This window comes from Roseateles sp. 22389 (assembly GCF_052044995.1).
In the GTDB taxonomy this organism is placed as follows: domain Bacteria; phylum Pseudomonadota; class Gammaproteobacteria; order Burkholderiales; family Burkholderiaceae_C; genus Roseateles.
In genome coordinates this window covers 168666-393629 of record NZ_JBQEOF010000003.1, presented here as the reverse complement: position 1 = coordinate 393629, position 224964 = coordinate 168666, and the positions used below count along the sequence as shown (strand labels likewise).

Below are 224964 nucleotides of genomic sequence, written 5' to 3'. Positions count from 1 at the left end.
GACTGGATCAGCATCAGGCTGAACAGCGTCGGGACGTCGAAACGCATACGCGCGGCACCCGCCGGCGAGGCGGGCGTGAGCTGGTCATGACCGGCGATTGTGGCCCCGATGCGGCCGCGCACGTAAAGTCGCGGCCCCATGAGCCTGACGACCACCCTCCCGTCCGCCCCGGCTCGCCTGCCGGGCGTGCCGTTCGCCTATGCCGGCGGGTATGGACCGCACTGCGGCGGCGTTCACGCGCTGGTGGGGGAGAGCGGTGGCCGCGTGCGGGCGCGGCTTGCGGCGCCGCTCGAAGGCAGCCCGACCTGGCTCAATCTGGCCGAGGACGGACGGCGGCTGCATGCGCTGCTCGAGGACAGTCACGAGCTCGCGAGCTTCGCGGTCGATCCCGACGACGGGGCGCTCACGCTGATGTCGCGTGTCGAGACGGGCGGCACGCTGCCGGTGCATCTCGCCTTGGACGACAACACCGGCCGCGCGCGCGAGGCATGGATCGCGCATTACGGCGATGGCAGCGTGCGGCGCGCCGTGGTGGAGAGCGACGGCGCGCTGCGTGCGCCCGATCGGTCGATCGCTCCCAGGCCCGGCGCCGAGCCGCATGCGCACATGGTGCGCCGGCATCCGCGCTGGCCGCTGATGCTGGCCACCGACCTGGGCTAGGACCTGCTGCGCGTGTGGCGCCTCGATGAAGGCGGGGAGATGCCGATCGAGCTGGAGGGCCTGTCGCTGCCGCCGGGCAGCGGCCCGCGCCACGTCGTCTTCCACCCGAGGGATGCGGGGCAGCTCTACCTGCTCAACGAGGCCGCGAATGCGCTCGACTGGGTGGGCCTGGACGCTGCGGGGCGTTTGACCCATCGGCTGCGCATCAGCAGCCTGCCGGCTGGTTTCGAAGGGCTGAGCTACGCGTCGGACCTCCTCGTCACACCCGACGGGCGCCGGCTCTTCGCGCTGAACCGGCTGCATGACGCCATCGCCGTCTTCGACCTGGATGCGGACGGCCGCCCGTCCTGGCGCGGCGAAGTCTGGGCCCAGGGCAGCTACCCGCGCAGTGCGACGCTGAGCCCGGACGGCCGCGAGCTCTGGGTCAGCCTGCAGCGCAGTCATCAGCTCTGCGTGTTCCGGCTCGACGGCGAGGCGCTGCCGCGCTTCGACGGCCACTTCATCGCCATGCCGGGCGCGGCCTGCGTGGTGTTCCGCTGAGGCTCGACCTGATCAGCCGAACTGCCGCCGGTAGCGCGAAGGCGCGGGCAGTCCCAGCAGGCGGAAGTGCCGCCGCATCGACTCCGGCGAGCCCAGCCCCGAGAGATCGGCCACCGCCTCCACGTCCAGCGACTCACGGGTCTCGAGCAGCTCCTTGGCGATGGCGACGCGCTCGCGCGTCAGCCATTCGAGCGGCGCAAGGCCCGTGGCCGCCTTGAATCGGCGCTGCAGGGTGCGCGCGCTCATCGCGGCGTGATGGGCCATCGACGCGACCGTGTGGACCTCGCGCGGATGCGCGCGCAACCAGTCCTGCAGCACGGCGATGGGGCTGGAATCGTCGCTGGGCATCGGCCTGGGCACGAACTGCGCCTGGCCGCCCTCGCGATGCGGCGACATCACCAGCCGCTGTGCTACCGCGTTGGCGATGCGCGCGCCGTGGTCGCGCCGCACCAGGTGCATCAGCATGTCCAGCCCGGCGGCCGAGCCGGCCGAGGTGATCACCTGGCCCTCGTCGACGTAGAGCGCGCCGGGATCGACCTCGATGCGGGGGAACTCGCGGGCGAGGCGCTCGGCATAACGCCAGTGGGTGGTCGCGCGCCGGCCATCGAGCAGCCCCGCGTGCGCGAGCACGAAGACGCCGGAGCAGATCGTGCACAGCCGCGCGCCGCGCGCATGGGCGGCGCGCACCGCCTTCAGCAGCGGCTCGGGCGGCCGCTCGGCGGCATCGCGCCAGCCGGGGATGACGACGATGTCGGCGCGCCGCAGCATCGCCAGCGTGTGGGGCGCCTCGACGCGCACGCCGCCGGTGCCGCGCAGCGGGCCGGGCTCGGCCGCGCAGATCGCGTGGCGGTACCAGGCGACGCCGAGCTCGGGCCGGTCCAGCGCGAACAGCTCCACGGCGCAGCCGAACTCGAACATGCAGAGCCGGTCGTAGGCGAGGATCGCGACCAGCGGCGCCTCGGTAGAGGCGGCCGCCTGGGCCGATCGGCTCGACCTGGCGGCGTTGGCGCGGGCGGCGACGGGCCTCGCGCCGGCGGTGCTGCCCTTGCGGGGAGGGAGGCTCGATTCATGACGGGCGCGTGGCATGGCGCGATGTTACCGATACGCGGCATTCCGGCCACTCGTGCATGACACCGCGCTTGGCGACACTGGCTGCCATCGATCCCCACCACCCAGCAAGGAACCCCCGATGAGTTCGCATGTCTCCGCCATTCCCGCCGCGCCCAGCGCCCAGGCGCTCGCCCACTTCGAGCAGGCCTTCGCCTTCGAGACCGACTGCTGGGACGTCCACGACGCGTTCTCCCGCGGCGTCCAGGACTTCGTGCTGCTCGACGTGCGCAGCCACGAGCTCTACCAGCGCGGCCACCTGCCCGGCGCGCTGAGCCTGCCGCACGGCAAGATCACCGAAGGCAAGATGGCGGCGTATCCGAAGGACACGCTGTTCGTCGTCTACTGCGCCGGCCCGCATTGCAACGGCGCGCATCGCGGCGCAGTGCGGCTGGCCCGGCTCGGCCGTCCGGTGAAGCTGATGATCGGCGGCCTGACCGGCTGGATCGACGAGGACTTCGAGGTCGAACGCGAGTTGTCGCCCGTCGTCGCGTCCTGACGCGATCCGCGGCGGGCGTCAGAGCCGGTTCAGCACCGGCGCCCAGTGCGCGCTGAGCTTGCGGTAGCCGGCGCTCGTCGGATGGATCTCGTTGAGCCAGTCGGCGGTCGCGCCGGTGTCGGTCACGCGTGCCGGCGTCAAGGTGCCCTGCGTGTCGACGATGTGCACCGACCCATCGGGCACGGCCGACGCGATCTGGAACAGCAAGGCCTTCAGCCGACGCAGCATCAACGCGCTCACGGCGGCCCATGCGTCCTGCGGGACGCCGTACTTCACGAGCGAGGGCTGCAGCCAGGGTCCGCGGCCGAAACCCGCGCCGCTCGGACGCGGCACGGCCAGGTCGTAGGTGTGCAGCACCACCGGGATGCCGCGGTTGAGACCGCGGTCGCGCTCCCGCAGCAGTTGCCGCATGACCGCATCCAGGTGAACGCTGAAGGTCTGCCAGCCCGCGGCGGAGAGATAGCGGTCTTCCGCGACGCCGGCGTCCCACTCCGCCTGCGTGGCCAGCAGGCGCAGCGCCGCCGGCTGCGCGGGGTCGACCGCGGCTGCCTCGATCAGGTCGTTGCCGCCGCCGGACAGCAGCAGCGCGCTCCAACGGCGGGACAGCGGGCCATTGAGGTGGCGCAGGAAGCGGCGCTCCCGGACCGTATCCGTCATGCGCCTCAGCACGGCGCCGGGCGAGGCGAAATTGACCGCGCAGGCGGCGGTCCGTGTCGACATGCCGTCGAACAGGTTGGAGGACTGCAGCGGCAGCCCGCCCAACGAGAACCAGGAGTCGCCCTGGGCGATGAACTGCCGGTTGAAGTCGGACAGCGGGGCCGGTCTGTCCGGGTGCTCGACCTCGTCGGGCGTGAAGACGGTGATCACGGGCATGGAGGACCGCCGCGCCTTACTTCACCGGGATGACGGTGCCGCGGTCCACCGGCACGGCGGTCACGCTGTTCTGCGGCGAGCCCTCGATGACGCGGTCCGAGTAGGTCAGGTAGACCAGCGTGTTGCGCTTGGCGTCGACCATGCGGACGACGCGCAGCCGCTTGAACACCAGCGAGGCGCGCTCGGAGAACACCTCCTCCTGCCGCGGCAGCGGCTTGGGGATGCTGATCGGACCGACCGCGCGGCAGGCGATGGAGGCCTCGGACTTGTCCTCGGCCAGCCCCAGGCCGCCCTTGATGCCGCCGGTCTTCGCGCGCGAGACGTAGCAGGTCACGCCGTTCACCGCCGGGTCGTCGTAGGCGTCGACGACGATCTTGTGGTTCGGGCCGATGAACTTGAACACCGTGCTCACGTCGCCGATCTCCTCGGCGTTCGCGCCCATGCAGGCGGTGGCGAGCAGGCTCAGCGCCAGGGCGCCGAGGGACAGGACCGCCGGACGGCGAGGGCGGGAGGAACGGGGGCTAGGCATGCTGGGGACTCCTTTGGCCCGCGGTTGTAGCACGCGTCGCGTCAACGAACTGCGATGGGATCCAGCGGTCGCGCCAGTTCAGGAAGGGCCGCTCGACCCCCCGGTAGAGCAGCCATCCGCCCAGCAGGCAGACCGCCGCGATCACCGGCACCGCCGCGCCCGAGGTGCGCGTCAGCCCGAACGCCGCCAACGGCTGGATCAGCGCGTAGGCGATCGGCTTGTGGGTGAGGTACAGCGCGTAGGACCAGCGCGCCAGCGCATTCGCGCCCGGGACCTCGACGCGCGACAGCGCGCCACGCGGTGCGAGCGCCGCCAGGGTCATCAGGCCGAAGCTCCAGGCGAGTGCGCTGTAGCCCCAGCTGCTCATCGCGTGGCCATAGCCGTAGCCGTCGATGTAATAGAAGTGCAGCATCAGCGTGAGCATGCCGATGCTGGCCGTGACGCCGGCGACCAGCAGCATCCGCGCGCGACGCATGAGCGCGGCCCACAGGTCCGCATGGCCATGCTTCAGCAGGGCGATGGCGACGCCGGGCAGGAATTCGTCCAGGCGCGCGAGGCTGCCGTAATAGAGCTGCGGGTAGTAGCCGAGCGACGGATCCTGCGTGCCGTAGCGCCGCCACAGGTGATCGCGCCACGCGATCGCGGCCAGCGTCAGCCCGGCGATCAGCGACCAGGCCAGCACGCGCCGGCCCGACTTCAGGGCCGCGCCCAGCATCAGAGCGGCCGGGAGCATCAGGTAGAACTGCTCCTCGATGCACAGCGACCAGGCGTGCGAGAACGCCGTGCCGGGCGCCAGGCCGATGTTCTGGGTGAAGGTCAGGAAGCGCCACAGCGGGGGTGGCTCACGGCCGCCCATCAGCTGGGGCAGCAACAGGTAGAGCGCCAGCACGACGTAGAAGTTGGGCAGCGTGCGCAGCAGGCGCCGGCCATAGAAGCGCGGCAGCGACAGCCGCTCGCCGCGCGCGATCCCGCCCATCAGCTGGTTGGCGATCAGGTAGCCGCTGAGCACGAAGAACAGGTCGACGCCGGCCCAGCCGATGCGGCTCAGCCAGCCGAAGGTCGACTCGCCGCTGACGAAGACCTGGTAGTGGTAGGCGAAGACCAGCAGGATGGCCGCGGCACGCAGCGTGTCCAGGCCATGCAGGCGCGGGGTGCCCGAGCCGGGCAGGGAAGGGGAGGACATGGGAAGCAAGGAGCCGGCTTCGAGGCGGCGTCGTTGGAATGGCGGCGATTCTCGGCACGCCGCGCGGCGCCGGCGCCATCCTGCGACGAAATCGCCCGCGCGATGGACGAGTCGGCAGCGCGAGAACCGTTACGCGCGTTACGCGGCTCTCGAGCGTCGCGCGACCGATGCGCCTATCCCGACACGACCGATGCCACCGACACCACCGGCGCCATGGGCACTTCAGGCGCGATGGCGCTCTCGACTGTCCGTGGGCGCCTCGTCGCGTGCCTGCATGCCGTAATCGCGGAGCACCGCGGCGACGCGCAACCGGTAGTCGGCGAACACGCCCGCGCGGCCCTCCGATTGCGCTTGGCGATGCGCCTCCGGACGCCGCCAGGCCTGCACCGCCGCCTCGTCGCGCCAGAAGGACAGCGAGAGCAGCTTGCCCGGGTCGGTCAGGCTCTGGAAGCGCTCGATGCTGAGGAAACCATCGATCTCCTGCAGCAGGGGCTTGAGCTCGGCGGCGAGCTCGAGGTAGCGGTCGCGACCGTCGGCGCTGGGCGTGACTTCGAAGATGACGGCGATCATGGGAAAAGCTCCTCCTCCTTGAATTGCGGAATGTCCATGTTGGGCAACGCCAGCGGCGCGACGGCGGTCGGCGGACGCAGCCCCGATTGCTCGGCGAGCCACTGCAGCGCCGCCAACGAGATGCCCAGCGCCAGGCCTTGTCCCGGGCAGCGGTGGGCGCCGTCGCCGAAGGGGTGGTCGGTGCCGGCCAGCGGCACGGTGACCGGTGCGGAGGGCTGCTGCCGGGCGTCGAAACGCCGGGTCACGCGCACGGCGCCGCCCTCGCGTGCCAGGCGCAGCAGGGCTTCGCGCGTCGGTGCGCCGCCCACCCACGAATCACCGAGCAGCGCATGGCCCAGCAGCGCGGCGCCCGCTTCATGGCTCTGCCAGATCAGCGCGAGCCGGTTCGCGGTGAACGCGGCGCGGTCGGTCCAGCGCGAGGGCGCGGCGTACCGGAGCAAGGTCCATTGCAGCGGCGCATCGGGCGCGCGGTGCTCGGCGTCGTCGAGCGCGCTCAGCAGCGTCGCCACCGCTTCGCCGCCCGCGCGGACCGCCTCACCCGTCGCCTGGGCGCCCAGGCCGGCCGCCATCGCGCGCAGTTGCCCATGTAGTCGGCGCTGGGCCGCGAGCTCCTCCATGGGCAGGCCCAGCAGGCTCGCCACCGTCGATGCAGGGACCGCCCAATGCCAGTGGGACCAGCCGCCCAGCGCGGCGATGACTGCCTGGCGACGGGCATGGGCGCGGACGTCGTCATCGGACAGCGCCAGCAGCGCGCGCGCGAGCGCCGCCTTCTCCGGCGCGTGGTCCGCGTCGTCGCGCTGCCGCAGCCAGCGCGAGAAGACCTCGGCCAGCGGCCCACCTTGGACGCGCAGCGGCGGTGGCAGCGGCTCGTCCGGCGGCCGCATTCGCAATGCAGGGTCGAGCAGGGGCGCGAGCGGCGCATCGATGCTCAGCGCGTCGGCGATCGGGGCATCGGTGTCAACGGCATCAGCGGCGCCAACGACCTGGGCATTGGCATCGTGCCGCGCATGGAAGGGACAAGCGGTCATCGCGTGGGCGCCCGGGTGGGCGAGGGGATGGGAGATGGGGGAATCTTCGCGATGGATCGCCGGGAACGCTTCGCTTAGCATCGAAACATGATTGACGCCCCCACCGCCGACGAGGCGCTGGCGCACATCGCCGCCAGCATGGCCGAGCCGGTCCGCGCGCGCATGCTCTGCTGCCTGATGGACGGCCACGCGCGCACCGCCACCGAGCTGGCCGCCGTCGGCGAGGTCGCGGCCTCGACCGCCAGCGCCCACCTGGCCAAGCTGCTCGCGCAAGGGCTGGTCGGCTGCATGGCCCAGGGCAAGCACCGCTACTACCGGCTCGCGGGCGCCGAGGTGGGCCAGGCCCTGGAGGCGATGCTGGTGCTGGCCGGCCTGCCGCGCCCGCGCTTCGAGCCCAGCACCCCGCCCGCGCTGCGCCAGGCGCGGCGCTGCTACGACCACCTCGCCGGCCACTGGGGTGTGCGGCTGCACGACCATGCGCTGCGCCAGCGCTGGATGACGCCCGATCCCGACGAGGCCCGCGGCTACCGCTGCACCGACGAAGGCCTGGACGCGCTGCGCGCGCTGGGCGTCGATGTCGCCGCGGCCACCGGCGCGCGTCGACGGCGCCTGGCCTGCGCCTGCATGGACTGGAGCGAACGCCGGCCGCACCTGGGCGGCGCGCTGGGCGCGGCCTGGCTGCAGGCGATGCTGGCGCAGGACTGGCTCGACCCCGATCCCGACAGCCGCGCGCTGCGCGTCACGCGGCGCGGGCAGGCCCGACTCGAACGACTGCTGGAGGACACGACGACATGAGCACCTCGATCCATGTGGGCATCGGCGGATGGAACTTCGAACCCTGGCGCGAGACCTTCTATCCGAAGGATCTGCCGGCGTCGCGCGAGCTGGAATACGCCAGCCGCAAGCTGAGCGCCATCGAGGTCAACGGCACCTACTACTCGACCTTCAAGCCGGCCACCTTCGCGAAGTGGCGCGACACGGCGCCCGAGGGCTTCGTGTTCTCGCTCAAGGCCAACCGCTTCGCCACCAACCGGCGGGTGCTGGCCGAGGCCGGCGAATCGGTCATGCGCTTCATCGACAGCGGCGTCGCGGAACTCGGGCCCAAGCTCGGGCCCATCGTCTGGCAGTTCGCGCCGAGCAAGCGATTCGATCCCGTCGACTTCGGCGCCTTCCTGAAGCTGCTGCCGGCGCAGTCCGGTGGCGTGGCGCTGCGCCACGCGCTCGACGTGCGTCATGAGAGCTTCCGCCGCGCCGAGTTCCTGGCGATGGCGCGCGACCACGGCGCCGCCGTCGTGTTCACCGAGTCGGACGACTACCCGCCCATCCCGGACCTGACCACCGACTTCGTCTACACCCGCGTGATGCGCACCCGGTCCGAGCTGGAGACCGGCGTCACCGAGGAGGAGCTCGACGGCATCGCCGCCAGCGCCTCGCGCTGGGCCTCGGGCGGCCAGCCGGACCGCCTGCCGCTGGTCGAGGCCGACCGCACGCCGCCGCGGCGGCCGCGCGACGTGTTCGTGTTCTTCATCAGCGGCGCCAAGGAACGCGCGCCCGCCGCCGCGATGGCGCTGATCGACCGCCTGACCTGAGCATCCCTTCCCGAGCTTCGTCCGGGTGCCACGGCTTGACGTCAACTTGACGCCTCGGGCCCGCGATGTAGGGGGACGGGCGCCGGTCCGGGATCACTACACTCGCTCGTCATGGCGTCCATCCACATCCCCACGCTGATGTTGGCGCTGCTGAGCGGCTTCGCGATGCTCGGCGTGCAGCTGTGGGCGGCGCAGCGCAGCCGGCTGCGCTACCTGGATCTGGCGGTGTGGACCTGGGGCTCGTGGACGCTGCTGGCCGGCTTCGCGATGTTGACGGCCCGGCTGGTGGTGCCGGTGTGGGTGTCGGCGCTGCTGGGCAACGGCCTGATCGCGCTGGGCATCGTGTTCTACAACGAGGCCATCCATCGCCACGTGCTGGGTCGCTCGTTGCCGCGCTGGATGTGGTGGAGCGCCCCGTTGGTGGCGTGGACGCTCACGGCCTGGATGCTGACCTGGCCGCTGGCGCTGCGCACCAGCGCGATCTCGCTGGTCTTCGCGCTGCTGCTGTGCCCGGCCATCCTCGTGCTGCTGGGGCCGGGCTGGCGCGGCGAGTCGTCGCTGCGCGCCGTCGGCCTGACGCTGGTCGCCGCGGCGACCAGCCTGCTGCTGCGCAGCGTGCATGCGCTGACGAATCCGGAGGAGTACCGCGACCTGATGCAGAGCAGCCTGGGCCAGGGCCTGACCTTCCTGTTCAGCTTCATCTGCCTGATCGGCGCGGGCTTCGGTTTCGTGCTCGCCAATTTCGAGCGCATCGCGCGTCGCATGGAGGAGATGGCCTCCACCGACGGCCTCACCGGCTGCCTGAACCGGATGACGGCGGATGCGCTGCTGCGGCATGAGCTGGAGCGCGGTCGACGCGAAGGCACGCCGCTGGCTTTCGTGCTGCTGGACCTGGACCACTTCAAGGACGTCAACGACTGCCACGGCCACCATGCGGGCGACGATGCGCTGCGCGCCTTCGCGGCGGAGGTGCGCGCCCGGCTGCGCGCGTCGGACGTGGTGGGGCGCTGGGGCGGGGAGGAGTTCGGGCTGATCCTGCCGGCCACCGACGGACCGGGCGCGGCGCGCCTGGTGGAACAGATCCGCGAGGCGGTGGCGACGCTGCGGCTGTGCGACGGCGAGGGCCACGACTTCGCCTTGACCGTCTCCGCCGGCATCGCGGTGGCGGCGCCGGGCGGACAGCTGACCGCCGACCAGCTGTTCATGCGCGCCGACCGCGCGCTCTATCGCGCCAAGGACGGTGGCCGCAACAACGTGCAGCTGCACGACAGCGGCTGGGAGCTCGGCATGGAGAGCCCGGCGGCCTGAGGTTCAGCGGCGCTCGTATTTCCAGTTGCGGCGCTTGCCTTCCGCCATCCACGCGATGGCTTGCGCCAGGCGCTTCTCGCGGGTGCCGGCCTGCTTTGCCTCGACGATCCACTCGATGTATTCGCGCTGCTGGCCGGGCGGGAAGGCCTCGAAGGTCGCTCGCGCCGCCGCGTTGGCCTGGAGCGCCGCGCCCAGGTCGTCCGGCGTCGCCAGCGGTGGCCGGGGCGCGGCCGCCTTGGCGGGCCGGGCCTTCACGCCGTCCTCGATGAGGCGCATCGCGCGCTGCAGGATGGCCTGCTGCTCCGCCGGGGCCGGCAGGTCCTGGAGCGAGGCGACGCGGCCGAGATCGCCCATGGCGCCGTCCTTCGCATGCGCCGCGCCGACGGCCGCCGCCCCGTGCCAGAAGCCGATCGAGCAGTGCGCCTTGAAGGCGGCCATGCCGGTCAGGATCCGGTCGCGGTAGGTGAAGTTGGGGAAGCCCCACTTGATCGTCTCGACGACCTCGGGGCAGTGGGCATGCACGGTCGCGCGCCAGTACCGCAGGATCTCCTGCGCGAAGGGAGCGGCGCGCTCGATGTAGGCATCGACGCGGGGATCGAGGGTGGGCATGGCGTCGCAGCCTAACGCGTCCACGGGCGGGCGACCATCGTGGTCTATGCTCGGTCCCCATGCGCGCCAAGCCCTCGAACTCCCTTCTCGCCCGCCTGCCGGCGGCCCTGCCGATCTGGACGCTGCTCGCGCCGCTGGCGGCGATCCTCGCGCTGCTGGGGCTGACGGCCGGCGGCAACTCGACGCTGGTGCTGGCGGTGGTCAGCGTCCTGCTGATCGGCGCGGTGCTCGCGGCGGTGCATCACGCGGAGGTGGTCGCGCACCGGGTGGGCGAGCCCTATGGCTCGCTGGTGCTGGCGGTCGCGGTGACCATCATCGAGGTGGCGCTGATCGTGTCGTTGATGCTCGCGGGGGGCGAGCCCACCAACACGCTGGCGCGGGACACGGTGTTCTCCGCGATCATGATCGTCTGCAACGGCGTGCTGGGCCTGTGCATCCTGGTCGGCGGCTGGAAACACCAGGAGCTGGCTTTCCGCGTCGAGGGCACGAGCCCGACGCTGGCGGTCCTGGCGGCGCTGTCGGTGCTGACGCTGGTGCTGCCGGCCTTCACGACGAGTTCAGCGGGGCCGACCTTCACCACCGCGCAGCTGCTCTTCGCGGGCGGCGTGTCGCTGGTGCTGTACGGCGCCTTCGTGTTCGTGCAGGCGGTGCGGCACCGCGACTACTTCCTGCCGGTGGCCGGCGTCGACGACCAGGACACGCATGCCGAGCCGCCGAGCTGGCGCGTGGCCGGGCTGAGCCTGGCGCTGCTGCTGGTGTGCCTGGTGGGCGTGGTCGGTCTGGCCAAGCTGCTGGCGCCGACGATCGAGCGCGGCGTGCATGCGATCGGCGCGCCGCCGTCGCTGGTGGGCGTGATCGTGGCGATGCTGGTGCTGCTGCCGGAGACGGTCGCGGCGGTGCGCGCGGCGCTGCACAACCGACTTCAGACCAGCCTGAACCTCGCGCTGGGATCGGGCTTGGCGAGCATCGGGCTGACGATCCCGACGGTGGCGGTGCTGTCGCCGCTGTTCCCGCATTCCCTGGTGCTGGGGCTCACGCCGCTGAGCATGGTGCTGCTGTTCCTGACCTTCATCGTCGGCGGCCTCACGCTGGGCGGCGGACGCGCCACGGTGCTGCAAGGCGCCGTGCACATGGTGGTGTTCGTCGTGTTCCTGTTCCTGGCGGTCGTGCCCTGAGGCTTCAGGGTCGATGACCCGGGCCGCCCGAGCGCGGTCCATGGCCCACCGGACGGGTCGATGCTTCGCCATTGCGCCAGCCCGGCCCCTGCCTCCTACGCCGCCAGCCTGAACGCGCTCACCAGCGCGTTCAGCTGCTCCGCCTGCGAGCGCAGGCTGCCCGCCGCGGCGGCGGATTCCTCGACCAGCGCGGCGTTCTGCTGCGTCATCTCGTCCAGCCGCTGCACGGCGACGTTGACCTGGCCGATGCCATCCTTCTGCTCGGCGGCCGCCGTGGCGATCTCGCCGACGATATCTGCCACGCGGCGCACGCCTTGCACGATCTCGCCCATCGTCGTGCCGGCGTCCTGTACCAGCCGCGTGCCGGCGTCCACGCGCGAGACGCTCTCGCCGATCAGCGCTTTGATCTCCTTGGCCGCGCCGGCCGAGCGCTGCGCCAGCGCGCGCACCTCGCCGGCAACCACCGCGAAGCCGCGTCCCTGCTCGCCGGCCCGCGCCGCCTCCACCGCCGCGTTCAGGGCCAGGATGTTGGTCTGGAAGGCGATGCCGTCGATGACGCCGATGATGTCGTTGATGCGCCGCGAACTCGACTCGATCTGCTGCATCACCTCGACCACCTCGCTCACCACGTCGCCGCCCTTGGAGGCCGACTCGCGCGTCGCGCTCACCAGCGCGTTGGCCTGCTGGGCCGAGCTCGCCGTGTGCGCCACCGTGCCGGTCAGCTCCTCCATCGACGAGGCCGTCTGCTGCAGGTTGGAGGCCGTCGCCTCGGTGCGCGCCGACAGGTCCTGGTTGCCGGTCGCGATCTCCTGCGTCGCGACGTTGATGGTCTCGGTGCCGTCGCGGACCTGCCGCACCATACGCCGCAGCGCGTCCTGCATCGCGCTCAGCTCGCGCAGCAGCACGCCGATCTCGTCGCTGCGATCGACGACGATGTCCTGGCTCAGGTCGCCGCTGGCGATGGTCTGCGCCACCGCGCCGGCGCGCACCATCGGCGCTCGCACCGACTGCGTGATCCGCCACGCGATGAAGATGCCCAGCACCACCGCCAGGCCGGTCAGCGCCAGCATCAGCGTCGCCGCCTGTGAGGCCTGCTCGCGCTGGCGCGCGGCGTAGGCGTCGGTGTCCTCGGAGATCAGCGCCACGAGCTTCTCGACCGACGCGAGGTAACTGGTCGCCGCCGGGATCAGGGTCTGGTCGACCTGCCGGCCGCCCGCCGCCGGGTCGGCCTTGATCGCGGCCATCACGCCCTTGCGGATGTCGACGTAGCGCTGGCGCTCGGCGGCGATGACCGGCAGCTGCGCCTTCTGCTCCGGGTCGTCGATGGCCTTCTCCAGGTCAGCCTGGAGCTGGTTGATGCGCTCGGTGGTGCGCGTCATTTCGCCGGAGAGGAATGCGGTCAGCCCGTCGTGCCCGCCGGACTTGGCGATCGCCATCACGCGATTGAGGTTGAGCTCGGTCGCGGCGCGCCAGTTCGTGGCCATCAGCCGGCGCTGCTCGAGCACATGCAGGCCGTCGCTCAGGCGCACCATCTCGCGCAGCTTCATCACCCCCACGCCGGTCATCAGGGCCGCCATCGCGAGCACCGCCGCGAAGCCGACCTGGAGCAGGGTGGTGATCTTCATCCGGTTCAGCGTCTGCAGCATGGCGGACTCCCGTCGACGTGGGTGCGATCGATTATGGGAGTGCCCCCTGGACACGGCAAGGCAGGGAAGGCCCGGGCCCCTCGGGTCGGGGGCTGTGCGGAAGGGGCCGGGTCATGCGCCCGGCCGGGCTCACATGCTGCGCCGGTACTGCCCGCCGACCTCGAACAGCGCCGCCGTGATCTGCCCCAGCGAGCAGACCCGCACCGCGTCCATCAGCACCTCGAAGACGTTGCCGTTGTCGATCACCGCCTGCTGCAGCCGCTTGAGCATCGCCGGCGACTCGGCCGCGTGGCGCGCATGGAACTCGCCCAGGCGCGTCAGCTGGCTCTGCTTCTCGTCCTCGGTCGAGCGCGCCAGCTCGATGTGCTCCGGCACCGGGTCGCCATGCGGGTTGCGGAAGGTGTTGACGCCGATGATCGGGTACTCGCCGGTGTGCTTGAGCATCTCGTAGTGCAGCGATTCCTCCTGGATCTTGCTGCGCTGGTAACCCGTCTCCATCGCGCCCAGCACGCCGCCGCGCTCGGCAATGCGCTCGAACTCGGTCAGCACCGCCTCCTCGACCAGCTCGGTCAGCTCGTCGATGATGAAGGCGCCCTGGCTCGGGTTCTCGTTCTTGGCCAGGCCCCATTCGCGGTTGATGATCAGCTGGATCGCCATCGCGCGGCGCACCGATTCCTCGGTCGGCGTGGTGATCGCCTCGTCGTAGGCGTTGGTGTGCAGCGAGTTGCAGTTGTCGTAGATCGCGATCAGCGCCTGCAGCGTGGTGCGGATGTCGTTGAACGCGATCTCCTGCGCATGCAGCGAGCGGCCCGAGGTCTGGATGTGGTACTTCAGCTTCTGGCTGCGCTCGTTGGCGCCGTACTTGTCGCGCATCGCCACCGCCCAGATGCGGCGCGCGACGCGGCCCAGCACGGTGTACTCCGGGTCCATGCCGTTGCTGAAGAAGAAGCTCAGGTTGGGCGAGAAATCGTCGATGTGCATGCCGCGCGCCAGATAGGCCTCCACGAAGGTGAAGCCGTTGGACAGCGTGAACGCGAGCTGCGAGATCGGGTTCGCGCCCGCCTCGGCGATGTGGTACCCGCTGATCGACACCGAATAGAAGTTGCGCACGTCATGGTTGACGAAGTACTGCGCGATGTCGCCCATCACCTTGAGCGAGAACTCGGTCGAGAAGATGCAGGTGTTCTGGCCCTGGTCCTCCTTGAGGATGTCGGCCTGCACCGTGCCGCGGACGTTGGCCAGCACCCAGGCGCGGATCTTGGCGGCCTCGTCGGCGGTGGGCTCGCGGCCGTTGTCGGCCTTGAACTTGGCCAGCTGCTGGTCGATGGCGGTGTTCATGAACATCGCCAGGATCGACGGCGCCGGGCCGTTGATCGTCATCGACACCGAGGTCGTCGGGTTGCACAGGTCGAAGCCGTCGTACAGGACCTTCATGTCGTCCAGCGTCGCGATGCTGACGCCGGAGTTGCCGACCTTGCCGTAGATGTCCGGCCGCGGCGCGGGATCGGCGCCGTAGAGCGTGACCGAGTCGAAGGCCGTCGACAGCCGCTTGGCCGGCATCCCTTCGGACACCAGCTTGAAGCGGCGGTTGGTGCGGAAGGCGTCGCCCTCGCCGGCGAACATGCGGGTCGGGTCCTCGCCCTCGCGCTTGAACGCGAACACGCCGGCCGTGTAGGGGAAGCTGCCCGGCACGTTCTCCAGCATCAGCCACTTGAGCAGCTCGCCCTGGTCCTCGTACGGCGGCAGCACGACCTTGCGGATCTTGGTGCCCGACAGCGAGCTCGACACCAGCGCGGTGCGGATCTCCTTGTCGCGGATCTTCACGACGTACTCGTCGCCGGCGTAGGCCTTCTGCATGTCGGGCCACTGCGCGAGCAACTGGCGCGCGTCGGCGTCGAGCTTCGCCTGGCGCGATGCGGCGAGCGCCTCGAGCGCCGCCACGTTCGCTTGCCCATCGGACTGCCCCAGCATCGCGGCGCTGGCGCTGAGTTGCTGGATCTCGCGCGCGAGCCGCGCCTGCGCGCGGGCGCGTTTCTTGTAGGCGCGGACGGTGTCGCCGATCTCGGCCAGGTAGCGCGCGCGCGCCGGCGGCACGATCGGCGTCTGGTGCGTGCTGAAGCGCGTCGCGGCGATCGGCAGGCGGCCGTCGCGCAGGCTCAGGCCGAGTTCCGCCAGACGCGGCTTGAGCGCCTGGTACAGCGCGGTGACGCCGTCGTCGTTGAAGCGGCTGGCCATGGTGCCGAAGACGGGCATCTCCTCGGCCTTCTTGCCCCAGGCTTCCTTGTTGCGCTGCACCTGCTTGGCGACGTCGCGCCAGGCGTCGGCCGCGCCCTTGCGGTCGAACTTGTTGATCGCCACGAACTCGGCGAAGTCCAGCATGTCGATCTTCTCGAGCTGGCTGGCGGCGCCGAACTCCGGCGTCATCACGTACATCGGCACGTCCACGTGCGGCACGATGGCCGCGTCGCCCTGGCCGATGCCGGAAGTCTCGACGATGACGAGGTCGAAGCCGGCGACCTTCGCCGCGGCGATCACGTCGGGCAGCGCCTGCGAGATCTCCGAGCCGAAGTCACGCGTGGCCAGCGAACGCATGTACACACGCGGGCCGGCCGCCCAGGGCGCGATGGCGTTCATGCGGATGCGGTCGCCGAGCAGCGCGCCGCCGCTCTTGCGGCGCGACGGGTCGATCGAGATCACCGCGATGCGCAACGCGTCGTCCTGGTCCAGGCGCAGGCGGCGGATCAGTTCGTCGGTCAGCGAGGACTTGCCGGCGCCGCCGGTGCCGGTGATGCCGAGCACCGGGATGCGCAGGTCGCGGGCCGCCTCCCGCAGTGACTGGGTGAAACCGGCCGGCGCGCGGCCGTTCTCCAGCGCGGTGACCGCCTGCGCGAGCGCGCGCCACGCGGCTTCCGAATGGCCCTGCAGCGCGGCGATCTCGCCGGGCGCGGCGGCGCTCAGGTCCTGGTCGCAGCGCATGACCATCTCGCCGATCATGCCCTGCAGGCCCATGCGCTGGCCGTCCTCGGGGCTGAAGATGCGCACGCCCTGGTCGGCCAGGTCGCGGATCTCGGCCGGCACGATCACGCCGCCGCCGCCGCCGAACACCTGGATCTTGTCGCCGCCGCGCTGGCGCAGCAGCTCGACCATGTACTTGAAGTATTCGACGTGGCCGCCCTGGTAGGAGCTGACCGCGATGCCCTGCGCATCTTCCTGCAGCGCGGCGGTCACGACCTCGTCCACCGAGCGGTTGTGGCCCAGGTGGATGACCTCCGCGCCCATGCTCTGCAGGATGCGCCGCATGATGTTGATCGCCGCGTCATGGCCGTCGAAGAGGCTCGCGGCGGTCACGAAACGGACCTTCTGGGTGGGGCGGTACTCGGCCAGGGCCTTGTACTCGGCGGACATCTCGGTCATGCGTGTGTCTCCGGCTGGGGGGCGCGGTCGCCTGCGGACGGCGAGGGTGGTCCCGCCGCGGCGCCTGTCGTGGGTCGATCCCTTCTGGGGACCGACCATGGGCGCCGATTCTAGGTGCCGGTTGACGTTTACGTAAACGTGAGTAGCCCGGAGTTGCCGACCCGCGAAGTGCGGGTAATCCCTTGGATGCGCCTACGCGCGGCGTCGGCGGGCGAGCGCCAGCCAGGCCAGTCCGACGGCCATCAGCGCCCAGGTGCCGGGCTCCGGGACGGCGGTCGCGCTGGCGAACGAGCGCACGTAGTCCAGCCCGCGCTGGTTGAGCGCGGTGTAGCCGGTGACGGCGTTGCCTTGCGCGTCCAGCACGCTGCTGATGCCGGCCCAGTACATGCTGCGCGTCGCATCGGTCTCCATCGAGGCCTGGCCGACGAACGAGTTCGTGTTCCTTCCCGAGTAGAGGTTGCCGGACAGCGACGCCTCCAGGCTCATGTCGAGGTGGATGGGCTGGCCGAACACGAAATCGATGGACAGGGTCTGCATGCCGGCCGAGCTGCCCGGACTCTGTTCGGTCTCGCGCACACCGTTGAGCAGGCGGTCGTAGCGGTAGTGGTGCAGGTCCACCTGCCCATCGGCAGGGCTGGACAGGCCCTCGGCGCGGACCGCGAGGTCGGACGTCCAGAGGTTGCTGGCGATGTAGAAGGCCTCCGCATTGGGCGGCGACTGCGTCATGCTGCCTTGCCCTGTGGGAACGGCGTCGAAGAAGACGCGGAAGTTCATCCGACCGGTCGTGCCGGCCGCGCAAGTGCCGCATTGGATGATGAAGCTGTCGGTCAGCGAGCTCTTGACGTCCCCGAACAGCCAGGTCTCGTGGTTGGGCCCCGGCGCGACCAGCGAGGTCGTGCCCTTGATGTAGGCCTGCAGATGCCCGTCGGAGGCGGCGCCCCAGCCGTCCATGCTCGACGCGGCCTTCTCCAGTGGCGCGTCGTAGCGGACCGCGTCGCTGAACTGGCGCTTCTCGCCGGGCAGCGTCACGCCACCGTCCGCGCCATGGCGGGCGCCGACGCCGAAGGCGCTGATGGCGTAGTTGTAGTCCACCGAGAAGGTCTGGGCCTGCGCCGGGCCCGCCAGGCCGAGCAGACCCGCGGCGCCCACTGCGCACATGGCGCTCGTCAGGCGCCGGATCGCGACGCGTCGGCGCCGCGCACCGAGGCCCAGCAGCCCCAGCCCCGACAGCAGCAGCGCCCAGGTGCCGGGCTCCGGCACCGGCGCCGCGTTGGCGAAGGACCGCGCGTAGTCGACGCCGGCCGCGTTCAGCGCGGTGAAGGCGGTGACCCGGTTGCCTTGCCCGTCGAACACGGTGCCGATGCCATCCCAGTACATGCTGCGCGTCGCGTCGGTTTCCATCGCGCTGTGGCCGCTGAAGGACGCGCTGTTCGCGCCGGACGAGACGACGCCCAGCACGGAGGCGCTCAGACTCATGTCGAGCCGGATCGGCTCGCCGAAGACGAACTCGATGGACAGTTCCCCGGAGGAGGACGACCCGCGGGTCATTTCCTCGACCGAGTGCTCGCCGTTGTGCAGCTTGTCCAGCCGATAGGTGGTCTGCCAGAGCTGCCCGGGATTGGGGCCGCCCCAGCCGTCGGGCGGCATCGGCGGCGGGTCGGGCACCCCCGCGGCGCTGAGGTTCAGCGAGGTCGTCCAGTGCGTGTCGGCCATCAGAAGCGGGGTGCCGTCGCCCGGCTGGCCCAGCGCGCTGTCCCGGGTGGTCGCGGCATCGAATCGGACGTTGAAGGTCATCCAGCCGGTGGTGCCGGCGGCGCAGGTGCCGCACTGGATGACAAAGCTGTCGGTCAGCGAGGTCGTGATGCCTCCGGACACGTACACGCCGTGTTCCCCTCGGGTGGAAAGCGTCGTCGATCCCTTCGCGAAGGCCTGCAGGTGGCCGTAGCGGGCGGCGCCCCAGCCCTCGATCCGCGCGTCGAAGTTCAGGCTGGCGTCGCGGGCCCCGACCGCGTCGGTGAAGCCGCGCACTTCGCCGAGCGCGCTCTCGCCGCCGCCCTGGGCGCTGCGTCCGCTGGTGCCGGGCGCCCCCATTTCATAGAGGTAGCCGACGCTGAAGGCCGGCGTGGTCGGCTGCTGGGCCAGGGCCGCGTCGCCCAGCATCAGCACGCCACCGAGGACCGCGACCGCCGGCGCGATCGTCGTGCGGGAGCGAGGCGACCGCGGCCGACGCCGGGCCAGCATCCCCAGCAGGCCCACCCCGGCCGCCATCAGCGCCCAGGTGCCGGGTTCCGGCACGACCGCGGCGTCGGCCATGGACCGCGCGTAGTCGACGCCGACGCTGTTCAGCGCGGTGAAGCCGCTGACCAGGTTCCCGCCGGCATCGGTGACGGTGGAGATCCCGTCCCAGTAGAAACTGTTGGAGAAGGCCGCATACCCCATCGCGCTGAGGGCGCCGATGGCGTTGCCGTCGCCGGCACGCAGGTCGGCCGACGACGAGGCGCTCGCCAGCCAGTTCATGTGGATGGGGCTGCCGAACTCGAACTCGAGCTGGTAGTCGTAGATGCCCATGCCCTCGCGCGAACCGCCGGCCACGATGTCGTCGTTGACCATGGCCCGGAAGTCGTAGGCATACAGCGACAGCGTGCCCGGGCCCGGGAACTCCATGGCGACGCCTTCGGCCCGCATCGACAGGTTGCTGCTCCACGAGTACTGCGTGGTCCGCGCGGCCCCGGGAATCGGCTGCCCCGCCATGTTCGTGGACGAGTTGTTCAGCCCGACGTCACCGGCCAGCACGACCCGGAAATTCATCGTGCCGCGGGTGCCGGCCACGCAGCCGGGGCAGGCGATGGTGAAGCTGTCGACGGCCGACGCGCTGGCATAGGACTCCGCATGCACGCCCGGCTGGTCGCCGGAGACGGAGGTCTGGGTCGTCGCTGCGCGGGACACGAAGACGAGGTGGCCGTAGCTCGCGCTCGCGTAGCCGTTGCTGCCGGCGTACTGCAGCACGCCCGGGGCGCCGTCGTAGAGATTGACGTCCGCGCCGGCCCAGACGGGCGCGTCGCCGGTCTTCGGGTCCGGACCGCCCTGCTGCTGTTGCTTCGTGGCGCCCTGCGCGGAAGCGCCGGCCGTGGCGGTGAACTCGGCCGCCGTGGCGGCGCCGGACCCCAGCGCCAGCAGCGCGGCCAGCAGGGTCGCTGGTGTTCTCGCACGGGAGCTCCGGGGCGCCGCGCCTCGCGCGCGCCGGGCCAGGCTGCCCAGCAGCGTCAGCCCGCCCACCATCAGCGCCCAGGTGCCGGGCTCGGGCACGACCGCGAGGGCGCGCGCGTAGTCGACGCCCTCGCCATTGAGCGCGGTGAACGCGGACACGCGATTGCCCGCGGCGTCGAAGACCTCGGAGATGCCGCCCCAGGAGAAGCTGTGCGAGAAGTCGGCGAAGCTGGTCGTCCGCAAGCTGCCGGCGAAGTCCGGCTCGCCCGGATTCAGCCAGGCCGAGGTCTGGAGAACGACGTTCCAGCTCATGCTGATGGGACGGCCGAACTCGAACTCGAGGAAATAGTCGTACTCGCCCAGGCCCTCGCGGCCGTTGCCCTGCACGACGGTGTCGTTGAGCATGGTCCGCGATTCGTAGGCGTTGAGGGCCAGCGTGCCGGGGCCGGGGAATTCGCCCGCGACGCCCTCGGCGTGCATCGACAGGTTGGTGGACCAGTAGTCCTCCATCCAGCGCCCGGGAGCCTCGGCGGCCGGCTGGCCGGCGGCATCGGTGGCGGCGTGGGTGAGGTCGATGTCTCCCGCGAGCACGACCTTGAAGTGCATCGCGCCGCGCGTGCCCTCGGCGCAGCTTGCGCAAGTGATGACGAAGGCGTCGCCGAGGCTGGCTTCGGCGCGCGCCTGCGCGGTGGCGCCGGGCTGCAGGCTCGCGGACTGCTGCAGCACCTCGCTGAACGCGGACAGGGCCAGGTGCCCGTAGGTGGCGCTGGCCCAGGCCGCGCCGGACACCGTCTGGCGGGTGCCGGCCACGGTGTCGGTCAGGACGGACCGCGCGCCCGTCGTGGCCTGCCGGAGATGGATGACGGGGTCGAGGCTGCCGGCTTGCTCCTGGCGCAAGGCGGTGTCGGTGATCACGCGCGCGGTGGCGGTGAACTCGGCCGCGGACGCGCCGCCGCCCAGCGACAGCAGCGCGACCAGCAGGCCGGCGAAATGGACCGGGCGCGGAACGAGGCGCATGGCGATCTCCCTGGCGGCGTGGGCGCCGCTCGCCGCGACGGTACGGCGAAGCGCCGCGTCGCGCCGCCCCCTCTTGGCAGGACCCCGGGCACAGCGCTTGCGCCGCGGCGGGAGCGTCGATTGCCAACGTGGCTCGGCACGGAACTTGCGCGGCCAGGGGCGTGAAGCCGCCGCCCGCCCCCGATGCCAGCCCGCCGCCGCCCGCGCCCGTCGCGGGCCTGCGCGTGCTGCTGATCGACGATGGCGCGCACCGCGTGGACCTGCTGCGCGATGAACTGGCCCGCCAGGGCCACGAGGTCGTCGGCGTCATCGAGCAGGCGACGCTGATCCACGACTGCGTGCTGCGGCTGCAGCCGGATGTCGTCATCGTGGACGCGGAGTCGCCCACCCGCGACACGCTCGAGAACCTGGCGACGCTGTCGGTGAAGATGCCGCGGCCGGTCGTCGTCTTCGCCGAAGACGAGGACCGCGCGCCGATGCGTCGCGCCCTGCAGGCCGGCGTCAGCGCCTACGTCGTGGCCGGCCTGCAGACGCAGCGGCTGGCGCCGGTGCTGCATGTGGCGATCGCCCGCTTCGAGCAGGACCTGGCCCTGCGCGAGGAGCTCAGCAAGGCGCAGGCGCAGCTGGCGTCGCGCAAGCTGGTGGACAAGGCCAAGGGCATCCTGATGCGCGAGCAGGGCCTGGATGAGGACCAGGCCTACCAGCGGCTGCGCAAGCTCGCGATGGACCGTGGCGAGGCGCTGGCGCAGGTCGCGCAGCGCGTCATCGACGCGCACGATCTGCTGCGCGGCTGATCGCCGCGGCGCCGCCCGGCGCATCCGCGATGCCTGCGAGGCGCCCCGGCCCCGCGATGCCCCGAAGCGCGCCGCCACGGCCCGCGACGCACCGCAACAGCGCATCGATGCCGCCAGACAGTGCATGCCGCCGCGCGGCGGGCGGCGCTGCCCTGCAGGCCTGCGCTGGCACGCTTCCTGCGATGCCTAGTCCGGGCCCCTGCAACGGCGTGGGGGCCTCCGAATAGGTTGGGACAAAGGCGTCCGATCGGTTTCGCGCTTGCGCGGAACGGTCGCGACGCCTTTTTGTTTTTCCGCAGAGGTTTTCCGCTGGAGGTCTTGAATGCAACACGGTTCCAAGGAGGGTCTGATGAGCGCTGAGCGTCGCAAGCTGCTCGCCGCCGGAGCGGCGCTGGGCGGGTTGTCCGCGCTGCCGGGCGGTGGCGCCTATGCCGCGGGCTCGGACAAGCCGGAGAAGGAGGAGGTCCGCATCGGCTTCATCCCGCTGACCGACTGCGCGTCGGTGGTGATGGCCGCCGCGCTGGGCTTCGACAAGAAGTACGGCATCAAGATCGTGCCGACCAAGGAGGCCTCCTGGGCCGGCGTGCGCGACAAGCTCGTCAACGGCGAGCTCGACATGGCGCATGTCCTCTACGGCCTGATCTACGGCGTGCACCTGGGCGTGGCGGGTCCGAAGAAGGACATGGCCGTGCTGATGACGCTCAACAACAACGGGCAGGCGATCACGCTGTCGAAGAAGCTCGCCGAGGCGGGCGCGGTCGACGCCGCGTCGCTGACCCGCGCGATGAAGAAGGAGCAGCGCGACTACACCTTCGCGCAGACCTTCCCGACCGGCACGCATGCGATGTGGCTCTACTACTGGCTGGCCGCCGCGGGCGTGAATCCGATGAAGGACGCCAAGGTGATCACCGTGCCGCCGCCGCAGATGGTGGCCAACATGCGCGTGGGCAACATGGACGGCTTCTGCGTCGGCGAGCCCTGGAACCATCGCGCCATCATCGATGGCATCGGCATCACCGCGGCCACGACGCAGGACATCTGGAAGGACCATCCGGAGAAGGTGCTGGGCACCACCGGCGACTTCGTGAAGAAGTACCCGAACACCGCGCGCGCCGTGATCATGGCCGTGCTCGAGGCGGGCCGCTGGATCGACGCCAGCCTGTCCAACAAGCAGAAGATGGCCGAGACCATTGCCGACAAGGCCTACGTCAACACCAGCGTCGACGCGATCAACCAGCGCATCCTGGGCCGGTACCAGAACGGCCTGGGAAGGACCTGGGACGACCCCAACTACATGAAGTTCTTCAACGACGGCCAGGTCAACTTCCCCTGGCTGTCCGACGGCATGTGGTTCCTCACGCAGCACAAGCGCTGGGGCCTGATCAAGGAGCATCCGGACTACCTGGGCGTGGCCCGCCAGGTCAACCAGGTCGAGCTCTACCGGCAGGCCGCGACCGCGCTGGGCGTGTCGGTGCCCAAGGAGACGATGCGGTCGGCGAAGTTCTTCGACGGCGTCGTCTGGGACGGCAAGGATCCGGCGAAGTACGCCGATGCCTTCAAGGTCCGCGCCTGAGCGGCGCTTCATCCGATCCCCGCAGGAGGCCGCCATGGTCAGTGCCGTGTTCCATTCCCCCACCGACGCCGCCGAGCCGATGAGCGCCCCGGTGGCCCCGCCCAAGCCGCTGGCCCGCGACGCGGCCAACGAACCGGTCGCGCCTTCCACGCCGGCCGCGCCGGCCGCGCCGTCCGCGCGCCCGCCGCGCGCCGGCATCGACTGGCGCAGCCTGTGGATGCGCGTGCTGCCGCCGGTGCTCGGGCTCGGCCTGCTGTGGCTCGTCTGGACCGTCGCCACGCTCAAGGGCGGCGCCTTCCCGACGCCCGGCGCCACCTGGGACGCCGCGGTCCAGCTGTTCGCCGATCCGTTCTATCGCAACGGCCCCAACGACCAGGGCATCGGCTGGAACATCCTGAACTCGCTGGAGCGCGTCGGGCTGGGCTTCGGCCTGGCGGCGGCGGTGGGCATCCCGCTGGGTTTCATCATCGGCCGCTTCGAATTCGCGAGCCGCATGCTGTCGCCGCTGATCAGCCTGCTCAAGCCGGTGTCGCCGCTGGCCTGGCTGCCGATCGGGCTGCTGGTGTTCAAGAGCGCCAACCCGGCGGCGATCTGGACCATCTTCATCTGCTCGATCTGGCCGATGGTGGTCAACACCGCGGTGGGCGTGCAACGCGTGCCGCAGGACTACCTGAACGTCGCGCGCGTGCTGCGGCTGTCGGAGTGGAAGCTGGTGACGCGCATCCTGTTCCCGGCGGTGCTGCCCTACATGCTGACCGGCGTGCGGCTGTCGGTGGGCACGGCCTGGCTGGTGATCGTCGCGGCGGAGATGCTGACCGGCGGCGTGGGCATCGGCTTCTGGGTCTGGGACGAGTGGAACAACCTCAACGTGCGGCACATCCTGATCGCGATCTTCGTGATCGGCATCGTGGGCCTGCTGCTGGAATGGGCGCTGATGGCGCTGGCCAGGCGTTTCTCTTTCGACGATTGAGCGCATCAAGCGCGACCAGGAGATCCTGATGAGCACTCCCTTCATCCGCGTGCAGCGGGCCGACATGGTGTTCTCGACCCGCCAGGGACGCTTCCACGCGCTGCGCGACATTGACCTGGACATTGCCCAGGGCGAGTTCGTGACGCTGATCGGCCATTCGGGCTGCGGCAAGTCGACGCTGCTGAACCTGATCGCCGGCCTGCTGCGGCCCACCGGCGGCGGCCTGCTCTGCGACGGCCGCGAGATCGCCGGTCCGGGGCCGGAGCGGGCGGTCGTGTTCCAGAACCATTCGCTGCTGCCGTGGTTGACCTGCTTCGACAACGTGCTGCTGGCGGTCGAGTCCGTCTTCGGCGGCCGGGAACCGCGGCCGCGACTGATGGCGCGGACGGAGGAGGCGCTGAACCTGGTCGGCATGGGGCATGCGATGTTCAAGCGGCCGCATGAGATCTCGGGCGGGATGAAGCAGCGGGTGGGCATCGCGCGGGCGCTGGCGATGGAGCCCAAGGTGCTGCTGATGGACGAGCCCTTCGGCGCACTGGATGCGCTGACGCGGGCGCATCTGCAGGATGAGCTGCTGAAGATCGTCGCCGCGACGCGGAGCACCGTGGTGATGGTCACGCACGATGTCGACGAGGCGGTGCTGCTGTCGGATCGCATCGTGATGATGACCAACGGGCCCGCGGCGACGATCGGCGAGGTGCTGCCGGTGCGCTTGGCGCGGCCGCGGGACCGCGTCGCGCTGGCGGAGGATCCGGTCTACGTGCATGCGCGCAAGGCGGTGATCGACTTCCTCTACACACGGCATCGCCATACGGAGGCCCGGGCGGCTTGAAGACCCTCACCCCAGCCCTCTCCCGCAAGCGGGAGAGGGAGTAATACCGGCCGCGCTCGCTCTTCTTGCCCCCTCCGCTTGCGGGCGAGGGAGTCCCGGCAGTGCTCGCTCTTCTTGCTCCCTCTCCCGCTTGCGGGAGAGGGCAGGGGTGAGGGGCATTCAGCCGAGGATGATCTGCAAGCTCTGCTGGTAATGCGCCGTGAGCAGATCCAGCCGGTCGAGCAGGATCTCGCTGCTGCGGGCCAGTCCCGCTGCCGCTTCGCGGCCATGGGCGTCACGCAGGCTGCGCATCAGCCGCAGCCACTCGGCGCCGACCTCCGCCAGCAGCGCCCGGATCGCGTCGCTCGACAGCGGCGAGCTCTCCAGCTCCGCCAGCCCGGCGGCAAAACGATCCAGGCTGTCGAGCAGCACCGCCGGATTCCGGCTGGGCAGCAGGTCCGCCAGCAGCGCTTCCTTCGCCAGCTGCTGGCTGAGCATCCGCTGGCGACCGCACAAATTGACGACATGCAGCGGCTTGCCGCCGCCGCAGGCCGCGATGGCCGAGGCGAGCGCATCGGAGTGCGCGCGAAGGTCCTCGGCGGCCGCGTCGGCGGCGAGCAGGGCCTCGGCCGTCGGCTTGCCGGCGAGCAGCGGCTCCAGGCGCCGCCAGGCGTCGATGACCGGATCGACCTGCAGCGCGGCCCGCGATGAGACCGACTCCGGCGCGGCGGAGGACGAAGGCCCCGGCGCGGACGACGTCGACGGCGACATCGCGGCGGTCGGCGCGGGCGACATCGGCGGCAACAACGCAGGCAACAGCGCCGGCAACCGCGACAGGTTGCTCGCCACGCGCGCGCAGGACTCGTCCTGCAGCGTCTTCGCCCGCTTGGCCTCGATGCCGGCCGCCCGCTGCGCCATCAGCTTGACCAGCCGCTGGCTGAGCATGCGCTGCTGTCCGGCGAGGTTGACCGCTTCGGCCAGCTGCGCCGACTGCACCACCGAGCGCGCCACCTCGCCCAGTCGCAGGTGCGCATGCATGGCGGTTTCGCGCAGCAGGCGGAAGGCGCTGTCCTCGTCCAGGTCGCGCGCCGACATCAGCAGGCCCTTGGCGCGCTCGGTCCACTTGCGGTCGTCGAGCTGCGCCCGCACCGCCGCGAAGCGGCCGGCCTGCCAGACGGCCCAGCGCAGCTGGCGGCGCAGCGCCTCGGCGGGAAGCATCGCCTCCAGGATGAGCTGCACGCCCAGCGCCAGCGCGCGCTGCTGGACGGGCGGCGGCAGCGCCGGCGCGTCAGGCACGACGGCCAGGCCGGGCAGCGCGCCCGGCGCATCGACCGCGGGCGACCTCCGGAAGGCCTCGCCAGCGGCCTCGATCGCATTGAGCCAGCCGTCGACCTGGTCGGCTTCGGCCAGCAGCACGAAGGCCTCGACGGCCTGTTCTTGTGCGGCACGCACCAAGCTGTCGCGTCCGGGCTGGTGCACGGACGCCACGATCCAGTGCGGCGGCGGGTCCAGCAGGTCGGACGGAACGCGTTCGCCGCCCAGCAGCAGCACGCGGCGGGGCAGGGCATCGCCGTGGGCGGCGGCGTCATCGAGGGGGCGTGAGGCGGGCGCGGGCAGGGACGCGGACATGGGCGGCAGGCGGGGCGCGACAGAGGAGAAAGGCGGCGTCGGCCGCCTCGTCGGGGCGCCGGGAACCGGGGTGGTCCTCGGCGCGTCGCAGCATAAGCCCTTCGCGCCGGCGGCGGGCGGCCTGGGTGCGGTGCAGCAAACTGGCACGCGACTTGCGAAGGGGAGGTCGTGGCGCAATGACGCGCCGCACCCGCGCGGGGTTCCGGCCCCGCGGTCTTCGCAGCGGGCCGCCGAGCGACCCGATGCCCCATCCGTCAGAAGGCCACGCCGAGCCCGGTGCTCGACGCGGCCTTTTTTCGTTCCAGCCACCCAGAGCCTTCCCGCCATGGCAGCGTTCCGCACCTTCCTGCGCTCCGGTCACGCCCCGACCCTCGGTGCGGCGTTCCTGTACTTCGCGTTCTCGTGCTGCATCTGGGTGCTGAACGGCGCGCTCGCGCCCTTCATCAGCGAGGCCTACCAGCTGACCGCCGCGCAGAAGGGCCTGATGCTGTCGATCCCCATCATGGCCGGCGCGCTGATGCGCTTCCCGCTGGGCGTGCTGTCGCAATACATCGGCCGCAAGAACGCGACGCTGGTCGAGATGGCGCTGATCGCCGTCGCCATGGGCTACGGCTTCTTCATGGTCAAGGGCTACGACGACCTGCTCGCCATGGGCGTGCTGCTGGGCATCGCCGGCGCGAGCTTCGGCGTCGCGCTGTCGCTGGGCTCGGGCTGGTACCCGCCCAAGTACAAGGGCCTGGCGATGGGCCTGGTGGGCGCGGGCAACGTCGGCACCGCGGTGTCGGTGCTGGTCGCGCCGCCGCTGGCGCAGTGGCTGGGCTGGCAGACGGTCTACGCGGTCGCCGGGGCCGCGATCCTGGTGCCGATGATCGTGATGATCGTCTTCGCCAAGGAGCCGCCCGACGTCGACAGCCACGCCGGCCTGCGCAGCCACATGGCCTGCCTGTTCGAGAAGGACGGCTGGGCCTTCAGCCTGATCTATGCGGTCACCTTCGGCGGCTTCATCGGGCTCATCACCTTCCTGCCAACCTACTACTACGACCAGTTCGGTGTCTCCAAGGTGCAGGCCGGCCAGCTGACGATGCTGGCGGCGTTCATGGGCGCCGCGGTGCGCGTGATGGGCGGCTGGATCTCCGACCGCTGGGGCGGCGTCAACACGCTGACCGTGGTGCTGGTCGCGGTGACGGTCACGCTGCTGCTGGTGGGCCTGGCCGGCGGATCGCTGGTGGCCACGACGCTGCTGCTGATCGCGTGCTTCGCCGCGCTGGGCGCCGGCAACGGCGCGCTGTTCCAGCTGGTGCCGCTGCGCTGGCCCGCGGCCACGGCGGTGGCGGGCTCGATGATCGGCGAGGTCGGCGCGCTGGGCGGCGGTCTGGTGCCCAACCTGATGGGCCTGTCCAAGCAATACGCCGGCACCTACTTCTGGGGCTTCGCGATCTTCGCGGTGCTGTCGCTGCTGATGCTGGGCGTGATGCGCGTGATGCAGATCCGCTGGACCCGCACCTGGGCCGAGCGCGGCGGCCGCGCCCGCATGCCCGCCGCGGGCACGGCGAGCAGCGCCGCCTCGGCGCCGTCCCACGGGAGGGCCTATGAAGCGCGTTGACGCGGCCCGGCCGCGTTCAGCGCGGCAGGAACAGCAGCCAGACCAGCAGCAGCAGGTTGAGCAGCGCCGACAGGCCGAAGGCGAGCTGCCAGGCCGCGAGCGGATTGCGACGCGCGAGCGCGCTGCCGCCGGCGGCGGGCAGCGGGCGCGAGGCGCCGCGCTCCAGCGCCAGCAGCAACTCGTCGGCGGTCTCGAAGCGGGCCGCGGCCTCGCGATGCACGGCCTTCAGCAGCAGGCGGTCGAGCCAGATCGGCACATCGGGCCGCAGCCGCGAGGGTGGACGCGGGTCATGCCGGTAGCGGCCGCGCTGGTAGGGCTCGATCTCGCCGTAGGGCAGCCGGCCGGTGAGCCACTGGTACAGCGTGACGCCCAGCGCGAAGAGATCGCTGCCGGCGTCCGCGGGCGCCGGCGGATCGTCCCATTGCTCGGGATTGATGTAGCTGGGCGTGCCGGCATGCAGGTCGCGCAGCGCCTCGGGTTCGTGGCCGGAGAGCGCCACGCCCAGGTCCAGCACGCGCCAGCGGCCGTCGTCGCCCAGGTGCAGGTTGCCGGGCTTGATGTCGCGATGCACGATGCCGGCGCGATGCAGCCGGCCCAGCGCGGCGGCGATCTCGCCGGCCGCGGCGAGGAAGTCGGCCAGCGCCGGTCGGCCCTCGGCCATCAGGTCTTCGAGCGTGCGGCCGTCATGCCAGTCGGCGAGCAGGTACAGCGCGCTGGCATCCGGCGTCTCGTGGCCGCGCACCAATCCGGGGTGGTCGCCGACGCGGCGCGTCACCCAGCCCTCGTGCGCGAGCATGGCGCGCTCCTGTGGGTCGTCGCCGCGGGCCTCGGCGAGCGTCTTCAAGGCGAGCGGGCGCAGGTCGCCAAGGTCCTCGTCGCGGCGGGCGCGGAAGAGCCGGTGCACGCCGTTGTCGGCCACCAGCGCGGTGATGCGCAGGCCGTCGAGCAGATCACCCGCCTTCAAGCGCGGCGGGACGGGCAGGCGCTGCGCGCCGCGCAGCAGGTCGTCGTAATCGGCGGTGCCCGGCGCGCGCACCAGCACCAGCAGCGCGGTGGCGTTGTCGCGTCCGCCCGCCTCGAGCGCGGCGCGGACCAGCGCCTCGGCCGCGGCCTGGGCGTCCTCGCCCATCGCCAGTTCGGCGAGCTGGCTCGCGCGCAGCGGGCCGTGCACGCCGTCGCTGGTGAGCAGCAGCCGGTCGCCGGCGCGCAGGTCGCCTTGCGCGTAGTCGACGCGCACCGTGTCATCGAGGCCGATCGCGCGCGTCAGCCGGGCGAAGTCGCTCTGGTCGATGGCGTGGTCCTGCGTCAGCTGCGTGGCCTGGCCCTCGCGGATCAGCCAGACGCGGCTGTCGCCGACATGGGCCACCGTGTAGCCGCCGCCCTGCAGCACGACGGCGCTGAGCGTCGTCAGCGCCGAGCGCTCGCCGCGCCGGTTGTGATGGGCCAGCCAGCCGTTCTGCGCGGCGATCAGCCGGTCCAGCGCGACGGTGGTGTCCCAGTGGCGCGGCGTGGCGTGGTAGTCGCGCACCAGCGCGCCGACGGTGGTCTGCGCCGCCATGCGGCCACCGCCCTCGCCAGGTTGGCCGGGCTGTCCGGAGACGCCGTCGGCCAGCGCCGCGATCCAGCCCTTGGTGGCCTCGCGCGCGTCCTGTGGCCGCTGCACGGCGGCGAAGTCCTCGTTGCGTTCCCGCGGGCCGCGGTCGCTGGCCAGGCCGATGGCGATGTCAAAACTCATGGTGGCGGCGATTCTGCCGTCATCGCCCGAATCCGTTTGGAGTGTGCCGCATGAAAAAGATGAAGCTGGTGATGGTGGGCAACGGCATGGCGGGCGTGCGCACGCTTGAGGAACTGCTCAAGATCTCGCCCGACCTGTACGACATCACCGTGTTCGGCGCCGAGTCGCATCCGAACTACAACCGCATCCTGCTCAGCCCGGTGCTCGCCGGCGAGCAGACGCTGGACGAGATCATCCTGAACCCGCTCTCCTGGTACGAGGAGAACGGCATCACGCTGCACCTGGGCAAGACGGTCACGCAGATCGATCGCATCACGCGCAAGGTGATCGCGGCCGACGGCACCGAGGCCGACTACGACCGGCTGCTGATCGCCACCGGCTCCAACCCCTTCATCCTGCCGGTGCCCGGCAAGGACCTGGACGGCGTGATCGGCTACCGCGACATCACCGACACCAACACGATGATCGAGGCGGCGACCCGGTACCAGCACGCCGTCGTCATCGGCGGCGGCCTGCTGGGCCTGGAAGCGGCCAACGGCCTGATGCTGCGCGGCATGCAGGTCACCGTCGTGCACATCGGCGACTGGCTGATGGAGCGCCAGCTCGACGACCAGGCCGGCGACCTGCTGCGCAAGTCGCTGCAGGAGCGCGGTCTGCGCTTCCGCATGGGCGCGCAGACCGAGGCGCTGATCGGCGAGGAGGACGGCCGCCTGGATGGGGAGGCCCCGGCTCGCCGCCGGGTCCGGGCCGTCCGCTTCAAGGATGGCGAGGAGATCCCCGCCGACCTCGTCGTGATGGCCGCTGGCATCCGCCCCAACACCGCGCTGGCCGAAAGCGCCGGCCTGCACTGCCATCGCGGCATCGTCGTCACCGACACGCTGCAGACGGTGACCGATCCCCGCATCTACGCCGTCGGCGAGTGCGCCGCGCACCGCGGCATCGCCTACGGCCTGGTGGCGCCGCTGTTCGAGCAGGGCAAGGTCTGCGCGAACCACCTGGCGCAGTTCGGCATCGGCCGCTACCTGGGCAGCCAGACCAGCACCAAGCTGAAGGTGACCGGCATCGACCTGTTCTCGGCCGGCGACTTCATGGGCGGCGAGGGCACCGAGGAGATCGTGATGAGCGATCCCTTCGCCGGCGTCTACAAGAAGCTCGTGATCAAGAACGACCAGCTGGTCGGCGCCTGCCTGTATGGCGACACCGTCGATGGCAGCTGGTACTTCAAGCTGCTGCGCGAGGGCCGCAAGATCGGCGACATCCGGGACAAGCTGATGTTCGGCGAGAGCAACATCGGCGACGTCGGCCACCAGGGCCACAACAAGGCCGCCGCGATGGCCGACAGCGACGAGGTCTGCGGCTGCAACGGCGTGACCAAGGGCGCCGTGTGCAAGGCGATCAAGGAGAAGGGCCTGTTCACGCTGGAGGAGGTGCGTAAGCACACCAAGGCCAGCGCGAGCTGCGGCTCCTGCACCGGGCTGGTCGAGCAGCTGCTGATGTTCACCGCGGGCGGCGACTACTCGGCCACGCCGAAGAAGAAGGCCGTGTGCGGATGCACCGAGCTGAGCCACCAGGAGGTGCGCGACGCCATCTTCAAGGAGCACCTGGTCAAGCTGGACGAGGTCTACGACCGCCTGAACTGGAAGACGCCCAACGGCTGCTCGACCTGCCGTCCGGCGCTGAACTATTACCTGATCTCGTCCTGGCCCAAGGAGGCCGTGGACGATCCGCAATCGCGCTTCATCAACGAGCGCAGCCACGCCAACATCCAGAAGGACGGCACCTACTCGGTGATCCCGCGCATGTGGGGCGGGGAGACAAGCGCCGACGAGCTGCGCCGCATCGCCGACGCCGTCGACAAATACAAGATCCCCACCGTCAAGGTGACCGGCGGCCAGCGCATCGACCTGCTGGGCGTGCGCAAGGAGGATCTGGTCGACGTCTGGAAGGACATCGGCATGCCGAGCGGTCACGCCTACGCCAAGGCGCTGCGCACGGTGAAGACCTGCGTCGGCTCCGAGTGGTGCCGCATGGGCACGCAGGACAGCACGCAGATGGGCAAGGACCTGGAGCGCGCGATGTGGCGCATGTACGCGCCGCACAAGGTCAAGTTCGCCGTCAGCGGCTGCCCGCGCAACTGCGCCGAGGCCGGCATCAAGGACGTCGGCATCATCGGCGTGGACTCCGGCTGGGAGATGTACGTCGCCGGCAACGGCGGCATCAAGACCGAGGTCGCGCACTTCCTGGTCAAGCTCAAGACCGCCGAGGAGGTGATGGAGTACACCGGCGCCTTCATGCAGCTCTACCGCAAGGAGGGCTGGTACCTCGAGCGCACCGTGCACTACGTCAGCCGCGTCGGCCTGGACCATGTGAAGCAGCGCATCCTCGAGGACCACGAGGGCCGCAAGGCGCTGTGGGCCGAGCTGCAGTACGCGCTCGATGGCGAGCCCGATCCGTGGTTCGAGTTCGCCAAGGCCCAGGTCGACGTGCGCCAGTTCGAGCCGGTGGCCAGCGTCGCCGTCCCGGCCGGCGCGGCGTCCGCCGGGTCCGCCGGTGCCGGCGCCAAACCCGTTCCCGCCGCGCCGCTGCGCGGCCCCTTCTGATCAAGAGGCCCCGCCATGACCGACTGGATCTCCGTGTGCGCCGTCACCGACATTCCCGTGCTGGGCTCGCGCCGCGTCGCCCGCGCCAAGGGCCCGCAGGTGGCGCTGTTCCGCACCGCCGACGACCGCATCCACGCGCTGCTCGATCGCTGCCCCCACAAGGCCGGGCCGCTGAGCCAGGGCATCGTCTTCGGCAACGCCGTCGCCTGCCCGCTGCACAACTGGACCATCGCGCTGGAGAACGGCTGCGCGCGCGAGCCGGATGAAGGTCGCACGCCGGTGTTCCAGGTCAAGGTCGAGGACGGCGTCGTGCTGCTGGACCGGCAGGAACTGGACACGGTGGGCATCGACCTGCCGCCGGTCATGGCCGGTCCCTGCACCCGCGTGGCCTGCTGAACGGCACCGGCCGATGAACGCCCGGGTGCCCCAGGATCGCGAGCCCGCCGCGTCCACGGACGCGCCGGCCGAGGGCGTGCGCAGCACGCGCTCAACCTGCCCGTACTGCGGGGTCGGCTGCGGCGTGCTGATCGACACGGCGGGCGAGGGCGATGCCACGCGCGTCGTCGGCGTGCGCGGTGATCCCGACCACCCGGCCAACTTCGGCCGGCTGTGCACCAAGGGCTCGACGCTGCACCTGACCGCGACGCCGCTGGTGCGCCAGCAGCAGCGCCTGCTGCAGCCGGCCTGGCGGCCCACGCGCGACGATGCGCTCGAACCGCAGGACTGGGACACGACCACGCGCCGCATCGCCGAGCAGCTGCTGGCGATCCGCGCCGAGCATGGGCCGGATGCGATCGGCTTCTACATCTCGGGCCAGCTGCTGACCGAGGACTACCACGCGTTCAACAAGCTGGCGCGCGGCCTGGTCGGCACCAACAACATCGACAGCAACTCGCGGCTGTGCATGAGCTCGGCGGTGGTCGGCTACAAGCAGTCGCTGGGCGCCGACGCGCCGCCCACCTGCTACGAGGACCTGGAACGGGCCGACTGCCTGTTCATCGCCGGCTCCAACACCGCATGGGCGCATCCCATCCTGTTCCGCCGCATCGAGGCCGCCCGCGCGGCGCGGCCGCAGATGAAGATCATCGTGGTGGACCCGCGCCGCACCGAGACGGCCGAGTTCGCCGATCTGCACCTCGCGATCAAGCCGGGCAGCGACATCGCGCTGTTCCACGGCATGCTGCACGCGGCGATCTGGGAGGGCTGGATCGACGCGGACTTCATCGAGCGGCACACCGCCGGCTTCGCGGAACTGAAGGCGCTGGTGCGCACGATGACGCCGAGCGAATCGGCGCGGCTCACCGGCCTCAAGGAAGCGCAGATCCTGCAGGCGGCGCAGTGGTTCGCGCAGTCGCCGTCGACGCTGTCGCTGTACTGCATGGGCCTGAACCAGAGCAGCAGTGGCGCGGCGAAGAACACGGCGCTGATCAACCTGCACCTCGCGACGGGCCAGGTCGGTCGCGCCGGGGCGGGGCCGTTCTCGCTCACCGGCCAGCCCAACGCGATGGGCGGGCGCGAGAGCGGCGGCATGGCGACGCTGCTGCCCGGTCACCGCGATCCAGGCAACGCCGCGCATCGCGATGAAGTGGCTGCGCTGTGGGGCGTCGACGCGATGCCCGACCAGCCGGGCAAGACGGCGGTGGAACTGTTCCAGGCTGCTGCCCGCGGCGAGGTCAAGGCGCTGTGGATCGCGTGCACGAATCCAGCGCAGTCCATGCCCGACCAGGCGCTGGTGCGCGCGGCGCTCGAGCGCTGCGAGCTGGTCATCCTGCAGGAGGCGTTTTCCGGCACGGCGACGGCGGCCTTCGCCGACGTGGTGCTGCCAGCCGCCACCTGGGCGGAGAAGGACGGCACCGTCACCAACAGCGAGCGGCGCATCAGCCGCGTGCGCGCCGCGCTGTCGCCCGCCGGCGAATCGCGCGCCGACTGGCGCATCGTGCGCGACGTCGCGCGGCGCATGGAGACGGTCCTGCGTCCAGGGCGGCCCAGTCTCTTCGACTGGGAGACGCCGGAGCAGCCGTGGATCGAGCATCGTGAAGCCACGCGCGGACGCGACCTGGACATCGGCGGGCTGAGCTACGCGATGCTGGAAGAAGCGCCGCGCCAATGGCCATGGCCGGCCGGCGCCGAGGCCCCGCAGGCCCGGCTCTACGAGGATCGCCGCTTCGCGCATGCCGACGGCCGGGCGCGTTTCATCGCGAAGCCCTTCAAGCCGACGGCCGAGATGCAGGATCCGAAATTCCCGCTGGCGCTGAGCACCGGGCGGCTGCGCGACCAGTGGCACGGCATGAGCCGCAGCGGCACGGTCGCGCGGCTCTTCGCCGGCGAGCCGGCGCCTGCGCTGTCGATGCATCCGCAGGACATCGCGCGCCGCGGGTTGACGGCGGGCGCGCTGGTGCGCGTGCAGTCGCGCCGCGGACCGCTGATCGTGCCGCTGCGCGCGGACGAGGGCGTCGGCCCGCAGCAGGCCTGGTTGCCGATGCACTGGGGCAGCGAGTTCCTCGGCGGGCGCGGCCAGCTGGGCATCAATGCGCTGACGCAATCGGCGTTCTGTCCGGATGCGCGGCAGCCCGAGCTGAAGTTCGCGGCCGTCTCGGTGGAGGCGGTGGCGCTGCCCTGGCGCGTGTTCGGCGCGGCCTGGGTGAAGCCGGGCCAGGCCGCCGCGCTGCGCAGCCAGCTGCGGGTGCTGATGGACCAGGCCGAGTACGCCTGCTGCCTGCCCGGACCTGCGCAGGACGGGCTGGAGGGCTGGAGCCTGGAGCTGGCCTTTGCCGAGCCGCCACCCGCGCCGGTGGTGCAGGCCTTGTCGACGGTGCTGCAGCTCAACGGCGTCGGCGTGCTGCGGTATGCCGACGGACGGCGCGGCCGCAGCCGCTCCTTGCGGCTGGATGGCGATGGCGCCGAAGCGCGCCTGCAGGCGCTGTTGCGCGTCGGCGAAGGCAGTGAGGGAGCATGGCTCGACGCGCTTTGGAGCGAGCGCGTGCCGGTCGCGCCCTTCGGCCGCCGCCTGCTCGCGCCGGATGCGGACGGGCCCGCCGTGCCGGTCAGTCCGCAGGTCTGCAATTGCTTCAATGTCCGCGAGGACGCGATCACCGCCTGCCTGCAGCGGCTGCCCGACGACGCGCCGCAGGCGCGCCTGGCGGCGCTGCAAGGCGCATTGCGCTGCGGCACGCAGTGCGGCTCCTGCCTGCCGGCGCTGCGCCGCATGGTGCAGACCGTCGTGCCAGGGTCTCCGGTTTCGAATGCAGTGAAGGAAGCGACATGACCTCCCTCGATGCCAGCTCAAACGCCAGCTCATCCGCTACTTCGTCCGCCAGCAAGTCCGCCGGCGCGCCGAGCGTGTCCCTCGTCGGCGCGGGACCGGGCGATCCGGAGCTGCTCACCGTCAAGGCGATGAAGCGGCTTCAGCAGGCCGAGGTGGTGCTGACCGACGACCTGGTCGACGCGCGCGTGCTCGCCTGCCTGCCACCGACGGCGCGGGTGCTGCGCGTGGGCAAGCGCGGCGGCTGCGTGTCGACGGAGCAGCGCTTCATCCATGAACTGATGATCCGCGAGGCCCGGGCGGGCGCGCGTGTCGTGCGCCTGAAGGGCGGCGATCCGTTCGTGTTCGGTCGTGGCGGCGAGGAGGTCGATGCGCTGCGCGACGCCGGCATCGAGGTCGAGGTGATCAACGGCCTGTCGGCCGGGCTGGCGGCGCCGGCGTCGGTGGGCGTGCCGGTCACGGACCGCCGCTGCACGCCGGGCGTGGCCTTCGTGACCGGGCACAACGGCGAGCACGGCATCGCGCCCGATTGGGCGGCGCTGGCGAAGAGCCGGCTGACGCTGGTGGTCTACATGGGCCTGGCGCGCGCGGCGGCGATCGCTCAGGCCTTGCAGGACGGCGGCCTGTCGCCGGGCACGCCGGCCGTGATCGTCAGCGCGGCGCACACCCCGCGGCAGCGCGAGTGCTTCACGACGCTGGCGGAGCTGCCGGCCGCGATCGAGCGCGAGGGCTTGCCCAGTCCGGCGCTGCTCGTGATCGGCGAGGTGGTCGCCTTGTCGCCGCGATGGCGCGAGGATGCCGGATTGACGGGCACCGGTGCGTGCTGCGACGCCGATGCCGGCCGTGTCGGCGAGACGCTGGCGACGTTCCGCGCGGCCTGAGCGAGGGGCAGAGGAGCGCGGCCGCGACGCCGTTGCGCGTCAGGCCGGGTTGCGCCGCTCCAGCGCGCGCAGGCGTCCCATGATCCCCATGCCGACGGTGAGCACCGCCGCGGTCAGCCAGAGCGAGGCGAGGTAGCTGCCGCTGGCCTGCGCCATCGCGCCGGCGAGCGCGGGCGCCGTGACCTGCGCGACGCCATAGCTGAGCGTGAGGCGCGCCATCGCCTTGCCCGGATTGCCGGGCGACCGCCGGCCGACGAGCGCGAGCGTGAGGCTGACCAGGCCGATGAAGGTCGCGCCGTAGAGCAGGGCGCCGATCAGCGCGGCGGCGAGGCTGCCGGAGAGCGCGGGCAGCACGACGGAGACGATCTGCAGCGCGAAGGCGGCGAGCAGCGCGTTGAGGTCGCCGAGGCGGCGCGCGACGCGGTCCCACAGGAACACGGCCGGCGTGGCCGCCAGGCCCACCAGCAGCCAGGCCCAGGGGCCCTGGCCGTGCAGCAGCGGTTGGCGCTCGACGATCGCGACGGTGAAGGTGGCGCTGATGACGAAGCCCCAACCGGCGCAGAAGTAGCCGGCGATCATCCAGCGCATCCATCGTGGATCGGGGGCGGCGGCGGTGCTCGTCGCGGCGACGGGTGGCGGCACGGGCGGGCGCCACCACGCCGTCAGCGCGAGCAGCGGCAGGCCGACGACGACGAAGCCCCACCAGTGGCCGGCCCAGTCGAGCGCGAGGCGGTCCATCGCCATCGCGCCGAGGGCGGAGACGACGATGCCCAGGCCGAGTCCGAGGAAGTGGACGCCGAGTTCCGGTCGCTTGCCGGCGCGCATCAGGAAGCCGAGCACGAGGCCGGAGCCGAGCAGCATGCCGGCGGCGCCGCTGAGCCCGCCGAGGTAGCGCGACAGCGCCCACAGCGGCAGGCTGGGCGCGAGCGGCATCAGCGCGGTGGCGAGCAGGCCCAGCACCATGCCCCAGAGGTAGAGCCGCGAGCGCCAGCGCGGGTCGTCGATCAGCGCGGCGATCACCGCGCCGCTCATGTAGCCGGCGTAGTTGACGGCCGCGAGCGTGCCGCCCATCGCGTCGCTCAGGTCGGCCTGCTGCTGCATCAGCGGCAGCAGCGGCGTGTAGGCGAAGCGCGCCAGGCCGATGCTCAGGATCAGGCCGGCGATGCCGCCGGCGGAGACCTGCCAGGGGCGAAGGGCCGGGGTGTCGCGCATGGCGTGATCAGACGGCCAGCGCGTCGATGTCCTCTACCAGCTGGTCGCCGTGCGTCTGCAGGATGACCTCGATGTCATATTGCGCCTGCAGGTTGAGCCAGAACCGGGGGTCGACGCCAAAGGCCAGGCCCAATCGAACAGCGGTGTCGGCGGAGATCGATCGCACCCCGGCGCAGATCTCGTCGATGCGTCGCTGCTGCACGCCAATGGCCTTGGCGACGCGATACCGGGTCAGTCCGAGCGGCTCGATGAACTCCGACAGGAGGATGCTGCCCGGATGCACCGGATCAAGGCGGCGCCCGGTCGCGATGTCCGTGAAATCGACCTGGTTCAGCCTGCTGCGTGGAATGCTCATGAGTTCGTCCCGTTCTTCGTGGCGGCCGGTCAGTGATAGTCCGCGATCTCGACGTCCAGCGCCGACCCGTCCTGCCAACGGAAGCAGATGCGCCACTGGCGGTTCACACGCAAGCTCCATTGCCCCTTGCGGTCGCCTTTCAGCAACTCGAGTCGGTTGCCGGGCGGGAAGCGCAAGGTGTCGACGGACAGGGCGGCGTCGATGGCCCGCATCTTCTGACGGCATGCCTGCTGGAGCCCGCGTTCCATGCCCTTGATCTCCCGACCATCGAAGATCGCTGCCGTGCGCTTGTCCGCGAAGCTCTTGATCATTAGTATCGAGTGGCGATACTAGTCTCGTCAAGGATGCCGATGCGTTCGCTGGCGACGCTGGAGCGGCGTCGCGCGAGGTTTCATCGGCGGTCCGACGGGACACGGCCAGCCTCGGAGTGAAGAGGCAGTCAGCCTACGTTCATGACCGCTGGCGTTCTTCGAACCGCGACGGAAAACGGCCTCGATCACCAAGGCCGTTGAGCTGGATCAGAACGTCTCCCAGTCGTCGCCGGGCGCGGACGTGGCGCTGGGGCCGGGAGCCGCTGGCGGCGCCTGCTTGGGCGTGGACGGCGTCGCGGGGGCGGGCCTTGCCTTGGCGACCGAGGCGGCAGGCGCCTTGGGCGGCGAGGGGCGCGTGGCCGCAGGCTTGGCTGCAACCGGCCGCGTGGTCGTCGGCTTCGCCATCGAGGCGGCGACTGCCGGCTTCGGCGTCGGCGGCGATGTCCGCGTCGGAGCCGGTGGCGGCGTCACGCCCACCGTGTCGACCGACTCCGGCTTGGGGTCGCTGACCTTGAAGTGCCCGACCAGCGCCGTGAGCTTGCGCGCCTGGTCGCTGAGCGACTCGGCTGCGGCGGCGGACTCCTCGACCAGGGCGGCGTTCTGCTGCGTCATCTGGTCCAGCTGCGCCACCGAGCCGTTGACATTGCCGATGCCCTGGCTCTGCTCGACGGTGCTCGCGCTGATCTCGCCGATGATGTCCGACACCCGCTGCACGCTGGCGACGATCTCCGTCATCGTGGCACCGGCATCGCGCACCAGCTGCGAGCCGGCCTCGACCTTGGCCACGCTGTCGCCGATCAGCGCCTTGATCTCGCGCGCCGCGCCCGCGCTGCGCTGCGCCAGCGCCCGGACCTCCGACGCCACCACCGCGAAACCCTTGCCGTGCTCGCCGGCGCGCGCCGCTTCCACCGCGGCGTTCAGCGCCAGGATGTTGGTCTGGAAGGCGATGCCGTCGATGGTGCCGATGATGTCGTTGATCTTCTTGGCCGAGGCATCGATCTGCGCCATCGTGCCCACCACCTCGCCGACCACCGTGCCGCCGCGCTCGGCCACCTCGGCCGCACTGCCGGCCAGCTGGTTGGCTGTGCGCGCGCTGTCGGCGCTCTGCTGCACCGTGCCGGTCAGCTGCGCCAGCGAGGACGCCGCATGCTGCAGGTTGGAGGCCGTCTGCTCGGTGCGGTGGCTCAGGTCCTGGTTGCCGCTGGCGATCTCCTGGCTCGCCGTCTGCATGCCGTCGGCGCTGGCCCGCACCTCGCGGATCACCTTGCGCAGCGAGCTCTTCATCGCCGCCAGCGCGCGCTGCACGTCGCCGATCTCGTCCTGGCTGTAGTCGCGGTCGACATGGAACAGGTCGCCCTCGCCGATGCGTTCGGCCTCGGCCATCAGCGACTTCAGCGGCGCCGAGATCGTGCGCACGAAGTAGGCGGTGGCCAGGGCCAGTAGGCCCACGATCAGCGTCATCAACGCCGCCACGCCCCACACGGTGCGCATGCGCTCGGCCCCCGCGGCCTCTCGCAGCGCCGCCGAGCGCTGCTGCTGCAGCGTGACGAAGTCCTGCTGCGCGACCAGGTACTGCTCGATGGCGGGCACGACCTTCTGCTGCAGCGCCTGGTGCGCGCCGTTCACATCGCCGCCGGCCTTGAGCTTGTTCGCCTCGTTGCGGGTGGCGATGTAGGCCTGACGCCGTTCGGCGATCCGCGCCATCGCGGCTTTGTCGTCGTCGCCCTCGGCCAGGGCCTCGAGCTGCTTCTGGATGCCATTGATCGTCTCGGTGGTCTTGGCGATGTCGCCCTTCATCGCATCGGCGACCGCGTTGTCGTTGGCCGCCAGCCCGGCCTGCACGCGGCTCGCGTTGGCCTCGGTGAGGCCGCGCCAGCGCAGCGCCAGCTCGAAGCGTTGCTGCTGTTTCTCCTGGGTCGCCTGCGCGACCTCGAGCAGGCTGCGGGTGCGCGAGGCAGCCCCCAGCGACATCGCCACCGTCATGACGGACATGACGGCAACGGGGATCCAGAGTCGCGTGGCGATCGAGAACTTCATCGGTCTGGCGCCTTGTGTTGGGTCGGGGGCCGCCCCGGGATGGTGCAGTCGACCTGCATCCCATCCTAAATCGGCCGAAGGGGGCACCGGCTTGAGGACAAACACTGCTAACCTGCCGCCCTGATCCGCGCCGGCCGCCCGATCCCGCAGAACTTCACAGAAGGTCCCGCCACGCCCATGAGCTTCCTGGCCATCGACATCGGCAACACCCGCCTCAAGTGGGCGCTCTACGCGAGCCCCCAGCCGGGCAGCCCGATGCTGGCGCACGGTGCGCAGTTCCTGGAGAACATCGAGAAGCTGGCCGAGCACGACTGGGCCCGGCTGCCGGCGACGCCGGGCAGCATGCTCGGCAGCAATGTGGCCGGCGACGCGCTGCGGCACCGCGTCGAGGAGCAGATGGAGCTGTGGGACATCGAACCGCGCTGGGTGGCGTCGTCGGCGCAGGCGGGCGGCGTGATCAACGGCTACGAGCACCCGGGGCGCCTGGGCGCGGACCGGTTCGTCGCGCTGATCGGCGCGCGGCATCACGTGCTGGCGCGCATGCGCGGGCAGACGCCGCGACCGGCGCTGGTGGTGATGGTGGGCACCGCGGTGACCGTGGATGCGCTCGACGCCGACGGTCGATTCCTGGGCGGGCTGATCCTGCCCGGGCACGGGATCATGCTGCGCTCGCTGGAAGGTGGCACCGCCGGCCTGCGCGTGCCGACCGGCGAGGTGCGCGAGTTCCCCACCAACACCTCGGATGCGCTCACCAGCGGCGGCAACTACGCGATCACCGGCGCCATCGAGCGCATGCACCGCCACATCGTCAAGCGCTGCGGGCAGGAGCCGGTCACCTTGATGACCGGTGGCGCGGGCTGGAAGGTCTCGCCGGCGCTGGACATCCCGCACGAGTTGATCGACTCGCTGATCTTCGACGGGCTGCTGGCGCTGCAGGCCCATCGCCTGGCGCTGTAGGCGGCACGGTCCGGCGTCGGGGCGCGTCGACCGCGCCCGGCGCGCTCACACGTCGACCTTGAACCCGAGATCGATCTCCGAGCCCGGCTGGCCGCCGCGCAGGCCCCAGTTCTCGCGCTCCACCTCGTTGAGGATGATCTTGACGTGGTCGGCGGGGACGTCGAGCGCGCCGAGGCGGTCGACGATCGCGCGATAGAGGCGGCGCTTGGCCTCGATCGTGCGGCCGGAGAAAGCCGTCACCGTCACCAGCGTGTAGCACTCGGGCCGCGAGAGCCGCGGCGGATGGATGAAGCGATGCGGCTCGTAGGCGATCAGGCGCACGCAGCGGTCTTCCGCCGGGATCTTGAAACCCTCGACCAGCGCGGCCTGCACCGCTTCGATCAACTGGGTTTCCTGCTCGGGGGAACAGGCACGGCGGATTTCGATGAGGGTGCTCGGCATGGACGCTGCGATGAGGGCGACGGGAACGCGAGCTTATCGCGCGACGACCTGCCGGCTCTGGAAGTCGACGGGCACGGAGCTGTGCTGGTGGACGACGCGCCATCGATCTTGCTCGCGTCGCATCAGCACGGTGAGCCGGTTCTCGATCGCGCGCAGCGCCTCGCCGCCGGCATCGAGCGCCGTGAACGCCAGCGTCGCCACGCCACCGGCGACCTGGGTGTCGCACCAGGTCGTCACCTCCGTCGCGGTGACCCGCACGCGCACGTCGCGGATGCCGTCGAACCAGGCGGCGATCATGCCGCCCCAGTCCTCGCGGCCGGCGTAGTGCCAGCGGTCCCAGCTGTCGAAGACCTGGACGTCCTGCGCATAGAGGTCCAGGAAGCGCGCCAGGTCACGCTCGAGGACGGCGGCCGCGTAGTCGCCCAGGAAGGCATGGATCGGGTCATCGGTCATGGTGTGTCTCCTTGAAGCGGGATGGCTCCGTGGAGACGACGATCCAGGGCGGCGGATTTCGACGGGCGCGGCGGGGGGCCAGCGCGAGCAAGGCATGCACGCCGTTGTAGAGCAAGACGAGGATCGCCGTCAGCCAGAAGGTGCCGAACACGATCGACATGGCCAGGATCCCCAGGCCGAGGTCGTCCTCGCAATGACCGCTGGCGTCGCAGGGCGAAGGGACGAATTGCTCGACCAGCGCGCCCGCGGCGACGAGCCAAACGATCAGGCCGATGCCCGTGGAGACGGCCACGCGTCGCAGCGCTCGCCGGGCGCCGATCACCGGGCGCCCTGCTGATGCAGGCGCCAGTCGCGCTGCCATCGCGCGACGTTGTAGAGCAGCACGCCGACGGAACTCACCCAGAACATGCCCAGCCACAAGCCGACCACCTTGAGGGTGAAGATCATGTCGCCGTCGCAGCGGCCGCTGACGTCGCAGGGGGAGGGGACGTAAAGGTCGATGAGCAGGGCCGTCGAGACGTTCCAGACCAGTAGACCCAGGAGGACGGAAATGAGCAGGCGATTCATGGTGGACGGGTTCCTTTTCTGGTGGAAAGCGGCCAGTCTCGCCATCGGCGCGGTGCTCAGGATGAGCCCGCTGTGAGCGCTCGGTGAGCTTGCCGTGCGGTGCACGGCAGCGGTCCGGTCTCGCAGGGGGCCGTCAGCCCGCCCAGCTTTCCCGCAGCACGTCTCGGAACAACTCGGACAGCAGCGGCTCGACTTCCGGCCGATCCTTGGCGGGCAGTTCCAGACCCTCTATGCGGTCGAGCTCCCGCTCGATGAAGCGCTGGATCGGGACGACCTGGCCTGAGAGCCCGAGCTCCCCGGTGTTGCGCTTCAGTTCGAGCAGGTCGTCGATGGCTTCGGGCAGCCCCGGTTCTTCCCGGATGGTGTCGAGCAGGCGGTGGAACTCGATGGGCGCTGGACGCTGATGGCGTTCCAGCCATCGGACCGCCAACAACGGACGCAGCACGTAGAAATACTTCTTCAACGGGACCTGCTCGGCCTGCAGATAACCGCGGAAGTTGGTCTTCGCCATGCTGCGGTAGTGATGGATGCCGCGCACGATCGAGTACACGACCGGCAGCAATTCCAGCGCCCGCGCGTGGAAGCGGCCGCGGCTTTCGTAGACGATCGGCGACTGGATCCATTCGACGAAGCCCGGGTTGGAGCCGCGGAACAGCCGCAGCGCCTTGCGCAGGTCCCAGCCGTTGATGTCCATCTCGTCGACGATCGGGTACTCGATGACGTCGCGCTGTTCCTCGAGGCCGATGGACAGGTACCAGTCCATGCGGTTGACGTAGATGAAGCGGGCGTCGAAGTCGCTGTCGGGCGAAGCGAAACCCCAGGCGCGGCTGCCGGACTCGACGGCCAGCAGCACGCGCACTTCGTGCTCGGTTTCGGCGCGGCGCAGCCGCGACTGGATCTCGGCGCGCGCGGGGGCGGGGATGACGGAGAGGTCGGTCGTGGGAGCGCTCATGGGCGCATTCTGACCCCGCCGCGCGCCGTCTTTACAGGATGAACCGGCTCAGGTCCTCGTTCTGCGCCAGCGCGCCGAGCTTCTCGTCGACCTGCGCGCCGGCGATCGTGACGGTCTGGCCGGCGTGCTTGTGCGCGTCGAAGCTGATGTCGTCCAGCAGTCGCTCCAGCACCGTCGCCAGGCGTCGCGCGCCGATGTTCTCGGTGCGCTCGTTGACCTCGAACGCGATCTGCGCCAGCCGGCGGATGCCGTCCGCGCTCAGCTCCAGCGTCAGCCCTTCCGTCGCCAGCAGCGCCTGGTATTGCTTGACCAGGCTCGCATGCGTGCTCGACAGGATGGCCTCGAAGTCCTCCACCGACAGCGACTTCAACTCCACCCGGATCGGAAAGCGGCCCTGCAACTCGGGAATCAGGTCGCTGGGCTTGCTCAGGTGGAAGGCGCCCGAGGCGATGAACAGGATGTGGTCGGTCTTCACCATCCCGTACTTGGTGTTGACCGTCGTGCCCTCCACCAGCGGCAGCAGGTCGCGCTGCACGCCCTGGCGCGACACGTCGGCGCCGCCGCTGTGCTCGGCGCGCGTCGCCACCTTGTCGATCTCGTCGATGAAGACGATGCCGTTGTCCTGCGCATGCGCCAGCGCCGCGGTCTTGATCTCGTCCTCGTTGACCAGCTTGGCGGCTTCTTCCTCGACCAGCAGCTTCATCGCCTCGGCGATCTTCAACTTGCGCGCCTTGCGGCGCTCCTGGCCCATCTGCGAGAACAGCCCCTTGAGCTGCTCCGCCATCTCTTCCATGCCCTGCGGGCCGACGATCTCCATCGACGGCCGCGCCTCGGCCAGCTCGATCTCGATCTCCTTGTCGTCCATCGAGCCCTCGCGCAGCCGCTTGCGCATCACCTGCCGGGCGGTGTTGTCGCCGCCGGCGCTGTCCGCCGCCGGCGCGAAGCCGGTCGACGAGCGCGGCGGCGGCACCAGCGCGTCGAGGATGCGCTCCTCGGCCGCATCCTCGGCCCGCGCGCGCTGGAAGCGCATCTGGCGCTCGCGCTCCTGCTTGACGGCGATGTCGACCAGGTCGCGCACGATGCTGTCCACGTCCTTGCCGACGTAGCCGACCTCGGTGAACTTGGTCGCCTCGACCTTGATGAAGGGCGCGTCGGCCAGCTTGGCCAGACGGCGCGCGATCTCGGTCTTGCCCACGCCGGTGGGGCCGATCATGAGGATGTTCTTCGGCGTGATCTCGCCACGCAGCTTCTCGTCGACCTGCTGGCGCCGCCAGCGGTTGCGCAACGCGATCGCGACGGCGCGCTTGGCATCGGCCTGGCCGACGATGTGCCGGTCGAGTTCGGAGACGATCTCCTGCGGGGTCATGCTGCTGCTCATTCGTGTGCTCCGGCGCCGGCTCAGTCCAGCGTCTCGATCGTGTGGTTGCCGTTGGTGTAGATGCAGATCTCGCCGGCGATCACCAGCGACTGCTTGACGATGTCCACCGCGCTCAGCTCGCTGTGGTTGAGCAGCGCCTTCGCCGCCGCCTGCGCATAGGCCCCGCCGCTCCCGATGGCGACGATGCCCTGCTCGGGCTCCAGCACGTCGCCGTTGCCGGTGATGATCAGCGACGCCGTGCGGTCGGCCACCGCCAGCATCGCCTCCAGGCGGCGCAGCACGCGGTCGGTGCGCCAGTCGCGGGTCAGGTCCACCGCCGCGCGCACCAGATGGCCCTGGTGCTTCTCGAGCTTGGCCTCGAAGCGCTCGAACAGCGTGAACGCGTCCGCAGTCGCGCCAGCGAAGCCCGCCAGCACCTGGTTCTTGTAGAGCTTGCGCACCTTGCGCGCCGTCGACTTCACGACGATCGAGCCCAGCGTCACCTGGCCGTCGCCGCCGATCGCGACCTGGTTGCCGCGCCGCACGCTGACGATGGTGGTGCCGTGGTACGGCGCAAGCGGGGAGGAGGAATCTTGGGACATGGTGGAGCGGACGTGCGGGGACGCCTTGAACGTCATGAAGGCCTCACGTGGGTTCCCGCGCGGGAATCACAAGGTGAGGAAAAGGGAGCGGCCCCGCCTGTGCGAATGCCGGTTGACGAGGCCGATGATCGGACATCCGGATGAAGAACGGGGCCAGAGGCCCCGTGGTCGCGAAGGTCGAAGCCGGCGCGCGGCGGTCGTCAGACGTGCCGCACCTTGACCCGGGCGTGCTCGTTGATGCCCATGGCGCCGAAGAACAGCGCCACCAGCCGGTGCGCGTCGCTGAACTGCACCGCGCGGTTCTCGCTGCGCCGCGCCAGCACCCAGTTCAGCAGGTCGCCGGCGGCCATGAAGTCCAGGCGGATCAGCTTCGGGCAGGCGATCGTCACCAGCGACGCGGCGCCGAGCTGCTCGGTCATCAGCGCCAGCGTCTCGCTGATGTCGCCGCTCAACTGGCCGGAGAGCTCCATCAGCGCCGCGGTGTTGACCGCGTCGGTCATCGTCGACTCGAGGAAGGCGATGCCGGTGTCCGGCGCCGCCGGCTGGATCGAGGAGGGCGAGCTCGTCGACAGCGCATTGCCGCTGATGCGGACATGGCACAGCGCCTTTTCCCAACTGGGCGGCGACACCTCGTAGGTGACGCAGTAGTCGATCGCGACTTCGTCGAACTGGTCCGGGCGGTTGGCCAGGCGCAGCGCTTCCAGGCGCAGCATCCACAGGATGGGATCCGCGTCCCGGCTGCCGACCGGCGCCTGCTCCCGCAGCACGTTGAAGAAGTGGTCGCCCGACAGCCAGCGCAGATCCAGCGCCTGCTGCGCCCAGGCGCGGAACAGGTCGCGCAGCTTGGCGCAGGCCTCGATGTCGATCTGGCGCAGCGGCGCCCAGTCGATCACCCAAGGCATCGGCAGGTTCTCGCAGCGGGTGCGCATCTGCGTCACCGCCTCGGTGTCCAGGTATTCCGGCGCCGTCCAGGAGACGCTGCTCGCGCGGCCGCGCGGGGCGCGCTCCTGCTGCACCGCCTCGGCCACCAGCTTGGGCAGCGAGAACCATTGCGGCGAGGACAGCCCGAACTGCTGCGCGTAGTCGTTGGCCAGCTGCTCGAACTTGCCCTGCTGGCCGGTCGCCCGGTACAGGTCGAACAGCACCAGCCAGGTCTCGGCGTGTTCGTGGCGCGCGCCACCCGCACGGGTGAGGTCGATCAGGCTGCGCTCGCAGTGCTCGTAGTCGGCATTGGCGAAGGCGATCACCGCCTCGTCCAGCTCGGCGTCGTGGACGACTTCGCTGACCTCGACCTGCGGATCCGCGACGCGGAAGCTCAGCGTCGGGATCTCCTTCTTCAGCTCGGGGATCGGCGCGGGCGCGGCGGCCGACTGCGGGGCCATGCCGCCGCCCATCGAGGCCGCGGCCGGCGCCGGCGACAGGTCCAGGCGCTCGATGTCAGCCGGCGAGGCGTGATCGGACACCCGCGCGCCAATCTGGTCCGCCGGCTGCGTCGCGGCGAAATTGACCGGTTTGGTGCTGGTCTCGAAGAAGCCGGGCGAGTGCTGGCCCTGCACCTGCGTGGGGACGAAACCTTCGCCCACCATCTGCTGCTCGATCTGGTCGATCTTGGCCTTGACGCTGGCTTCATCGCGGCGCGCGCCCTGGATCTCGCTGATGCGGCCCAGTTCGTCGATGCCGGAGGTCGCGTGGCCGCCAAGCGCGGCCAGCTGTTCAGGCGTCAGGCCCTCGCGGCGGATCTTGCGCAGCATGTCGAGCTCGCGCTTGCGCACGAAATCGTTGCGTCGCTTGCGCTCCACCATCGCCCGCAGCTCCGCCTTGGCGGCATCGGCCTCGGGATCGTCCTGGCGGGAGTTGATCTCCGCCCAGTCGGTCGTCGGATTGGCGACGAAGCGCGCCACCTTGCGGAAGAAGCTCTCGCCTTCTTTGGTGCCGTCTTTGGGGTCGGTCATGCTCTGGCGGACCTTGCTCTGCGCGCTGTCCGGCTCAATCGCCGAACATCTTCTGCTTCAACTCGCGGCGCTGCTGCGCTTCCAGCGACAGCGTGGCGGTCGGGCGGGCGATCAGGCGACCCAGGCCGATCGGCTCGCCGGTCTCGTCGCAGTAGCCGTACTCGCCGCTTTCCAAGCGCTGCAGCGATTGCATGATCTTCTTCAGCAGCTTGCGCTCGCGGTCGCGGGTGCGCAGTTCCAGCGCGTGCTCTTCCTCGATCGTGGCGCGGTCGGCTGGGTCGGGGACGATGGAGGTGTCCTCGCGCAGGTGCTCGGTCGTCTCGCCGGCGTTGGACAGGATGTCTTCCTTCAGCTGCGTCAGCTTGGCGCGGAAGAAGTCGACTTGCTTGTCGTTCATGTACTCGCTGTCCGGCATCGCCAGCACTTCGGCGTCGGTCAGTTCGGCACCGGCCTTGGATTTCCAGGCAGACGAGAGTTTGGGATCGGTCTTCACGGCAGGGCGGCTGTTCTGGTTCGTTGATGTCGGGGTCGAAGGCCGGACAGGGCTGTCCAGCAGAGAGACCGTGCTGTCGGGCGCGTCCGCGTCGGCGGGTTTGCCTGCCGCCGGAGCCTTGGCCACCTTGGCGGCGGCCTTGGGCGCGGCGGTCTTGGAGGCCGGTGTCTTGCTCACGTTCACTCTCCTAGCGGCTCTTTATACCTGCTCGACATGAGAAGCCGGGGCTTCCCGCGCTGGCGCAGGGGCCTGGTTCGGGCGCGGCGGATTGTAGCCACCTCCGCCGCCGCGCCGCCGATGGGTCTGAACCATCGGTCAGTGTGGCACTAAGCCAGGCAGCCTTCCAGCCCCTGCATCAGGATGTCCTTCGGCAGGTCGATGCCGATGAACACCATCTTGCTGACCTTCTTTTCCTCGGGCATCCACTTCGGGCCGAGGTCGGACCCCATCAGCTGGTGCACGCCCTGGAAGATCACCTTCTTGTCGGTGCCCTTCATGTTCAGCACGCCCTTGTAGCGCAGCATCTTCGGGCCGTACACCTGCACGATCGCGCCCAGGAAGTCCTCCAGCTTGGCCGGGTTGAACGGGCGCTCCGAGCGGAAGACGAAGGACTTCACGTCGTCGTCATGGTGGTGATGGTGCGGATGGTCGCAGTGCTCGCCGTGCTCGTGGTCGTGATGATCGTGGGCATGGTCGTGGCCATGGTCATGACCGTGCTCGTGCGCATGGTCGTGCTCGTCGGCGGCCAGGAAGTCGGGATCGATCTCCAGCTTGGCGTTCAGGTTGAAGCCGCGCAGGTCGAAGACGTCCTTGATCGGCACCTCGCCGAAGTGCACCTTGGACTGCGGCGCGCGCGGGTTCATGTGCTTGAGGCGGTGCGACAGCGCGTCCACCGCGGCGGCGTCGACCAGGTCGGTCTTGCTCAGGAAGATCTGGTCGGCGAAACCGACCTGGCGGCGCGCTTCCTGGCGGGTGTCGAGCTGGTCGTTCGCATGCTTGGCGTCGACCAGCGTCAGGATCGAGTCGAGCAGGAAGGTCTCCGCGATCTCGTCGTCCATGAAGAAGGTCTGCGCGACCGGGCCGGGGTCGGCCAGGCCGGTGGTCTCGATGACCACGCGCTCGAAGTCCAGCTCGCCCTTGCGGCGCTTGGCGGCCAGGTCGGCCAGCGTGGTGCGCAGGTCTTCGCGGATGGTGCAGCAGACGCAGCCGTTGCTGAGCTGGATGATCTGCTCCTGCGTCTCGCTGACGAGGATGTCGTTGTCGATGTTCTCCTCGCCGAACTCGTTCTCGATGACGGCGATCTTCTGGCCGTGCGCCTCGGTCAGCACGCGCTTGAGCAGCGTCGTCTTGCCCGAGCCGAGGAAGCCCGTGAGGATGGTGGCGGGGATCAGTCCCGGCGCGGGACTCGTGGCTGGATTCGCGGCGGCGGTGTCAGGAACGGACGACATGGTGAACGACCAATCTATGGAGAAGCTTGGGCCCGGCAACTGGGGGCGGATGACTGTGTTTCAAGCGAATGTCAATGTCAATCGGTTATTCTGGCGCCTCCTCAACGACGGCACACACGACAGTGTCTGATCCCCTGCCTAGTCGGCCCGCCAAGCATGGCGGGCGTGGCAACGACCAACGCGGTCTCATCGATCGCGTGCTCGAATTCCTGCACCCCGGCCCGGACTCGACCAGCGAGCTGATCGAGAACTTCGCCGAAGCGGAGGAGCGCGATCTGATCGCGCCCGAATCGCGCCAGATGCTCGAGGGCGTCCTGCGGATGGCCGAACTCAGCGCCGGTGACGTCATGGTCGCCGCGCCGCGGATGGACCTGCTGGACATCCAGTCGCCGCCCGACGAACTGCTGGCCGCCGTCATCGATACCGGTCACTCGCGTTTCCCGGTCTACGACGGCCAGCGCGACAACATCATCGGCATCCTGCTGGCCAAGGACCTGCTCAAGCTCCAGCGCGCTCCGGAACTGAATCTGCGCGCGCTGCTGCGCCCGGCAGTTTTCGTGCCCGAGAGCAAGGGCCTCAATGAGCTGCTGCGCGATTTCCGTTCCAACCGGAATCACCTGGCCATCGTGATCGACGAATTCGGCAACACCGCCGGCCTGATCACGATCGAGGACGTGCTCGAGGAGATCGTCGGCGAGATCGAGGACGAATTCGACGTCGGCGACGGCGATGCCGGCATCTACACGCTGGCCGACGGCAGCTACCGCGTCGCGGGCGACGCCGAGATCGACGCGGTCAACACCGCCTTCGGGCTGTCGCTGTCCGACGCCGACTTCGACACCATCGGCGGCCTGGTGGCGCATGAGCATGGCCGCGTGCCGCGCCGTGGCGAGACCGTCGAGGTCGCCGGCCTGCGCTTCTCGGTGATGATCAACCGCGGCGGCGCGGTGCGCTGGTTCAAGGTGACCCGCGCGCCGGCGCCCGAGGCCGACGACCACAGCGGCTGATGCGCCGCGGCTCCTTGTCGGACCGGATCGACGGCGGGGCCCGCCAGGGCCGGTGGTCCTGGTCGCTTCATCCGGCGCTCGCGCTCGTCGCCGGGGCGCTGCACACCGCCTCGTTCTCGCCCAGTCCCGCTTGGTGGCTGCAGCCGCTGGCACTGGCCTGGCTGGTCGCCGCCTGCGATGGCGTGCGGCCGCGCCGCGCCGCGCTGGCCGGCGCGCTGTTCGGCATCGGCTGGCTGGCCTCGGGGCTGTGGTGGCTCTACATCAGCATGCACGACTTCGGGCACCTGCCCGCGGCCGTGTCGGCGCTGGCGGTGCTGGCGCTGGCGCTGTTCCTCTCGCTCTACTACGCCGCCGGCATGGGCTTGGCGGCCCGCTGGTCCGCAGGCGCGGCGCCGATGCGGCGGGTGCTCGCCTTCGCCGCCCTGTGGCTGGGCGCGGAACTCGCCCGCGCGAGCTGGTTCACCGGCTTCCCGTGGATCGCCAGCGGTTACGCGCATGCGCAGGGGCCCCTGGCCGCGCTCGCGCCCTATGTCGGCGTCTACGGCATCACCGCGGTGGCGGCCCTGCTGGCGGCGGCGCTGGCGCTGCGCCACTGGGCGCTGCTGGGCGCGCTGGTCGTCGCCATCGGCCTGGCGCAACTCCTTCCGCGGGAGTTCACCCACCCGACCGGCACGCTGGCCGTGTCGCTGGTGCAGCCCAACATCCCGCAGGACCAGAAGTTCGACCGCGATCGCTTCGATCAGAACCTCGACCAGCTGACCGCGCTGATCGAGTCGGCCCGCGGGCAGGTCGTCATCACGCCGGAATCGGTGCTGCCGGTGCCGCTGGCCTTCCTCGACGAGGCGCATGTGGAGCGCCTGCGCCGCGACGCCCGGCAGCGGCCGCTGCTGCTGGGCACCTTCCTGGGCAACACGACCGATGGTTTCGTGAACTCGCTGGCCGGCATCGGCTTCGCGGGCGAGTACGACTACGGCAAGCGCCACCTGCTGCCCTTCGGCGAGTTCATCCCGCCCGGCTTCCACTGGTTCGTCAGGGCGATGAACATCCCGATGGACGACCAGGCCAGCGGCACGCACCAGCGCGCGCTGGCCTTCGCCGGCCAGCGCCTGCGGCCGCTGATCTGCTACGAGGACCTGTTCGGCGAGGACGTCGTCGCCAGCGCGCTGGACCGCGGCGACGCGGCCGCCACGGTCTTCGTCAACGTGAGCAACCTGGCCTGGTTCGGGCCGCGCATGGTGCAGGACCAGCACCTGCAGTTCTCGCAGATGCGGGCGCTGGAATTCCAGCGGCCGATCGTGCGGGCGACCAACACCGGCGCGACCGCGCAGGTCGACCACCGCGGGCAGGTGCTGGCCCGGCTCCCGGCGGAGCAGGCGGGCGTGCTCGAGGTCACCGTGGAGGGCCGCAGCGGCGTCACGCCCTATGCGCGCTGGCTGTCGGCGGCGGGTCTGTGGCCGCTGTGGGCGCTGGCCGTGCTGGGACTGCTGCCGGTGCTGGTGCCGGCCTGGCGGCGCCGCCGCGACGGCGCGGGACGCGTCGCCTGACCGGGGCCCGCCGTCCCTGGGCGGCACGCCGGTGCCTCCCCCGGGCCGCACATAGAATCGGGCGTTTTGCTCCACCGCCGGCCCGACGGCCCGACGCCCCATGCTGACTTTCCAGCAACTGATCCTCCGCCTGCAGGAATACTGGTCCAAGCAGGGTTGCGCCCTGCTGCAGCCCTATGACATGGAGGTCGGCGCCGGCACCAGCCACACCGCGACCTTCCTGCGCGCGCTGGGTCCCGAGCCCTGGAAGGCCGCCTACGTGCAGCCCAGCCGTCGCCCCAAGGACGGCCGCTACGGCGAGAACCCGAACCGGCTGCAGCACTATTACCAGTTCCAGGTCGTGCTCAAGCCGGCGCCGGCCAACATCCTGGAGCTCTACCTGGGCTCGCTCGAGGCCCTGGGCTTCGACCTGAAGAAGAACGACGTCCGCTTCGTCGAGGACGACTGGGAGAACCCCACGCTCGGCTGCTGGGGCCTGGGCTGGGAGGTCTGGCTCAACGGCATGGAGGTGACCCAGTTCACCTACTTCCAGCAGGTCGGCGGCATCGACTGCAAACCCATCACCGGCGAGATCACCTACGGGCTCGAGCGCCTGGCGATGTACCTCCAGGGCAAGGAATCGGTCTACGACCTCGTCTATACCGACGGCCTGACCTACGGCGATGTGTTCCACCAGAACGAGGTCGAGCAGTCGACCTACAACTTCGAGCACAGCGACGTCGACTTCCTGCTGCAGGCCTTCGGCGCCTACGAGCGCAAGTCCAAGGACCTCATGGACACGCGGCTGGCGCTGCCGGCCTACGAGCAGCTGCTCAAGGCGGCCCACACCTTCAACCTGCTGGATGCCCGCGGCGCCATCAGCGTGACCGAGCGCGCCGCCTACATCGGCCGCATCCGCAACCTGGCGCGCGCCGTGGCGCAGAGCTACGTCGACAGCCGCGCGCGACTGGGCTTCCCGATGGCCCCGAAGGCCTGGGCCGACGAGGTCGTCGCGCAGATCGAGAAGAAGAGCGCCGAGGCCGCCGCGAAGTCCGGGAAGGCCGCGGAGCAGTCGGACAAGAAGACCGCCGCCTGACGACGAGGAACACCGCCCCATGACCACGAAGAATCTGCTCGTCGAACTGTTTGTCGAGGAACTGCCGCCCAAGGCGCTGAGGAAGCTGGGCGAGGCGTTCTCGGCGGTGCTGGCCGATGCGCTCAAGGCGCAGGGCCTGGCGCCGGCCGATGCGGCCGTGACTGCCTACGCCACGCCGCGCCGCCTGGCGGTGCACCTGGCCGGCGTCGCCGCCAAGGCCGCCGACCGCGCCGTCCAGCAGAAGCTGATGCCGGTGGCGGTGGCCCTGGACGCCGCGGGCAACGCCACGCCGGCGCTGCTCAAGAAGCTGGCGTCGGTGGGCGCCGACGCCACCGTCGTGCCCAGCCTCAAGCGCGCCCCCGACGGCAAGGCCGAGGCGCTGTTCCTGGACACCGTCGTCGCCGGCGTCACGCTGAAGGACGGCCTGCAGAAGGCGCTGGACGAGGCGCTCGCCAAGCTGCCCATTCCCAAGGTCATGACCTACCAGCTGGCCGACGGCTGGAGCGACGTCAAGTTCGTGCGCCCGGCCCACGGCCTGGTGGCGCTGCATGGCGAGGACCTGGTCGCGATCGGCGCGCTGGGCCTCACCGCCGGCCGGACGACGCGCGGTCATCGCTTCGAGTCCAAGGCCGGGACGATCACGATCCAGAGCGCCGACAGCTATGAGCGCCAGCTCCGCGAAGAGGGCGCGGTGATCGCGTCCTTCGACCAGCGTCGCGACGAGATCGTGCGCCAGCTGCAGGCGCAGGCCGCGCCGCTGGGCCTGACGCCGATCGATGCGCCCGAGCTGCTGGACGAGGTGACCGCGCTGGTGGAGCTGCCCAACGTGCTGTCCTGCCAGTTCGAGCCCGAGTTCCTGGCCGTGCCGCAGGAGTGCCTGATCCTGACGATGAAGGCCAACCAGAAGTACTTCCCGCTGCTGGACGCGCAGGGCAAGCTGACCCACCGCTTCCTGGTGGTCAGCAACATCCATCCGGACGATGCGTCCAAGGTCATCGAGGGCAACGAGCGCGTCGTGCGCCCGCGCCTGGCCGATGCGAAGTTCTTCTTCGACCAGGACCGCAAGAAGACGCTGGCCTCGCGCGTCGAGGGCCTGGGCAAGGTGGTCTATCACGGCAAGCTCGGCAGCCAGGGCGAACGCACCGAGCGCGTGCGCGCGATCGCGCATGCGATCGTCAACCAGCTGCGCATGGCCCAGCACCCGTACACGGTCGAGGCCAAGGACGAGTTCGACGTGCTCGACAGCAAGGCCCAGGAGGCCGCGCTGCTGGCCAAGGCCGACCTGCTGACCGACATGGTGGGCGAGTTCCCCGAGCTGCAGGGCATCATGGGCGGCTACTACGCGCGCCATGAAGGTCTGCGCGACGGCGTGGCCAAGGCCATCGAGGACCACTACAAGCCGCGCTTCGCCGGCGATGCGCTGCCGCGCAACCACACCGGCACCGTCGTCGCGCTGGCGGACAAGCTGGAGACGCTGATCGGCCTGTTCGGCATCGGCCAGCTGCCCACCGGCGACAAGGACCCGTTCGCGCTGCGCCGCCATGCGCTCGGCGTCATCCGCATCCTGGTCGAGAACCACATGCACCTGTCGCTGCCGGAGCTGATCCAGGGCGCGCTGCCCGCGTTCGGCGAGCTGATCCAGGATCCGACCGAGCCGCTGCTGGGCTTCTTCGCCGACCGCCTGGCGGTCAGCCTGCGCGATCAGGGCTACAGCGCCCAGGAGGTCGACGCGGTGCTGGCGCTGAGCCCGGCCCGCCTGGGCGACGTGCCCAAGCGCCTGGGCGCCGTGCGCGCCTTCGCCGCGCTGCCCGAATCGGCCTCCCTGGCCGCGGCCAACAAGCGGGTCGGCAACATCCTCAAGAAGATCGAGGGCGAGCTGCCGACCGAGGTCCAGCCCGCGCTGCTGACCGAGGCGGCCGAGCGGGCCCTGGCCGACGCGCTCGCCGGCGTGAAGCCGCAGGCCGACGCGCTGTTCGAGCAGCACGACTACGCCGGCTCGCTCAAGGCGCTGGCCGCGCTGAAGGCGCCGGTCGACGCCTTCTTCGACGACGTGATGGTGAACGCCGAGGACCCCGCGCTGCGCGCCAATCGCCAGGCGCTGCTCAAGCAGCTGCACGACGCGATGAACCGCGTCGCGGACCTGTCACGCCTGGCGGCCTGACGCAGAACGGAGCCTTCGATGCCCAACCGGTCCGACCATCCGCATGGCATGAAGCTGGTGATCCTGGGCCGCGACGGCACGATCAACCGCTACCGCGACGACCATGTGAAGTCGCCCGAGGAACTCGAGCCGCTGCCTGGCGCGCTCGAGGCCGTCGCGCGGCTGAACCACGCCGGCTGGCACACCGTCATGGCCACCAACCAGCCGGGCATCGGCCGCGGGCTGCTGGACATGGCCTCGCTCAACGCGGTGCACCTGCGGCTGAACCAGCTGCTGGCGGAGAAGGGCGGCCGGCTGGACGCCGCGTTCTTCTGCCCGCATGCGCCGGAAGAGAACTGCAACTGCCGCAAGCCGCTGCCGGGGCTGGTCGAACAGATCGGCGAGCGCTTCGGCGTGGACCTGCAGCAGGTCCACATGGTCGGCGCCAGCGTGCGCGACCTGCAGACCGCGCACAACGCCGGCTGCGTGCCGCACCTGGTGCGCGGCGACCGTCTGGCCGGCGTCGACGAGGCGCAGCTGCAGGGCCAGATCGCCCTGGTGCCCGGCTCGCGCGTGCACCAGGACCTGGCCGCCTTCGCCGAGGCCCTGATCCATGAGGAACGCCGCGCGCGCGCCGAGTCGCGCGGCGAATCCGCTGAACCCGATACCGCTCCTGGAGACCTGGGCTGATGCTCATCGCGCTGCGTTCGATCCTCTTCGTCCTCTACCTGATCGTCACCGTCGTGCCCTGGGGCACCGCGGTCGTGGTCTGCTCGCTGTTCCTCAACAGCACGCGGCTGTACTGGATGTGCGCCAACTGGCTGCGCGTGGCGATCTGGGGCGCCCGCTTGATCTGCGGCGTGCGCTGGCGCGTGCGCGGCATGGAGCACCTGCCCACGGACAAGGCCCAGTCGGTGATCCTGCTGTCCAAGCACCAGTCGACCTGGGAGACCTTCGCCTACCCGATGCTGATGCCACGGCCGCTGGCCTACGTGTTCAAGCGGGAACTGATCTACATCCCGTTCTTCGGCTGGTCCATGGCGCGGCTGGACATGATCCACATCGACCGCAGCAAGCGCAGCGAGGCCTGGAACAAGGTGGCCGCGCAGGGCCGGCGCATCGCCGGGCTGGGCAACTGGATCATCATGTTCCCGGAAGGCACGCGGGTGGCGCGCGGCAAGGTCGGCGAGTACAAGACCGGCGGCACGCGACTGGCCGTCGAGACCGGCGTGCCGGTGGTGCCGATCGCGATGAACTCGGCGAGCTGCTGGCCGCGCAAGAGCTTCCTGCTGCGCCCTGGCGTGGTCGACATCTCGATCGGCCCGATGATCCCCAGCACCGGCCGCACGCCGGCCGACCTGATGAAGGAGGTGCAGGGCTGGATCGAGACCGAGATGCGGGTGCTGGACCCGGCCGCCTATCCCGCCGACGGCGCCGCCGCGGTGACCGGCGTGCCGCCCGCGCCGCCGGCCCCGCCGTCCACGTCGGCCGCCGCCTGATTACACTCGCAGCCCATGCTGCCTTCCAAGCTGCGGGGATTGGGCGCGCTGCTGAACTTCACGCAGCTGTCGCTGTTCGACACCGAGCCCCCGCCCGCGCCTCCGCCGCCCGCACCGGATCCCGTCGCCCCGACGCCGCGCTTGCGCGGTGAGGCCGGCGCGTCGCTGCGTCAGGTCTTGCTGCAGGGGCAGGCGATCCCCTACGAACTCAAGCGCGCGCGCCGCCGCAGCATCGGCTTCACGGTGAGCGAGGATGGCCTGCGGGTGTCCGCGCCGAAGTGGGTGCCGCTGGGCGACATCGACAACGCGCTGCAGCAGAAGGGCGACTGGATCCTGCGCAAGCTGGTCGAGCAACGCGAGCGCGCCAAGCGGACGCAGGCGGCCCGTGTCCACTGGGGCGACGGCTGCAGCCTGCCCTACCTGGGCGAGCCGCTGATCGTCGTGCTCGATCCGTCGATGACCGGCACGCGGCTCGACGAGGGCCAGGCCGACCCCCAGCCGACGCTGGCGACGGTGCCGCGCCGCATGCTCTACCTCGGCCTGCCGCAGACCGCGGCGCCGGAGCAGATCCGCGACGCGGTGCAGGCCTGGCTGCAGCGCCAGGCGCGGCAGCTGTTCGAGTCCCGCTGCAGACACTTCGCCGGGCCGCTGGGCGTCACGATGACCGGGCTGCGGCTGTCCTCCGCGCAGACGCGCTGGGGCAGCGCCAGCGCCGACGGCATGATCCGGCTCAACTGGCGGCTGATCCACTTCTCGCCCGCGCTGATCGACTACGTCGTCGCGCATGAACTGGCCCATCTCAAGGAGATGAACCACAGCCCCCGGTTCTGGGCGGTGGTGCGGTCGGTGTTCCCGGAATACGAACTCGCGCGCGATCGCCTCAAGCAGGCGGTGCTGCCGCTGATGGACGAGGCCTGATGCCAGACCGGGAATCCGTCAATCGTTCCGCTTGATAGCGGTAAACGTTCGCATTTCCCCCTTTGGGGGGGCTTGTAGCTGATTTGGGTGGGGCTGCACACTGGATACCGCTGTCATCACTCGCATCTGAGTCAGAACCTCCTCCCGCGTTCCGCTCCCGGCGGCGCTTTGGTCCCCCAGCCTTCCCGGCTGCGTCTGGTCGACCCGCGCTCAGAGCCGACAAGCTGATGCATAACAAGGCGCAGCGCCGCCGTCCCGTGATCGGGGCGGCGGCGACTGTCTTTCCGGGCCTCGTTTTTCTTCAGGCCGAGAAGCGATGGATGCCATCCGCATCCAGCGTCCGCCGCAGCAACCCGCCCAGCCACAGCCGATGCAGGTGAGCCACCGCCTCGCCCATGGCGAAGGTCGTCTGGTGCAGGTCCAACGGCCGGCGGAACATCATCGGCAGCAGCTCGGCCGCGTGGCAGGGCTTGGCGGTGCAGGCCTCCAGCACTTCGGCCAGCCGCTCCTGGTGGTGCTGCTGCAACTGGTCGATGCGCGCGTGCAATCCCCGGAAGGGCTTGCCGTGCGCGGGCAGCACCAGGGTGTCGGCCGGCAGCGTGCTCAGCCGCGCGATCGAATCGAGGTAGAGCTGCAGCGGATCCGCCTCCGGTTCCACGTCCACGACCGAGACGTTGGTGGAGATCCTCGGCAGCACCATGTCGCCCGAGATCATCACGCCCAGCGTCTCGCTGAACAGACTGATGTGCTCCGGCGCGTGGCCATGGCCGACAAGGCAGCGCCAGTCGTGATCGCCGATGCGCACGCTCATGCCGTCCATCAGCCGGCGGAAGGCGGGCGGGATCGACGGGACCATGCTCGGGTAATAGCTCGCGCGGCCGCGGATCTTGTCCAGCGCCGCCGGATCGGTCAGGCCGTGGCTGCCGAAGAAGGCCGCCGCCGCCTCGCCGCCCATGCCCACCGTTGACGAGGACGCCACCCGCGCCAGCTGATAGTCCGTCGCGCTGATCCACAGCCGGCACTGCCAGCGCTCGGTCAGCCAGTGGGCCAGGCCCATGTGGTCCGGGTGGAAGTGGGTGACGATCACGCGCAGCACCGGCAGGCCGTCGAGCCGCCCGGCGAAGACCCGTTCCCAGTTCGCCTTCGTCGCATCGCTGTGGATGCCGCAGTCGACGATGGTCCAGCCCTCGCGCCCGTCCTGGACGTCCCGCAGCAACCACAGGTTGATGTGGTCCAGCGCGAAGGGCAGGCCCATGCGCACCCACCGGAGGCCGGGCAGCAGGTCGAGCGCCTCGCCCGGACCGGGGAGGGTGTCGCCCAAGGGGTAGGTGAGTTCCGATTCGCGGGGATTGGCCATGGCTTTAGACTTACGTTTACGTCAACGTCATTAGCCAGTGTAGCCATGAGCCCCTCACCCCGCCCGACCCCGGCCGATGACCTGCCCGAGGACGCGCTGCCCGAAGCCGGCGACGACGCGGGACCGCTGTTCACCATCACCGAGCTGGCGGCCGAGTTCGACATCACCCCGCGCGCGATCCGCTTCTACGAGGACATGGGCCTGCTGACGCCCGCCCGCGCCGGGCGCAATCGCGTGTACACGCAGCGCGACCGCACGCGGCTGAAGCTGACCCTGCGCGGCAAGCGGCTGGGGCTGTCGCTGCAGGAGATCAAGCAGCTGGTGGACATGTACGACAACCAGTCGGACACCGTGCCGCAGCTGCGCGCCTTCCTCGGCGTGCTGGACCAGCACCGCAAGCAGCTGCAGCAGCAACTCAGCGACATCGAGGTCACCCTCGCCGAGATCGCCCAGCACGAGGAGCGCTGCCACGCGCTGCTCGCCGAGGCCGGCCAGCCGGTCGGCAACTGAGCCGCCACCCGCTGACCGCGGCGCGCGGACGAAACCCGGCCCTGCGCGTCGCGCCGTCCCACACGGGGCGCCCTACACTCCGCCGCCATGAACGGCCTGCATCTCACCGCCGACCTGTCCGGCTGCGCGCGCGCGGCGCTGCTGACGGACGCACCCGGCCTGGCCCGCCAGGCCCGCGAGGCGGTGGCGTCGGCTGGGCTGACCGTGGTGGGCGAACACTGGCATCGCTTCCCGGCTGCGGCCGACGGCTCGCCGGGCGGCATCACCGGCATGCTGCTGCTGGCCGAGTCGCATGTGGCGCTGCACAGCTGGCCCGAACTGGCCGCGGTGACGCTGGATGTCTACGTCTGCAACTACGGCGGTGACAACTCGGCCAAGGCGCGCGCGCTGATGGCGGCGCTGGTGGCGCTGTTCGAGCCGGCCGAGGCCGACCTGCAGTCGCTCGAACGGGGGCGTCCGGCCCCCCGGACCGAGCGATGACGCGACCGTGGCGTTTTCCCCGCTCGCCCCGGCGGGGGATCGGCGGGGACCGCCGGCTTCACTAGACTCTCGCCCGGGCCAGGACGGCCTGGGAGAAGAGGGATTGATCGAGAACAAGATCGAGCTGGAGCTGTTGCCCAAGGCACCTCCAGCCGCACCGCCGGCGCCGATGCCGCCGGCGCCGCGCGCGCCGGTCCTCAAGCCGGCGGTCGCCGCGCCGTCGGAGCAGGCCGGGCCGATGGCCACCGGCCTGCTCGCGAAGCTGCATGAGCAGCGACTGGAGTTCACCGGCACCGGCAGCGAGTACTTCCGCATCTGGGTCGTCAACGCCCTGCTGACGCTGGCGACGCTGGGCGTCTACTCCGCCTGGGCCAAGCGCCGCAAGGCGAGCTGGTTCGCGCGGCACACGCTGCTGGCCGGCGACGGCTTCGATTTCCACGGCGATCCGCGCCGCATCCTGATCGGCCGCGTGCTGGCGCTGGCGCTGCTGGTCTGCTACGGCCATGCGTTCGAGTGGTCCAAGGGCGCCGGCTTCGCGATGCTGGCGGTGCTCTACGCGTTTGGCCCGATGCTGTTCGCGGGCGCCCAGCGCTTCAAGCTCGGCAACACCAGCTGGCGCGGCGTGCGCTTCGGCTTCCAGGCCAGCGCCGCCACCGTCTACGCCTCCTGCCTGCCGCTGCTCGTGGCGTGGACCGTCGTGTCCGTCGGCGCCGGCATGGGGCTGGGGCCGATCGTCATCGGCATCGCCGGCTTGGCGGTGGGGCTGCTCTTTCCGCTGGCGCACGGCTGGCTCAAGCGCTTCCAGCACCGCCATGCCCGCTATGGCGCGCTCGAGTTCGACTTCGAGCTCCCGGTGCGCAAGTTCTACGGCCTGTACCTGACGCTGGTCGGCGTCGGCCTGCTGGGCGGTTTCGTCGCCGGCGTGATCGCCGCGGTGGCGATCGGCGCGCTGAAAGCCGTCTTCGGTGCGCAGGCGTCGCTGGTGGCGATGTTCGCGCCGCTGGCCACGATGGGCGTGCTGTGGGTGATCGGCTGGCCGATCTACATCGCGCGGCTTCAGAAGCTGATCTGGGACAACACCCGCCTGGCCGGCGGCATCGAGTTCGCCTACCAGCTGCCCGCCTTCTCCCTCTTCAAGACGGTGATGGGCCACGGCCTGCTCACGGTGCTGACGCTGGGCCTGTACTGGCCCTTCCTCGCGGTGCGCATCGCCAAGCTGCGCATCGAGGGCATGACCGTGCTGTCCGACGAGCCGCTGGACGCCTTGGTCGTGCGCGCCGCCAGACGGCGCGGTCCCGGCGCGGTCGGGGACGGCGTGGCCGATGCCTTCGGCCTGGACATCGGCTGGTGAGCGGGGAGACATCGCCATGAGATCGCAGAGCTACACCGCCACCGCCCGGTGGTTCGACGGCGTCGAGAACCGCCCGCAGGAAGTGCGCGTGCGCCTGAGCCGCCACCACCTCGAGTTCATGCCCTGGCCGCCACGTCCGCAGGCCTCGTCCTCGATGCCGCCGTCGGAGGCCGAGCTGGCCGCGTCGCGCCCGTCGCTGCCGGGGCTGCGTCGCTACACCCGCAAGGGCCTGTCGGTCGGCGAATGGTGGCGCGGCAGCCCGACGCCGGTCGGCCTGCCCGACGGCGGCACGCTCTGGATCCCCGCGGACAACGCGATGGGACGCGCCCTGGGCGGCCAGTCGCTGACGACGCAGCTGATCTCGAGCTGGGCGATGTCCCTGTGCTGCCTGATCGCGCTGGTCGCGCTGGTCGCCTGGTTCGACCGCCAGGGCGCGGGCCTGCTGGCGCGCGCCGCGCTGCCGCTGGTGCCCAAGCAGCTCGACATCGCCGTCGGCGACAAGGTCGAGCAGGAGGTGACGGCGCGCTGGCTCAAGCCGTCGACGGTCGCACCGGCGCGCCAGGCGGCGCTGCGCCAGCGCTTCGAGGAGATCGCCGGACGGGCCTTCCCGGGCCAGACCTTCAAGCTGCGTTTCGCGCGCTTGCGCGACAGCGGCGGCTTCAATGCCTTCGCGCTGCCCAACGGCACGCTGTTCCTGCTCGACGGGATGACGCAGGACCTGAGCGACGACGAAGTGATGGCCGTGCTCGGTCATGAGGCCGGGCATGTGAAGCATCGCCATGCGATGCGCCACCTGGTGCAGGGCGTCGGCCTGGTGGCCGTGGCCGGCGTGGTGATGGGCGAGTTCTCCACCGTCGCGGCCAGCTCGATGGCCTCGGTGCAGACGCTGCGCTACGGGCGCAACGCGGAGCGCGAAGCCGATGCCGAGGCGCAGCGCCTGATCCTGCGCGAGCACCTGCCCAACGAGACGCTGGTCGGCGTGTGGCTCAAGCTGCGCGACGCGATGCGGCGCGAGGGCCACACGAGCGAGGGCGTCGAGTGGCTGTCGTCACACCCGCCGATCAGCGAGCGGCTGGAGAGCGCCCGTCGCGCCGCGCAGAACGCCGACCCGGTGCGCTGACCGGGAGCCGGCGGCCGGGACGACCGATCCCGGCCGCCGTCAACTCACTTCGCGCTGCCGCCGCTGGCGGCCTCCTGCTGGCCCTTGGCGACGGCGGTCGCGGCGGCCGGCGCCACCGGCTTGAACTGGCCCATCACGTCGCGCTTGCCGCGCTCGAGGTAGGGCACCGGCTGGTCCATCCAGGCGGGCCGCGGACTGCCCAGCAGGTAATGGTCGAAGAACTCGGCCATGTGCACGGTGAAGTGCTTCATGTTGTCGCGGTCGCGCAGGCCGTGTTTCTCGCCGTTGTAGTTGAACCAGTAGGCCTCCTTGCCCAGGCGGCGCAGCGCGGTGAAGAACTCGATGCCCTGGTACCAGGGCACCGCGTCGTCCTCGTCGTTGTGGATGGTCAGGTAGGGCGTGGTGACCTTGTCGACCCGGAAGATCGGCGAGTTCTCCAGGTACAGGTCGGGCCGCTCCCACGGCGTGGCGCCGATGCGGCTCTGGCCGTGCTCGTACTGGAAGGCGCGGCTGATGCCCGCGCCCCAGCGGATGCCGCCGTAGCCGCTGATCATGTTGGCCATCGAGGCGCCGGCCTCCGCCGCGCGGAACTCGTGGGCGCGGGTGATCAGGTAGTTGATCTGGTAGGCGCCCCAGCTGTGGCCCTGGATGCCCACCCGCTTCGGATCGACATAGCCCTTGGCGATCTGCTGGCGGACCGCCGGCAGCACCGTGTTCATCGCGCTGCGGCCCGGGTGGCCGGTGGTGTAGACGATGTCCGGGCGCAGCACCAGGTAGCCGTTGGAGACGTAGCGCGTGACGTTGATGTTCTGGCCCGGCGCCGGCGGCACGTAGCGATGGCGGTTGTCGCTCATCTTCTCGTAGATGTAGACCATCATCGGGTACTGCCGCTTCGGGTCGAAGTCGGCCGGCTTGGCCAGCAGCGCGCGCAGCTTCCGGCCGTCGGCCGCGGTGTACTCGATCAGCTCCTGCGTGCCCCAGGCATACCGCGCCTGCTGCGGATTGGCCTCGCTGACGCGCTGCGGCCGCTCGAAGCTCAGCGTCGAGGTCCACAGATCGGGGAACTCGGTGAAGGTCTGCTGCGTGAAGACGAGGCGGTCTGCGTCCTTGGCCTTGATCAGGCCGCCGATCATCTTGTCGTCCTGCAGCAGCGTGGTCGGGACGCCGCCGCCGGCATCGACGCGGAAGTAGCCGCTGGCGCGCGTCAGGTCCTGCGTGCCGGCCAGCATCAGCGCATCGGCGGGCAGGGCGCGCTGGTCGGCGTCCTCGGGGTCCAGCGGCACCACGCGCAGCTGGATCTGCCGCTTGCGGCCCCAGCCCTGCGTCAGGTTGCGCGACAGGCCGGTCGCCGGCTGCACGGCCCAGATGTCGAACTTGTCGTAGAGCACGACGCTGTCGTCCCCGGCGGTCCAGCCCGCGCTGCCGTAGGCGGTCGGCAGGTCGGGCACGTCGCGCTCGTCGTTGTCGAAGCGGGCCTTGATCCTCCCGGTCAGGTCGATCGCCTGCGCGGTGTCGGTGCGCCAGGCCATCCAGCGCGCGGCCGCCGCGTCGAAGCCCAGCACGTAGCGGCCGGTCGGGGACAGCGTCGGCGCATGGCGCAGCTTGCGCGCGAGCGGCGTGGCCGCGCCGGTGTCCAGGTCGACCGCGTAGGCGTCCATGTACACGCCTTCCCAGGACATCAGCGGGCGATACGGCAGCTCGCTCAGGCCCAGCGCCACGCGGGCGTTCTCGTTGACCTGGATCGTCGGCAGGTCCACGGTGCCGAGCTGCACGAAGCGCGCGGCGTCCACGTCCTGGCCGAGGTGCACGACGGCGCGGTAGCTGCGCGTGCGTTCGCGCTCCGCCTTCGCTTTCTGCGCCGACTGCAGTTCCGGATCCTTCCAGTGCCAGAGGTCGACCTTCATCGGCTCGGGCGCGTCCTTGGGCTCGGGCGCGGGCAGCTCGGCGGTGCCGAGGAACAGCCGCAGCCCGTCCTTGCTGAAGGCCAGCGGCGCGTGCTCGCTCGGTGTCCAGCCGGTGGGCATGCCGGCGGTCGCGGCGCTGACCAGCACCGTGGCGCGGTCCTGGCCGGCCTGCCACAGGAAGAGCTTGAACGGCGTCGGATCGGGCTTGTCAGCCTTCCCGTCCTTCGCGCTGTCCTTGGCGCCGTCCTTCCGGTCTTCGGCTTCCCGGGCCTTCTCGGTGGCGCGGGTTTCGGCCACGTGGTCGCGGTTGCTGACGAAGGCCAGGCGGCCGCCGGCCTCGTCGAAGCGCAGCTGCTTGTAGCTGCCCGCGCCGGACATCACCGCGCGTGCCCGTGTCGGCGCGCTCGGGTCGATCAGGTAGACGCCTTCGCGGGCGCTGTCGTCGGCTGCGGGTTTCGCCGCGGTGACCGGCGAGGCGGGAGGCGCGGCGCCGAGCGCGTCCGAAGCCGGCGGCGCGGCGGGCGCCGGCGGATTCGCCGAAGCCGGGACGGACGGCTCCGCCGGCCGGGTCTCCGGCGCGGCGGCCGGCGTCGTCTTCGCCGCGCCGGGGGCACCAGCGGGGGCTTTCGCCTCCTTCACCGAGACCACGTAGGCGAGCAGGGTGCCGCCGTTGTTCCAGGCGAAATCGGCGGCGTCCTTGAAGGTGTTGCGCTGGCCGGTCTGGGCGTCGATCAGCAGCAGATCATTGCCGGGCAGCTTCTTCGCGGATGGCGCGCCGCCTTCGGCCGGCGCTTCCTGGTCGAGGGTGGCGCCCGCCCTCGCGCGGCTCGTGCCGGCGTCGAGCGCCGCGTCGACCAGGACCTCGCCCGCCGTTCCTGCCTCGCTGTCGGCCCTGGCGGCCGGCGCCTTGGGATCCTTCGCACCGTCCTTCTTCGCGGGTGCTTCCAGCAGCATCGCCAGATGCACGCCGCCGTCCTTGCCCCAGCCGAAGCGCTTCACGCGCTCGACCGTCTCGACCTTGCCGGTCGCCAGGTCCATCCAGGCCGCGCCGGGCTTGGGCGCGTCGTCGCCCTTCTTCTTGTCCTTCTTGGCCTTGTCGATCTCCGCGCGCGTCGGCTGCACGGCGAAGGCGACGAAGCGGCCGTCGGCGCTGAACTGCGGCGCGGTGCCACGTGGCGTGCGGTACTCGCGGCCATCGGCGAAGCGGCGCACGACCAGCTCGCCATCGGCCTCCTGCGCCACCAGCGCGTAGGCGATCCACTGCCCATCGCGGCTCAGCTGCGTGTGCTGGATGCTGCGCCAGGTGGCGTAGACGTCGTGCGTGATCGGCGCCAAGGCCGAGCTGGGTTGAACAGCGCTTGCGGCCGCGGCGGCGACCGGCGTGGTCGCCTGCGGCGGCGTGGCCGCGTTCAGCGGGACGAAGGGCAGCAGCGCCAGCGAGAGCGCGACCAGCGAAGGCGGAAGAAGCCGGGTGGGCATGGTCGAGGACGAGGACATGGGGTCGAGAGGGCAAATGGGGCGGAAGGGGCGAGGGGCGGCATCCGCGTAAGCGCGGCGCGGACGCTCGATCAGGCGGCGGCGATCAAGGTCTTCACGAGCCAGGCCTGCAGGGCCTGGATCTCATCCATGCTGACCTCGTGCGCCATCGGGAACTCGTGCCAATCGACCGCATGGCCGAGGCGGCGCAGCTCGGCCAGCGAGGCCTGCGCCCGCGCCGGCAGCACCACGCCGTCGCCGGTGCCGTGGGCCAGGAAAATCGGCGTGGCCGCGTTGGCGGGACTGCGCTGCGCCTCGGTCGTGTCCAGCAGCGGCAGGTAGCCCGACAGGCCGACCAGGCCGGCCAGCCGCCGGGGGTAGCGCAGGCCCGTCATCAGCGTCATCGCGCAGCCCTGCGAGAAGCCCATCAGCACCACCCGATCCGGCGGGATGCCGAACTCGCGCTCCTCGCGGGCGATCAGCTCCTCGATCAACGCCTGCGACGCGCGCAGGCCGTCGGCATCCTCGCGCTGGCTGAGGTCGCCATGGCGGATGTCGTACCAGGCGCGCATGCGCATGCCGCCGTTGATCGTCACCGGGATCTCCGGCGCGCTCGGCAGCACGACCCGCAAGCCGCCATGCGCCAGCACCGGCGACAGATCCAGCGCCTGGACGACGGGCACGAAGTCCTTGCCATTCGCGCCCAGCCCGTGCAACACCAGCAGGCTGAAACGGGGCGCCTCGCGCGTCTGCAATTCAAGGGTTTCGAGCGTCATGGGCGGGAATGCTAGTCCGCGATGCCGCGCTGGCACTGGGTGGAAACGCCCTGTCGCGCGACATCCGCTCCGCATCGCGCCCACCTGCATCCGGTCGCACGCGGGTCGCGGCAGCGCAGGCGGCTGCGTAGCCTGCATTCCATCGCATCCCTCGATGCGCGACTTTCAGGAAAAGGAGCCCCCCATGTCCGACAGCGAAGAACTCAACCGCCTGGCCGATCTCCACCAGCGCGGCGTGCTCAGCGACGAGGAGTTCGCCAGGGCCAAGGATCGGGTGCTGAATGCCGGCACCCGCCCGTCCGCATCGACCACCTACGCCTACGCGGCGCCGCAGGGCGGCGCGCCGGCCGTCAACGCGATCAATGCCTTCCGGCGCAGCCGCGACGACCGCTGGATCGGCGGCGTGTGCGGCGGCCTCGCCCGGCTCAGCGGCCTGGCCGCATGGTTCTGGCGCATCGTCTTCGTCGCGCTGACGATGTGTGCCGGCGGCGGGATGCTGCTGTATTTCCTGCTGTGGATCTTCGTGCCGATCGAGGACTGAAGTTTCGGCCGCTCAGCGGCGGCCCTTGAGCAGATACGCGGAGGCGAGCCAGCGGCGCTCGACCTCCGCGTCTGCCATCCGGGCCTCCAGATGTCGCCAGGGGCAGTCCAGCCCATCCATGCGCAGGATCGAATGCATCGCCGCGCCGAGCACGAAGCAGTTGCTCATCGGCATCCACGGCGGCGCCCAGGCCAGCCCGGCCGCGACAATGCGTGCGCCCGGCTTCAGCACGGCGAGTGCGCGGTCGACGGCCTCGATGCTCTGCAGCACGTCGTGCGTGAAGAAGAACAAGGCCGCGTCGGCGCGGCGAGCGCCAAGCGCGGACGCATACGGTGCCTCCTCGGCCGTGGTCGGGAGGTAGTCGACCGGGGTTTCGAGGTGATCGGTGAGCGCGCGCTGGCGGGCCTGCCGCATCATCGTCTCGCAGGGTTCGACGGCGACGATCTGCCCCGTCGGTCCGACCGCCTCGCTGAGCCCGGGCAGGCTCAGGCCCGTGCCGGCGCCGATGTCGAGCACCGTCTGCCCCGGCGCCAGGGCCAGCGCCGCGATCGCCTCGCGCCGCAGCGGGGCCACCGGCATCAGCTCGTAGTCGTAGATCGGCGCGCGGCGCGCGTACAGCGCGTTCAGGGCCTGCAGCGCCGGCCGGGTGTCGGGCGTGTTCATGAGCTCCCTTTTTTTCGCGGGCCAGCTTCGCGTGGCGCCTCGCGCGGTGTCAAGCAAGAAAAACGGTGCGTCACGGAACCGTCATCCGCTGCCGAAAGAATCGCGGCCCATGTGCGTCGAACTCACCACAGGTACGCGGCTTGCCCGGCGTGCCGCCCGCGTCCTCCCGGCCCTCCTTTCGGCCTTCCTTTCGGCCCTTGGCGCGACCCTGCTCACCATCGGCACCATGCTGACGGTGCGAGCGGAACCCGCTGCCCGGGACACCCCCGCGCCGGTCGCTGCGACGGCCGAGGCGGCCGACCTCAAGTTCTCCCAGTTCTTCAAGACGCCGATCGGCCCCGCGGGCCTGGAACTGTCGGACGTGCTGCGCGCCGCCGACGGCCGTCCGGTGCGCCTGGTCGGCTACATGGTCGCGCAGGAACAGGCCCGGCCGGGCCGCTTCTGGCTGACGCCGCGGCCGGTGCGCATGAGCGAGCACGCCGACGGCGAAGCCGACGACCTGCCCGCCGCGACGGTGACCGTGCTGCTTGATCCGTCGCAGCAGGATCGCCTTGTCGCCCACCGTGACGGGCTGGTGTCGCTGACCGGCACGCTGTCGGTGGGTCGCGTCGAGGACGAGACCGGCCGCGTGTCCTGGATCCGCCTGCGCCTGCCGCCCGGAGCACTGGAGGCCGAGGCCGCCACGGCCGCGCGGCCCGACGGCGCCGGCCATCGCCACTGAGCGCGCCCGCGCACGCCCGGCGTCCCCGCAGCCCCTCCGCACTTCTACCGATTTCTTCGATTCCTTCGATTCGAGCCCCGACGATGAAACACCTGCCTTCCCTGCTCGCCGGCGCCTGCGCGCTGCTGGCGCTGAGCGGCGCCCACGCGGCTCCCACCGTGACGCGCCTCACGCCGCCCAGCGAGTTGTTCTCCAGCGGCCGTCCCGAGCCGGTCATCGCGCGTTTCCTGCCTGGCCAGCGTTTCGACCTGCAGGCCACGATCAAGCCCGATGCGGGGCAGCGCATCACCGCCGCGCGTTTCCTGATCGACGGCAAGTCGGTCGACGCGACCGTCGCGCTGCGCGACTGCGCGGCCGGCTGCGTCAAGGGCGTGGCGGCGGAAACCGCGATCGCGACGGTGCGCGCGGTCAGCCTGCAGAAGGCCGGCCGCCACACCTTCAGCGTCGAGGCGACCCAGGCCGACGGACAGACGGTCAGCGCCACCGGCAACCTCGACGTGGTGCCCTTCACCACGGCCATGGGGCCCAAGGTCAAGAACCTCATCATCCTGGTGGGAGACGGCATGGGCGCGGCGCAGCGCACGGCCGCGCGCATCGTCAAGGGCGGCTACGCCCAGGGCAAGGTGATCCAGCCGCTGGCGATGGACACCTTCCCGGCGACCGGGATGGTCAAGACGGCCTCGCTGAACTCGGTGGTGACCGACTCGGCGCCCGGCATGACGGCCTACGTCTCCGGCAACAAGAACAACAACAATGAAGAGGGCGTGTTCCCGGACGACACGGTCGATGCCTTCGACAACCCGCGCATCGAATACCTGTCCGAATACCTGCACCGCACGCAGGGCAAGGCGCTGGGCGTCGTCACCACCGCCGACGTCTTCGACGCGACGCCCGCCGGCAACGCGGTGCACACCAGCAATCGCGGCGCGGGCACCGGCATCGTCGACCAGTTTTTCGACGACCGCGCGCGCACCGGCCTGACGGTGCTGCTGGGTGGCGGTCGCAAGTGGTTCCTGCCCGCCGGCACGGCCGGCTCCGAGCGCGCCGAGGCGAGCGACTACGCTTTCTCCGCGCGCGACCCGCACACCGCCGAGATCGTGAAGCGCTGGGGCGCGGCGCCGGGCGCGAAGGACAAGGGCCGCGACCTGACCCGGGAGTTCCAGGACGCGGGCTACCGCTATGCGCCGACCCGGACGGCGCTGGACGCCGCTGTCGCCGGCGCGGGTGCCGACAAGCTGCTGGGCCTGTTCGCTTTCTCCAACATGAATGTGGCGCTGGACAAGATCGATGGCCGCCGTGGTGCGAAGAAGGGCCTGGCCGGCGGCAGCGTCGTGGACGACTACGGCTTCCCCGACCAGCCGATGCTGGACGAGATGGCCCAGGCCGCGCTCGCGACGCTGCGCAAGCAGCCCCAGGGCTTCGTGCTGATGATCGAGGGCGCTTCGATCGACAAGCAGGCGCACAACATGGACAGCGAGCGCTGGATGCTCGACACCATCGAGTTCGACCGTGCGGTGCAGGTGGCGCAGGACTTCGCGCGGGAGCAGGGTGACACGCTGGTGATCGTCACCGCCGACCACGAGTGCTCGGGCGCGGCGCTGATCGGGGGCTCGATGCTGGCCGACCAGGCGCTGCTGGACGCGGCGACGAAGAAGGGCGCGGCCAACCTGCGCGACAAGGTGGTCGGCGTCTACGAGAAGGCGGGCTTCCCGCGTTATCGCATCGCCGCCGACGGCTATCCGGAAGCGACCGACATCGACTACCGCCTGCTGGTGGGTTATGGCGCGAACGCGGACCGCTACGAGGACTGGCGCACCAACCAGACGCCGCTGCGCGATGCGCAGCAGCCGCTGGCCAAGTCGGAGCCGCTGAAGTGGTACCCGGCCAATGCGGCCGAGCGCGACGACGCGCAGGGCGAATTCCTGGTCACCGGCCAGGTGCCCGGCGAGCAGGCGGTGCACACGGCGACGGACATCCCGCTGTCGGCCTTCGGCCCCGGCGCGCTGGCCTTCACCGGCGTCATCGACAACACCGATGTGTTCTTCAAGCTGGCGCAGGCGGCGGTCAAGGGCACGACGGCGCCCGCCGACGCCTCGGGCGCGAAGCGGCCGGCGAAGTCGCCGCGACGGTGAGCGCCGCGACGGCGCGGTAGCGACTGCGGGCGACCCGTCGACACGGCGACCGGCAACCGGCGATCCTCGGCTGGCGGCTGAGGCGGCTGGCGGCCGGCGGCCGGCGACGCTAAGCCAATATCGCCGACAGCCGCGCGACGGCCTCCTCGATCACCTCCGGCGGTGCGCGCTCGATGCGGCGGGCCTGTCGCGCTTCGAGGTCCATCATCCGGATCTTGTTGATCAGCACCGCGCCCTGGGTCTTGCAGCCCGTGCCCGTCAGCATCACCGCGAAGCCGGCATGGCGGGCGAAGTCGCCACCCTGCGTGATGGGCGCCACCAGCACGTCGCCGAGCCGATTGAACGCTTGCGGCGTCAGCACCAGCGCCGGGCGCGCCCCCCGCTGCTCGCGGCCGAGCGTGGGATCGAAGGGCACGGCGACGATGTCGCCGCGGTCGAAAGCCTTCCTCACCACGCCTCACCTCCCTCGGGCTTGAGCCCGTCCCAGGCGTCCATGTCGGCCGGGGGGGGCGCCGACAGGTCGCAGGCGGCGATCATCTCGTCGAGCGTGTATTTGCGCCTGGGCGTCAGGACGAGCCGGCGGTCCGCCGTCGTCTCCAGCGTCAACGCGTGGCCGGCGGCCAGACCCAGGTCCCGCAGCACGGGCGGCGGGAGAATCAACGCGGTACTGTTCCCCATTTTCTTCAACACCACTTCCATGACCGTTCCTTCCCGCGGCAGACAGGTCCGCATTCTAGGCAGGCTGACGGTCTCAAGTAAAACAAAGTTGTACGTTCGTTGCCTGATCGGAAAGGCCGCCGGAAGCGGTCGACCGACGGACCTTGCGGCGGCATGCATCGAACGAGCAACCATCGTCCACGAGTCGGCGTCGATCGGAAATCGCCAAGAAGGGCGCCGCCCATCGGGGGAATCGGCGGGCCGTTTGGGGGGCGATGGTGGGGGTTGAAAGCCAGGCGTCAGGCTCGGACCGAGGGCTCGGCCCGATCCCCCTGGGGGACCATCGCCTCCGCTGCCCGCACCAGGCACATCGCCGACGCGCCGGCGGCAAGGCCGGCGCGCCACTGCCGGTCCTCCAGGACGCCGCCGATGCCGACCACCGGCACGCCAGCCATCCGCGACCACCAGCGCAGTTGCGCCAGCCCCTGCGGGAGCCAGGGCATGTCCTTGGTCGTCGTCGGCCAGAGCGGACCGCAGGCGATGTAGTCGGGCGCGAGGCCGCGGGCCCGGCACAACTCCCACAGGCTGTGGCTCGACAGGCCCAGCCGGACGCCATGCCGCGCGCGGCGCTGCCACAACGCCTCGCGGTCCTCGCCGCTCAGGCCAGCCCAGTCTTCCTGGCCCAGATGCAGCGCCCGCGCGCCCTCGTCGAGGGCGAGCCGCCAGTGGTCATTGATCCACAGCGAGCTGGAACGGCCGGCCATGTCGCGCACCGCATCGCGGATCGCCGTGCGGAGTCGGTCGTCGTCGACGCCAGTCCCCCGCTTGATGCGCAGCTGCACATGCTCGAAGCGACCGCTGAGCGCCATCGCGGCGACACGCTCCGGGCGGTCGGTGATCGCGTAGAGGCCGCCGGCGAAGGTCGGCGACCGGCGCGAGGCCGGCCACAGGACTTCGCGCCAGCGCGTCAGCGTCGCCCGGTCGGGCGCGATGTCGTCGCCGAAGCCCATCACCGGCATCGCGCGCGGGTCGTCGACGAAGCGGCGGTCCGGTCGCAGCGGTCCGGGGCCCGCGCCGGCCGCATGGCCGTCGCGCAGCGCCGACCAGGTCAGCATCTTCGCGAGGATCACCGCGTCCGGCACCGCGAATCCGCGCGCCAGCGCCGCCGCAGCCGCGGTCGCGAAGGTGCAGCCGCTGCCGTGGTGATGCGCCGACGCGCCATCGCGGCCGGACAGCCGGGGCAGCGCGATCCAGCCCGTCGCCAGCGGGCTGTCGAGCCAGTCCAGCGACAGGCCGTCGGCCAGTGCCGCGTCGTCGCCGCCGGTGACCACCACGGCCTGCGCGCCCAGGCCGCGCAGCATCGCGGCGAGTTCCGGCACCGGCAGTTGCCCGTGCGGGACGCCCAGCAGCCGTTCCGCCTCGCGCCGGTTCGGCGTCAGCAGGGCCGCGGCCGGTACGAGCTGATGGCGATAGGCGCCCAGCAGCGTGTCGTCGCAGAACGCGGCGCCACCGGCGCTCGCGCCCAGCACCGGATCGACCACCAGCAGGGCATCGCCACGCTGCGCGAGCAATGCATCGACGGTGGCCGCGCTCGCCAGCAGTCCGGTCTTTACGACGCGCGGTGACAGGTCCTGGCGCAATGCGCTCAACTGCGCGCGCACCTGGTTCACCGGCAAGGGGAATACCGCGTTCACGCCCTGCGAGTGCTGCGCCGTGACCGCTGCCACCACCGGACACAGATGCACGCCCATCGCCGCGGCGGCGCGCGTGTCGGCGCTCAGGCCCGCGCCGCCGCCGCTGTCGGTGCCGGCGACGCTCCAGATCACGGGCGGCTCGGGATCGTCGGTCCAGGGCCGCAGCGCCGCGAGATCCGGATCGACCGCCTCCGCCCACGGCGAAGGCAGGCTCGGATGCGGCACCAGCGGCGAAGGCAGCGCGCTGCCTGACGGCGATGCCCGGCGGTTCTCGCGTTCGCTCATGCGTCCCCCAGCAGGAAGGCGTGGCCGCTGACCGGCGTGCTCGCGACGGCGAACGACTGCGTCGCCATCAGGCCGGCGCGCCAGGCTCGCCGTCCCGCGCCCACCGCGTCGCGGAACGCGCCCGCCATCGCGACGGGGTCGCCGGCCTGAGCCACCGCGCTGTTCAGCAGCACCGCGTCGAAGCCCAGTTCCATTGCCCGCGCCGCCTGTGACGGCGCGCCCAGTCCGGCGTCGATGACCAGCACCGTGTCGGGCAGGCGCTCGCGCAGCGTGCACAGGCCATGCAGGTTCAGCAGGCCCTGGCCGGAGCCGATCGGTGCGCCCCAGGGCATCAGCAGCGGGCAGCCGGCGTCGAGCAGCCGGCGGCCCAGGATCAGGTCCTCGGTGCAGTAGGGGAAGACGATGAAGCCCTCGCGCGTCAGCTCGGTCGCGGCGGCGACGAGCTCGAAGGGATCGGGCTGCAGCGTGTGCTCGTCGCCGATCACCTCCAGCTTGATCCACGCGGTGCCGTAGAGCTCGCGCGCCATGTGGGCGAGCTGCACCGCCTCGCGCGCGCTGCGGCAGCCCGCCGTGTTGGGCAGCAGCCGCGCGCCCTGTTCGCGCCCGGCGGCCAGCGCCTGCGCGAGCGCGCCGTTGTCGCCCGCCTGCAGCGTGCGCTTCAGGCCGACCGTCAGCACCTGCGACGAGGACGCGCGGATCGCCTCGCACAGCACCGCCGGGCTCGGATAGCCGGCCGTGCCCAGGAAGAAGCGGCTGCCGAGCGCGACACCGTCGATCAGCAGCGGATCGGGTCCGTTCGTCATGTTCGTCATCTCAGCCTCCGACGATCGGTTGGAAGAACAGCACGACGTCGCCGTCGCTGAGGGCCGTCGCCGGACGCGCGTCGCGCGGCACGAAGCGGCCATTGAGCGCCGTCGCGACGGCGGCCGGCTCACGCCGTTCCTGTTCCAGCAGTTGCGCGAGCGTCGCGCCGGCAGGCAGCGCCACGGCGCGGTCGTCGAGCCGCACGGTGATCGAGGGCAGGGCGGTCATGGGGCAGTCTCCAGGGATTCGATGACTGGGGCGCGCTCGCCGATGAGCACGCCCAGCTCGGCCAGGCCGGCCTCGCCGAGCAGCCGCTCGACCAGCGCGGGCGCCAGCAGCCAGCCGTGGCGGTACAGGCCGTTGAGCCGCAGCAGGCCGGGCTCGTGATGGGTGAAGGGCAGGTTATCGGGGAGGGCCGGGCGCAGATGGCGATCCAGCCGCACGATGCGCGCCTCGGACAGCGCCGGCAGCACGCTCTGCGCCGCGGCCATCAGTTCGACAGCGGAGCGCAGCGACATGGGGCTGCGGTCCTCGCTCTCGATCTCGCTGGCGCCGACGACGACTTCCTCGCCGGAGCGGGGGACCAGATAGACGCGATGGCGCGCATGCAGCAGCCGCGCGGGATGCCTCAGCCCATGGCCCGGCAGCGACAGCGTGACGATCTCGCCCCGCACGCCGCGCAGCGGCAAGGGTGGCCGCGCGCCCAGACCGCGCGCATCGATCGCCCAATCGCCGCGCCAATGCCCGCCATCGGCGCAATGGAACTCGCCCGGCAGCACCTGGTCGACGGGCCGCCCCCAGTGCCAACGCACATCGGCCGCGCCTGCCTGCAGCGCGGTCATCGCCGCGAGCGGCGAGATCAGGCCTTCGCGCGGCAGCAGCCAGCCGCGCAGGCCTGGCGCGAGCATCGGCTCCCGGGCGCGCAGCGCCTGGGCGTCGAGGGGCTCCGCGCCCGGCATGCGCATCAGCGCGCGCTGCGCGGCGCCCAGATCCGCGCGATGCGCCAGCAACAGGCTGCCGTTGGCCTGCAGCGGCACGGGCAGCGGCAGCGCCGCCACGATGCCGGGCCACAGCGCCAGCGAACGCCATCCCAGCGCGGCGATCGCGGCGCCGCCCTGCTCCTGCTCGGCGAGCGGGCTCAGCATGCCGGCCGCGCTGAACGCGGCGGCCCCCTGCGCGTCGAAGGCGTGCGCCGGACCGGGCGACGCGTCGAAGACCTCGACGCGATGCCCGGCGCGCGCGAGCGCCCACGCGAGCAGCCGCCCGGCGAGCCCCGCCCCGGCGATGGCGATCGCGGCCATCGCGCTCAGTCCTGGCGGATCGGGATGTAGAGCTCGGCGCCGCCGGCGCGGAACTCCGCGCTCTTCTCGCGCATGCCGTCCTCCAGCTGCGCGCTGTACTCGCGCACGTCCTGCGTGATCTTCATCGAGCAGAACTTGGGCCCGCACATCGAGCAGAAGTGCGCCACCTTCGCGCTGTCCTTGGGCAGGGTCTCGTCATGGAACTCGCGCGCCGTCTCCGGATCCAGGCCCAGGTTGAACTGGTCCTCCCAGCGGAACTCGAAGCGCGCCTTGGACAGCGCGTCGTCGCGCGCGCGCGCCGCCGGATGGCCCTTGGCGATGTCGGCCGCGTGCGCCGCGATCTTGTAAGCCATCAGGCCTTGCTTGACGTCGTCGCGGTCGGGCAGGCCCAGGTGCTCCTTGGGCGTCACGTAGCACAGCATCGCGCAGCCGAACCAGCCGATCATCGCGGCGCCGATGCCGCTGGTGATGTGGTCGTAGCCGGGCGCGATGTCCGTCGTCAGCGGGCCCAGCGTGTAGAAGGGCGCTTCGTCGCAGTGCTTGAGCTGCTCGGTCATGTTGGCCTGGATCATGTGCATCGGCACATGGCCCGGGCCTTCGATCATGGTCTGCACGTCGTGCTTCCACGCGATCTTGGTCAGCTCGCCCAGCGTGCGCAGCTCGGCGAATTGGGCCTCGTCATTGGCGTCGGCCAGCGAGCCCGGCCGCAGCCCGTCGCCCAGCGAGAAGCTGACGTCGTAGGCCTTCATGATGTCGCAGATCTCCTCGAAGTGCGTGTAGAGGAAGTTATCGCGGTGATGCGCGATGCACCATTTCGCCAGGATCGAGCCGCCGCGCGACACGATGCCGGTGCGGCGCTTGACCGTCATCGGCACGAAGGGCAGCCGCACGCCGGCGTGGATGGTGAAGTAGTCGACGCCCTGCTCGGCCTGCTCGACGAGCGTGTCGCGGAAGAGCTCCCAGGTCAGGTCCTCGGCCACGCCGCCGACCTTCTCCAGCGCCTGGTAGATCGGCACGGTGCCGATGGGCACGGGGCTGTTGCGCAGGATCCAGTCGCGCGTGGTGTGGATGTTGCGGCCGGTGGAGAGGTCCATCACCGTGTCCGCGCCCCAGCGCGTGGCCCACACGAGCTTCTCGACTTCCTCCTCGATGCCCGAGCTCACCGCCGAGTTGCCGATGTTGGCGTTGACCTTGACCAGGAAGTTGCGGCCGATGGCCATCGGCTCGAGTTCCGGATGGTTGATGTTGGCCGGGATGATGGCGCGGCCGCGCGCGACCTCGTCGCGGACGAACTCGGGCGTGATGATCCCGGGGATCCGCGCGCCCAGGCCCTGGCCGGCCAGGCGCTGCTCGCGCTCGCTGTCGGCGAGGTACTCGTGCATCCAGGCGCGGCGGCCGTTCTCGCGAATCGCGACGTACTCCATCTCGGCGGTGACGATGCCGCGGCGCGCGTAGTGCATCTGCGTCACGTTGGCGCCGGACTTCGCGCGCCGCGGCGTGCGGTTCAGCGCCGCGCTCTGCGCGCGCAGCGCCTGCTGCTGCGCGGCCTCGCGCAGGCCGTCGTCGAAGAGCTGGATCGGGCGGCCGGTGTAGGCCTCGGTGTCGCCGCGCGATTCGACCCAGGCGGCGCGCGTGGCGGGCAGGCCGCGGCGCACGTCGGTGGTGACGGCGGGATCGGTGTACGGACCCGAGGTGTCGTAGACGGCGATGCGCTCGCCGTTGGTCAGCGCGATCTCGCGCAGCGGCACGCGCAGCTGCGGATGCAGCACGCCGGCCTCATGCGTCTTGGTCGACGCCGGCAGCGGCGCGCGGCTGGCGGCGAGGCGGTCATGGAACTCCGCGGCGGCATCGGGGCTTGCGGCGGTCGGGGGCAGGTCGTGCGTCAGGTCCAGCATCAGGGTCTCCGGTTGGGCGCCGGAGGCTGGACTGAAGGGAACGCGGGCGTGAGGAACTGGGCCCTTCTCGTGGCACGGCGCACGGGCGGCGCGCGAGGAATGCGCGGGGATCGCCGAGGTGCGCCTGGAAGGGCGGGCTCTTCTTACGCCGGTACGAACCGGATCAAGTTCAGCGGGTCCACAGCTTCATCGCCATGTCTCAGCCCGTGCCGCGCCGCGCTGTCGCGCGGATCGGCCCAGGGCACCCCGGAGCAGGCGCGCAGTATAGGCCGGTCGGTGCGCGGGCCCACGAGATCGTGACTTCCTCGACGCCATCGGCCCTGCGGCCCGCTGTTACATCCTGATTCCGGGCAAACCCCGAGGTCTCGTCACGGTGGTGACTTCTTACACTGCGGCGCTCATGCCGGGGCGCGAGAACCAAGACCAAGAGCCGTAGACAAGACCGGCGTTGTCTCCAAAAGAGAGCAACCAGCGCAATCGAGAGGGTGGAGTGATGAGCAGCCGTAGTCTCCTGAACGTCCGGCGTCACGGTCTGGCGCTGTGCCAGGTCTTGAGCTTGTCCCTGGTCGCGATGGCCGCGCAGGCGCAGACGGCGACGTCCGCCGCGCCCGCCGATCCCAAGGCCCCGATGAGCGATGTCGACCGCGCCAAGCGCGATGCCGACAAGGTTTTCCAGTGGATCAAGTTCCACGCCGAGAAGGGCGAGAAGAAGACCCCCGAACGACACGAGGCCAAGGCCGACGCGGCCAAGCCCGTTGCCCGTGCGGTGGCCACGGCCGCGCCGGCGCCGGCGCCCGCGGCGCGCCGCCAGGACCTCGATCCCGCGGCCGAACGCGCGCTCGTCACGCGCAACGCCGCGCAGGAGGCGCCCGCGATCGCCGCGGCCAGCGCCTCGCCTGCGCCTCTCACGCAGACGGCAGCCCAGACAGTCGCGCCGCCCTCGACCGCGCCGCAACCGCTGTCGGAGGCGCCCGCGCCGCAGGTCGTGTCGATGGCCGCGCCGTCCATGGCCGCACCGGCCGGCCGTGCGCCCGAGCCGGAACCACCCGAGGCCGACGAGCCGGTGCCGCTCAAGCTCGTCCGCAAGGTCGATCCCGAGTACCCCCGCGCCCTGCTGGCCCAGCAGCGCCAGGGATCGGTGCTGGTGCAATTCACCGTCCGGCCGGACGGCTCGGTCGATGCGGCGCAGGCGATGCGTTCGCCCGATCGCAAGCTGAGCGCCGCCGCGATCAACGCGGTCAAGCAATGGCGCTTCGAGCCGATCCCGACACCGCGCCAGGTCAGCGTGGAGATCGGCTTCCAGGTCGATTGACGCGAGGCGCCGCCGCGACGGCGACGCTCAGAGCCCGTACATCGCCGCCTGGTCGAAGGGCGCGAGCTCCGCGGCCATCGCGTCGAGGAACAGCCGCGTGCGCAGCGGCATCAGCCGTCGCTGCGGGAACACCGCCCAGCAGGTCGACGGCTCCGCGCACCAGTGCGGCAGCACGCGCGTCAGCTCGCCGCGGTCGACGAAGCCCTGCGCGTACTGGTTGCCGACCCAGGTGATGCCGAGACCCGCGCGCGCCATGTGCAGCAGCATGTCCGGCGCGTTGACCAGCGTGCGGCTGTCCGGCACGCCGACCCACTCCGTCCGCTGGTCGGCCTTGCCGTCGACGATCCCGGACAGTCGCCACGGCAGCGGCTCGCCGGCGCGGCCCAGGATCATCAGGCCATGCATGCTGAGCAGGCCCTCGGGCAGCTGGGGCTCGCCATGGCGCTGCAGGTAGGCCGGCGACGCGTACAGCCCGCTGCTGAAGATCGCCAGCCGACGCGCCGCCAACTGGCTGTCCGGTGGCAGCTGGCCCATGCGCACCGCGATGTCGAAGCCTTCCGCGATCAGGTCCACGCGCCGGGGCGACAGGTCCAGCTCCAGTTGCACCTCCGGGTAGTCGCCGACGAAGCGGCTCAGCATCGGCGTCAGCATCTGGTGCGCGAAGTCCGCCGGCATCGACACCCGCAGCCGACCGGTGGGGCGCTGCTGCCGATGCAGCGCGAGCGCCAGCGCGCCGTCCACCTCGCCCGCCAGCGTCCGCGCATGCTCGAGCACGCCCTGCCCGAACTCGGTCAGCGTCAGCCGCCGGGTGCTGCGCTGGAGCAGCTTCTCGCCCAGCCGCTCTTCCAGCGCCGCGATCCGCCGCGACACCGTCGACTTGGGCAACTGCAGCCGCTCGGCCGCGCGGCTGAAGCTGCCGCTCTCCATCACGCGGGCGAAGACGAGGAGGTCGTCGGCATCAAGGCTCATGGGGGCATCCGTCGAAGAGGGGGACAGAGGAGGGAACGAGGGAAGAGCAGAGGGGAGGGAGAGGGAGAGGGAGAGGGAGAGGGAGAGGGAGAGGTGGATTGTTCGTCCAATGGAACAATCTTATCCAGTACGGCGTCTTCTGGTGCCGGAGGGGGATCAATACAGTTCATTCCATCCCATCACACCCCCGGCTGATTCAGCCGAAACGCCCGGAGAAACGCACCATGAACATCCTCCAGATCAATTCCAGCGCCCGCCGTCTGCATGAAGGCCAGGGTTCGGTCTCCACCCTGCTGGCCAATGAAGTGGTCCAGCAACTGGTCGAGCGCAACCCCGGTGCGAAGACGGTGGTGCATGACCTGGCGGTGCGTCCGCTGCCGCCGATGGACGAGGCCACGCTGGGCGCGCTGTTCACCCCGGCCGACGCCCGCAGCCAGGCGCAGGCCGACCGCGTGGCGTTCAACGACCAGCTGATCGCCGAACTGCAGGCCGCCGACGTGATCGTGCTGACCGCGCCGATGATCAACTTCGGCGTGTCCTCGCAGCTGAAGAACTGGATCGACGCCGTGGCCCGCGCCGGCGTGACCTTCAGCTACGGCGCCAACGGCCCGGTCGGCCTGGTCACCGGCAAGAAGGTCATCGTCGTCAGCTCGCGCGGCGGCGTGCACCGCGGCCAGCCGACCGACAACATCGTTCCCTACCTGCAGGTGACGCTGGGCTTCCTGGGCATGACCGATGTGAAGTTCGTGCTGGCCGAGGGCCTGAACATGGGCGAGGAAGCCGCGGCCAAGGGCCTGGCGGTCGCCCGTGAGGAAATCGCCGCGCTCTTCGGCGAAGCCCAGCCGGCCTGAGCTCGACCGCTTTCGACCGATTTCGACCGTTGCCCACCCGATGCGGGTGGGCCCCTCCGGGGGAAGGGCCTCTCCCCCTCGTTCGACAATCTCCCCTTCTGGAAAGGATCCACCATGACCGCCGCCACCCCTGCCACCCCTCTTCGGACGCCCCGCCAGGTCGAGCGCCTGGTGCAGGGCAGGGCCACCCGCGACGGCGCGGGCGTCAAGCTGACGCGCGTGCTGACGCAGGACCTGCAGCGGCGCCTGGATCCCTTCCTGATGCTCGACGCCTTCGGCACCGACGATGCCGACGACTACATCGCCGGCTTCCCCGACCATCCGCACCGCGGTTTCGAGACCGTGACCTACATGCTGGAAGGCCGGATGCGCCATCGCGACTCGGCCGGCCATGAAGGCCTGCTGGGCCCGGGCGGCGTGCAGTGGATGACCGCCGGCCGCGGCGTGATCCATTCGGAGCTGCCCGAGCAGCAGGAAGGCCGCATGGAAGGCTTCCAGCTGTGGCTGAACCTGCCCGGCCGCGACAAGATGCGCGACCCCTGGTACCGCGACATCACCAGCGCCGAGATCCCCGAGCTGGCGCTGCCGGGCGCGACGGTGCGCGTCATCGCGGGCGAGAGCCAGGGCGTGGCGGGCGCGGTGCAGCGCGACGCGACGCAGCCGACCTACCTCGACATCCGCCTCGAGCCCGGCGCGAGTTTCGAGCAGGCGCTGCCCGAGTCGCACAACGCCTTCGTGTACGTGTACCGCGGAGCGCTGCGCTTCGACACTGGTTGCCTGGTGCCGAGCGGCCGGATGGCGATCCTGGCCAACACGGCCGGCTCGGACGGCGTGCGGCTCACCGCGTCGGAGGAAGGCGCGCGCGTCATCCTCGTGGCCGGCCAGCCGCTGGGCGAGCCGATCGCGCAGTACGGCCCGTTCGTGATGAACACCGAAGGCGAACTGCTCCAGGCCGTGCGCGACTTCCAGGCCGGCAAGTTCGCCTGAGCCCCGGTCTGACCTGACGCGCCGCCGGCGACCCTTCCGGGTCGCGGGCGGCGCGTGACCGCTGGCGGCAGCCGTCGGCCCGACAGGCCGACCGCGGGCGGGGACCCGCGCCCCGCCCATGACGCCTCAGCGCGGCGTCTTGAGCGGCGGCACAACGGGCGCCAGCAGCCGCGGCCCGTCGAAGCCCTGCACCGCGCCGAAGCGGCCGCCGTCCTCGCGGCTGTTCCATTCCTCGGCATAGGCCTGCATTTCCTCGCGGTTGCGGCCGACGAAGTTCCAGAACAGCAGCACCGGCTCGCCGAACGGCGGGCCGCCCAGCAGCAGCGCGCGGCTCTTGCCGCCGCCCGACAGCAGCTTCAGCGATTGCGCGCCCGGCGCCAGGTACAGCAGCTCGCCGGGCTTGCTGGCGCCGGCGGACTCGCCGTCCAGCGTGACCGAGAGCTCGCCCTCCAGCACCATCAGCCCGTACTCGTGGTCCGGATGCAGCGGCAGCGTCGCTTCGGCGGCGCGCGTCGCGCTCAGGTCCATGCCCAGCAGCGGCGTGTGGCTGGGCACCGGCGAGCGCTGACCGCCGAACTCGCCCACCAGCAGCATGGTGTCGAAGCCGCCGGTCGCGAACGACGGCAGTTCCGGGAAGTGCTGGAAGGCCGGCTCGCGATGGCGCACCGCGTCGGGCAGCGCGATCCACAGCTGCGCCAGCTGGAGGCGGTCCGACTGCGATTCCTCGGTGTGGCTGATGCCCCGGCCGGCGGTCATGAGGTTCACCTGGCCGGGCCGCAGCATCTGCTCGGAGCCCAGGCTGTCGCGATGCAGCACCTCGCCCTCGATCATCCAGCTGAAGGTCTGCAGCCCGGTGTGCGGATGCGGGCCGACGCGCATCGCCGTCTCCGGGGTGAGGTCGGCCGGGCCGGCGTGGTCCAGGAAGCACCAGGCGCCGATCATGCGGCGCCTGGCGGTGGGGATCGCGCGGCGGATGCTCAGGCCGCCGACATCGCCCAGGTGCGCGCCGATGCGCTCCCAGCGGGCGGGGACGGGGTCGGCATGCGGGCCGATGGCCGGGTCGAGGGGGACGCTCATGGGAGGGCTCCTTGTGAGAGGTCGTCGAGGATGGGGCAGTCGGGGCGGTCGTCGCCGTGGCAGCAGCGGGCCAGCTCGGCCAGCGCGCGCCGCATGGCCTGCATCTCCGCCAGCCGGCGGTCCAGGTCGGCGATGTGGGCCTCGGCGATGCGCTTGACCTGGCCGCTGGCGCGGCGGCGGTTCTGCCAGAGCTTGAGCAACTCGGCGATCTCCGCCATCGAGAAGCCCAGGTCGCGCGCGCGGCGGATGAAGCGCAGCGTGTGCACCTCCTTCTCGCCGTAGAGGCGGTAGCCCGAGCCGGTGCGCGCCACCGGCGGCAGCAGGCCGAGCGACTCGTAATGGCGCAGCATCTTCGGCGAGACACCGGAGCGCTCGGCCGCCTGGCCGATCGTCAGCGGCGCGGCGTCGTTGGCGGGCACGCCGTTGCCGGCGTCGGCCGCCTCGTCGCGGCGGTGCCTGGCGCCGGCGGCGCGGGTCCTCATCGGGGCGGCAGCGGTCATCGGGCGGATCCCTTCCAGCGCTTGAGCAGCAGCGCGTTACCAAGCACGGAGACGCTGGACAGCGCCATCGCCGCGCCGGCGATCACCGGGCTCAGCAGTCCCAGCGCCGCCAGCGGCACGCCCAGCAGGTTGTAGATGAAGGCCCAGAACAGGTTCTGGCGGATCTTCGCGACCGTCGCGCGCGACAGCGCGATCGCATCGGCGACCAGTCGTGGGTCGCCCCGCATCAGCGTGATGCCGGCGGCTTCCATCGCCACGTCGGTGCCGCCGCCCATCGCCAGGCCGACATCCGCGGCGGCCAGCGCCGGCGCGTCGTTGATGCCGTCGCCGACCATGGCCACGCGCGCGCCGCCGTCCCGCAGCTCGGCGACGATGCGCGCCTTGTCCTCCGGCAGCAGCTCGGCGCGGACCTCGTCCAGGCCCAGTGCGTCGGCCGCGGCCTTTGCCGCCGCGGCGTTGTCGCCGCTGAGCATCAGCGTGCGCAGGCCCAGCGCCTTCAGCTCGGCGATCGCCGCGGCCGAGGTCGGCTTGGCGCGGTCGCCGAAGGCCAGCATCGCCAGCAGCACCGGCGCGCCCTCGGGCTCGACCGCCGCCAGCCACGACAGGGTGTGGCCGCGCGCCATCTCGGCGTCCGCCTGCGCGGCCAGCGGCGACAGGTCGACGCCCAGCGCCGCCATCCAGCGCCCGCTGCCCAGCTTCAGCGCGCGGTCCTGGACGCGGCCCNGCGTCCCGCGACCGCACGGACGGCGGTGGCCGGCAGCGGCGCCAGCGCGCGCCCGGACGCGGCGTCGCGCACCGCGCGCGCCAGCGGATGCTCGCTGCCTTGCTGCAGCGCCGCGGCCAGCGCCAGCGCTTCGGCCTCGTCGTGGCCCGGCGCCGCGACGAAGGCGGTCAGCCGCGGCTTGCCCTCGGTCAGCGTGCCGGTCTTGTCGAACACGACCAGATCGACACGCCGCGCCTGCTCCAGCGCCTCGGCATCCTTGATCAGCAGGCCGCGTCGCGCCGCGACGCCGGTGCCGACCATGATCGCGGCGGGCGTCGCCAGTCCGAGCGCGCAGGGGCAGGCGATCACCAGCACCGCGACCGCATGGATCAGCGCGCGCTCCCAGTCGCCGCTCGTCAGGCCCCAGCCCACCAGCGTGATGGCGGCGATGACGAGCACCGCCGGCACGAACACCGCGCTCACCTGGTCCACCAGGCGCTGGATCGGCGCCTTGTGCGCCTGCGCCGACTCGACCAGCCGCACGATGCGCGACAGCGTGGACTCGGCCCCCAGCGCGGTGACCTCGACCAGCAACAGGCCTTCGCCATTGACCGCGCCGCCGACGACGCGGTCGCCCTCGGCCTTCTCGACCGGCAGGCTCTCCCCGCTGATCAGCGATTCATCGACGTGGCCCGCGCCTTCGCGGATGCGGCCGTCGGCGGGAATGCGCTCGCCGGGGCGCACGACCATCAGGTCCCCCAGCCGGAGCTGCGCCAGCGGCACGTCGATCTCCAGCGGCGCATCGGCCGGGCCGCGGCGCACGCGGGCGTGCTCGGGGCGCAGCTGCTTCAGCGCGGCGATGGCGCTCAGCGTCTGGCGCTTGGCGCGTCCCTCCAGCCACTTGCCCAGCAGCACCAGCGTGATCACCGCGGCCGCCGATTCGAAGTACAGCGCGCCGCTCGCCGGTCCTTGCCGGAGCAGCTCGTAGACGCTCAGCCCGTAGGCGGCGCTGGTGCCGAGCGCGACCAGCAGGTCCATGTTGCCGCTGCGGTCCTTCAGCGCGGCCCAACCGGCGCGGTAGAAGCGCGCGCCCAGCCAGAACTGCACCGGCGTGGCCAGCACCAGCTGCCATCCGCCGGACAGCATCAGGTGCCCGCCCCAGAGCATCGCGACCATCGGCGCGATCAGTGGCAGCGTCAGCAGCGCCGCGGTCAGCACCGGCCAGCCGGTGGCCGACCAGGGCGGCGGCGCGGGGGCCGCGTCGTCCTCGACGGCAAGCTGGCGGGCCTCGTAGCCGGCCTTGCCGATGGCCGCGACCAGCGCGGCCGCGTCCACGCCGGGCAGCAGGCGCACGGTGGCGGTCTCCAGCGCGAGGTTCACCTGGGCGTCCTCGACGCCGGGCACCTTGCGCAGCGCGCGCTCGACGCGGTTGACGCAGCTCGCGCAGGTCATGCCGGCGACGGCGAGCTGGAGCTCGCCGGCCGGCGCGGTGGGGGTGGGGGCGGTGTTCATGGCGGCAGTCTCAAGCTTGCCATGATGGGAAGGTCAAGGCCATGCCCCGGATGGGAGAAGCGTCATGCGGCGCTCGCCTTGACCCTGCCACGATGGCAAGGTTTAACCTTCGGACCGTTCCTTCCGTTCCTCCCGTTCCTTGTTTCCCAGGAGTTCCCCATGCATGAATTCAAGCTGCCCGACATGAGCTGCGGCCACTGCCTCGCCGCCGTGACCGAGGCCGTCAAGGAGGCCGACGCCAGGGCCGAGGTCGATGTCGACCTGCCGCAGAAGACGGTGCGGGTGGAAAGCGGCCTGAGCCGCGAGCAACTGGCCGGCGTGCTCAGCGAGGCCGGCTACCCGCCGGCCTCCTGAGTCCGCCGCGGGCGCTCAGGCCCGCTTCAGCGCCTCGCCGTCGAATGGCAGCTGGCGCAGCCGCTTGCCGGTGGCCGCGAAGATCGCGTTGGCCACCGCCGGCGCGATCGGCGGCGTGCCCGGCTCGCCGATGCCGCCCGGCGCCTCGCTGCTCTGCACGATGTGCACGTCCACCTTGGGCATCTCGTTCAGGCGCAGCACCGGGTAGTCGTGGAAGTTGCTCTGCTCGACCTTCCCGTCCTTGAAGGTGATGCGGCCATACAGCGCCGCGGACAGGCCGTAGACCACGGCGCCCTCGATCTGGCGGGCGATGGTCTGCGGATTGACGGTCTGGCCGCAGTCCACCGCCGCGGTCACGCGATGCACCTTGATCGCACCGTCCTTGCCGACGGACACCTCGGCCACCTCCGCCACCCAGGTGCCGAAGCTTTCGGCCACCGCGATGCCGCGGTGCCGGCCCTTGGGCAATGGGCGGCTCCAGCCGGCCTTCTCCGCCGCGAGCAGCAGCACGCCGCGCGCGCGGGGATGCTTCTCCAGCAGCGCCAGGCGGTACTTCAGCGGATCGGCCTTGGCCGCGTGCGCGAGTTCATCGATGAAGCTCTCGATGAAGAACGCGTTCTGCGAATGCCCCACCGAGCGCCAGAACCACACCTGCGGGCCCGGCTCGGCGCGGCCATAGGCGACGCGCTGATGCGGGATCTCGTAGGGATGGTCCGCCAGGCCCTCGACGGCCATCGCGTCGACGCCGTTGTCGGGGATCTTCATGAAGCCGGAGGCGGCCATGATGGAGGGACTCGCGACCTCGGCCCGCAGCATCAGCGGCTGGCCCTTGTCGTCGAGTCCGGCCTCGAAGCGCACGCGCGAAGTCGGGCGGTAGTAGCCCGCGGCCATGTCGTCCTCGCGGGTGTAGACCAGCTTCACCGGGCTGCCGCTGAGCTTGGACAGCAGCGTGGCGTCGATGGTGAAGTCCGGCGCGAAGCGGCGTCCGAAGCCGCCACCCAGCAGCAGCGTGTTGACCTTGACCTTGGCCGGCGTGACCTGCGCGACCTGCGACAGGATGCCCTGCGCCGGTCCCTGGCTCTGCGTGCCGGCCCAGATCGTGACCTCGTCGCCGCGCACCCAGGCCAGGCAGTTCAGCGGTTCCATGCAGGCGTGCGCGAGGTAGGGCACGTCGTACTGCGCGGTCAGGCTGCGCGCCGAATTGGCGCTGCCATCCTTGACGTTGCCGGTCTCGCGCGCGATCGCGCTGGGGTTCTGCAGGGCTTCGTCCAGCGTCGCCGAGACCTTGTCGGTGGACAGGTCCGCGTGCGCGCCCAGATCCCACTCGATGCCGAGCGCGTCGCGCCCCTGCTTCGCGGCCCAGTAGCCATCCGCCAGTACCGCCACGCCGGACGGGATCGCGATGACCTTGCGCACGCCCTTGATCGCCTTGGCCTTGCCCTCGTCGAAGGCCTTGGGCTTGGCGCCGGTGATCGGCGCGCGCGCCATCACCGCGACCAGCATGCCTTCGACGTGCGCGTCGATGCCGAACTTGGCGGTGCCGTTGATCTTGGCCGCGCTGTCCAGGCGGCGCGTGGGCTTGCCCATGATGCGGAAGTCCTTGCGGTCCTTCAGCACCGGCTTCTCGGGCACGGCCTGTTTCGCGGCGGCCTCGACCAGCGAGCCGTAGCTGAGCTGGCGGCCGTTCGGGCCGATGACCTGGCCGCGCTCGGTGCGCAGCGACGCGGCATCCACGCCCCACTGCTGCGCCGCGGCGGCGACCAGCATCTGGCGCGCTGCCGCGCCGGCCTGGCGCACCGGCGTCCAGTGGGCGCGCACCGTCGTGCTGCCGCCGGTGGCCTGCATGCCGAACATCGGGTTGTTGTAGGCGGCGCTGGCCGGCGCCTGCTCGACCGAGACCAGCGCCCAGTCGGCGTCCAGTTCCTCGGCCACCATCATCGGGATGGCGGTCAGCACGCCCTGGCCCATCTCGGCCGAGCCGCAGACCACGGTGACCTTGCCGTCCGGCGTGATGCGCAGCCAGGCGTTGGGCGCGAAGGTGTTGCTGGCGGGCGCCGAGGCGGCCTGCGCCAGCGCGGCGCGCGTCGTCGCCAGCGGCAGCGCGAAGGACAGGGTCAGCGCCGCGCCGGTCTTGAGCAGCCCGCGGCGGCTCGGGGATTCCACGGTGATGCCCATGATCAGCCTCCCTTCGCCAGCGTGGCCGAGGCGTCGTGGATCGCCGCCCGGATCTGGTTGTAGGTGCCGCAGCGACAGACATTGCCGCTCATCGCGCCATCGATGTCCGCGTCGGTGGGCTTCTTCTTGCCGGCCAGCAGCGCGCAGGCGCTCATGATCTGGCCGCTCTGGCAATAGCCGCACTGCGGCACGTCGATCTTGAGCCAGGCCTTCTGCACCGCCCGGCCGGTGGGCGTGGCGGCCACGCCCTCGATCGTCGTGATCTTCTTGCCGGCCGCGGCCTCCAGCGGCGTCTGGCAGGCGCGCACCGGCTGGCCGTCCAGGTGGACGGTGCAGGCGCCGCACAGCGCCATGCCGCAACCGAACTTGGTGCCGGTCAGCTGCAGGTCCTCGCGCAGCGCCCACAGCAGCGGCATCTGCGGATCGGCATCGAGCGTCACCGCCTTGCCGTTCACGGTCATCGAAATGGACATGGGGGTTCCTCCTGGGGACGCCTGGGGCGGATCCACCGCGCCCGGTCCTTCCCGAAGGGGCCGGGTCTTGCGGCGGGGGTGCGCAAGGGTAGCGCTTTCGCCTCGAAGCCGTGCGGGGACAGGTCTTGATGCCGCCTTCGAGGGTCAACCCGGCAGGGTTCACCCGCACGAGAGGGCGATGGGCGCACCCGAATGGTGCCGCTCAAAGGCGGGAGGGTTTTCCCGTGCTTTGGGTGAGGTAACGGACCGTCCCCCATCCAAGTCAGCCCACTTTTGTAGCACTCGCGCGAGAAGCGCCCGGTTTTGCGAATAACGGACGGCGCGGCGTGAAGGTTTGTTGCTGATTTGCAATGGATGACGAGGGACAGGGGGGAGGCCCCTCCCCAGAATCCGCCCCCTCGCGCCCATCGGGTGATCCCCCGGGCGCGATCCGGTCCTGCTCGCGGGCACCGGTCTCCTCGGCCGATGCGACCCATCCGGCCTTTCATCAATTCGCAAGTGGAAGTATGAGAAAGAACAACCAGCTCTCCCTGTCCCTGAGCGCCGCCGCGGCGCTGCTGTGCTGCGCCCAGATCGCGCAAGCCCAGGCACAGGACACGACCCAGCTCCAGCGCGTCGAGGTGACCGGCTCCAACATCAAGCGCCTGGCGTCCGAAACCGCCTCGCCGGTGCAGGTCTACAACCGCGAGGAGATCCGTCGCACCGGCGCCAACACCGTGCGCCAGGTGCTGGACACGCTGACCTCGACCTCGAGCACCGAGATCCGCGACGACGGCAACACCTCCAGCTTCGCCTCCGGCGCCTCGGGCGTGTCGATGCGCGGCCTGGGCAAGGGCGCCACGCTGGTGCTGCTGAACGGCCGCCGCGTCGCCAACTTCGGCCTGGCCGACGGCGCCAAGGACACCTTCGTCAACGTCGACTCGATCCCGGCCGATGCCGTCGAGCGCGTGGAAGTGCTGAAGGACGGCGCTTCCGCCATCTACGGCTCGGACGCGATGGCCGGCGTGATCAACATCATCACGCGCCGCAGCTACAACGGCGTCGGCGCGTCCGCCAGCTACACCTTCAACGAGAACCCCAGCCTGGGCGCGCAGCGCCAGGCCAGCATCGTGGCCGGCTTCGGCGACCTCGAGAAGGACCGCTTCAACGTCTTCGCCAACATCGAGGCCTATCGCCGCGAGGGCTACACCGTGGCCGACGTCAAGGACGACTACCCCGCGTGGCACAAGTCCTTCTACCTGGCGTCCTTCGGCGACCCCAGCCTGAACTCCTACCCCGGCAACCTGCGCGTGGGCACCAACCGCGTGCCGGTGGCGGGCTGCACGACGCTGAATTCGGCCGGCCAGTGCGTGACCGACATCAACGGCCTGAATGCGGTCTCCGACCCGGCCAGGCGCGTGAACCTGTTCAGCGCCGCCCGCGCGAAGGTCACCGAGGACATCCAGGCCTTCGCCGAGCTGAGCTACTCCAAGACGACCACCGAGTACCTGACGGTGCCGATGGCCATCGGCGCCGGCGCCACCTCGCGCTGGTACGACGGCTACAACAAGGTGGCCCAGTCGGTGCCGCACCCGGTGCTGTCGGCCACCAACCCGGCCAACCCGACCGGCCAGCCGCGTGGCATCGACTACCGGTTCATGGATGACCCCAGCCTGTTCAACTACGACGGCACCGGCAAGCAGTACCGCGTGCTGACCGGTCTGCAAGGCACCTTCCGCGACATGGACTGGGAAGTCTCGGTCGGCCGCAACGCCGCCGAGGCGGAGAAGCTGGCCCGCTGGGGCTCGCGCGACCTGTTCGCGGCCGTCGAATCCGGCGAGTACAAGATCGGCGGCGGCAACAGCCGCGAGCTGCTCGAGCGCCTGTTCCCGGTCAACGGCTCCAAGGGCAAGAACCACCAGACCTGGGTGGATGCCAAGCTGAGCGGCGAGCTGATGCAGCTGCCGGGCGGTCCGCTGGCCTTCGCGCTGGGCGCTGAACACCGCCAGGAAGGCGTGTCGATCAAGTCGACCGACAACGTCCTGAAGGCGCAGATCGTGGGCCGCGGCTCGGTGCTGATCGACGGCGAGCGCAACCTCGACGCCGCCTTCCTGGAGCTGAACGCCCCGGTGTGGAAGGGCCTGGAGCTCAATGGCGCGCTGCGCTTCGACAAGGCCAGCGGCTTCGACGGCCGCGTGTCGCCGAAGCTGGGCGTGCGCTACGAGGTGTCGCCGCAGCTGCTGCTGCGCGGCACGGTGGCTGGCGGCTTCCGCGCGCCCAACATCCCCGAGACGCTGGGCCAGGTCGGCGTGACCGGCTTCTTCAACAACACGGTGGACCCGGCGCGCTGCGCGACCGCCACGGCCGTCAGCGACATCCTCAAGAAGGGCACGGCGGCCGACCAGGCCGACGCCGCGCTGGCCCTGGCCAGCGGCTGCCGCGCCTCGGTGCCGGCGATGATCTCGGCCAATCCCAACCTGAAGCCGGAAACGTCGAAGAGCATCACCCTGGGCTTCGTGTTCGAGCCGACCCGCAATGCGTCGATCGCCGTCGACTACTTCAAGATCGAGCGCAAGAACGAGATCAACTCGCGTGATCCGGACTACGTGCTGGAGCGCGAAGGCAAGCCCGGCTACGAGACCATGATCAGCCGCGCCACGCTGACCGCGCAGGAGCAGGCCTGGGTGGACCGCGCCAACCAGCTGTCGGGCGGTTCGCTGGCCTGGCAGGCCGGCCAGATCACCTCGCTGCTGCTGCAGTACGAGAACTTCGGCAAGACCGAGACCTCGGGCGTGGACATCGACGTCAAGGGCCGCGTGGCGGCGGGTTCGTTCGGCACGCTGAACCTGGGCGTGGCGGCGACCTACGCGCTGACCTACAAGGCGTGGGACATCGACGCGAACAAGTGGCGTCCCAACCAGGTCGGCATGTATGAGAACCCGCGCCTGAAGGCGGTGTTCTCGGCCTACTGGAACAAGGGCGACTGGACCACCGGACTGCGCTTCAACTACACGTCCCGCACCGCGCTGAACCGCGACGAGACCGACCTGGCCAGCTGGGGCGAGTCCGCGTGCCAGGCCCGCCTGAAGCCGGGCGCGCTGCCCTGCTACATCGACGAGGACCTGCGCACCGACTTCAGCCTGGGCTACACCGGCATCAAGAGCCTGCGCCTGTCGCTGAACATCAACAACCTGATGGGCGACGAGCGTCCGGTGAACCTGCGCGATGGCTACCGCGTCCGTCCGCGGAGCTACAAGATCGGCGCGTCCTACGACTTCTGATCAGAGCGCCCCGCGCGTTCTGGAAGGCCGCCGCCCGCGGCCTTCCACCCCTCGCGAAGCCCGGCTTGTCCGGGCTTTTTTTCGTCCTTCGCGGGAGCGGCTCCATGACCTTTGGCATGGGTGATCCACATGGCTTCTGGCATTGGGACTGCCTCGTCATGGTTATTCACCCCACATATCCGTAGTAGTCCCGCCTCTATTTAAGGGGGTTTCTGAGGATAGGGTTCCCCCGCGCTTGACGCGTTCATCACGGGTTTCTTCTTATAGGTCTGTCGCATCTTTGCTGCGTGCTGTAGCAAATGTTTTTGTTGGTGAACCACACGTTTGCGTCACTGAAAAAATCGCGTTGCGCACCGCACCGGAGTTATCGATTCCGTGGCGCGCTGCGACGTCGGGAAGCAGCGCCATCACCGGGTGCGACCCCTTTTCAAAAGAGGACCGTAATGTCTCGTCAACTGACCCACAGGGCGCTGGCACTGACCAGCATCGCGATTGCCAGCACGCTGGCCTGCGGCGTGGCCGTCGCGCAAGAGTCCAAGCAACTGGAGCGCGTCGAAGTCACCGGCTCCAACATCAAGCGCATCGACGCCGAAACGGTGTCGCCGGTGCAGATCATTTCGCGGGACCAGATCGAGCGGACCGGCCAGCCGACCGTGGCGGACGTGCTGCGCAACCTGCCGTCCAACACCGGCAGCCTGGGCGAAAGCTTCAGCAACAGCTTCGCCCCGGGCGCAGCTGGCTTCTCGCTGCGCGGTCTCGGCCAGAAGACGACGCTGGTGCTGCTGAACGGCCGCCGCGTCGCCGGCTATGGCTTCGCACAGAACCTGCAGGACACCTTCGTCGACCTGAACTCGATCCCCTCCGCGGCGGTCCAGCGCATCGACATCCTGAAGGACGGTGCCTCGGCCATCTACGGCTCCGACGCGATCGCCGGCGTGGTCAACATCATCCTGCGCAAGGACTACCAGGGCTTCGACATCTCGGCCTCCGGTGGCTTCTTCGAAGGCAAGAACGACTATCGCGTGACCGCCGCCGGCGGATTTGGCGACCTGGGAAGCGATGGCTACAACATCTTTGCCACGCTCGACTACTACAAGCGCGACCTGCTGCTGCAGAAGGACGTGGAGTTCACCGAGTCGCGCGACTTCCGCAAGTACGCCGGCGGCCGCAACTACCAGTCCCTGACTGGTGGCGGCACCTGGCGCGAAGTGGCGGCCAACGGCACGCTGACCAACAACTACCGCGCCATCAGCGACTGCAAGGGAACGGTCATCAACGGCCAGCAAGCCCTGGCGGCCGGCCTGATCAACCCGAACACCGCGGCCAACATCGCGATGACCGCGGCGTCCAACACGTACTGCATGCGTGACTTCAAGGACGAGTTCACCGCGCTGCCCGGCACCGAGCGCATCGGCCTGCTGACCCGCGGCACGAAGGTCTTCTCGCCCAATGCCACCGGCTACTTCGAACTGGGGCTGAGCCGTTCGGACACCACGCAGACCTTCCAGTCCGCGTCGTTCGTCAGCACCGGCCTGACCACGGTCGCCGGCCAGCTGCAGCCGTTCAGCTACACCGCCAATTTCGCCCCCGGCGTGGCGGGCAACCCCTTCTCCAATCGCGCCCGCTATGTCGGCGTGCTCAATGACATGGGCACCCGCGACAACGAGATCCGCTCGGACTCGCTGCGCGCGGTGGCTGGCGTCAGCTACACCATCGGCAGCTGGGATTTCGACAGTGCGGTCGGCTACTCCAGCACCGACACCACCTCGAAGAACCTGAACCGCCTGACCCTGGCCGGAACCTCCGCCGCCTTCGGCATTCCGACCAGCGCGCAGCCGCCGGTGCCGCTGTCCAGCGCATCGAGCTACAACCTCGACAAGTGGACGACCAACAGCCAGGCGGTCCGTGACAGCATGCGCGGCAACTTCGACCGCAAGTCCAAGTCGGAGATGACCTTCGTCGACACGAAGGCCAACACCACGGTCGGTCAGATGGCCGGTGGCGACATCGGCTTGGCGATCGGCGCCGAGTTCCGTGAAGAGAAGCTGAAGGACACGCCCGCGGAGATCGCCGCCAGCGGCGGCATCATCGGCCAGGGCATCACCGCCACCAACGGTCGTCGCGACAACATCTCGCTGTTCTCCGAGATCTCGATGCCCTTCACCAAGAAGCTGGAGGTGCAGGCCGCGATCCGCTACGACAAGTACAGCGACTACGGCACGTCGACCACGCCCAAGCTGGGCGCGAAGTTCCAGGCCCTGGACAGCCTGCTGTTCCGCGCCAACTGGGGCAAGGGCTTCCGTGCGCCGACGTTGCCGGAGATCTCGCCGTCGGCTGCCTCGTTCTTCCAGTCCGTGATCGACCCGCAGGACGGCGTGACCCGCCAGATCTCCGGCGTGTTCGCGGGCAACCCCAATCTGAAGGCGGAGAAGTCCACGAGCACGACCATCGGTTTCGTGTTCGAGCCGACCAAGAACTTCAACTTCGGCGTGGATTTCTACAAGATCAACTGGCGCAACGTGGTGGCATCGCGGAACTTCCAGGACATCCTGGATGAGTCCTGCCCGAACGGCGGCACCGGCGCGGATCCGACGCAGCCGAACTGCCCGTCGACGCCCACGATCATTCGCGACGGCAATCCGCAGACCAACCAGATCATCACGATCCTGTCGAACTACGAGAACCTGTCTTCGCGCAAGACCAGTGGCGTGGACATCGACGGCACGCTGCGCGTTCCGACCAGCCTGGGCAAGTTCACGTTCCGCGGCAACCTGATCTACGTCAGCTCCTTCAAGGAAGACGGCGTGCAGGTGGTGGGCACGAACGGCGGTGCGAACACGATCCCGCGCATCCGCGCCGGTTTCTCGACCGACTTCGACTACGGCCCCTGGTCGGTCACCGCCGGCCTGAACTACACGCACCATGTGCGTCAGGAACTGCTGGCCGCGAGCTACTTCACGCCGCAGGATCCGCGCTTCCAGACCGGTGTGTTCCCGACCCGTGTCCGCTCGAACACCACGATGGACCTGTTCGGCCGCTACGCCATCACGAAGCAGCTGACGGCCAGCGTGTCGGTCCTGAACGTGTTCAACCGCATGCCTCCGCATGACCCGGGCTTCAGCAGCACCTCGCTGTACGACTTCAGCCTGTACGACACCCGTGGCCGCCAGTTCCGCGCCACGCTGAGCTACTCGCTGTGATCTGAGCGTTTCGCAGGGACGCCGGCGGCCTCGCCCGCCGGCCCCTGGCCTCCAACCACAAGGGCCTTCGGGCCCCTTCTATTTTGGTGATCGCGCTCGACGTCGCTCAGCGTCGGCGGCACGCCGCCGGCAACGGTCTTGTGAGAGCTCTCAGGAGGTCGGCTGCGGCAGATGCGGCCAATTGCGTCGTGCATGAACGACGTCCACGACCTGCACGGCGTCCGGCGTGATGCGATAAGGCACGACATAGTTCGCGGTCACCACGATCTCGCGCAGGCCCTCGACCCGCGCCGAGGCGCGGTACAGGTTGGGGAAATCCGTCACGAGCTTGAGACGCTTGCAGATCTCGCCGAACAGCTCCTTGGCCGCGTCGAGGTTGTGCTCGCCAATGTGCTCCAGGATCACGCGCATGCTCTCCACGGCCTGGATGCGCCAATCAAGCTGCCTTGCTGACATGGCGCACCTCCAACTCGGAAAGGAACTGCGAAGTCGCCGCCACCAGTTCCGCATGAGAGATCGGGGGGCGAGGGTCCTCGAGGGAGCGGCGAATGCGCTCCCGGTACCACTCGTCCCACGCCTCCTGATCGAACTGGTCCTCATCGAGGTCGGGGCGGGGCCCACCTGGCGAGGTCGGTGGGCGCTGGGCGGGCGCAGGATGAGCGGCGGCAAGCGCATCTGCGGCGAGGCGGGGCTGGTCATTCACGATGTTTCACTCCAGGAATCGACTCGAAAGTCGGAGCAGCCATCGTGGCCGAATCGAGTTGCTCGCGCCATGACTCGAACTGCTGCGCGTCTGACCCTCTCGAGTCTTGCGCTGGGTCGCTGACTGGCCGTCAAGCCTCAGCCCTCGCCCTCGTCCCCCGCCTCGGCGAGCGCCTGCGCCACGCGCGCCTTCATGCGCCGCAGCGCCTTGAGCTCCTGGTCCGGCGCCTGCAGCGCCGGCCACAGCAGCGAGACCAGGTCGCGCGCCGCGGCGTCCACCTGGATCTGCCGGCCCGCGATGATCACCTCCCACAGCATGTGCTCCATCGGCCCGAAGACCAGCGAGCGCAGCAGCCGCAGCGGAATGTCCTGCCGCACCTCGCCCTGCGCCTGGCCGCGCGCCAGCAGGTCCATCAGCGGCGCCGTGTAGCGACGCTGCAGGTCCACGAAGGCCGCGCCGAAGTCCTGGCCTTCGCCGCGCGTCACCGGCGCCTCGCGCTTGCGGCCTTCCGACAGCACCAGTTCGCACAGCCCCGTGCCCTGGATCAGGAACAACCGCAGGTGCGTGTGCACGACGAATTCCAGCTGGTCCCGGATCGGCCGGCCTCGCGGCAGCCCCGACTCGATCGCGTCGATGATCTCGTCGTACCAGTCGCCGATCACCCGCATGCACAGCTCGCGCTTGCCGCGGAAGTAGGTGAAGACCGTCGCCTCGGAGATCCCCAGCCGCTGCGCGATCTCCGTCGTCGTCGCGCGCTCGTAGCCGCGTTCGGCGAACACCACCCGGCTCTCGCGCAGGATGTCCCGCACCCGTTGCTCGGCCTTGGCGCCCACCGGCGAGCGGCGCCGGGCCGGCAGCGCGGCGGCCGACGCCGGCATGGCGCCGGCATCGGGGCGGAGGGGGGCGGAGGCGCTCATGAGGGGCGGATTCTCCCGATTTATTGAGTTCGGCTCAAGTGGGCGGTTTCCGCAGCCGGACATCTGGCGGCGCCTTGAGTTTCTCGCGTATGCTTCGCGCCTTGCGCCGGCCCGGCGATCCCGGGTGGCGGCGCCCCACCAGCGCTCGCTCCACAGAATTGAGCGCGGCTCATATGAGCGTTTCAGCGGCCATGCCGGCCGTTGAGCGCAGATGCCCGGAGACCCCTCACCATGCCCCAGCTGTCCACCAAGCTCAACGCCCGCTCGGCCGACTTCAAGGCCAACGCGGACGCGATGCGCGGTTTGATCGACGACCTCAACGCCCGCCTGGCCCGCATCGCCGAAGGCGGGGGCGAGGCCGCGCGGGCCAAGCACGTCGGGCGCGGCAAGCTGCTGCCGCGCGACCGCGTCGAGATGCTGCTGGATCCGGGCACGCCCTTCCTGGAATTGGCCCCGCTCGCGGGCCTGGACATGTATGACAACGCCGCGCCGGGCGGCGGCGTGATCGCGGGCATCGGCCGCGTCTCGGGCGTCGAGTGCGTGATCGTCTGCAACGACGCCACCGTCAAGGGCGGCACCTACTACCCGATCACCGTCAAGAAGCACCTGCGCGCGCAGGAGATCGCGGACCAGAACCGCCTCCCGTGCATCTACCTGGTCGACAGCGGCGGCGCCAACCTGCCCAACCAGGACGAGGTCTTCCCGGACCGCGACCACTTCGGCCGCATCTTCTTCAACCAGGCCAACCTCTCGGCCAAGGGCATCCCGCAGATCGCCGTGGTGATGGGCTCCTGCACCGCCGGCGGCGCCTACGTGCCGGCGATGAGCGACGAGACCGTCATCGTCAGGAACCAGGGCACGATCTTCCTGGGCGGCCCGCCGCTGGTGAAGGCAGCCACCGGCGAGGTGGTCAGCGCCGAGGACCTGGGCGGCGGCGATGTCCACACGCGCCTGTCCGGCGTGGCCGATCACCTGGCCGAGAACGACACCCACGCGCTGGCGATCGCGCGCCAGTCGGTGGCCCGCCTCAACTGGCGCAAGCGGGGCGAGCTGCTGACCCAGCCGCCCAAGCCGCCCGCCTACGACCCGGCCGAACTGCACGGCGTGATCCCGACCGACACCCGCAAGCCCTTCGACGTGCGCGAGGTCATCGCCCGCATCGTCGATGGCAGCGAGTTCGACGAATTCAAGGCCCGCTACGGCAACACGCTGGTCTGCGGCTTCGCCTACATCGAGGGCATGCCCGTGGGCATCGTGGCCAACAACGGCATCCTTTTCGCCGAGAGCGCCAACAAGGGCGCCCACTTCATCGAGCTGTGCTGCCAGCGCAAGATCCCGCTGGTGTTCCTGCAGAACATCACCGGCTTCATGGTCGGCCGCAAGTACGAGAACGAGGGCATCGCCCGCGCCGGCGCCAAGATGGTGACGGCCGTGGCCTGCGCGCAGGTGCCCAAGTTCACCGTGATCATCGGCGGCAGCTTCGGCGCCGGGAACTACGGCATGTGCGGCCGCGCCTATTCGCCGCGCTTCCTCTGGATGTGGCCCAACGCCCGCATTTCGGTGATGGGCGGCGAGCAGGCCGCGTCGGTGCTGGCCACCGTCAAGCGCGACGGCATCGAGGCCAAGGGCGGCCAGTGGTCCGCCGACGAGGAAGAGGCGTTCAAGGCGCCGATCCGCCAGCAGTACGAGGACCAGGGTCATCCGTACTACGCCAGCGCCCGCCTGTGGGACGACGGCGTGATCGATCCGGCCGACACCCGCCGCGTGCTGGCGCTGGGCCTGTCCGCCGCGCTGAACGCCGAGATCCCCGAGACGAAGTTCGGCGTGTTCCGGATGTAAGGTCCGGCCTCCGACCGCTGCCCACGCTCCGACGATGACCGCCATCACCCTGCGACCGCTTGCCGCCACCGATTCGATCGAGGCGCTGACCGCGCTGCTGCACGCCTCCTATGCGTCGCTGGCGGCGCAGGGCTGGAACTTCACGGCGGTGAACCAGAGCGTGCAGACCACCCGCGAGCGGGTCGAGGCCGGCCAGGCCTTCGTGGCGCTGAGCGCTTCGGGCGAGCTCGTGGGCACGGTGACCATCGCGCCGCCGAAGCGGCCCGATGGGCGCTACCTCGGCGACCCGGTGCCGGACTGCTACACGCAGCCCGACACGGCGATCCTGGCGCAGCTGGCGGTGCATCCGGCGTGCCGCGGCCAGGGCGTGGCCGAGCGGTTGATGGACATCGCCGAGGACTGGGCGCACGCGCAGGGCTATGCGCACGTCGCGCTCGATACGGCCGTGCCCGCCGAAGCCCTGCGCCGCCGCTACGAGCGCCGCGGCTACGCGCGGATCGGCGACGTGCAGTGGGCTGGCAAGACCTACCGCAGCGTGCTGATGCGCAAGGCGCTCGGCCCCACGGCGTCGACGGAGGCCCACCCATGAGCGTCAAGCACCGCACGATCATTGATGGCGCCGGCACCGGCACGGGATGGGGCACGTCGCGTTTCGCCGTGCTGGGCTTGGCGGCCTTGCTCGGAGGCGGACTCGTTCTCGGCGTGCCGTCCGCCGCGCGCGCGCAGGACGCGACCACCGGCGACCTGCCGCCCGCGGCCTCCGCGACCGGCTCGCCGCCCCGACTGGCCAACGACATCCGCGAAGCGGTGATCCGCGTGCCGGTCTCGGTCGAGAACCACCAGGGCCGCCGCATCGACGCCGAGCTGATCGTGACGACCTTCCGCCCGGCCGGTCCCGGGCCGTTCCCGCTGGCGGTGCTGAATCATGGCCGGCCGGTCTCCGAGCAGGACCGGGCGGCGATGAAGCGCCAGCGCCTGGAAGGCGCCGCGCGCTTCTTCGTGCGCAAGGGATTCGCCGTGGCCGTGCCCACGCGCATCGGCTACGGCGAGCTGGCGGGCGCCGGCGATCCCGAATCCAGCGTCCGCTGCGACGCGCCGCGCTATGAGGCCGCCGCCGCCGCCGCGGCTGCGCAGGTGGCCGCGGTGGTGCGCCACATGCAATCGGCCGCCGACATCGACGCCAGCCGCGTCGTGCTGGCCGGCCAATCGCTGGGCGGCTTCGCCACGATGGCCGCGACCGGCGAACGGCTGCCCGGTGTCGTCGCGGCGATCGACTTCGCCGGAGGTCATGGCGGCAACCCCGACACCCACACCGGCGAGCCCTGCCGGCCCGACGAGCTTGCCCGCCGCTTCGCCGACTTCGGCCGGCGCGCCGCGCAAGGCGGCCACCCGGTGCCGACGCTGTGGGTCTTCACCGAGAACGACCGCTTCATCGCACCCCGCTACCAGGAGCGCTGGTCCGCGGCCTACCGCGACGCCGGTGGGCTGGCGCAGACGCGGCTCATGCCCGCCTTCGGCGAGGACGGTCACCAGCTCTTCGCCAAGGGCAACGACGTCTGGCAACCGGTCGTCGACGAATTCCTCAAGCCGCTCGGCTTCCCCATCCCTGGCGCGCTGCGGGTGGCCGGCGTCGGCAGCGGCGCGGTGGAGGACACGGCCGCGTTGCCGGCCGACGGCCGCATCGTCAACGGTTATCGCAAGTTCCTGGCGGCCAGGGAGCCGCGCGCCTTCGCCACCAACGGCAGCCACTGGGGCCTGGCCGTCGGCGACGACGCCGCATCGCGCGCGCTCGCGCTGTGCGACCAGTTCACCGATGGCGAGGAGCGCTGCCGCCTCTACGCCATCAACCGGACCATCGTCTGGAGCGCCCCGTGAGCCCCGGCCCGTGCGCCACCGACATCGCCATCGTCCCTCCGCATCGATCATCGCCATGACCTCGACCGACCCGAACCCGACCACGCTGCGCGTCGAGCGCTCCGGCCCGCAAGGCGCCGTCGCGCGCGTCACGCTGAACCGACCGGATGTGCGCAACGCCTTCAACGACACCGTCATCGGCGAGCTGACCGCGGTGTTCGAGGCCCTGGGCGCCGATCCGTCGCTGCGCGCGATCGTGCTGGCCGCCGAGGGCAAGGCCTTCTGCGCCGGCGCCGATCTGAACTGGATGAAGGCGATGGCCAGCTACAGCTGGGACGAGAACCACGCCGACGCCGGCCGCCTCGCCCACATGCTGTGGACGCTCTACCGCTGCCCGGTGCCGGTCATTGCGCGCGTGCAGGGCGATGTCTACGCCGGCGGCGTCGGGCTGGTGTCGGTCTGCGACATCGTCGTCGCGTCCGAAGCTGCCGGTTTCTGCCTGTCCGAAGCCAAGCTCGGCCTGCTGCCCGCCACCATCGGTCCCTACGTGGTGCGCGCGCTGGGCGAGCAGGCCTCGCGTCGCTACTTCGTCACCGCCGAGCGCTTCTCCGCCGCCGAGGCCCATCGCCTGGGCCTGGTGCATGAACTGGCCGCCGACGCCGAGGCGCTCGATGCGAAGGTCGACGCGCTGGTCGCGTCGCTGCTGGCCAACGGCCCGGCCGCGGTGCGCGCCTGCAAGCGCCTGGTGCAGGACGTGGCCCACGCGCCCATCACCGAGACGCTGCGCGACGACACCGCGCGCCGCATCGCCGACATCCGCGCCAGCGCCGAAGGGCGCGAGGGCGTGCAGAGTTTCCTGTCCAAGGGCAAGCCGTCATGGCTGGCCTGACGGACGCGTCGCGATCGCCCCGCTCGAGCGCCGCGCCGCTGTTTCCCGAGAGCTGAGTTCCGAATGTCTGAAGCAGTACGACAAGACTGGCAGCGCCGCAGCCTCGCGGCGGTCTGGCACCCGTGCACGCAGATGGCGCGCGCGCAGGACGTGCCGCCGCTGCCGATCGCCCGCGGCGAGGGCCCCTGGTTGATCGACCACGAGGGCCGCCGCTATTTCGACGCCAACAGCTCGTGGTGGGTCAACCTGTTCGGCCACGCCGACCGGGCCCTCAACGACGCGATCAAGCAGCAGCTCGATACGCTGCCGCACGTGATGCTGGCCGGCTGCACGCACGAGCCGGCCGTGCGCCTGGCCGAGCGCCTGTCCGCGCGCACCGGCGGCGCGCTGGGCCATCTGTTCTTCGGCAGCGATGGCGCCTCGGCGGTCGAGATCGCGCTCAAGCAGAGCTTCCACAGCTGGCGCAACCGCGGCCGCGCGGACAAGCGTGAGTTCGTCTGCCTGCGCAACGGTTATCACGGCGAGACCATCGGCGCGCTCGCGGTCACCGACGTCGCGATCTTCCGCGATGCCTACGACCCGCTGCTGATGCGCAGCCACATCGTGGCCTCGCCCGACCAGCGCCTGGGCAACGAGGCGCAGGCGCTCGATGAGATGCGCGCGCTGCTCGCCGAGCGGCATGAGCACATCGCCGCCGTCATCGTCGAGCCGCTGGTGCAGGGCGCGGCCGGCATGTCGATGTATGGGCCCAGCTACCTGAAGGCGCTGCGCGCGCTGTGCACCGAGTTCGAGGTGCACCTGATCGCCGACGAGATCGCGGTCGGCTGCGGCCGCACCGGCACCTTCTTCGCCTGGGAGCAGACGGCACCGGCCACGAAGGCCGACTGGCCCGACTTCCTGCTGCTGTCCAAGGGCATCACCGGCGGCACGATGGCGCTGTCGCTGGTGCTGACGACCGACGAGGTCTACCAGGCCTTCTGGTCCCAGGACGTGACGCGCGGCTTCCTGCACTCGCACAGCTACACCGGCAATCCGCTGGCTTGCGCCGCGGCCAACGCGGTGCTGGACCGCTTCGACGCGGGCCAGCTCGAGCGCAACCAGCAGCAGGCCGCGTGGCTGGCCGAGGCCTTCGCGCCGTTGGCGGCCGATCCGCGCATCACGCACCTGCGTCAGCGCGGGATGATCCTGGCCTTCGACATCAATCCGGCGACGACCGTGCCCGTCGAGCGCTTCGCCGAGAAGTTCCACCTCGCCGCGCGCCGGCACGAGCTGCTGATCCGTCCGATCGGCCAGACCGTGTACCTGATGCCGCCTTACCTGATCGACGAGCCCGCCGCGAAGTTCCTCGCGGCGGCCGTGGCCGCAACGCTGGAGGAGGTGGTCCATGCTGCTTGATCACCTGCAAGCCAAGCTGGACGCGATCCGCGCCCAGGACCTGACGCGCTTCACCCGCATCGCCGAGACCGGCACCGCGCCGCATCAGACGGTGCGCGGCGCCGACGGCGTCGCGCGCGAGCTGACGATGTTCTGCAGCAACGACTACCTGGGCCTGGCCGCGCATCCGGCGGTGACCGAGGCGCTGGCGGAGGGCGCGCAGGTGTATGGCGGCGGCTCCGGCGCGTCGCCGCTGGTCAGCGGGCATTCGCGGGCGCACCACGAGGTCGAGGCGCTGCTGGGCCGCTGGTTCGAGCCGCACATCCCCGAGGCCAAGGCGATCGGCTTCTGCACCGGCTACATGGCCAACCTCGCGGTCGTGACCGCACTGGGCGATGCCGACGCGGAGATCTTCAGCGAGGCGCTGAACCATGCCTCGCTGATCGATGGCACGCGGCTGGCCAAGGCCAGGGTGTCGCGCTACGCGCATTGCGATGTCGAGGACCTGCGCGCGCAGCTCGGCGCGAGCAGCGCGCGCATCAAGCTGATCGTCACCGATGCGGTCTTCAGCATGGACGGCGACATCGCGCCGCTGCCCGCGCTGCTGCAGGCCGCCGAGGACTTCGACGCCTGGCTGATCGTCGACGACGCCCATGGGCTGGGCGTGCTCGGCGAGACCGGTGTTGGCACGCTGGAACACTTCCGGCTGCGCAGCGAGCGGCTGATCCTGGTGGGCACGCTGGGCAAGGCGGCGGGGCTGGCGGGCGCCTTCGTCGTCGCGCATCGGACGGTCACCGACTACCTGCTGCAGGCGGCTCGCAACTACATCTTCTCGACCGCCTCGCCGCCGGCGGTGGAGCACGCGCTGCTCACCAGCCTCGACCTGATCCGCGGCGAGGTCGGTGCGCAGCGCCGCGCCGCGCTGCGCGCCCTGCAGGCCCGGTTGCGCGCCGGCATCGGCGCGCTGCTCGAGCGCCATCCGACGCTCACCTGGACGCTGGCCGACTCGCAGACGCCGATCCAGCCGCTGATCGTCGGCGGCAATGCCGAGGTGATGGCGCTGGCCGCCGCGCTGGAGCGCGAGGGCCTGCGCGTGCCGGGCATCCGGCCGCCGACCGTGCCCAAGGGCGAGGCGCGGCTGCGCATCACGCTGTGCGCGACCCACAGCGAGGCCGACGTCGACCGGCTGCTCGCCGCACTGGAGGCCTGCGCATGACCCCGTTTACGAATGCCCTGGCACCGAACCCGGCCACGACGCCGCATCCGCTGCATGGCTTCTTCATCACCGGCACCGACACCGAGATCGGCAAGACCTGCATCACCGCCGGCCTGACGCGCGCCTTCGACGACCTGGGCCGCTACGTCACGCCGATCAAGTCGCTGGCGGCCGGCCAGACGCAGGACGCCGGCGACGCCTGGGTCAACGAGGACGTCGCCTTGCTGCACGCCGCGCAGCGCCAGGGCATGACGATGGACGAGGTCGGCCCGCTGCAGTTCCGCGAGCCTTGCGCGCCGCACATCGCCGCGCGGCTCGAGGGCCGCGCGATCGACCGCCTGGCGCTGCTGACGGCGATCCGGCGCTCGGCGGCCAAGGGCGACTTCGCGTTGATCGAAGGCGTCGGCGGTTTCCGCGTGCCGCTCACCGGCGACTGGGATACGGCCGACCTGGCCGTCGACCTGGCGATGCCGGTGGTGCTGGTCGTCGGCCTGCGGCTGGGCTGCATCAACCATGCGCTGCTGACAGCCGAAGCCATCCTCGCGCGCGGGCTGCGCCTGGCCGGCTGGGTCGCCAACACCGCCGACCCCCACCAGGCTCATGTGGCGGACAATCTGGCCGCCTTGCGCGCCGGCCTCGACCAGGCCCTGGGCGCGCCGTGCTGGGGCCATGTGCCCCGCCTTCCCGATCCCTCTCCCGCGGCCGTGGCCGCGCACCTGCAGCAAGCGCTGCTGCTGAACGCCTTGAAAGCATGACGATGAAGCAGACCGTCAACCAGATCCAGACGCTGACCCCGACCACCGACGAACTGCGTCGCAACGCCAAGCCCTGGACCGTCAACGAGATCGCCGCGCTGTTCGAGCTGCCGTTCAACGACCTGCTGTTCCGCGCGCAGCAGGTCCACCGCGAGCACTTCGACCCGAACGCGGTGCAGCTGTCCACGCTGCTGTCGATCAAGACCGGCGGCTGCGAGGAGGACTGCAAGTACTGCCCGCAATCCGCGCACTTCGACACCGGCCTGAAGGCCGAGAAGCTGATCCCGCTCGAGGAAGTGATGGAAGCCGCCCGCGCCGCCAAGGCCAATGGCGCGACCCGCTTCTGCATGGGCGCGGCCTGGCGCTCGCCCAAGGAGCGCCACCTGGAGGCGATTGGCGAGATGATCACCGAGGTCAAGGCGCTGGGCCTGGAGACCTGCCTGACCGCCGGCATGCTGGGCGACGGCCAGGCCGAGCAGCTGCGCGAGGCGGGCCTGGACTACTACAACCACAACCTGGACACCTCGCCAGAGTTCTACGGCCAGATCATCACGACGCGCACCTACCAGGACCGTCTGGACACGCTGGAGCGCGTGCGCGGCGTGGGCCTGAAGGTGTGCTCGGGCGGCATCGTCGGCATGGGCGAGACCCGCCGCCAGCGCGCCGGCCTGATCGCGCAGCTGGCCAACCTGGATCCGTATCCGGAGTCGGTGCCCATCAACAACCTGGTGCAGGTCGAGGGCACGCCGCTGGCGGGCACCGCCGCGCTGGATCCGTTCGAGTTCATCCGCACGATCGCGGTGGCCCGCATCACGATGCCGCGCGCGATGGTGCGGCTGTCCGCCGGCCGCGAGGAGATGCCAGAGACCATGCAGTCGCTGTGCTTCCTGGCCGGCGCGAACAGCATGTTCTACGGCGACAAGCTGCTGACGACGAGCAATCCGCAAGCCGAGAAGGACCGCCAGTTGATCGCGCGCCTGGGCATGCACTGCGCGACCGAGGCCGGGCTGAGCGCCGATGCCGGCGGTGATCGCGCCGGCTGCGCGCCTGCGGGCGAGGGCGCCGCAGCGTCCTGCGGCCATCGTCACTGATCGCGCCCTTGCGCGGCTTTGCGCGCCATTCGAGCGCACCCGGCGCCCGCGGTCACAAGCCGCGGCGCGCCGAGGACCTGACAGCATGAGGAGACACCCGTGTTCAAGAAGATCCTGATCGCCAACCGCGGTGAAATCGCCTGCCGCGTGGCCGCCACCGCCCGGCGCCTGGGCGTCAAGACGGTCGCCGTCTATTCCGATGCCGACGCGAATGCGCGCCACGTCCGCGCCTGCGACGAGGCCGTTCGCATCGGCGGCCCCGCGCCGCGCGACAGCTACCTGCAGTGGCAGCGCATCCTGGATGCCGCGAAGGCCACTGGCGCGCAGGCCGTCCATCCGGGCTACGGCTTCCTCAGCGAGAACGAGGAGTTCGCGCAGGCTTGCGCGGACGCGGGTCTCGTGTTCATCGGCCCGCCGCCGTCGGCGATCCAGGCGATGGGGCTGAAGGCGGAATCCAAGCGCCTGATGGAGCAGGCCGGCGTGCCGCTGGTGCCGGGCTATCACGGCGCCGATCAGGATCCCGCGCTGCTGCGCCGCGAGGCCCGGCGCATCGGCTATCCGGTGCTGATCAAGGCGAGCGCGGGCGGTGGCGGCAAGGGCATGCGGGCGGTGCATGCGGACGAGGACTTCGAGGCCGCGCTCGCGTCCTGCAAGCGCGAGGCGATCAACAGCTTCGGCGACGACGCGGTGCTGATCGAGCGTTACGTCCAGCGGCCGCGTCACATCGAGATCCAGGTCTTCGGCGACAGCCACGGCGAGTGCGTCTACCTGTTCGAGCGCGACTGCTCGGTGCAGCGCCGCCATCAGAAGGTGCTGGAGGAGGCGCCCGCGCCCGGCATGACGGCCGAACGCCGCGCCGAGATGGGCGCCGCCGCGGTCGCGGCCGCGAAGGCGGTCGGGTATCAGGGCGCGGGCACGGTCGAGTTCATCGCCGAGCAGGACGGCCGGTTCTACTTCATGGAGATGAACACCCGGCTGCAGGTCGAGCATCCGGTGACGGAGGCCATCACCGGGCAGGACCTGGTGGAGTGGCAGCTGCGCGTCGCGGCCGGCGAGCCGCTGCCGCTCAAGCAGCACGAACTGCGCATGCACGGCCACGCGATCGAGGCCCGCATCTGCGCCGAGAACCCCGAAGGCGGTTTCCTGCCGGCGACCGGCACGCTGTCGGTGGCGCGCTGGCCGGCGCATGAGGCCTTCCGCCGCGCGGCGGTGCGCATCGATTCGGGCGTGGGGGAGGGCGACGCGATCAGTCCGTTCTACGACTCGATGATCGCCAAGCTGATCGTCTGGGGCGAGACGCGCGAGCAGGCGCTGGCGCTGCTGGACGCGTCGCTGCGGGACACGCACATCGTGGGCCTGCACACCAACGTCGCCTTCCTGCGCCGCTGCGCGGCGACGGCGTCCTTCGCGCATGCCGACCTGGACACCGCGCTGATCGAGCGCGAGAAGGACGCGCTGTTCGGCCAGCCCGGTCTGCCGCTGGCCGAGGCCGCCGCCGCGGTCGTCGCGCACACGCTGGCCGAGGAGTCGGCCACCGAGTCCGCCGACCCCTGGAGCCGCCGCGATGGCTGGCGCCTGTTCGGCGCGGCGCAGCGGCGCTTCGAGCTCGACGTCGACGGCGTGCATCACCAGGTGCTGCTGTCGCGGCACCATCACGGCGGGCTGTCGTTGATGCTGCCGGGCGGCGCGGCCGGGGAGGCGATCGCGCTGGCGGTGCGCTCGGCCTCGCCGGAGCGGCATGAGCTGCATCTGAATGAGCGGCGCGTCGCGGTGTCGACCTACAAGGTCGGCGAGCAGGTGGCGGTGTTCGGCGCGCACGGCTCGGCGCTGGTGACCGAGGTCGACGTCATCGCCCATGCGGGCGAGGGGGGATCGGAAGGCGGCCGGCTGACCGCGCCGATGCCCGGCAAACTGGTCGCCTTCCTGGCACAGGCAGGGGACACGGTCGCCAAGGGTCAGCCGCTGGCGGTGATGGAGGCGATGAAGATGGAACACACGATCACCGCGCCGCGCGACGGCGTCGTGGCCGAGTTGCTGTTCGCGGTCGGAGACCAAGTCGGCGATGGCGCTGAACTGCTGCGGCTGCAGGCAGCCTGAAGACCTCGCACGCGATACGTCAGAAGCCCAAGGATCACGCCATGACCACATTGCCCGCACGAGTCACCCTGGTCGACGTCGGCCCGCGCGACGGCCTGCAGAACGAGAAGGACACCGTCGCCACCGCCGACAAGGCCCGGCTGGTGTCGCTGCTGCAGGACGCGGGCCTGAAGGAGATCGAGGTCACCAGCTTCGTCTCGCCGAAGTGGGTGCCGCAGATGGCCGACAACACCGCCGTGATGGCCGCCATCGAGCGCCGCCCCGGCGTGCGCCACAGCGTGCTGGTCCCCAACATGAAGGGCCTGGAGGGCGCGCTGCCGACCCGGCCCGATGAGATCGTGGTCTTCGCCGCCGCGTCCGAGGCCTTCTCGCAGAAGAACATCAACTGCTCGATCGCCGAGAGCATCGAGCGCTTCGCCCCGGTCGTGGCCGCGGCCCACGAGGCCGGCATCAAGGTGCGTGGCGCGCTGTCCTGCGCGGTCGGCTGCCCCTACCAGGGCGAGGTCTCGGCCGACGAGGTCGAGCGCGTCGTGAAGCTGATGAAGGACATCGGCGTCGACCACCTCGGCGTCGCCGACACGATCGGCGTGGGCACGCCGCGCAAGGTGCAGGCGGCGATGGCGCGGGCGCTGAAGCATTACCCGCTGGTCGAGGTCAGCGGGCATTTCCACGACACCTACGGCCAGGCGTTGACCAACATCTATGCCTGCCTGGAGCTCGGCATCCACACCTTCGACGCCAGCGTGGCCGGCCTGGGCGGCTGCCCGTATGCGAAGGGCGCGACCGGCAACGTCGCGACCGAGGACGTGGTGTTCCTGCTGAACGGCCTGGGCATCGAGACCGGCATCGACCTGGACAAGCTGGTCGATGCGGGCGCCTTCATCTCCGGCGTGCTGGGTCGCCCGCCGGTGTCGCGCGTGGGCAAGGCGGTGCTGGCCAAGCGCAAGGGCTGACGGCCGCGGCTCTGGCGCTCAACCGCGCACGCGCTCCACGAACCACCACAGGTGGCCGTCGAGGTCGAGCACGCCGTAGTTCTTGTCGGCCCAGTACTCGGGCCCGTAGTCCTCGACCTTGGGCTCGTGGACGATGGTGGCGCCCGCGCGGCGGGCGCGCTCGCAGTGCGCCTGCGCATCGTCGACGTAGAGCATCAGGCTCTGCGTGTTGGCGCCGCCGACGCCCTTCGGGCTGCGCAGCGGGATGCCGAAGCGCTGCGAGCGCTGCCCTTCGCCGCCCTCGGCGACCATGATCAGCGCCTCGCCGAAGGTCAGCTGGCTGTGGACGACCGAGCCGTCGTCGCCGTCGATGCGCAGCTGCAGCTCGAAGCCGAAGGCCTCGCACAGCCAGGGGATGGCCTTGGCGGCGCTCTCGTAGAACACGGCGCTGGACAGACGCGGCCAACCGGCGGGCGTGGGCTTCATGGCGACTCCCGGATCGAGGAAACATCCAGCATAGGCGTCGCCTCCCGGCGTCCGCAAGCCTGAACGGCGACATCCCTCCCCGGGCGGTGTCGAACCACCCGTGCGGTGGACCAACCCACCCGGCTTTCCACCTCCTGAAGGCAGCCGGATGGATGTCTCCCTGCGACCGATCGAAGGTCCCTGGACCGAGGGTTATGTGCTGGACCGGACGCTGCTCGCCAGCGCCTACCTCGGCGAGGACCCGGCCGGGCGGCCGCGCATCACGACCACCCGCACCGAGGTCGGCGAGGCGCTGTTCCAGCTCAAGCACCGCGGCGACCTTTCGAAGGCCGAGCCGCTCGCCCGCGCGCTGCGCCTCCGCGTGCTGCCGCGCCTCGGGCCGATCGGCTTCATCGTGCCGATGCCGCCGTCGCGCGCCCGGCCCTGGCAGCCCGTGGCCCTGGTGGCGCGCGCGCTGGGGCAGCAACTGCGCGTGCCGGTGTTCGAGCGCCTGCTGCTCAAGGCCCCGCAGGCCAGCGCGGCGCGCGCTTGCGCCACCCGCGAAGAGACGCTGGGGTGGCTCGTCGCCACCTTCTCGCTGCACGACGAGATCCGCAACCCGGGACGATGGAACGCGCTGCTCATCGATGACCACATCGACACCGGCGTCACCCTCGAGGCGGCCAGCCGCGTCCTGCGCCAGTACCCGAAGGTCGCGCAGCTGTATGTCGCCGTGCTGACCTCCTAGCGGGCGGCCCGCTCGGCCGGGCCGCTCAACCGGCGGCGAGGGTCTGGCCGACGCTGTCGCGGAACTTCGCCGCGCGCTCGGCGTCCGCATGCGCCTCGATGCGCTCGCAGCAGTGGTGGACCCAATCCTGGAAGCGGCTCTCGGTGTCGACCTGGCGGACCAGGTCGCGGAGCTCGCCCTCGCGGCCCGCCAGCATCCGCGTGACCAGGTCCAGCGCGAAGAACTTGGTGGCGACCAGGCGCTTGGCCCGCGCCTGCGCCTCGCGCGCCAGGGCGGCCGCTTCGGCGACCTCGTCGGCGTCCACGGCCTGGATCGCGGACGTCGTCGATGTCGAGGCCGATGCCGACGCCGGTGTCGGTGTCGGTGTCGGTGCCGCAGTGGCCCCCGCAGGCTTGAGGGCCCGCGGCAGCTCCACCAGGCCCTGGTCGACCAGCCGCGACAGGCCGTCGTCGCCCAGGCCCAGCCCGCGGGCCAGGCGCTGCAGCTCCTGCGCGTCGCGCTTGCCGTCGACGGTGATCAGCAGCGCTCGCAACGCGGGCGGCAACTGGCGCTGGCCCGGCGCCAGCATCTGGCGCGCCAGCTCGGTCTTGCGGGGAGGAGTAACAGAAGTTTGCATGGCGGGCCGGATGTTGCGAAGGCCGCATGCAGGCTTGATGACAGTCCGGCGTAGGCCTCCCCAGCTTGTGGATTGCCGCACGCGCCGCCGCTGCCTACGATCCGGCTTTCCGGGCGCCGTCCCGGACGGGGAGGGACTTCACATGGACAAGCTGGTCATCGTTCATCGCGGCGCGCTGCGCGCCAAGTACGGCGCCACCGCGCTGGCGAAGGTCGACGCGGCGCTGAAGGCGCTGGCCGCCGCGGACAAGCGGCGCGGCGTCGACACGCTAGTGGTGGCGGTCGACCTCGCCTCGGCGATGAAGCCCTATGGCGCCGCGCCGGTGCCGGCCCGGCCCGACGCCAAGGCGCTGAAGACGGCCGTCGACGCGCTGGTCCGCGCCCGCCAGCCCCACTACCTGATGCTGCTGGGCGGCCCCGACCTGCTGCCGATGGTGCCGCTGAAGAATCCGGCCCACGGCGGCGAGCTGGGCGACGAGGACCGCATCGTCCCCAGCGACCTGCCTTACGCCTGCGAGGCCGCCTACTCGACCGACCCGAACCGGTTCCTCGGGCCGACGCGGGTCGTCGGGCGGCTGCCCGACCTCCCCGGCGCGACGCGGCCCGACCTGCTGCTGCAGCTGATCCGCGCGGCGTCCCGCCACAAGGGCCTGCCGCGCGCGTCCTTCGTGGACAGCTTCGCGCTGTCGGCCGAGGTCTGGCAGGGCTCGACGCGGCTCAGCCTGACCAACACCTTCGGCCACGCGGACGGGCTGCGCCTGTCGCCACCGGACGGACCGAAGTGGAACAAGGCCGATCTGGCGCCGCGCATGCACTTCATCAACTGCCACGGCGCCGCGGACATGCCGGAGTACTACGGCCAGCGGGGCGAGGAGTTCCCGGTCTCGATGCGCTCGGCGCTGCTGCGCGACCGGGTCACGGCGGGGACCGTCGTCGCCGCGGAATGCTGCTATGGCGCGCAGCTCTTCGACCCGGCGCTGGCCGACGGCGACTGGCCCATGGCCCTGCGCTACCTGACCGACGGCGCCTGCGCCTTCCTCGGCAGCACCACCATCGCCTACGGACCGAGCGACGGGAACGGCTCCGCCGACCTGCTGTGCCAGTACTTCCTGCAACGCGTGCTGGCCGGGGCCTCGCTGGGCCGGGCGCTGCTGGAGGCGCGCCAGAAATTCGCCGGCGAGCGCACCCACCTCGATCCGATGGACCTCAAGACGCTGGGGCAGTTCTACCTGCTGGGCGACCCGTCGCTGCAGCCGGTGGCCGGCGTGTCGCATGCGCTGGCCCGCACCAAGGCCTTCCGCAAGGCCTTCGCCGCCGTCGAGGACCGCGGCGTGCGCGGCCTGCGCCGCGAGCGCCTGGAGCGCGAGGGGCGCAACCTGGCGCGTTCGCTGCCGCGCCTGCTGCCCACCGAGGCGGCGCCGGCCCCGGCCGTGCTCGAGGCGGTGCGCCCCATGCTCAAGGAATCCGGCCTGGACGCCGAGCACTGCGCGCGGGTCAGCTACCGGATCTCCGGCGCCCCCGGCCATCGGGCGATCCATGTCTACAAGGGCTGGGTCGAACGCCGCCTGCTGGCGCTGATCGCGACCGAGCAGGACGGGCGGCTGCTCCACGTGAGGCGCATGCATGCCCGCTGATCGCGACGCCACCGCGGACGGCACCGCCGACTGCCTGCGCGGACGCCTGTGCCGCGAGCGCCTGGACCTCGGCAGCAAGAGCGAGCGCCTGGCGGTGCTGCTGGTCGTCGACGACGGCGACCGGGTCGTGCTGCGCCGCGCTGGCGCCAATCCCTTCCGCGATCCGGAACTGGAAGCGCTGGAGGGCCAGGTCTTGATCGTCGAAGGGGAACGGCGCAGCAGCTATTTCCTGGTGCGCCGCTATACCGTTTGCGGCGACGATCCCCCTTCCTCGGGATGAGCGAACGGCTGGGGCCGCCGAATGGGTGCCCAGGCCGGGAGCGAAATCTGCCGGAGACCCACCGAGCCTCGCGCATCGTCAAAACCGTGTGCCGCGGTCGGACACCCGTCAGGGCGACTTGCCGGAGGTTGCTCGGCAGACGTACAACCGGACTTCGTTCCGCGCCGATGCGCGTCCCGATCCTCACAACCCGACCAAAAGGAGCCCGCTCATGGCCAAGACCTCTCCCTCCGACCGCCTGCTGTCCGACCTGCACCAGGTGGTGACCGACGCCGAGTCGCTGCTGCGGGCCACCGCCGACCAGACCAGCGCCGGCGCGTCCGAGCTGCGCGCGCGCGTGCAGTCGACGCTGGATCGCGCCAAGTCCAGCCTGGGCGAGTTCCAGTCCGCCGCGGTCGAGCGCGCCAAGGCCGCCAGCAAGGCGACCGACGACTACGTGCACGACAACCCCTGGCAGTCGATCGGCGTGGCCGCCGGCGTGGGCCTGCTGCTGGGCCTGCTGATCAGCCGCCGTTGATCGGCGACGCCGTGGCGCCGGACGCCGCGGCACAGGGGGCGACGCAAGGCGCCCCCGCCACCGGCTGGGCCGCCGCTGCCGTCGCTGCTGCCGGCGCGGGGGCCAGTTCCCAGGACTTGGGCGCGGCCAGCCAGCGATCGAGTTCCTCGGCCGGCATCGGCTTGGCGAACAGCCAGCCCTGGCCTTCGTGACAGCCCAGCGCCAGCAGGTGCTGGCGCTGTTCCTCGGTCTCGATGCCCTCGGCGACGACCCGCATGCCGAGGCTGCAGCCCAGGTTCACCACCATCTGCGCGATGGTCGCGCCGGCCGCCGAGCTCTGCGCCTCGCGCACGAAGGCGCGGTCGATCTTCAGCCGCTCGACGTCCAGCCGCCGCAGCTGGCTCAGCGACGAGAAGCCGGTGCCGAAGTCGTCGATCGCGACCGACGCGCCGGTGCCGCGGATCTCCGCCAGCACGCGCAGCACGGCCGAGACCTCCTCCATCGCCATCGATTCGGTGATCTCCAGCTCGAGCGCCGCGCCGGGCACGTCGGCATCGGCCAGCGCGCGCCGGACGGTGTCGATGAAAGCGGGATGGCGGAACTGCGCCAGCGAAATGTTCACCGCGATGCGGAAGTCGGCGTAGCCGGCGTCGCGCAGCTGGCGCACCTGGCGGCAGGCGGCGCGGAGCACGAATTCGCCGATCGGGACGATCAGGCCGGACTGCTCCGCCAGCGGGATGAACTGGTCGGGCGGGACGAATTTGCCGTCGGCGGTGCGCCAGCGCAGCAGCGCCTCCGCGCCGATGACGCGCAGCGAGGCCAGCTCCACCTGCGGCTGGTACACGACGAACAGCCGGCGCTCCTCGAAGCTGGCGCGCAGGCCCTTGAGCAGCTTGAAGCGCTCGCGGGCGTCGATGCCCATCTCCGGCGAAAAGTATTGCGATGCGCCGCGGTTGCCCGCCTTGGCGCGCTTGAGCGCGATCTGCGCGTCCAGCAGCAGTTCCGAGCCCAGCGTCCGGGACTGGGCCAGCCGCACCAGCCCGGTGGTGGCGGACAGCTGCAGGCGCTCGCCCGCGACGGTGAAGGGGTCGTCGAAGACGCCGCCGATGCGGTGGCCGTTGACCATGTCGTCGGGCCCGAGCAGCCCGAAGGCGTTCGACGAGATCCGCGCCATCGCGGTGTTGAAGCCCAGCCGCTGCGCCAGCCGCTGGGAGACCGCCTGCAGCACCTGGTCGCCGAAGCGGTGGCCGAAGGCGTCGTTGACGTCGGCGAAGTCGTCCAGGTCGATCAGCGCGAGCGTGATGCCTTCGGGCGACTTGAGGTTGTGCTCGAGCAGCTCGATGAAGCGGGTGCGGTTGGGCAGCTGCAGCAGCGGGTCGTTGTAGGCCTGGTCGGTCAGCTGCGTGTACAGCATGACGTTCTCGAAGCCGACGGCGATGTTGGAGCAGAACGCGCGCAGCAACTGGCGGTCGAGCTCGTCGAGCTCGCGCTGCACCTCGACCAGCGCCGCCATGGCGCGGCCGCTGGGCAGGCCGAAGAACAGCACGGTGCAGCCGTCCTCGTGCAGGTTGTGGCCGACGGCCAGACAGCGCGCGAGCAGGTCGCGCACCTTGCCCGCCGGCACCGCGTGCAGCGGGCGGTTGATCAGCGAGCTGTACTGGCCGGCGGCCGCGATGACGCGGGCATCGCCGCTGGCGTCGTTGTGCGCCTGCACGCAGACCAGCCCTTCCGGCAGCGTGCCCAGCAGCGCGCACAGCTGCGTCACCACGCCCTCGGCGAAGCGGTGCAGCCCGTGCTGGCGGCCGAGCTCGGTGCTGGCCTCGACGATCATCTCCAGCCCCTGCCGGTTGGCTTCCAACGCGCGGATCTGGCGGTAGGAGCGGATCGCCGCCGTCAGCACGGTGTACAGCCGCGTACGGGTCAGCTCCGACTTGGTCTTGTAGTCGTTGATGTCGTAGGCCTGGACCGTCTCGATCTCCGGCGCGTAGCCGGGCTGGCCGGTGCGCAGCACGATGCGCACGGCGCGCAGGCGCAGTTCCTCGCGGATGTGGCGCACCAGCTGCAGGCCGGCGTCGTCGGACTCCATCACGACGTCCAGCAGGACGACGGCGATGTCGGGCTCCTGGCGCAACAGCGCGCGCGCCTCGGCCGCGGACTTCGCATGCAGGAAGGCCAGCGGCTGGCCCTCGACCTGCAGGCCCTGCATGGCCAGCTCGGTGGCCTTGTGGACGTCGGTGTCGTCGTCGACGATCAGCACCCGCCAGGGCTTGCGTGGCGGGAGGTCGTCGAGGACGGCGTGCTCGTGGTCGTCCAGGAACTGCAGCAGGTCGTCGTCCTCGACGACGTCGGAGTGCGTGTGCTGGCGATCAGGCATTGAATCAACCTTGAAAGGCCGGCCGCGCGGGGTCCGCGCAACCAAGCGTTACCGCACTGTAGCCCAAGGCCTGGAGCCGGTATGGACAAAGAACGCCCTCGTTTCCCCCGATTCAGTGATAGCTTCCGCACACCGGAGGGGCCGGAGACAGAGGAGAGACGTTCGATGGAATCACGCGATCCGGGGCTGACGGAGCGGCTGCGGCGGATGGCCGAGCGGGCGCTTGAACTGGCCCGCGTACGGCTGGAGCTGCTGGGCGTCGAGCTGCAGGCGGAGCTGCTGCGCCTGTTCGGCGCCTTGACCGCGCTGCTGCTGGCGCTGCTGCTGGGCGTGGCCGCGCTGCTGATGCTGGTCTTCGCCGCGCTGCTGTGGGTGCCCGATGCCTGGCGCGCGCCGCTGGGCGCCGGCCTGGGCGCGGCCTTCATGCTGGGGGCGGTGGGCAGCTGGTATTGGGCGAAGCGCCAGTTGGCGGCGGGGCGGCCGTTCGCGGCCAGCGTGGCGGAGCTGGCGCGCGATCAGCGCGCGCTCGAGCCCGAGACGGAGCCGGGGGCGCGGCCATGATGTGGGGCGATGCGCGCCAGCGGCTGAAGCTGCGGCAGCTCGAGCTGCAACTGCGCAGCGCGGAGCTGCGCCTGGGCCTGCTGCACGAGGCGCGGGNGCGCCCGATGCAATGGGCCGAACGCGGCCATGCGCTCTATCGCCTGGCGGGCAGCCTGCCGCGCCTGTGGCGCACGGTGGCGGCGCTGGCCGCGGCGGGTGGCCTGGCGGGACTGACGCGCGCCTTCCGCCGGCGCGATCCCGATGCGGCGGACAGCCGGCCGGGCCGCATCGCGCGGCTGTGGGCGTGGCTGAGCCTGGGATGGAAGGTGTGGCAGTGGGTGAAGCCCGCGCCGGCGACCGAGGCCGCCGGCAACGCGACACCGGGCGCCCGCCCGACGTCCCCCTCGACGCCCGCTCGCTGAAGCCGCGTCAGCGCGGACCGCGCTTCGCGCCCGGCTTGCCCGCCGGCTTGGCGAAGGGCTTGCCGGCCGGGCGAGCGTCGGCGGCGGCCGGACGCTGCGGCGCGCGGGCCGCGCCGGTCTCGCGCGGCGGCAGGCCGGTGTGCTGCGTGAGCAGCTGGCCGGCGCGCGGCTTGTTCGGCGCGACCTTCTGCCCCGCGTTCGTCGAGTTCTTCCGGCGCGCCGACTCGTAGCCGCCGTCCATGCCCGTGGGCTGGAAGGTCGGGATCAGGTGATGCTTGCCGTTGCCGATCAGGTCGGCGCGGCCCATGTCCTTGAGCGCCTCGCGCAGCAGCGGCCAGTTGCTCGGGTCGTGGTAGCGCAGGAAGGCCTTGTGCAGGCGACGCCGGCGCTCGCCCTTGACGATGTCGACCGGTTCGCTGTCGCGCGTCACCTTCTTCAGCGGGTTCTTGCCCGAGTGGTACATCGCCGTGGCCGTGGCCATCGGGCTCGGGTAGAAGGTCTGCACCTGGTCGGCGCGGAAGCCGTTGCGCTTGAGCCAGAGCGCCAGGTTCATCATGTCCTCGTCGGCCGTGCCCGGATGCGCCGCGATGAAGTAGGGGATCAGGAACTGCTTCTTGCCGGCGGCGGCGCTGGCCTGCTCGAACAGCTGCTTGAAGCGGTCGTAGGTGCCGATGCCCGGCTTCATCATCTTGGACAGCGGGCCGCCCTCGGTGTGCTCGGGCGCGATCTTCAGGTAGCCGCCGACATGGTGCGTCACCAGCTCCTGGATGTACTCGGGCGATTCGATCGCCAGGTCATAGCGCAGGCCGGAGCCGATCAGGATCTTCTTCACCCCGCGCAGCGCCCGCGCGCGGCGGTACAGCTTGATCAGCGGGCCGTGGTCGGTGTGCAGGTTGGGACAGATGCCCGGATAGACGCAGCTGGGCTTGCGGCAGGCGGCCTCGATCTCGGGGCTCTTGCAGCCGATGTGCCACATGTTGGCCGTCGGGCCGCCCAGGTCCGAGATGATCCCGGTGAAGCCCTTGACCTTGTCGCGGATGTCCTCGATCTCGCGAATGATCGAGTCCTCGCTGCGGCTCTGGATCACGCGGCCCTCGTGCTCGGTGATCGAGCAGAAGGTGCAGCCGCCGAAGCAGCCGCGCATGATGTTCACGCTGAAGCGGATCATTTCCCACGCCGGGATCTTGGTGCCGTGGTCGTGGCTGCCGTTCTCGTCGGCATAGACCGGATGCGGGCTGCGCGCGTAGGGCAGGTCGAAGACGTGGTCCATCTCGACCGTCGTCAGCGGGATCGGCGGCGGGTTCAGCCAGACGTCGCGGTCGACGCCGCCCGACGAATGCCGCTGCACCAGCGCGCGGGCGTTGCCCGGGTTGGTCTCCAGGTGCAGCACGCGGTTGGCGTGGGCGTAGAGGACCGGATCGCTCTTGACCTGCTCGTAGGCGGGCAGGCGGATCACGGTGCGGTCGCGCGGCGTCACGAGCGCTCGGCCGTCGCTGCCGTTCTTCGCCAGCGTCTGGCGGACGATCTTGATCGGCTTGATCTCCGGCATGCCGGCCGACGCCGGAGCTGCCGCACCCGCGGAGGCGCCATCCGCGCCCGCGGCCTGCGCCTGCTGCTTGGAGCAATCGGTGCCCTGGTCGGCGGCCGCTTCCTCGGTCGTCATGTAGGGGCTGAGCAGCGCATCGATCTTGCCGGGCGCGTCGACCTCGGTGGAGTCGATCTCGAACCAGCCGTCCAGCGACGCGTCGTCGGGCTTGCGCATGAAGGCGGTGCCGCGCACGTCGGTGATCGATTCGATGGGCTTCTTCTGCGCCAGGCGGTGGGCGATTTCGATGATCGCGCGCTCGGCATTGCCGTAAACGAGCAGATCGGCCTTCGAATCCACCAGGATCGAGCGCCGGACCTTGTCCTGCCAGTAGTCGTAATGCGCGATGCGCCGCAGTGAGGCCTCGATGCCGCCGATGATCACGGGGACGTCCTTGAACGCCTCCTTGCAGCGCTGCGTGTAGACCAGCGTCGCGCGGTCCGGCCGCTTGCCCGCGGCGCCGCCCGGCGTGTAGGCGTCGTCCGAGCGGATCTTCCGGTCGGCCGTGTAGTGGTTGATCATCGAATCCATGTTGCCGGCCGCCACGCCGAAGAACAGGTTGGGCTTGCCCAGGGCCCGGAACGGATCCGCCGAGTTCCAATCCGGCTGCGCGATGATCCCCACCCGGAATCCCTGCGCCTCCAGCGTGCGCCCGATCACCGCCATGCCGAAGCTGGGGTGGTCCACGTAGGCGTCGCCGCTGACGATGATGATGTCGCAGCTGTCCCAGCCCAGTTGCGTCATCTCCTCGCGCGACATCGGCAGGAAGGGTGCGGGGCCGAAGCGCTTGGCCCAGAACGGGCGGTACGCGGTCAGCGCCTTCTGGCCGGTCTTCTTCAGATCGGACAGCGGACGGGTGGGAGGCGGGGCGATGGACACGGCGGCGGCTCGGGCGTGGGCAACCGGCTATTGTCGCCGGACCCTGGGGTTTCCCTGAGGGGACCCTGCACAAATGCAGGGCTTTCCACCGGATTAACGGTTAATCGCGACGATGGACGGCCGTGTCCGCCGACCTTCAGTGGTCGTCGCCGTCGTCGCCGCGGTCGTCTTCCGCCCGATTGGCCGAGCACACCGGCTGGCGCCCCAGCGCGCCGCGCTCGGCGGCGGTCAGCGGGGCGAAGCGGTTCGGCACCGCCACCGTCAACGAGGAGAGGTAATGCTCCAGCCGCGCCTGCCCGACCTCGATCAGGTCGAAGGCCTCCGGATCCAGCATCCAGTGGTGCAGCAGCCCGCCCACCAGCGCCATCAGGCCGATCGCCGCCTGCTGCGAGTCCACCTCCGCCGGCAACTGGCCCAGCGCCTTGGCGCGCTCGAAGGCCTCGCGGTTGTGGCCGGTCCATTCGCGGTGCGCGGCGACCTTGCGCTCGCGCACCGTGGCCATTTCGCCGACGAACTCGACCCGCGTGTTGGCGATCTCGAAGGCCCGGCGTGTGCGAGCGTTGAACGCAGCGCAGTGCATGACGTTCATCAGGCGCAGTCGCAAGTCGTCCAATGGCCGGTCCGGACCGGGCGAGACCGAGGCTTCGAAGTCCTCCTCCAGCGGCATGGTGGCGCGTTCCATCATGGCATTGAAGAGCTGGACCTTGTCCTCGAAGTGCCAGTAGACGGCGCCACGCGTCACGCCGGCGGCCTGCGCGATGTCCTGCAGCGAGGTGCGCGAGACGCCGCGTTCATGGAACAGCTGCTCCGCGGCGTCCAGCAGGCGGGCGCGGGTTTCCTGGGCTTCTTGTTTGGTTCGGCGGGCCATGGGGCGTGATTGTAGAAGCACGTTCCAGAAACATACATGCATGAATGTATGTATATACTGCGCGACTTTGGGTCGAACCGTGATGGCGCCAGGCGTCGTGGCGGGGAGGGCCCGGGCTTGCCGGAAGCGGCCGCCGATCTCCCGCCTGGCGACGTCGCGCCGGGCCGCTCATCCGAAGAACTGATCTGTACTGCGAGAGGAATCCCATCGTGATGTCTACCCCTCTGACAAAAGCAACGCCGGGGTCGGAGCGCCCGAGCCTGAAGGCCGGCGCGCGCATGCTCTACTTGCTGCCGCTGGTGATCTCGATCGCGGCGGTGCTGACCGCCTGCGGCAAGGACGAGGCGGCGGCCGGCAAGGGCGGTCCGGGCGGCGGTGGGATGCCGCCGGCCAATGTCGGCGTGGTCACGGTGGGCCAGCAGGCGGTCGCGCTGCAGACCGAGCTGCCTGGCCGGGTCGAGGCGCTGCGCACCGCGCAGGTCCGGGCGCGCGTCAACGGCGTGGTGCTCAAGCGGCTCTTCACCGAAGGCTCGGAGGTCAAGGCCGGCCAGGCGCTGTTCCTGATCGACCCGGCGCCCTACCAGGCGCAGTTCGACAGCGCCAATGCCAACCTGGCCAAGGCGCAGGCCAACGAGGCACAGGCCGCCGCGCAGGCCGCGCGCAACAAGCCGCTGGCCGACGCGAAGGCGATCAGCCAGCAGGAATACATCACCTCGGTGGCGACCGCCAAGGCCGCCGCCGCCGACGTGGCCGCGGCCAAGGCGGCCGTCGTGCAGGCCAAGCTGAGCCTGGATTACGCCCACGTCTACGCGCCGATCTCGGGCCGCATCGGCCGCGCGCTGGTGACCGAGGGCGCGCTGGTCGGTGCGTCCGACGCGACGCAGCTCGCGCTGATCCAGCAGGTCAGCAGCGTCTACGTCAACTTCACGCAGTCGGCCAACGAGGTGCAGGCCATGCGCCGCGCGCTGGCCGCGGGCCAGCTGCGCAGCGCGGGCGCGAATGCGGCGCAGGTCGAGGTCGTCGGCGACGACGGCACCGTCTACCCGCGTACCGGCAAGCTGCTGTTCACCGACCTGAGCGTCGATCCGACCTCCGGCCAGGTGACGCTGCGCGCCGAGGTGCCCAACCCCGACGGCCTGCTGCTGCCCGGCCAGTACGTGCGGGTGCGCGTCGCGCAGGCGGAACTGCCCTCGGCGGTGCTGCTGCCGCAGCAGGCGGTGACGCGCGGCTCCACCGGCGACACGGTGCTGGTGGTCGGCCCCGACAACAAGCCCGCGCCGCGCAAGGTCAAGATCGGCAACGCGATCGGCAACCAGTGGGTGGTGCTGGACGGCCTCAAGCCCGGGGAGAAGGTCATCGCCGACGGCTTCCAGAAGATGTTCGTGCCGGGGGCGCCGGTGAATCCGGTGCCGTTCAACCCGGCCAGCGCGGCGTCCGGAGCGGCCTCCGGCGCGGCGCCCGCCGCCTCCGGCGCGGCGAGCCGCTGAGCGCCTGACGCTCAGGAAGGATTCAAGACATGGCACGTTTCTTCATTGATCGCCCCATCTTCGCGTGGGTGATCGCCCTGTTCATCCTGGTCTTCGGCGGGGTGGCGATCACCCAGCTGCCGGTGGCGCAGTACCCGACCGTGGCACCGCCCTCGCTGGTGATCTCGGTGGCCTACCCCGGCGCGTCGGCCAAGACGCTGGACGAGGCGGTGGTCTCCGTCATCGAGCAGGAGCTCAACGGCGCGCCCGGCCTGGCCTACATGGAATCGATCAGCCAGGCCAACGGCACCGGCTCGATCACGGTGACCTTCGAATCGGGCACCAACATCGACCTGGCGCAGGTCGAGATCCAGAACCGCCTCTCGCGCGCCACGCCGCGCCTGCCGGCGGCGGTCACCCAGCAGGGCGTGCGCGTGGACAAGTCGCGCTCCAACTTCCTGCTGTTCGTGACCATGGCGTCCCAGGACGGCTCGATGGACCCGATCGCGCTGGGCGACTACGCCGCCCGCAACATCGTCCCCGAGATCCAGCGCATCCCCGGCGTCGGCCAGGCGCAGCTGTTCGGCTCCGAGCGCGCGATGCGCATCTGGCTGGACCCCGCCAAGATGCAGTCCTACAACCTCAGCCCGGCCGAGGTCAGCGCCGCCGTCTCCGCGCAGAACGCGCTGGTGCCGGCCGGCGTGCTGGGCGACCGCCCGAACACGAGCAGCCAGACGATGTCGGCCACCATCGTGGTCAAGGGCCAGCTCGAGGACAAGGCGCAGTTCGAGAAGATCGTCCTGCGCGCCAACACCGACGGCTCCAAGGTGCTGCTCAAGGACGTCGCCCGCATCGAGCTGGGCGGCCAGAGCTACGCCACCTACACCCGCCTGAACGGCCAGCCCTCCACCGGCATCGGCGTGCAGCTCTCGCCCACCGGCAACGCGCTGGGCACCGCCACCGCGATCAAGCAGCGGATGGAGGAGCTGAAGAAGTACTTCCCCGCGGGCGTCGTCTACACCGTCCCGTACGACTCCTCGAAGTTCGTGAAGATCTCGATCTCGCAGGTCGTCGAGACGCTGGTGGAAGCCATCATCCTGGTGTTCCTGGTGATGTACCTGTTCCTGCAGGACTGGCGCTACACGCTGATCCCGACGCTGGTGGTGCCGGTGGCGCTGCTGGGCACCTTCGGCGTGATGCTGGCGCTGGGCTTCTCGATCAACGTGCTGACGCTGTTCGGCATGGTGCTGGCGATCGGCATCCTGGTCGACGACGCGATCGTCGTCGTCGAGAACGTCGAACGCATCATGAGCGAGGAGGGCCTGAGCCCGCGCGAGGCGACCAAGAAGGCGATGGGCCAGATCTCCGGCGCCATCATCGGCATCACCACGGTGCTGATCGCGGTGTTCGTGCCGATGGCGTTCTTCGCCGGCTCGGTGGGCAACATCTATCGCCAGTTCTCGCTGGCGATGGTGGCCTCGATGGCGCTGTCGGCGCTGATGGCGCTGTCGCTGACGCCGGCGCTGTGCGCAACGCTGCTCAAGCCGGTCGAGGCGGGTCATCACCACGAGAAGCGCGGCTTCTTCGGCTGGTTCAACCGTGGCTTCTCGCGCACCGCCAAGGGCTACGAAGGCTGGGTGGCCAGGCTGCTCAAGCGCAGCGGCACGATGATGGTGGCCTTCGCCGCGGTCGTCGCGGTGGTGGGCTGGCTGTACATCCGCATGCCCACCTCCTTCCTGCCGAACGAGGACCAGGGCTACCTGATCGTCAACGTGCAGCTGCCGCCGGGCGCGACCTCCAACCGGACCGAGGCCGCCGTCGCCGCCGTCGAGAACTTCCTGCACAAGCAGCCGGAAGTGGCCGACACCATCGGCGTGATCGGCTTCTCCTTCTCCGGCCAGGGCCAGAACGCCGCGCTGGTGTTCGTGCCGCTCAAGCCGTGGGAGGAGCGCAAGGGCAAGGACCACAGCGCGCAGGCGCTGGCCGGCCGCGTGATGGGCGCGATGATGGTGGGCGTGCGCGACGCGTTCATCTTCCCGCTCTCGCCGCCCCCGATCCCGGAACTGGGCACCGCCACCGGCTTCGCGCTGCGCCTGCAGGACCGCGGCGGCCTCGGCCACGAGGCCCTGCTCAATGCGCGCAACCAGCTGATGGGCATGGCGCAGAAGAGCAAGATCATCACCGGCATGCGGCCCGACGGCCTGGAGGACGCGCCGCAGCTGCAGGTCGACATCGACCGCGACAAGGCGCAGGCGCTGGGCGTCGGTTACGACACGATCGCGCGCACGCTGGGCATCCAGCTGGGCTCGACCTATGTCAACGACTTCCCCAGCACCGGCCGCATGCAGCGCGTGGTGGTGCAGGCCGACGCGCCCAAGCGCATGACGCCGGAGGACGTGCTGGCCATCAACGTGACCAACGCGCAGGGCGCCAACGTGCCGCTGTCGGCCTTCGCCTCCAGCCGCTGGATCACCGGCCAGATGCAGGCCACCCGCTACAACGGCTATCCGGCGATGCGCCTGGCCGGCGACGCGGCGGCCGGCGCCTCGACGGGCCAGGCGATGAAGGAACTCGAGTCGATGATCCGCCAGCTCCCGCCGGGCATCGGCTACGAGTGGACCGGCCTGTCGCGCGAGGAGCAGCTCTCCGGCTCGCAGGCCGGCATCCTGCTGGCGTTCTCGCTGCTGGCGGTGTTCCTGTGCCTGGCCGCGCTCTACGAGAGCTGGTCCATCCCGCTGTCGGTGATGCTGGTGGTGCCGCTGGGCCTGCTGGGCGCGCTGCTCGGCGCGACGCTGCGCGGCATGCCCAACGACGTGTACTTCAAGGTCGGCCTGATCACCATCATCGGCCTGTCGGCGAAGAACGCGATCCTGATCATCGAGTTCGCCAAGGACCTGCAGGCGCAGGGCAAGGGGCTGGTGGAGTCGGTGCTGGAGGCGGCGCACCTGCGCTTCCGCCCGATCATCATGACCTCGATGGCCTTCATCCTGGGCGTGACGCCGCTGTTCTTCGCCTCGGGCGCGGGCTCGGCGAGCCAGCGGGCGATCGGCACCGGCGTGCTGTCGGGCATGGTGACCGCGACGGTGCTGGCGGTGGTGTTCGTGCCGGTGTTCTTCCTGGTGGTGCGCCGCTTCTTCAAGGGCAGCGAGCGCCAGCAGAAGCTGTACGCGCATGAGCTCGACGGTCCCGACGCGACCCGGGCCGCCCACGCCGCGAAGAACGCGGACGGAGTCTGACGATGATGAAAAGAAAACTCTCAGTGATGGCCGCGGCCGCCGCCACGGTGGCGCTGCTGGCGGGCTGCGTGAACCTGGCGCCCGAGCACCAGCGCCCCGAGGCACCGGTGGCGCCGCAATGGCCGCAGGGCCCGGGCGCCGAGGCGGCCGACGCCAAGGCCGCCACCGAGCTGCAATGGCAGCAGTTCTTCCGCGACGAGCGGCTCAAGCAGCTGATCGACCTCGCGCTGAAGAACAACCGCGACCTGCGCGTGGCGCTGCTGAATGTCGACGTGGCCCGGGCGCAGGCCAACGTCACCGCGGCCAACCGCTGGCCGACGGTCAATCTCGGACTGTCGGCGCAGCGCGGTCCGCAGACCACGTCCAGCGGCGACAGCCAGATCGTCAGCGTCTACCAGGCGGGGCTGCAGGTCACCTCCTACGAGCTCGACCTGTTCAGCCGCGTCAAGAACCAGAGCGCCGCGGCCTTCGCCCAGTACCTGGCGACGGACGAGGCGGCGCGCTCGGCGCGGATCAGCCTGGTGGCGGGCGTGGCCCAGGCTTACCTGGCGGTGCAGGCCGACGAGGAACTGCTGGCGCTCACGCGCCAGACGCTGGCCACGCGCGAGGACAGCCTCAAGCTGATGCAGCTGAAGTTCGACAACGGCGCCGCGTCCAACCTGGACCTGAGCACCGCCAAGTCGTCCTATGAATCGGCGCGGGCCACCCTGGCCCAGGCCGAGCGCACGCGCCAGCAGGACCTGAACGCGCTGACGCTGCTGGTGGGGCAGACCCTGCCGGACGCGCTGCCGCAAGCGCGCCCGCTGAGCGACCAGACCATGGGCGCGCTGCTGGCGGGCGTGCCCTCGCAGGTGCTGGTGGGCCGGCCCGACGTGCGCCAGGCCGAGCAGCAGCTGGTGGCGGCCGAGGCCAACATCGGCGTCGCCCGCGCGGCCTACTTCCCGAGCATCACGCTGACCAGCAGCGTGGGCACGGCCAGCAGCGCGCTGAAGGACCTGTTCAGCCAGAGCGCGTGGAGCATCGCGGGCTCGGCGCTGATGCCGATCTTCGACGCGGGACGGGTGAAGAACAACGTCGCGGCGGCCAGGGCCAATCGCGAGGTCGCGGTCGCCCAGTACGAGAAGACCGTGCAGACGGCCTTCAAGGAAGTGGCGGACGCGCTGGCGGGCCGCGCGACGCTGGACGAGCAGCTCCGTGCCCAGGATGCGCAGGCCGCGGCGGAGGCGACACGCCTCGAGCTGGTGGACCTGAGCTACCGCAACGGCGCGGCGTCCAGCCTGGACCTGCTGGACGCGCAGCGCGCCAGCTTCGCGGCGCAGCAGGCGGCGCTGCAGGTGCGCCTGGCGCAGCTGCAGAACCAGGTGCAGCTCTACAAGGTGCTGGGCGGCGGCCTGGACCCCGCGCGCCAGCCGTCCTGAGGCCGGCGGCGGCCCCGCCCGCGCTCCGGCGCCGGACCGCATCGCGGCCGGCGCCGTTTTTCATCCGGCGCTCATTGCCCCAGCGTGTCGGTGCGGCGCCAGCTCGAGCCGCTGCCGCGACCCTGGGCCTGCGGGCGGCCGAGTTGCATGATCTCGATGGCGTGGCAGGCCGCTTCGGTGGCGTAGCTGAGGGCTTCGTTCTCCGTCGCCCAGACGGCGTCGAGCGAGGGGTGGACGACGTCCTCGGCGCCGGTCGCCGGGCCGGCTCCGAGCGCGGCCCCGCCGGACGCCGCTGCCTCGCGCGCCGGAGCGGCGTCCATCGCCGCGCGCCGTGCCGGCGGTGCTTCCAGCTCCTCACCGAACGCGTCGTTGGCGGCCGGTCCGCCGCCGAGGAATTCATGATCGGTCGCGTCATGGCGCCGTCGCCCGGTATCCAGCAGCTGGTAGCGGCCAAGGTAGGCGCCGCCGGGCGTGGGCGTCGATTCGACCCGGTACGAGACGCCGCGGTACTGTCCGTCGCGTTGCATGGGGGTTCTCCCTGTGCCTTCGATGAAGCGTTCGCGGCAATTCACACGCCCGGCGCGCATGCGGACCCCTACGCCCCCTCGGCGCGCAGGCCCGGCGGGCACGCTCGGCGCACATGCCCGGCGCACATGCTGGCGCGTAGCCCGCCGCGCCGGGCCGGCGATGTCGTCGGGCGCATCCGGCGGACGGCGCCAACGCCATGACGGACGGCGTCCGGTGACGCGGCGCAGTTGTGACAACATCGGCGGCTTCAGTCCCGACTTTCGATGCCGATCTTGGATGCCCTGCTCGCCCGCCTGACCTCGACCGTGCCGGTCGCCCGGAACCTGGACCAGCTCACCCGCCCGCTGCTGGAGATGCTGGGGTCGATCACCGGGCTCGAATCGACCTACCTGACGACCATCGACCTGCGCGCCGGCGAGCAGCACGTGCTGATCGCGCGCAACACCGGCGCGATGACCGTCCCCGAGGGGCTGACGGTGGCCTGGTCCGACACCCTGTGCAAGCGCGCGCTGGACGCCGGCCGCATGGCCACCAGCGACGTGGCGGACTGCTGGGGCGACTCCGACGCGGCGCGCCAGCTGGGCATCCAGACCTATGTCAGCGCGCCGGTGCGCGACGACGGCGGCGAGCTGATGGGCACGCTGTGCGCGGCCAGCGCGCAGCGCCGGCCGATCGCGCCGGAGGCGGAGTCGCTGCTGCGGCTGTTCTCCTCGCTGGTGGGGCAATTCCTGCAGCGCGAGCGGCTGGTGGCGGACCTGCGCGCCGCCAACGAGCAGCTGGCGACCTATGCGCTGACCGACGCGCTGACCGGCCTGCCGAACCGCCGCGCGCTGTTCGACGAGCTGCAGCGCCAGCTGCAGCGGGCCGCGCGCGACGGCACCTGCGTGCTGCTGGGCTGCATCGACCTGGACGGCTTCAAGACCGTCAACGACCAGCTCGGCCATCACCGCGGCGACCTGTTCCTGCGCGAGATGGCCCAGCGCCTGTCGCTGGAGCTGCGCGGCTCGGACATGCTGGCGCGGGTCGGTGGCGACGAGTTCGTGGTGGTCGGGCCCGGCGTGGCGCTGGGCGGGGCCTCGTCCGCGCAGGCGCCGCTGCTCGATCGCGGCGAGCCGGCCCAGGCGGCGCGCACGCTGGAGCAGCGCGCGTCGCTCGCCAGCGTCGGGCACTTCGACCTGGAAGGCCATGCGCTGCAGTACGCCGGCGCGAGCGTCGGCGTCGTCGCGCTGGACCCGACCGGGCTCAGCGTCGAGCAGGCCCTGCACCTGGCCGACGAGCGCATGTACGACGTGAAGCGCGCCCGCCGCCGCAGCGTGATCGTGCCCGCGGTCATCGCGCAGGCAGCGGACTGATCCGCCGCTGCGACCTGGCCTCGTGATGACTTGAGCTCGCGGCCCGCTCAGCGTGGCTTTGCGATCAGCAGCTTCTCGACGAGCAGGTCGACGTCCACCGGCTTGGCGAGATGGTCGTCGAAGCCGGCCGCGATCGCGGCATCGCGGTCCTGGAGCGTGGCCAGGCCGGTCAGCGCGACCGCATAGAGCGGCGGGCCGCCGGCCGCGTCGCGTTCGCGCTCATGCGCCCGCAGCCGACGGATCAGCGAATAACCGTCCGCCCCCGGCATGGCCACGTCGCTGACCAGCGCATGGGGCGCGGCGTCCGGCGCCGCGGCCGAGACCGCGGCCCAGGCCTCGTCGACCGACCCGGCCGCGCGCACCTGGGCGCCAGCCAGTTCGATCAGGTGCCGCAGCGCGTCCAGCGCATGCGGGTCGTCGTCGACCAGCAGCACGCGCAGGCCGCGCAGGTCGGCGGTGACGCCTTCGCGCGGCGGCGTGTCGGGTGTGTCCGAGACCAGTTCCGCCGCCGGGAAACGCACCGTCAGCCGCGTGCCGCGGCCTTCGCCCTCGCTGTGCGCGGTCACCGTGCCGCCGTGCGCCAGCACCAGGTGGCGCACGATGGACAGCCCCAGGCCCAGCCCGCCGTACTCGCGGGTGCGGGTGATGTCGGCCTGGGTGAAGCGGTCGAACAGTCGCGGCAGCAGCTCGACGGCGACGCCGATGCCGGTGTCCACGACCGCCAGCTCGACCGTGGGGCCGATGCGGCTGAGCGTCACGCCGATGCGGCCGCCGCGCGGCGTGAACTTCAGCGCGTTGCCGACCAGGTTGGAGACGATCTGCTGCATCCGGCGCTGGTCGCCCTGGATGCGGTGCGGCTGCTGCAGGCCGGTTCCGCTCAGCGTCAGGCCGCGCGCCTCGGCGGTGGGCTGCAGGCCGTCGACGACCGCGCGCACGCAGGCCGACAGGTCCAGCGGCCGCATCTCCAGCGTCAGGTGGCCCGAGGCGATGCGGGACACGTCCAGCAGGTCGTCGATCAATTGCGCCTGCGCCTGGCAGTGCTTGAGGATGGTGCTGATCGCGCGGGTGGCGGTGGCCTCGGCCAGCACGCCGCGCTCCTGCGACTGCTTCAGCACCGAGGCCCAGCCGGCGATCACGTTGAGCGGCGCCCGCAGCTCGTGCGACACCATGCCCAGGAAGTCGTCCTTGGCGGTGTTGGCGCGCTCCGCGTCGTCGCGGGCATGCTGGGCCGAGCCCAGCGCGCACTTGAGCTCGTGGATGTCCTGGAAGGCGATGACCGCGCCGTCGATGCGCTCATCCGCGGTGCGGTAGGCCCGCACGTTGATCAGCCACCAGCGGCCCTCGTTGTCCTGATGCTCGTGCTCCACCGGCGCCAGGCCCTGCACGGCGGCCTGCACCAGCTGCTCCAGCTGGCCGACCGCGAAGCGCGAAGTCACCAGCGCGACCGGCTGGCCGATCGCCTGGCCGATGGCCGCGGGCTCGAAGCCGAAGAGCTGCGCCACCTGCGGCGACGCGTGGCGCAGGCGCAACTGGCGGTCCAGCAGCACCACCGGCAGCGGGATGCCCTCGACCAGGTTGCTGAGGTCGTCGTTGACCTGGTCCAGCTCGTCGTTGCGCGACTTGAGCTCCTCGTTCAGCGAGATCAGCTCCTGGTTGGCCGACTCGAGTTCCTGCTTCGCGCTCTGCAGTTCCTCGTTGGCGCTCTGCAGCTCCTCGTTGGTGCTGAGCATCTCCTCGTTGGCGGTGCGCAGCTCCTCGTTGGCCGACTCGAACTCGATGACCAGCGTGCGCAGCTGGGCCTGCGTGGCCTCCAGTTCATCGGACAGCGTCGTGACGGTGCGCTCGAGCTCGTCGACGCGCGCCCGCGCGCCGCCCGGCGAGAACGGCGGCGCCGACAGCGCCGAGGCCACGCCGGCGACCGGCTCGTCCGGCTCGGGCGCCAGCGTGACGAGGAAGTGCTGCAGTGCCTCGCCCGTCTCCAGCGGTAGCACCTCCAGCGCATAACGGCGGTCGCGGAAGGCCACCCGCTCGCGTCGCACCGGTTGCGCGGTGCGCTTGGCCTCGATCAGTGCCGTGCGCACCGGGACGTTGAGCTCGGCGTCGAGCAGCCGGGGCAGCGCCAGCGTCGCCTCGCCGCTGGCCGGCGCGATGAAGGCGGCCACGTCGCCGCGGAACTGCACGACGTCGCCGCTCTCGTTCACGACGAAGCCGGGCGGGGCGTAGCGCGCCAGCGCCACGCGGTCGGCCGCCCCGCTGACCAGGTCCGGCGGCGGCGCCTGCGGCACGCGCGGCGCATCGCTGTCGCTGACCCAGGGGCGCAGCGCGTCGATCGGGAACAGCGGCCGCTGGCGGCGCGAGTTCGGCAGCTTGCGGTACAGGTGCGGCGCGCCCGCATGCTCGAAGCCATCGGCGACCGAGGCCGCCTCGGCCCGGCCCAGCAGCATGAAGCCGTCGTTGCGGCAGGCGTAGTGCAGCACCTCGAAGACATGCTGCTGCGCTTCCTTGCGCAGGTAGATCAGCATGTTGCGGCAGCTGATCAGGCCCATGCCGGAGAAGGGCGCATGCGCCAGCAGGTTGTGCCGCGCGAAGACGCACATCTCGCGCAGGTCCTTGGCCACCAGGTAGCCGCCGGCGCTGGGGAGGAAGGCCGCGTCGCGGAAGGCCTGCGGCACGTTCTCCAGCGCCGCCGCGCCGTAGCGGCCGGCGCGGGCCGTCTCGATCGAGGCCTCGTTGATGTCGGTGCCGAAGATCTGCACGCGGCGCGCGATGCCCTCGGCGTTCATCGCCTCCTTCAGCAGCATCGCGATGGTGTAGACCTCTTCGCCGGTCGAGCAGGCGGGCACCCAGATGCGGATCGGGTCATGCCGCAGCGCCAGCAGCTTGGGCAGCACGACCTGGCGCAGCACGTTGACGAACTCGGCATCGCGGAAGAAGGCCGTCACGCCGATCAGCACGTCGTCGCGCAGCGCGGCGGCCTCGTAGGGGTCGCTGCGCAGCAGCTGCAGGTAGGCGGCGACGTCGCGGTCCTTCTGCAGCAGCACGCGGCGCAGGAAGCGCCGGCGCAGGTTGACGTCCTTCACGTAGCCCAGGTTGACGCCGGCCTTCTGCTGCACGATCGACAGCGCCGTCTCCAGCGCATCGGCGTCCTGCGTGCCGGAGGCGGAGCCGGGGAGCCCGCCTTCCTGGTGCGGCTGCCCGAAGCGCCGCACCAGCGCGGCGGCGATGTCCGTCGGCGGCAGCACCTCGTCGACGAGGCCGGTGTTGATCGCCGCGACCGGCATGCCGTCATGGGCCGCGGTGCCCGGCGCCTGCGCGATCGCGAAGCCGCCGGAGGCCTTCAGGTCGACGATGCCGGCCGCGCCGTCCTGGCCCGTGCCGGACAGGATGACCACCGCGCCGTCCAGGTCCGGATCCTGCGCCAGCGTGGCGAGGAAGCCGTCGATCGGCAGGTGCAGCCCCGGCTGCCGGCGGGTGAGGCGGAAGTGGCCGTCCAGCGCCATCACGCCCGCGTTCTCGGGCAGCACGTAGACGCGGCCGTGCTCGACCTTGGCCAGGTGCTCGAGCCGCTCCACCGGCAGGGTGGTGCGCTCCTGCAGGACCTCGGCGAGATGGGATTCCTCGTTGGGATCGAGGTGCGTGATGACCAGCACCGCGAAGCCCGGTTCGTGCGGTAGCGCACCGAGGATGGCGCCGAGCGCGTCGATGCTGCCTGCCGAGCCGCCCAGCACCACCACCCGCAAGGGACGCCGCTCCTCTGTATCCACCCGAGACCCCGTTGTCTTGAAAGGTGCGGCGGAGTCTACCCCTCGCGCCCCGCGCCCGTGGGCGCTCAGCGCAGATAGGACTTCAGCAGCGCCGCGACCGCGTCGGTCTCGGCCGCGCGCCGCTCGGCGCACAGGCCCGGCGCGCCGAGGTGCTCGCGCACATGGCCTTCCAGCACCTCGGCCATCAGCCCGTTGACCGCGCCGCGGATGGCGGCGATCTGCTGCAGCACGGCCATGCAGTCCGCGTCCTGGTCGACGGCGCGCTCCAGCGCCGCCGCCTGCCCCTGGATGCGGCGGATCCGGGTGAGCAGCTTCTTCCGGCCGGAGGTCGTGTGTGCCATGGCGCGGCATTCTAGCGACGCCGCGCGGTCGGCTCCTATACTGGGGGGGAGTATGACAACGCCGGCCGGGACCGGCTTTTCCCATGCCTTCCACGACCTCCATCGCCGCCTGGCAGCACACGCATGTCTTTGACGAGGGCAACCCGCTCGCCGCCCGCAACACGCGCTGGGCCGTGCTGCTCACCGTCGCGATGATGGTGGCGGAGATCGCCGGCGGTTATCTCTTCAACTCGATGGCGCTGCTGGCCGACGGCTGGCACATGAGCTCGCACGCGGTGGCGCTGGGCGTTTCGGTGCTGGCCTATGGCGCGGCGCGGCGCTGGGCGAAGGACGGCCGCTTCGCGTTCGGGACCTGGAAGATCGAGGTGCTGGGCGGCTACAGCAGCGCGCTGCTGCTGATCGGCGTCGCGGGGCTGATGCTGTGGCAGTCGATCGAGCGGCTGCTCGCCCCGACGCCGATCCATTACGACGAGGCCATCGCGGTGGCGGCGCTCGGGTTGCTCGTGAACCTCGCCTGCGCCTGGCTGCTGCGCGGCGAGCACCATCATCACGGCCACGGCCACGGCCACGGCCACGGCCACGGCCACGGCCACGCGGCGTCCCACGATCACGGTCATGACGACCTGAACCTCCGCGCCGCCTATCTGCATGTGCTGGCCGACGCGGCGACCTCGGTGCTGGCCATCGTGGCCCTGCTGGGCGGGCGGTTCTGGGGTGCCGATTGGCTGGATCCGGCGATGGGCATCGCCGGCGCGGCGCTGGTGGCGGTCTGGGCGCGCGGGCTGCTGCGCGACACCGGCCGCGTGCTGCTGGACGCCGAGATGGACGCGCCGGTCGTCGACGAGGTCCGCGAGGTGATCGCCGCCGCCCCCTGGCCGGCGGCGATCACCGACCTGCATGTGTGGCGCGTGGGCCGGGCCCAGTACGCCTGCATCGTGTCGCTGGTCACCGACCATCCCGAGGCGCGGCCGGACGAGGTCCGCCGCCTGCTGTCGGTGCATGAGGAACTTGTTCACGTGACCGTCGAGATCAACCGGCCCGTGAGCCCGACTGTCTGATCCGCGCCGCGGCGCCGGGTCGACCGGCACCGGCACGCCGCCACAATCGCGGCCCATGAAAACCAACTACCTCCTCGCCGCCATCCTGGTCAGCAGCCTGATCGGCGCCTTCGTGGCCAATCGCTCGGTGAAGACCGCCTGCGCCGTCGTGTCCGGCGGCATCGCGCTGTATGCACTGCTGCGGCAGGTGATCTGAGCCACCGGGATGATCAGATCGATCACCTCGAAATGATCGATCTGATCCTGCGCCGGCCTGCCGTCGCGCGTGTCGCATCCCCCGCGACCGCTTGACCGTCCCCCACCGCCTTTCGTCCCGCTCCTGGCCGCATCCCTCCATGTCCACCCTATGGTGGGATGGCACTTGCGCCGGCCCCCGCCGATAGTGGGGGTTCGACAGGAGAGGACCATGCGACAACGATTCGCGCCCCCGACCGGCGACGCCGGTCACCCCCTCGGTTCGGTCATGCAGCACATCCTGCGCCAGACCGAACTGCTGCTGCAGCGGCGCATCCCGTTCAGCCCGTCCGGCTGGCCCATCGAGGACACGCCCGCGCTGGAAGGCCTGGAGGTCAGCGAGTCCAGCTGGGACGAGTGGACCGAGGCGCTCGAGCTCCAGCGTCGCCCCTGACTGCCTTCCGCGTTCCCTTCCCCCCTTCATGGCCGGCCCGCACGCGCCTCGCGCGCCGAGGGCGTTGATCGCCCGCACGACGCCGCTTCCGCGCGAACTTGAGCGGAGGGAACGGGGTCGACGCCGCCCAGTTCCCGGCCTCGGTGACGCAGTTCACCGAGCTCGCGGCGACCGCTGAGTTCCTCGCGCTCATCCGCGCATGCCGCCCGACGGCCGCGGCGAAGAATCCGTTCACCCCAACGAACGAGAGCGCTTCGCCATGCACGTCAAGTCCTCCGCTTCTCCGTCGCCGGCCGTCCGGGCCGGCGCGCCGGCGCCTTCGGGACCGGCCAAGGGCGCCAAGTCCGGCGCAGCCGATTTCGCCAAGGCGCTGAACGAGGCCAAGGCGGCCGCCCCCGGTCCGGCCACGACCGCGCCCCTCGCATCGCCTTTCGCGTCGCCCGTCGCGAACGCGGCCAACGCCGCAGCCACCACCGCGGCGCCCACTCCTTCAATGGCTGCTTCGCCGACGCCCGCCTCGCCGGTGCCGAGCACCTTGTCGCTGGACACGGCCGCGCTGGCCGCGCGGCCTTGAACCCCGCCGGGAGTCCGCCTTGAGCAGCGTGCCCTTCCTGTCCGGCCTGGCCAGCCTCGCCACCTCGTCCGACGGTTTCTCCGCCGAGGCCAGCCGCGCCACACCGTCCGGCGCGTCGTCGGGCCCGTCCCGCGGCGGTCCGGGCCTGACGCTGGGACCGGTGCTCGGCGTCACCGCCACCATCAGCGCCCAGGGCCTGCAGGCGCTGGCCGACCACACGCTGGACGCGGTCGAGACCGCCGCCGACACGGTGACCGACACCGTCGGCGATGTCGCCGGCAGCGTGGGCCAGGTGCTGGGCAACGTCGTTGCTTACGGCGTGATGGCCGCGCTGGGCGGCGGCGCCGTGCTCGACGAGCTGGTGTGAGGCCCGCCGCCATGCGCCCGTCCTTCGTCCGGCCGCTCGCCGCCGTCGTCATGGTCCACGCCGCGGCGATGGCGCTCGGTGGCTGTGCGGTGCTGAGCCCGGTCCCCGCCTGGGAACTGGTGAAGGGCGCCAGCGCGGCCACCTCGACCGCGCTGGCGACTGCCGCGCCGGCCCGGGCGAGCAACACCGTGCATCACGGCGATGCGCCGGTGCGCGCGGTGTGCATCGAATTCAACCGCAATGCGCCGCTCGAGGACCTGGTCCCGGCGCTGCAGGTGGAGCTCAAGGGCCAGGGCGTCGACAGCCGCGTCTACGAGCCCGGCACCGGCCTGCAGCAGTGCGGCGTGTGGCTGCGCTACGTCGCCACCATCGAATGGGGCGTGCCGCCGATGGCCAGCGGCTACCGCGCCAACCTGAGCGCCGCGTCGCTGAGCCTGCATCGGTCGGACGGCACGCTGCTGTCCACCAGCAGCTACGTCGCGGACGAGAACTTCGGCCTGGCCCGATGGGCCGGGACACGCAACAAGATCGCGCCGGTCGTGAAGGCGCTGGTCACCGGCTTCCAGAGCTGAGGGAGAGGGATGTGATCTCGAGCAAGCAATCTCGCCACCGCATGCGCGCGGCCCGCCGCGCCGCCGCGCTGGCGACCGCCGCCGGCGCGCTCGCGGCGCTGGGCGGCTGCGCCGGTGCGCCGCCCACGGTGCCCGGGCCGATGCTGGTCGCGCCGCCGCAGGCGCCGATGTACATCGAGCGGCCCAGCAACGGCGCGATCTACCAGCCCGGCATGTCGCCCACCTCGCTGTTCTCGGGCGAGAAGCGGCCCAGCGCGATCGGCGACACGCTGAAGGTCGACATCCAGGAGACGCTCAAGGCCACGCAGAAGCAGACCACCGACACCAGCCGCGACAACCGGCTCGCGGTGCGCGGGCCGGGCGGCCAGAGCAAGGTCGGCGCGGTGGAGCGGCTGCTCAACATCGACGCGACCGCCTCGGGCAGCGATGCCTTCAAGGGCTCGGGCACGACGGAGACCGACAACAGCTTCGTCACGCAGGTGGCGGTGAGCGTGATCAACGTGCTGCCCAACGGCAACCTGCTGGTGGCGGGCGAGCGCAACGTGGGCCTGAACAAGGGCGTCAACACGCTGCGCTTCTCCGGCATCGTCAATCCGCGCGACATCCGCCCCGGCAACGTGGTGGCTTCGCGCGACGTGGTGAACGCCAGCCTGGAGAGCGTCGCGCAGGGCGATGTGTCCGAGGCCTCGTCGCGCAGTTGGCTGCAGCGCGTCCTGGCGCGGAGCCTGTCCATCTGGTGACCGGCGCGCGGTCAACCGGCAAACCGGGCCGACCTCACCGGCCTTATCGACCGATCGGCGGGGACGGTCCGCTTCTATAACCCACGGTTCGCCGTCAGGCCTTCGCAGACCTTCCGCATGCAGCGCGGAGGGCGGAGCCTGGCCCGGTGGATCCCATCCAGCATGAGCATGAACACGAAGGCGACGCAGGTGCCGCACAACGGCGAGACGGACAACCCCGACGACTGGCTGGCCGACGGCCAGGTGCGGACCTATCGACGCGGCCAGAAGATCATCGAGGCCGGCAGCCCGCTGGCCGAATGGATCGCGATCAGCGGCGGTGCCGCCTTCCTCGCGGCCAAGGTCGCCGCCGACACCCGCGTGGCGGTGGCGGCGCTGTGGCTGGGCGACGTCATCGGGGCGGATTCGCCACTGGGCCAGCTGGCGGCGCGCTACGACGTGACGGCGCTGGTCGACGTCACCACCATCCACATCCCGCTGCCGCGGATGAAGGACACCCATGCCCCGCAACGCGACGCGGCCACGGGCGAGCTGTATGCGGCGACCGCGTCGCGGCTGCAGGACCAGATCACGATGCGACTGGCCGGCAACGGCTTCCAGCGCCTGATCAGCGTGCTGGCCACGCTGGCGGCGGCGCTCAGCAGCTCGCAGCGCGGCGGCGCGGCCAGCAACAGCCTGGCGCTGCCGGTGTCGCAGGCCTGCATCGGGCAGCTGTCGGGCCTGTCGCGCCGGCAGACCTGGATCTACCTCGGTCAGCTCGCCGAACGCGGCTGGAGCCGGACCTCGCGCACGAAGGTGACGCTCGAGGGCCTGAACGCCTGGCTCAGTCTGATGAACGAGGTGGAATCGCGCGGGCTGGACTGCATCGGCACCGTCGACCAGTGCGACATGACGCTGTCGCGCCTGGCCAGCGCGCGCACGGCGCTGAAGTAGCGCGGCGGGCGGCCGGCGGGAGGGACGCTCGGCGGCCGCCGGCTCAGGCCGCGCCGAAGCGGATCTCCGCCGCCGGCTTCGCGCTCATCGCGGGACCGAAGCTGTTGAGGTGGCGCAGGATCAGCGTGTGGTGCTGGATGATCTGCGGCGCGGTCAGCGCGCCATTGGCGATCGTCGTGTGGCCGTCCTCGACCAGCGTGACGTCGTAGCCCGCGCTGAGCGCGCGTCGCGTCGAGGTGTCGACGCAGAAGTCGCTCTGCGCGCCGCACACGACCAGGTGTGTCACGCCCAGGCCCTTCAAAACCGCGTCCAGCTCGGTCCGGTGGAACGAGTCGGGCGAGGTCTTGCGCACCCGGGGATCCTGCGGCCGCGCCTGCAGCCGGTCGTCGAGCTGCCAGCCCTCGCTGCCATGGCGCAGCGGTTCCCAGCCGTCCTCCTCATGCTGCACGAAGACGATCGGCGTGCCGGTTTCGCGCGCCTGCGCGATCAGGTCGTTGATTCGGCCGATCACCGCGTCCACGTCGTGGCAGGCGTACTCGCCCACGCACAGTGCGCGTTGCAGGTCGATGATGAGCAGGGCAGTGGTCATGACGGTCGCCAGGCAGGGGAGAAAGCGGCGAGCATACGCCGCTCCCGCCGCCCGTCCCGCCCCCGGCATAGCCCGGACGCTTCAGAACTTGTAGGTCAGCACCACCCGCAGCGCGCGGTTGTCGCCGCGGGCGGTATTGGGCTTGTCGAGGTTGAGGTTGTCGCCGCCCAGGCGATTCGTCGGCTGGCCCGCGGGCGGGGCGATGCCGACCCAGTCGTCGAAGCCGGCGTAGTTGTCGGCGCCGAAGACGTTCAGCACATCGAGCCGCAGCGCCACCTGGTGCAGGCCGTACTTGAAGGCCTTGCCGAGGCTGATGTCGACCTGGCGGTAGCTCGGCGCATCGCCGCGCATCAGGACGCACTGGTCCGTGCCACCGAGGCAGTTGGTCAGCCGCCGCGGGAAGCCGCTCGCGTAAGTGCCCTTGGCCGAGAAGCTCAGGCCCCAGGGCAGCAGCTTGTCCGTCATGAACGCGCCGACCAGCCGATGCCTGTCGACCAGCGTGCTGGGATTCCAGCCGCGCCCCGCGCGTCCGTAGGTCCAGTCGAAGGTGTCGTTGCTCCACTGCAGGTTGGTGGTCCTGGCATCGCTGTAGGTGTAGGCCAGCGTCGCCGTCCAGCCCGAGGCCGCGCTGTAGGGCCGGTCCACCTTCACGAAGACCGAGTCGGTGCGCGTGCGGCCGATCGAGTCGCCCAGCACCAGTTGCCCGAAGCCATCGGGGCCGCCCCACAGCGGATCGAGCGCCGACTGCTGCGCGAAGCCGCCGTTGGCGTCGCGGTTGCCGCTGAACCAGACGAACTGGTGCTTCGCCTCGATGCGGCTCAGCGCGATCTCGCCGTTCCAGGTCGGCGACAGCGCCTGCCGCAACCCGATGCTGAACTGGTCCGCGTAGGGCATCTTCAGGTCGTTGCGGATCAACCAGATCTCGCCGCCCGGGGCCTGGTTCTTCTGCAGTTCGTCGAGCGCGTGGTTGGCCATCGTGCGGTCGTAGCTGCGCCCGTAGCCGCCGAAGACCACCGTGTTGCGGTCGTTGAAGACGTCGTAGGAGAAACCCAGCCGCGGCGCGATCGCCTGCTTGAAGGCCTTGCGGGAGTTGCCGCTGCTGATGTAGCGCGACACGTCGATGCCGCCCTTGGCCAGCGACTGCGCGTAGGTCTGCCCCGCCGGTGGCGCGATGCCGAAGCGCGGCACGTCCGCCGCCAGCAGCGCCGCGACGCGGTCGGCGGGCGTCGCATAGGCGTTGTTCAGCATGTTGTCCTCGTAGTCCCAGCGGACGCCGAGGTTGAGCTCGAGCTGGCGCGTCACGCTCCAGTCGTCCTGCAGGTAGAGGCCCCACTGCCGGTTGTTGAAGCGGGCCTGCGCTGGCGCGGTGGCGCGGCGGATGTTGCACTCGTCGCTGCTGCTGCCGTTGTTGGAAACGTTGGTGCCGGTGCAGTTGGTGCCGTCCCAATAGGGCAGGCCGGTGGCCGTGTCGATCAGCACGTCGACCGCGTCGACCGAATTCGCCGTGCCGCTGAGGTCGTAGCGCATCGCCTTGAGCTTCACGCCGCCCTTGATCACGTGACCGTCGAAGCCGGTGTAGGTGAGTTCCTCCGACACGAAGACGCCGCGCTGCTGGCGCCGCTGCGCATCCGGCGAGCCGCCGTCCAGGATCACGTCCTGCGAGGTGGTCAGCACCTGCGGCGATGCGGTCGACACCTTGTAGCGCACCAGCGCCGCGTCCGCGGCCGACTTGGGATTCCAGAGGTAGTCCTCGTAGCCCAGGCGCGCCTCGCTGAGCCAGTCGCCGCGCGACCACTCGTGCTTCAGGTCGACCCGCGTCTCGTCATTGCGGCGCTCCTTGTCGTTGCCGGGCAGCGAGAGGTTGCGGTCCTCGGCGATGCGATCGGTCTCGCGGCGAAGGCGCGCGCTCAAGGTGAGCTTGTGCTCATCGTTGATCTGCGCGTCGAGCTTGCCGAAGAGCAGGTCCTCGTGGAACGGGTCCACCTGGCTGCCGCGGCGCGCGCGCAGCGTGGGCACGATGCCGGCCTCGGGCAGCTTCTCGAAGTTCTGCCCGGCGATCTGGCGCGAGTCCTCGATGCGCTTGCCGTCGTAGGCGAGGAAGAAATGCAGCTTGTCCTTGACGATCGGGCCGCCGATGCTGCCGCCGTACTCGTACTTCTGCGACGACGGGCGCGGCACGCCTTGCGATTCGCGTTCCTTCTCCAGCGCATTCATCGAGCGCCAGTTGGTGCCGGTGCGATCGGCGTAGACCTCGCCGTGGAATTCATTCGTGCCGGACTTCGTCACGGCGGTGATCGCGGCGCTGCTGACCTGGTCGAACTCGGCCTTGTAGTTCTGCGTCAGCACCTTGTATTCGGAGATCGCCGACTGCGGGAACGGATTGCCGCGGGTGTCGGACTGGCCGCTGACGCCGCCGCGCAGGATGTTGTTCTTCTGGCCCACGCCGTCGATGAAGACGTTGAGGTGGTCGAAGTCCTGCGCGCCCGACTGCACCCGGCTCAAGCCGCCCGCGTCGGTCGAGAAGGCCACGCCCGGCGCGAGGTCCGCGGCGCTGAGGAAGTTGCGGGTGCTCTGCGGCAGCGCCTCGATCATCCGCTGCGAGACGACGGTCCCCAGCTGCGAATCCTTCACGCCCTGGCGCGCCGCATTGCCTTGCACGGTGACGCGGCCCAGCTGCACCGCATCGGCCGCGCCGGGCGCCGCGGGCGCATCGCCCAGGTCCAGCGCCGCGCTCTCGCCGACGGACAGCGTGATGCGCTCGGAACGGAGCGTCGCGCCGTCGGGGCCGATCACGGTGATGGTGTAGTCGCCGGGCGCCAGGCCGATCAGCGCATAGCGGCCATCGGCCCGCGTGGCCGTGCGATAACGCGCGCCGGTGGCAGCATTGATCGCCAGGATCGTCAGTCCGCCGGACTGCGTGCCGGCCGGCGCGTTGACCAGCCCGCGGACCGTCGCGCGGCTGACCTGCGCAGACACCGGCGCATCGAGCCCCGCGCCCAGCGCGAGCGCGACGAGCCAGGCGGAGCCGTGGCGGGACAAGCGGGCAGGGCGGGCGGAGCGGCGCGCGGTCATGGACCGGGCGTCAGGTGGAAGGGCCGGCCTTGGCGCGGCGCATCTGCTCGGCGAAGACCTGCTCCATCGACTTCTTCTCGGGCAGCACGTAGACGATGCCGCCGCGCTTGCCGAAGGTGGGCCACAGGGTCTGCTCGAAGAATTTCACCGGCATGTTGATGCAGCCGAAGCTGATGCGGTTGTCCTTGGGCGTCGGGGAGGCGAGCCGCTCGAGACGGCGCTCGGCCGGGTTGGTCGGCCGCACGCGGTGCATGGACACGGCCGCGTCGTAGTCGACCCAGAGCACGTCTTCGTGCAGCGCGTTCTTGCCCGGCTGCGCGACGAAACGCCCGGCCGGCGTGGTGCGCTCGGAGGGCTTGACCTCGGCGATGGGGCGCAGGCCGATGCCGGCGACGCTGTCGTCGCCCGCGGCATAACCGAGCAGCACCGGCGTGGTGGCCTGCAGCTTGCCGTCGGCGTTGAAGACGAGCACGCGCGCCTGGCGCTTGTCGAGGATCGCGAACGGACGACCGTTGTGATCCCAGCCCGCCATCACCCACTGGGCCAGCTGGCGGGCCTGCTTGGAAACCTTGGTCTTGCCGAAATCGGCCGTGCCGGTCCGCGGCACTGGCGCGGGGGCTTGGACGACGGGCTGGACCGGGGAAGAGGGGACGTGCTTCGCGACGGCGACGGGCGCCGGGCGCAGCTGCTTCATCAGGAAGGTCGCCGCCGGCCAGGCCAGCAGCGCACCGGCCAGCCCGATCGCCAATCCCTGCGCCGCCCATCCGGCGCGTTCCTTCAGCGCTTCAGGAATCCGCCGCCGCGCCGGCTCGGCCGGCGGGGGATCGCTGAAGAAATAGCCGCTGGAGGCGCGCAGCATGGGGGACTTTCAGGGAAGGGCGTCAGCGGGGCTGGACGGCGATGAGCGGGTCACGCTCAGTTGCGGTCGGCGCGCGGGGCCGGCTCGCCAGCGCTGGTCGGCTCGCTCGGCAGCGGCTGCTGCGACGACGGCGACTGCTGGTTCTGCCACTGGTCCGAGGACTGCGGCTGAGCCTGCTGCGACTGCGCCTCGGATTGGGTCTGCGACTGCGGGTCGGTCGACTGGGTCGACTGGGTCGCCGGGGCCGCCTGGTCGGCCGGCGTCATGCTCTGGTCAGCGGGGGCCTGCTGCTCCGTCTGCGTGGCGGGGTACTGCTCCTGGGTCGTCTGCGTCTGGGTCGACTCGGTCGAGTTCTCCACCTGGGCGTAAGCCAGGCCCAGCACGCTGGCGAAGGCGGTCAGGGCAACGGCACCGGTCACGAGGGATTTGGTCGCGTTCATCTAGTCTCTCCTTTGGGCTTGAGGGGCCGATCGGTGAGATCGGTTAGGACCTACTGTGGACCGTGGGCGGGGAGCGGAACGTGGGCAGAGGACGCGAGGTCTTGTAGGACAAACGGCAGGTTTCACCCCGATACATCCTCGTGTTCATCGGGGAAAGCGCGATTCCCGCGCAATAAAAAACCGGACGACCTCAAAGAGGCGGTCCGGTGAAGACGGCGCTGATGAACGCCTTCGGAGACGGGGGAACGGTCCCAACAATAGGCAAAGACCCGGACCGTAAAAATGCGTGAGCGGAAATGCACCGTTGTGGCGCGCTCAACAATCGCCGCCCCGGGGATCGCCCCCGAACCGGGGGTGATGTGCGCGATTCGCCCGAATTAACGCCGCCTCTACGGGTAACCGCCGGCCGTCCCATAGTTACCGGCTGTCGGTTTCGTGCGATAGATGTCCGTTTGCTATGTGTGGTTGTCAATGAATGTCAATGACATGCGTCAAGATCGCGCCCGCCGCGAGCGTTCTGCCTCAACTCTTTCAGGCCGTAACCAACCCCTGCTGTGTTTGCAGGTCGTTGATGCCGAAAGGGACACGGGACCCCGGAACGCGGGACGCGGCCGACCCATCCCGTTTGAGGGTTCGGAGAGGGTCGCCCATCAGCGGGCCGCGTCGCGGTCGCCATTCATTGTTTGAGGAGGACCCATGTCTACTGTGCTGACCGACCCGAGCGTCGGATCCGCTGGCTCGAGCTGGCTGGACAAGGAGCGCACCATCGCCGCTCCTGGCTTCAACCGCTGGCTCGTGCCGCCCAGCGCGCTGGCCATTCACCTGTGCATCGGGATGGCCTATGGCTTCTCGGTGTTCTGGCTGCCGCTGTCCAAGATGCTGCAGACCGCCGGAGCCGGTGCCGCCTGCGGCAAGGACGTGGGCTTCTTCGCCCAGCTGTTCACCACCGAGTGCGACTGGAGCGTCGCGACGCTCGGCTGGATGTACACGCTGTTCTTCGTGTTCCTGGGCTGCGCCGCCGCGATCTGGGGCGGCTGGCTGGAGCGCGCCGGTCCCCGCAAGGCGGGCCTGGTGTCGGCCGTGTGCTGGTGCGGCGGCATGCTGATCTCCGCGATCGGCATTCACACGCACCAGTTCTGGATGATGATCCTGGGCTCCGGCGTGATCGGTGGCATCGGGCTGGGCCTGGGCTACATCTCGCCGGTGTCGACGCTGATCAAGTGGTTCCCGGACCGCCGTGGCATGGCCACCGGCATGGCCATCATGGGCTTCGGCGGCGGCGCGATGATCGGTTCGCCGCTGGCGGTGGAGCTGATGAAGCGCTTCGCCACGCCGACCGACCCGGGCGTGACGCAGACCTTCGTCGTGATGGCGCTGATCTATTTCGTCTTCATGGTCGCGGGCGCGCTGGGTTACCGCGTGCCGCCCACCGGCTGGAAGCCCGAGGGCTGGACCCCGCCGCCGGCGCAGGCCAACAACGCCATGATCACGCAGCGCCACGTGCACGTGAAGAAGGTGTGGGGCATCCCGCAGTTCTGGCTGGTGTGGATCGTGCTCTGCATGAATGTGTCGGCCGGCATCGGCGTGATCGGCATGGCCAGCCCGATGCTGCAGGAGATCTTCGGTGGTTCGCTGATCGGCGTGGACGCCAAGTTCGCCGACCTCGACAAGACGCAGCTGGCCGCGATCGCCGCGATCGCCGGGGGTTTCGCCGCACTGCTGAGCCTGTTCAACATCGGCGGCCGCTTCGTGTGGGCCTCGCTGTCGGACAAGCTGGGTCGCAAGATGACCTACACGGTGTTCTTCGTGCTGGGCGGCCTGCTGTACGCCAGCCTGCCGAGCAGCGCCGCCGCGGGTCACAAGCTGGCCTTCGTGGGCGCGGTCTGCGTCATCCTGTCGATGTACGGCGGCGGCTTCGCGACGGTGCCGGCCTACCTGGGTGACCTCTTCGGCACGCAGATGGTGGGCGCGATCCACGGTCGCCTGCTGACCGCCTGGGCCACCGCCGGCATCCTCGGCCCGGTCGTGATCGGCTACATGCGCGAGTACCAGCTCGGCCTGGGCATCCCCCGCGAGCAGGTCTACAACCAGACCATGTATGTGCTGGTCGGCATGCTGGTGATCGGCCTGATCGCCAACCTGGCCATCCGCCCGGTCGCCGCGAAGCACTTCATGAGCGACGAGGAACTGGCCATCGAGAAGAAGCTGGCCCACGAGAAGGCCGCCGCCAGCGAAGTCGGCAGCGGTCCGGGCGCCGGCAAGGCGACGCCGGTGGGCCTGGTGGTCCTGGCCTGGCTGGCCGTCGGCATCCCGCTGTCCTGGGGCATCTACAAGACCCTGCTGACGGTCGCCAAGTTCTTCAATTGACCCTCACCGTACGGCGCCGCGAAGCAGCGCCGATACTGTGACCCATCGATGGCAGACCTCGGTCTGCCATTCTTCCTTGTTAGCGAGGGGCGGGCCGAGCGCCGGGCCGCCCCAAGCCGGCCCGCCACCCCCTCGGGGGGTGGATAGAACGGGTCGCGGCCCGTTCTATCCGGGGGCACCAATGACAGCAGAGCAGAAGATCCATTTCTACAAGGGGCCCGCAGGTGGCTGGGGCGCGCTGCGCAGCGTCGCCAAGCACCTGCAGCAGCAGGGCGTGGCCGTCAAGGGCGCCAAGACGCTGCTGTCGGCCAACCAGCCTGACGGCTTCGACTGCCCGGGCTGCGCCTGGCCCGACCGGGATCACCGCTCGACCTTCGAGTTCTGCGAGAACGGCGCCAAGGCCATCGCCGCCGAGGCGACCTCGCACCGCGCCACCGCGCAGGTGCTGGGCGGCCACACCGTCAGCGAGCTGGCCGAGTGGTCCGACTTCGACCTCGAGAACCTGGGCCGCATCACCGAGCCGCTGGTCTACGACGCCGCCAGCGACCGCTACGTGCCGATCGCCTGGGACGACGCCTTCGAGCTGATCGCCGCGCGGCTGAACGCGCTGAAGGACCCCAACGAGGCGATGTTCTACACCTCGGGTCGCGCCAGCAACGAGGCCGCCTTCCTCTACCAGCTGTTCGTGCGCGAGTTCGGCACCAACAACTTCCCCGACTGCTCGAACATGTGCCACGAGCCGTCCGGCCAGGGCCTGAAGCCGACCATCGGTATCGGCAAGGGCACGGTGACGCTGCACGACTTCGAGCAGGCGGACGCGATCTTCATCTTCGGCCAGAACCCCGGCACGAATCACCCGCGCATGCTGGGCGAGCTGCGCGAGGCCTCCAAGCGCGGCTGCAAGATCGTCAGCTTCAACCCGCTGCGCGAGCGCGGCCTGGAGCGCTTCGCCGATCCGCAGGACAAGATGGAGATGGCGACGCTGGGCAGCACGCCGATCTCCACCCACTACTTCCAGCTGCGCATCGGCGGCGACATGGCCGTGATGAAGGCGCTGTGCAAGCGCGTCTTCGAGCTCGATGACGCGGCCGTGGCCGCCGGCGGCGAGCGCGTGCTGGACCTGGGCTTCATCGCCGAGCACACGCATGGCTTCGAGGCCTTCGAGGCCAGCATCCGCGCCGAATCCTGGGAAGCGCTCGAGGCCGAGTCCGGCCTGTCGCAGGAGCAGCTGTGCGCCGCCGGCGACCTGTACGCGCAGGCCAAGCGCGTGATCATCTGCTGGGGCATGGGCATCACGCAGCACCAGCATTCGGTGGCGACCATCCAGCACATCGCGGCGCTGCTGATGCTGCGCGGCAACCTGGGCCGTCCCGGCGCGGGCGCCTGCCCGGTGCGCGGCCATTCCAACGTGCAGGGCGACCGCACGATGGGCATCTACGAGAAGCCGCCCAAGGCGCTGCTGGACCGGCTGGGCCAGGTCTTCGGCTTCGAGCCGCCGCGCGAGAACGGCTATGGCACCGTCGAGGCCATCCAGGCGATGCTCGACGGCAAGGGCAAGGTCTTCATCGCGCTGGGCGGCAACTTCGCCGCCGCGACGCCGGACACGGTGGCCACCTGGAAGGCGCTGCGCTCGACCGAGCTGACGGTGCATGTCACCACCAAGTTCAACCGCAGCCACACCATCCACGGCAAGGAAGCGCTGGTGCTGCCCTGCCTGGGCCGCACCGAGATCGACATGCAGGCCACCGGCCCGCAGGGCGTGACCGTCGAGGACTCGATGAGCATGGTCCACATCTCCAGCGGCATGAACGCGCCCGCGTCCGAGCACCTGCTGTCCGAGCCGATGATCGTCGCCCGCCTGGCCGCCGCGACCCTCAAGGGCCGCTCGAAGACGCCGTGGCTGTGGCTGGTGGAGGACTATTCGCGCATCCGCGACAAGATCGAAGAGGTCTTCGACGACTTCAAGGACTTCAACGAGAAGATCAAGCAGCCGGGCGGCTTCCGGCTGCGCAACACAGCGTCGGAGCGGGTCTGGAACACGCCCACCGGCAAGGCCAACTTCATCACCCACGCGCTGCCCACGGACACGCCCTTCCATCTGGCGCAGGCGCGGGCGATCGAGCACAAGGCGGTGGTGTTCAACCTGGCGACGGTGCGCTCGCACGACCAGTACAACACGACGATCTACGGCATGGACGACCGCTACCGCGGCGTCTGGGGCCATCGCCGCGTGGTCTTCATCAACAAGGAGGACCTGCGGCAGATCGGCATGAAGGCCGGCCAGTGGGTCGACATCACCAGCGTCTACAGCGATGGCGACACGCGTCGCGCCGAGAAGTTCGTGCTGATCGAGTACGACATCCCGCGCGGCTGCCTGGCCAGCTACTTCCCCGAGACCAACGCGCTGGTGCCGCTGAGCAGCATCTCGATCGGGGCCGGCACGCCGACGTCCAAGTCCATCCCGGTGGTGCTGACGCTGCGGCCGCAGGACGAGCCGGTGCCGCAGGCGCAGGCGCGTTCGGTGGCGGACGCGCGGGCCTGAGGATCGCCGCATGAGCCGCGCTGACACGTCCGCCGCCGAAGAGGTCCACGACCGGGAGGCCGTGGAGGGCGCGGACGGCGATGGCGGCGATGACGGTGGTCCGGGCGACATGGCCGCGCAGGCGCGTTTCGCGCTGGAGACGCTCGCCGAGCTGGACGCCGGCAACGGCGTGTCGCTGCCGCGGCTGGCCAAGCGCACCGGGCTGCGGGTCAGCGTGCTGCTGCGCCTGTACACGCTGATGAGCGACGCGCGCGTCGGCGACGAGCAGGGGCCCGGCTGGGTGCGGCTGCATGTCGATGAGGACGGGCGCTGGATCGCGCGGATCACGCCGGTGGGCCGCGGTGACGAGGCGCCCGCTGCCGGCGGCGGGGAGTCGGCGGCATGAGCGGGACCTGCGCACTGCCGGGTGACGCGGAGGGCCGCGGCGATGGCGGCGTCGGCGATCGCGACGACGACGCACCACTGCCCGCCGCGTTGGTCGCGGTGCATCCGACGCGGCTCGGCGCCACGCGCGCGGCCGAGGAGGAGTTCGTCGCCGAGGAAGTGCCCGTCGCGCTCGAGTACAACGGCCTGTCGCATGCGGTGATGCTGGCGACGCCGCTCGACCTCGAGGACTTCGCGCTGGGCTTCTCGCTGACGGAGGGCCTGCTGGCCTCGCCGGCGGACCTGCTCGACGTGGAAGTGCGCACACGCCCGAATGGCGTGGCCCTGCAACTGCGTGTGACCGCGCGTTGCGAGGCGCTGCTCAAGGAACGTCGGCGCAGCATGGCCGGGCGCACCGGCTGCGGGCTGTGCGGGACGGACAACCTCGACCAGGTCTTCCGTCCGCCGCAGCGGCCCGTGCCGCCGCTGCCGGCCGCGCTGGCGGCGGATGAGGCGCTGGTGGCGGCGCTGTCGCGCGCGATGCGCGAGCTGGCGGCCGCGCAGCCCCTGCAGCAGCGCACCGGCGGCATCCACGCTGCCGCGTGGTGCGGCATCGACGGCGCGGTGCGATGGGTGCGTGAGGATGTCGGTCGCCACAACGCGCTCGACAAGCTGATCGGCGCGATGGCGCGCGACGGCGTCGATGCCTCGCAGGGGTTCGCGGCGGTGACCAGCCGCGCGAGTTTCGAGATGGTCCAGAAGGCCGCGCTCGCCGGCATGCCGATGCTGGCGGCGGTCAGCGCGCCTACGCATCTGGCGATCCGCACCGCGCAGGCCTGCGGGCTGCGGCTGGCGGGCTTCGTCCGCGATGGACGCGCGACGCTGTACGCCTGAAGCGGTCTCGCGTCCTCGCGTGGCGTTGCCGCCTCAGAACTTGCAGGCCATGCCGAGCTGGGCCGCGATGTCGACCTGCGTCGAGCCGTCGCCCTTGCGGCCGAGCTTGGACGGCATGCGGAAGCGCCCGGCACATTCGGTGGCCTCCAGGCCCAGGCCGCGGAGCAGCTGCTTCGGCCCTTCCATGCCGATGCTCAGCGCGTGATGCGCGCGCTTGGGCGGCGGGCCGATCGGGGCGCCCTCGCGGGGGAGTTCGATGACCTGGATCTGGAGAGCCTGGTGCAGCATCGTGCTGCTGCCGTTGGTGCCGGCGGAGGGGCGCCCGGGTTGCATGCGGGCGCGCAGGGCGGCCAGCGAGGCTTGCAGCGCGAGCGGCCGGCGGGCGGCATTGGCGGCCGTGTCGATCTCGGCTTCCGACGCGGGCGAGGCCGGGGCGAGGACGTCCGGCGCCGAGGCCGCCGCATCCGGGAGGGACGGCGCCGCCGCGACCAGCCCGCTCATGCCGAGCGCCGCCAGCGCGCCGGCCCGCCGCCAGGCGCGTTGCCAAGCCCGTTCCCGAGCGCTTTGCCAAACACGTCGTGTCGCGTGTCCCATGCCGTCCTCCGTCCTTCAAGCGCGTGCCGCCACAGTGCGCGGCGCCGCTGAAGCGCTCCTGAAGCGGTGCTGAAGGGCGGCTGAAGGCGGGGTCGGGACTTCCCCGCGGACTGCGAGCGGACGCTGGCCCTCACCCCGCCCTCTCCCGCAAGCGGGAGAGGGAGAATTCCCGCGCCCCGCGCCCCGCGCCGCGGCGCTGTCCCGCAAGCGGGCGCGGGAGCAATCCGGCGCTAGTCGAGTGTCTGGCGGTAGCGCATCAGCGCGATCGTGCCGGCGACCAGCAGGAACACCAGCATCGGCCAGAGTTCCGGCAACAGCTGCATGAAGCCGTTGCCCTTGAGCATGATGCCTCGCACGATGCGCAGGAAGTGGGTCAGCGGCAGCGCCTCGCCGATCACCTGCGCCCAACGCGGCATGCCGCGGAACGGGAACATGAAGCCCGACAGCAGCATCGACGGCAGGAAGAAGAAGAACGTCGCCTGCAGGGCCTGCAGCTGGTTCTTCGCCAGCGTCGAGAAGGTGAAGCCCACCGCCAGGTTGGCCAGCATGAACACGCCGATCATGGCCAGCAGCAGCGTGAAGCTGCCCGCCATCGGGATCTGGAACAGCAGCGCCGCGGCCAGGAGGATGACGCCCAGCTGCACGTAACCCAGCACGATGTAGGGCAGGATCTTGCCCACCATGACCTCCAGCGGTCGCACCGGCGTCGCGAGCAGGTTCTCCATCGTGCCGCGCTCGCGCTCGCGCGTCATCGCCAGGCCGGTGAGCATCACCATCGTCATTGTCAGGATGGTGCCGATCAGGCCCGGCACGATGTTGTAGCGCGACAGGCCCTCCGGGTTGTAGCGTCGATGGATGCGCCACTCGAAAGGCGGGCTGGCGGCACCGCCCGTGGCGATCGACGTCGTCGGGGCGATGCCGCCTCCGGCGCCGGCGGGCGTCCCGGCCGCCGCCGCGCCGACCAGGTCGCGTCGCAGCGCCTGCGCGCCAAGCTGCGCCAGCGCCGCCAGCGCGTTGCTGGACGCGGACGGATCGGTCGCATCGACGCTCACCAGCACCGCGGGCCGCTCGCCGCGCAGGATGCGGCGGCTGAAGTCGGGCGGGATCACGATCAGGAACTGCACCTCGCCGTCCTCGACCATCGCATCGCCGTCATGCTCCGAGGCCGGACGGGCCTGGACGCGGAAATAGCCGCTCTGTTCCATGGCCGCCACCAGACTGCGCGCCATCGGCCCGCGATCCTGCGTCACCACGGCGGTGGGCAGTCCCTTCGGGTCGGTGTTGATCGCGTAGCCGAAAAGCAGCAGCTGCAGGATGGGCACGCCGACCGCCATCGCGAAGGTCGGCCGGTCGCGCAGCATCTGCTGGACCTCCTTGATGAAGATCGCCAGCACGCGCGCGAGGCTGAAGCGGCGATCGGTCATCGCGCGCCCGCCCGGTCCGTGGGCCTTGCCGGGGGGGACGGCGTCGCGGTCGCCGCCTCGAAGTTGTCCGGTGTCCGACTGATCAGGCTGATGAACACGTCTTCGAGGTTGGCCTCCGCCCGCGCCCAGCGCAGCCCGTCGCCGGCGCGGTGCGGCGCGATCGCCCGGTCGAGCGCGACCGCATCCTGTCCCGCGACGTGCAGGCTGCTGCCGAACGCGGCGACGCTCAGCACGCCCTCGGCGCCGTTCAAGGCGGTGGAGACGGCGGTCAGTCGCTGCGGATCATCGGCGTGGAGCGCCCAGACGGTGAGGCCGGCCTGCGCGATGATCTCGCGCTGCGTGCCGCGCGCGAGCAGCCGGCCGTAGGCGATGTAGGCGAGCTCGTGGCAGCGCTCGGCCTCGTCCATGTAATGCGTCGAGACCAGCACCGTGATGCCGTCGGCGGCGAGCCGATGGATCTCGTCCCAGAAGTCGCGGCGCGCCTTCGGATCGACGCCGGCGGTCGGCTCGTCGAGCAGCAGCAGGCGAGGGTCATGCAGCAGGCAGGCGGCCAGCGCCAGCCGCTGTTTCCATCCGCCGGACAGGGCGCCGGCGAGCTGGTCCTGCCGCGTCTTCAGTCCGAGCCGTTCCAGCGCCTCGTCCACCCGGCGAGGCCGCGCGTCGAGTTCGAACAGCCGCGCGATGAAGTCCAGGTTCTGGCGGATGGAGAGGTCCTCGTAGAGCCCGAAGCGCTGCGTCATGTAGCCGACCAGGCGCTTGATCTCAGCCGCGCGCCGGCGCATGTCCAGGCCGAGGCAACGGCCCTCGCCCTCGTCGGGCGTGAGCAGTCCGCACAGCATCCGGATCGTGGTCGTCTTGCCGCTGCCGTTGGGGCCGAGGAAGCCGCAGATGCGCCCGCGTCCGAGTTGCAGGTCGACGTGGTCCACGACGGTCCGCTGGCCGTAGCGTTTGGTCAGGCCGCGGACGTCGATGGCCAGGTCGCTCGCGGACGACCCGGCGCCGTCGCCGGGGAGCGTCGTCGGCGCGCTGCGCTCGGTCATGGGCGTCCGCCGGAAGCGGCCGATGCCGTCGACGCCGCGGCACCGGCCGTCGCGGGCGCTGCGCCCGCAGACGGGCGCACCTCCAGCGGCTGTCCCGGATGCAGGCGCGTCGCCTGCGCGGGATCGGGGCGGGCCTCGACCAGGAACACGAGTCGCGCCCGCTGGCTGTTGGAATAGATCACCGGCGGCGTGTACTCCGGTTGCGGCGGGATGTAGCTGATGCGCGCCGCGATCGGCGCGCCGCAGCCGTCGCAGCTCAGCAGCACCGCCTGTCCCTGGCGCAGGGAGGCCAGCTCAGGTTCCGGCACGTAGAAGCGCGCCTTGCGCTGCGACGGCGGCAGCAGCGCCACGACCGGCTGGCCGGCGTTGACGTACTCGCCGACGCGATAGAAGGTGTCGTCGACCAGGCCGGCGGCCGGCGCGCGCTGCCGGGTCTGCGCTTCGCGCCACTGCTGCTGTTCGAGCGCGGCCGAGGCGGCTTCGGCATTGGCGCGCGCGGCGGCTTGCTGATCGCTGCGCGCGGGCAGTTCCGCCACGCGCAGCGAGGACTCGAGCTCGCGCACGCGTTGGCGCGCCTGCGCCGCGGCGGCCCGGGCGTCGTCCAGCCGCGCCGCCGAGATGAAGCCCTGGCCGATCAGCTGCTGCTGCCGCGCCAGGTCGGTCTCCGCCAGCGCGGACTGCGCGCGCGCCTGTGCCAACTGGGCCCGGCTCATCGCGATCTCGTCGGGACGGCGGCCCTTGGCGGCATCGGCCTGTTCCGCGCGGGCGGCGGCGAGTCGCGCATCGGCTTCGGCGCGGGCGGCGCGCATCGGGGTGACGTCGATGCTGAACAGCGGCGCGCCGGCCGCCACGGTGTCGCCGCGCTGCACCTGGAGGTCGAGCAACTGGCCCGCGACCGGCGCCGCGACGTAGACCGGATCGCCTTCGGCATAACCGGACCAGGCCGGCGACGGTTCGGGACCGCAGGCGGCGAGGGCTGCGGCGGCCAGCAGCGCCAGGACGGCATTCGCGCGACCTGCTCCCCGAGCCTCCGGAGCCTGCGGGGGCGCCGCGCCGGCCGCGCGGACCGCCTCGGCCTGGCGACCGATCCGGACCCCATTCCAACGGAAGAGGCGGTGAGGCGGGCGGCGCGGCATCGTGGGCATCGGCGGCTTCTCCGGACGACGGGATGGCCGGGATTATTGCCCCTGAGCCAACTGCGCGCGCGAGTAGCCGGAGCGCCAACATCGGTCCGCGCGGCTTGGCGACATCCCCTCCGCCGACAGGGGCAAGGCGTGGGCGGTCCGGCGTTTAGATGATGGTCGACATTACATTATTCATGTCGAGTGAAATTGAAAAAAGCCACTCCACCCCGTTCCACTGCTCAAGGATTCACCATGGACTTCAAGAACACTGTCGCGCTGGTCACCGGCGCCAATCGCGGTCTCGGCAAGAGCTTCGTCAAGGCGCTGCAGGCCGCCGGCGTGAAGAAGATCTACGCGGCGGCGCGGGATCCGGCGTCCATCGACCTGCCCGGCGTGACGCCGCTCCGGCTCGACGTCACCAAGCCGGACCAGATCGCCGCGGCGGTGCGGGCGGCGGGTGACGTCACGCTGCTGATCAACAACGCGGGCATCACCCGCGGCTCGCCGCTGATGGGCGAGCAGGCGATCGCCGCGCTGCGCGATGAGTTCGAGACCAACGTCGTGGGGCCGCTCGAGCTGACCCGCGCGTTCGCGCCGGTGCTCAAGGAGCAGGGCGGCGGCGCGGTGGTCAACGTGCTGTCGGTGCTGAGCTGGCTCAACCTGACCGGCGCGGCGACCTACAGCGTGTCCAAGGCGGCGACCTGGTCGGTCACCAACGGACTGCGCCAGGAGCTGAAGGATCAGGGCACGGCGGTGCTGGGGCTGCACGTCGGTTTCATGGACACCGACATGACCGCGGGCATCGACGCACCGAAGACCGACCCGCTGGACGTCGCCCGGCAGGTACTGGCGGCGCTGGCCGACGGCAAGGACGAGGTCTATGCCGATGACATGACGCGCGCGGTGAAGGCGGGGCTGTCGGCGGAGCTGGGCAGCTACCGCGGCGGCGTTTGAGGCGGCGTCCACGGCCGCGCGCGACGTGGTGGGTGAGGCGGCGGGCGAGGTGGCTCGGCGCGGGAGCGGCGTCCACTGCGTGAATTTCCGCTCAAGTCGGCGCGGAATCGGCCGATAGTGCCTGCATGGTCATCACCAACTCCCCCAGCGTCGACGCCGCCGTCAGGCAGGCCTCCAACGGCACGCCGGGCACGGCCGGCAATGCCGCCGGCCTGCTGGTGCTGCGCAAGGCCATGGACGTCCAGGAAGCCGGCGCTGCGGCTCTGCTCGCCGCCTTGCCGCAGGCGCCTGCCCTGGCCACCGAGGGCACGCTCGGGCGGAACATCAACACCTACGCCTGATCCGGCGGCGCGGCGCAGTCCGCGTTACTCGCCGGGCAGGCGATAGGTGAAGACATAGAGGTGCTGCCCGTTGCGGGCCTCGATGCTCATGTCGCCGCTCAGGCCGGCCAGCTCGCCGGTGCCGGAGTCGGGCACGACGCGAACCGACAGCTGAGGCGCACCGCGCGTCATCTCGCCGAGGTGCATCAGCACGAAGGAGCCGCTGCGACCCGCAAGACGCCCTTCCACGCGCTCCATGGCGACATAGCCCGCCGAGCCGGGCGTCGCGCTGCGGAAGGACAGCATCTGTCCCATGCCGCTGGCGTCGAGGTCGCCGCGGAACTGCTTGTGGATCAGCGTCCGGGCCGGTTGAGCCGGCGCCTCGCCGGGTTCCAGTGGCTGGGCGGTGAGTCGCAGGTCGAAGAGGCCGCGCGCGATGCGGGCCGGCGCCATCGGCGCACTCGCGGAAACGGCAGGCGCTGAGGCCTCGGGCGCCGGGGCGGCCATCGCGGAACCTGCGGACAGGAGCGCGGCGATACTCGTCGCAAGAGCTGGCATGGTGATCGGGAGGGCGTTGATTTCGTCCCATTGCACCGGAACCGCAATCCCGGCGATAGGAAAAACACGACATCGGCATCGCATGACAGCACACGCCCCTCGCGGCGCGCGAGGCGTTCTCTACCCCGGACTGGCGCCAGGGCGCTTCCACCATGACCAGCAGCCGCCCAGCGCCGATCTGGCGCCTTGGATCGAGCATCACTGGTTCGTGAGCTGGGATCTCCGGGCATGTCCGCCGCAGGTTCAATCGACGCTGCCCCATCCCAATGTCCACTTGGTCGTGGAAGACGGCGCGGTGCGCCTGTGGGGCGTCCAACGAGCACGTTTCAACCGGACGCTTGCCGGTCGCGGTTGGGTGCATGGCGTCAAGTTCAAGGTCGGAGCGCTGCCGGCATTCCTGCGATCGCCGGCGGCCGACCTGATGGACCGGCAGGTCGATGCCCGCGGCCTGCTGGGCGACGATGTGGATCGGTTGCTGGATCCGCCGCTGGCTGACGCTCCCGAGGCGGGGAAGACGCGCATCGAGGCTGTGCTGCGCGCGCGAGTTCCGCCGGTGGTGGATGCGCGCGGGGCGAGGCTGGCGGAGATCGTCGACGTCATAGGCCGTGACGCGGGCATCACTTCGGTCGAACAGCTGTGCACGATGACGGGAGAGTCCGCACGTCGCTTGCAGCGGGACTTCAGGCATTACGTCGGAGCGAGTCCGAAATGGGTGATCGCTCGTTACCGGCTGCATGAGGCGCTCGCCTTGCTGCAGAGCGGTGAAGCGAAGCCCGACGCCGAACTGGCCCAGCGCCTGGGCTATTTCGACCAGGCGCATTTCATCCGGGACTTCCGCCAGTTGGTCGGCATGACGCCGAGGGCGGATGTGAGCGCGCTGCATCGCGACTCGGGCGAACCGGCAGCGGCGCGTTGACGTCCGATGCTGAAGGCTGATCGACGGACGCCTGATCGGATCGGCACCGAACTTGAACGGACGCGGCGAGGAGCCGGCGCCGGCGCTGCCTACACTGGCTGCGTCATCCACAAGGAGCGTTCATGTTCAACCACATCGTCATCGGCACCAACGACATCGACCGCGCGCGGCGCTTCTATGACCAGGTGCTGGGCGTGCTCGGGGTGGGCGGGGCCATGCCGCACCAGGCCAAGTCCGGCCACCAGCGGCTGTTCTACCGCCATGACGGCGGCACGCTGGGCATCGCGCAGCCGATCAACGACGAGCCCGCGACCTTCGCCAACGGCGGCACCATTGCCTTCCGCTGCGCGTCGCCGGAGCAGGTCCATGCCTTCCACGACACGGCGGTGGCCCATGGCGGCGTCTCGATCGAGGAGCCACCCGGCCTGCGCGTCGATTCGCTCGGGCAGTTCTACCTGGCCTACGTCCGTGACCCCGACGGCAACAAGCTGTGCGCCCTGCATCGCGTGAAGACATCGCCTTGAGCGTCGCCCGCGGCAGCGTGAGCCTGGCCACCGGGGCCGAGCTCGCGCGAACCTTGCATGTCAGGCCCGGCCTGGGCGTGGCCGCGCACGTCATGCAGGGAGAAGGGCTGGAGATCGTGCGCATCCGCGTCGAGCGGCCGGCCGTCATCGTCGTCGACCGGGGCATCAAGACGGTCAAGCCCGCGCGCGGCGGCGCCGTCCGGGCCTTGCCCGGCCAGGTGCTGCTGCTGGCCGGCGGGCACACGGTCGACTTCCACAACCGCATCACCGATGGCGAGCGCTACGAGGCGCGCTGGCTCATGTTCGGCGGGACGGTGCTGGACGATCCCTACTACCTGGCCACCGCGCAGCGCCAGTCCTCTGCCGATGCGCCCGAGGTGGCCCCGCCTCCGGCGCGGGTGCTGCGCCGCGTGCCGGATGGCTTGGCCGAGGCCTTCGAGCGCGCGCGGCATGGCCTCGCCCCGGACCCGTCGCGGCCCGAGGCGGTGGTGCGCCAGCAGATGCTGGAGGTGGCGCACTGGTTGCTCGCGGCGGGCATGGTGCTGCGCGTGCCGCCTGACGACGCGAGGGTCTCGGCGCGGATCCGGGCCATGCTGTCGGCGCGACTGGACGGTGAATGGAGTTCCGACGCCATCGCCCGGTCGCTGGCCATGTCGGAGGCCACGCTGCGACGCCGTCTGGCGGCCGAGGGCGTGACGCTGCGCGAGCTGATCGCGGATGTGCGCATGGCCTCTGCGCTGGTCCTGCTGCAGGCCACCTCCCGGCCGGTCTCCGAGATCGCATCGGCGGTCGGGTACGACTCGCCATCGCGATTCGCGGTGCGCTTCCGCGGTCGATTCGGCTTCGCGCCGACCGCGGTGCGCGGGCATGCGAGGGCGGTGTGACCTTCGACTGTTTCCCGCACCGTTGCAGCACTCAGAATCGATGGTTCCTCCGACACGGATCAGGGAGACACGAATGACGAGTCCCGCGCAACAGATCGCACAAAACAAGGCGGCTGAATGCAGGCTGCAAGTGCTGGCGCATCGGCAGGCCTTTGCCCGGCAGGGCTTGGCCGCGGGTCAATGTGCCGCTGACGGTTGGGATCTTTGCGCTGAGACGTTCAGTGGCGAGTTTGACCTGGACACGCCCGTCGGTCAGGGTCTGTTGCGGGGACTGCTCGCTCAACAGCCCAGCGTCTTGCATACGTTGCGAAGCTGGGAGCCGACCATGCCGGTCGCCCGAGTGCCAATGCCCGTCGCTGCACCCCGTCCCGGCCCCGGACCGCGCCCAGAAGACGATCTCCCACCATGGCTCAAAGACTATCTTTTCGGGCAATGGGGCGGCGCCGGCGTGCAGTCCGAAATCCGCTCGGCGGGCGTGGGACCCGGCAACATCATTGGCAACGGTCTCGCCGCGGCGCAGACCGCGACCATGATGGGCATGCAGGGCCAGACAGCCGCGCGCCTCAGCACTGCCGCGCAGCAGATCGCCTCTGGCGCTTCACGTACGGTCCGCATCAATCAGTTCATGGACCTGTACAACGCCAACCAGGGAAAGGGGCTGCCGCGTCTACGGCTGAGAATCCGAAACCTGCCATTGACGGTTGCCGCGCCGATTCCGGGAACCCAATGGCGTACCAACGCAAAGGGCACGACCCACTCCACGCGCTGGGCCGCTCCAACGGCCAGTCAGGTCAAAGGCGCGGGGGCGGTCGCCGCGGAAAGCCGATGGGCCCGGAGCATGGGCTGGTCCACGGGGAAGTTGGGGACCGGCCTGATCACCTTTGCCCCCACAGCCGCCCTCGACGCGTGGAGCAGCATTGAATTCGATCTGGACGCGAACGGCAAGCGGCAGATCCGGTCCTTCGACACCAACAAGTTCCTGGTCGCCTCTGCCCGCAACCAAAGCGGCAACGCCCTGGGACTGGCCGCCAGCGTCGCCGCGGTCCCCGTGGCGGTAGCGATCACCGCTGGTCTGGGCCTGACTGTGGTGGGCGCCCCTCTCGTGCTGATCGGCTTGGCGGCGGGCGTTGCGGTGCAAGTCATCTGGAACGCTTCTGGTGGCGCCGACTTCGCGGAGAACCAGGCGCGCGCCGCGCTCGGGATGGCTCGGTGAGGCCTCCGGACAACCTCTCCACCTTGAAAGGCACGCCGGTCGCCATGGCGATTGCCGGCGTGCTGATCGTGCCGGCGATGTGGGCGTTCCTGCTGGCGCCGCGCATCGTGCTGGCGGTGGCGCCGTTCACCGGCTTGCTGTTTCTGCTGTCGGGCATGCACATGACTTACCGAAGCCGCTTCTCGCCCGGGGAGGCGCTGTGGAGCTTCGTCCTGGCGTTGATCTTCTTCGGCAGCCTGCTGGTGGCGTCGACCACCTCGCTGGTATGGCGAATGGGGCGCCCCGAGCTCCACGGCGTCGCCGTGGCCGTGGCCGCGGCGATCGGCACCGGTGGACTGCTGCTGGGCTACCTCGCGGAGCGGCGGCGGCTGTCTCCGTCCAAGGAAGGTATCCCCGTCGCGCTGATGCCCATCGTCGACCTGGAGCAGCATCGACTTCGTCCGCTGCCGATCGCCGGCAGTCCACCAACGATGGGTCGGGTCGCCTTCCTGGCCGCCTTGGCGCTCAACCTGCCACTGCTGCTCCAACTGAACGGACTGCAACGCGACGACGTGCTGTGGCTCGCCATGCCCGTCCTGGGCGCCGCGGTGACCTACGTGCTGACCACCGGGATCGGCCCATCGCTCGCTCGTATCCAGGCACTCCGGGCGCTGGAGCGGCGTACCGGTCAGCGGTTCACCACCTCCCGCATCGAGGAGTTGAACGCCATGCGTCGAGGCTTGTGGCTGGCGCGATGGCTCTGCCGCGCGGACGACTTGAAGGCCGCTGCGCCAGCCAGTGCGGGGCTCAAAGGCGCGCGCCCTCGGCGCTGACGAGCCCGCTCACACCGAACGAATGTCGTTCCGCAGCTCCTTGACGGTCGGCAGCACCAGGTTCCACTTCTGCAGCCAGATGACGGTGGCCAGCAGCATCACGTCCCCCACCACCTCGACGATCTTGTCGATGGCCTTGATCTTCGCCAGCGCCGCGGTGGCCTCCTTCGTCGTGACGACGATGTCCGCCAGCGGCTCGGTGGTGTCGGCGAGGTAGTCCCGCTGCGCCATCAACAGCAGGTTCTGCGCCGCTCCGCCGAGCGACTGGCTCCATCGCATCGCTGTCAGACCGTCGGGGCCGGGCGCGCCGACCGGCATGGCCTCGGCCATGTCGTCGAGGGCCTTGGCCAGCTGCACCAGTTCGTCGGCGCTGTACGCCAGGGTCGTGTCGGTCATGCGCCCTCCCTAGAGCTTGGCCACGGCGTCGTGCGCCTTGTCGAGTTCCTTGGCCGTCGCGGCGATCGCCTTCAGCGTGCGCGTCATCGCGTCCCGGTCCATCGCCAGCGCGCCGCGAATCCGGTCGTGGTCGTCGGCGAGCTTTTGAAGTGCCGCCTTGTAGGTGGCGATCGCGCTCAGTTCCTTGTCGTAGTCCGCCCCGACGCGAGCGAGCTCCCGTCGGCCGAGGTACTTGTCGCCGAGATCGGATTGCCCGATCTCGCACTTCACGAAGTTGATCGCCTGGATGCGCTCGCCCCGCAGGCCTTCGGCGTAGACGTCGGCGAGCTTGCGCATCAGGCCCAGCACGCGCGCGACGTCGTCATGCGAGGACGTCATCAGCTCGCGGAGCTTCTTGTGGCGGTAGGCGTCGAGCCCCCGCTGGAGCAGCGCGAACAGTCCTTGCACGGCGGCCTCCTCTTCGGGCGACACCTTGGCGCCGGCGCCCTTGATGCCCTCGAGCGAAGGAGCGGCCGTCTTGGCGAGGTCGGGCAACTGGTCCGAGGCGAGTTCACCGAGGGCGGTGAAGTACGCGCTCATGGCCTGGTGCAGCTTCTCCGCGTCGTCGTAGGCGGCGTCGAACTGCGCTTGAGGAAGTCGGCCGGTGTAGCCGATGGGGCACACATCGCCGTCGAGGCGTTGCTCGCGCAGCTTCTTGTTGGAATCACGCCATCGCTTGGCGACATCGGTGGCGCCGGCCACGCCGGCCGCCGATTCGGCATAGGTGCTGATGGCCTGCAGGTTGACGCAGCCCGCAAGCATCGCCGCCAAGCCGACGGCCAAGAGACGGTTCCGGAAAGGCAAGGCAGTTCCTTTCGAGCAGGTCGACTACCGGTTGCCCCAGGGGCTTCGGCGGCGGCGAATCGTAAGGCGGTCGGGAACTCGGTCCACCCCCACCAGTTAGGGGGAGGCTGATGAATGCGCGTCCCAGGCCGCCGGGTTTCGTTGGCCATGTCGGGTTTGGCCCCGAGATTCCGTTTAGAAGGAGAGCGCTGCCGCTGGAGGAGCGGGCATCGCTCGGAGAATCAACGACAACATGGGAGGCGTGATGAAGACACACGGTCTGTTGCTCGCGTTGGTGCTGTGCCTAGGTGGACTCACCTCCGCGAGCGCGTATCAGTTGTCACCGGCGGGGACGTCGTTCGAGCGTCGCTTGGCACAGAAGGGCCAGCCCACCGGGGAGCGTCTGCTGGGCAAACTGGTGAACTGGGGCGTGGGCAGCTTTGGCTCGCCAGTGCATGAAGAGATCACCAACCGATCCTTGGACTGCGAGGGCGACGCGGACATTTGCTCCGACCCGGATTGGGACCCCGCCCAGGCCTACATCCTGGCGGGCGTGCGCTGGAATGACGACCCACCATTCCGTTTCGAGTCCTCTTTCGGGAGGTACTCCGGATGCAAGCCCGGTGAGACGGTCCGCTTGGTGGTCCAGCCGGAGTGCTGGGCCAAGGTCTTTCTCGATGGGAAGAAGCGCGCGAAGCGCGGCGAGAAGCTCGATGCGAAGACGGCGCCGCTGCTGGTGCGCTCGCACTTTGGCGACATGCAGTTCCTGCACGCGATGGGCGCCGCGGATGGGGAACTGCCGGAAGCCACCCGCGCCAGGATCCTGATGTGGGCGGAGTTCACCTGGCATGTGGCGACGAAGAAGATTGGCGGTGGGGACATCGTCGCCCACCAGCGGCACATCGCGGGGATCGTCGACGTCTTTGGCGCCAATGGATGGAGCGTGCAAGACCTGTTCGCGCTAGGGAACCCCAACATCCGAAAGCCGGATTACCTGGCGGCGGTGGCCTTCGGAAGCCTCTTTCACACGGTGCAAGACTCGTTCTCAAGGGCACATGTCAAGCGGGAACAGCCGGTCGTCGGCGCCAAGTGCGAAGGGGCGGCGGGGACCTTTGCCGCGCCGGGACGGGTGAAGGAGTTCCATTCCTACGCGCATCAGGACGCCGACCTGCATTCGGCGGCCGATGTACGCGCGGCGTTCTCGGCCCACTGGTCGTCGGGCAAGCCGACGGCGGTCGAGGTGGGCCGGTCGCTGGCGGAGTTCTATGGTCGTCAGGCCCCGTGGTCGGAGGTTGGGCCGTTCATCGAATGCCTGTTCCGGCTCGCGCCGGACGCGACGGCCTCGTCGGCAGGGGATTACGCGGCGGACTGAGCGTCGCGAATCCCCCTGGCCGTCGACGGGCGTCGCGGGGACGGTCAGCCGACCAACCCCAGCGCCCTCGGCAGCGCCAGCGACAGGCCCGGCCAGTAGGTCACGACGAGCAGGAAGCCCAGCATCGTCAGCAGCCACGGCCAGACGGCGACCGTCAGTTCGGTGATGCCCATCTTCGTGATGCCCGACGCCACGTAGAGGTTGAGCCCCACCGGCGGATGGCACAGGCCGACTTCCATGTTGACCGCCATCAGGATGCCCAGGTGCACCGGATCGACGCCCAGCTTGGCCGCGACCGGGAACAGGATGGGCGCCATGATCAGCACGATCGCCGCCGGGTCCATGAAGTTGCCCGCGCCCAGCAGGATCAGGTTGACCAGCAGCAGGAACACGACCAGCCCGAAGCCTTGCGCCGACATCCACGCCGCCATCGTCTGCGGGATCTGCTCGGAGGCCATCAGGAAGCTGAACAGCACCGCGTTGGTGATGATGTACAGCAGCATCGAGCTCATCGCCGCCGCCTTCAGCAGCACCTTGGGCACGTCCTTCAGGCCCATGTCCTTGTAGACGAAGACCGAGATGATGAAGGCATACACCGCGGCCACGGCCGCCGCCTCGGTCGGCGTGAACTTGCCGCTGTAGATGCCGCCGATGACGACGACGATCAGCATCAGGCCCCAGAAGCTCTCGCGGAAGGCCTTGAAGCGCTCGGCCCAGGTCGCCTTGACCATGCGCGGGTAGTCGTACTTCTTGGCGCGGTACCAGGTGGTGATGCCCAGCAGCAGCGACAGGCACACGCCCGGCACGACGCCGGCCATGAACAGCTGGCCCACCGACGCGGTGCCGACCACCTCGCCATTCGGTCCGGTGGCGCTCATGCCGGCCGTCGCGATCGAGAACATCACCAGGTTGATCGACGGCGGGAACAGGATGCCCAGCGCGCCGGACGTCGTGATCACGCCCGCCCCGAACTGCTTCGGATAGCCCTGCTTGGTCATCGCCGGCAGGATGATGGAGCCCACCGCCACCACCGTCGCGACCGACGAGCCCGAGATCGCCGCGAACATCGCGCAGGCCAGTACGCCGGCCAGGCCCAGGCCCCCGTACCAGTGGCCGATCATGGTCGTGGCGAAGTGGATGATCCGCCGCGCCACCCCGCCATGGGTCAGGAAGTTGCCCGCCAGGATGAAGAAGGGCACGGCCATGATCTCGAACTTCTCGATGCCGGTGAACAGCTTGAGCGCGACCGATTCGATCGGCACGTTCGTCATCGTGAAGAGGTAGGTCAGGACCGTCAGGCCCAGCGAGATCGAGATCGGCATGCCGGTGAGCATCAGCACCACCAGCAGCGAGAAGATGATCAGGGTGTTCATGCGCGATCTCCCTTCGAGCCGTTCGAGCCCTTGGCGGCTTCCTCGGCTGTCTTGGCCGCGCCGACCGCGGCGACGTCATCCTCGATGCCTTCGACGTGGCCGTGGTCCGCGTGCGGCGCCTCGCCGGTGCGGATGAAGTGCCAGCACACCTGCAGGAAGCGGAAGCACATCAGGTAGGAGCCCAGCGGCACGCACGAATACGCGATCCAGGTCGGGATCTCCAGGTCGGGCGAGGTCGGGCCTTCGAAGAGGTCGGGGTTCTCGATGCCGAAGGCATGCGTGAACGCGTAGTGCGCGCCGTTCTCCCACACGAAGGTCGCGCCCAGCGTGCCGATGGTCGCGGTGAACACCGCGCCGGCCAGCAGGCTGAAGATCACCAGGTACTTCGCGTGCTCGGGCCTGAGCTTGCGCACCAGCACGTCCACGCCCACGTGGGTGCCGGCCCGCACGCCGTAGGCGGCGCCGAACTTGGCCATCCACACAAACATGTAGATGCACAGCTCCTGCGCCCAGCTCACGTCGATGCGGATGACGGCATCTTGCAGGTGCGGCACGCCGGCCAGGAAGCGATGCAGCACGGCCATCGCGATGACCAGCGTCGCGGCACCCATGAGGAAAGCGATCAGGCTCTCCTCCAATCGATCGAGCCATCTCAGCGACATGGTGATCTCCTTCAGACAAAAGAAGGCCGCGCCGCCCAGAACAGGGGCGCGGCACACAGGACGCCGCCCCAGGCGGGCGGACTCATCAAGCGGGAGCCCGGAGAACCGGCTTTGCCGGGCTCCTGGGGTCCGCCCCCTTGGGGGGCCGGCGTCAGCCGGTAGGGGGGAACTTATCTCGTCGGCGGGACGAAGCCGGCGGCCTTGTAGGCAGCCTCGACGGTGGCCTTGCCGACGCGGCCTTCCATCTCCTTGTGGACCGGCATCAGCGCCAGCTTCCACTCGTTCACCTCGGCCGGCGTCAGCGTGTAGATCGTGGTCTTGCCGCTGGCCTTGATCTTCTCCAGCGCCTGCTGGTTCTCGGTCTGCGCGATCGCGTTGGCGTAGATGGTGGCGTCCTTGACGCTGCTGTCCACCACCGCCTTCAGGTCGGCGGGCAGGCCGTCGTAGAACTTCTTGTTGATGATCAGCGCATAGGCCAGGTGGCCGTGGTTGCTGAGGGTCGTGTGCTTCTGCACCTCGTAGGTCTTCTGCGTGTAGAAGTTGGACGGCACGCCCTCGGTGCCGTCGACCACGCCCGACTGCAGCGCCTGGTACAGCTCGGAGAAGGCCATCACCTGCGGGATCGCGCCCAGCGCGCGCATCTGCGCGTCCAGCACCTTGGAGGACTGGATCCGCATCTTCAGGCCCTTGAAGTCGGCCACGTGGTGCAGCGGCTTGTTGGCGCTCATGATGTGGAAGCCGTTGTCCCAGAAGGCCAGGCCTTTGATGCCCTTGGGCTCGAGCTTCTTGAACAGCTCCATGCCCAGCGTGTTGGTGGTGTTGCGGAACGAGGCGTCGTCCTTGAACAGGAAGGGCAGGTCGAAGACCTCGAACTCCTTCACGCCCAGCGGGCCGAACTTGGCCAGCGACGGTGCCAGCATCTGCACCGAGCCCAGCTGCAGCGCCTCCAGCTCTTCCTTGTCCTTGTAGAGCTGGCTGTTGGGATAGACCTCGACCTTCAGGCGGCCCTTGCTGCGCTCTTCCGCCAGCTCCTTGAAGCGCTGCGCGCCCTTGCCCTTGGGCGTGTCGGGGGCGACGACGTGGCTCAGCTTGATCACGATCGGCGCCTGGGCGAAGGCGCTCGTGGCGGTGCCGAGCGCGGCGCACAGGCCGGCGGTGGCGAGCGCGACGGACAGCAGCGCGCGGCGATGGAAGGTGGCGGACATGTTGGTCTCCTGGTGTTCTCGGGATCCAAGGCGCCGGCGCGGGGCCGGTCTGCGGGATGGAGCGGATTGTGGAAATCCGGCCTGCGCGCGGCCAGTTGTGGACTTCCACATTGGGGGAGCCCGCAGCGCCCGCCGCCCGGCCCGCGCGTCGCGCAACGCCTAGACTGCCGCCATGGCCGTGTCCCGACGATTGCTCCAGATGCTCAAGCGCGCCAGCTGGGCCTTGCCGCTGCTGCTGGCGCTGGCCTTTGCCGCGTCGGTGGGCGTGTGGCTGCGGCTGAGCGACGTCCGCGACCTGGAGGAGGAACGGCTCACGCTGATCACCGACGCGCTGTCGCTGGAGGCGCGCATCTCGGACTGGCTCAACGCGGAGCATGCGGCGGTGGACCGGCTCGCCCTGCAGCTGCCGGGCCAGGTCGACGACCGCATGCTGCTCAACCACCGCGCGGTGGCCGAGGGCCTGCGCCGGCTGTGGGTCAGCGCGACCGTCCTGGATGCCAACAACCGCGTGATCGCGCATGTGCCGCAGCAGGTGCCGCAGGCGACGGCGCCGTCGAAGGAGCGCAGCGGCGTGAGCCTGGACGAGGGCGGCCTGACCGCGCACTGGAGCGCGGCGCGGCCGCAGGGCGGGCGGCTGGTGGTGCGCTTCGCGCCGAGCGCGCTGCTGCGCCAGACGCTGCCGTGGTGGCTGGCGCAGAAGTACGACGTGCGCCTGGTCGACGGACTCGGGCAGCGGCTCGCGCAGACGGGCGATGCGATCGCGCTGCCCGGGACGCAGAGCTACCGCGTCAGCGTCGATCCCGCGATGCGCGAGACCTGGCTCGAGCTCAACACGCGCGTGCCGCACCGGCCGTGGTGGTACACGCTGGCGGCGGGGCTGATGGGCGTGTTCCTGCTGCTGTCGGCGCTGGCGAGCGCGATGCTGCGCCGGCAGATGCGCGAGGTTCGGCGCGCCGAAGGCGAGGCGCGGACCGAGGCCGCCTGGCGGCGCGCGGTCGAGGATTCGTTGACGGTGGGCCTGCGTGGGCGGGACCTGGACGGCCGCCTGACCCATGTGAACCGCGCGTTCTGCGACCTCGTGGGTTATGGCGCGGAGGAGTTGCTGGGCCGCCTGCCGCCGATGCCGTACTGGCTGCCCGACGAGATGGCCGACAGCCTGCGCCGGCACCAGCGCAACATGGCGGGCGGCGCGCCGCGCGAGGGCTACGAGGCGCGCTGGATGCATCGCGACGGCCATGAGCTGGACGTGATGATCTTCGAGGCGCCGCTGGTGGATGCGAACGGCGTGCAGATCGGCTGGATGGGGTCGATCGTCGACATCAGCGCGCGCAAGCAGACCGAGGAACGCGAGCGCCGCCGCACCGAGGCGCTGGCGCACCAGGCGCGGCTGAGCACGCTGGGCGAGGTGGCCTCGGCGCTGGCGCATCAGCTCAACCAGCCGCTGGCGGCGATCGCGGGCTACAACGCGGGGGCGCTGCGCTCGCTGGAGCGGGCAGGGCATCCGGATGACGACATCGTCATGGAGGCGCTGCGGCGGCTGGGCGAACAGGCGCAGGAGGCGGGGCGCATCGTGCAGCGCATCCGCGCCTTCCTGACGCGGCGCGCGCCGCAGCCGGAACGCTGCGCGATGCCGGAACTCGTCGCGCGGGTGCTGGCGCTGCTCAAGCGCGACCTGCGCGGCGTGCGGGTGGACGTCGAGATGCCCGCCGGGCTGCCGGAGGTGCAGGCCGATGCGGTGCTGATCGAACAGGTGCTGATCAACCTGGTGCGCAACGCGCTGGATGAACTGCACCATCGGCCCGGGGCGCAGGTGCGCATCGGCGCGCAGCGCGTGGGCGAGCGCTTCGTGCGCGTCGACGTCGACGACAACGGGCCCGGGCTGCAGGGGCGCGGCATCGATCAGCTGACGACGGCGTTCTACTCGACCAAGGCCGAAGGCATGGGCATGGGGCTGGCGATCTGCCGCTCGGTGATCGAGGCGCACCACGGCGGCATGGAGGCCGGCGCGGGCGCGCTGGGTGGGGCGAGGATCAGCTTCACGCTGCCGCTGTGTCAGGAGACCGGGCCGTGCGGTGCGGGCGAGGCGGGCGTCGATTCATACAAGGAGGGCGCGCGATGAGCGACCCACAGGCGACGGTCCACCTGGTGGACGACGAGGCGGCGGTGCGCGACGCGCTGGCTTTCCTGATGCGCTCGCACGGTCTGCGGGTGGACGCGCATGCGAGCGGGCCGGCGCTGTTCGAGGCGCTGGACCAGGCGATCGATCCGCATGGCTGCATCGTGCTGGATGTGCGGATGGAGCCGCTGTCCGGGCTGCAGGTGCATGACGAGCTGATCGCGCGCGGGGTGCCGCTGCCGGTGATCTTCCTGAGCGGTCACGGCGACATCCCGATGGCGGTGGATGCGATGCAGAAGGGCGCGGTCGATTTCGTCGAGAAGCCGTTCAACGACCAGGCGCTGGTGAACAAGGTGCAGCGCGCGATCGCGACGGACGTCCACCGCTGGCGCGAATCGCGCGCTCATGCGGACGTGGCCGGCAGGCTCGCCAGCCTGACCGACCGCGAACGTGAGGTCGCGGTGCTGGTGGCGGCCGGCAAGCTGAACAAGCAGGTCGCGGATGAACTCGGTATTGCGATCCGCACGGTAGAGGTCCACCGCGCGCGGGCGTTCACGAAGCTGGGCCTGCGCTCCGCGGCGGAACTGGCGACGCTGTTGGAGCGGTTTGAGGTGAAGCGGGAGAAGGGTTCAAGTTGAGGTTGGCCATGGCTGCCAGCCGATACCGTGCGCGTTGAGCAATGGTCATCGCGTGAACGATGTAGGCTATGTCGCCCGTGGCCTGTGCCTCGAGCTCATAGATCAAGACGGCCTCAATGCTGTCGAGGCCGTCTATCGGATCAAACGGTGTGAACGCAACGGTCATTCGGCCAGCTTAGGCGTCATGACCTCACGCTGCACTGATGACGAGCGACACGTTGCTCCCGCCGAATGCGAAGGAATTGCTGACCATCGACTTGGATGGGTCGAAGGCCCGCGGCTCGCGGATCACGTCCGCGATCTCCTCGAGTGCGCTTGTGCGCACGTTCGCGCTGCGTGGCAGCTCGCCACGGCGCAGCGCCTGAACGCAGGCGATCAGCTCCAGCGCGCCGCCGGCGCCGATCAGGTGACCGTGCAGCGCCTTGGTCGCGCTCACCGGCACGCCGCGCGGGCCGAAGACGCGCGCCAGCGATTCGGCCTCGACCGCGTCGCCCACGTCCGTGGCCGTGCCGTGCGCGTTCACGTAGCCGACCTGCGCCGGCCCGATCCCCGCGTCGGCCAGCGCGGCGCGCAGCGCGCGCTCCTGGCCGTCGGCATCGGGCCGCGACAGGTGCACCGCGTCCACGCTATGCCCGTAGCCGGCCAGCACGGCAAGCGCCGACGCGCCGCGTGCGCGGGCGTGCGAGGCCGTCTCCAGCACCAGCGCCGCCGCGCCCTCGCCCAGCACCAGGCCACGCCGGCCGTCGTCGAAGGGCCGGCAACTGCGCGAGACATCCTCCGGATCCGGCGGCGCCATCACGCCCATCGCCTGCCACGCGGCCACCGAGCCCGGATTCAGCATCGCCTCCGAGCCCCCCACCAGCGCCAGGTCCGCGCGACCCTGGCGCAGCAGCATCAGCGCCTCGCCGATCGCCTGCGCCGACGACGCGCAGGCGTTGGAGATCGTCAGCATCGCCGCCCTCAGCCCGTGCCGCATCGCCAGGTGCGAGGCCGCCGAGTTGCTCATCACCCGCACCACCGTGTAGGGATGGATGCGCGGCGTCTCCTTGGTCAGGTGCTCGCCATAGGACTGCTGCAGCGCATTCGACCCGCCCAGCCCCGTGCCCCAGGCCACCGCCGCCCGCTCGGGCCGGGGCGCCGTCGCCGGCAGGCCGGACTGGGCCCAGGCCTCGCCGGCAGCCTGCAGCGCCATCAGGCTGTGCCGGTCGTGCAGGTTGCGCTGCGCCGGCGGCATGTCCTGGCCCAGCGCCTGCGTCACCGCCGCCGCCGCGAACGGCGCCACGCCGCGCGCCGGATCGCCCGGCTGCAGCGCGATCCCCGACCGTCCCTGCGCCAGCGCGTCCGCGAACGAGGCCGCGTCCGGACCAAGCGCGCTGCAGGCGCCGATGCCGGTGATCCATACCGCTTCCGCGTTCATGCGGCTGGCGGCGCTCAGGCCGCGACCGCCGTGGCGGACGCCGCCGGCGTGCCGGCGTCGCCGTCGCCCGCCAGCAGCGCGTCCACGAGTGCCGCCAGGCCGGCGATCGTCGGCTGCTTCATCGCGGCGTCGTGGTCGATCTCGATGTGGAACTTGTCCTCGACCGCGAACATGAAGTCGACCAGCATCAGCGAGTCCAGCCCCAGCTCGGCGAAGGTGACGTCGTTCTTCAGGTCGTCGGCCGACATGCCCAGGTCGTGGCAGGCCAGCTGGCGGAGTTCTTCAAGCGTGTTGCTCATGGGGGAGGTCCTCGGTCGCGGTCAAAGGGGAAAAACGCTCGGCCGGCGCCGCGACGGGCACCTGGCGAAGCAGGAACTGACGGGCGGCCTGCGTGACCGCGCCGCGCTCGTTGTCGAGGGTCAGCATGTGATAGCTGTGGTGGAACCAGTGCACCTCGGGCGTCGCGCCCAGGCGCCGCTGCAGCTCCAGCACCGAGCGCGCGCCGCTGACGTCGTCCTCGCTCGCGTGCAGCACGACGGCGGGCGCGGCGATCTGGTGCAGGTTCCGGCGCACGTGGCGGATCAGCCGCGACGCCTGATGCAGCGAGGCCGCCGGCAGCCGGTCGGCGCCGGCGGCGGAGACATGGCTCGCGTTCATCGCCTGCGCGACCCATTCGCGCAGCCGTTCGTTCTTGATGCCGTAGGGCGGCGTCTCGCGGAAGCTCAGCCACTGGCGCAGCGGCGGCACATAGGCCAGCGGCAGCAGGCGCCGCCAGGGCGAGACGTTCCAGCCGTCGAAGTGCAGGCTGGTGGACAGCAGCATCAGCGCCGCCGCGGGCCGCTCGAGCGCCAGCGCCAGCGTCAGCACCGCGCCCATCGACAGGCCGCCCACGGCCACGCGGGCATGCCGGGCGGCCAGCGTGTCGAAATGCGCGGCGGCCATCTCGACCCAGGCCTCGAAGGGCGGGACCGCGCGGCGGCGCGCCGGCGCGGGCGCCCCGGCCACCGGCGGCACCACGCCGTAGCCGTCCAGCGCGGGCGCCTCCACGACGTAGCCGGCATCGCGCAGCGCGCGGGCCAGCGGCATCATCTCCAGCGGGTTCGCGCACAGGCCGTGCAGCAGCAGCACGGCCGGGCGCGGATCCAGCGCGGGCGCCGGCGGCGGCTCTGCGGCCGCGGCGGTCGTGGAGAACGGGGCAACGATGTTCGGCATGGGCGGCAGTCTGTCCAAGCTCGCTGTTGCGGACTTGACGCGAAGCTGTCGGAAAGCTGTCGGCGCCGTTGCCCTCAGGTTTCTGACAGGTCTCGGATTGGCCCCCGCAAGGCTCAAGGCTTATGCTGCCGCTCCATGCGAATCCTCCTGGTCGAAGACGATGAATTCCTGGCGGAATCCACCGCCCGGGCGCTGCGCTCGCAGTCCTGGGTCGTGGACGTCAGCGCGCGTGGCGAGCCGGTGCCGCTGTCGCTGCGCGAGGACCGCTACGACCTGCTGATCCTGGACATCGGCCTGGCCGGCATCGACGGCTTCGAGACGCTGCGACGCGTGCGCGCCCAGGGCAGCACGACGCCGGTGCTGCTGCTGACGGCGCGTGACGCGGTCGAGGACCGCGTGCGCGGCCTGGAGGGCGGCGCCGACGACTACCTCGTCAAGCCCTTCGCCCTGAGCGAGCTGATCGCCCGCGCCCGCGCGCTGGTGCGCCGCAGCCAGGCGCGCACCGGCAACGAGCTGCGGCTATCGACGCTGCGCATGGACCTGGAGGCGCGCCGCGCCTTCATCGCCGAGGAACCGCTGGCGCTGTCGGCGCGCGAGTGGGACGTGCTGGGCTTCCTGCTGGCGCGTGCCGGCAAGGTGGTGGCCAAGGAGCAGATCGCCTCGGCCAGCAATGGCTGGGAGCAGGGCGTCAGCGACAACGCCATCGAGGTCTGCGTCTCGCGGCTGCGTGCCAAGATCGAGCCGGCCGGGCTGCAGCTGCGCACCGTGCGTGGCCTGGGCTACCTGCTCGAGGAGATGCCCGCCGCGCCGGCGGCGAAGGCCTGACCCGCGGCATGAGCGACACGCCGCGCCACCGCACCTTCAGCCTCAAGCAGCGGCTGCTGATCTGGCTGATGGCCCCGGTGCTGGTGGCGGTGCCGGCCGCCGGCCTGGTGCTCTACGACGTGATGCACGACACGGCCATCTCCTGGCTCGACCAGGCGCTGGGGGACACCGCGCTGGCCGTGGCCAGCCTGCTGCGCGAGCGCGACGGCACCGTGTTCGTCGACGTCTCCGGCTCGACCGACCGCGCGCTGCGCTTCGACCGCACCGACCGGATCTATTACCTCGTTCTCGACCCGGCCGGCGAGGTGCTGCTCGGCGACGCGCAACTGGCGCGGCTCCAGCTGCCACGGCGCAAGCCCAACGAATGGTTCTTCACGCTGGCGACGCTGGACGGCGAGTCGCTGCGCGCCGCGGCGCTGGGCGCCACTTGCGGCCGCTCGGTCTGCCAGATCCTGGTCGCCGAGACCCTCAACAAGCGCGATGCGCTGCAGCGGCAGCTGGCGGTCGTCGTGGTGCTGCTGATCGGCGGCATGGCGATCCTGCTGGCCGGCGCGGGCTGGTGGGCGACCTATCGCGGCCTGCGGCCGCTGGCGCGGTTGAGCGCCGAGCTGGAGCAGCGCGACCTGGCGCGCCTGGAGCCGCTGCAGCCCGACGTGCCGGGCGAGCTGCGGCCCCTGATCGCGGCCTTCAACCGGCTGTTCGAGCGACTGCGGCGGGCATCGTCGGCGCAGCAGGATTTCCTGGCCAACGCGGCCCACCAGCTCCGCACGCCGCTGACCTCGCTGCGCACCGAGATCGACCTGGCCCTGCTGGAGCCGCACGACCCGCAGATGGAGCCGGTGCTCAAGCGCCTGCAGGGCTCGGTGGACCGCAGCGCGCGGCTGGCGACGCAGATGCTCTCGATCGCGCGCGCCGAGGCCGAACCCGGCGGCCGCGAGCAGCCGCTGGACCTGCGCGACATCGCGGCCCAGGTGGCCGAGGACTGGGTGCCGCGCGCGCTGCAGTCGGGCGCGGACATCGAGTTCGAGCTGGACAGCGCGCCCGCGCTGGGCCAGGGTTTCCTGCTGCGCGAGCTGCTGGCGAATGTGCTGCACAACGCGCTGAACTACGCCGGACCGGCGCCGCGCATCACGGTGCGCACCGGCTGCGACGGGGAGTGGTCGCGGATGGAGGTCGAGGACAACGGTCCCGGCATCCCGCCGCAGGAGCGCGAGCGCGCGCTGCGCCGCTTCGAGCGCGGCAGCGAGTCCAAGGGCACCGGCAGCGGCCTGGGCCTGGCCATCGCGCTGGACATCGCGCAGCGGCACCGCGGCCGGCTGGAGCTGCTGGACGCCGGCACGGGCACCGGGCTGCGGGTGCGGCTGAGCGTGCCGAGGGCGGGCGCCGACGGGGCGAACTGAACGCGTGCCGGGCGCAAGGCGCCCGATCACGGTGGGTAATCGCAACGGAGGTGCAACGAATGCATCTCCGGGGCGTCGTTCATGGGGTCGTCATCGCGCGTGGACAGACTCGCGGGCTTCCTCCCTCCCGTGCCCCGCCTTTGGGCGGCCCCTGCTTGTGAACACTGTCCGCACCGATTCTCCCGAACCCGTCGACGCCATCGTCTCCAACGTCACGGCCAACACCGACGTCACGGCCAACGCTGACCGCGGCCGCCTCGCCGCGGCGGGCGCCATGGCCGGCCTCCTGTCCCTCGCCTTGGCCGCCTGCGGCGGCAGCGGCAACGGCAGCGGTGCTCCCGAGCCCGAAGCCGGCGCCTGGACGACCGGCGACCTGCACGTGCACACCGTCCAGTCCGACGATTCGCGCACGACGCAGACGCTGGACTTCGTGCTCGGCAAGGCCTTCACCACCCACGGGCTGGACTGGATGGCGGTCACCAACCATCTGCGTTCGTCCAAGTACGACAACGACGCGAAGCTGCTGCCGGCGCCGGTGGCCTTCGCCTATGGCATGGCCGCCTACGAGATGCCCCGCGTCAAGGCGCTGCAGGCGGCCGGCAGCTACACCGGCAAGCTGATCTTCTCGGGCTTCGAATGGGACACACCCACCCATGACCACATCGGCATCGGCATCTTCGAAGGCGACTCGACGCTCGCCACCTCCGCCAGCGCGATGAAGGAGTTCCAGTACGTCTTCACCAACGGCGACGAGTCGCTGTTCCAGGCGGACGACCTGGCCCGCTGGAAGGCCAAGTACAGCCAGCGCGCCAACGCCACGGCCGCGGACGCGCTCAAGGGCATCGCCTGGCTGAAGGACAACTACCCGGACACCAGCTACGCGGTCATCAACCATCCGTCGCGCAATCCCGGCAAGTACACGATCGCCGACTTCCGGCAGATGAATGACCTCGCGCCGAAGATCGTCTTCGCGATCGAGGGCATGGTGGGCAACCAGATGGAGCCCAACCGCGGCGGCTACACCTCGGCCTACATCGACGCCAACAAGCCCAACCGCACCTACGGCGGCACCGACTACGTCGTCGCCCAGCTCGGCGGCGTGTGGGACGCGCTGCTGGGGGAGGGGCGGCGCATCTGGAACGTCGCGAACTCCGACTCGCACTTCGAGATCGATGCCGCCGGCAACAGCAGCGGCTACTACCCCGGCGAGTACGCGAAGAACTACGTGTGGCAGCCCAAGGGCAGCACCGGCGTCGCCGGCCTGCTGGGCAGCCTGCGCGCGGGCCGCGGCTTCGGTGTGTTCGGCGACCTGATCAACGCGCTGGACTTCCGCGCCGCGGCCGGCGGCGGCCAGGCGACCATGGGTCAGGAGCTGGTCGCCAGCGCGGGACAGACGGTCACCGTCACCCTGCGCTTCAAGAGCCCGGCGGTGAACAACTATCAGCGGCCGGTCAACAGCGGCAACCTCGGCAACATGGTGCCCAAGGTGCATCACGTCGACCTGATCGTCGGCGACGTCGGCCCCAAGGCGGCGCCCGGCACGCCGGCCTACGACGTGGCGACGAATCCGTCGACGCGGGTGCTCAAGCGTTTCACCAGCGCCGACTGGACCCTGGGCGCGGACGGCTACTACAGCGTCACGACGACGCTCCCGGCGAGCCGGAGCCAGTACCTGCGCCTGCGCGGCACCAACCTGGCCGAGGACGTGCCCGGCCTGAGCGCTGGCGGCGAGCCGCTCGCCGACCAGCCGGTGAACACGGCCGACAACGCGACGCGCCATGACCAGATCAACGACCGCAACTACGGCAGCCTGTGGTTCTACTCGAACCCGATCTTCGTCACCGTGAAGTGAGGCGCGCGACGCGGGCTCGCGCGGGGCGCGCGTCGCTGGCGAGCCGCCAGTCGTCCGGGCGGCACAATCGCGGCTCGGAGCTGGCCGGTTCCCAGTCCTGCGCACCCGCATCGCCATGTCCATCCGCATCGTCCAACTCGGCGTCACGCCGCGCCTGCCCGACGAGGGCGCCCGCCTCGGCACCGTGCGCCGCCCGCCGCGTGGCATCCGCAAGGAGGACTACGCACGCCTGGGCTACTACGACAGCTGGCTGCCGCTGCTGGCGCCCAGCGCCGAGCTGATGGCGCAGGGCAAGGCGGCCGAGGACGACCGGCAATGGTCCGCCTTCGCCAAGGCCTACCGCAAGGAGATGGGCGAGTCCGCGCCGTCGCAGCTGCTGGATGCGCTGGCGGCGCTGTCGCACTCGGCCAACCTGTCGGTGGGCTGCTACTGCGACGACCCGAAGCGCTGCCACCGCAGCCTGCTCACGCAGCTGCTGGAGGAGCGCGGGGCCGCGCTGCGCGCCGACTGAGCCCGGTCAGCGATCCGCGTTGAACTGGATTGCCGCAAGCATGCGCGTCAGCTTCTCGACGCGCGACGCCGCCAGGAACTGCCGCGCCCAGGCGAGCCGGCCCAGCAGCGGCGCGCGCAAGGCCGGATCCACCGGGACGGATCGCGACCGCAGGCCGAGCTGGTGCAGTTCCGCCTTGAGGCGGTCGTAGCGCTCGCGCGCGAGATTCGGCCGCGTGTTGACGACGACGCCGGTGACGGACTGGCGCCCGCCCGCCGGCATCGCGCGCGTCTTGTCGCGCCGCAGGCGGAAGCCCTCGTCCTCGACGATGGCTGTGACCCAGGCGCGCAGCGCGCGTTGATCGCGGCGCAGCGAGGCGGGCCCCGAGAACACCAGGTCATCCGCGTAGCGCGTGTAGCGCGCACCGAAGCGCCGCGCCAATCCGTCCAGTCGCAGGTCCATCGGGAACGCGCACAGGTTGGCCAGCACCGGCGAGGTGGGCGCGCCCTGCGGCAGGTGGAAGGACGCGAGGCGCCGGGCGCCGTCGGCATCGATCGAGTCGTCCTCGCGCAGTCGCTCGCGCAGCGGCGCGGGCGTGCGGGTCAGGCACAGAAGCACGAGGCGCTCCACCACCGCGTCCGGCAGGCCCAGCGTGCGCAGCGTCGCGCGGACCCGCGCCCGGCCGATGCTCGGGAAGAAGTCGCGCAGGTCGAAGCGGATCACGAAGTCCTGGCCCGCGTGGCCGGCCGCGTGCGTCGCGACGTTGCGGCCGCGCACGAAGCCGTGCGCCGCCTCGTGGCAGGGCAACTGCTGCAGGAAGTCGTCGAGCAGGCGGCGCTGCAGGGTCTTGAGCCGCGGCATCGGGGCCTCGATGAGGCGCAGCCCGCCGCGGCGCTTGGGCACGAGCAGGCCACGGTAATGGGGCGTCGGATGCGCATGCGGTTGGCGTGGCGTCGCGGTGCGCTCGCGGTACTGGCGCGCGGGACCGGCGAAGTGATCCAGCTCGTCGAGCGTGAGGCCGAGCCAGGCCGCGAGATCCGCCTCGGTCGACCAGTCCGGCCGCACCAGCGATGCCAGCGCCAGCGGAGGCGGCCGCAGGCGAGACGGTCGCAGCAGCAGGCGGCGCACCGTCGGCCGTGGGCGCTCCGGATCGAAACCGGCGTGGAATGCCTCGAGCGCTTGCAGCGCGTCGGCGAGGCTCGCCACCGAGTGGGCCAGCCACACGGGCCCCGCCCAGCGCGCCAGCTCGGCGCACAAGGGCGTGAGCCAAGGGCGCGCTTCGGCGCCAAGGCATTGCTCCGCGCGCGCCTGCAGCGCATGGGCCTCGCGGCCGCGTGGCGCGTCGTCGTCCGTCTGCAGCGCCCGCGCGAGCGCCAGCGCGATCCAGCGGGGATAGGTCAGCGGCGCGGCAAGGCTCATTGGCGTGGAGGCTCTCCAGGATCAGCGACGCGACCGGGGAAAAGGGCTCGGTCCGCGGCGGACGGCAAGGGGTGACCTCCAGCGACCGCCAACTCACCGGTCCCGCCGATTCAGGTCCGCGCGGTAGCGCGGCGCCGAATCCGCGCCGGATGTCTGACTGTGGAGAGCGCCGCGGGGATGCCCCGCGGCCGGAGGCGCGAACGCTTCCGAAAGGCTTGGCGGCGCCGGAGGTCGGCGGCGATTATGGGTGCGGGCCGCGAGCCCGCTCAAGCCGGCGTTCAGCCCGCGTGAGGACGCTTCGCGGATGGCGCCAGCTCACGCCGCGCTCAGCACCGCCTGCTTCGCCGCGTTCGCCTCCAGCGGGATGTAGGCCTGATCGGACTCGGAGCGCTTGGCCTCGCAGCTGGCCACCAGCTGCTTCTGCCATTGCGAGTGGCGGTCGAAGAGCTCCGCGATCCAGTCGACGAAGACCCGCAGCTTGGTGCTCAGGTGCCGGTTCGGCGGATACACGACGTACAGCGGCAGCGGGTCCGATTCCCAGTCGCACAGGAAGGGCACCAACTCGCCAGCGTCGATGTGGGGCTTGATCATGAAGTAGGGCGCCTGGATCACGCCCAGCCCGGTCAGGCCCGCCGTCATGTACGCGTTGCCGTCGTTGACCGAAACCTTGTAGTGGCCGTAGATCTCGTAGCGCTGGCCGTTCTTGCTGTAGTCGAACGGGAAGCGCTTGCCGGTGCGGGTCGAGAAATAGCTGACCACGTGATGCTGGTCCGACTCCAGGTCCAGCGGATGCTGCGGCATGCCGTGGCGCTGGATGTAGGCGGGCGAGGCGCAGCAGCCGTAGCCCCAGTCGCCAATGCGCCGCGCCACCAGCGACTGGTCGGTGATCTCGCCGCCGCGCACGACGCAGTCGACGTTGTCGCCGATCAGGTCCACTGGCCGGTCCGACACGCCCAGGTCGATCTGGATGTCCGGATGTCTTGCATAAAACTCCGGAAGTGCCGGGATCAGCAGCAGCCGCGCCACGCTCGACGCGACGTCCACGCGGATCCGCCCCTTCGGCGCCGCGCGCGCATGCGAGACCGAGCCCTCCAGCTCCTCGATGTCCGACAGCAGCCGCGTGACCCGCTCGTAATAGGCGGCGCCATCGGGCGTCACGCTGACGCGCCGCGTGGTGCGGTTCAGCAGCTTGACCTTGAGGTGCTCCTCGAGCGACTGGATCAGCCGCGTCACCGCGGTCTTGGGCAGGTCCAGCGATTCCGCCGCCCGCGTGAAGGTACCCGCTTCCACGACGCGCGCGAAAGCCTGCATGGCATTGAGCTTGTCCATCCTGAACCCCTGATGTCGGCGCGAGGCCGCGACTGCTGATGTGCTTCTGAGCTGCTGTTGATCGGCTGCCCATCGACTGCCGATCGGCTGCTGATCGGCGCGTCTCGTGCGCGCGCGAGGTCGCCATCCTGCCCGATCGATTGTTTCGTCGATGAAACGCTGATTCGCGTCGGGCCCTGTTTATCGGACGGCGTCCGATCTCTAAATTTCGCTGCATTGCAACATGAACCGGCCTGCCCCCACGCGGAGCAGGCCTTTGCTCCTGCCATGGATGCGCTGCCGCTGACCTCCTGCCACGACGACCTCCTGCCCGCCGGCGACGGCGTCGTGCCGGTGCGCGTCTACAAGGGTGCCGCGCGCCGCAAGGACGCGCCGGTCGTCATGCACCTGCACGGCGGCGCCTTCACCTGCGGCGACCTGGACAGCGGCGAACTGGTGTCGCGCCTGCTGGCCGACGCGGGCGCGGTGGTGGTGGACGTCGACTATCCGACCGGCGCCGACCACGTCTTCCCGGCCGCGCTGAAGATGCTGGACGCGCTGCTGGCCGGCCTGCACAAGGCGCGCACGCGGCTGTCCGGCAAGGGCGCGCCGCTGGTGGTCGCCGGCGAGGAGGCCGGCGGCAACCTCGCCGCGGCGCTGGCGCTGATGGCGCGCGACCAGGGCCACCGCAAGCTCGCCGGCCAGATCCTGATCGGGCCGATGCTCAATCCCTGCATGGCCACCGCCTCGCTGCGCCAGGCCGAGGCGGGCTACGGCGAGTGCCGCTGGATGCATGGCTGGCGCGCCTACCTCGGCGAGGGCGAGGACGGCGACCATCCCTATGCCGCGCCGGCCAACACCAGCCGCCTCGCCGGCCTGGTGCCGGCGCTGGTCGTCAGCGCCGAGGACGACCCGATGCGCGACGAGACCCTGGCCTACGCCCGCGCGATGAAGCGCGCCGGCGTCGACGTCCAGCAGGCGCTGATCGCCGGCCCGAGCGGCTGGCCCTGCAGCCTGATGAAGCGCCCCTCGCTGGCCGCGCCGCCGCAGCCCTGGGCGAGCGCGCTGCGCCAGAAGCTCGCCGATTTCCTGACCCTGATTCCTCCCGCCGGCCCGCGCCGGCCGCAACCCGCCTGACCGGCCCACCGAGCCTTCCCCTGACCGATCCACCGATTTCCCAGCCGTCCCGAACTCCCAACGTCTACCCCCGTCCACGGAGCACCACCATGAACAAGAAGATCTTTGCCACCTCGCTCACCGCCGTCGCCGCGGTCGTCGGGGCTCTCGTCGTCGGCCTGCACAGCCAGCAGGCGGTCGCCAATCAACCGTCGGGCGCGCCGCAGGCGATCCCCGTGTCCGTCGCCACCGTCGCCAGCCAGGACGTCGCGGCCTGGGACGAGTTCTCCGGCCGCCTCGAGGCCGTCGAGCGCGTCGACGTCCGCGCCCGGGTGTCGGGCGCGGTGCAGTCGGTGCACTTCCGGGAAGGGGCGCTGGTCAAGGCCGGCGAGCTGCTGATCACCATCGACCCCGCGCCCTACCAGGCCGAGGTCGACCGCGCCGAGGCGCAGGTGCTGGCCGCGCAGGCGCGCGTCAGCTACACGAAGAGCGAGCTGGAGCGCTCCACCCGCCTGTGGAGCGAGCGCGCCATCGCGCAGCGCGAGCTCGACGAGCGCAGCAACGCCTCCAACGAGGCCAACGCCAACCTGCGCGCGGCGCAGGCGGCACTGCAGTCGGCCAAGTTGAACCTGGGCTACACGCAGGTCCGCGCGCCGGTCGCCGGCCGCGTCGGCAAGCTGGAAGTCACGCAGGGCAACCTGGTGGCGGCCGGCCCCGGCGCGCCGGTGCTGACGACGCTGGTCTCGGTCAGCCCGATCTACGCCAGCTTCGACGCCGACGAGCGCACCGTCGCCCGCGCGCTGGGCGAGCTGCACGGCAGCGCCAAGGGCGGGGCCGGCGCGATGGGCGACCTGTCCAGCATCCCGGTGCAGATCGGCACCGCCGCCACCGCCGACACGCCCTTCAACGGCCGGCTGCAGCTGATCGACAACCAGGTCGATGCCCGCAGCGGCACGGTGCGGGTGCGCGCGGTGCTGGACAACAAGGACGGCGCGTTGATCCCCGGCCAGTTCGCCCGCATCCGCCTGGGCCAGGCCAAGTCGCGTCCGGCGGTGCTCGTCAACGAGCGCGCCGTCGGCACCGACCAGAGCAAGCGCTTCGTGATGGTGGTCGGCGCGGACAACACGCTGAGCTACCGCGAGGTGCAGCTCGGCGCCAACGTCGACGGGCTGCGCATCGTCACCACCGGCCTGAAGCCCAACGAGCGCGTGGTCGTCAACGGCCTGCAGCGGGTGCGTCCCGGCGCGCTGGTGGCCCCCACCCTGGTGCCGATGAACGCCAAGGCGGAACTCCAGGCCAAGGACGGCGCGGCGAAGGCCGACAAATCCTGACGGCACGCCGCGGACCGGATCGCCTCCGGTCCGCCGTCGTGGCCGTCAGCGGGTCGGGAGCGCCTCGGCGCTGCCCGGCACCGCCTTCCATTCCCAGTCGATCTGAAAGACTGACATGAATCTCTCCAAATTCTTCATCGACCGCCCGATCTTCGCGGGCGTGCTGTCGGTGCTGATCTTCGTCGCGGGCCTGCTCGCGGTGCGGGTGCTGCCGATCTCGGAATACCCCGAGGTCGTGCCGCCCCAAGTGGTGGTCCGCGCGCAGTACCCCGGCGCCAACCCCAAGGTCATCGCCGAAGCCGTGGCCACGCCGCTCGAGGAATCGATCAACGGCGTCGAAGGCATGCTCTACATGGGCAGCCAGGCCACCACCGACGGCCTCATGACGCTGACCGTGACCTTCAAGCTGGGCACCGACCCGGACAAGGCGCAGCAGCTGGTGCAGAACCGCGTCTCGCAAGCCGAGCCGCGCCTGCCCGAGGAGGTCCGCCGGCTCGGTCTGACCACGGTCAAGAGCAGTCCCGACCTGACCATGGTCGTGCACCTGCTGTCGCCCAACGACCGCTACGACATGACCTACCTGCGCAACTACGCGGTGCTCAACGTCAAGGACCGCCTGGCGCGGATCCAGGGCGTGGGCCAGGTGCAGCTATTCGGTTCGGGCGACTACTCGATGCGCATCTGGCTGGACCCGCAGAAGGTCGCCGAGCATGGCCTGTCGGCCAGCGACGTGGTCCAGGCGATCCGTGAGCAGAACGTGCAGGCCGCGGCCGGCGTGGTCGGCGCGTCGCCCGGCCTGCAGGGCATCGACCTGCAGCTGCCGATCAACGCGCAGGGCCGCCTGAACAGCGAGCAGGAATTCGGCGACATCATCGTCAAGTCCGGCGCGGGCGGCCAGGTGACGCGGCTGCGCGACCTGGGCCGCATCGAGCTGGGCGCGTCGGAATACGCGCTGCGCTCGCTGCTGGACAACAAGTCCGCCGTGGCGATCCCGATCTTCCAGGCGCCGGGCTCCAACGCGATCGAGATCTCCAACAACGTGCGCGCCACGATGGCGGAGCTGAAGAAGGCGATGCCCGAAGGCGTCGACTACTCGATCGTCTACGACCCGACGCAGTTCGTGCGGGCGTCCATCGAATCGGTGATCCACACGCTGCTGGAAGCGGTGGCGCTGGTCGTGCTGGTCGTGATCCTGTTCCTGCAGACCTGGCGCGCGTCGATCATCCCGCTGCTCGCCGTGCCGGTGTCCATCATCGGCACCTTCGCGGTGATGCACCTCTTCGGTTTCTCGATCAACGCGCTGTCGCTGTTCGGCCTGGTGCTGGCCATCGGCATCGTGGTCGACGACGCCATCGTGGTCGTCGAGAACGTGGAGCGCAACATCGAGTCCGGCCTCAGTCCGCGTGAAGCCACCTACCGCGCGATGCGCGAGGTCTCCGGGCCCATCATCGCGATCGCGCTGGTGCTGGTGGCCGTGTTCGTGCCGCTGGCCTTCATCACCGGCCTGACGGGGCAGTTCTACAAGCAGTTCGCGCTGACGATCGCGATGTCGACGGTGATCTCGGCGGTCAACTCGCTGACGCTGTCGCCCGCGCTGGCCGCGATGCTGCTCAAGGGCCACGACGAGCCCAAGGACTGGCTGACCCGCGCGATGGACAAGGTGCTGGGCCGCTTCTTCGGCGGCTTCAACAAGCTGTTCAACCGCGGCGCCAAGGCCTACAGCGGCGGCGTGACCAAGGCGATCTCGCGCAAGGTGATCATGCTGGTCGTCTACGGCGGCCTGCTGGGCCTGACCGTGGGCCTGTTCAAGGCGGTGCCCAGCGGCTTCGTGCCGGCGCAGGACAAGCAGTACCTGATCGGCTTCGCGACGCTGCCCGACGGCGCCACGCTGGACCGCACCGAGGACGTGATCCGCCGCATGAGCGAGATCGCGATGAAGACGCCGGGCGTGGAGCACGCCATCTCCTTCCCGGGCCTGTCGATCAACGGCTTCACCAACAGCTCCAACTCGGGCATCGTGTTCGCGTCGCTCAAGTCCTTCGACCAGCGCACCGGCAAGGGCCTGTCCGCAGGCGAGATCGCGGGCAACATGAACGCGCAGTTCGCGCAGATCCAGGACGCCTTCGTCGTGATGTTCCCGCCCCCGCCGGTGCAGGGCCTGGGCACGACCGGCGGCTTCAAGCTGCAGCTCGAGGACAAGGGCGGCCTGGGCTACGAGGCGCTCGACCAGGCGGTCAAGGCCTTCATGGCCAAGGCCTACCAGGCGCCCGAGCTGGCCGGCATGTTCACCAGCTACCAGGTCAACGTGCCGCAGCTGTATGCCGACCTGGACCGCACCAAGGCGCGCCAGCTGGGCGTGGCGGTGACGGACGTGTTCGACACGATGCAGATCTACCTGGGCTCGCTCTACGTCAACGACTTCAACAAGTTCGGTCGCACCTACACCGTGCGGGTGCAGGCGGACGCCGCCTACCGCGCGCGCGCCGAGGACGTGGGCCTGCTGAAGGTGCGTTCGGCCTCGGGCGAGATGGTGCCGCTGTCGGCGCTGATGAAGGTCCAGCCGAGCTTCGGCCCGGAACGCGCGATGCGCTACAACGGTTTCCTGTCCGCCGACATCAACGGCGGCCCGGCCCCCGGTTACTCGACCGGCCAGGCGCAGGACGCGATCGCGCGCATCGCGGCGGAGACGCTGCCCCCGGGCATCAGCTACGAATGGACCGAGCTGACCTACCAGGAGATCCTGGCCGGCAATTCCGCGGTGTGGGTGTTCCCGCTCGCGATCCTGCTGGTGTTCCTGGTGCTGGCGGCGCAGTACGAGAGCCTGTCCCTGCCGGTGGCGATCATCCTGATCGTGCCCATGGGCCTGATGGCGGCGATGACCGGCGTCTGGCTGAGCCATGGAGACAACAACGTCTTCACGCAGATCGGCTTGATCGTGCTGGTGGGCTTGTCGGCGAAGAACGCGATCCTGATCGTGGAGTTCGCCCGGGAGCTCGAATTCGCCGGCAGGACGCCGTTGCAGGCGGCGATCGAGGCGAGCCGGTTGCGGCTGCGTCCGATCCTGATGACCTCGATGGCGTTCGTGATGGGCGTGCTGCCGCTGGTGCTGGCCTCCGGCGCCGGTGCGGAGATGCGCAACGCGATGGGCGTGGCGGTGTTCGCCGGGATGATCGGCGTGACGGCCTTCGGCCTGTTCCTGACGCCGGTGTTCTACGTGGTGGTGCGCCGCCTGACCGGCAACAAGCCGCTCAAGCAGCATGGCGAGGTGCCGCATGACGTCGAGGCCTTCGTCCAGCCCGAGCAGGGCGCGGGCCACGACTTCGGCCCGGGCGGCAACGCCCGTCCGCACCCGGCCGCGCCGCGCCACGAGCACGAGTGATCCCGCAATCTTGATCCCCGGACCTCCGGCGTCCCGCCACCGCGCGGGCGCCGGGACCGGCGGAGCGCTTCCCGCCGCTTGCGGGGACGCGAAGGAGTCGATGCCATGAAAACGAAACTGATGATGACGACGCTGCTGGCCGCGTTGGTGCTGGCCGGCTGCGCGACGCCGCCGCCGATCGACGAGTCGCGCCTGCCGGCCACGCCGGCGGCCTTCAAGTCGACCGCCCCCGCGACGGTGGGCGAGGCGCGCTGGGCGGTGGTCCCGCCGGCCGATGCCGAGCCGCGCGGCGACTGGTGGCTGGCCTTCGGCGATGCCACGCTGAACGACCTGATCCGCCGCTCGCTGGTCGGCAACACCGACCTGCAAGGCGCCGCGGCGCGGTTGGCGCAGGCCCGCGCGCTGCTGCGCAGCGCCAACGCCGACCGTCTGCCGCAGCTCGGCGCCAGCGCCGGCGCGGCGCGCGGCACCGTGGCGGGGCAGGGCCCGGCCGCGGCGACGGTCTGGAACGCCGGCCTGGCCGCGAGCTGGGAGGTCGACATTTCCGGCCGCCTGTCGCAGGCCAGCCGCGCGGCCTCGCTGGATGCGCAATCGCGCGAGGCGCTGCTGCAGTCGACCCGGCTGATGGTGCAGGCCGATGTGGCGCAGACCTACCTGGCGCTGCGCTTCGCCGACCAGGAGCGCCGCCTGGTGCGCGACACGGTGGCGGCCTACCGCGAGACGCTGGCGCTGACGCAGCGCCGCTACCAGGCGGGCGACGTGGCCGAGCTGGACCTGGCGCGGGTGCAGACCGAGGTGGCCGCGACCGAGGCCGAGGCGATCAGCCTGGACCGCCGCCGGGCCGAGCTGGAGAACGCCTTGTCGGTGCTGCTGGGCGAGCCGGCCTCGGGCTTCAAGGTGGCCGAGGACACGGCGCTGGCGGCCCTGCCGGCGATCCCGTCGGGCCTGCCGAGCGCGATGCTGGCGCGTCGTCCGGACGTGGCCGCGGCGCAGCGCGGCCTGCTGGCGGCGCAGGCGCGGGTGGGCGTGGCGCAGGCCGCGTGGTTCCCGAGCCTGACGCTGACGGCCAACGGCGGTTATGCCTCGCCGGAGCTGAGCGATGTGTTCCGGTGGTCGGCGCGGGCGTGGTCGGTGGACGCGCTGCTGTCGCTGCCGATCTTCGACGGTGGCCGGCGCAAGGCCGGCGTCGAATCGGCGGCGGCGGGCCTGGACCTGGCGATGTCGAGCTACCGCCAGCAGTTGCTGCAGGCGCTGCGCGAGGTCGAGGACTCGCTGGTGGGTCTGCAGACCTTGTCGCAGCAGGCGGACGTGCAAGGGCAGGCGGTGCAGTCGTCGACGCGCGCGACGGCGCTGTCGGACTCGCGCTACCGCAACGGGCTGGTCAGCCAGCTGGACCTGCTGGACGCGCGCCGCAGCGAGCTGCGCAACCGCCGCGCGGCGCTGCAGGTGCAGGCCGCGCAGTACCAGGCGACGGTCGGCCTGGTGCGGGCGCTGGGCGGCGGCTGGAACGCTCCGGCCTGAGGCCCGCGGCCGGGCAAGACCCGGCCCCTTCGTTCGCGACCGGCTCATGACCGGTGCCCCTTCGGGCGTGCAGGGATGCATGCCCTTTTTTCATGATTCCAGTCAGCGCCACGGCATGTTGCCGTGGGTGTCGCTCGCTTCTCCGCCAATGGAGGTGATGGCTGGCCGATCGCGTCACGGAGATCATCTGCCGCATCGAACCCACAAGCGACCAGGCTCCGACATGGCGACGCAAGACCTCCCCGCACCGACGGCACCCACCACGTCCTTCCGTGAGGCGCTCCCCGATGATCCCTTCGACCGGGAGATGGCGAGCCATCTTGCCGACGGCGTCTTCCCCAGCTACGAAGGACTGCCCGAGGACTACAAGCAGTGGCGATTCGAGAACACGAAGAGCATCCTGCGGGCCATCTACACGGCGGATCCGACAGCATGGACGTCGCTCAAGAAGAATCAGAAGAAGATCATCGTGCTGCTCCTCGACAAGCTGGCCGTCTCCAATGAGAACGACGCCATCTTCGAGGTGCTCAACAGCGTGCTCGAGCTGGACGATGCCACGACGAAGCGGCTCGCCATGCAGCTAAAGAGCGTGTCCTTGCAAAGCGTCGTCTCCGCGATCGAGATCCTCCGCCGCAGGCACGAGGTGGCCGAGAAGCTGAGGGCGCTGATGAACGACCACTACCTCGATACGCTTGAGACACCGGACCTGCAGGGCATCATCGAAGCCAACACTTGGCTGTTCGGCAGTGCCTACGAGACTCTCGGGGCCGAGGAGGATACGTTCACCAAGATCGCCAAGTCGCTCCGCGATGCGGTGAAGGGCATCGACGACGTCGACGTGAGCGACCTGGATGAGAGCGAGTCAGCGTTCATCGATGGCGCGAACAAGCAGGCGGACTTGTTCCTTGCCCGCAAGGTGCCGCATTACGACTCGATGGGCCGCAGGATCTATCGCTGCATCGTGGTGGAGATCAAGCGCCCAAGCGTCGCCCTAAACTACCGGCACCTCCAGCAGCTCGACGGTTATGCACAGCTGATCAAGAAGCATGCGGAGTTCGGCAGTGAAGCCATGCACTTCGAGCTGATCCTGATCGGGCGGAAGATCTCGGAGGCGGATACGGAGATCCGCAGCCGGATGCAGGGCCAGTTGCAAAAGGGTCTGACGGGGTTGGTCAGCGACGACAACCGCATGAAGCGCTTCGTCCTGAATTGGTACACCGTGCTCGACAACTTCCTGCTGAACAACCTGGCGATGATCGAGGCGCTCGAGCTGAAGCGCGAGTCCTATGCCCACGCGTCGAGGCCGGAACTCATTGCCGACATGCAGGCGCTGGCGACCTAGCCGCTGGCCATGCCTGGCTGATCGATCCGTGGACCCGCCAATCCATCAGCCGATTCGCCAATCAGCCAATCAGCCAATCAACCGATCAGCAATGCCCGCCGGCCTTCGCCCGCAACCGCCGCCAGCCGTTGCGCATCAGCCAGGTCCCGACGCCCGCGAGCAGCAGCACGATCACCAGCGCGCCTGTCGCGCCGCTCGGCGCGCCCGCGCCTTCCGCGGCGCCGATCAAGGGCCTCAGCGCATTCACGCCCGCCACCACCGCCGCGATCCACAGCACCGCGCCGCCCGCCAACTGCCCAAGGGCGACCAGCTTGTTCATGCCTTCACTCCGGATGTCGTCAAAGGACGCAGCGTAACGGTCGCAGCGCCGCTTCCTCGATCAAAGCCCCGCGCGCAGGAACGGCATCACCGCCGCCAGCAGCGCATCGGGCGCCTCCTCGGGGATGTAGTGGCCGCAGGGCAGGGCCTCGCCGTCGACCTCCGAGGCCACCCGCCGCCATTCCGCCAGCGGATCGAAGCACTTGGCCACCACGCCCTGCGCGCCCCAGTAGACGCGCAGCGGCATCGCCAGCTTGACGCCCGCATCGCGGTCCGCCCGGTCGTGTTCGAGGTCGATGCCCGCGGCGGCGCGGTAGTCCTCGCACATGCCGTGCGCGGTGCCGGGCAGCGCCAGCGCCCGCTGGTACTCCACGAATGCGCGCGGGTCGAAGGCCGCCTGGCCCGCATGCCGGCGTCCCATCGTGTCCCGCGCATAAGCGGCAGGGTCGGCCTCGATCAGCCGCTCCGGCATCGGCGCCGGCTGGATCAGGAAGAACCAGTGCCAATACGCCCGCGCGAAGGCCTCGGTCGTCTGCTCGTACATCGCCAGCGTCGGCGCGATGTCCAGCAGCGCCAGCCGCTCGACCACCGCGGGATGGTCCGCCGCCATGCGGTGCGCCACCCGCGCGCCGCGGTCGTGCGCCAGCACGCGGAAGCGCCCATGCCCCAGCGCGGCCATCACCGCGACCAGGTCCAGCGCCATGCGCCGCTTGCTGTAGTTCGCGTGGTCCGACGCGCCGGCGGGCTTGGACGAATCGCCATAACCGCGCAGGTCCGGCATCACGACGCTGAACCGCGCCGCCAGCGCCGGCAGCACGCGGTGCCAGATCGCCAGCGTCTGCGGATGGCCGTGGATCAGCAGCAGCGGCGGACCCTCGCCGCAGACGCGCGCATGGATGCGCACGCCGGGCTCGACCTCGACGGACAGGCGCCGCGCGGCTGGCGGGAACAGGGCATCGGCCGGATGCGGCTCGGCGATGAACCTGGCGGCGGGGGAAGGGGCAGAAGGGGTGGAAGGGGCGCTCATGGTCCGATGCTAGGGTCGCTGTCCTCGGTCGCGCTGTCGGGCACGAGACACTGCGCCCGCGAGCGCCGCTCCCAGGCCGCCAGCGCCACCAGCACGGCGCAGGCGAAGGCGCTGGTCCCCACCGGCGGCCAGGCCTGCACGAACGGCCCCGCCGCCGCCAGCACCAGCACCGCCACGCCGTGCGACCACGGCCAGTGCCCGACCACCGCGCGCTTGAACAGCCCGACGCCGACGGCATACAGCCCCACGCCGCCGAGCAGGCACAGCGCCGTCTTCAGGTCGGTGTGGCCGTCGGGATGGGCGAGCACGAACTCGTCCGCCGCCGCGTTGACGATGATCCCGGCCACGATGGGAAGGTGGATGTAGGTGTAGGCCAGCCGCGCCAGCCGCCCCGGATCGTCGCTGTGGGTGATGCGGCCGGTGGCGAAGTCGTTGGTGGTGTCGAAGTAGAGCCACCACAGCGCCAGGCTGCCGGCGAAGGAGACCAGGAAGGCCAGCAGGCTCATCGGCGTCAGCGGCGCCGCGGCGAAGGTCGCGCCGGTGACCAGCAGCGATTCGCCCAGCGCGATGATCACGAACAGCGCGCAGCGCTCGGCCAGGTGGCCGCCGGAGACATTCCAGTCCGCCGTCGTCGAACGGCCCAGCCCCGGCACGAAGAACCCGGCCGACGGGCCGATCACCTCGATGCCCAGGGCCACGACCCACAGCGGCACCCGCAGGTCCTCATGCAGCGCGCCGGCGATCCACAGCGCGGCCGACACCGACAGCCACGCGCCGATGCGCTGGAAGTTGCGCACCAGGGCCAGGTCGGCACCGCGCGCCGCCCAGAGGAAGAACAGCGTGCGGCCGACCTGCAGGGCGGTGAAGGACAGCGCGAACATCAGCGCGCGCTCGCCGAAGGCCTGGGGCAGCGACACCGACATCAGCAGCCCGGCCAGCATCATCGCGAACAGGCACAGGCGCACCGGCAGCCGCTCCGGGTCCAGCCAGTTCGTCACCCAGGAGGTGAAGATCCACACCCACCAGACCGCCAGCATCAGGAAACCGGTCTGCGCCGCGCCGCGCAGCGTGACGCCGTCGTGGGCGAAATGCCCGATCAGCGTGTGCGACAGCTGCGTGACGGCGAAGACGAAGACGAGGTCGAAGAACAGCTCGACGAAGCTGACCTTGGCATGGCCATGCGGGTCGGGACGGCGCAGGAGGGGAATCCGGGACATCCCCGGACTGTCGCACGCGGCCATGCGCCCTCCACCGGGGCCGATGCCAGCTTGACGCAGATCGCACGGCCGCACCCATAATCGCCCGCACTCCTCTCTACCGCCGGCTCCCGCCGGACCCGTCCCGCCGATCCGCCTTCAAGAGACCGACCCGCCCGAGACGTCGCATGCGTTCCTCCGCCGAGCCGATCCACCGCACCAGCCTCGGTCGCGGCGTGGGGCTCCTGATGGTGGCCCTGGTGGCCATGGGCGTGATCGTGGCGCTGCTGGCCTGGCGGGCGCGGGCGACGCTGGACGACCTGCGCCGCGCCGACCGCATCAACAACGTGCTGCCGTCGATGACCACGCTGATGGAGGACCTGCTCAATGCGGAAACCGGCCAGCGCGGCTACCTGCTGACCCAGCGCGCCAGCTACCTGCAGCCTTACCGCGACGCCGTGCGCAACCTCGACCGCCGCGTCGAGGAGCTCGGCGCCCGCGACCAGGACCCCGCCCACGCGCCGAAGCTGGCGCGCGTGCGCGAGCTGGTGAACCTCAAGCTCGGCGAGATGAACCAGACGATCCGGCTGCACGATTCGGGCCGGCAGGACGAGGCCCTGGAACTGGTGCTCAACGACCAGGGCCTGCACCACATGGACGAGCTGCGCGACGTGCTGGGCGAGCTGACCTCGTCGCTGCGCGCCGAGCGCGCCGCGATCAGCGAGCGGCTGTCGCGCGAGGCCGGCCACACCGAGCTGCTGATGCTGGCCGGGCTGGCGATGCTGGGACTGTTCACCGTGATGGCGACCTCCCAGGTCGTCCTGCGCTCGCGCGAGCTGATGCGGACGCAGAAACGCCTCAAGGGCATCACCGACAACGTGCCCGCGCTGATCAGCCATTACGACGCCGACGGCCTGCTGCGCTTCGCCAATGCCGAGGTCGGCCGCGTCTTCCACGCCGATCCCGCCGCGCTGCGGGGCCGCACGCTCGAGCAGGTGCGCGGGACCGAGAACGCGGCGCAGATGCGCCCCTTCGTCGAGCGCGTGATGCGCGGCGAGGCGGTGTCCTTCGACGCCGAGCAGGTGATCGACGGCGAGACGCTGCACTTCCACCAGCGCTTCGTGCCGGAGCTGGTCGACGGCCGCGTCGAGGGTTTCTACGCCTGCTCGATGGACATCACCGAGCGCAAGCGCGCCGAGGCGCTGGTCGCCGCGAGCGAGCGCCGCATGAAGGCCGTCACCGACAACCTGCCGGTGTTCATCACCTACATCGACGCCGAGCGCCGGATGCGCTACGTCAACGAGACCCTGCGCACCTGGTTCGGCCTGGACCCGCAGGCGGCGATCGGCCTGCACATCGACGACGTGTTCGGGCAGGCCAGCACCAGTCAGCGCAGCGCGCAGCTGGACCTGGCGCTGAGCGGCGAGCGGGTCGAGTTCGAGATCACCTCGGTGATGCTGGGCAAGCAGCGGCACCTGCGCACCGTGTACGTGCCCGACGTGGTCGCGGACGGTCGCGTGCAGGGCATCTTCACCCTGTCCGTCGACATCACCGTCATGAAGCAGGCCGAGGCGCAGCTGGCGCGGCTGGCCAGTTCCGACGCGCTCACCGGGCTGCCCAACCGGCGCGAGTTCGACCAGGCGCTGGCCGCGGCGCTGGCGCGGCAGCGTCGGCTCGCGCGCGAGGGCCGCGTGATGGCATTGCTGTTCCTGGACATCGACCGCTTCAAGGCCATCAACGACACGCACGGTCACGGCGTGGGCGATGTCGTGCTGCGCGAGTTCGCGGCCGTGCTGCGTCGCGCGGTGCGCGGCAGCGACCACGTGGCCCGCATCGCGGGCGACGAGTTCGTCGCGGTGCTGGAGGGTCTGAACCGGCCCGAGGAGGCGGAGCAGGTCGCCGCCAAGATCGTCGACGCGGTGCGCGCGGCACGCCCGGCCGAGGTCGCGATCACGACCAGCATCGGCATCGCCACCGTCGCCGACATCGAGGCGCCGGCGATGGACCTGATCGCCCTGGCCGACCGCGCGCTGTACCAGGCCAAGCACCAGGGGCGCGACGGCTGGACCGCGCTGCGATGGCCGGCACAGGACCAGCGGCGATGATGGCCCGATGAATCGCACCCGAATCGTCACGGGCGTCCTCATCGCCGCCGTACTGGGCCTGGGACCGTCCACCGCCTCCGTCGCGTTCGCGCAGGCGTCGCCGACCTCTTCCTCCCAGGTCGCCCCGGCCGCGAAGCCCGTCCCGGCGGCGAAGCCCGCTCCGACCGCGACGGCCGCGCCGGTCCCACGGATCGCGCCAGCAGTACCGGCCGCCCCGGCGGCCTCCGCCATCGGCACGGACGAGGAAGCCGCGCCCGGCGGCCGTCCGCTGCGGCCGCTGAGCAACGACATCGCGGAGCGCGTCCAGGCCTGCACGCTGTGCCACGGCCCGCAGGGCCGGGCGACGCCGCAGGGCTATTTCCCGCGGCTGGCGGGCAAGCCGGCGGGTTATCTCTTCAACCAGCTGCAGGCCTTCCGCGACGGGCGTCGCCATCACGCGCTGATGGCCGGGCTGCTGCGCAACATGAGCGACGACTACCTGCGTGAGATCGCCGGCTATTTCGCCGCGCTCGACGTCCCGTATCCGGCGCCCGCGCCGTCCGGGCTCGGCGCGGAGCAGCAGGCCCGGGCCGAGCGGCTGGTGACGCAGGGCGATCCGTCGCGCCGCGTGCCGGCGTGCACCGCCTGCCACGGGCCGTCGATGGCGGGTCGCCAGCCGGCGATCCCTGGCCTCTTGGGATTGCCGCGCGACTACCTCGTCGGGCAGCTCGGCGCCTGGCGCAACGGACTGCGGCGCGCGCATGCGCCGGACTGCATGGCCGACGTGGCCCGGGCGCTGTCGGCCGACGACGTCGCCGTGGTCGCGAGCTGGCTCGCGGCACGCCCGGCAGGTGCGCATCCGGAGCCGCCGTCGTCGGCGCCGCTCCCGGTGGCTTGCGGAGGCCTCGCGCCATGAGCGGGCCGGAACACGCATCGGGGGCGGCGCCCCGCGACGCCGGCTCGTGGCCGGCGCAGGACCCGGCGCGGCCGATGAAGACCTTCCTGCGCGGACTGCTCGGCCTGGCGATCGCGCTGCCCGTGATGGCGCTGCTGTTGATCGCGGGTGCCTGGGGACGGGAGCTCTGGCTGTCCGGCCGTCCGGCCCTGTCCGGCGCCGAGGACACCAACCCCGCGCTGATCGCGCGCGGCGCCTACCTGGCGCGCGTCGCCAACTGCGCCGGCTGCCACAGTCCGCGCGGCGGCGCGCCGCTGGCGGGCGGGCTGCCGCTGGGCACGCCCTTCGGCACGCTGTTCAGCAGCAACCTCACGCCCGATCCGGAAACCGGCCTGGGTCGCTGGTCCGCCGACGACTTCTGGCGCGCGATGCACCACGGCCGCAGCCGCGATGGACGGCTGCTCTATCCGGCCTTTCCGTACACCAGCTACACGGCGATGTCGCGCGAGGATGCCGATGCGATCTTCGCGTGGCTGCGCCAGCAGCCGGCGGTCCGGCAGGCCGCGCCGGCCCACCAGCTCGGTTGGCCCTATCGCTGGCAGACCGCGCTGGCGGTGTGGCGCCTGATGTACTTCACGCCCGGCGATGCGCCGTCGCAGGACGAGCCCGGCGCCGATCGCGGCGCGTCGCGCGGGGAGGGCCCCCAGGCGGTGATCGCGCGGGGCCGCTACCTGGTCCAGGCGGTGGGTCATTGCGCCGAATGCCATGCGCCGCGCAACCGGCTGGGCGCGCTGCGCGACGCGACGGGGCTGCGCGGCGGCTGGGTCGGCGTGCAGGGCTGGACCGCGCCGTCGCTGGCGGATCCACGGGCCGCGGGCGTGCAGGACTGGTCCGAGGACGAGGTGGCGCACTGGCTGCGCGCCGGCTGGTCGCCGCGCGGCGCGGCGCTGGGGCCGATGGCCGATGTCGTCGCCGAAAGCCTGCAGCATCTGAGCGAGGCGGACGCGCGCGCGATCGCCGTCTACCTGCGCGGTCTGCCCCGCGAGGCGACCACGCCGGCCGAGTTCAAGCCGGCGCCGCCGGCGCAGCTGGACCTCGGCCGCCAGGTCTATGCGAAGCACTGCGCCGATTGCCACGGCGATCGGGGCCAGGGACGGCGCATCGACGGCCAGCCGGCTTATCCGCCGCTGGCCGGCAACCGCGCCGTGACGCTCGACGCGCCGCAGAACCTGCTGCAGACGCTGGCCGACGGCGGCTACGCGCCGACCACCGCCGCCCACCCCCGGCCCTACGGCATGCCGCCGTGGCGGCAGGTGCTGAGCGAGGAGGAAATGGCCGCGGTCGCGACGGTCATCCGTCAGAGCTGGGGCAACCAGGCGCCGGCGGTGACGGCGCAGGACGTGCTGCGCTTGAGGTGATTCACGGCCCCCGAGGGGCTGCTCTCCGAGCGGACTGAACGGGCGCCCTTCGCCTGGGCGAGCCACCCTGACTGACCGCAAGACTGCGCAGCAGCATTGACATGCCTTCTTCCAGGTCCTGCTGGAATCGATACCGCAGTGGCGCCAGTTCCTCGCGTGCGATGACCGCCGCGGCGACTTCCCCTTGGACAGCCAGTGGCCACAGACCGATCAGCAGCGGCAGTGCGAGGTGGATGAACCTGTCGAACGTCGCGGCCGAAATGCTTGGCACGCTGACATGGAAAGCCATCGCAGTTTCTTGACGCACCGCCAGCAGGCCGTGCTTGAACTGGACCATGCGTTCGAAGGAGACGTTGCGCTCGAGGATGGACGGGAAGATGCTGGTGAGCCGGCAAAGCAGCGGACGTGCCACGAAGGTCGACGAGAACGCCCCGGCGATGTGTTCGATGGTCCCTTTGCGCTTGCCGCCGCGGTTGAGCGCCTGGACCAGTTCGCCCTGCCAGGCCATGAACTCCTCGACCAGGACATCGAGCAGGACGGCTTCGCTGCTCTCGAAGTAGCGGTAGACATTGGACTTGGTCATGCCGGCCTTGCGGGCCAGCTCATTGATGCCCAGGGCGTGCACGTCCGGGATCTCCAGCAGCAGGGACTTTGCTGTGTCGAGCAGCTGACGCCGGCGCTCCTCCTTTTGCTCAGGAGAGCGCGCGCGTAAATAGGGTGGTGGAGGCTTCATCCCTGTATCTTAGAAACAACACAAGAGACTGACGGTCTGCTAAACTGAGGACCATCGGTCTCTTATTTGCTCGACGACGAGCGACGCAGGGGTTTGGCCATGGTTACGCGAAGAACTGTGTTGCTCGGCAGTGCCGGCTTGGCGGGCGCGCTGGGGGCGCTGATGGTGGGCTGGACGGCGATACCGCCCAGGCCGCGCCTGGTTACGTCCGATCCGCTGCCGACTGGCCCGGGACAGTCGGCGCTGAACGGTTGGGTCAAGATCGGCGCGGACAACACGGTCGGCATCGTGATGTGCAAGGCCGAGATGGGGCAGGGCATCTACACCGGTCTGGCGATGGTGCTGGCGGAGGAACTTGATGCCGATTGGGCGCAGGTTCGCGTTGAACAGGCGCCCATCGACAAGATCTATCAGAACGTCGCCGGAATCGTCGAAAGCCTGCCCTTCCACCCCGATGACCACGGCACGCTGAAGGCCATCGCCGAGCGGATCACCGGCAAGGCGATGCGCGAGTTCGGTCTGATGCTCACGGGGACTTCCTCCAGCATGAGGGATCTCTGGTTGCCGATGCGCCAGGCCGGCGCGTCAGCGCGAGCGATGCTGTTGGCCGCCGCGTCCCAGGAATGGGGAGTGAAGGCGAGGGAATGCCGCGTTGAGGCAGGCCACGTGATGCACCCGTCCGGCAGGAGCGCATCCTTCGGAGAATTGGCGGCCGCAGCGGCGAGCCAGCCATTGCCCGATGCCGTTGTGCTGAAGGATCCCAAGACCTTCAAGTTGATTGGCAAGCCGCGTAAACGCCTCGAAGCCGCGTCGAAGATGGACGGCAGCGCACGCTTCGGCATCGACGTGCTGCAGCCCGGCATGCAATACGCCAGCGTGGAAATGTGCCCGACTCTGGGCGGCCGCGTCGCCAGCTTCGATGCCGCCGACGCGCAGAAGTTGCCTGGTGTGAGGAAGGTGCTTGCGCTGCCGCCGCTCTACGGCAGCACCGGTGGCGTCGCGGTGATTGCCGACACGCCCTACCACGCGATGCGCGCCGTCAAGGCGGTGCGCGTCGAGTGGGATGATGGGGTGGCGGCGAACTTGTCCTCCGATGAGATCTATCAGCGTCTGGCGCAATCGCTGGACACAGACGAAGGCTTCCACTTCTACAAGCATGGTGACGTCGATGCCGCGCTCAAGAGCGCCGTGAAGACCGTCAAGGCCGAGTACCGCGCGCCATATCTGGCCCACACGACGATGGAGCCGATGAACTGCACTGTCCAGTTCAAGGAGGGGCGCGCCACCGTATGGGCCGCTACGCAGGTTCCCGACATGGCGCGCCGCTCCGTGGCCAAGGTGCTGGGTCTCGCGGTCGAACAGGTCGACGTGCAGATGCAGCTGCTTGGTGGCGGTTTCGGCCGGCGCTGTGAAGTCGACGTGATCGCCCAGGCGGCGGCCATCGCCCGCGAGACGGGCGGCGCGCCGGTCCAGGTCATCTGGTCGCGCGAGCAGGACACGACGCATGACTTCTACCGTCCGGCATGCGTCTCGCGTTTCCAGGCCGGGCTTGACGCCTCCGGCCAGTTGCTGGGCTGGCTGAACACCTCGGCCGGTCAGGCCATCATGCCGCAGGTCATCGAGCGCATGCTCGGTTTGCGCGCCGCCGTGCCCGACCGGACCACCTCGGAAGGCGCCTTCGACCAGCCCTATGAGTGGCCCTCGGCACGCATCGGCCACGAGGCCGTGGAGTTGCTCGTGCCGGTCGGCTTCTGGCGCTCCGTCGGGCATTCGCACCACGCCTTCTTCAAGGAGAGCTTCCTCGATGAAGTGGCCCACGCCGCCGGGCGCGATCCAGTGGCCTTCCGCGCCGCGCTGCTGGCCAGGCACCCTCGGCACTTGAAGGTGCTGCAGCGCGCTGCCGAGTTGTCGGGTTGGGGCCAGCCCCTGCCTGCGGCCGCCGATGGCACCCAGCGTGCCCGTGGCGTGGCTCTGCATCAGTCTTTCGGCTCCATCGTGGCGCAGGTGGCGGAGGTGTCGGTGTCCCCCGACAAGCGCATCCGCGTCCACCGTGTGACCTGCGTGATCGACTGCGGCCTTGCCATCAACCCGAACCTGGTGCGCCAACAGATGGAAAGCGGCATCGTCTACGGCTTGTCGGCCGCGTTGAACGATGAGGTGCGCATCGAGAAGGGGCAGGTCCAGCAGACCAACTTCCACAACAACCCCGTGCTGCGCTTCGATGAATGTCCGGTGATCGACACCGAAGTCATCGCCAGCGACGAGAACCCCGAAGGCGTCGGCGAACCCGGTACGCCGCCGGTCGCCCCGGCTGTGGCGAACGCCCTGTTCACCCTCACCGGCCAGCGGCTGCGCCGCCTGCCACTGAAGCTGGCTTGACCCGGAGAAGTCTCATGACCCCGTTGACGATCAATCGCAAGCCTGTGGAGGTGCTGGCCGAGCCCGACACACCGCTGTTGTGGGTGTTGCGTGGCGAGCTGCAGCTGACCGGCACCAAGTTCGGTTGCGGCATGGCGCTGTGCGGCGCATGCACCGTGCACATCGATGGCGAGCCGACGCGCTCCTGCGTCACGCCGATCTCGGCGGTCGGCCTGCGCGAGGTGACCACCATCGAAGGGCTGTCCGGGCCGCAGGTGGCCACGCTGAAGGCAGCGTGGACCGATGTCGACGTGGTGCAGTGCGGCTACTGCCAGAGCGGGCAACTGATGGCCGCAGCTGCGCTGCTGAGGCAGAACCCCAAGCCGACCGATGCGGACATCGACGCCGCCATGGCCGGCAACATCTGCCGCTGCGGTACCTACCCGCGCATCCGTGCGGCCATCCATCAAGCGGCCGCGATGGCCGCAGCGTGAGCGGACCGGCACCCACGGCCGCCTTCGGGAGAGAGCATGTCGACATTCCCACCCACCCGCGGCTTCGGCGTGGGCCGCATGAAAACCGCCGGGATGCTCATCGCCGGCGGCTGGCTGCTGGCGGCCGGCTGGGTTCAGGCACAGCCCGCCGCCGCCAGTGCGCCGGCCACCACCTTGCGCTCGCCGTCGCAGTTCTCGAGCATCGCGGATGACAAGGCACGGTCGCAGGCCCTGTTTGTCGAAGCGGGCAAGGTGATCCAGCATCCCCGCTGTCTGAACTGCCATCCGAATGGCAACCGCCCACTGCAGGGCGACGGCATGCAGCTGCACCAGCCGTTGGTCTTGCGCGGCAAGGACGGTTTCGGCACCACGGCGATGCGTTGCGCCAGCTGCCACGGCGCCCAGAACTTCCAAGCGACGCGGAGTTTCAGCGTGCCGGGCAACGAGCATTGGCACCTGGCGCCGCTCGAGATGGCCTGGCACGGCCGTGCCCTCGGCGAGATCTGCAAGCAGCTGAAAGACCGATCACGCAACGGTGGCAAGACGATGGACCAGATCATCGACCACATGGCGCGCGATGAGTTGGTCGGCTGGGCCTGGTCTCCCGGTGCTGGCCGCGCGCCGGCGCCGGGCACCCAGAAGGAATTCACCGATCTGATCAAAGCCTGGGCGGACAGCGGCGCGCACTGTCCAAGGTAGCGCGTCTGTGGCGGGGTTCGGGCCCCGCGCGGCGGGCGCGGCATATGGGGACGGGCCACCCTCGATTTCAAGATCTTGAAGCGCGACCGGGCGCTCCTAGTTGGGGAGTCATGGCGGACACCCCGCCGCGACCCATCCGCAGGAAGCCAAGGAGCCCCGCATGTACCGTCAACTGTTTGCCCGTGAACTGTTCAACGACCTGGACCGCTTCCAGCGCGAGATGAGCAGCCTGTTCGAAGCCACCGCCGGCCGTGGCGTCGCGCGCGGGGGTTATCCGGCCCTCAACGTGGGCCTGTCGCCGGAGGCGGTGGAGGTCTATGCCTTCGCCCCCGGCCTGGACCCGGCCACGATCGGCGTGGACCTGGACCGCGGCGTGCTGAGCCTGTCCGGCGAGCGCGTGTCGCCGCTGGCCGCCAAGCCGTCCGCGACCGAGGGCGACGGCGAGACCGCGGCCCAACCGGCCGCGTCGGCCGGCAAGACCATCGTCCATCAGCGCGAGCGCTTCGCCGGCAAGTTCCGCCGCGTTGTCAGCCTGCCCGACGACATCGATCCGGAGCAGGTGACCGCGTCCTACAAGGACGGCGTGCTGCGCGTCAGCGTCAAGCGCCGTCCCGCGCCGCAGCCCCGCCGCATCGACATCCACTGATCCGCGCCCGCCGCGATCAAGTCCCCGGAACCCCGAGACGAAAGCATTTCATGAGCACGACCGCCGTTCACACCCCCGCCACCGACGCCGCCACCGTGTCGGCTTCGACCTTTGCCGCCGCCTCGACGCAGGCCGCGCGCCGACGCGACGACTACGCGATCCAGCCCGCCGTCGACGTGATCGAGGACGCGCAAGGCTTGACGCTGTTCGCCGACCTGCCCGGCGTGCCGCGCGAGCAGCTCCAGTTGCGCGTCGACCAGGACCGCCTGGTCATCGAGGCCGAGATGCAACTGGACCTGCCCGCCGGACTGGCCGCCGGCCATGTCGAGGTGTCGCGCCAGTTCTATCGCCGCGCGTTCACGCTGAGCAAGGAACTCGACGCCGACCAGATCAGCGCCGAACTGAACCACGGCGTGCTGCGGGTGCGCATCCCCAAGGCCGCGCACGCGCAGCCGCGCAAGATCGACGTCAAGCTGAGCTGACCTTGCAGGCGTGCCGGCCTGCCTCGGGCCGGCCGCGATCGTCGACCTGAATGACGCGGGCTCCCAGTCGGGAGCCCGTGTCGCGTCCGGATCCCACCTTCGCCGGTTTGGATCAGACGCCGCGCGGCGCGCTTTCAGAACCGGTACAGCCGGCGCGCGTTGCCGGCTCGCAGCGCCTCGAGCGTCCCGCTCGTTCCCGCCGCGTCCTCGAGCCACGCGGGCGAGGTCGATGCGTCCCGCGCCTGCTCATGCGCCGTGCAGGGCCAGTCGCTGCCCCACATCAGGCGCCCCGGGCCGATCAGGTCCAGCCAGCGGGACAGCAGCACCGTCGCCTCGCAACCGGCCGTCAGGCGATAGGGCGCGCTGAGCTTCACATGCAGCCGATCCCGCTGGGCGGGTGCCAAGGCCTCGAGCTCCGACGCCGCCGCGGGCTTGCCAAAGTGGTCCGCGACGACGGTCAGCGCCTGCGGTATCCGGGCCAGGACTTCCGCCAGCCGGCCGTGGTCCGTGTGGACCTGCACATGCCAGTCCAGCGCCTGGAGGCGCTCGAACAGCGGATGCCATTCCGCGCCCAGCCGGTGATCGCCGCCCACGAGATTGAGCCGCACGCCGCGCACGCCCAGCGCCTGCATGCGCTCAAGTTCAGCCATGGCGATGTCCGGCGCGACCACCACCACGCCGCGCAGTCGTCCGGTCTGCTCCGCCAGCAGCCGCAGCAGGTGGGTGTTGTCGGTGCCCAGGAAGCTCGGCTGCACGAGCACGCCCTGCGTGACGCCATGAGGCGCCGTGGCTGCGACCCAGGCCTCCAGCGGCGCCGCGTAGGCCGGCACATAGCGCGCGCCGGGCACGCCAGTGCCGGTCAGCGGGAAGGCGTGGAAATGGGCGTCGACCACGCCCGCGCCGGGCGCGGGCTTGACGTCGGAAGTGGGCGTCGGCATCATGCGCGCATTCTAGTCCTATAGAGGACTATAGGAAAACCACCTTGGACACAGGACTTCCGACCGCGGCCGGCGTGAGCCGGTATGCCCAGCTCGCGCAGGAGCTGCGCCAGCGCATCGTCGGTGGGGAATGGGCCGCCGGCGCGGCCATTCCCGCCGAGACCGAACTGGCGGAACGCTTCGGCGTGGCGCTGGGCACGGTGCGTCAGGCCGTGGCCATGCTTGCCGCCGAAGGCATCGTCCAGCGCGTGCATGGCAAGGGGACCTTCGTCACGCAGGGGCTGAACGGCCCGTCGCTGCTGCGCTTCTTCCGCTTCCGCGGGCCGACGGACGAGCCGCCGACGGCCCGCGTCCATCGCTGCCAGACGGTGCGGCTGCGCGCAGCCGAAGCGCTGGCCCTGGGCCAGCAGACCGGCGACGCGGCGCTGCGGGTGAAGCGGGTCCGGCTGCTGGCGGGGCGGCCGGTGCTGGCCGAGGACCTGCTGCTGCCGCTGGACCGCTTCGAGGCGCTGCGCGCGCTCCCGACCCGCGAGTGGGAGGACCTGCTTTATCCGATGCTGGCCCGGCTCTGCGGCGTGACCGTCGCGCGGGCCAATGACGAGCTGAGCTTCGGGCACCTGGACGCGGCGACCGCCGCGCTGCTGGACCTGCCCGAGGGCGCGCCCGCGATCCGCGTCGACCGGCAGGCCTTCGACCTGGGCGGCCACTGCATCGAGCTGCGCACCACCTGGGGCGACGCGACCGCCTTCCACTACAGCGCCGAGATGCGCTGATCGCTTTATCAGGAGACCACGATGATCGGACGACGCCCTGCCGTGATGACGGCGCTTGCCCTGGCCTGCGGCCTGTCGACGGGCGCCTGGGCGCAAGCCTGGCCCAGCAAGCCGGTGACCTTGATGGTCAGCTACCCGCCGGGCGGCGGCGCCGACCTGATCGCACGGCTGATCGCGCCCAAGCTGGGCGAGGCGCTCGGCCAGACCGTCATCATCGAGAACCGCCCCGGCGGCAGCGGCCAGATCGCCGCCGGCGCCGTGGCGCGCGCGCCGGCCGACGGCTACACGCTGTTGTTCGACGCCTCGTCCTACGCGGTCACGCCGACGCTGTTCCCCAACTCGCCCTACAAGCAGGGCAAGGCCTTCAAGACGGTCGCGGTCACGGCGCTGTTCCCCAACGTGGTCCTGGTCAACGCCCAGTTCCCCGCGAAGACGGCCGCTGAGCTGGTCGCTGCAGCCAGGGTGAAGACCGACCAGGTGGCCTTCGCGTCGTCGGGCAACGGCTCGGCGCAGCACATCGCCGGCGTGCTGTTCGAGCAGGCCGCGAAGGTCGAGATGATGCATGTGCCCTACAAGGGCGGCGGTCCGGCGCTGACCGACGTCATCGGCGGCCAGGTGCCGGTCTTCTTCGGCAACGTGGCCTCGACGCTGCAGTACGTGAAGCAGGGCAAGCTGCGCCCGCTGGCGGTGAGCGGCCGTCAGCGCTCGGCGGCGCTGCCCGAGGTGCCCACCGGCGCCGAGGCCGGCCTGACCGGCTTCGAGATGTACGAGTGGAACGGCCTGTTCGCGCCGGCGGGGACGCCGGCACCGGTGGTCGAGCGCCTGTCGCGGGCCGTCCAGCAGGCGCTGGCCGCGCCGGAAGTGAAGGCCCGGATCGTGGAACTGGGCGGCGAGCCCTTCGCCGGCGGCGTCGCCGAGTCCGGCAAGTTCGTCGAGGCCGAGCTCAAGCGGATGTCGACCCTCATCAAGGAGCGGCACATCACGGTGGAGTGATCACGATGGCGTGATCGCCCGCGTGGTGGGGCCGGGCGATCAGTTCAGCCGCGACACCGGCATCTCCGCCTCGGGTGGCGCCGCCATCGCGGCGAACGCCGCCTCGGCGGCCTGGCCCGCGCGCGCCGCGTCGTCCAGGCTGACCTGCATGCGGCGCCGCATCCACGGCCGGATGTCCTCCAACGGGCCGACGTCCGGCAGCAGGCTCCAGTCCTGCAGCGCCTGCACCGCGTGCGGCACCGGCTCCTGGCCGGCCAGCGCGCGCTGCAGTTTCGCGGCCGCGGCCGGCATCTCGGCCATCAGGTCGCCGTCCAGCTCCTTGCCGCGCCGCATCAGGCTCTGCCGCATCATCGACAGGTGGGCCATCAGGCGGTAGCCGTGGTCCAGCACCGCATTGAGCTCGTCCTGCGGCGGCCGCACCCGGCGCGGTTCCGCCGCGCTGCGCTGCAAGGCGGCGGACAGCGCTGCCAGCGCGTCATAGGCCTGGCGCCGCGCCATGCGCTGGGTGAGCGCGCCCGCAGGCGTCATCGCCGCGGTCATCGCCTGCAGCGCGTACTGCTGCAGCGCGTGCTGCGCCCGCTTCAGCGCGCGCGGCAGGTTGCGCCGCTCCCAGGCCGGCAGCACGTAGCTGAAGGCCCAGGCCAGGACCGCGCCCAGCACCGTGTCGGCCAGCCGCTCCGAGACCGCGATCCCGTGCGACGGATCGGCCAGGTGCGACTGCAGTAGGGCCAGCATCGTCGCGGCGATGGCGGTGACCAGGTAGCGGCGGGTGACGAACGCATGCGCGATGCCGACCGCCACCTGCAGCACGACGATCCACAGCGTCTGGCTGGGGATCAGCGACAGCGCCAGCATCAGCCCGCAACCGATCGCCGTGCCCAGCACCCGCAGGTTGCGGCGCTCCAGCGTCTGGTCCAGGCTGCCGCGCAGCACGACCGCCACCGACAGCACCAGCCAGTGCGGATGGGAGGCCCAGGGCAGCGCCAGCGCGATGAAGTAGGCCGAGGCCAGCGCCAGCGTGCTGCGCAGCGCGTGCCGCAGCACCGGCGAGTCCAGGTGCAACTGCGCCCGCAGCAGGCCCATGGGCCAGCCGACCGGCGTGACGAACTGGCGCAGCGTGCCGGCGTCCAGCGCCAGCGGCGGCACCGGCTGGGCGACGTCCAGCGCGCGGCCCATCGCCAGCACCTCGCCGTCCAGGTGCGAGAGTCGGTCCTGCAGCACCAGCTGCAGGCGGGTGCGCGGATCCTGGGGCGGCAGCTCCGGCCAGTGCGTCGGCCGCACCGTGTTCATCGCGGGCGCGCGCTCGTCGAGCAGCGCATCGCGGTACTCGTCCAGCAGCACGCCCAGCGCCTTGAGCCGGCCCACCAGCGCCGCGCGCATCTGCTGCCCGACCGGGTCCTCGCCCAGCAGTTCCAGGTCGAGCCGGCTGGCCAGCATCAGGTCGCGCAGCTCCACCACGTGCAGCAGCACCGCGGCGCTGCGCGGGTCGGTGCGGGCGCGCGGGAACACCTGGTCGCGCGCGGTCTGCAGCAGCTCGGCGAGCTGGGCCTCGTTGCCCAGCCAGTCGCGCATCGCATGGGCCGCGCCGCCGCTGCCCAGCAGCTCGGCGCGCGCGGTCAGCAGCTGGGCCAGGCCGTGCAGCGCCTCGGCCAGCGCGAGGCGATGGAAGCGCCGCTGCAGCAGCGCGCTGGTCAGCACGCTCCACAGCAGGTAGAGCGCGATGCCGGCCGCGCCGCTGGCCAGCACCACCGGCAGCGGCTGCGGCGGCCAGGCCAGCGCGAAGACCATGGCCAGGATGGGCGCGAACGAGACCGGGCCCGCGCGCGGGCCCCAGCTCAGCAGCAAGGCGCTGCCGAAGGCCAGCGCGGCCACCAGCACGCCCATCGCGATGCGGTAGGGATGCAGCACCGCGACCAGCCCGACCGCCAGCAGCGACATCGCGCCGGCGGTGAGCACCCGGTTGCGGTTGCGCCGGACGCTGCCCGGCAGATCGGCCAGGCTGGCACAGATGGCGCAGGCCATCGCCAGTTGCGAGGCGACGTGCGACAGCGCGGCGGGCGCCGCGTGCGACACGATCGCCTGCACCAGCATCACCCCCAGGGCGACGCTGAGGCCGTTCCACCAGTGCGCCGGCCAGTGACGCCAGCGACCGACCGCCATCAGGCTTCCCGGACGCGCTGGTTCAGGTGGGCCAGGGCTTCCTCGACCTGGTCGACCAGCACCAGGCACAGGTCGCCCGGCTGCAGGCGTTCCAGCGCGCGGTCGATCGCGACGAACTCGCCGCGGATCTCCTCGATGTGCCTCGTCCGGGTCGCGCCCTTGAGGCCTTCCTGCAGCAGCGCCAGGACTTCGCCGTCCTCGCGCCCGCGCTGGCAGGCGTCCTGGAACAGGATGGCCTCGTCGAAGGCCTCGCCCAGGATCTGGGTCTGGATGCGGATGTCCTCGTCGCGGCGGTCGCCGGCGCCCGAGATCACCACCGAGCGCTTGTTGGCCGGCAGCGCCTGCACCGCCTGCACCAGCGCGCGCATCGCGTCGCCGTTGTGGCCGTAGTCGGCGATGACGGTCGCGCCGCGGTAGTCCATCACATTGAAGCGGCCCGGCACGCTGTCCGGGTCGCTCATGAAGCTGGCCAGCCCGCGCCGGATCGTGTCCCAATCCAGGCCCACGCCCCAGGCCGCCGCCACCGAGGCCATCGCGTTCTCGTTCTGGAACGGGATCGCGCCGCCGCGGGTGAAGGGGATGTCGCGCAGCGGGATGGACTCGCGCCACGCGCCTTGCGCCGCGACCAGCGCGTCGCCGTCGATGTAGACGCAGCGCTTGCCCTGCGCGCGGTGGGTGGCCATCAGCGGATGGTGGCGGTCGCTGGCGAAGAAGATCACCTGGCCCGGGCAGACCTCGGCCATCTTGGCCACGACCGGGTCGGCGGCGTTGAGCACCGCATAACCGTTGTCGGCCACGTTCTGCACGATCACGCGCTTGACCAGCGCCAGTTCCTCGACGGTGTTGAGGAAGTTCATGCCCAGGTGGTCGCCCTCGCCCAGGTTGGTCACCACCGCCACCTGGCAGCGGTCGAAGCCCAGGCCCTCGCGCAGCACGCCGCCGCGCGCGGTCTCGAAGACCGCGGCCTCGACGTCCGGATGCATCAGCACGTTGCGGGCGCTCTTCGGGCCCGAGCAGTCGCCGCTGTCGGTCTGGCGGCCGTCGACGTAGACGCCGTCGGTGTTGGTCATGCCCACGCGCAGGCCCTGCGTCGCGAACATGTGCGCCACCAGGCGCGAGGTCGTCGTCTTGCCGTTGGTGCCGGTGACCGCGACGATGGGGATGCGGCCGTCCTCGTTCGCGCTGCCGCGGTTGCCCGGGCCGTAGATGCTCGAGATGATGGCTTCGCCGACATCGCGGCCCTTGCCGTAGGACGGGCTCAGGTGCATGCGCAACCCCGGCGCGGCGTTGACCTCGACGATGCCGCCGCTCTGCTCCTCGAGCGGCTTGTGCACGCTCTCGGCCACCACGTCGACGCCGCAGACATGCAGGCCGACGACCGTCGCCGCCGCGATCGCGCGCGCCGCGACCTCGGGATGCACGTCATCGGTCACGTCGGTGGCGGTGCCGCCGGTGGACAGGTTGGCGTTGTTGCGCAGGATCACGCGGCGGCCCTTGTCGGGCACCGATTCGGGCGTCAGCTCCTGCAGGTCCAGGCGCGCGATGGCGATGTCGTCCAGGCGGATCTTCGTCAGCGAGGTGGCGTGGCCGTCGCCGCGGCGCGGGTCCTCGTTGACCTTGTCGACCAGCTGACGCACCGTGTGCACGCCGTCGCCGATCACGTTGGGCGGATCGCGGCGGGCCGCGGCCACCAGCTTGTCGCCGACTACCAGCAGGCGGTAATCGCTGCCGGGCAGGAACTTCTCGACCATCACGGTGCCGATCTCGTCGGCCGCCTTGTAGGCCATCTCCAGATGCTCGCGGGTGGCGACGTTCACCGTCACGCCCTTGCCCTGGTTGCCGTCCAGCGGCTTGACCACCACGGGCAGGCCGATCTCCTGCGCCAGCTCCCAGGCTTCGTCGACCGAGTTCACCGGCGCGCCGATCGGCACCGGCACGCCGGCCGACTGCAGCAGGCGCTTGGACAGGTCCTTGTCCTGCGCGATCGATTCGGACACCGCGCTGGTGGCGTCGACCTCGGCCGCCCAGATGCGGCGCTGCTTGACGCCCCAGCCCAGCTGCACCAGCGAGCCCTGCGTCAGGCGGCGGAAGGGGATGCCGCGCTTGCAGGCGGCGTCGACGATGGAGCCGGTCGAGGGGCCGAGGCGGATGTCCTCGTCGGTCTCGCGCAGCGCCTTGATGGCGGCGTCGGCGTCGAAGGCGCCGCCGGACTGGGCCGCGGCGATCAGCTCGACGGCCTTGTCGAAGGCCATGCGGCCGACGTCTTCCTCGCTGTACTCGACGACGACCTGGTAGGTGCCCGGCTCGGACGTGGTGTGGGTGTGGCTGAAGGTCACCGGGCAGCCGGCCTGGGCCTGCAGCGCGAGCGCCGCCTGCTCCAGCACATGGGCCAGCGTGATGGGCGACTTGGCGCTGCTGGCCGGCCGCAGCGGGCCGATGCCGGGGAAGCGCTCGCGCAGGCGGGCCTCGAAGCCGGCCATGTCGGCGAGCGCGCGCTCGGTCTCGCTGCAGTGCACGACCGCCTCGATGGCGGTGTGGCGGCTCCACATGTTGGGGCCGCGGAGGGCGCGGGTGCGGGAGACTTCCATCTGTCGTCTTTCGGTTCGACTGTTCTTTGAAGGGGCGATCGGAACGGCGGCCGCGCGCTTACTGCGGCAGGTCCGGCACGAAGGTGTCCAGGCCGGCGGAGATCAGCTCGGGCGAGATGCCCATCGCCCACGCGGTGGCGACGGCGGCCAGCACCGAGTCGGTGGCGATCTCCTGCCCGGCCGCGCGGAAGCGGGCCTGCAGCGAGTCGACGTTGGCGCCCGAGGTTTCCGCCGTGCCCTGCGCCAGCATCGCGGCGCCGCCGCGCAGGAACACGCCGCGGCCTTCCCGCCCGCGGTGCGCGGACAGCGCCTCGTTGGCGGCGTCCTGGGCGTAGAAGATGACCTCGCCGTCGGAGAGCTCCGCCATCTCGGCCACCTTGGCCTCGTCAGCGTTGAGCACGGCGACGCCGTCGGACAGCACCACGTCCACCTGCGTGCGCAAGACCTTGAAGAGCTGGTCCTCGGTCAGGATGTCGTGCTGGTCGAGCTCGGGCACGCGGCCCATGTCGGTGACGACGCCGACCTGGCAGCGGTCGTAGGCCAGGCCGTCGCCCAGGATGGTGCCGGCGCCGTTCTCCACGACGATCGCGTCGACCGCGCGGTTCATCAGCAGGCGGTGGCTGGCGGCCCAGGTCGCGCTGGGCTTGCGCTCGACGCGGCGGGTGCCCAGGAACAGGCCGGCGCCGCAGGCCAGGCCGACGTGGCGGCCGTTCAGGTGCAGCAGCCAGCCGACCAGGCGCGCGATCTGCGCCGTGCCGCGCGAGCCGGCCACGCCCACGATCGGGATGCGGCCGTTCTCGTCCTCGGCGAACAGGTGGTCGATGATGGCCTGGCCCACCGGCTGGGGCATGCCCTCTGCGGGCTTCAGGTGCATCAGCAGGCCGGGGCCGGCGTTGACTTCGACGATGGCGCCGCCGGTCTCGGACAGCGGCCGCGAGATATCGCTGCAGACCAGGTCGACGCCGGCGATGTCCAGGCCAACGGTGCGCACCGCCAGCGAGACCGCATGGGCGACCTCGGGGTGGATCTGCGCGGTGCAGTCGATCGCGACGTTGCCATTGCGCTGGATCAGCACGCGGCGGCCGGCCTCGGGCACGCCGTCGCCGGACAGGCCCTGGCGCTGCAGGTCCAGCAGCACGACCGGGTCGTCGCGGATGTCGATGCGGTTGAGCGGGAAGTCCTCGGTCGTGCCGCGGCGCGGATCGGTGTTGATCTGCAGGTCGATCAGCTCGACGACGCTGTGCGTGCCGTCGCCGGTGACCCAGGCTTCCTCGCCGCGGGCCGCGGCGACCACCTGGCCGCCGACCACCAGCAGGCGGTGCTCCATGCCGGGGATGTAGCTCTCGACCAGCACTTCCGAGCCTTCCTTGTCGGCCAGGTGGAAGGCGGCCTCGACATCGGCCTGGTGGCGCAGGTCCAGCGTGACGCCGCGGCCGTGGTTGCCGTCCGAGGGCTTGACGACGACCGGCAGGCCCAGGTCCTGGGCGACGTCCCAGGCCTCGGCGGCGGTCTTGACCGCCTGGCCGGCGGGCACCGGCACGCCGACGGACTTCAGCAGTTCCTTGGTCAGGTCCTTGTCGCGCGCGATGCCTTCGGCGATCGCGCTGGTCATGTCGGTCTCGGCCGTCCAGATGCGGCGCTGGCGCGCGCCATAGCCGAGCTGGACCAGGTTGCCGTCGTTCAGGCGGATGTGGGGGATGCGGCGGTCGGTCGCGGCGGCCACGATGGCGGCGGTCGACGGGCCGAGGTAGCAGTCGTCCAGCTTGTCGCGGATCGCCTCGACGGCGGCGCCGACGTCGAAGTCGTCGCCATTGATCGTGGCCATCAGCAGCGCATGGCCCTGCTCCAGCGCGCAGCGGGCGACCTGCTCGTCGCGGGCGCGGAAGACCATGCGATAGACGCCATGCTGCGAGGTGGAGCGGGTCTGGCCGAAGCCGGTGGGCATGCCCGCCAGGTTCAGCAGCTCGATGACGACGTGCTCCAGCACATGGCCCATCCAGGTGCCTTCGGTCAGGCGCTGCAGGAAGCCGCCGCGCTCGCCCACGCCGCAGTGGTGCTCTTCCAGCGCCGGCAGGCGCTTGCACAGGCGCTCGGTGAAGCCGGGGATCAGGTTCGAGGGATGTTCCTCCAGGCCACCCAGGTCCAACCAGGTTTCCAGCACCGGACGGTAGGTCCACATGTTGGGGCCGCGCAGGTAGTTGATGCGCAGGAGCTTGATGTCGTCGTGTCGGCTCATGAGGGGTGGGAACGTGGAAGGGGGCCGCCCGGCGGACCACCGGAGAGGAATGCGAAGCACAATTGTGCGCTTAAGCGAAAATCCCGCGAAAAATGCCGCATCCGGGTTGGTCCGGGTCTTGGCCTGACCAGGGAAGCGGCGAAGAACGTCCGGTTTCGAAGATCGCAGAACAACACAAATGCAGCATCAACATCCTGTCGCGTCGGCCAGTGCCGGCGGCGTTTCGCTCGCCGAGGCCTTCGCGTCACGCCTGCGGCGTGGCGAGAACGTCCGGGCCACGCTGGAGGTTGACCTCGACGCGCGATTGCGCTTCGCCCCGGGCGGTCTGCAACTCACCGATCAGCGGCTGCTGTCGCTGGAGCCCGCCGAGGACGGCGCCGGCGCGCTGGTCGAGCGCGAATGGCCGCTGACGCCGGCGCTGCGCCTGGCGCTGTCGGACCATGCCGGCCTGGGCCTGCTGGAACTCGTCGACGAGCGCGGCCGGCTGGCCCAGTGGCGCTTCACGATGAAGGTCAACCTGCAGGCCCAGCGCTTCCAGGACGCCTTCAACCGTCGCGATGAACCGGCGCTGACCCAGGACGCCGAACCCGAGCTCTGCCCGAGCTGCCAGGCCGTGCTGCCCGAGGACAGCGAGGAATGCCCCTCCTGCGCGCGGGAGCTGCACACGCCGCCCTCGACCTGGGTGCTGCTGCGGCTGTGGCGCTTCGCCCGGCCCTATCGCGGCCAACTGCTGCTGGGTTTCCTGCTGATGCTGGGCGCCACTGGCGCGACGCTGGTGTCGCCCTACCTGACCATGCCGCTGATGGACGACGTGCTGATCCCGTTCCAGCAGGGCCGCCAGATCGACACCGGCCTGGTGGCGCTCTACCTGGGCGGCCTGCTGGGCGCGGCGATCGTGTCCTGGATCCTGGGCTGGGCCAAGACCTACATCCTCGCGCTGGTCTCCGAGCGCATCGCCGCGGACCTGCGCACGGCGACCTTCGACCACCTGCTGGGCCTGTCGCTGGAGTACTTCGGCTCCAAGCGCACCGGCGACCTGATGAGCCGCATCGGCTCGGAGACCGACCGCATCAGCGTCTTCCTGTCGCTGCATGCGCTGGACTTCATCACCGATTGCCTGATGCTGCTGATGATCACGGTGATCCTGTTCTCCAACAACGCCTGGCTGGCGCTGGCCACGCTGGTGCCGCTGCCCTTCATCGCCTGGCTGATCCACCTGGTGCGCGACAAGCTGCGCACCGGCTTCGAGAAGATCGACCGCGTCTGGGGTGAGGTGACCTCGGTGCTGGCCGACACCATCCCCGGCATCCGCGTGGTCAAGGCCTTCGCGCAGGAGCGCCGCGAGGCCGAGCGCTTCCGCAGCGCCAACAAGCACAACCTGCTGGTCAACGACCGGCTCAACAAGACCTGGAGCCTGTTCACGCCCAGCGTGTCGCTGCTGACCGAGATCGGGCTGCTGGTGGTGTGGGCCTTCGGCATCTGGCTGATCGCGCATTCGCAGATCACGGTCGGCACGTTGACCGCGTTCCTGGCCTACATCGGCCGCTTCTACGGGCGGCTGGACTCGATGAGCCGCATCGTCTCGGTGACGCAGAAGGCCGCCTCCGGCGCCAAGCGGATCTTCGACATCCTCGACCACCATTCCAACGTGCCCGAGCCGGCCCAGCCGGTCCGGCTGGAGAAGGTGCGTGGCGGGCTGACGCTGCAGGACATCGGCTTCCGCTACGGCAACCGGACGGTGATCCGCGACCTGAATCTCGAGATCCAGCCCGGCGAGATGATCGGCCTGGTCGGCCACAGCGGCTCGGGCAAGAGCACGATGGTCAACCTGATCTGCCGCTTCTACGACGTCACCGAAGGCGCGATCAAGCTGGACGGCGTGGACCTGCGCCGCTTCTCGCTGGCCGACTACCGCCGCCACATCGGCCTGGTGCTGCAGGAGCCCTTCCTGTTCTTCGGCACCATCGCGGAGAACATCGCCTACGGCAAGCCGGACGCGACGCGCGAGGAGATCGTCGCCGCGGCCCGCGCCGCGCATGCGCATGAATTCATCCTGCGGCTGCCGCAGGGCTACGACTCGCTGGTGGGCGAGCGCGGCCAGGGGCTGTCCGGCGGCGAGCGCCAGCGCATCTCGATCGCGCGGGCGCTGCTGATCGATCCCCGCATCCTGATCATGGACGAGGCCACCTCGGCGGTGGACACCGAGACCGAGAAGGAGATCCAGAAGGCGCTGGACAACCTGGTGCGGGGCCGCACGACGATCGCGATCGCGCACCGCCTGTCGACGCTGCGCAAGGCCGACCGGCTGGTGGTGATGGACCGCGGCGAGATCGTCGAGGTCGGGCCGCACGACGAGCTCATCGCCAAGCAGGGCGCCTACTGGCGGCTGTGGGAGGCGCAGGCCCGCCGCGTCGACGCGGAGGAGCAGGACAGCGTCGTCGTCGTCGCGCCCAACGTCAATGTCCACACGGCCACGCAGGCCTGACCGCGCCGAGGTGTCTTCATGAGCAACATCCAGTCCCTGGCGCGCAATCCGTTCGGCCGGTTGGTCCTGGTCGACGCGACCGGCCAGACCCATGACAACGTCACGCCGGTGCGGGCGCATCCGCTGTCCGCGCCCGAGGAGGGCATCTCGCTGGTCGGCACCGACGGCCATGAGATCGCCTGGATCGACCGCCTCGGCGACCTGCCCGAGGCGCAGCGCACGCTGCTGCGCGACGAACTCGATCATCGCGAGGTCACGCCCACGGTGCTGAAGCTGCTGGCGGTGTCGACCTTCTCGACGCCGTCGCAATGGACCGTCGAGACCGATCGCGGCACCACCGAGTTCATCCTCAAGAGCGAGGAAGACATCCGGCGCATCGGGGAAGGGCGGCTGCTGATCGCCAGCTCCCACGGCCTGCACTTCCTGGTGCCGGACCGCTTCTCGCTGGACCGGCATTCGCGCAAGCTGCTCGAGCGATTCCTCTAACGCCGATCCATCAGTTCCGGGGCCACCCTTACGCATTTATGCAATAGCCGAAACGGTACAGACCTGCCCTACAATTGACGTTTACGTAAACGTAAGAGAGCGAATTGCCCAGCGCGCGTCCCGAGCGGCGCGCGTGGAGGTGGTCGAGGAGACATCCCCATGAGCCTGCCCGGTCTGAACTTCCACCTCGGCGAAGACATCGACGCGCTGCGCGACGCGGTGCGCGAATTCGCCCAAGCCGAGATCGCCCCCCGCGCGGCGGAGATCGACCGCAGCGACCAGTTCCCGATGGACCTGTGGCGCAAGATGGGCGACCTGGGCGTGCTGGGCGTCACCGTGCCCGAGGAATTCGGCGGCGCCGGCCTGGGCTACCTGGCCCACATGGTCGCGATGGAGGAGATCTCCCGCGCCAGCGCCTCGGTGGGCCTGAGCTACGGCGCCCACTCCAACCTGTGCGTCAACCAGATCAAGCGCAACGGCAACGAGGCGCAGAAGAAGAAGTACCTGCCCAAGCTGATCTCCGGCGAGCACGTCGGCGCGCTGGCGATGAGCGAGCCGGGCGCCGGCTCCGACGTCGTGTCGATGAAGCTGCGGGCCGAGGACAAGGGCGGCTACTACGTCCTCAACGGCACCAAGATGTGGATCACCAACGGCCCCGATGCGGACACGCTGGTCGTCTACGCCAAGACCGAGCCCGAACTCGGCGCCCGCGGCATGACCGCCTTCCTGATCGAGAAGGGCATGAAGGGCTTCTCGATCGCGCAGAAGCTGGACAAGCTCGGTATGCGCGGCAGCCACACCGGCGAGCTGGTGTTCCAGAACGTCGAGGTGCCGGCGGAGAACGTCCTGGGCCAGGTCGGCGGCGGCACCAAGGTGCTGATGTCGGGCCTGGACTACGAGCGCGCCGTGCTGGCCGCCGGTCCGATCGGCATCATGCAGGCGGTGATGGACAACGTCGTCCCCTACATCCACGACCGCAAGCAGTTCGGCCAGTCCATCGGCGAATTCCAGCTGATCCAGGGCAAGGTCGCCGACATGTACACGGTCCTGCAGGCCGCGCGCGCGTTCTGCTACACGGTGGGCAAGAACCTGGACGCGCTCGACGGCGCGCACGTGCGGCAGGTGCGCAAGGACTGCGCCTCGGTCATCCTGTGGTGCGCCGAGAAGGCCACCTGGATGGCGGGCGAGGGCATCCAGATCTTCGGCGGCAACGGCTACATCAACGAATATCCGCTCGGCCGGCTCTGGCGTGACGCGAAGCTCTACGAAATCGGCGCGGGCACGTCCGAGATCCGCCGCATGCTGATCGGCCGCGAGCTCTTCGCCGAAACGATGTGAGGCCTTCGCGGGTGCGACAGGCCGGTGTCCGCCCGCAACCGCGACAATCCCGCCCCATGAGCACCAACGACCACATCGACGGACTGCTGGACAACAACCAGCGCTGGGCCACCGAAACCGAGGAGCGCAGCCCCGGCTTCTTCTCGCGCCTGCTGAAGCAGCAGACCCCGCAGTACCTCTGGATCGGCTGTGCCGACAGCCGCGTGCCGGCCAACGAGCTGGTCGGGCTGCTGCCCGGCGAGCTCTTCGTCCACCGCAACGTGGCCAACGTCGTGGTCCATTCCGACCTGAACTGCCTGTCGGTGATGCAGTTCGCGGTCGACCAGCTCAAGGTCCAGCACATCATCATCGTCGGCCACAGCAACTGCGGCGGCGTGCGCGCCGCGCTGCAGGACCTGCGCGTGGGCCTGGTGGACAACTGGCTGCGCCATGTGCAGGACGTGCGCAACCACCACCAGGACTGGCTGGACCAGCTGCCCGAGGAGCAGCGCGTCAATGCGCTGTGCGAGCTCAACGTGCTGGAACAGGCCCGCAACGCCTGCCAGACGACAGTGGTGCAGGACGCCTGGTCGCGCGGCCAGTCGGTGGCGGTGCACGGCTGGGTCTACGGGCTGCACAACGGCCTGCTCAAGGACCTGAGCGTCACCGCCGCGGGGCCGGAGGACGTCGGCCCGGCCTACCGCCGTGCGCTGGAAGCGCTGCAGCGCCGCTACGAGGCGGCCATGGGCCGCTGAGCCCGCGCGGCCAGGACCGGACATGAGCGGAACGGACGGCGGCGCCATGTTCCCCCACGAGCTCAACGACCCGCGCGCCTTCGAGATCGCGCAGGCCATGCTCGAGGGCTTCGACAAGCACTACCGGCTCTTCCGCGCCGCGTCGGCCACCGCCAAGCAGCGCTTCGAGCAGGCCGACTGGCACGGCCAGCAGCGCGCACAGCGCGAGCGCATCGAGTTCTACGACCTGCGCGTCGACGAGGCCGTCGCGCTGCTGGAGGCGCGCTACAAGACCAGCGAGCTGCCGAGCGAGGTCTGGCAGCAGGTCAAGCTGCACTACATCGGGCTGCTGACCCGCCACCTGCGCCCGGAACTGGCCGAGACCTTCTTCAACTCGGTCACGACGCGCATCCTGCACCACAGCTACTTCCACAACGAGTTCATCTTCGTCCGGCCCGCCATCTCGACCGAGTTCATCGAGAACGAGGAGCCCGCCGCCCAGCCGACCTACCGCTGCTACTACCCCTCGCAGGACACGCTGCGCGACACCTTCATGCGCATCGTCTGGAACTTCCAGCTGGCGCTGGAGTTCGAGGACCTGGGCCGCGACATCGACCTGGTGCTGAAGGCGGTGGGCGAGCAGCTCGGCGCCTTCCGCTGGCGCACCAACTTCCAGGTGCAGGTGCTGTCCTCGCTGTTCTTCCGCAACAAGGGCGCGTACATCGTGGGCAAGGTCGTCAACGGCTTCAGCGAGACGCCGTTCGCGCTGCCCATCCTGCACAAGGAACCCGGCCCGGGCGAGGCCGCGCCGGCCAAGGCCAAGGGCGCGAAGGCCAATGGCGCGAAGGACGCGGCCGCGGCGCGCCGGCTCTACATCGACGCGGCGCTGTTCGGCGAGGACGAACTGCAGATGCTGTTCAGCTTCGCGCGCGCCTACTTCCTCGTGGACATGGAGGTCCCGAGCGCCTACGTGCAGTTCCTGCGCTCGCTGATGCCGCGCAAGCCGCGTTCGGAGATCTACTCGGCGCTGGGGCTGCAGAAGCAGGGCAAGAACCTGTTCTACCGCGACTTCCTCAACCACCTGCGCCACAGCAGCGACAAGTTCCGCATCGCGCCCGGCATCAAGGGCATGGTGATGCTGGTCTTCGACCTGCCGTCGTATCCCTTCGTCTTCAAGGTCATCAAGGACTTCTATCCGCCGCAGAAGGACACGACGCGCGAGCAGATCCAGTCCAAGTACCTGCTGGTCAAGCAGCACGACCGCGTGGGGCGCATGGCCGACACGCTGGAGTACACCCGCGTGGCCTTCCCGCGCCACCGCTTCGAGGACGAGCTGGTGGCCGAGCTCCGGCACTTCTGCCCCTCGCTGCTGGAGGAGACGGGCGAGGACCTCGTCATCAAGCACCTGTACATCGAGCGCCGCATGGTGCCGCTCAACATCTACCTGCAGGAAGCCTCGCCGGCGCAGCTGGCGCATGCGGTGGTCGAGTACGGCAACGCGATCAAGGACCTGGTGGCGGCCAACATCTTCCCGGGCGACATGCTGTGGAAGAACTTCGGCGTGACGCGCCATGGCAAGGTCGTGTTCTACGACTACGACGAGATCGAATACCTCACCGACTGCAACTTCCGCAAGGTGCCCGCGCCGCGCAACGAGGAGGAGGAGCTGTCCGGCGAGGTCTGGTACCACGTCAACAAGCTGGACGTGTTCCCCGAGACCTTCGGTCCCTTCCTGCTCGGCCATCCGGGCGTGCGCGACGTCTTCATGGCGCATCACGCCGATCTGCTCGATCCGGCGTTCTGGCAGACCCACAAGGAGCGCATCCTGGCGGGTCATGTCGAGGACGTCTTCCCCTACGACCCGCACAAGCGCTTCCATGTCCACGACGCCGCGCCGGCCCTGAAGGTGCCGGAGCCGCAGGACCGGGAGCTTCCCATCCACTGATCCGCCGCGGTCCCGTGGGGCCGCACCGATTCCCTTGAAGGAGACCCCCATGTCCGATTCCATCGTCATCGTTTCCGCCGCGCGCACGCCGATCGGCGGCCTGCTGGGCGACTTCGCCGGCCTGGCCGCGTGGGAGCTGGGCGCCATCGCGATCAAGGCGGCCGTCGAGCGCGCCGGCGTGCCGGCCGACTCGATCAGCGAAGCCCTGATGGGCAACTGCCTGATGGCCGGCCAGGGCCAGGCGCCGGCCCGCCAGGCGGTGCTGAAGGCGGGCCTGCCGCAGTCGGTGGGTGCGGTCACGCTGTCCAAGATGTGCGGCGCCGGCATGCGCGCGGTCATGTTCGCGCACGACACGCTCAAGGCCGAGAGCGCCGACGTCATGATCGCCGGCGGCATGGAGTCCATGACCAACGCGCCGCACCTGATGTTCGCGCGCAAGGGCGTGAAGTACGGCGCCGCGCAGATGTATGACCACATGGCGCTGGACGGCCTGGAAGACGCCTACGAGCGCGGCAAGGCCATGGGCGTCTTTGCCGAGCAGTGCGTCGACAAGTACGCCTTCACGCGCGAGGCGCAGGACCAGTTCGCCATCGCCTCGACCGATCGCTCCAAGCGCGCCAACGAGGATGGTTCCTTCGCCTGGGAGATCGCGCCGGTGACGATCGCCGGCAAGGGCGGCGACACGGTGGTCTCGCGCGACGAGCAGCCGTTCAAGGCCAAGCTGGACAAGATCCCGACGCTCAAGCCGGCGTTCAAGAAGGACGGCTCGATCACGGCCGCGACCTCGTCGTCGATCTCCGACGGCGCGGCGGCGATGGTGCTGATGCGGGAATCGACCGCCAACAAGCTGGGCGTGAAGCCGGTGGCGCGCATCGTCGGCACGGCGGTGCATGCCAACGCGCCGGAGTGGTTCACGACCGCGCCGGTGGGCGCGATCCAGAAGCTGCTGGCCAGGAACCAGTGGGACGCCAAGAGCGTCGACCTCTGGGAAGTCAACGAAGCCTTCGCCGCCGTCACGATGGCCGCGATGGCCGAGTTCAAGCTGCCGCACGAGATCGTCAACGTCAACGGCGGCGCCGTCGCGCTGGGCCATCCGATCGGCGCCTCGGGCGCGCGCATCCTGGTGACGCTGCTGGGCGCGCTCCAGCATCGCGGCCTCAAGCGCGGCGTCGCCGCGCTGTGCATCGGCGGCGGCGAAGCGACGGCCGTCGGCGTCGAGCTGATCTGAGGACGGGCCGGATGGCGCAAGTCCTCATCATCGGCGCGTCGCGCGGCATCGGCCTGGAGCTGGTGAAGCAGCATCGCGCGAGCGGCGACACCGTCGTCGCCACCGCGCGCGACGAGGCCAGCCTGGAGAAGCTGCGCGCGCAGGGCGCGACGGCGATCAAGCTGGATGTCTCGGACATGATCAGCATCGCCGGCCTGGCCTGGCAGCTCGACGGCTACCAGTTCAACCGCGTCATGTACGTGGCGGGCCTGTACGGTCCGAAGACCATCGGCCTGCAGCCGCCGAGCGCGGCCGATTTCGACGCCGTCATGCACACCAACGTGCTGGGTCCGATGCGGGTGCTGCCGCAGCTGCTGGACGCGCTGGCGCCGGACGCGCGCATCGGCATCCTGTCCTCGCGGATGGGATCGCTGACGCTGCGCGCCAACTCGGCGGGCTGGGTCTACCGCGCGTCCAAGGCGGCGGTGAACTCGGTGATGAAGGACGTCGCGCTGACGCTGGACGGCCGCGCGACCTGCGTCAGCCTGCATCCGGGCTGGGTCAAGACCGACATGGGCGGGCAGGAGGCCGACATCGACGTCGCCACCAGCGCCTCCAGCCTGCGCCAGGTGCTCGACGGCCTGAAGCCGGGCGACAACGGCGGCTTCTTCAACTACGACGGCAGCCCGCTGCCCTGGTGATCCCATGATCCTTTCCGAAGACCACCGCGCCGTCCAGGACGCCGTCCGCGCCTACGTGCAGGACCAGATCGCGCCGAAGGCGGCCGAGTGGGACAAGTCCCACCACTTCCCGGCCGCCGAGCTCAAGGGCCTGGCCGAGCTCGGCTGCTACGGCGTGGCCGTGCCGCACGAGTACGACGGTGCGGGCCTGGACTACCTGGCGCTGGCGATCATCCTGGAGGAGATCGGCGCCGGCGATGGCGCGACCTCGACGGTGGTCAGCGTCAACAACTGCCCGGTGTGCAGCATCCTGATGGCCTTCGGCAACGAGGACCAGAAGGAGCGCTTCCTCAAGCCGCTGGCGCGCGGCGACATGCTGGGCGCGTTCTGCCTGACCGAGCCGCATGTGGGCTCGGAGGCCGGCGGGCTGAAGACGACCGCCGTGCGCGAGGGCGACGAGTACGTCCTGAACGGCGTGAAGCAGTTCATCACCAGCGGCAAGAACGGCGACGTCGCCATCGTGATGGCGGTGACGGACAAGGCGGCCGGCAAGAAGGGCATCTCGGCCTTCCTGGTGCCGACGTCCACGCCGGGCTACGTGGTGGCGCGCATCGAGGACAAGATGGGCCAGCACGCCAGCGACACGGCGCAGATCCTGTTCGAGAACTGCCGCGTGCCCGCCGCCAACCGGCTGGGCGACGAAGGGCAGGGCCTCAAGATCGCGCTGTCGGGGCTGGAGGGCGGGCGCATCGGCATCGCGTCGCAGTCGGTGGGCATGGCGCGCGCGGCCTTCGAGGCGGCGCTGCGCTACAGCAAGGAGCGGGTCGCCTTCGGCGTGCCGATCTTCGAGCACCAGGCGATGCAGCACAAACTCGCCGACATGGCCACGCAGATCGAGGCCGCGCGCCAGCTGATCTGGCACGCCGCGTCGCTGAAGGACGCCGGCCAGCCCTGCCTGAAGGAGGCGGCGATGGCCAAGCTCTTCGCCAGCGAGATGGCCGAGCGCGTCTGCTCCGCCGCCATCCAGATCCACGGCGGCTACGGCTACGTCAGCGACTTCCCCGTCGAGCGGATCTACCGCGACGTCCGGGTGACGCAGATCTACGAAGGCACGTCCGAGGTCCAGAAGATCCTGATCGGACGCGCGCTGGGCTGAAGCCGGCGCCACGTCGCGGCCCGGGAGGGCCGCGGTGCGCTACCCGCGGCGGCGGGGCACCGGGCCGCCGGTCCGCGGCCCGGAAGCGGTCATTCGCCGCTTTCCTTGATCTCGCGACCGTTGAGCGGCTGCACCGGCCGCGCATTGCTGCCGACCAGCTTGCGGAAGGCCTCGATCTGGGCGGCCGACAGCGTGATCGGCGCCTTCAGGACCATCCAGTGCACGCCTTCCGAGCAGGGCGGCGTGGTCAGCGAGCCGGTGAAGTCGTAGTAGCCCAGCGTCTTGGGCAGCAGCGCGGACAGGTCCAGCGACAAGCCGTCCACGCTGATCTTCTCGCCGGCGCGGGGCAGGTGGTCGAACACCGGGGACAGCGCCGGATTGGCCTGGCCGGCTTGGATCAGCACGGCCACGACACCGAGGTCGCCGGCGGCGTTCTTGTGGACGAAGTGCACCACCATCGGCATCGACTTGCCCTTGATGAGCTCCTCGCTGGGGGTGTGGAAGTGGAACTGCAGCAGCTCGTAGCTCTGGCCGCCGACGTCCACCGTGTTGCCGGCCGGCAGGTTCACCTGGACCGTGTGGCCGTTGTTCCAGATCGTCGGCGCGGCGTTGCCGTAATGGAAAGCGAGCGCGGGCAGGTCCGCCTTGACCGCATGGTCGATGTTGATCGGGCTCTGCTGGTGGCCCAGCGCGCAGGTGGCGAAGGACGGGTCGACCTCGCTCCAGTGGGCGGCGCCTTTTTCGCCGGTGTATTCCCAGTGCGGCGCCGGTGCGGCGACGGCGAGGGTGGACGACAGGAGGCCGATCGACAGGGCGGCGAACAGCGGGCGTGCGGACAGGTTCATGAGAGAAGGCGCCAAATGAGACGTGGGAGGAAGTCCGGCCCCCGCGTGGGGGAACCGGGCGGCGGCAGTGTGGCGCCCCCAGCGTTTCCTATGCGTTCAGGCAGTGATAAGAAGTCGTTAAGTCATTCGTCCGCACGTCGATCCGTGCGCCCGCTCACTCCTCGTCGAGGTTGAGCCCGCGCTGCCAGACCGGCAGGGCCGCATCGAACATCGACGGCGCGCTGCCCAGCGCTTGCGGGTCGCGGGCCAGCTTGAGCCAGGCCAGCGTGTCGTGGTGGCTGCCGGGCAGCAGGTCCCGGGCGCGCTCGGCGCTCAGCCAGGCATGCAGCGCGGCGTACTGCGCCGGATGGCGCTGGGCCGTCCAGCCCAGCGCGACGAGGTCGCCGTAGCCTTCCTCGCGGCGCGCCGACTTCATCGAGAGATAGGCGCGCTGCAGGTCGGGGCTGAGGCCGTCGGGCGCGGGCGCGGCCGAGAAGCCGGCCGGCAGGTTGAACCAGACGCCGTCCAGGTAGCGGCGGCAATGGCCCAGCTCGTGCGCCGCCATCAGTTCCAGCGCGCTGTCCTCCAGGCCCGCGGGCAGGCGCTGCATCGTCGCTTCGCCCTCCGGGTTGCCGCGCAGGCTCAGCACCAGCTTGCAGCGGCCGTCCCTGAAGCCCAGCGCCAGCGGCGCGGCCTCCGGCGCATCCTGCGGCTGCACGACAACGTCCACCGGCATGCCGGACGCCTTCGCATGCTGCAGCACCGGCGTCATGCCCGCGATCCAGCGCTGCTCCAGCGGTGTCAGGCCCGCGGCCGTGGCGGGGGTCGAGCACACCGTGATCACGGCGGCAAGCGCGAACAGCGCGGCGGGCAACTTCTTCATCACGGCTCGGGTCCTGCGGATCGATGAGGGCAGAGCACCGATGGTGACGGGCCGCAGGGCGCTTGTGCGCGGTCGGCCGCCGATGACGCCGGGGTCGGCGTGACGGTTTGCCGCTTGCGCGCGGCGAGTTGTAAAACAGCTTTTGGCGCCTGCCGGCGGGCCCGTGACGCATCGCACGACCCGCGCGCGAGGCCCGTGCCGGCCGACGGCGCTCCCGCGCCGCGCCCGCCGGCGCCGTGTCAGCCCAGTGCCGTGTCCAGCACCATCATCAGCGCGAAGCCGAGCATCAGGCCCTGCGTCGCCCAGCGCTCATGGCCCTTGCGGTGCGACTCGGGAATGATCTCGTGGCTGATGACGAAGAGCATCGCGCCGGCCGCGAACCCCAGTCCCCAGGGCAGCAGCAGCGGCCAGGCCGAGACCACCCAGGCGCCCAGCACCGCGCCCACCGGCTCCACCAGGCCCGAGGCCGCGCCCAGCAGCAAGGCCTTGCGCCGCGAGTAGCCCACCGTCATCAAGGCCACCGCGATGACGAAACCCTCGGGCAGGTCCTGGATCGCGATCGCCAGGCTCAGGCTGGCCGCCGCGACCGGATCGTTGGCGGCGAAGGCCACGCCGATCGCCAGGCCCTCGGGCAGGTTGTGCAGCGTGACGGCGATCACGAACAGCGTGGTGCGGCGCAGCCGCGTCGGGTCCATGCCCTCGCGGCCCTTGATGAAGTGCTCATGCGGCAGCCACCGGTCCAGCGCCATCAGCGCCCACGCGCCGAGCAGCACCGCCAGCGCCACCTGCGCCGCGGCGCCCGTCGGCGTCGCATGCGCGCGCGCCGCCTCGAGGCCGGGCAGGATCAGCGAGAACGAACAGGCCGCCAGCATCACGCCGGCGCCGAAGCCCATCAGCGCGTCCTGTCCGCGCGCCGACAGACTGCGCGTGCCCAGCGCCGGCAGCGTGCCGAAGGCGGTGGCCGCCGCGGCGAGCAGGCCCGCCTGCAGCGCCATCGCGATCACCGAGCCCTGGCCGATGGCGCCGGCCGGCTTGATCCAGCGCCAGCCCTGGTGCAGCAGCAGCGCCGCGCCGATCAGCAGGATCGCGAAGCCCAGCCACTGGCGCATCCGGTGGCGTCGCGCCAATGCCGGGTCGATCGCCGCGAGCGCCTGCGCCGGATCGACGGCGGCCTCGTGGGCGTGGGTCGGGTCGTGGGCCATCGGTGTCCTTGGGGTGTCGGCCTCAGAGTCCGCCATCGGTGAGCTTGGCCGGGTCCAGCATCTGCAGCAGCGTGGCGCGGTCGAACTCGGTCATCTCCTCCGCGACGTCGACGATGGGCCGCTGCTCCGCGTAGGCGCGCTTGGCGATCGCCGCGGCCTTCAGGTAGCCGATCTCGCGGTTGAGCGCGGTGACCAGGATGGGATTGCGGGCCAGCGCATGCTGCAGCCCGGCGGTGTTGACCTTGAAGTCGCGGATCGCCTGCTCGGCCAGCGCCCGCGACGCGGCCGCCAGCAGCGCCAGGCTGTCCAGCAGGTTGGTCGCGATCAGCGGCAGCATCACGTTGAGCTGGAAGTTGCCCGACTGGCCGGCGACGGTGATGGCCGCGTCGTGGCCGATGACCTGCGCGCACACCATGGTCACCGCCTCCGGGATCACCGGATTGACCTTGCCCGGCATGATCGACGAGCCCGGCTGCAGCGCGTGCAGCTCGATCTCCGCCAGGCCGGCGAGCGGGCCCGAGTTCATCCAGCGCAGGTCGTTGGCGATCTTCATCAGCGTCACCGCCAGCCCCTTGAGCGCGCCCGACAGCGCCACCGCCGTGTCCTGCGCCGAGAGCGCGGCGAAGAAGTCCGGCGCGGGCCGGAAGACCAGTCCGGTCAGGGTGGACAGTTCCTCGCAGAAGCGCTGCGCGAAGTCGGGATGCGCGTTGATGCCGGTGCCCACGGCGGTGCCGCCCTGCGCCAGCTCGCAGACCGACGGCAGCAGCGCGCGCAGCTGGGTGCGCCTGGCGTCGATCTGCGCGCACCAGCCACCGAGCTCCTGGCCCAGGCGCAGCGGCATCGCGTCCATCAGATGGGTGCGGCCGGTCTTGACGTGATGGCCGTCGCTCTTGATCTTGTCCTGCAGCGTCTGCGCCAGCAGGTCCAGCGCCGGCAGCAGCTCGCCGTGCAGGGCCTGGGCCGCGCTGATGTGCAGCACGGTGGGGATGGAGTCGTTGCTGCTCTGTCCGGCGTTGACGTGGTCGTTGGGGCTGACCGTCGCCGGGTTGTCCGCGCCGGTGCCGATGAGCCGCGTGGCCAGCGTGGCGATCACCTCGTTGGCATTCATGTTCGAGCTGGTGCCCGAGCCGGTCTGGAAGACCTCCACCGGGAAGTGGTTCATCAGCGCCGGGTCCTGCAGCAGCTGCGTCGCGGCGCGGTCGATGGCCTGGCCGATGTCGGCCGGCAGCTGCTCGAGCGCGATGTTGGCGCGCGCCGCGGCGGCCTTCTGCAGCACCAGCGCACGCACGAAGCGTTCGGGCATGGGCTGGCGGCTGATGGCGAAGTTCTCGACCGCGCGCTGCGTCTGGGCGCCGTAGAGCGCGTCGACCGGCACGGCGACCTCGCCCATGGAGTCGCGTTCGATGCGGGTGGCCTTGGTCATCGGGGATCCTTCGTTCCGGGTCATTCAACGGAAGAGGCTCCAGCAAGGCAGGTGCCTGTGTCGCGACGTCGGATCCCGCCGGAGTCTTTTCGTTGGTGCAGGGATGCTAGATGAGAACTTCTCTCATCTGCAAGGCGGTCACTGCAAGCGCTTGCGCCGGCTGGGGGCTTTGCGCGACCCGGCAATCAGATCAGGTGAAGGTCCTTGGGACGGACGCCGGGGAACACGCGCGTGAGGGCCGCGGGCGACAGGCCGAACTGGCGTTGCCAGAGCCCGCCCAGCACCGCGCGGTAATCGTTGAGCACCGGATAGTCGCGGTTCTGGAACAAGGTCCTGGCGCTCAGCGCGACCTGCTCGCCGGCCACGGGGCCGCCGCTCGCCAACCCCCCGCCCAGCAGCCAGTAGACGCTGCCGTGGCCGTGGTCGGTGCCGCGGTTGCCGTTCTCGCGGAAGGTGCGGCCGAATTCGCTGATCACCATCACCGTGGTCTGGCGCCAGAGGTCCGGACCGAGTTCATCCGCGATCGCCGCCAGCCCGCGGCCGAGTTCCTCGAAGCGGTTGGCCAGCTGGCCGGTCGCGCCGCCCTGGTTGACGTGCGTGTCCCAGCCGCCGACATCGATGAAGCCCAGGCTGAAGCGGCCCCGCATCAGCGTGGCGATGCGACGTGCCTCCAGCTCGAAGCCCTTGGCCGGGATCGCGTTGCGGCCGGCCGCGTCGGTCATCGCCTTCATCTTGTCGGGCGAGAGGTCGCGCGCAAGTTCCTCGCGCAGCGCCAGACCTTCCTCCACCGCCCCGCCGAGCGCCTGGCCCCGGTACATGCTCGCGATCAGCGCGCGGCTCCTGGCGTCGACCGCCGGGCGCGCCGTCTCCCGCAAGCCAGCATTGGCGATCCTCACCGGACCGCGGAACGCAATCGGCAACTGGTCCGTGAACGACAGTGCCTGCTGCGCATCGAGCTCGGCCGCCAGGCGGTTCAGGAAACCCGAGTTGTAGTCGCGCGAACCACCAAGCGGCTGGCCCAGCTCGATGCTGTCCTGCGTCTCGAAATGGCTGCGCGACAGGTCCTCGGTGCCGGCGAAAGGGATGAAACGGAGTTGGCCCGATTGCGCCAGCGGGTAGAGGCTGCTTCTCAAGGCCGGGTGCAGGCCCCAGTCGGCGTCCAGCGCCAGCGCGGCAGCGGGGTCGGTCGGCGACGGGCGCGCGATGGCGATGCGAGGGCGTTGCTCGTAATAGAAGCTGCTGGTCGTGGGGACCAGCAGGTGGGTCGCGTCGTAACCGCCGCGGAGGAAGACCAGCAGGAATCGCGGGCGCTGGACTGCGCCCGAAGACGGGGACGCGAAAAGGCGCGCGGAGGTGAGGGTGAGCGGCGCGGCGGCGAGGGCGTGCAGGAGATGGCGGCGGTGCATGGTGGGCTCAGAGATACATGAAATCGGGGCTGGATAACCAGAGGGTCAGCCACTGCTGCGGGGAGGTCGTCTGGGCGAGCGCGTCACGCGTCGACATCGCCAGCGTGGGCTCGACGCGTGCGCGCAGCACCTTCAGATCGGGCAGGGGCACCGGGCCGGTCGTGCCCTCGGGGCGGTACAGCGCGGCCGCGCCGCCGCCGATCTGGCGCGCGATCTCGAAGCGCAGCGTCATCTGCCCCGGACTGTTCCAGGCCTCGGCCGTCAGCGGGTAACCGTCCGGCGTCTGCTTGTCGTAGAGGCCCTGGCCCAGTCGGCGCAGCCAGTTCTGCAGCGGCTGCGCGTTCTGCAGCTCGCGCTGCTCGAAACCGGCGCGCAGGCTCGACAGCAGGTAGCGGTGGGGATCCTTGAACTTGGGCGTCTCGGCCGCGAGGAATGCCGGGGAGCGCAGCATCGGCCGCAGCGTGGACGGGATGTCGCCTTTGGTGCGTTGGAAGGCGGTGGCCATGGCGTCGACGACGGCCGGCGGCGGCTGGTCGCTCAGGAAATACACCGCCAGCTTGCGGGACACGAAGCGCGCCGTCGCCGGCTGCGCGACCAGCAGGTCCAGCACCTCGTCCAGTTCATCGGCGCCGCGGCCGCGGATCGTGCGGCCGAGCAGTTGCTTGTCGCCGAAGTCGTGCCGGGCCGGGTGGAACTCGAACAGGCCGTCGCGGCGGTACAGCGGCTCGAATCGGGGCGCGATCTTCGGCGGGTCGGGATCGACGCGCACGCCGAAGCCGGTCAGCACCCGCGCCAGCTCCTGCACGTCGCGCTGGCTGTAGCCGCTGTCGACGCCCATCGTGTGCAGCTCCAGCAGCTCGCGCGCATAGTTCTCGTTGATCGCGCGGACGGCGTTCTGGTCGTTGTCCAGGTAGCGCAGCATCGCCGGGTGACGCGCCACCGCGCCAAGCATGTGCCGGAAGGAGCCCAGCGCGTGCGGACGCAAGGCGCGGTCCTGGTAGTCCGAGAGCAGCAGGCGGATGTCGCGCTTGCCCTGGTGGACGTTGAAGTGGTTGAACCAGAACCACGTCATCTGCTCGAGCAGTTGCTGTTCCGAGTACAACTCGCGCAGCAGCTGGCGCTCGCCGGTCTCCCGCGCGGCCAGGCCCTGGGCGTCCTGGTAGGCCTTGCGCGCGGCGTTGCGTTCCTCTTCGGTCGCGCCCTTGTCGCCGCTACGGCGAAAGGATTCGGCGGTCCACACGCGCGCGGCGACCTCGCCCTGGCTGATGCCCAGCGCCTCGATGCGGGCCTGGATAGTCGCCGCCATCGGCGCCCGCGGGTCGGCCTTCAACTGGCGCTCGACGTAGCGGCCCCAGCCCAGGCGCTCGATCTCATCGAGTTGCGCCTGCGTCGCGCCCCAGCCGATGCGATTGGCGGCGCGCAGGCGCTGGGCCGCATCCATCGGCACGTCGGGCGCGGTCGCCATGCCGCCGCAGGCGGCCAGCGCCGCCGATGCGGTCGCGCCGAGCAGCAGCGTGCGCCGGCGCAAGGGAAGGGGCAGGGGCGGCGGGAACGGGGACAGTGGCATGGGGCAAGCATGCCGCCCCCGTGTCGGCGGTGTCCAGCGGTGACTGCGGCCTTTGCGCTACTTCACAGTTGCAACCCCTCGCACGGCCGCGCGAGGGGACCAGACGCTCACAGTTCGGCCACGCCCTTCACGCGTTCCGGCGCCTTCGCCAGCGGCACGACGGCGATGGGCGCCTCGACCACGCGGCCGTGGAAGCGGTCGAGC

191 protein-coding genes, 2 pseudogenes and 1 riboswitch (2 of these 194 running past the window's edge) are annotated in these 224964 nt (G+C 70.6%); of the genes and pseudogenes, 104 read left to right on the top strand and 89 right to left on the bottom strand.

Features of this window, described 5'->3' with window-relative positions; genetic code table 11:
• Positions 1-47: the start of a GGDEF domain-containing protein gene (locus ACTJKJ_RS06700; RefSeq protein ID WP_440819956.1), read on the bottom strand. It extends 1135 nt beyond the left edge of the window; the window shows 47 of its 1182 coding nt (coding positions 1-47); the start codon lies at positions 45-47; its stop codon lies beyond the left edge, outside the window.
• Positions 48-138: 91 nt separating this feature from the next.
• Here ACTJKJ_RS06700 and ACTJKJ_RS06695 point away from each other — a divergent pair.
• A pseudogene (locus tag ACTJKJ_RS06695) lies at positions 139-1200 on the top strand (lactonase family protein).
• A gap of 12 nt (positions 1201-1212) precedes the next feature.
• On the opposite strand, the gene ftrA reads toward ACTJKJ_RS06695, so the two are convergent.
• A complete protein-coding gene (gene ftrA, locus ACTJKJ_RS06690; RefSeq protein ID WP_440819955.1) occupies positions 1213-2286 on the bottom strand; it encodes a transcriptional regulator FtrA in 1074 nt (357 codons plus the stop codon).
• A gap of 103 nt (positions 2287-2389) precedes the next feature.
• On the opposite strand from ftrA, the gene ACTJKJ_RS06685 reads away from it, so the two are divergent.
• Complete coding sequence (locus ACTJKJ_RS06685) at positions 2390-2806, top strand: rhodanese-like domain-containing protein (protein WP_440819954.1); 417 nt, start codon at positions 2390-2392, stop codon at positions 2804-2806.
• 18 nt (positions 2807-2824) lie between these two features.
• Here the strand turns inward: ACTJKJ_RS06685 and ACTJKJ_RS06680 are convergent, their stop codons facing one another.
• From ACTJKJ_RS06680 to ACTJKJ_RS06660, 5 genes are all read right to left on the bottom strand, one after another.
• The gene (locus ACTJKJ_RS06680; protein ID WP_440819953.1) at positions 2825-3679 is read right to left on the bottom strand and encodes a hypothetical protein; all 855 of its coding nucleotides are present in this window, start codon (positions 3677-3679) and stop codon (positions 2825-2827) included.
• 16 nt (positions 3680-3695) lie between these two features.
• Positions 3696-4208, bottom strand: a complete 513-nt coding sequence (locus ACTJKJ_RS06675) for a CreA family protein (RefSeq protein ID WP_091719777.1) — start codon at positions 4206-4208, stop codon at positions 3696-3698.
• Positions 4201-5391, bottom strand: a complete 1191-nt coding sequence (locus ACTJKJ_RS06670; protein WP_440819952.1) for an acyltransferase family protein — start codon at positions 5389-5391, stop codon at positions 4201-4203. The genes ACTJKJ_RS06675 and ACTJKJ_RS06670 overlap by 8 nt, the downstream gene beginning before the upstream one ends.
• Before the next feature lie 222 nt (positions 5392-5613).
• The gene (locus tag ACTJKJ_RS06665; RefSeq protein ID WP_440819951.1) at positions 5614-5961 is read right to left on the bottom strand and encodes an antibiotic biosynthesis monooxygenase family protein; all 348 of its coding nucleotides are present in this window, start codon (positions 5959-5961) and stop codon (positions 5614-5616) included.
• Positions 5958-6989: a hypothetical protein gene (locus ACTJKJ_RS06660; RefSeq protein WP_440819950.1), complete on the bottom strand. Its 1032-nt coding sequence runs from the start codon at positions 6987-6989 to the stop codon at positions 5958-5960. The genes ACTJKJ_RS06665 and ACTJKJ_RS06660 overlap by 4 nt, the downstream gene beginning before the upstream one ends.
• 90 nt (positions 6990-7079) lie before the next feature.
• Here ACTJKJ_RS06660 and ACTJKJ_RS06655 point away from each other — a divergent pair, with 90 nt between their 5' ends.
• The 3 genes from ACTJKJ_RS06655 to ACTJKJ_RS06645 all read left to right on the top strand — a co-directional run bounded on the left by ACTJKJ_RS06655 (position 7080) and on the right by ACTJKJ_RS06645 (position 9886).
• Positions 7080-7784, top strand: coding sequence for an ArsR/SmtB family transcription factor (locus ACTJKJ_RS06655; RefSeq protein ID WP_091724877.1), 705 nt, complete (start codon positions 7080-7082; stop codon positions 7782-7784).
• A complete protein-coding gene (locus tag ACTJKJ_RS06650) occupies positions 7781-8578 on the top strand; it encodes a DUF72 domain-containing protein (RefSeq protein ID WP_297385086.1) in 798 nt (265 codons plus the stop codon). The genes ACTJKJ_RS06655 and ACTJKJ_RS06650 overlap by 4 nt, the downstream gene beginning before the upstream one ends.
• A 111-nt stretch (positions 8579-8689) precedes the next feature.
• Positions 8690-9886 carry a GGDEF domain-containing protein gene (locus ACTJKJ_RS06645; protein ID WP_297385088.1) on the top strand — a complete coding sequence of 399 codons (1197 nt, stop codon included), beginning with the start codon at positions 8690-8692 and terminating at the stop codon, positions 9884-9886.
• A gap of 3 nt (positions 9887-9889) precedes the next feature.
• On the opposite strand, the gene ACTJKJ_RS06640 is transcribed toward ACTJKJ_RS06645, so the two are convergent.
• Positions 9890-10495, bottom strand: coding sequence for a YdeI/OmpD-associated family protein (locus ACTJKJ_RS06640; protein WP_440819949.1), 606 nt, complete (start codon positions 10493-10495; stop codon positions 9890-9892).
• A gap of 59 nt (positions 10496-10554) precedes the next feature.
• Between ACTJKJ_RS06640 and ACTJKJ_RS06635 the strand changes: the two genes are divergently transcribed.
• Positions 10555-11670: a calcium:proton antiporter gene (locus ACTJKJ_RS06635; RefSeq protein ID WP_440819948.1), complete on the top strand. Its 1116-nt coding sequence runs from the start codon at positions 10555-10557 to the stop codon at positions 11668-11670.
• Between the two features lie 95 nt (positions 11671-11765).
• On the opposite strand, the gene ACTJKJ_RS06630 is transcribed toward ACTJKJ_RS06635, so the two are convergent.
• The 3 genes from ACTJKJ_RS06630 to ACTJKJ_RS06620 form a co-directional block, all read right to left on the bottom strand.
• A complete protein-coding gene (locus ACTJKJ_RS06630; protein WP_297385093.1) occupies positions 11766-13316 on the bottom strand; it encodes a methyl-accepting chemotaxis protein in 1551 nt (516 codons plus the stop codon).
• 129 nt (positions 13317-13445) lie between these two features.
• A complete protein-coding gene (gene icmF / locus ACTJKJ_RS06625; protein ID WP_440819947.1) occupies positions 13446-16730 on the bottom strand; it encodes a fused isobutyryl-CoA mutase/GTPase IcmF in 3285 nt (1094 codons plus the stop codon).
• A 192-nt stretch (positions 16731-16922) separates the two neighbouring features.
• Entirely contained in the window at positions 16923-20954 is a 4032-nt protein-coding gene (locus ACTJKJ_RS06620; protein WP_297385097.1) for a PEP-CTERM sorting domain-containing protein, read from the bottom strand.
• A 161-nt stretch (positions 20955-21115) separates the two neighbouring features.
• Here ACTJKJ_RS06620 and ACTJKJ_RS06615 point away from each other — a divergent pair, with 161 nt between their 5' ends.
• The 4 genes from ACTJKJ_RS06615 (at position 21116) to ACTJKJ_RS06600 (ending at position 25123) form a co-directional block, all read left to right on the top strand.
• Complete coding sequence (locus tag ACTJKJ_RS06615) at positions 21116-21748, top strand: ANTAR domain-containing response regulator (protein ID WP_297385099.1); 633 nt, start codon at positions 21116-21118, stop codon at positions 21746-21748.
• 349 nt (positions 21749-22097) lie between these two features.
• Positions 22098-23321: a CmpA/NrtA family ABC transporter substrate-binding protein gene (locus ACTJKJ_RS06610; protein ID WP_147240769.1), complete on the top strand. Its 1224-nt coding sequence runs from the start codon at positions 22098-22100 to the stop codon at positions 23319-23321.
• Between the two features lie 34 nt (positions 23322-23355).
• Complete coding sequence (ntrB, locus tag ACTJKJ_RS06605; RefSeq protein WP_440819946.1) at positions 23356-24291, top strand: nitrate ABC transporter permease; 936 nt, start codon at positions 23356-23358, stop codon at positions 24289-24291.
• 28 nt (positions 24292-24319) lie between these two features.
• Positions 24320-25123 (top strand): ABC transporter ATP-binding protein, encoded by an 804-nt coding sequence (locus ACTJKJ_RS06600; protein ID WP_297385103.1) that lies wholly within the window; start codon positions 24320-24322, stop codon positions 25121-25123.
• Positions 25124-25282: 159 nt separating this feature from the next.
• On the opposite strand, the gene ACTJKJ_RS06595 is transcribed toward ACTJKJ_RS06600, so the two are convergent.
• Positions 25283-26731 carry a type IV pili methyl-accepting chemotaxis transducer N-terminal domain-containing protein gene (locus tag ACTJKJ_RS06595; protein ID WP_297385105.1) on the bottom strand — a complete coding sequence of 483 codons (1449 nt, stop codon included), beginning with the start codon at positions 26729-26731 and terminating at the stop codon, positions 25283-25285.
• Between the two features lie 325 nt (positions 26732-27056).
• Between ACTJKJ_RS06595 and ACTJKJ_RS06590 the strand changes: the two genes are divergently transcribed.
• Entirely contained in the window at positions 27057-28334 is a 1278-nt protein-coding gene (locus ACTJKJ_RS06590) for an MFS transporter (RefSeq protein ID WP_297385106.1), read from the top strand.
• A 16-nt stretch (positions 28335-28350) separates the two neighbouring features.
• Here ACTJKJ_RS06590 and ACTJKJ_RS06585 read toward each other — a convergent pair whose 3' ends face one another.
• On the bottom strand, positions 28351-30069 hold the full coding sequence (locus ACTJKJ_RS06585; protein ID WP_440819945.1) for a bifunctional protein-serine/threonine kinase/phosphatase: 1719 nt from the start codon (positions 30067-30069) through the stop codon (positions 28351-28353).
• A 50-nt stretch (positions 30070-30119) separates the two neighbouring features.
• Here ACTJKJ_RS06585 and nirB point away from each other — a divergent pair, with 50 nt between their 5' ends.
• The 4 genes from nirB to cobA all read left to right on the top strand — a co-directional run bounded on the left by nirB (position 30120) and on the right by cobA (position 36812).
• Positions 30120-32669, top strand: a complete 2550-nt coding sequence (gene nirB, locus ACTJKJ_RS06580; protein ID WP_440819944.1) for a nitrite reductase large subunit NirB — start codon at positions 30120-30122, stop codon at positions 32667-32669.
• Between the two features lie 15 nt (positions 32670-32684).
• Positions 32685-33065 carry a nitrite reductase small subunit NirD gene (nirD, locus tag ACTJKJ_RS06575; RefSeq protein ID WP_091719853.1) on the top strand — a complete coding sequence of 127 codons (381 nt, stop codon included), beginning with the start codon at positions 32685-32687 and terminating at the stop codon, positions 33063-33065.
• A 76-nt stretch (positions 33066-33141) separates the two neighbouring features.
• Entirely contained in the window at positions 33142-35934 is a 2793-nt protein-coding gene (locus tag ACTJKJ_RS06570) for a nitrate reductase (protein WP_440819974.1), read from the top strand.
• Positions 35931-36812 (top strand): uroporphyrinogen-III C-methyltransferase, encoded by an 882-nt coding sequence (gene cobA / locus ACTJKJ_RS06565; RefSeq protein WP_440819943.1) that lies wholly within the window; start codon positions 35931-35933, stop codon positions 36810-36812. Before ACTJKJ_RS06570 ends, cobA begins: the two co-directional genes overlap by 4 nt.
• A 39-nt stretch (positions 36813-36851) precedes the next feature.
• Here the strand turns inward: cobA and ACTJKJ_RS06560 are convergent, their stop codons facing one another.
• The 4 genes from ACTJKJ_RS06560 to ACTJKJ_RS06545 form a co-directional block, all read right to left on the bottom strand.
• Entirely contained in the window at positions 36852-38024 is a 1173-nt protein-coding gene (locus ACTJKJ_RS06560) for a YbfB/YjiJ family MFS transporter (protein WP_440819942.1), read from the bottom strand.
• A gap of 7 nt (positions 38025-38031) precedes the next feature.
• Positions 38032-38379, bottom strand: coding sequence for a HigA family addiction module antitoxin (locus ACTJKJ_RS06555; protein WP_297385119.1), 348 nt, complete (start codon positions 38377-38379; stop codon positions 38032-38034).
• A gap of 29 nt (positions 38380-38408) precedes the next feature.
• The gene (locus ACTJKJ_RS06550; RefSeq protein WP_440819941.1) at positions 38409-38690 is read right to left on the bottom strand and encodes a type II toxin-antitoxin system RelE/ParE family toxin; all 282 of its coding nucleotides are present in this window, start codon (positions 38688-38690) and stop codon (positions 38409-38411) included.
• A gap of 207 nt (positions 38691-38897) precedes the next feature.
• Positions 38898-40727 (bottom strand): methyl-accepting chemotaxis protein, encoded by a 1830-nt coding sequence (locus tag ACTJKJ_RS06545; RefSeq protein WP_440819940.1) that lies wholly within the window; start codon positions 40725-40727, stop codon positions 38898-38900.
• 177 nt (positions 40728-40904) lie between these two features.
• Here ACTJKJ_RS06545 and ACTJKJ_RS06540 point away from each other — a divergent pair, with 177 nt between their 5' ends.
• Positions 40905-41684 (top strand): type III pantothenate kinase, encoded by a 780-nt coding sequence (locus ACTJKJ_RS06540; RefSeq protein WP_297385125.1) that lies wholly within the window; start codon positions 40905-40907, stop codon positions 41682-41684.
• Positions 41685-41729: 45 nt separating this feature from the next.
• On the opposite strand, the gene ACTJKJ_RS06535 is transcribed toward ACTJKJ_RS06540, so the two are convergent.
• The 10 genes from ACTJKJ_RS06535 to ACTJKJ_RS06490 form a co-directional block, all read right to left on the bottom strand.
• Positions 41730-42125: a tautomerase family protein gene (locus ACTJKJ_RS06535; RefSeq protein ID WP_091719868.1), complete on the bottom strand. Its 396-nt coding sequence runs from the start codon at positions 42123-42125 to the stop codon at positions 41730-41732.
• A 33-nt stretch (positions 42126-42158) separates the two neighbouring features.
• Entirely contained in the window at positions 42159-42578 is a 420-nt protein-coding gene (locus ACTJKJ_RS06530; RefSeq protein WP_183488712.1) for a nuclear transport factor 2 family protein, read from the bottom strand.
• Positions 42568-42870, bottom strand: a complete 303-nt coding sequence (locus ACTJKJ_RS06525) for a hypothetical protein (RefSeq protein ID WP_440819939.1) — start codon at positions 42868-42870, stop codon at positions 42568-42570. The genes ACTJKJ_RS06530 and ACTJKJ_RS06525 overlap by 11 nt, the downstream gene beginning before the upstream one ends.
• Before the next feature lie 26 nt (positions 42871-42896).
• Entirely contained in the window at positions 42897-43145 is a 249-nt protein-coding gene (locus tag ACTJKJ_RS06520) for a hypothetical protein (RefSeq protein ID WP_440819938.1), read from the bottom strand.
• 133 nt (positions 43146-43278) lie between these two features.
• A complete protein-coding gene (locus tag ACTJKJ_RS06515) occupies positions 43279-44097 on the bottom strand; it encodes a nucleotidyltransferase domain-containing protein (RefSeq protein ID WP_297385130.1) in 819 nt (272 codons plus the stop codon).
• A gap of 31 nt (positions 44098-44128) precedes the next feature.
• Positions 44129-45475 carry an ATP-dependent protease ATPase subunit HslU gene (gene hslU, locus ACTJKJ_RS06510; RefSeq protein ID WP_091719880.1) on the bottom strand — a complete coding sequence of 449 codons (1347 nt, stop codon included), beginning with the start codon at positions 45473-45475 and terminating at the stop codon, positions 44129-44131.
• 20 nt (positions 45476-45495) lie between these two features.
• The gene (gene hslV / locus ACTJKJ_RS06505; RefSeq protein WP_091719884.1) at positions 45496-46056 is read right to left on the bottom strand and encodes an ATP-dependent protease subunit HslV; all 561 of its coding nucleotides are present in this window, start codon (positions 46054-46056) and stop codon (positions 45496-45498) included.
• 200 nt (positions 46057-46256) lie between these two features.
• Positions 46257-48008: a hypothetical protein gene (locus ACTJKJ_RS06500; protein ID WP_183488723.1), complete on the bottom strand. Its 1752-nt coding sequence runs from the start codon at positions 48006-48008 to the stop codon at positions 46257-46259.
• Between the two features lie 34 nt (positions 48009-48042).
• Positions 48043-48678, bottom strand: a complete 636-nt coding sequence (gene dksA / locus ACTJKJ_RS06495; RefSeq protein ID WP_175538132.1) for an RNA polymerase-binding protein DksA — start codon at positions 48676-48678, stop codon at positions 48043-48045.
• Between the two features lie 149 nt (positions 48679-48827).
• The gene (locus ACTJKJ_RS06490; RefSeq protein ID WP_183484346.1) at positions 48828-49949 is read right to left on the bottom strand and encodes a CobW family GTP-binding protein; all 1122 of its coding nucleotides are present in this window, start codon (positions 49947-49949) and stop codon (positions 48828-48830) included.
• Between the two features lie 122 nt (positions 49950-50071).
• Here ACTJKJ_RS06490 and ACTJKJ_RS06485 point away from each other — a divergent pair, with 122 nt between their 5' ends.
• From ACTJKJ_RS06485 to ACTJKJ_RS06455, 7 genes are all read left to right on the top strand, one after another.
• The gene (locus tag ACTJKJ_RS06485; RefSeq protein WP_297385139.1) at positions 50072-50956 is read left to right on the top strand and encodes an HlyC/CorC family transporter; all 885 of its coding nucleotides are present in this window, start codon (positions 50072-50074) and stop codon (positions 50954-50956) included.
• Positions 50956-52500, top strand: a complete 1545-nt coding sequence (gene lnt / locus ACTJKJ_RS06480) for an apolipoprotein N-acyltransferase (RefSeq protein WP_440819937.1) — start codon at positions 50956-50958, stop codon at positions 52498-52500. The genes ACTJKJ_RS06485 and lnt overlap by 1 nt, the downstream gene beginning before the upstream one ends.
• 100 nt (positions 52501-52600) lie before the next feature.
• Positions 52601-53575, top strand: coding sequence for a glycine--tRNA ligase subunit alpha (glyQ, locus tag ACTJKJ_RS06475; protein WP_091719905.1), 975 nt, complete (start codon positions 52601-52603; stop codon positions 53573-53575).
• Between the two features lie 19 nt (positions 53576-53594).
• On the top strand, positions 53595-55736 hold the full coding sequence (gene glyS / locus ACTJKJ_RS06470; RefSeq protein WP_440819936.1) for a glycine--tRNA ligase subunit beta: 2142 nt from the start codon (positions 53595-53597) through the stop codon (positions 55734-55736).
• 18 nt (positions 55737-55754) lie between these two features.
• On the top strand, positions 55755-56405 hold the full coding sequence (gmhB, locus tag ACTJKJ_RS06465) for a D-glycero-beta-D-manno-heptose 1,7-bisphosphate 7-phosphatase (RefSeq protein ID WP_254783153.1): 651 nt from the start codon (positions 55755-55757) through the stop codon (positions 56403-56405).
• Positions 56405-57214 (top strand): lysophospholipid acyltransferase family protein, encoded by an 810-nt coding sequence (locus tag ACTJKJ_RS06460; protein ID WP_297385147.1) that lies wholly within the window; start codon positions 56405-56407, stop codon positions 57212-57214. The genes gmhB and ACTJKJ_RS06460 overlap by 1 nt, the downstream gene beginning before the upstream one ends.
• Before the next feature lie 15 nt (positions 57215-57229).
• Positions 57230-58132, top strand: coding sequence for a M48 family metallopeptidase (locus ACTJKJ_RS06455; protein WP_297385149.1), 903 nt, complete (start codon positions 57230-57232; stop codon positions 58130-58132).
• A gap of 301 nt (positions 58133-58433) precedes the next feature.
• Here ACTJKJ_RS06455 and ACTJKJ_RS06450 read toward each other — a convergent pair whose 3' ends face one another.
• The gene (locus ACTJKJ_RS06450) at positions 58434-59489 is read right to left on the bottom strand and encodes an MBL fold metallo-hydrolase (RefSeq protein WP_440819935.1); all 1056 of its coding nucleotides are present in this window, start codon (positions 59487-59489) and stop codon (positions 58434-58436) included.
• A gap of 45 nt (positions 59490-59534) precedes the next feature.
• On the opposite strand from ACTJKJ_RS06450, the gene ACTJKJ_RS06445 reads away from it, so the two are divergent.
• The 4 genes from ACTJKJ_RS06445 to ACTJKJ_RS06430 all read left to right on the top strand — a co-directional run bounded on the left by ACTJKJ_RS06445 (position 59535) and on the right by ACTJKJ_RS06430 (position 62950).
• Positions 59535-59999 (top strand): MerR family transcriptional regulator, encoded by a 465-nt coding sequence (locus ACTJKJ_RS06445; RefSeq protein ID WP_440819934.1) that lies wholly within the window; start codon positions 59535-59537, stop codon positions 59997-59999.
• Positions 60000-60086: 87 nt separating this feature from the next.
• Entirely contained in the window at positions 60087-60479 is a 393-nt protein-coding gene (locus ACTJKJ_RS06440; RefSeq protein WP_343606181.1) for an S-adenosylmethionine decarboxylase family protein, read from the top strand.
• 103 nt (positions 60480-60582) lie between these two features.
• The gene (locus ACTJKJ_RS06435) at positions 60583-61830 is read left to right on the top strand and encodes a YjgN family protein (RefSeq protein ID WP_440819933.1); all 1248 of its coding nucleotides are present in this window, start codon (positions 60583-60585) and stop codon (positions 61828-61830) included.
• 16 nt (positions 61831-61846) lie between these two features.
• Positions 61847-62950 carry a M48 family metallopeptidase gene (locus ACTJKJ_RS06430; RefSeq protein WP_440819932.1) on the top strand — a complete coding sequence of 368 codons (1104 nt, stop codon included), beginning with the start codon at positions 61847-61849 and terminating at the stop codon, positions 62948-62950.
• A gap of 44 nt (positions 62951-62994) precedes the next feature.
• On the opposite strand, the gene ACTJKJ_RS06425 is transcribed toward ACTJKJ_RS06430, so the two are convergent.
• Together ACTJKJ_RS06425 and ACTJKJ_RS06420 are read right to left on the bottom strand one after the other, a co-directional pair.
• On the bottom strand, positions 62995-66351 hold the full coding sequence (locus ACTJKJ_RS06425) for an alpha/beta hydrolase family protein (RefSeq protein ID WP_440819931.1): 3357 nt from the start codon (positions 66349-66351) through the stop codon (positions 62995-62997).
• Positions 66352-66422: 71 nt separating this feature from the next.
• Entirely contained in the window at positions 66423-67106 is a 684-nt protein-coding gene (locus tag ACTJKJ_RS06420; RefSeq protein WP_297385163.1) for an alpha/beta hydrolase, read from the bottom strand.
• Positions 67107-67290: 184 nt separating this feature from the next.
• Here ACTJKJ_RS06420 and ACTJKJ_RS06415 point away from each other — a divergent pair, with 184 nt between their 5' ends.
• Complete coding sequence (locus ACTJKJ_RS06415) at positions 67291-67647, top strand: PspC domain-containing protein (RefSeq protein ID WP_297385165.1); 357 nt, start codon at positions 67291-67293, stop codon at positions 67645-67647.
• Between the two features lie 12 nt (positions 67648-67659).
• Here the strand turns inward: ACTJKJ_RS06415 and ACTJKJ_RS06410 are convergent, their stop codons facing one another.
• On the bottom strand, positions 67660-68310 hold the full coding sequence (locus ACTJKJ_RS06410) for a class I SAM-dependent methyltransferase (RefSeq protein WP_297385167.1): 651 nt from the start codon (positions 68308-68310) through the stop codon (positions 67660-67662).
• 226 nt (positions 68311-68536) lie between these two features.
• Here ACTJKJ_RS06410 and ACTJKJ_RS06405 point away from each other — a divergent pair, with 226 nt between their 5' ends.
• Both ACTJKJ_RS06405 and ACTJKJ_RS06400 read left to right on the top strand, forming a co-directional pair.
• Positions 68537-69031 carry a hypothetical protein gene (locus ACTJKJ_RS06405; protein WP_297385169.1) on the top strand — a complete coding sequence of 165 codons (495 nt, stop codon included), beginning with the start codon at positions 68537-68539 and terminating at the stop codon, positions 69029-69031.
• A gap of 83 nt (positions 69032-69114) precedes the next feature.
• Entirely contained in the window at positions 69115-71163 is a 2049-nt protein-coding gene (locus ACTJKJ_RS06400; protein ID WP_440819930.1) for an alkaline phosphatase, read from the top strand.
• A gap of 109 nt (positions 71164-71272) precedes the next feature.
• Here ACTJKJ_RS06400 and ACTJKJ_RS06395 read toward each other — a convergent pair whose 3' ends face one another.
• From ACTJKJ_RS06395 to thiC, 7 genes are all read right to left on the bottom strand, one after another.
• Positions 71273-71617, bottom strand: a complete 345-nt coding sequence (locus tag ACTJKJ_RS06395; RefSeq protein ID WP_091719961.1) for a type II toxin-antitoxin system ChpB family toxin — start codon at positions 71615-71617, stop codon at positions 71273-71275.
• The gene (locus ACTJKJ_RS06390) at positions 71611-71862 is read right to left on the bottom strand and encodes an AbrB/MazE/SpoVT family DNA-binding domain-containing protein (protein ID WP_440819929.1); all 252 of its coding nucleotides are present in this window, start codon (positions 71860-71862) and stop codon (positions 71611-71613) included. The genes ACTJKJ_RS06395 and ACTJKJ_RS06390 overlap by 7 nt, the downstream gene beginning before the upstream one ends.
• A gap of 257 nt (positions 71863-72119) precedes the next feature.
• Positions 72120-73799: a bifunctional hydroxymethylpyrimidine kinase/phosphomethylpyrimidine kinase gene (locus ACTJKJ_RS06385; protein WP_440819928.1), complete on the bottom strand. Its 1680-nt coding sequence runs from the start codon at positions 73797-73799 to the stop codon at positions 72120-72122.
• Positions 73796-74611 carry a thiazole synthase gene (locus ACTJKJ_RS06380; RefSeq protein ID WP_440819927.1) on the bottom strand — a complete coding sequence of 272 codons (816 nt, stop codon included), beginning with the start codon at positions 74609-74611 and terminating at the stop codon, positions 73796-73798. Before ACTJKJ_RS06380 ends, ACTJKJ_RS06385 begins: the two co-directional genes overlap by 4 nt.
• Before the next feature lies 1 nt (position 74612).
• Positions 74613-74831: a sulfur carrier protein ThiS gene (gene thiS / locus ACTJKJ_RS06375; RefSeq protein ID WP_297385179.1), complete on the bottom strand. Its 219-nt coding sequence runs from the start codon at positions 74829-74831 to the stop codon at positions 74613-74615.
• Entirely contained in the window at positions 74828-75904 is a 1077-nt protein-coding gene (locus ACTJKJ_RS06370; protein ID WP_297385181.1) for an FAD-dependent oxidoreductase, read from the bottom strand. The genes thiS and ACTJKJ_RS06370 overlap by 4 nt, the downstream gene beginning before the upstream one ends.
• 5 nt (positions 75905-75909) lie before the next feature.
• Entirely contained in the window at positions 75910-77799 is a 1890-nt protein-coding gene (gene thiC, locus ACTJKJ_RS06365) for a phosphomethylpyrimidine synthase ThiC (RefSeq protein WP_440819926.1), read from the bottom strand.
• Positions 77800-77922: 123 nt separating this feature from the next.
• Positions 77923-78058, bottom strand: a riboswitch (TPP riboswitch).
• Between the two features lie 234 nt (positions 78059-78292).
• Here thiC and ACTJKJ_RS06360 point away from each other — a divergent pair.
• Positions 78293-79111 carry an energy transducer TonB gene (locus ACTJKJ_RS06360; RefSeq protein ID WP_440819925.1) on the top strand — a complete coding sequence of 273 codons (819 nt, stop codon included), beginning with the start codon at positions 78293-78295 and terminating at the stop codon, positions 79109-79111.
• A 27-nt stretch (positions 79112-79138) separates the two neighbouring features.
• Here ACTJKJ_RS06360 and ACTJKJ_RS06355 read toward each other — a convergent pair whose 3' ends face one another.
• Positions 79139-80080 carry a LysR family transcriptional regulator gene (locus tag ACTJKJ_RS06355; protein ID WP_091719985.1) on the bottom strand — a complete coding sequence of 314 codons (942 nt, stop codon included), beginning with the start codon at positions 80078-80080 and terminating at the stop codon, positions 79139-79141.
• A gap of 224 nt (positions 80081-80304) precedes the next feature.
• On the opposite strand from ACTJKJ_RS06355, the gene ACTJKJ_RS06350 reads away from it, so the two are divergent.
• Positions 80305-80931 (top strand): FMN-dependent NADH-azoreductase, encoded by a 627-nt coding sequence (locus tag ACTJKJ_RS06350; protein WP_091719988.1) that lies wholly within the window; start codon positions 80305-80307, stop codon positions 80929-80931.
• Positions 80932-81045: 114 nt separating this feature from the next.
• On the top strand, positions 81046-81918 hold the full coding sequence (locus ACTJKJ_RS06345) for a pirin family protein (protein WP_091719992.1): 873 nt from the start codon (positions 81046-81048) through the stop codon (positions 81916-81918).
• Between the two features lie 126 nt (positions 81919-82044).
• Here the strand turns inward: ACTJKJ_RS06345 and ACTJKJ_RS06340 are convergent, their stop codons facing one another.
• From ACTJKJ_RS06340 to ACTJKJ_RS06330, 3 genes and pseudogenes are all read right to left on the bottom strand, one after another.
• Entirely contained in the window at positions 82045-82995 is a 951-nt protein-coding gene (locus ACTJKJ_RS06340; protein ID WP_183488780.1) for a pirin family protein, read from the bottom strand.
• Positions 82992-83495 (bottom strand): Cu(I)-responsive transcriptional regulator, encoded by a 504-nt coding sequence (cueR, locus tag ACTJKJ_RS06335; RefSeq protein WP_091719999.1) that lies wholly within the window; start codon positions 83493-83495, stop codon positions 82992-82994. Before cueR ends, ACTJKJ_RS06340 begins: the two co-directional genes overlap by 4 nt.
• A pseudogene (locus ACTJKJ_RS06330) lies at positions 83492-85710 on the bottom strand (heavy metal translocating P-type ATPase). The gene cueR and the pseudogene ACTJKJ_RS06330 overlap by 4 nt, the downstream one beginning before the upstream one ends.
• 159 nt (positions 85711-85869) lie before the next feature.
• Here ACTJKJ_RS06330 and ACTJKJ_RS06325 point away from each other — a divergent pair.
• Positions 85870-86064 (top strand): heavy-metal-associated domain-containing protein, encoded by a 195-nt coding sequence (locus ACTJKJ_RS06325; protein ID WP_440819924.1) that lies wholly within the window; start codon positions 85870-85872, stop codon positions 86062-86064.
• A 15-nt stretch (positions 86065-86079) separates the two neighbouring features.
• Here ACTJKJ_RS06325 and ACTJKJ_RS06320 read toward each other — a convergent pair whose 3' ends face one another.
• A complete protein-coding gene (locus ACTJKJ_RS06320; protein WP_440819923.1) occupies positions 86080-88239 on the bottom strand; it encodes a molybdopterin cofactor-binding domain-containing protein in 2160 nt (719 codons plus the stop codon).
• A 2-nt stretch (positions 88240-88241) separates the two neighbouring features.
• Entirely contained in the window at positions 88242-88712 is a 471-nt protein-coding gene (locus ACTJKJ_RS06315; protein WP_217648365.1) for a (2Fe-2S)-binding protein, read from the bottom strand.
• Positions 88713-89218: 506 nt separating this feature from the next.
• On the opposite strand from ACTJKJ_RS06315, the gene ACTJKJ_RS06310 reads away from it, so the two are divergent.
• Both ACTJKJ_RS06310 and ACTJKJ_RS06305 read left to right on the top strand, forming a co-directional pair.
• The gene (locus ACTJKJ_RS06310) at positions 89219-91972 is read left to right on the top strand and encodes a TonB-dependent receptor plug domain-containing protein (RefSeq protein WP_440819922.1); all 2754 of its coding nucleotides are present in this window, start codon (positions 89219-89221) and stop codon (positions 91970-91972) included.
• Between the two features lie 443 nt (positions 91973-92415).
• Positions 92416-95172 (top strand): TonB-dependent receptor, encoded by a 2757-nt coding sequence (locus ACTJKJ_RS06305; RefSeq protein WP_440819921.1) that lies wholly within the window; start codon positions 92416-92418, stop codon positions 95170-95172.
• 150 nt (positions 95173-95322) lie between these two features.
• On the opposite strand, the gene ACTJKJ_RS06300 is transcribed toward ACTJKJ_RS06305, so the two are convergent.
• The 3 genes from ACTJKJ_RS06300 to ACTJKJ_RS06290 form a co-directional block, all read right to left on the bottom strand.
• Entirely contained in the window at positions 95323-95628 is a 306-nt protein-coding gene (locus tag ACTJKJ_RS06300; protein ID WP_440819920.1) for a type II toxin-antitoxin system RelE/ParE family toxin, read from the bottom strand.
• Complete coding sequence (locus ACTJKJ_RS06295) at positions 95609-95875, bottom strand: antitoxin PaaA2 family protein (protein WP_440819919.1); 267 nt, start codon at positions 95873-95875, stop codon at positions 95609-95611. Before ACTJKJ_RS06295 ends, ACTJKJ_RS06300 begins: the two co-directional genes overlap by 20 nt.
• 137 nt (positions 95876-96012) lie before the next feature.
• Positions 96013-96753: a TetR/AcrR family transcriptional regulator gene (locus tag ACTJKJ_RS06290; protein WP_343606241.1), complete on the bottom strand. Its 741-nt coding sequence runs from the start codon at positions 96751-96753 to the stop codon at positions 96013-96015.
• 270 nt (positions 96754-97023) lie between these two features.
• On the opposite strand from ACTJKJ_RS06290, the gene ACTJKJ_RS06285 reads away from it, so the two are divergent.
• From ACTJKJ_RS06285 to ACTJKJ_RS06240, 10 genes are all read left to right on the top strand, one after another.
• A complete protein-coding gene (locus tag ACTJKJ_RS06285) occupies positions 97024-98631 on the top strand; it encodes a carboxyl transferase domain-containing protein (protein WP_440819918.1) in 1608 nt (535 codons plus the stop codon).
• A gap of 34 nt (positions 98632-98665) precedes the next feature.
• The gene (locus tag ACTJKJ_RS06280; RefSeq protein WP_440819917.1) at positions 98666-99220 is read left to right on the top strand and encodes a GNAT family N-acetyltransferase; all 555 of its coding nucleotides are present in this window, start codon (positions 98666-98668) and stop codon (positions 99218-99220) included.
• Entirely contained in the window at positions 99217-100506 is a 1290-nt protein-coding gene (locus ACTJKJ_RS06275; RefSeq protein ID WP_440819916.1) for an alpha/beta hydrolase family protein, read from the top strand. Before ACTJKJ_RS06280 ends, ACTJKJ_RS06275 begins: the two co-directional genes overlap by 4 nt.
• Before the next feature lie 55 nt (positions 100507-100561).
• Positions 100562-101374, top strand: a complete 813-nt coding sequence (locus tag ACTJKJ_RS06270) for an enoyl-CoA hydratase/isomerase family protein (protein ID WP_440819915.1) — start codon at positions 100562-100564, stop codon at positions 101372-101374.
• Positions 101375-101437: 63 nt separating this feature from the next.
• Positions 101438-102769, top strand: a complete 1332-nt coding sequence (gene bioA, locus ACTJKJ_RS06265; RefSeq protein WP_440819914.1) for an adenosylmethionine--8-amino-7-oxononanoate transaminase — start codon at positions 101438-101440, stop codon at positions 102767-102769.
• Positions 102759-103964: an 8-amino-7-oxononanoate synthase gene (gene bioF, locus ACTJKJ_RS06260; RefSeq protein ID WP_440819913.1), complete on the top strand. Its 1206-nt coding sequence runs from the start codon at positions 102759-102761 to the stop codon at positions 103962-103964. Before bioA ends, bioF begins: the two co-directional genes overlap by 11 nt.
• A complete protein-coding gene (gene bioD, locus ACTJKJ_RS06255) occupies positions 103961-104719 on the top strand; it encodes a dethiobiotin synthase (protein WP_440819912.1) in 759 nt (252 codons plus the stop codon). The genes bioF and bioD overlap by 4 nt, the downstream gene beginning before the upstream one ends.
• Positions 104716-105810, top strand: a complete 1095-nt coding sequence (gene bioB, locus ACTJKJ_RS06250; RefSeq protein WP_440819911.1) for a biotin synthase BioB — start codon at positions 104716-104718, stop codon at positions 105808-105810. Before bioD ends, bioB begins: the two co-directional genes overlap by 4 nt.
• A gap of 99 nt (positions 105811-105909) precedes the next feature.
• Complete coding sequence (locus ACTJKJ_RS06245) at positions 105910-107907, top strand: acetyl-CoA carboxylase biotin carboxylase subunit (protein ID WP_440819910.1); 1998 nt, start codon at positions 105910-105912, stop codon at positions 107905-107907.
• 41 nt (positions 107908-107948) lie between these two features.
• Positions 107949-108860 (top strand): hydroxymethylglutaryl-CoA lyase, encoded by a 912-nt coding sequence (locus ACTJKJ_RS06240; RefSeq protein ID WP_147241519.1) that lies wholly within the window; start codon positions 107949-107951, stop codon positions 108858-108860.
• An 18-nt stretch (positions 108861-108878) separates the two neighbouring features.
• On the opposite strand, the gene ACTJKJ_RS06235 is transcribed toward ACTJKJ_RS06240, so the two are convergent.
• A complete protein-coding gene (locus tag ACTJKJ_RS06235; RefSeq protein ID WP_440819909.1) occupies positions 108879-109325 on the bottom strand; it encodes a VOC family protein in 447 nt (148 codons plus the stop codon).
• 148 nt (positions 109326-109473) lie between these two features.
• Here ACTJKJ_RS06235 and ACTJKJ_RS06230 point away from each other — a divergent pair, with 148 nt between their 5' ends.
• A complete protein-coding gene (locus tag ACTJKJ_RS06230) occupies positions 109474-110052 on the top strand; it encodes a ComF family protein (protein WP_440819908.1) in 579 nt (192 codons plus the stop codon).
• Positions 110053-110077: 25 nt separating this feature from the next.
• Here ACTJKJ_RS06230 and ACTJKJ_RS06225 read toward each other — a convergent pair whose 3' ends face one another.
• Entirely contained in the window at positions 110078-110668 is a 591-nt protein-coding gene (locus ACTJKJ_RS06225; RefSeq protein ID WP_440819907.1) for a hypothetical protein, read from the bottom strand.
• A 142-nt stretch (positions 110669-110810) separates the two neighbouring features.
• Between ACTJKJ_RS06225 and ACTJKJ_RS06220 the strand changes: the two genes are divergently transcribed.
• The 3 genes from ACTJKJ_RS06220 to ACTJKJ_RS06210 all read left to right on the top strand — a co-directional run bounded on the left by ACTJKJ_RS06220 (position 110811) and on the right by ACTJKJ_RS06210 (position 113098).
• Positions 110811-112301, top strand: a complete 1491-nt coding sequence (locus ACTJKJ_RS06220; protein WP_440819906.1) for a hypothetical protein — start codon at positions 110811-110813, stop codon at positions 112299-112301.
• Positions 112291-112581, top strand: coding sequence for a hypothetical protein (locus tag ACTJKJ_RS06215; protein WP_440819905.1), 291 nt, complete (start codon positions 112291-112293; stop codon positions 112579-112581). The genes ACTJKJ_RS06220 and ACTJKJ_RS06215 overlap by 11 nt, the downstream gene beginning before the upstream one ends.
• Before the next feature lie 211 nt (positions 112582-112792).
• Positions 112793-113098, top strand: a complete 306-nt coding sequence (locus tag ACTJKJ_RS06210) for a DUF883 family protein (protein ID WP_091720058.1) — start codon at positions 112793-112795, stop codon at positions 113096-113098.
• Here the strand turns inward: ACTJKJ_RS06210 and ACTJKJ_RS06205 are convergent.
• Complete coding sequence (locus tag ACTJKJ_RS06205; protein WP_440819904.1) at positions 113085-115451, bottom strand: putative bifunctional diguanylate cyclase/phosphodiesterase; 2367 nt, start codon at positions 115449-115451, stop codon at positions 113085-113087. The genes ACTJKJ_RS06210 and ACTJKJ_RS06205 overlap by 14 nt on opposite strands.
• Before the next feature lie 165 nt (positions 115452-115616).
• Between ACTJKJ_RS06205 and ACTJKJ_RS06200 the strand changes: the two genes are divergently transcribed.
• The gene (locus ACTJKJ_RS06200; RefSeq protein ID WP_440819903.1) at positions 115617-116012 is read left to right on the top strand and encodes a phage holin family protein; all 396 of its coding nucleotides are present in this window, start codon (positions 115617-115619) and stop codon (positions 116010-116012) included.
• 408 nt (positions 116013-116420) lie between these two features.
• On the opposite strand, the gene ACTJKJ_RS06195 is transcribed toward ACTJKJ_RS06200, so the two are convergent.
• Positions 116421-118757 (bottom strand): YgiQ family radical SAM protein, encoded by a 2337-nt coding sequence (locus ACTJKJ_RS06195; RefSeq protein WP_440819973.1) that lies wholly within the window; start codon positions 118755-118757, stop codon positions 116421-116423.
• A 256-nt stretch (positions 118758-119013) separates the two neighbouring features.
• A complete protein-coding gene (locus tag ACTJKJ_RS06190) occupies positions 119014-119745 on the bottom strand; it encodes a TetR family transcriptional regulator (protein ID WP_440819902.1) in 732 nt (243 codons plus the stop codon).
• 278 nt (positions 119746-120023) lie between these two features.
• Between ACTJKJ_RS06190 and ACTJKJ_RS06185 the strand changes: the two genes are divergently transcribed.
• The 3 genes from ACTJKJ_RS06185 to ACTJKJ_RS06175 are packed head-to-tail and all read left to right on the top strand — an operon-like array spanning position 120024 to position 125865.
• Positions 120024-121232 carry an efflux RND transporter periplasmic adaptor subunit gene (locus tag ACTJKJ_RS06185; protein ID WP_254783359.1) on the top strand — a complete coding sequence of 403 codons (1209 nt, stop codon included), beginning with the start codon at positions 120024-120026 and terminating at the stop codon, positions 121230-121232.
• Positions 121233-121261: 29 nt separating this feature from the next.
• A complete protein-coding gene (locus ACTJKJ_RS06180; protein ID WP_440819901.1) occupies positions 121262-124447 on the top strand; it encodes an efflux RND transporter permease subunit in 3186 nt (1061 codons plus the stop codon).
• A gap of 26 nt (positions 124448-124473) precedes the next feature.
• Complete coding sequence (locus ACTJKJ_RS06175) at positions 124474-125865, top strand: efflux transporter outer membrane subunit (RefSeq protein WP_440819900.1); 1392 nt, start codon at positions 124474-124476, stop codon at positions 125863-125865.
• A gap of 71 nt (positions 125866-125936) precedes the next feature.
• On the opposite strand, the gene ACTJKJ_RS06170 is transcribed toward ACTJKJ_RS06175, so the two are convergent.
• Positions 125937-126392 carry a hypothetical protein gene (locus ACTJKJ_RS06170; RefSeq protein WP_091720085.1) on the bottom strand — a complete coding sequence of 152 codons (456 nt, stop codon included), beginning with the start codon at positions 126390-126392 and terminating at the stop codon, positions 125937-125939.
• A 273-nt stretch (positions 126393-126665) separates the two neighbouring features.
• Between ACTJKJ_RS06170 and ACTJKJ_RS06165 the strand changes: the two genes are divergently transcribed.
• Complete coding sequence (locus tag ACTJKJ_RS06165; RefSeq protein WP_440819972.1) at positions 126666-127745, top strand: sensor domain-containing diguanylate cyclase; 1080 nt, start codon at positions 126666-126668, stop codon at positions 127743-127745.
• A 47-nt stretch (positions 127746-127792) separates the two neighbouring features.
• On the opposite strand, the gene ACTJKJ_RS06160 is transcribed toward ACTJKJ_RS06165, so the two are convergent.
• The gene (locus ACTJKJ_RS06160) at positions 127793-131479 is read right to left on the bottom strand and encodes a CheR family methyltransferase (protein WP_440819971.1); all 3687 of its coding nucleotides are present in this window, start codon (positions 131477-131479) and stop codon (positions 127793-127795) included.
• A gap of 95 nt (positions 131480-131574) precedes the next feature.
• Entirely contained in the window at positions 131575-131850 is a 276-nt protein-coding gene (locus tag ACTJKJ_RS06155; protein ID WP_440819899.1) for a metal/formaldehyde-sensitive transcriptional repressor, read from the bottom strand.
• Between the two features lie 83 nt (positions 131851-131933).
• Between ACTJKJ_RS06155 and dmeF the strand changes: the two genes are divergently transcribed.
• The 8 genes from dmeF (at position 131934) to ACTJKJ_RS06115 (ending at position 136722) form a co-directional block, all read left to right on the top strand.
• On the top strand, positions 131934-132908 hold the full coding sequence (gene dmeF / locus ACTJKJ_RS06150; protein ID WP_440819898.1) for a CDF family Co(II)/Ni(II) efflux transporter DmeF: 975 nt from the start codon (positions 131934-131936) through the stop codon (positions 132906-132908).
• Positions 132909-132963: 55 nt separating this feature from the next.
• Positions 132964-133104 carry a hypothetical protein gene (locus tag ACTJKJ_RS06145; RefSeq protein ID WP_158238683.1) on the top strand — a complete coding sequence of 47 codons (141 nt, stop codon included), beginning with the start codon at positions 132964-132966 and terminating at the stop codon, positions 133102-133104.
• A gap of 210 nt (positions 133105-133314) precedes the next feature.
• Complete coding sequence (locus ACTJKJ_RS06140; protein WP_141225181.1) at positions 133315-133536, top strand: hypothetical protein; 222 nt, start codon at positions 133315-133317, stop codon at positions 133534-133536.
• Between the two features lie 259 nt (positions 133537-133795).
• Entirely contained in the window at positions 133796-134110 is a 315-nt protein-coding gene (locus ACTJKJ_RS06135) for a hypothetical protein (protein WP_440819897.1), read from the top strand.
• Positions 134111-134129: 19 nt separating this feature from the next.
• A complete protein-coding gene (locus ACTJKJ_RS06130) occupies positions 134130-134477 on the top strand; it encodes a hypothetical protein (RefSeq protein ID WP_297389488.1) in 348 nt (115 codons plus the stop codon).
• An 11-nt stretch (positions 134478-134488) separates the two neighbouring features.
• Complete coding sequence (locus tag ACTJKJ_RS06125; protein WP_297389491.1) at positions 134489-135049, top strand: cell division protein FtsI; 561 nt, start codon at positions 134489-134491, stop codon at positions 135047-135049.
• A 41-nt stretch (positions 135050-135090) separates the two neighbouring features.
• Positions 135091-135789: a flagellar basal body L-ring protein FlgH gene (locus tag ACTJKJ_RS06120; RefSeq protein ID WP_183488875.1), complete on the top strand. Its 699-nt coding sequence runs from the start codon at positions 135091-135093 to the stop codon at positions 135787-135789.
• Positions 135790-135951: 162 nt separating this feature from the next.
• A complete protein-coding gene (locus ACTJKJ_RS06115; protein ID WP_440819896.1) occupies positions 135952-136722 on the top strand; it encodes a Crp/Fnr family transcriptional regulator in 771 nt (256 codons plus the stop codon).
• 43 nt (positions 136723-136765) lie between these two features.
• On the opposite strand, the gene ACTJKJ_RS06110 is transcribed toward ACTJKJ_RS06115, so the two are convergent.
• The 4 genes from ACTJKJ_RS06110 to ACTJKJ_RS06095 all read right to left on the bottom strand — a co-directional run bounded on the left by ACTJKJ_RS06110 (position 136766) and on the right by ACTJKJ_RS06095 (position 141682).
• Positions 136766-137311 (bottom strand): cysteine hydrolase family protein, encoded by a 546-nt coding sequence (locus ACTJKJ_RS06110; RefSeq protein ID WP_440819895.1) that lies wholly within the window; start codon positions 137309-137311, stop codon positions 136766-136768.
• Between the two features lie 81 nt (positions 137312-137392).
• On the bottom strand, positions 137393-140383 hold the full coding sequence (locus ACTJKJ_RS06105; RefSeq protein ID WP_440819894.1) for a TonB-dependent receptor: 2991 nt from the start codon (positions 140381-140383) through the stop codon (positions 137393-137395).
• A gap of 10 nt (positions 140384-140393) precedes the next feature.
• Positions 140394-141242, bottom strand: coding sequence for a hypothetical protein (locus ACTJKJ_RS06100; RefSeq protein ID WP_440819893.1), 849 nt, complete (start codon positions 141240-141242; stop codon positions 140394-140396).
• 56 nt (positions 141243-141298) lie between these two features.
• Entirely contained in the window at positions 141299-141682 is a 384-nt protein-coding gene (locus tag ACTJKJ_RS06095; protein WP_297389506.1) for a hypothetical protein, read from the bottom strand.
• A 696-nt stretch (positions 141683-142378) separates the two neighbouring features.
• Here ACTJKJ_RS06095 and ACTJKJ_RS06090 point away from each other — a divergent pair.
• The 4 genes from ACTJKJ_RS06090 (at position 142379) to fdhD (ending at position 147848) form a co-directional block, all read left to right on the top strand.
• A complete protein-coding gene (locus tag ACTJKJ_RS06090) occupies positions 142379-144049 on the top strand; it encodes an OFA family MFS transporter (RefSeq protein WP_297389509.1) in 1671 nt (556 codons plus the stop codon).
• A gap of 181 nt (positions 144050-144230) precedes the next feature.
• Positions 144231-146591 (top strand): FdhF/YdeP family oxidoreductase, encoded by a 2361-nt coding sequence (locus tag ACTJKJ_RS06085; protein ID WP_297389513.1) that lies wholly within the window; start codon positions 144231-144233, stop codon positions 146589-146591.
• A 10-nt stretch (positions 146592-146601) separates the two neighbouring features.
• A complete protein-coding gene (locus ACTJKJ_RS06080) occupies positions 146602-146976 on the top strand; it encodes a hypothetical protein (protein ID WP_440819892.1) in 375 nt (124 codons plus the stop codon).
• The gene (fdhD, locus tag ACTJKJ_RS06075) at positions 146973-147848 is read left to right on the top strand and encodes a formate dehydrogenase accessory sulfurtransferase FdhD (RefSeq protein ID WP_440819891.1); all 876 of its coding nucleotides are present in this window, start codon (positions 146973-146975) and stop codon (positions 147846-147848) included. Before ACTJKJ_RS06080 ends, fdhD begins: the two co-directional genes overlap by 4 nt.
• 33 nt (positions 147849-147881) lie before the next feature.
• Here fdhD and ACTJKJ_RS06070 read toward each other — a convergent pair whose 3' ends face one another.
• From ACTJKJ_RS06070 to ACTJKJ_RS06055, 4 genes are all read right to left on the bottom strand, one after another.
• Positions 147882-148349, bottom strand: coding sequence for a hypothetical protein (locus ACTJKJ_RS06070; RefSeq protein WP_440819890.1), 468 nt, complete (start codon positions 148347-148349; stop codon positions 147882-147884).
• Between the two features lie 323 nt (positions 148350-148672).
• Positions 148673-149866, bottom strand: a complete 1194-nt coding sequence (locus tag ACTJKJ_RS06065) for an ABC transporter permease (protein WP_440819889.1) — start codon at positions 149864-149866, stop codon at positions 148673-148675.
• Positions 149863-150906 (bottom strand): ABC transporter ATP-binding protein, encoded by a 1044-nt coding sequence (locus ACTJKJ_RS06060; RefSeq protein ID WP_440819888.1) that lies wholly within the window; start codon positions 150904-150906, stop codon positions 149863-149865. Before ACTJKJ_RS06060 ends, ACTJKJ_RS06065 begins: the two co-directional genes overlap by 4 nt.
• A complete protein-coding gene (locus ACTJKJ_RS06055) occupies positions 150903-152051 on the bottom strand; it encodes an HlyD family secretion protein (protein WP_440819887.1) in 1149 nt (382 codons plus the stop codon). The genes ACTJKJ_RS06060 and ACTJKJ_RS06055 overlap by 4 nt, the downstream gene beginning before the upstream one ends.
• A 231-nt stretch (positions 152052-152282) precedes the next feature.
• On the opposite strand from ACTJKJ_RS06055, the gene ACTJKJ_RS06050 reads away from it, so the two are divergent.
• Both ACTJKJ_RS06050 and ACTJKJ_RS06045 read left to right on the top strand, forming a co-directional pair.
• Positions 152283-152984, top strand: coding sequence for an SDR family oxidoreductase (locus tag ACTJKJ_RS06050; protein ID WP_440819886.1), 702 nt, complete (start codon positions 152283-152285; stop codon positions 152982-152984).
• A 125-nt stretch (positions 152985-153109) separates the two neighbouring features.
• The gene (locus ACTJKJ_RS06045) at positions 153110-153325 is read left to right on the top strand and encodes a putative motility protein (protein ID WP_440819885.1); all 216 of its coding nucleotides are present in this window, start codon (positions 153110-153112) and stop codon (positions 153323-153325) included.
• 24 nt (positions 153326-153349) lie between these two features.
• On the opposite strand, the gene ACTJKJ_RS06040 is transcribed toward ACTJKJ_RS06045, so the two are convergent.
• Positions 153350-153757, bottom strand: a complete 408-nt coding sequence (locus ACTJKJ_RS06040; RefSeq protein ID WP_440819884.1) for a DUF3224 domain-containing protein — start codon at positions 153755-153757, stop codon at positions 153350-153352.
• Positions 153758-153944: 187 nt separating this feature from the next.
• Here ACTJKJ_RS06040 and ACTJKJ_RS06035 point away from each other — a divergent pair, with 187 nt between their 5' ends.
• The 5 genes from ACTJKJ_RS06035 to ACTJKJ_RS06015 all read left to right on the top strand — a co-directional run bounded on the left by ACTJKJ_RS06035 (position 153945) and on the right by ACTJKJ_RS06015 (position 158211).
• Positions 153945-154778, top strand: a complete 834-nt coding sequence (locus tag ACTJKJ_RS06035) for an AraC family transcriptional regulator (protein ID WP_440819883.1) — start codon at positions 153945-153947, stop codon at positions 154776-154778.
• Positions 154779-154900: 122 nt separating this feature from the next.
• The gene (locus ACTJKJ_RS06030; RefSeq protein ID WP_091720163.1) at positions 154901-155302 is read left to right on the top strand and encodes a VOC family protein; all 402 of its coding nucleotides are present in this window, start codon (positions 154901-154903) and stop codon (positions 155300-155302) included.
• On the top strand, positions 155299-156186 hold the full coding sequence (locus ACTJKJ_RS06025) for a helix-turn-helix transcriptional regulator (RefSeq protein WP_440819882.1): 888 nt from the start codon (positions 155299-155301) through the stop codon (positions 156184-156186). The genes ACTJKJ_RS06030 and ACTJKJ_RS06025 overlap by 4 nt, the downstream gene beginning before the upstream one ends.
• Positions 156187-156259: 73 nt before the next feature.
• Positions 156260-157399: a hypothetical protein gene (locus tag ACTJKJ_RS06020; RefSeq protein WP_440819881.1), complete on the top strand. Its 1140-nt coding sequence runs from the start codon at positions 156260-156262 to the stop codon at positions 157397-157399.
• A gap of 23 nt (positions 157400-157422) precedes the next feature.
• Entirely contained in the window at positions 157423-158211 is a 789-nt protein-coding gene (locus tag ACTJKJ_RS06015; RefSeq protein ID WP_440819880.1) for a hypothetical protein, read from the top strand.
• 9 nt (positions 158212-158220) lie between these two features.
• Here the strand turns inward: ACTJKJ_RS06015 and ACTJKJ_RS06010 are convergent, their stop codons facing one another.
• Both ACTJKJ_RS06010 and ACTJKJ_RS06005 read right to left on the bottom strand, forming a co-directional pair.
• Positions 158221-158607, bottom strand: a complete 387-nt coding sequence (locus ACTJKJ_RS06010) for a hypothetical protein (RefSeq protein WP_297389392.1) — start codon at positions 158605-158607, stop codon at positions 158221-158223.
• Positions 158608-158616: 9 nt separating this feature from the next.
• The gene (locus ACTJKJ_RS06005; RefSeq protein WP_440819879.1) at positions 158617-159429 is read right to left on the bottom strand and encodes a hypothetical protein; all 813 of its coding nucleotides are present in this window, start codon (positions 159427-159429) and stop codon (positions 158617-158619) included.
• Positions 159430-159694: 265 nt separating this feature from the next.
• Here ACTJKJ_RS06005 and ACTJKJ_RS06000 point away from each other — a divergent pair, with 265 nt between their 5' ends.
• Positions 159695-160801, top strand: coding sequence for a hypothetical protein (locus ACTJKJ_RS06000; RefSeq protein ID WP_440819878.1), 1107 nt, complete (start codon positions 159695-159697; stop codon positions 160799-160801).
• A gap of 44 nt (positions 160802-160845) precedes the next feature.
• Here ACTJKJ_RS06000 and ACTJKJ_RS05995 read toward each other — a convergent pair whose 3' ends face one another.
• From ACTJKJ_RS05995 to ACTJKJ_RS05985, 3 genes are all read right to left on the bottom strand, one after another.
• On the bottom strand, positions 160846-162174 hold the full coding sequence (locus ACTJKJ_RS05995) for a TRAP transporter large permease (RefSeq protein ID WP_440819877.1): 1329 nt from the start codon (positions 162172-162174) through the stop codon (positions 160846-160848).
• Positions 162171-162830: a TRAP transporter small permease gene (locus ACTJKJ_RS05990; RefSeq protein ID WP_147240128.1), complete on the bottom strand. Its 660-nt coding sequence runs from the start codon at positions 162828-162830 to the stop codon at positions 162171-162173. Before ACTJKJ_RS05990 ends, ACTJKJ_RS05995 begins: the two co-directional genes overlap by 4 nt.
• A gap of 176 nt (positions 162831-163006) precedes the next feature.
• Positions 163007-164041: a TRAP transporter substrate-binding protein gene (locus ACTJKJ_RS05985; RefSeq protein ID WP_183484522.1), complete on the bottom strand. Its 1035-nt coding sequence runs from the start codon at positions 164039-164041 to the stop codon at positions 163007-163009.
• A gap of 172 nt (positions 164042-164213) precedes the next feature.
• Between ACTJKJ_RS05985 and ACTJKJ_RS05980 the strand changes: the two genes are divergently transcribed.
• Entirely contained in the window at positions 164214-166160 is a 1947-nt protein-coding gene (locus ACTJKJ_RS05980) for a sensor histidine kinase (protein WP_440819876.1), read from the top strand.
• Positions 166157-166795 carry a response regulator transcription factor gene (locus tag ACTJKJ_RS05975; RefSeq protein ID WP_440819875.1) on the top strand — a complete coding sequence of 213 codons (639 nt, stop codon included), beginning with the start codon at positions 166157-166159 and terminating at the stop codon, positions 166793-166795. The genes ACTJKJ_RS05980 and ACTJKJ_RS05975 overlap by 4 nt, the downstream gene beginning before the upstream one ends.
• A gap of 190 nt (positions 166796-166985) precedes the next feature.
• Here the strand turns inward: ACTJKJ_RS05975 and ACTJKJ_RS05970 are convergent, their stop codons facing one another.
• From ACTJKJ_RS05970 to ACTJKJ_RS05960, 3 genes are read right to left on the bottom strand one after another with little or no spacing between them, the layout of a single operon-like run.
• Positions 166986-168212 (bottom strand): beta-ketoacyl-[acyl-carrier-protein] synthase family protein, encoded by a 1227-nt coding sequence (locus ACTJKJ_RS05970; RefSeq protein WP_440819874.1) that lies wholly within the window; start codon positions 168210-168212, stop codon positions 166986-166988.
• 14 nt (positions 168213-168226) lie between these two features.
• Complete coding sequence (locus tag ACTJKJ_RS05965) at positions 168227-168511, bottom strand: acyl carrier protein (RefSeq protein WP_091720218.1); 285 nt, start codon at positions 168509-168511, stop codon at positions 168227-168229.
• Complete coding sequence (locus ACTJKJ_RS05960; RefSeq protein ID WP_440819873.1) at positions 168495-169424, bottom strand: alpha/beta hydrolase; 930 nt, start codon at positions 169422-169424, stop codon at positions 168495-168497. Before ACTJKJ_RS05960 ends, ACTJKJ_RS05965 begins: the two co-directional genes overlap by 17 nt.
• A 135-nt stretch (positions 169425-169559) precedes the next feature.
• On the opposite strand from ACTJKJ_RS05960, the gene ACTJKJ_RS05955 reads away from it, so the two are divergent.
• From ACTJKJ_RS05955 to ACTJKJ_RS05940, 4 genes are all read left to right on the top strand, one after another.
• Positions 169560-170249, top strand: a complete 690-nt coding sequence (locus ACTJKJ_RS05955) for a response regulator (RefSeq protein ID WP_099860596.1) — start codon at positions 169560-169562, stop codon at positions 170247-170249.
• Between the two features lie 8 nt (positions 170250-170257).
• Positions 170258-171649: a sensor histidine kinase gene (locus ACTJKJ_RS05950; RefSeq protein ID WP_440819872.1), complete on the top strand. Its 1392-nt coding sequence runs from the start codon at positions 170258-170260 to the stop codon at positions 171647-171649.
• Positions 171650-171806: 157 nt separating this feature from the next.
• The gene (locus tag ACTJKJ_RS05945; RefSeq protein WP_440819871.1) at positions 171807-173501 is read left to right on the top strand and encodes an S-layer protein; all 1695 of its coding nucleotides are present in this window, start codon (positions 171807-171809) and stop codon (positions 173499-173501) included.
• 115 nt (positions 173502-173616) lie between these two features.
• Entirely contained in the window at positions 173617-174012 is a 396-nt protein-coding gene (locus tag ACTJKJ_RS05940; RefSeq protein WP_440819870.1) for a DUF488 domain-containing protein, read from the top strand.
• A 6-nt stretch (positions 174013-174018) separates the two neighbouring features.
• Here the strand turns inward: ACTJKJ_RS05940 and ACTJKJ_RS05935 are convergent, their stop codons facing one another.
• Both ACTJKJ_RS05935 and ACTJKJ_RS05930 read right to left on the bottom strand, forming a co-directional pair.
• On the bottom strand, positions 174019-175410 hold the full coding sequence (locus ACTJKJ_RS05935; RefSeq protein WP_091720238.1) for a reverse transcriptase family protein: 1392 nt from the start codon (positions 175408-175410) through the stop codon (positions 174019-174021).
• Between the two features lie 315 nt (positions 175411-175725).
• On the bottom strand, positions 175726-176739 hold the full coding sequence (locus tag ACTJKJ_RS05930) for a LysR family transcriptional regulator (protein WP_440819869.1): 1014 nt from the start codon (positions 176737-176739) through the stop codon (positions 175726-175728).
• Between the two features lie 267 nt (positions 176740-177006).
• Between ACTJKJ_RS05930 and ACTJKJ_RS05925 the strand changes: the two genes are divergently transcribed.
• From ACTJKJ_RS05925 to ACTJKJ_RS05905, 5 genes are all read left to right on the top strand, one after another.
• Positions 177007-177855, top strand: coding sequence for an alpha/beta hydrolase fold domain-containing protein (locus ACTJKJ_RS05925; protein WP_297387938.1), 849 nt, complete (start codon positions 177007-177009; stop codon positions 177853-177855).
• Between the two features lie 89 nt (positions 177856-177944).
• Positions 177945-179165 (top strand): efflux RND transporter periplasmic adaptor subunit, encoded by a 1221-nt coding sequence (locus tag ACTJKJ_RS05920; protein WP_440819868.1) that lies wholly within the window; start codon positions 177945-177947, stop codon positions 179163-179165.
• 115 nt (positions 179166-179280) lie between these two features.
• Complete coding sequence (locus tag ACTJKJ_RS05915) at positions 179281-182544, top strand: efflux RND transporter permease subunit (RefSeq protein ID WP_440819867.1); 3264 nt, start codon at positions 179281-179283, stop codon at positions 182542-182544.
• Positions 182545-182649: 105 nt separating this feature from the next.
• Positions 182650-184065: an efflux transporter outer membrane subunit gene (locus tag ACTJKJ_RS05910; RefSeq protein ID WP_297387929.1), complete on the top strand. Its 1416-nt coding sequence runs from the start codon at positions 182650-182652 to the stop codon at positions 184063-184065.
• A gap of 223 nt (positions 184066-184288) precedes the next feature.
• Positions 184289-185407: a hypothetical protein gene (locus ACTJKJ_RS05905; RefSeq protein WP_297387926.1), complete on the top strand. Its 1119-nt coding sequence runs from the start codon at positions 184289-184291 to the stop codon at positions 185405-185407.
• 85 nt (positions 185408-185492) lie between these two features.
• On the opposite strand, the gene ACTJKJ_RS05900 is transcribed toward ACTJKJ_RS05905, so the two are convergent.
• From ACTJKJ_RS05900 to ACTJKJ_RS05890, 3 genes are read right to left on the bottom strand one after another with little or no spacing between them, the layout of a single operon-like run.
• The gene (locus tag ACTJKJ_RS05900) at positions 185493-185726 is read right to left on the bottom strand and encodes a hypothetical protein (RefSeq protein ID WP_297387921.1); all 234 of its coding nucleotides are present in this window, start codon (positions 185724-185726) and stop codon (positions 185493-185495) included.
• A 60-nt stretch (positions 185727-185786) separates the two neighbouring features.
• Positions 185787-186752, bottom strand: a complete 966-nt coding sequence (locus ACTJKJ_RS05895; protein ID WP_297387918.1) for an alpha/beta fold hydrolase — start codon at positions 186750-186752, stop codon at positions 185787-185789.
• Entirely contained in the window at positions 186749-187969 is a 1221-nt protein-coding gene (locus ACTJKJ_RS05890; protein WP_297387915.1) for a low temperature requirement protein A, read from the bottom strand. The genes ACTJKJ_RS05895 and ACTJKJ_RS05890 overlap by 4 nt, the downstream gene beginning before the upstream one ends.
• 167 nt (positions 187970-188136) lie before the next feature.
• Here ACTJKJ_RS05890 and ACTJKJ_RS05885 point away from each other — a divergent pair, with 167 nt between their 5' ends.
• Genes ACTJKJ_RS05885 through ACTJKJ_RS05875 form a run of 3 tightly spaced genes read left to right on the top strand, consistent with a single transcriptional unit; the run spans position 188137 to position 192345 of the window.
• Positions 188137-190053: a diguanylate cyclase domain-containing protein gene (locus ACTJKJ_RS05885; protein ID WP_297387912.1), complete on the top strand. Its 1917-nt coding sequence runs from the start codon at positions 188137-188139 to the stop codon at positions 190051-190053.
• A 7-nt stretch (positions 190054-190060) separates the two neighbouring features.
• Complete coding sequence (locus ACTJKJ_RS05880) at positions 190061-190948, top strand: c-type cytochrome (protein ID WP_255511961.1); 888 nt, start codon at positions 190061-190063, stop codon at positions 190946-190948.
• A complete protein-coding gene (locus ACTJKJ_RS05875; protein ID WP_440819866.1) occupies positions 190945-192345 on the top strand; it encodes a c-type cytochrome in 1401 nt (466 codons plus the stop codon). Before ACTJKJ_RS05880 ends, ACTJKJ_RS05875 begins: the two co-directional genes overlap by 4 nt.
• Before the next feature lies 1 nt (position 192346).
• Here the strand turns inward: ACTJKJ_RS05875 and ACTJKJ_RS05870 are convergent, their stop codons facing one another.
• Positions 192347-193078, bottom strand: a complete 732-nt coding sequence (locus tag ACTJKJ_RS05870; protein WP_440819865.1) for a TetR family transcriptional regulator — start codon at positions 193076-193078, stop codon at positions 192347-192349.
• A gap of 99 nt (positions 193079-193177) precedes the next feature.
• On the opposite strand from ACTJKJ_RS05870, the gene ACTJKJ_RS05865 reads away from it, so the two are divergent.
• The 5 genes from ACTJKJ_RS05865 (at position 193178) to ACTJKJ_RS05845 (ending at position 197757) form a co-directional block, all read left to right on the top strand.
• Positions 193178-195457 (top strand): molybdopterin cofactor-binding domain-containing protein, encoded by a 2280-nt coding sequence (locus ACTJKJ_RS05865; RefSeq protein ID WP_440819970.1) that lies wholly within the window; start codon positions 193178-193180, stop codon positions 195455-195457.
• 14 nt (positions 195458-195471) lie between these two features.
• On the top strand, positions 195472-195930 hold the full coding sequence (locus ACTJKJ_RS05860; RefSeq protein ID WP_091720293.1) for a (2Fe-2S)-binding protein: 459 nt from the start codon (positions 195472-195474) through the stop codon (positions 195928-195930).
• Between the two features lie 36 nt (positions 195931-195966).
• On the top strand, positions 195967-196629 hold the full coding sequence (locus ACTJKJ_RS05855; RefSeq protein ID WP_297387905.1) for an Isoquinoline 1-oxidoreductase subunit: 663 nt from the start codon (positions 195967-195969) through the stop codon (positions 196627-196629).
• 160 nt (positions 196630-196789) lie between these two features.
• Positions 196790-197275: an Hsp20/alpha crystallin family protein gene (locus ACTJKJ_RS05850; protein ID WP_091720300.1), complete on the top strand. Its 486-nt coding sequence runs from the start codon at positions 196790-196792 to the stop codon at positions 197273-197275.
• Between the two features lie 50 nt (positions 197276-197325).
• Positions 197326-197757, top strand: coding sequence for an Hsp20/alpha crystallin family protein (locus ACTJKJ_RS05845; protein WP_343602460.1), 432 nt, complete (start codon positions 197326-197328; stop codon positions 197755-197757).
• Positions 197758-197891: 134 nt separating this feature from the next.
• Here the strand turns inward: ACTJKJ_RS05845 and ACTJKJ_RS05840 are convergent, their stop codons facing one another.
• On the bottom strand, positions 197892-198698 hold the full coding sequence (locus ACTJKJ_RS05840) for an amidohydrolase family protein (protein WP_440819864.1): 807 nt from the start codon (positions 198696-198698) through the stop codon (positions 197892-197894).
• Positions 198699-198739: 41 nt separating this feature from the next.
• Here ACTJKJ_RS05840 and ACTJKJ_RS05835 point away from each other — a divergent pair, with 41 nt between their 5' ends.
• Positions 198740-199468 carry a GntR family transcriptional regulator gene (locus ACTJKJ_RS05835; protein ID WP_440819863.1) on the top strand — a complete coding sequence of 243 codons (729 nt, stop codon included), beginning with the start codon at positions 198740-198742 and terminating at the stop codon, positions 199466-199468.
• A gap of 21 nt (positions 199469-199489) precedes the next feature.
• Positions 199490-200461 carry a tripartite tricarboxylate transporter substrate binding protein gene (locus tag ACTJKJ_RS05830; protein ID WP_440819862.1) on the top strand — a complete coding sequence of 324 codons (972 nt, stop codon included), beginning with the start codon at positions 199490-199492 and terminating at the stop codon, positions 200459-200461.
• Between the two features lie 39 nt (positions 200462-200500).
• On the opposite strand, the gene ACTJKJ_RS05825 is transcribed toward ACTJKJ_RS05830, so the two are convergent.
• Genes ACTJKJ_RS05825 through ACTJKJ_RS05815 form a run of 3 tightly spaced genes read right to left on the bottom strand, consistent with a single transcriptional unit; the run spans position 200501 to position 207445 of the window.
• Entirely contained in the window at positions 200501-202621 is a 2121-nt protein-coding gene (locus tag ACTJKJ_RS05825) for an FUSC family protein (RefSeq protein ID WP_440819861.1), read from the bottom strand.
• Complete coding sequence (cphA, locus tag ACTJKJ_RS05820; protein ID WP_440819860.1) at positions 202621-205209, bottom strand: cyanophycin synthetase; 2589 nt, start codon at positions 205207-205209, stop codon at positions 202621-202623. Before cphA ends, ACTJKJ_RS05825 begins: the two co-directional genes overlap by 1 nt.
• Before the next feature lie 58 nt (positions 205210-205267).
• Positions 205268-207445 carry a cyanophycin synthetase gene (locus tag ACTJKJ_RS05815; protein WP_440819859.1) on the bottom strand — a complete coding sequence of 726 codons (2178 nt, stop codon included), beginning with the start codon at positions 207443-207445 and terminating at the stop codon, positions 205268-205270.
• Between the two features lie 178 nt (positions 207446-207623).
• On the opposite strand from ACTJKJ_RS05815, the gene ACTJKJ_RS05810 reads away from it, so the two are divergent.
• From ACTJKJ_RS05810 to ACTJKJ_RS05775, 8 genes are all read left to right on the top strand, one after another.
• Positions 207624-209930, top strand: coding sequence for a cyanophycin metabolism-associated ABC transporter (locus tag ACTJKJ_RS05810; RefSeq protein ID WP_440819858.1), 2307 nt, complete (start codon positions 207624-207626; stop codon positions 209928-209930).
• An 18-nt stretch (positions 209931-209948) separates the two neighbouring features.
• Complete coding sequence (locus ACTJKJ_RS05805; RefSeq protein ID WP_440819857.1) at positions 209949-210416, top strand: cyanophycin metabolism-associated DUF1854 family protein; 468 nt, start codon at positions 209949-209951, stop codon at positions 210414-210416.
• A gap of 159 nt (positions 210417-210575) precedes the next feature.
• Positions 210576-211754: an isovaleryl-CoA dehydrogenase gene (locus tag ACTJKJ_RS05800; RefSeq protein WP_091720335.1), complete on the top strand. Its 1179-nt coding sequence runs from the start codon at positions 210576-210578 to the stop codon at positions 211752-211754.
• A 56-nt stretch (positions 211755-211810) separates the two neighbouring features.
• Positions 211811-212488: a carbonate dehydratase gene (can, locus tag ACTJKJ_RS05795; protein WP_091720339.1), complete on the top strand. Its 678-nt coding sequence runs from the start codon at positions 211811-211813 to the stop codon at positions 212486-212488.
• Positions 212489-212534: 46 nt separating this feature from the next.
• Complete coding sequence (gene aceK / locus ACTJKJ_RS05790) at positions 212535-214412, top strand: bifunctional isocitrate dehydrogenase kinase/phosphatase (RefSeq protein WP_440819969.1); 1878 nt, start codon at positions 212535-212537, stop codon at positions 214410-214412.
• Positions 214413-214461: 49 nt separating this feature from the next.
• Positions 214462-215640 carry an acetyl-CoA C-acyltransferase gene (locus ACTJKJ_RS05785; RefSeq protein ID WP_440819856.1) on the top strand — a complete coding sequence of 393 codons (1179 nt, stop codon included), beginning with the start codon at positions 214462-214464 and terminating at the stop codon, positions 215638-215640.
• 11 nt (positions 215641-215651) lie between these two features.
• The gene (locus ACTJKJ_RS05780; protein WP_091720345.1) at positions 215652-216320 is read left to right on the top strand and encodes an SDR family oxidoreductase; all 669 of its coding nucleotides are present in this window, start codon (positions 215652-215654) and stop codon (positions 216318-216320) included.
• 4 nt (positions 216321-216324) lie between these two features.
• Entirely contained in the window at positions 216325-217455 is a 1131-nt protein-coding gene (locus tag ACTJKJ_RS05775; protein WP_091720348.1) for an acyl-CoA dehydrogenase family protein, read from the top strand.
• A gap of 89 nt (positions 217456-217544) precedes the next feature.
• Here ACTJKJ_RS05775 and ACTJKJ_RS05770 read toward each other — a convergent pair whose 3' ends face one another.
• From ACTJKJ_RS05770 to ACTJKJ_RS05740, 7 genes are all read right to left on the bottom strand, one after another.
• The gene (locus ACTJKJ_RS05770; protein WP_440819855.1) at positions 217545-218300 is read right to left on the bottom strand and encodes a carbonic anhydrase; all 756 of its coding nucleotides are present in this window, start codon (positions 218298-218300) and stop codon (positions 217545-217547) included.
• 154 nt (positions 218301-218454) lie between these two features.
• Positions 218455-219162 (bottom strand): hypothetical protein, encoded by a 708-nt coding sequence (locus ACTJKJ_RS05765; protein ID WP_091720354.1) that lies wholly within the window; start codon positions 219160-219162, stop codon positions 218455-218457.
• 239 nt (positions 219163-219401) lie between these two features.
• Positions 219402-220271, bottom strand: coding sequence for a ZIP family metal transporter (locus tag ACTJKJ_RS05760; protein ID WP_091724899.1), 870 nt, complete (start codon positions 220269-220271; stop codon positions 219402-219404).
• Between the two features lie 115 nt (positions 220272-220386).
• Positions 220387-221787, bottom strand: coding sequence for a class II fumarate hydratase (locus ACTJKJ_RS05755; RefSeq protein WP_091720357.1), 1401 nt, complete (start codon positions 221785-221787; stop codon positions 220387-220389).
• A gap of 185 nt (positions 221788-221972) precedes the next feature.
• Positions 221973-223193, bottom strand: coding sequence for a DUF1501 domain-containing protein (locus ACTJKJ_RS05750; protein WP_440819854.1), 1221 nt, complete (start codon positions 223191-223193; stop codon positions 221973-221975).
• 7 nt (positions 223194-223200) lie between these two features.
• Complete coding sequence (locus ACTJKJ_RS05745; protein ID WP_440819853.1) at positions 223201-224760, bottom strand: DUF1800 domain-containing protein; 1560 nt, start codon at positions 224758-224760, stop codon at positions 223201-223203.
• 107 nt (positions 224761-224867) lie between these two features.
• Positions 224868-224964, bottom strand: partial view of an indolepyruvate ferredoxin oxidoreductase family protein gene (locus ACTJKJ_RS05740; RefSeq protein WP_440819852.1) — the end only. 3491 nt of this gene lie beyond the right edge of the window; the window shows 97 of its 3588 coding nt (coding positions 3492-3588); its start codon lies off the right edge, out of view; it ends in the stop codon at positions 224868-224870.

Excerpts from the sequence above, each read along its gene's own strand:
- bioD (WP_440819912.1), top strand. The coding sequence starts at position 103,961 with ATGACCCCGTTTACGAATGCCCTGGCACCGAACCCGGCCACGACGCCG.
- ACTJKJ_RS05880 (WP_255511961.1), top strand. The coding sequence starts at position 190,061 with ATGAATCGCACCCGAATCGTCACGGGCGTCCTCATCGCCGCCGTACTG.
- ACTJKJ_RS06110 (WP_440819895.1), bottom strand. The coding sequence starts at position 137,311 with ATGACCACTGCCCTGCTCATCATCGACCTGCAACGCGCACTGTGCGTG.
- ACTJKJ_RS06175 (WP_440819900.1), top strand. The coding sequence starts at position 124,474 with ATGGCCGCGGCCGCCGCCACGGTGGCGCTGCTGGCGGGCTGCGTGAAC.
- ACTJKJ_RS06585 (WP_440819945.1), bottom strand. The coding sequence starts at position 30,069 with ATGAGTTTTGACATCGCCATCGGCCTGGCCAGCGACCGCGGCCCGCGG.
- ACTJKJ_RS06355 (WP_091719985.1), bottom strand. The coding sequence starts at position 80,080 with ATGAGCCTTGATGCCGACGACCTCCTCGTCTTCGCCCGCGTGATGGAG.
- ACTJKJ_RS06530 (WP_183488712.1), bottom strand. The coding sequence starts at position 42,578 with ATGACCGATGACCCGATCCATGCCTTCCTGGGCGACTACGCGGCCGCC.
- ACTJKJ_RS06650 (WP_297385086.1), top strand. The coding sequence starts at position 7,781 with ATGAGCACCTCGATCCATGTGGGCATCGGCGGATGGAACTTCGAACCC.
- ACTJKJ_RS05950 (WP_440819872.1), top strand. The coding sequence starts at position 170,258 with ATGAGCGACACGCCGCGCCACCGCACCTTCAGCCTCAAGCAGCGGCTG.
- ACTJKJ_RS06635 (WP_440819948.1), top strand. The coding sequence starts at position 10,555 with ATGCGCGCCAAGCCCTCGAACTCCCTTCTCGCCCGCCTGCCGGCGGCC.
- thiC (WP_440819926.1), bottom strand. The coding sequence starts at position 77,799 with ATGCTGGACCTGACGCACGACCTGCCCCCGACCGCCGCAAGCCCCGAT.
- ACTJKJ_RS06290 (WP_343606241.1), bottom strand. The coding sequence starts at position 96,753 with ATGCCGGCGTCGGCCGCCGCGCTGCCGGCCCGGCGCCGCTCGCCGGTG.
- icmF (WP_440819947.1), bottom strand. The coding sequence starts at position 16,730 with ATGACCGAGATGTCCGCCGAGTACAAGGCCCTGGCCGAGTACCGCCCC.
- ACTJKJ_RS06425 (WP_440819931.1), bottom strand. The coding sequence starts at position 66,351 with ATGTCCTCGTCCTCGACCATGCCCACCCGGCTTCTTCCGCCTTCGCTG.
- dmeF (WP_440819898.1), top strand. The coding sequence starts at position 131,934 with ATGCCTTCCACGACCTCCATCGCCGCCTGGCAGCACACGCATGTCTTT.
- ACTJKJ_RS05985 (WP_183484522.1), bottom strand. The coding sequence starts at position 164,041 with ATGTCCGCCACCTTCCATCGCCGCGCGCTGCTGTCCGTCGCGCTCGCC.
- ACTJKJ_RS05785 (WP_440819856.1), top strand. The coding sequence starts at position 214,462 with ATGTCCGATTCCATCGTCATCGTTTCCGCCGCGCGCACGCCGATCGGC.
- ftrA (WP_440819955.1), bottom strand. The coding sequence starts at position 2,286 with ATGCCACGCGCCCGTCATGAATCGAGCCTCCCTCCCCGCAAGGGCAGC.
- ACTJKJ_RS06030 (WP_091720163.1), top strand. The coding sequence starts at position 154,901 with ATGTTCAACCACATCGTCATCGGCACCAACGACATCGACCGCGCGCGG.
- ACTJKJ_RS06195 (WP_440819973.1), bottom strand. The coding sequence starts at position 118,757 with ATGTCGCGCGAGGAGATGACGCAACTGGGCTGGGACAGCTGCGACATC.
- ACTJKJ_RS05970 (WP_440819874.1), bottom strand. The coding sequence starts at position 168,212 with ATGAACGCGGAAGCGGTATGGATCACCGGCATCGGCGCCTGCAGCGCG.
- glyS (WP_440819936.1), top strand. The coding sequence starts at position 53,595 with ATGACCACGAAGAATCTGCTCGTCGAACTGTTTGTCGAGGAACTGCCG.
- ACTJKJ_RS06240 (WP_147241519.1), top strand. The coding sequence starts at position 107,949 with ATGACCACATTGCCCGCACGAGTCACCCTGGTCGACGTCGGCCCGCGC.
- ACTJKJ_RS06050 (WP_440819886.1), top strand. The coding sequence starts at position 152,283 with ATGGACTTCAAGAACACTGTCGCGCTGGTCACCGGCGCCAATCGCGGT.
- ACTJKJ_RS06185 (WP_254783359.1), top strand. The coding sequence starts at position 120,024 with ATGCTCTACTTGCTGCCGCTGGTGATCTCGATCGCGGCGGTGCTGACC.
- ACTJKJ_RS05915 (WP_440819867.1), top strand. The coding sequence starts at position 179,281 with ATGAATCTCTCCAAATTCTTCATCGACCGCCCGATCTTCGCGGGCGTG.
- ACTJKJ_RS05875 (WP_440819866.1), top strand. The coding sequence starts at position 190,945 with ATGAGCGGGCCGGAACACGCATCGGGGGCGGCGCCCCGCGACGCCGGC.
- ACTJKJ_RS05760 (WP_091724899.1), bottom strand. The coding sequence starts at position 220,271 with ATGCGCCAGTGGCTGGGCTTCGCGATCCTGCTGATCGGCGCGGCGCTG.
- ACTJKJ_RS06115 (WP_440819896.1), top strand. The coding sequence starts at position 135,952 with ATGAGCATGAACACGAAGGCGACGCAGGTGCCGCACAACGGCGAGACG.
- ACTJKJ_RS06665 (WP_440819951.1), bottom strand. The coding sequence starts at position 5,961 with ATGATCGCCGTCATCTTCGAAGTCACGCCCAGCGCCGACGGTCGCGAC.
- ACTJKJ_RS06350 (WP_091719988.1), top strand. The coding sequence starts at position 80,305 with ATGAACATCCTCCAGATCAATTCCAGCGCCCGCCGTCTGCATGAAGGC.
- ACTJKJ_RS06300 (WP_440819920.1), bottom strand. The coding sequence starts at position 95,628 with ATGTCAGCAAGGCAGCTTGATTGGCGCATCCAGGCCGTGGAGAGCATG.
- ACTJKJ_RS06685 (WP_440819954.1), top strand. The coding sequence starts at position 2,390 with ATGAGTTCGCATGTCTCCGCCATTCCCGCCGCGCCCAGCGCCCAGGCG.
- lnt (WP_440819937.1), top strand. The coding sequence starts at position 50,956 with ATGCGCCGCGGCTCCTTGTCGGACCGGATCGACGGCGGGGCCCGCCAG.
- hslU (WP_091719880.1), bottom strand. The coding sequence starts at position 45,475 with ATGAGCAGCAGCATGACCCCGCAGGAGATCGTCTCCGAACTCGACCGG.
- ACTJKJ_RS06095 (WP_297389506.1), bottom strand. The coding sequence starts at position 141,682 with ATGAACGCGACCAAATCCCTCGTGACCGGTGCCGTTGCCCTGACCGCC.
- ACTJKJ_RS05975 (WP_440819875.1), top strand. The coding sequence starts at position 166,157 with ATGAGCGACCCACAGGCGACGGTCCACCTGGTGGACGACGAGGCGGCG.
- ACTJKJ_RS06010 (WP_297389392.1), bottom strand. The coding sequence starts at position 158,607 with ATGACCGACACGACCCTGGCGTACAGCGCCGACGAACTGGTGCAGCTG.
- ACTJKJ_RS06125 (WP_297389491.1), top strand. The coding sequence starts at position 134,489 with ATGCGCCCGTCCTTCGTCCGGCCGCTCGCCGCCGTCGTCATGGTCCAC.
- ACTJKJ_RS05940 (WP_440819870.1), top strand. The coding sequence starts at position 173,617 with ATGTCCATCCGCATCGTCCAACTCGGCGTCACGCCGCGCCTGCCCGAC.
- ntrB (WP_440819946.1), top strand. The coding sequence starts at position 23,356 with ATGGTCAGTGCCGTGTTCCATTCCCCCACCGACGCCGCCGAGCCGATG.
- ACTJKJ_RS06360 (WP_440819925.1), top strand. The coding sequence starts at position 78,293 with ATGAGCAGCCGTAGTCTCCTGAACGTCCGGCGTCACGGTCTGGCGCTG.
- ACTJKJ_RS05860 (WP_091720293.1), top strand. The coding sequence starts at position 195,472 with ATGACCCCGTTGACGATCAATCGCAAGCCTGTGGAGGTGCTGGCCGAG.
- ACTJKJ_RS05925 (WP_297387938.1), top strand. The coding sequence starts at position 177,007 with ATGGATGCGCTGCCGCTGACCTCCTGCCACGACGACCTCCTGCCCGCC.
- ACTJKJ_RS06140 (WP_141225181.1), top strand. The coding sequence starts at position 133,315 with ATGCGACAACGATTCGCGCCCCCGACCGGCGACGCCGGTCACCCCCTC.
- ACTJKJ_RS05780 (WP_091720345.1), top strand. The coding sequence starts at position 215,652 with ATGGCGCAAGTCCTCATCATCGGCGCGTCGCGCGGCATCGGCCTGGAG.
- ACTJKJ_RS06620 (WP_297385097.1), bottom strand. The coding sequence starts at position 20,954 with ATGCGCCTCGTTCCGCGCCCGGTCCATTTCGCCGGCCTGCTGGTCGCG.
- ACTJKJ_RS06340 (WP_183488780.1), bottom strand. The coding sequence starts at position 82,995 with ATGAGCGTCCCCCTCGACCCGGCCATCGGCCCGCATGCCGACCCCGTC.
- ACTJKJ_RS06280 (WP_440819917.1), top strand. The coding sequence starts at position 98,666 with ATGACCGCCATCACCCTGCGACCGCTTGCCGCCACCGATTCGATCGAG.
- ACTJKJ_RS06135 (WP_440819897.1), top strand. The coding sequence starts at position 133,796 with ATGCACGTCAAGTCCTCCGCTTCTCCGTCGCCGGCCGTCCGGGCCGGC.
- ACTJKJ_RS05955 (WP_099860596.1), top strand. The coding sequence starts at position 169,560 with ATGCGAATCCTCCTGGTCGAAGACGATGAATTCCTGGCGGAATCCACC.
- ACTJKJ_RS05920 (WP_440819868.1), top strand. The coding sequence starts at position 177,945 with ATGAACAAGAAGATCTTTGCCACCTCGCTCACCGCCGTCGCCGCGGTC.
- ACTJKJ_RS05810 (WP_440819858.1), top strand. The coding sequence starts at position 207,624 with ATGCAGCATCAACATCCTGTCGCGTCGGCCAGTGCCGGCGGCGTTTCG.
- ACTJKJ_RS06595 (WP_297385105.1), bottom strand. The coding sequence starts at position 26,731 with ATGTCCGCGTCCCTGCCCGCGCCCGCCTCACGCCCCCTCGATGACGCC.
- ACTJKJ_RS06315 (WP_217648365.1), bottom strand. The coding sequence starts at position 88,712 with ATGTCCATTTCGATGACCGTGAACGGCAAGGCGGTGACGCTCGATGCC.
- gmhB (WP_254783153.1), top strand. The coding sequence starts at position 55,755 with ATGCCCAACCGGTCCGACCATCCGCATGGCATGAAGCTGGTGATCCTG.
- ACTJKJ_RS06385 (WP_440819928.1), bottom strand. The coding sequence starts at position 73,799 with ATGAGCGAACGCGAGAACCGCCGGGCATCGCCGTCAGGCAGCGCGCTG.
- ACTJKJ_RS05885 (WP_297387912.1), top strand. The coding sequence starts at position 188,137 with ATGCGTTCCTCCGCCGAGCCGATCCACCGCACCAGCCTCGGTCGCGGC.
- cueR (WP_091719999.1), bottom strand. The coding sequence starts at position 83,495 with ATGACCGCTGCCGCCCCGATGAGGACCCGCGCCGCCGGCGCCAGGCAC.
- ACTJKJ_RS06555 (WP_297385119.1), bottom strand. The coding sequence starts at position 38,379 with ATGAGCATTCCACGCAGCAGGCTGAACCAGGTCGATTTCACGGACATC.
- ACTJKJ_RS06275 (WP_440819916.1), top strand. The coding sequence starts at position 99,217 with ATGAGCGTCAAGCACCGCACGATCATTGATGGCGCCGGCACCGGCACG.
- ACTJKJ_RS05870 (WP_440819865.1), bottom strand. The coding sequence starts at position 193,078 with ATGAAGCCTCCACCACCCTATTTACGCGCGCGCTCTCCTGAGCAAAAG.
- ACTJKJ_RS06270 (WP_440819915.1), top strand. The coding sequence starts at position 100,562 with ATGACCTCGACCGACCCGAACCCGACCACGCTGCGCGTCGAGCGCTCC.
- ACTJKJ_RS05895 (WP_297387918.1), bottom strand. The coding sequence starts at position 186,752 with ATGAGCGCCCCTTCCACCCCTTCTGCCCCTTCCCCCGCCGCCAGGTTC.
- ACTJKJ_RS05805 (WP_440819857.1), top strand. The coding sequence starts at position 209,949 with ATGAGCAACATCCAGTCCCTGGCGCGCAATCCGTTCGGCCGGTTGGTC.
- ACTJKJ_RS06235 (WP_440819909.1), bottom strand. The coding sequence starts at position 109,325 with ATGAAGCCCACGCCCGCCGGTTGGCCGCGTCTGTCCAGCGCCGTGTTC.
- ACTJKJ_RS06220 (WP_440819906.1), top strand. The coding sequence starts at position 110,811 with ATGGACAAGCTGGTCATCGTTCATCGCGGCGCGCTGCGCGCCAAGTAC.
- ACTJKJ_RS05930 (WP_440819869.1), bottom strand. The coding sequence starts at position 176,739 with ATGGACAAGCTCAATGCCATGCAGGCTTTCGCGCGCGTCGTGGAAGCG.
- ACTJKJ_RS06460 (WP_297385147.1), top strand. The coding sequence starts at position 56,405 with ATGCTCATCGCGCTGCGTTCGATCCTCTTCGTCCTCTACCTGATCGTC.
- ACTJKJ_RS05800 (WP_091720335.1), top strand. The coding sequence starts at position 210,576 with ATGAGCCTGCCCGGTCTGAACTTCCACCTCGGCGAAGACATCGACGCG.
- ACTJKJ_RS06450 (WP_440819935.1), bottom strand. The coding sequence starts at position 59,489 with ATGGCCAATCCCCGCGAATCGGAACTCACCTACCCCTTGGGCGACACC.
- ACTJKJ_RS06310 (WP_440819922.1), top strand. The coding sequence starts at position 89,219 with ATGAGAAAGAACAACCAGCTCTCCCTGTCCCTGAGCGCCGCCGCGGCG.
- ACTJKJ_RS05775 (WP_091720348.1), top strand. The coding sequence starts at position 216,325 with ATGATCCTTTCCGAAGACCACCGCGCCGTCCAGGACGCCGTCCGCGCC.
- bioB (WP_440819911.1), top strand. The coding sequence starts at position 104,716 with ATGACGATGAAGCAGACCGTCAACCAGATCCAGACGCTGACCCCGACC.
- ACTJKJ_RS06440 (WP_343606181.1), top strand. The coding sequence starts at position 60,087 with ATGAACGGCCTGCATCTCACCGCCGACCTGTCCGGCTGCGCGCGCGCG.
- ACTJKJ_RS06215 (WP_440819905.1), top strand. The coding sequence starts at position 112,291 with ATGCCCGCTGATCGCGACGCCACCGCGGACGGCACCGCCGACTGCCTG.
- fdhD (WP_440819891.1), top strand. The coding sequence starts at position 146,973 with ATGAGCGGGACCTGCGCACTGCCGGGTGACGCGGAGGGCCGCGGCGAT.
- ACTJKJ_RS06380 (WP_440819927.1), bottom strand. The coding sequence starts at position 74,611 with ATGACGAACATGACGAACGGACCCGATCCGCTGCTGATCGACGGTGTC.
- ACTJKJ_RS06090 (WP_297389509.1), top strand. The coding sequence starts at position 142,379 with ATGTCTACTGTGCTGACCGACCCGAGCGTCGGATCCGCTGGCTCGAGC.
- ACTJKJ_RS06545 (WP_440819940.1), bottom strand. The coding sequence starts at position 40,727 with ATGAAGTTCTCGATCGCCACGCGACTCTGGATCCCCGTTGCCGTCATG.
- ACTJKJ_RS06105 (WP_440819894.1), bottom strand. The coding sequence starts at position 140,383 with ATGACCGCGCGCCGCTCCGCCCGCCCTGCCCGCTTGTCCCGCCACGGC.
- ACTJKJ_RS06085 (WP_297389513.1), top strand. The coding sequence starts at position 144,231 with ATGACAGCAGAGCAGAAGATCCATTTCTACAAGGGGCCCGCAGGTGGC.
- nirB (WP_440819944.1), top strand. The coding sequence starts at position 30,120 with ATGAAAAAGATGAAGCTGGTGATGGTGGGCAACGGCATGGCGGGCGTG.
- ACTJKJ_RS06610 (WP_147240769.1), top strand. The coding sequence starts at position 22,098 with ATGAGCGCTGAGCGTCGCAAGCTGCTCGCCGCCGGAGCGGCGCTGGGC.
- ACTJKJ_RS06645 (WP_297385088.1), top strand. The coding sequence starts at position 8,690 with ATGGCGTCCATCCACATCCCCACGCTGATGTTGGCGCTGCTGAGCGGC.
- ACTJKJ_RS06600 (WP_297385103.1), top strand. The coding sequence starts at position 24,320 with ATGAGCACTCCCTTCATCCGCGTGCAGCGGGCCGACATGGTGTTCTCG.
- ACTJKJ_RS06590 (WP_297385106.1), top strand. The coding sequence starts at position 27,057 with ATGGCAGCGTTCCGCACCTTCCTGCGCTCCGGTCACGCCCCGACCCTC.
- ACTJKJ_RS05745 (WP_440819853.1), bottom strand. The coding sequence starts at position 224,760 with ATGCCACTGTCCCCGTTCCCGCCGCCCCTGCCCCTTCCCTTGCGCCGG.
- ACTJKJ_RS06535 (WP_091719868.1), bottom strand. The coding sequence starts at position 42,125 with ATGCCGAGCACCCTCATCGAAATCCGCCGTGCCTGTTCCCCCGAGCAG.
- ACTJKJ_RS05840 (WP_440819864.1), bottom strand. The coding sequence starts at position 198,698 with ATGATGCCGACGCCCACTTCCGACGTCAAGCCCGCGCCCGGCGCGGGC.
- ACTJKJ_RS06210 (WP_091720058.1), top strand. The coding sequence starts at position 112,793 with ATGGCCAAGACCTCTCCCTCCGACCGCCTGCTGTCCGACCTGCACCAG.
- bioF (WP_440819913.1), top strand. The coding sequence starts at position 102,759 with ATGCTGCTTGATCACCTGCAAGCCAAGCTGGACGCGATCCGCGCCCAG.
- ACTJKJ_RS06200 (WP_440819903.1), top strand. The coding sequence starts at position 115,617 with ATGGAATCACGCGATCCGGGGCTGACGGAGCGGCTGCGGCGGATGGCC.
- thiS (WP_297385179.1), bottom strand. The coding sequence starts at position 74,831 with ATGACCGCCCTGCCCTCGATCACCGTGCGGCTCGACGACCGCGCCGTG.
- ACTJKJ_RS05865 (WP_440819970.1), top strand. The coding sequence starts at position 193,178 with ATGGTTACGCGAAGAACTGTGTTGCTCGGCAGTGCCGGCTTGGCGGGC.
- ACTJKJ_RS06345 (WP_091719992.1), top strand. The coding sequence starts at position 81,046 with ATGACCGCCGCCACCCCTGCCACCCCTCTTCGGACGCCCCGCCAGGTC.
- ACTJKJ_RS06100 (WP_440819893.1), bottom strand. The coding sequence starts at position 141,242 with ATGCTGCGCGCCTCCAGCGGCTATTTCTTCAGCGATCCCCCGCCGGCC.
- ACTJKJ_RS06430 (WP_440819932.1), top strand. The coding sequence starts at position 61,847 with ATGAGATCGCAGAGCTACACCGCCACCGCCCGGTGGTTCGACGGCGTC.
- ACTJKJ_RS06675 (WP_091719777.1), bottom strand. The coding sequence starts at position 4,208 with ATGCCTAGCCCCCGTTCCTCCCGCCCTCGCCGTCCGGCGGTCCTGTCC.
- ACTJKJ_RS06630 (WP_297385093.1), bottom strand. The coding sequence starts at position 13,316 with ATGCTGCAGACGCTGAACCGGATGAAGATCACCACCCTGCTCCAGGTC.
- ACTJKJ_RS06455 (WP_297385149.1), top strand. The coding sequence starts at position 57,230 with ATGCTGCCTTCCAAGCTGCGGGGATTGGGCGCGCTGCTGAACTTCACG.
- ACTJKJ_RS06070 (WP_440819890.1), bottom strand. The coding sequence starts at position 148,349 with ATGAGCGGGCTGGTCGCGGCGGCGCCGTCCCTCCCGGATGCGGCGGCC.
- ACTJKJ_RS06065 (WP_440819889.1), bottom strand. The coding sequence starts at position 149,866 with ATGACCGATCGCCGCTTCAGCCTCGCGCGCGTGCTGGCGATCTTCATC.
- ACTJKJ_RS06540 (WP_297385125.1), top strand. The coding sequence starts at position 40,905 with ATGAGCTTCCTGGCCATCGACATCGGCAACACCCGCCTCAAGTGGGCG.
- ACTJKJ_RS05910 (WP_297387929.1), top strand. The coding sequence starts at position 182,650 with ATGAAAACGAAACTGATGATGACGACGCTGCTGGCCGCGTTGGTGCTG.
- ACTJKJ_RS06390 (WP_440819929.1), bottom strand. The coding sequence starts at position 71,862 with ATGGAAGTGGTGTTGAAGAAAATGGGGAACAGTACCGCGTTGATTCTC.
- ACTJKJ_RS05845 (WP_343602460.1), top strand. The coding sequence starts at position 197,326 with ATGAGCACGACCGCCGTTCACACCCCCGCCACCGACGCCGCCACCGTG.
- ACTJKJ_RS06020 (WP_440819881.1), top strand. The coding sequence starts at position 156,260 with ATGACGAGTCCCGCGCAACAGATCGCACAAAACAAGGCGGCTGAATGC.
- ACTJKJ_RS06680 (WP_440819953.1), bottom strand. The coding sequence starts at position 3,679 with ATGCCCGTGATCACCGTCTTCACGCCCGACGAGGTCGAGCACCCGGAC.
- ACTJKJ_RS05825 (WP_440819861.1), bottom strand. The coding sequence starts at position 202,621 with ATGGCGGTCGGTCGCTGGCGTCACTGGCCGGCGCACTGGTGGAACGGC.
- ACTJKJ_RS05755 (WP_091720357.1), bottom strand. The coding sequence starts at position 221,787 with ATGACCAAGGCCACCCGCATCGAACGCGACTCCATGGGCGAGGTCGCC.
- ACTJKJ_RS06285 (WP_440819918.1), top strand. The coding sequence starts at position 97,024 with ATGCCCCAGCTGTCCACCAAGCTCAACGCCCGCTCGGCCGACTTCAAG.
- ACTJKJ_RS06225 (WP_440819907.1), bottom strand. The coding sequence starts at position 110,668 with ATGCAAACTTCTGTTACTCCTCCCCGCAAGACCGAGCTGGCGCGCCAG.
- ACTJKJ_RS05960 (WP_440819873.1), bottom strand. The coding sequence starts at position 169,424 with ATGCCGAACATCGTTGCCCCGTTCTCCACGACCGCCGCGGCCGCAGAG.
- ACTJKJ_RS06120 (WP_183488875.1), top strand. The coding sequence starts at position 135,091 with ATGCGCGCGGCCCGCCGCGCCGCCGCGCTGGCGACCGCCGCCGGCGCG.
- ACTJKJ_RS05850 (WP_091720300.1), top strand. The coding sequence starts at position 196,790 with ATGTACCGTCAACTGTTTGCCCGTGAACTGTTCAACGACCTGGACCGC.
- ACTJKJ_RS06040 (WP_440819884.1), bottom strand. The coding sequence starts at position 153,757 with ATGGCGCCGGCCCGCATCGCGCGCGGCCTCTTCGACCTGCGACTCACC.
- ACTJKJ_RS06320 (WP_440819923.1), bottom strand. The coding sequence starts at position 88,239 with ATGGGCATCACCGTGGAATCCCCGAGCCGCCGCGGGCTGCTCAAGACC.
- ACTJKJ_RS06190 (WP_440819902.1), bottom strand. The coding sequence starts at position 119,745 with ATGGCCCGCCGAACCAAACAAGAAGCCCAGGAAACCCGCGCCCGCCTG.
- ACTJKJ_RS06640 (WP_440819949.1), bottom strand. The coding sequence starts at position 10,495 with ATGCCCACCCTCGATCCCCGCGTCGATGCCTACATCGAGCGCGCCGCT.
- nirD (WP_091719853.1), top strand. The coding sequence starts at position 32,685 with ATGACCGACTGGATCTCCGTGTGCGCCGTCACCGACATTCCCGTGCTG.
- ACTJKJ_RS06520 (WP_440819938.1), bottom strand. The coding sequence starts at position 43,145 with ATGAATCGCCTGCTCATTTCCGTCCTCCTGGGTCTACTGGTCTGGAAC.
- ACTJKJ_RS05890 (WP_297387915.1), bottom strand. The coding sequence starts at position 187,969 with ATGTCCCGGATTCCCCTCCTGCGCCGTCCCGACCCGCATGGCCATGCC.
- ACTJKJ_RS06410 (WP_297385167.1), bottom strand. The coding sequence starts at position 68,310 with ATGAACACGCCCGACACCCGGCCGGCGCTGCAGGCCCTGAACGCGCTG.
- ACTJKJ_RS06500 (WP_183488723.1), bottom strand. The coding sequence starts at position 48,008 with ATGACCGACCCCAAAGACGGCACCAAAGAAGGCGAGAGCTTCTTCCGC.
- cobA (WP_440819943.1), top strand. The coding sequence starts at position 35,931 with ATGACCTCCCTCGATGCCAGCTCAAACGCCAGCTCATCCGCTACTTCG.
- ACTJKJ_RS06060 (WP_440819888.1), bottom strand. The coding sequence starts at position 150,906 with ATGACCGAGCGCAGCGCGCCGACGACGCTCCCCGGCGACGGCGCCGGG.
- ACTJKJ_RS05965 (WP_091720218.1), bottom strand. The coding sequence starts at position 168,511 with ATGAGCAACACGCTTGAAGAACTCCGCCAGCTGGCCTGCCACGACCTG.
- ACTJKJ_RS06660 (WP_440819950.1), bottom strand. The coding sequence starts at position 6,989 with ATGACCGCTTGTCCCTTCCATGCGCGGCACGATGCCAATGCCCAGGTC.
- ACTJKJ_RS06560 (WP_440819942.1), bottom strand. The coding sequence starts at position 38,024 with ATGCGCGACACCCCGGCCCTTCGCCCCTGGCAGGTCTCCGCCGGCGGC.
- ACTJKJ_RS06045 (WP_440819885.1), top strand. The coding sequence starts at position 153,110 with ATGGTCATCACCAACTCCCCCAGCGTCGACGCCGCCGTCAGGCAGGCC.
- ACTJKJ_RS06145 (WP_158238683.1), top strand. The coding sequence starts at position 132,964 with ATGAAAACCAACTACCTCCTCGCCGCCATCCTGGTCAGCAGCCTGATC.
- ACTJKJ_RS05855 (WP_297387905.1), top strand. The coding sequence starts at position 195,967 with ATGTCGACATTCCCACCCACCCGCGGCTTCGGCGTGGGCCGCATGAAA.
- cphA (WP_440819860.1), bottom strand. The coding sequence starts at position 205,209 with ATGGAAGTCTCCCGCACCCGCGCCCTCCGCGGCCCCAACATGTGGAGC.
- ACTJKJ_RS05750 (WP_440819854.1), bottom strand. The coding sequence starts at position 223,193 with ATGCACCGCCGCCATCTCCTGCACGCCCTCGCCGCCGCGCCGCTCACC.
- hslV (WP_091719884.1), bottom strand. The coding sequence starts at position 46,056 with ATGTCCCAAGATTCCTCCTCCCCGCTTGCGCCGTACCACGGCACCACC.
- bioA (WP_440819914.1), top strand. The coding sequence starts at position 101,438 with ATGTCTGAAGCAGTACGACAAGACTGGCAGCGCCGCAGCCTCGCGGCG.
- ACTJKJ_RS06550 (WP_440819941.1), bottom strand. The coding sequence starts at position 38,690 with ATGATCAAGAGCTTCGCGGACAAGCGCACGGCAGCGATCTTCGATGGT.
- ACTJKJ_RS05980 (WP_440819876.1), top strand. The coding sequence starts at position 164,214 with ATGGCCGTGTCCCGACGATTGCTCCAGATGCTCAAGCGCGCCAGCTGG.
- ACTJKJ_RS06325 (WP_440819924.1), top strand. The coding sequence starts at position 85,870 with ATGCATGAATTCAAGCTGCCCGACATGAGCTGCGGCCACTGCCTCGCC.
- ACTJKJ_RS05995 (WP_440819877.1), bottom strand. The coding sequence starts at position 162,174 with ATGAACACCCTGATCATCTTCTCGCTGCTGGTGGTGCTGATGCTCACC.
- ACTJKJ_RS06230 (WP_440819908.1), top strand. The coding sequence starts at position 109,474 with ATGGATGTCTCCCTGCGACCGATCGAAGGTCCCTGGACCGAGGGTTAT.
- ACTJKJ_RS06670 (WP_440819952.1), bottom strand. The coding sequence starts at position 5,391 with ATGTCCTCCCCTTCCCTGCCCGGCTCGGGCACCCCGCGCCTGCATGGC.
- ACTJKJ_RS05830 (WP_440819862.1), top strand. The coding sequence starts at position 199,490 with ATGATCGGACGACGCCCTGCCGTGATGACGGCGCTTGCCCTGGCCTGC.
- ACTJKJ_RS05935 (WP_091720238.1), bottom strand. The coding sequence starts at position 175,410 with ATGAGCCTTGCCGCGCCGCTGACCTATCCCCGCTGGATCGCGCTGGCG.
- ACTJKJ_RS06370 (WP_297385181.1), bottom strand. The coding sequence starts at position 75,904 with ATGGCCGCGATCGCCATCGCCGGGGCGGGGCTCGCCGGGCGGCTGCTC.
- ACTJKJ_RS06155 (WP_440819899.1), bottom strand. The coding sequence starts at position 131,850 with ATGGCACACACGACCTCCGGCCGGAAGAAGCTGCTCACCCGGATCCGC.
- ACTJKJ_RS05900 (WP_297387921.1), bottom strand. The coding sequence starts at position 185,726 with ATGAACAAGCTGGTCGCCCTTGGGCAGTTGGCGGGCGGCGCGGTGCTG.
- ACTJKJ_RS06420 (WP_297385163.1), bottom strand. The coding sequence starts at position 67,106 with ATGACGCTCGAAACCCTTGAATTGCAGACGCGCGAGGCGCCCCGTTTC.
- ACTJKJ_RS06035 (WP_440819883.1), top strand. The coding sequence starts at position 153,945 with ATGACAGCACACGCCCCTCGCGGCGCGCGAGGCGTTCTCTACCCCGGA.
- aceK (WP_440819969.1), top strand. The coding sequence starts at position 212,535 with ATGTTCCCCCACGAGCTCAACGACCCGCGCGCCTTCGAGATCGCGCAG.
- ACTJKJ_RS06180 (WP_440819901.1), top strand. The coding sequence starts at position 121,262 with ATGGCACGTTTCTTCATTGATCGCCCCATCTTCGCGTGGGTGATCGCC.
- ACTJKJ_RS06205 (WP_440819904.1), bottom strand. The coding sequence starts at position 115,451 with ATGCCTGATCGCCAGCACACGCACTCCGACGTCGTCGAGGACGACGAC.
- ACTJKJ_RS05815 (WP_440819859.1), bottom strand. The coding sequence starts at position 207,445 with ATGAGCCGACACGACGACATCAAGCTCCTGCGCATCAACTACCTGCGC.
- ACTJKJ_RS06405 (WP_297385169.1), top strand. The coding sequence starts at position 68,537 with ATGCTGACGGTGCGAGCGGAACCCGCTGCCCGGGACACCCCCGCGCCG.
- ACTJKJ_RS06415 (WP_297385165.1), top strand. The coding sequence starts at position 67,291 with ATGTCCGACAGCGAAGAACTCAACCGCCTGGCCGATCTCCACCAGCGC.
- glyQ (WP_091719905.1), top strand. The coding sequence starts at position 52,601 with ATGCTGACTTTCCAGCAACTGATCCTCCGCCTGCAGGAATACTGGTCC.
- ACTJKJ_RS06080 (WP_440819892.1), top strand. The coding sequence starts at position 146,602 with ATGAGCCGCGCTGACACGTCCGCCGCCGAAGAGGTCCACGACCGGGAG.
- ACTJKJ_RS06490 (WP_183484346.1), bottom strand. The coding sequence starts at position 49,949 with ATGTCGTCCGTTCCTGACACCGCCGCCGCGAATCCAGCCACGAGTCCC.
- ACTJKJ_RS06055 (WP_440819887.1), bottom strand. The coding sequence starts at position 152,051 with ATGCCCACGATGCCGCGCCGCCCGCCTCACCGCCTCTTCCGTTGGAAT.
- ACTJKJ_RS05905 (WP_297387926.1), top strand. The coding sequence starts at position 184,289 with ATGGCGACGCAAGACCTCCCCGCACCGACGGCACCCACCACGTCCTTC.
- ACTJKJ_RS06400 (WP_440819930.1), top strand. The coding sequence starts at position 69,115 with ATGAAACACCTGCCTTCCCTGCTCGCCGGCGCCTGCGCGCTGCTGGCG.
- ACTJKJ_RS06445 (WP_440819934.1), top strand. The coding sequence starts at position 59,535 with ATGAGCCCCTCACCCCGCCCGACCCCGGCCGATGACCTGCCCGAGGAC.
- ACTJKJ_RS05770 (WP_440819855.1), bottom strand. The coding sequence starts at position 218,300 with ATGAACCTGTCCGCACGCCCGCTGTTCGCCGCCCTGTCGATCGGCCTC.
- can (WP_091720339.1), top strand. The coding sequence starts at position 211,811 with ATGAGCACCAACGACCACATCGACGGACTGCTGGACAACAACCAGCGC.
- ACTJKJ_RS06170 (WP_091720085.1), bottom strand. The coding sequence starts at position 126,392 with ATGCAACGCGACGGACAGTACCGCGGCGTCTCGTACCGGGTCGAATCG.
- ACTJKJ_RS05765 (WP_091720354.1), bottom strand. The coding sequence starts at position 219,162 with ATGAAGAAGTTGCCCGCCGCGCTGTTCGCGCTTGCCGCCGTGATCACG.
- ACTJKJ_RS06000 (WP_440819878.1), top strand. The coding sequence starts at position 159,695 with ATGAAGACACACGGTCTGTTGCTCGCGTTGGTGCTGTGCCTAGGTGGA.
- ACTJKJ_RS06305 (WP_440819921.1), top strand. The coding sequence starts at position 92,416 with ATGTCTCGTCAACTGACCCACAGGGCGCTGGCACTGACCAGCATCGCG.
- ACTJKJ_RS06515 (WP_297385130.1), bottom strand. The coding sequence starts at position 44,097 with ATGAGCGCTCCCACGACCGACCTCTCCGTCATCCCCGCCCCCGCGCGC.